207 protein-coding genes, 6 tRNA genes, 1 other RNA gene, 11 pseudogenes and 1 other annotated feature (2 of these 226 only partly in view) are annotated in these 230,686 nt (G+C 53.1%); of the genes and pseudogenes, 182 read left to right on the forward strand and 43 right to left on the reverse strand.

Annotated elements, in window-relative coordinates; translation table 11 throughout:
• From addB to recO, 21 genes and pseudogenes are all read left to right on the forward strand, one after another.
• On the forward strand, positions 1-464 hold the final stretch of the coding sequence (gene addB / locus D3H35_RS06120; protein ID WP_119148238.1) for a helicase-exonuclease AddAB subunit AddB. Its footprint begins 3,067 nt before the window's first position; 464 of the gene's 3,531 nt are visible here — the last part of the coding sequence; its start codon lies beyond the left edge, outside the window; it ends in the stop codon at positions 462-464.
• Complete coding sequence (gene addA, locus D3H35_RS06125; RefSeq protein WP_119148239.1) at positions 461-4,498, forward strand: helicase-exonuclease AddAB subunit AddA; 4,038 nt, start codon at positions 461-463, stop codon at positions 4,496-4,498. The genes addB and addA overlap by 4 nt, the downstream gene beginning before the upstream one ends.
• Before the next feature lie 32 nt (positions 4,499-4,530).
• Positions 4,531-5,750: pseudogene (locus D3H35_RS06130) on the forward strand (exonuclease SbcCD subunit D).
• On the forward strand, positions 5,747-9,229 hold the full coding sequence (locus D3H35_RS06135) for an AAA family ATPase (protein ID WP_119148240.1): 3,483 nt from the start codon (positions 5,747-5,749) through the stop codon (positions 9,227-9,229). The pseudogene D3H35_RS06130 and the gene D3H35_RS06135 overlap by 4 nt, the downstream one beginning before the upstream one ends.
• Before the next feature lie 36 nt (positions 9,230-9,265).
• On the forward strand, positions 9,266-9,886 hold the full coding sequence (locus tag D3H35_RS06140) for a hypothetical protein (RefSeq protein WP_119148241.1): 621 nt from the start codon (positions 9,266-9,268) through the stop codon (positions 9,884-9,886).
• 71 nt (positions 9,887-9,957) lie between these two features.
• Complete coding sequence (locus D3H35_RS06145) at positions 9,958-10,350, forward strand: histidine triad nucleotide-binding protein (RefSeq protein WP_411675130.1); 393 nt, start codon at positions 9,958-9,960, stop codon at positions 10,348-10,350.
• A gap of 106 nt (positions 10,351-10,456) precedes the next feature.
• Positions 10,457-10,630, forward strand: coding sequence for a 30S ribosomal protein S21 (gene rpsU, locus D3H35_RS06150; RefSeq protein WP_005547957.1), 174 nt, complete (start codon positions 10,457-10,459; stop codon positions 10,628-10,630).
• Between the two features lie 37 nt (positions 10,631-10,667).
• Positions 10,668-11,111, forward strand: coding sequence for a GatB/YqeY domain-containing protein (locus tag D3H35_RS06155; RefSeq protein ID WP_119148243.1), 444 nt, complete (start codon positions 10,668-10,670; stop codon positions 11,109-11,111).
• 156 nt (positions 11,112-11,267) lie between these two features.
• Entirely contained in the window at positions 11,268-12,638 is a 1,371-nt protein-coding gene (locus D3H35_RS06160) for an NfeD family protein (RefSeq protein WP_233567788.1), read from the forward strand.
• A gap of 27 nt (positions 12,639-12,665) precedes the next feature.
• On the forward strand, positions 12,666-13,646 hold the full coding sequence (gene floA, locus D3H35_RS06165; protein WP_119148244.1) for a flotillin-like protein FloA: 981 nt from the start codon (positions 12,666-12,668) through the stop codon (positions 13,644-13,646).
• Between the two features lie 45 nt (positions 13,647-13,691).
• On the forward strand, positions 13,692-14,192 hold the full coding sequence (locus D3H35_RS06170) for a hypothetical protein (RefSeq protein ID WP_119148245.1): 501 nt from the start codon (positions 13,692-13,694) through the stop codon (positions 14,190-14,192).
• A 477-nt stretch (positions 14,193-14,669) separates the two neighbouring features.
• The gene (gene yqfC, locus D3H35_RS06175; protein ID WP_119148246.1) at positions 14,670-14,951 is read left to right on the forward strand and encodes a sporulation protein YqfC; all 282 of its coding nucleotides are present in this window, start codon (positions 14,670-14,672) and stop codon (positions 14,949-14,951) included.
• Positions 14,952-15,030: 79 nt separating this feature from the next.
• A complete protein-coding gene (yqfD, locus tag D3H35_RS06180) occupies positions 15,031-16,236 on the forward strand; it encodes a sporulation protein YqfD (RefSeq protein ID WP_147355761.1) in 1,206 nt (401 codons plus the stop codon).
• Positions 16,237-16,242: 6 nt separating this feature from the next.
• Positions 16,243-17,214 carry a PhoH family protein gene (locus tag D3H35_RS06185; RefSeq protein ID WP_119148248.1) on the forward strand — a complete coding sequence of 324 codons (972 nt, stop codon included), beginning with the start codon at positions 16,243-16,245 and terminating at the stop codon, positions 17,212-17,214.
• A gap of 14 nt (positions 17,215-17,228) precedes the next feature.
• Positions 17,229-19,478 (forward strand): HD family phosphohydrolase, encoded by a 2,250-nt coding sequence (locus tag D3H35_RS06190; protein ID WP_119148249.1) that lies wholly within the window; start codon positions 17,229-17,231, stop codon positions 19,476-19,478.
• Entirely contained in the window at positions 19,475-20,041 is a 567-nt protein-coding gene (ybeY, locus tag D3H35_RS06195; protein ID WP_119148250.1) for an rRNA maturation RNase YbeY, read from the forward strand. The genes D3H35_RS06190 and ybeY overlap by 4 nt, the downstream gene beginning before the upstream one ends.
• Positions 20,038-20,421: a diacylglycerol kinase family protein gene (locus D3H35_RS06200; RefSeq protein ID WP_267901352.1), complete on the forward strand. Its 384-nt coding sequence runs from the start codon at positions 20,038-20,040 to the stop codon at positions 20,419-20,421. The genes ybeY and D3H35_RS06200 overlap by 4 nt, the downstream gene beginning before the upstream one ends.
• A gap of 16 nt (positions 20,422-20,437) precedes the next feature.
• A pseudogene (gene cdd / locus D3H35_RS06205) lies at positions 20,438-20,859 on the forward strand (cytidine deaminase).
• Positions 20,860-20,874: 15 nt separating this feature from the next.
• Positions 20,875-21,771, forward strand: a complete 897-nt coding sequence (gene era / locus D3H35_RS06210; RefSeq protein ID WP_119148251.1) for a GTPase Era — start codon at positions 20,875-20,877, stop codon at positions 21,769-21,771.
• A gap of 83 nt (positions 21,772-21,854) precedes the next feature.
• Positions 21,855-22,019 (forward strand): YqzL family protein, encoded by a 165-nt coding sequence (locus tag D3H35_RS06215; protein ID WP_119148252.1) that lies wholly within the window; start codon positions 21,855-21,857, stop codon positions 22,017-22,019.
• 47 nt (positions 22,020-22,066) lie between these two features.
• Positions 22,067-22,906 (forward strand): DNA repair protein RecO, encoded by an 840-nt coding sequence (gene recO, locus D3H35_RS06220; RefSeq protein WP_119148253.1) that lies wholly within the window; start codon positions 22,067-22,069, stop codon positions 22,904-22,906.
• Positions 22,907-22,911: 5 nt separating this feature from the next.
• On the opposite strand, the gene D3H35_RS06225 is transcribed toward recO, so the two are convergent.
• Positions 22,912-23,190, reverse strand: coding sequence for a hypothetical protein (locus D3H35_RS06225; RefSeq protein ID WP_119148254.1), 279 nt, complete (start codon positions 23,188-23,190; stop codon positions 22,912-22,914).
• 36 nt (positions 23,191-23,226) lie between these two features.
• On the opposite strand from D3H35_RS06225, the gene glyQ reads away from it, so the two are divergent.
• The 10 genes from glyQ (at position 23,227) to rnpB (ending at position 34,171) form a co-directional block, all read left to right on the forward strand.
• Positions 23,227-24,114 (forward strand): glycine--tRNA ligase subunit alpha, encoded by an 888-nt coding sequence (gene glyQ / locus D3H35_RS06230; RefSeq protein ID WP_119148255.1) that lies wholly within the window; start codon positions 23,227-23,229, stop codon positions 24,112-24,114.
• Positions 24,107-26,188 carry a glycine--tRNA ligase subunit beta gene (gene glyS, locus D3H35_RS06235; RefSeq protein WP_119148256.1) on the forward strand — a complete coding sequence of 694 codons (2,082 nt, stop codon included), beginning with the start codon at positions 24,107-24,109 and terminating at the stop codon, positions 26,186-26,188. Before glyQ ends, glyS begins: the two co-directional genes overlap by 8 nt.
• 66 nt (positions 26,189-26,254) lie before the next feature.
• Positions 26,255-27,061, forward strand: a complete 807-nt coding sequence (locus tag D3H35_RS06240) for a pyruvate, water dikinase regulatory protein (RefSeq protein WP_119148257.1) — start codon at positions 26,255-26,257, stop codon at positions 27,059-27,061.
• Between the two features lie 300 nt (positions 27,062-27,361).
• A complete protein-coding gene (locus D3H35_RS06245) occupies positions 27,362-27,832 on the forward strand; it encodes a YaiI/YqxD family protein (protein ID WP_119148258.1) in 471 nt (156 codons plus the stop codon).
• A gap of 49 nt (positions 27,833-27,881) precedes the next feature.
• Positions 27,882-29,708: a DNA primase gene (gene dnaG / locus D3H35_RS06250; protein WP_119148259.1), complete on the forward strand. Its 1,827-nt coding sequence runs from the start codon at positions 27,882-27,884 to the stop codon at positions 29,706-29,708.
• Between the two features lie 31 nt (positions 29,709-29,739).
• Entirely contained in the window at positions 29,740-30,876 is a 1,137-nt protein-coding gene (gene rpoD / locus D3H35_RS06255) for an RNA polymerase sigma factor RpoD (RefSeq protein WP_119148260.1), read from the forward strand.
• A 109-nt stretch (positions 30,877-30,985) separates the two neighbouring features.
• The gene (locus tag D3H35_RS06260; protein WP_119148261.1) at positions 30,986-31,819 is read left to right on the forward strand and encodes a hypothetical protein; all 834 of its coding nucleotides are present in this window, start codon (positions 30,986-30,988) and stop codon (positions 31,817-31,819) included.
• 3 nt (positions 31,820-31,822) lie between these two features.
• Positions 31,823-32,635 (forward strand): tRNA (adenine(22)-N(1))-methyltransferase, encoded by an 813-nt coding sequence (locus D3H35_RS06265; RefSeq protein ID WP_119148262.1) that lies wholly within the window; start codon positions 31,823-31,825, stop codon positions 32,633-32,635.
• Positions 32,602-33,717, forward strand: coding sequence for a Nif3-like dinuclear metal center hexameric protein (locus D3H35_RS06270; protein WP_119148263.1), 1,116 nt, complete (start codon positions 32,602-32,604; stop codon positions 33,715-33,717). Before D3H35_RS06265 ends, D3H35_RS06270 begins: the two co-directional genes overlap by 34 nt.
• A gap of 51 nt (positions 33,718-33,768) precedes the next feature.
• Positions 33,769-34,171, forward strand: an RNA gene (gene rnpB / locus D3H35_RS06275) — RNase P RNA component class A.
• A 78-nt stretch (positions 34,172-34,249) separates the two neighbouring features.
• On the opposite strand, the gene D3H35_RS06280 is transcribed toward rnpB, so the two are convergent.
• The 3 genes from D3H35_RS06280 to D3H35_RS06290 form a co-directional block, all read right to left on the reverse strand.
• A complete protein-coding gene (locus D3H35_RS06280) occupies positions 34,250-34,711 on the reverse strand; it encodes a disulfide oxidoreductase (RefSeq protein ID WP_119148264.1) in 462 nt (153 codons plus the stop codon).
• A gap of 7 nt (positions 34,712-34,718) precedes the next feature.
• Positions 34,719-35,441 (reverse strand): DsbA family protein, encoded by a 723-nt coding sequence (locus tag D3H35_RS06285; RefSeq protein WP_158593971.1) that lies wholly within the window; start codon positions 35,439-35,441, stop codon positions 34,719-34,721.
• 124 nt (positions 35,442-35,565) lie between these two features.
• Positions 35,566-37,431: a S8 family peptidase gene (locus tag D3H35_RS06290; protein ID WP_119148266.1), complete on the reverse strand. Its 1,866-nt coding sequence runs from the start codon at positions 37,429-37,431 to the stop codon at positions 35,566-35,568.
• 156 nt (positions 37,432-37,587) lie between these two features.
• Here D3H35_RS06290 and D3H35_RS06295 point away from each other — a divergent pair, with 156 nt between their 5' ends.
• The 9 genes from D3H35_RS06295 (at position 37,588) to D3H35_RS06335 (ending at position 46,827) form a co-directional block, all read left to right on the forward strand.
• On the forward strand, positions 37,588-38,088 hold the full coding sequence (locus tag D3H35_RS06295; protein ID WP_119148267.1) for a YpuI family protein: 501 nt from the start codon (positions 37,588-37,590) through the stop codon (positions 38,086-38,088).
• Between the two features lie 80 nt (positions 38,089-38,168).
• Positions 38,169-38,405 (forward strand): DUF1540 domain-containing protein, encoded by a 237-nt coding sequence (locus tag D3H35_RS06300; RefSeq protein ID WP_119148268.1) that lies wholly within the window; start codon positions 38,169-38,171, stop codon positions 38,403-38,405.
• A gap of 97 nt (positions 38,406-38,502) precedes the next feature.
• Positions 38,503-39,192 (forward strand): lytic transglycosylase domain-containing protein, encoded by a 690-nt coding sequence (locus D3H35_RS33415; protein ID WP_267901354.1) that lies wholly within the window; start codon positions 38,503-38,505, stop codon positions 39,190-39,192.
• Positions 39,193-39,301: 109 nt separating this feature from the next.
• Positions 39,302-40,477, forward strand: a complete 1,176-nt coding sequence (locus tag D3H35_RS06310; RefSeq protein WP_119148519.1) for a cysteine desulfurase family protein — start codon at positions 39,302-39,304, stop codon at positions 40,475-40,477.
• Positions 40,477-41,697: a tRNA uracil 4-sulfurtransferase ThiI gene (thiI, locus tag D3H35_RS06315; protein ID WP_119148269.1), complete on the forward strand. Its 1,221-nt coding sequence runs from the start codon at positions 40,477-40,479 to the stop codon at positions 41,695-41,697. The genes D3H35_RS06310 and thiI overlap by 1 nt, the downstream gene beginning before the upstream one ends.
• A gap of 178 nt (positions 41,698-41,875) precedes the next feature.
• Positions 41,876-43,795 (forward strand): asparagine synthase-related protein, encoded by a 1,920-nt coding sequence (locus tag D3H35_RS06320; RefSeq protein WP_158593972.1) that lies wholly within the window; start codon positions 41,876-41,878, stop codon positions 43,793-43,795.
• 35 nt (positions 43,796-43,830) lie between these two features.
• Positions 43,831-43,992, forward strand: coding sequence for a paeninodin family lasso peptide (locus tag D3H35_RS34665; RefSeq protein WP_119148271.1), 162 nt, complete (start codon positions 43,831-43,833; stop codon positions 43,990-43,992).
• A 98-nt stretch (positions 43,993-44,090) separates the two neighbouring features.
• Positions 44,091-45,038 carry a phosphoenolpyruvate carboxykinase (ATP) gene (locus D3H35_RS06330; protein ID WP_147355762.1) on the forward strand — a complete coding sequence of 316 codons (948 nt, stop codon included), beginning with the start codon at positions 44,091-44,093 and terminating at the stop codon, positions 45,036-45,038.
• On the forward strand, positions 45,031-46,827 hold the full coding sequence (locus tag D3H35_RS06335) for an ABC transporter ATP-binding protein (protein ID WP_119148273.1): 1,797 nt from the start codon (positions 45,031-45,033) through the stop codon (positions 46,825-46,827). The genes D3H35_RS06330 and D3H35_RS06335 overlap by 8 nt, the downstream gene beginning before the upstream one ends.
• 144 nt (positions 46,828-46,971) lie before the next feature.
• Here D3H35_RS06335 and D3H35_RS06340 read toward each other — a convergent pair whose 3' ends face one another.
• On the reverse strand, positions 46,972-47,685 hold the full coding sequence (locus tag D3H35_RS06340) for a TerC family protein (RefSeq protein ID WP_119148274.1): 714 nt from the start codon (positions 47,683-47,685) through the stop codon (positions 46,972-46,974).
• Positions 47,686-47,807: 122 nt separating this feature from the next.
• Between D3H35_RS06340 and D3H35_RS06345 the strand changes: the two genes are divergently transcribed.
• From D3H35_RS06345 to D3H35_RS06375, 7 genes are all read left to right on the forward strand, one after another.
• Positions 47,808-48,473 carry a TerC family protein gene (locus tag D3H35_RS06345; RefSeq protein WP_119148275.1) on the forward strand — a complete coding sequence of 222 codons (666 nt, stop codon included), beginning with the start codon at positions 47,808-47,810 and terminating at the stop codon, positions 48,471-48,473.
• A 148-nt stretch (positions 48,474-48,621) separates the two neighbouring features.
• Entirely contained in the window at positions 48,622-49,104 is a 483-nt protein-coding gene (locus D3H35_RS06350; protein ID WP_119148276.1) for a hypothetical protein, read from the forward strand.
• A gap of 149 nt (positions 49,105-49,253) precedes the next feature.
• A complete protein-coding gene (gene typA / locus D3H35_RS06355) occupies positions 49,254-51,095 on the forward strand; it encodes a translational GTPase TypA (RefSeq protein ID WP_119148277.1) in 1,842 nt (613 codons plus the stop codon).
• Positions 51,096-51,113: 18 nt separating this feature from the next.
• Positions 51,114-51,422, forward strand: a complete 309-nt coding sequence (locus D3H35_RS06360; RefSeq protein WP_119148278.1) for a YlaH-like family protein — start codon at positions 51,114-51,116, stop codon at positions 51,420-51,422.
• Between the two features lie 47 nt (positions 51,423-51,469).
• A complete protein-coding gene (locus tag D3H35_RS06365) occupies positions 51,470-51,751 on the forward strand; it encodes a hypothetical protein (RefSeq protein ID WP_119148279.1) in 282 nt (93 codons plus the stop codon).
• Positions 51,748-52,863 carry an LCP family protein gene (locus D3H35_RS06370; protein ID WP_119148280.1) on the forward strand — a complete coding sequence of 372 codons (1,116 nt, stop codon included), beginning with the start codon at positions 51,748-51,750 and terminating at the stop codon, positions 52,861-52,863. Before D3H35_RS06365 ends, D3H35_RS06370 begins: the two co-directional genes overlap by 4 nt.
• Positions 52,864-52,993: 130 nt before the next feature.
• Positions 52,994-53,245 carry a hypothetical protein gene (locus D3H35_RS06375; RefSeq protein ID WP_119148281.1) on the forward strand — a complete coding sequence of 84 codons (252 nt, stop codon included), beginning with the start codon at positions 52,994-52,996 and terminating at the stop codon, positions 53,243-53,245.
• 22 nt (positions 53,246-53,267) lie between these two features.
• On the opposite strand, the gene D3H35_RS06380 is transcribed toward D3H35_RS06375, so the two are convergent.
• Positions 53,268-53,822, reverse strand: a complete 555-nt coding sequence (locus tag D3H35_RS06380) for a YhcN/YlaJ family sporulation lipoprotein (RefSeq protein WP_233567789.1) — start codon at positions 53,820-53,822, stop codon at positions 53,268-53,270.
• Between the two features lie 148 nt (positions 53,823-53,970).
• On the opposite strand from D3H35_RS06380, the gene D3H35_RS06385 reads away from it, so the two are divergent.
• Positions 53,971-55,302, forward strand: a complete 1,332-nt coding sequence (locus tag D3H35_RS06385) for a PhoH family protein (RefSeq protein WP_119148282.1) — start codon at positions 53,971-53,973, stop codon at positions 55,300-55,302.
• On the opposite strand, the gene D3H35_RS06390 is transcribed toward D3H35_RS06385, so the two are convergent.
• Complete coding sequence (locus tag D3H35_RS06390; protein WP_119148283.1) at positions 55,297-55,803, reverse strand: hypothetical protein; 507 nt, start codon at positions 55,801-55,803, stop codon at positions 55,297-55,299. The two genes, D3H35_RS06385 and D3H35_RS06390, sit on opposite strands and share 6 nt — an antisense overlap.
• A 144-nt stretch (positions 55,804-55,947) precedes the next feature.
• Here D3H35_RS06390 and D3H35_RS06395 point away from each other — a divergent pair, with 144 nt between their 5' ends.
• A complete protein-coding gene (locus tag D3H35_RS06395; RefSeq protein WP_119148284.1) occupies positions 55,948-57,264 on the forward strand; it encodes an ABC transporter substrate-binding protein in 1,317 nt (438 codons plus the stop codon).
• Here D3H35_RS06395 and D3H35_RS06400 read toward each other — a convergent pair.
• Positions 57,238-58,320, reverse strand: coding sequence for a coiled-coil domain-containing protein (locus D3H35_RS06400; protein ID WP_119148285.1), 1,083 nt, complete (start codon positions 58,318-58,320; stop codon positions 57,238-57,240). The genes D3H35_RS06395 and D3H35_RS06400 overlap by 27 nt on opposite strands.
• 157 nt (positions 58,321-58,477) lie before the next feature.
• On the opposite strand from D3H35_RS06400, the gene D3H35_RS06405 reads away from it, so the two are divergent.
• On the forward strand, positions 58,478-59,686 hold the full coding sequence (locus tag D3H35_RS06405; protein WP_119148286.1) for a class I SAM-dependent methyltransferase: 1,209 nt from the start codon (positions 58,478-58,480) through the stop codon (positions 59,684-59,686).
• Between the two features lie 58 nt (positions 59,687-59,744).
• Here D3H35_RS06405 and D3H35_RS06410 read toward each other — a convergent pair whose 3' ends face one another.
• Positions 59,745-59,981, reverse strand: coding sequence for a DUF2626 domain-containing protein (locus tag D3H35_RS06410; RefSeq protein ID WP_119148287.1), 237 nt, complete (start codon positions 59,979-59,981; stop codon positions 59,745-59,747).
• Between the two features lie 333 nt (positions 59,982-60,314).
• Here D3H35_RS06410 and D3H35_RS06415 point away from each other — a divergent pair, with 333 nt between their 5' ends.
• From D3H35_RS06415 to D3H35_RS06535, 26 genes and pseudogenes are all read left to right on the forward strand, one after another.
• On the forward strand, positions 60,315-60,959 hold the full coding sequence (locus D3H35_RS06415) for an RsfA family transcriptional regulator (protein ID WP_119148288.1): 645 nt from the start codon (positions 60,315-60,317) through the stop codon (positions 60,957-60,959).
• 48 nt (positions 60,960-61,007) lie between these two features.
• Positions 61,008-62,027 (forward strand): ketopantoate reductase family protein, encoded by a 1,020-nt coding sequence (locus D3H35_RS06420; protein ID WP_119148289.1) that lies wholly within the window; start codon positions 61,008-61,010, stop codon positions 62,025-62,027.
• Between the two features lie 18 nt (positions 62,028-62,045).
• The gene (locus D3H35_RS06425; protein ID WP_119148290.1) at positions 62,046-62,444 is read left to right on the forward strand and encodes a DUF3397 domain-containing protein; all 399 of its coding nucleotides are present in this window, start codon (positions 62,046-62,048) and stop codon (positions 62,442-62,444) included.
• A gap of 222 nt (positions 62,445-62,666) precedes the next feature.
• Positions 62,667-64,304: a bacillithiol biosynthesis cysteine-adding enzyme BshC gene (bshC, locus tag D3H35_RS06430; protein ID WP_158593973.1), complete on the forward strand. Its 1,638-nt coding sequence runs from the start codon at positions 62,667-62,669 to the stop codon at positions 64,302-64,304.
• Positions 64,305-64,338: 34 nt separating this feature from the next.
• Positions 64,339-65,601 (forward strand): adenosylhomocysteinase, encoded by a 1,263-nt coding sequence (locus D3H35_RS06435; protein ID WP_119148292.1) that lies wholly within the window; start codon positions 64,339-64,341, stop codon positions 65,599-65,601.
• A 1,199-nt stretch (positions 65,602-66,800) separates the two neighbouring features.
• Positions 66,801-67,136, forward strand: coding sequence for an antibiotic biosynthesis monooxygenase (locus D3H35_RS06440; protein ID WP_119148293.1), 336 nt, complete (start codon positions 66,801-66,803; stop codon positions 67,134-67,136).
• A gap of 174 nt (positions 67,137-67,310) precedes the next feature.
• Positions 67,311-68,477, forward strand: a complete 1,167-nt coding sequence (locus D3H35_RS06445; protein WP_119148294.1) for a DUF4349 domain-containing protein — start codon at positions 67,311-67,313, stop codon at positions 68,475-68,477.
• 120 nt (positions 68,478-68,597) lie between these two features.
• A complete protein-coding gene (mraZ, locus tag D3H35_RS06450) occupies positions 68,598-69,035 on the forward strand; it encodes a division/cell wall cluster transcriptional repressor MraZ (RefSeq protein ID WP_119148295.1) in 438 nt (145 codons plus the stop codon).
• A gap of 92 nt (positions 69,036-69,127) precedes the next feature.
• A complete protein-coding gene (rsmH, locus tag D3H35_RS06455) occupies positions 69,128-70,081 on the forward strand; it encodes a 16S rRNA (cytosine(1402)-N(4))-methyltransferase RsmH (protein ID WP_119148296.1) in 954 nt (317 codons plus the stop codon).
• Positions 70,082-70,153: 72 nt separating this feature from the next.
• Positions 70,154-70,561 (forward strand): cell division protein FtsL, encoded by a 408-nt coding sequence (gene ftsL, locus D3H35_RS06460; RefSeq protein WP_158593974.1) that lies wholly within the window; start codon positions 70,154-70,156, stop codon positions 70,559-70,561.
• Positions 70,562-70,586: 25 nt separating this feature from the next.
• On the forward strand, positions 70,587-72,854 hold the full coding sequence (locus D3H35_RS06465; RefSeq protein WP_119148298.1) for a penicillin-binding transpeptidase domain-containing protein: 2,268 nt from the start codon (positions 70,587-70,589) through the stop codon (positions 72,852-72,854).
• Positions 72,855-72,944: 90 nt separating this feature from the next.
• The gene (locus D3H35_RS06470; protein WP_119148299.1) at positions 72,945-74,867 is read left to right on the forward strand and encodes a stage V sporulation protein D; all 1,923 of its coding nucleotides are present in this window, start codon (positions 72,945-72,947) and stop codon (positions 74,865-74,867) included.
• 110 nt (positions 74,868-74,977) lie between these two features.
• A complete protein-coding gene (locus tag D3H35_RS06475; protein ID WP_119148300.1) occupies positions 74,978-76,465 on the forward strand; it encodes a UDP-N-acetylmuramoyl-L-alanyl-D-glutamate--2,6-diaminopimelate ligase in 1,488 nt (495 codons plus the stop codon).
• Entirely contained in the window at positions 76,465-77,868 is a 1,404-nt protein-coding gene (locus tag D3H35_RS06480; RefSeq protein WP_233567813.1) for a UDP-N-acetylmuramoyl-tripeptide--D-alanyl-D-alanine ligase, read from the forward strand. The genes D3H35_RS06475 and D3H35_RS06480 overlap by 1 nt, the downstream gene beginning before the upstream one ends.
• A gap of 2 nt (positions 77,869-77,870) precedes the next feature.
• A complete protein-coding gene (gene mraY, locus D3H35_RS06485) occupies positions 77,871-78,836 on the forward strand; it encodes a phospho-N-acetylmuramoyl-pentapeptide-transferase (RefSeq protein ID WP_119148302.1) in 966 nt (321 codons plus the stop codon).
• A gap of 23 nt (positions 78,837-78,859) precedes the next feature.
• A pseudogene (gene murD / locus D3H35_RS06490) lies at positions 78,860-80,295 on the forward strand (UDP-N-acetylmuramoyl-L-alanine--D-glutamate ligase).
• 44 nt (positions 80,296-80,339) lie between these two features.
• Positions 80,340-81,437: a stage V sporulation protein E gene (gene spoVE, locus D3H35_RS06495; RefSeq protein WP_119148303.1), complete on the forward strand. Its 1,098-nt coding sequence runs from the start codon at positions 80,340-80,342 to the stop codon at positions 81,435-81,437.
• A 5-nt stretch (positions 81,438-81,442) separates the two neighbouring features.
• Positions 81,443-82,555 carry an undecaprenyldiphospho-muramoylpentapeptide beta-N-acetylglucosaminyltransferase gene (gene murG, locus D3H35_RS06500; RefSeq protein ID WP_119147277.1) on the forward strand — a complete coding sequence of 371 codons (1,113 nt, stop codon included), beginning with the start codon at positions 81,443-81,445 and terminating at the stop codon, positions 82,553-82,555.
• 308 nt (positions 82,556-82,863) lie between these two features.
• A complete protein-coding gene (gene murB / locus D3H35_RS06505; protein WP_119147276.1) occupies positions 82,864-83,769 on the forward strand; it encodes a UDP-N-acetylmuramate dehydrogenase in 906 nt (301 codons plus the stop codon).
• 16 nt (positions 83,770-83,785) lie between these two features.
• Positions 83,786-85,067: pseudogene (gene murA, locus D3H35_RS06510) on the forward strand (UDP-N-acetylglucosamine 1-carboxyvinyltransferase).
• 119 nt (positions 85,068-85,186) lie between these two features.
• Complete coding sequence (locus tag D3H35_RS30610) at positions 85,187-85,342, forward strand: hypothetical protein (protein ID WP_158593975.1); 156 nt, start codon at positions 85,187-85,189, stop codon at positions 85,340-85,342.
• A gap of 19 nt (positions 85,343-85,361) precedes the next feature.
• A complete protein-coding gene (locus D3H35_RS06515) occupies positions 85,362-85,955 on the forward strand; it encodes a cell division protein FtsQ/DivIB (RefSeq protein ID WP_158593976.1) in 594 nt (197 codons plus the stop codon).
• Between the two features lie 250 nt (positions 85,956-86,205).
• A complete protein-coding gene (gene ftsA, locus D3H35_RS06520; RefSeq protein WP_119148305.1) occupies positions 86,206-87,450 on the forward strand; it encodes a cell division protein FtsA in 1,245 nt (414 codons plus the stop codon).
• 48 nt (positions 87,451-87,498) lie between these two features.
• Positions 87,499-88,632 carry a cell division protein FtsZ gene (gene ftsZ, locus D3H35_RS06525; RefSeq protein WP_119148306.1) on the forward strand — a complete coding sequence of 378 codons (1,134 nt, stop codon included), beginning with the start codon at positions 87,499-87,501 and terminating at the stop codon, positions 88,630-88,632.
• 121 nt (positions 88,633-88,753) lie between these two features.
• On the forward strand, positions 88,754-89,167 hold the full coding sequence (locus D3H35_RS06530) for a hypothetical protein (protein WP_119148307.1): 414 nt from the start codon (positions 88,754-88,756) through the stop codon (positions 89,165-89,167).
• A gap of 281 nt (positions 89,168-89,448) precedes the next feature.
• Entirely contained in the window at positions 89,449-90,756 is a 1,308-nt protein-coding gene (locus D3H35_RS06535) for an HD-GYP domain-containing protein (protein ID WP_119148308.1), read from the forward strand.
• 65 nt (positions 90,757-90,821) lie between these two features.
• Here the strand turns inward: D3H35_RS06535 and D3H35_RS06540 are convergent, their stop codons facing one another.
• On the reverse strand, positions 90,822-93,728 hold the full coding sequence (locus D3H35_RS06540; RefSeq protein ID WP_119148309.1) for an Ig-like domain-containing protein: 2,907 nt from the start codon (positions 93,726-93,728) through the stop codon (positions 90,822-90,824).
• 234 nt (positions 93,729-93,962) lie between these two features.
• Between D3H35_RS06540 and D3H35_RS06545 the strand changes: the two genes are divergently transcribed.
• From D3H35_RS06545 to D3H35_RS06595, 11 genes are all read left to right on the forward strand, one after another.
• On the forward strand, positions 93,963-94,724 hold the full coding sequence (locus D3H35_RS06545) for a sigma-E processing peptidase SpoIIGA (RefSeq protein WP_158593977.1): 762 nt from the start codon (positions 93,963-93,965) through the stop codon (positions 94,722-94,724).
• Complete coding sequence (locus tag D3H35_RS33420) at positions 94,685-94,927, forward strand: sigma-E processing peptidase SpoIIGA (protein ID WP_158593978.1); 243 nt, start codon at positions 94,685-94,687, stop codon at positions 94,925-94,927. The genes D3H35_RS06545 and D3H35_RS33420 overlap by 40 nt, the downstream gene beginning before the upstream one ends.
• A 16-nt stretch (positions 94,928-94,943) precedes the next feature.
• Positions 94,944-95,666, forward strand: a complete 723-nt coding sequence (gene sigE, locus D3H35_RS06555; protein WP_119148312.1) for an RNA polymerase sporulation sigma factor SigE — start codon at positions 94,944-94,946, stop codon at positions 95,664-95,666.
• A gap of 89 nt (positions 95,667-95,755) precedes the next feature.
• The gene (gene sigG, locus D3H35_RS06560) at positions 95,756-96,538 is read left to right on the forward strand and encodes an RNA polymerase sporulation sigma factor SigG (RefSeq protein ID WP_119148313.1); all 783 of its coding nucleotides are present in this window, start codon (positions 95,756-95,758) and stop codon (positions 96,536-96,538) included.
• 154 nt (positions 96,539-96,692) lie between these two features.
• Positions 96,693-96,974, forward strand: coding sequence for a YlmC/YmxH family sporulation protein (locus D3H35_RS06565; RefSeq protein ID WP_119148521.1), 282 nt, complete (start codon positions 96,693-96,695; stop codon positions 96,972-96,974).
• Between the two features lie 71 nt (positions 96,975-97,045).
• The gene (gene pgeF, locus D3H35_RS06570) at positions 97,046-97,852 is read left to right on the forward strand and encodes a peptidoglycan editing factor PgeF (RefSeq protein WP_119148314.1); all 807 of its coding nucleotides are present in this window, start codon (positions 97,046-97,048) and stop codon (positions 97,850-97,852) included.
• 14 nt (positions 97,853-97,866) lie between these two features.
• Positions 97,867-98,550 carry a YggS family pyridoxal phosphate-dependent enzyme gene (locus D3H35_RS06575; protein ID WP_233567790.1) on the forward strand — a complete coding sequence of 228 codons (684 nt, stop codon included), beginning with the start codon at positions 97,867-97,869 and terminating at the stop codon, positions 98,548-98,550.
• 44 nt (positions 98,551-98,594) lie between these two features.
• Positions 98,595-99,041 (forward strand): cell division protein SepF, encoded by a 447-nt coding sequence (locus tag D3H35_RS06580; RefSeq protein WP_119148315.1) that lies wholly within the window; start codon positions 98,595-98,597, stop codon positions 99,039-99,041.
• Between the two features lie 8 nt (positions 99,042-99,049).
• Positions 99,050-99,319 carry a YggT family protein gene (locus D3H35_RS06585; protein ID WP_119148523.1) on the forward strand — a complete coding sequence of 90 codons (270 nt, stop codon included), beginning with the start codon at positions 99,050-99,052 and terminating at the stop codon, positions 99,317-99,319.
• A gap of 16 nt (positions 99,320-99,335) precedes the next feature.
• Positions 99,336-100,121, forward strand: coding sequence for a YlmH family RNA-binding protein (locus D3H35_RS06590; RefSeq protein WP_119148316.1), 786 nt, complete (start codon positions 99,336-99,338; stop codon positions 100,119-100,121).
• 84 nt (positions 100,122-100,205) lie between these two features.
• Entirely contained in the window at positions 100,206-100,691 is a 486-nt protein-coding gene (locus D3H35_RS06595; RefSeq protein WP_119148317.1) for a DivIVA domain-containing protein, read from the forward strand.
• A gap of 275 nt (positions 100,692-100,966) precedes the next feature.
• Here the strand turns inward: D3H35_RS06595 and D3H35_RS06600 are convergent, their stop codons facing one another.
• Positions 100,967-101,899 carry a transposase gene (locus D3H35_RS06600; RefSeq protein ID WP_119148318.1) on the reverse strand — a complete coding sequence of 311 codons (933 nt, stop codon included), beginning with the start codon at positions 101,897-101,899 and terminating at the stop codon, positions 100,967-100,969.
• Positions 101,900-102,149: 250 nt separating this feature from the next.
• Positions 102,150-102,440, forward strand: a binding site (T-box leader).
• 59 nt (positions 102,441-102,499) lie between these two features.
• Between D3H35_RS06600 and ileS the strand changes: the two genes are divergently transcribed.
• Together ileS and D3H35_RS06615 are read left to right on the forward strand one after the other, a co-directional pair.
• Positions 102,500-105,592, forward strand: coding sequence for an isoleucine--tRNA ligase (gene ileS, locus D3H35_RS06610; protein WP_119148320.1), 3,093 nt, complete (start codon positions 102,500-102,502; stop codon positions 105,590-105,592).
• Positions 105,593-106,009: 417 nt separating this feature from the next.
• A complete protein-coding gene (locus tag D3H35_RS06615) occupies positions 106,010-106,294 on the forward strand; it encodes a DUF5665 domain-containing protein (RefSeq protein ID WP_233567814.1) in 285 nt (94 codons plus the stop codon).
• Here the strand turns inward: D3H35_RS06615 and D3H35_RS06620 are convergent.
• Positions 106,288-107,025 (reverse strand): TraR/DksA C4-type zinc finger protein, encoded by a 738-nt coding sequence (locus tag D3H35_RS06620; protein WP_119148321.1) that lies wholly within the window; start codon positions 107,023-107,025, stop codon positions 106,288-106,290. The genes D3H35_RS06615 and D3H35_RS06620 overlap by 7 nt on opposite strands.
• 213 nt (positions 107,026-107,238) lie before the next feature.
• Between D3H35_RS06620 and lspA the strand changes: the two genes are divergently transcribed.
• From lspA to D3H35_RS06820, 39 genes and pseudogenes are all read left to right on the forward strand, one after another.
• Positions 107,239-107,766 carry a signal peptidase II gene (gene lspA / locus D3H35_RS06625; RefSeq protein ID WP_119148322.1) on the forward strand — a complete coding sequence of 176 codons (528 nt, stop codon included), beginning with the start codon at positions 107,239-107,241 and terminating at the stop codon, positions 107,764-107,766.
• Positions 107,726-108,733: an RluA family pseudouridine synthase gene (locus tag D3H35_RS06630; protein WP_119148323.1), complete on the forward strand. Its 1,008-nt coding sequence runs from the start codon at positions 107,726-107,728 to the stop codon at positions 108,731-108,733. Before lspA ends, D3H35_RS06630 begins: the two co-directional genes overlap by 41 nt.
• Before the next feature lie 122 nt (positions 108,734-108,855).
• Complete coding sequence (locus D3H35_RS06635) at positions 108,856-110,109, forward strand: LL-diaminopimelate aminotransferase (RefSeq protein ID WP_119148324.1); 1,254 nt, start codon at positions 108,856-108,858, stop codon at positions 110,107-110,109.
• Positions 110,110-110,345: 236 nt separating this feature from the next.
• Positions 110,346-110,951, forward strand: a complete 606-nt coding sequence (pyrR, locus tag D3H35_RS06640) for a bifunctional pyr operon transcriptional regulator/uracil phosphoribosyltransferase PyrR (protein ID WP_378125411.1) — start codon at positions 110,346-110,348, stop codon at positions 110,949-110,951.
• Between the two features lie 62 nt (positions 110,952-111,013).
• Positions 111,014-112,324, forward strand: a complete 1,311-nt coding sequence (locus tag D3H35_RS06645; RefSeq protein WP_119148325.1) for a dihydroorotase — start codon at positions 111,014-111,016, stop codon at positions 112,322-112,324.
• Between the two features lie 19 nt (positions 112,325-112,343).
• Positions 112,344-113,489 (forward strand): carbamoyl phosphate synthase small subunit, encoded by a 1,146-nt coding sequence (locus D3H35_RS06650; RefSeq protein ID WP_119148326.1) that lies wholly within the window; start codon positions 112,344-112,346, stop codon positions 113,487-113,489.
• On the forward strand, positions 113,476-116,697 hold the full coding sequence (gene carB / locus D3H35_RS06655; RefSeq protein WP_119148327.1) for a carbamoyl-phosphate synthase large subunit: 3,222 nt from the start codon (positions 113,476-113,478) through the stop codon (positions 116,695-116,697). Before D3H35_RS06650 ends, carB begins: the two co-directional genes overlap by 14 nt.
• 83 nt (positions 116,698-116,780) lie before the next feature.
• Positions 116,781-117,521, forward strand: coding sequence for an orotidine-5'-phosphate decarboxylase (pyrF, locus tag D3H35_RS06660; protein ID WP_119148328.1), 741 nt, complete (start codon positions 116,781-116,783; stop codon positions 117,519-117,521).
• Positions 117,518-118,162 (forward strand): orotate phosphoribosyltransferase, encoded by a 645-nt coding sequence (pyrE, locus tag D3H35_RS06665; protein ID WP_119148329.1) that lies wholly within the window; start codon positions 117,518-117,520, stop codon positions 118,160-118,162. Before pyrF ends, pyrE begins: the two co-directional genes overlap by 4 nt.
• A gap of 157 nt (positions 118,163-118,319) precedes the next feature.
• Positions 118,320-119,107: pseudogene (locus tag D3H35_RS32140) on the forward strand (tyrosine-protein phosphatase).
• A 147-nt stretch (positions 119,108-119,254) separates the two neighbouring features.
• On the forward strand, positions 119,255-121,432 hold the full coding sequence (locus D3H35_RS06680; protein WP_119148332.1) for an S-layer homology domain-containing protein: 2,178 nt from the start codon (positions 119,255-119,257) through the stop codon (positions 121,430-121,432).
• Positions 121,433-121,541: 109 nt separating this feature from the next.
• Complete coding sequence (locus D3H35_RS06685) at positions 121,542-122,315, forward strand: YveK family protein (RefSeq protein ID WP_119148333.1); 774 nt, start codon at positions 121,542-121,544, stop codon at positions 122,313-122,315.
• The gene (locus D3H35_RS06690) at positions 122,287-122,982 is read left to right on the forward strand and encodes a CpsD/CapB family tyrosine-protein kinase (RefSeq protein ID WP_119148334.1); all 696 of its coding nucleotides are present in this window, start codon (positions 122,287-122,289) and stop codon (positions 122,980-122,982) included. Before D3H35_RS06685 ends, D3H35_RS06690 begins: the two co-directional genes overlap by 29 nt.
• 27 nt (positions 122,983-123,009) lie before the next feature.
• The gene (locus D3H35_RS06695) at positions 123,010-124,854 is read left to right on the forward strand and encodes a polysaccharide biosynthesis protein (RefSeq protein WP_119148335.1); all 1,845 of its coding nucleotides are present in this window, start codon (positions 123,010-123,012) and stop codon (positions 124,852-124,854) included.
• 118 nt (positions 124,855-124,972) lie between these two features.
• A complete protein-coding gene (locus D3H35_RS06700) occupies positions 124,973-126,337 on the forward strand; it encodes a UDP-glucose dehydrogenase family protein (RefSeq protein WP_119148336.1) in 1,365 nt (454 codons plus the stop codon).
• 1 nt (position 126,338) lies between these two features.
• The gene (locus D3H35_RS06705; RefSeq protein ID WP_119148337.1) at positions 126,339-127,307 is read left to right on the forward strand and encodes a GDP-mannose 4,6-dehydratase; all 969 of its coding nucleotides are present in this window, start codon (positions 126,339-126,341) and stop codon (positions 127,305-127,307) included.
• 32 nt (positions 127,308-127,339) lie between these two features.
• On the forward strand, positions 127,340-128,518 hold the full coding sequence (locus D3H35_RS06710; protein ID WP_199728480.1) for a DegT/DnrJ/EryC1/StrS family aminotransferase: 1,179 nt from the start codon (positions 127,340-127,342) through the stop codon (positions 128,516-128,518).
• The gene (locus tag D3H35_RS06715; protein WP_119148339.1) at positions 128,499-129,119 is read left to right on the forward strand and encodes a sugar transferase; all 621 of its coding nucleotides are present in this window, start codon (positions 128,499-128,501) and stop codon (positions 129,117-129,119) included. Before D3H35_RS06710 ends, D3H35_RS06715 begins: the two co-directional genes overlap by 20 nt.
• Positions 129,120-129,167: 48 nt before the next feature.
• Positions 129,168-129,803: a PIG-L deacetylase family protein gene (locus tag D3H35_RS06720; protein ID WP_119148340.1), complete on the forward strand. Its 636-nt coding sequence runs from the start codon at positions 129,168-129,170 to the stop codon at positions 129,801-129,803.
• Between the two features lie 11 nt (positions 129,804-129,814).
• Entirely contained in the window at positions 129,815-130,804 is a 990-nt protein-coding gene (locus tag D3H35_RS06725; protein WP_119148341.1) for a hypothetical protein, read from the forward strand.
• The gene (locus D3H35_RS06730; protein ID WP_119148342.1) at positions 130,801-131,520 is read left to right on the forward strand and encodes a WbqC family protein; all 720 of its coding nucleotides are present in this window, start codon (positions 130,801-130,803) and stop codon (positions 131,518-131,520) included. The genes D3H35_RS06725 and D3H35_RS06730 overlap by 4 nt, the downstream gene beginning before the upstream one ends.
• Complete coding sequence (locus D3H35_RS06735) at positions 131,521-132,621, forward strand: glycosyltransferase family 4 protein (protein ID WP_119148343.1); 1,101 nt, start codon at positions 131,521-131,523, stop codon at positions 132,619-132,621.
• Between the two features lie 45 nt (positions 132,622-132,666).
• On the forward strand, positions 132,667-133,230 hold the full coding sequence (locus D3H35_RS06740; protein ID WP_119148344.1) for an acyltransferase: 564 nt from the start codon (positions 132,667-132,669) through the stop codon (positions 133,228-133,230).
• 109 nt (positions 133,231-133,339) lie between these two features.
• Positions 133,340-133,846 (forward strand): acyltransferase, encoded by a 507-nt coding sequence (locus D3H35_RS06745; RefSeq protein WP_199728481.1) that lies wholly within the window; start codon positions 133,340-133,342, stop codon positions 133,844-133,846.
• A 26-nt stretch (positions 133,847-133,872) separates the two neighbouring features.
• Positions 133,873-135,003 carry a glycosyltransferase gene (locus D3H35_RS06750; protein ID WP_233567791.1) on the forward strand — a complete coding sequence of 377 codons (1,131 nt, stop codon included), beginning with the start codon at positions 133,873-133,875 and terminating at the stop codon, positions 135,001-135,003.
• 26 nt (positions 135,004-135,029) lie between these two features.
• Entirely contained in the window at positions 135,030-136,136 is a 1,107-nt protein-coding gene (locus D3H35_RS06755) for an EpsG family protein (protein WP_119148346.1), read from the forward strand.
• 1 nt (position 136,137) lies between these two features.
• A complete protein-coding gene (locus D3H35_RS06760) occupies positions 136,138-137,124 on the forward strand; it encodes a glycosyltransferase (RefSeq protein ID WP_119148347.1) in 987 nt (328 codons plus the stop codon).
• 21 nt (positions 137,125-137,145) lie between these two features.
• On the forward strand, positions 137,146-138,024 hold the full coding sequence (gene rfbA, locus D3H35_RS06765) for a glucose-1-phosphate thymidylyltransferase RfbA (protein WP_119148348.1): 879 nt from the start codon (positions 137,146-137,148) through the stop codon (positions 138,022-138,024).
• 18 nt (positions 138,025-138,042) lie between these two features.
• Positions 138,043-138,474 carry a DapH/DapD/GlmU-related protein gene (locus D3H35_RS06770; protein WP_199728482.1) on the forward strand — a complete coding sequence of 144 codons (432 nt, stop codon included), beginning with the start codon at positions 138,043-138,045 and terminating at the stop codon, positions 138,472-138,474.
• A gap of 233 nt (positions 138,475-138,707) precedes the next feature.
• Positions 138,708-140,126: a lipopolysaccharide biosynthesis protein gene (locus D3H35_RS06775; RefSeq protein ID WP_119148349.1), complete on the forward strand. Its 1,419-nt coding sequence runs from the start codon at positions 138,708-138,710 to the stop codon at positions 140,124-140,126.
• Positions 140,123-141,141, forward strand: a pseudogene (gene rfbB / locus D3H35_RS06780) (dTDP-glucose 4,6-dehydratase). The gene D3H35_RS06775 and the pseudogene rfbB overlap by 4 nt, the downstream one beginning before the upstream one ends.
• A gap of 48 nt (positions 141,142-141,189) precedes the next feature.
• A complete protein-coding gene (locus tag D3H35_RS06785; protein ID WP_119148350.1) occupies positions 141,190-141,855 on the forward strand; it encodes a hypothetical protein in 666 nt (221 codons plus the stop codon).
• Complete coding sequence (locus D3H35_RS06790; RefSeq protein WP_119148351.1) at positions 141,815-142,525, forward strand: hypothetical protein; 711 nt, start codon at positions 141,815-141,817, stop codon at positions 142,523-142,525. Before D3H35_RS06785 ends, D3H35_RS06790 begins: the two co-directional genes overlap by 41 nt.
• Positions 142,518-143,495, forward strand: coding sequence for a copper amine oxidase N-terminal domain-containing protein (locus D3H35_RS06795; protein WP_119148352.1), 978 nt, complete (start codon positions 142,518-142,520; stop codon positions 143,493-143,495). The genes D3H35_RS06790 and D3H35_RS06795 overlap by 8 nt, the downstream gene beginning before the upstream one ends.
• A gap of 147 nt (positions 143,496-143,642) precedes the next feature.
• A complete protein-coding gene (locus D3H35_RS06800) occupies positions 143,643-144,251 on the forward strand; it encodes an exodeoxyribonuclease VII large subunit (protein ID WP_158593979.1) in 609 nt (202 codons plus the stop codon).
• A 168-nt stretch (positions 144,252-144,419) separates the two neighbouring features.
• A complete protein-coding gene (locus D3H35_RS30270) occupies positions 144,420-144,662 on the forward strand; it encodes a hypothetical protein (protein WP_147355764.1) in 243 nt (80 codons plus the stop codon).
• A gap of 276 nt (positions 144,663-144,938) precedes the next feature.
• Positions 144,939-145,229: a hypothetical protein gene (locus tag D3H35_RS06810; protein WP_147355765.1), complete on the forward strand. Its 291-nt coding sequence runs from the start codon at positions 144,939-144,941 to the stop codon at positions 145,227-145,229.
• Positions 145,230-145,435: 206 nt separating this feature from the next.
• Positions 145,436-146,371 (forward strand): ABC transporter ATP-binding protein, encoded by a 936-nt coding sequence (locus D3H35_RS06815; protein WP_233567793.1) that lies wholly within the window; start codon positions 145,436-145,438, stop codon positions 146,369-146,371.
• 1 nt (position 146,372) lies between these two features.
• A complete protein-coding gene (locus D3H35_RS06820) occupies positions 146,373-147,497 on the forward strand; it encodes an ABC transporter permease (RefSeq protein ID WP_233567794.1) in 1,125 nt (374 codons plus the stop codon).
• A gap of 86 nt (positions 147,498-147,583) precedes the next feature.
• On the opposite strand, the gene nagZ is transcribed toward D3H35_RS06820, so the two are convergent.
• Positions 147,584-148,933 (reverse strand): beta-N-acetylhexosaminidase, encoded by a 1,350-nt coding sequence (nagZ, locus tag D3H35_RS06825; RefSeq protein WP_119148355.1) that lies wholly within the window; start codon positions 148,931-148,933, stop codon positions 147,584-147,586.
• Positions 148,934-149,087: 154 nt separating this feature from the next.
• A complete protein-coding gene (locus D3H35_RS06830; RefSeq protein WP_233567795.1) occupies positions 149,088-150,752 on the reverse strand; it encodes a glutamine--tRNA ligase/YqeY domain fusion protein in 1,665 nt (554 codons plus the stop codon).
• Between the two features lie 211 nt (positions 150,753-150,963).
• On the opposite strand from D3H35_RS06830, the gene D3H35_RS06835 reads away from it, so the two are divergent.
• The 11 genes and pseudogenes from D3H35_RS06835 to D3H35_RS06880 all read left to right on the forward strand — a co-directional run bounded on the left by D3H35_RS06835 (position 150,964) and on the right by D3H35_RS06880 (position 159,504).
• On the forward strand, positions 150,964-151,746 hold the full coding sequence (locus tag D3H35_RS06835) for an ABC transporter ATP-binding protein (RefSeq protein ID WP_119148357.1): 783 nt from the start codon (positions 150,964-150,966) through the stop codon (positions 151,744-151,746).
• Positions 151,706-152,788 (forward strand): efflux RND transporter periplasmic adaptor subunit, encoded by a 1,083-nt coding sequence (locus D3H35_RS06840; RefSeq protein WP_199728483.1) that lies wholly within the window; start codon positions 151,706-151,708, stop codon positions 152,786-152,788. The genes D3H35_RS06835 and D3H35_RS06840 overlap by 41 nt, the downstream gene beginning before the upstream one ends.
• Positions 152,789-152,791: 3 nt before the next feature.
• Positions 152,792-155,659: an ABC transporter permease gene (locus tag D3H35_RS06845; protein ID WP_119148359.1), complete on the forward strand. Its 2,868-nt coding sequence runs from the start codon at positions 152,792-152,794 to the stop codon at positions 155,657-155,659.
• A 4-nt stretch (positions 155,660-155,663) separates the two neighbouring features.
• Positions 155,664-156,556 (forward strand): annotated as a pseudogene (locus tag D3H35_RS06850) (ABC transporter ATP-binding protein).
• On the forward strand, positions 156,553-158,103 hold the full coding sequence (locus D3H35_RS06855; RefSeq protein ID WP_119148360.1) for an ABC transporter substrate-binding protein: 1,551 nt from the start codon (positions 156,553-156,555) through the stop codon (positions 158,101-158,103). Before D3H35_RS06850 ends, D3H35_RS06855 begins: the two are co-directional and overlap by 4 nt.
• Before the next feature lie 144 nt (positions 158,104-158,247).
• Positions 158,248-158,412: a hypothetical protein gene (locus tag D3H35_RS31270; protein ID WP_199728484.1), complete on the forward strand. Its 165-nt coding sequence runs from the start codon at positions 158,248-158,250 to the stop codon at positions 158,410-158,412.
• A 110-nt stretch (positions 158,413-158,522) separates the two neighbouring features.
• Entirely contained in the window at positions 158,523-158,678 is a 156-nt protein-coding gene (locus tag D3H35_RS06860) for a YycC family protein (RefSeq protein ID WP_119148361.1), read from the forward strand.
• A 66-nt stretch (positions 158,679-158,744) separates the two neighbouring features.
• Positions 158,745-158,821, forward strand: a tRNA-Met gene (locus D3H35_RS06865).
• 36 nt (positions 158,822-158,857) lie between these two features.
• A tRNA-Met gene (locus D3H35_RS06870) sits at positions 158,858-158,934 on the forward strand.
• 26 nt (positions 158,935-158,960) lie between these two features.
• Positions 158,961-159,037 (forward strand) — tRNA-Ile (locus D3H35_RS06875).
• A gap of 378 nt (positions 159,038-159,415) precedes the next feature.
• Positions 159,416-159,504 (forward strand) — tRNA-Leu (locus D3H35_RS06880).
• A 380-nt stretch (positions 159,505-159,884) separates the two neighbouring features.
• Here the strand turns inward: D3H35_RS06880 and D3H35_RS06885 are convergent.
• Genes D3H35_RS06885 through D3H35_RS06895 form a run of 3 tightly spaced genes read right to left on the reverse strand, consistent with a single transcriptional unit; the run spans position 159,885 to position 170,503 of the window.
• Complete coding sequence (locus D3H35_RS06885; RefSeq protein ID WP_119148362.1) at positions 159,885-165,989, reverse strand: coiled-coil domain-containing protein; 6,105 nt, start codon at positions 165,987-165,989, stop codon at positions 159,885-159,887.
• Positions 165,986-167,830 (reverse strand): ComEC/Rec2 family competence protein, encoded by a 1,845-nt coding sequence (locus D3H35_RS06890; RefSeq protein WP_119148363.1) that lies wholly within the window; start codon positions 167,828-167,830, stop codon positions 165,986-165,988. The genes D3H35_RS06885 and D3H35_RS06890 overlap by 4 nt, the downstream gene beginning before the upstream one ends.
• Before the next feature lie 27 nt (positions 167,831-167,857).
• The gene (locus D3H35_RS06895) at positions 167,858-170,503 is read right to left on the reverse strand and encodes a hypothetical protein (RefSeq protein ID WP_119148364.1); all 2,646 of its coding nucleotides are present in this window, start codon (positions 170,501-170,503) and stop codon (positions 167,858-167,860) included.
• Positions 170,504-170,727: 224 nt separating this feature from the next.
• Between D3H35_RS06895 and D3H35_RS06900 the strand changes: the two genes are divergently transcribed.
• The 7 genes from D3H35_RS06900 (at position 170,728) to D3H35_RS06925 (ending at position 174,464) form a co-directional block, all read left to right on the forward strand.
• Positions 170,728-170,961 carry a hypothetical protein gene (locus D3H35_RS06900; protein ID WP_233567796.1) on the forward strand — a complete coding sequence of 78 codons (234 nt, stop codon included), beginning with the start codon at positions 170,728-170,730 and terminating at the stop codon, positions 170,959-170,961.
• Positions 170,962-171,423: 462 nt separating this feature from the next.
• On the forward strand, positions 171,424-171,975 hold the full coding sequence (locus D3H35_RS06905; protein ID WP_119148530.1) for a GNAT family N-acetyltransferase: 552 nt from the start codon (positions 171,424-171,426) through the stop codon (positions 171,973-171,975).
• A gap of 41 nt (positions 171,976-172,016) precedes the next feature.
• A complete protein-coding gene (locus D3H35_RS06910; RefSeq protein WP_199728485.1) occupies positions 172,017-172,556 on the forward strand; it encodes an O-acetyl-ADP-ribose deacetylase in 540 nt (179 codons plus the stop codon).
• A 92-nt stretch (positions 172,557-172,648) separates the two neighbouring features.
• The gene (locus D3H35_RS06915; RefSeq protein ID WP_119148366.1) at positions 172,649-172,915 is read left to right on the forward strand and encodes a hypothetical protein; all 267 of its coding nucleotides are present in this window, start codon (positions 172,649-172,651) and stop codon (positions 172,913-172,915) included.
• Positions 172,912-173,370 (forward strand): GNAT family N-acetyltransferase, encoded by a 459-nt coding sequence (locus D3H35_RS06920; protein WP_119148367.1) that lies wholly within the window; start codon positions 172,912-172,914, stop codon positions 173,368-173,370. Before D3H35_RS06915 ends, D3H35_RS06920 begins: the two co-directional genes overlap by 4 nt.
• A 192-nt stretch (positions 173,371-173,562) precedes the next feature.
• Complete coding sequence (locus D3H35_RS32145) at positions 173,563-173,652, forward strand: putative holin-like toxin (protein ID WP_233567797.1); 90 nt, start codon at positions 173,563-173,565, stop codon at positions 173,650-173,652.
• 131 nt (positions 173,653-173,783) lie between these two features.
• Positions 173,784-174,464, forward strand: coding sequence for a uracil-DNA glycosylase (locus D3H35_RS06925; protein ID WP_119148368.1), 681 nt, complete (start codon positions 173,784-173,786; stop codon positions 174,462-174,464).
• A 55-nt stretch (positions 174,465-174,519) separates the two neighbouring features.
• Here D3H35_RS06925 and D3H35_RS06930 read toward each other — a convergent pair whose 3' ends face one another.
• The 3 genes from D3H35_RS06930 to D3H35_RS06940 form a co-directional block, all read right to left on the reverse strand.
• Positions 174,520-175,512 (reverse strand): S-layer homology domain-containing protein, encoded by a 993-nt coding sequence (locus D3H35_RS06930; RefSeq protein WP_119148369.1) that lies wholly within the window; start codon positions 175,510-175,512, stop codon positions 174,520-174,522.
• Positions 175,513-175,663: 151 nt separating this feature from the next.
• Positions 175,664-175,739: transfer RNA gene (locus D3H35_RS06935), tRNA-Val, on the reverse strand.
• Between the two features lie 130 nt (positions 175,740-175,869).
• Positions 175,870-175,945: transfer RNA gene (locus D3H35_RS06940), tRNA-Val, on the reverse strand.
• A 177-nt stretch (positions 175,946-176,122) separates the two neighbouring features.
• Between D3H35_RS06940 and D3H35_RS31275 the strand changes: the two genes are divergently transcribed.
• Complete coding sequence (locus D3H35_RS31275; RefSeq protein WP_199728486.1) at positions 176,123-176,299, forward strand: hypothetical protein; 177 nt, start codon at positions 176,123-176,125, stop codon at positions 176,297-176,299.
• A 208-nt stretch (positions 176,300-176,507) separates the two neighbouring features.
• On the opposite strand, the gene D3H35_RS06945 is transcribed toward D3H35_RS31275, so the two are convergent.
• The gene (locus tag D3H35_RS06945; RefSeq protein WP_119148370.1) at positions 176,508-177,248 is read right to left on the reverse strand and encodes an MBL fold metallo-hydrolase; all 741 of its coding nucleotides are present in this window, start codon (positions 177,246-177,248) and stop codon (positions 176,508-176,510) included.
• 168 nt (positions 177,249-177,416) lie between these two features.
• Between D3H35_RS06945 and D3H35_RS06950 the strand changes: the two genes are divergently transcribed.
• The 4 genes from D3H35_RS06950 to D3H35_RS06965 all read left to right on the forward strand — a co-directional run bounded on the left by D3H35_RS06950 (position 177,417) and on the right by D3H35_RS06965 (position 179,293).
• Complete coding sequence (locus tag D3H35_RS06950; RefSeq protein WP_119148371.1) at positions 177,417-177,626, forward strand: hypothetical protein; 210 nt, start codon at positions 177,417-177,419, stop codon at positions 177,624-177,626.
• A gap of 208 nt (positions 177,627-177,834) precedes the next feature.
• Positions 177,835-178,413 (forward strand): copper amine oxidase, encoded by a 579-nt coding sequence (locus D3H35_RS06955; RefSeq protein WP_119148372.1) that lies wholly within the window; start codon positions 177,835-177,837, stop codon positions 178,411-178,413.
• Between the two features lie 113 nt (positions 178,414-178,526).
• Positions 178,527-178,823, forward strand: coding sequence for a DUF1292 domain-containing protein (locus D3H35_RS06960; protein WP_119148373.1), 297 nt, complete (start codon positions 178,527-178,529; stop codon positions 178,821-178,823).
• A 179-nt stretch (positions 178,824-179,002) separates the two neighbouring features.
• Positions 179,003-179,293 carry a DUF3055 domain-containing protein gene (locus tag D3H35_RS06965; protein WP_119148374.1) on the forward strand — a complete coding sequence of 97 codons (291 nt, stop codon included), beginning with the start codon at positions 179,003-179,005 and terminating at the stop codon, positions 179,291-179,293.
• 49 nt (positions 179,294-179,342) lie between these two features.
• Here the strand turns inward: D3H35_RS06965 and D3H35_RS06970 are convergent, their stop codons facing one another.
• Together D3H35_RS06970 and D3H35_RS06975 are read right to left on the reverse strand one after the other, a co-directional pair.
• Positions 179,343-179,762, reverse strand: a complete 420-nt coding sequence (locus D3H35_RS06970) for a DUF1885 family protein (RefSeq protein WP_119148375.1) — start codon at positions 179,760-179,762, stop codon at positions 179,343-179,345.
• 158 nt (positions 179,763-179,920) lie between these two features.
• Positions 179,921-181,390 (reverse strand): aminotransferase class I/II-fold pyridoxal phosphate-dependent enzyme, encoded by a 1,470-nt coding sequence (locus D3H35_RS06975; RefSeq protein WP_119148376.1) that lies wholly within the window; start codon positions 181,388-181,390, stop codon positions 179,921-179,923.
• A 210-nt stretch (positions 181,391-181,600) separates the two neighbouring features.
• Between D3H35_RS06975 and D3H35_RS06980 the strand changes: the two genes are divergently transcribed.
• A complete protein-coding gene (locus D3H35_RS06980) occupies positions 181,601-182,779 on the forward strand; it encodes an MFS transporter (RefSeq protein ID WP_119148377.1) in 1,179 nt (392 codons plus the stop codon).
• Between the two features lie 213 nt (positions 182,780-182,992).
• Here D3H35_RS06980 and D3H35_RS06985 read toward each other — a convergent pair whose 3' ends face one another.
• Genes D3H35_RS06985 through D3H35_RS06995 form a run of 3 tightly spaced genes read right to left on the reverse strand, consistent with a single transcriptional unit; the run spans position 182,993 to position 185,444 of the window.
• Entirely contained in the window at positions 182,993-183,646 is a 654-nt protein-coding gene (locus tag D3H35_RS06985; RefSeq protein WP_119148378.1) for a TetR/AcrR family transcriptional regulator, read from the reverse strand.
• A 41-nt stretch (positions 183,647-183,687) separates the two neighbouring features.
• On the reverse strand, positions 183,688-184,716 hold the full coding sequence (locus tag D3H35_RS06990; RefSeq protein ID WP_119148379.1) for an ABC transporter permease: 1,029 nt from the start codon (positions 184,714-184,716) through the stop codon (positions 183,688-183,690).
• Positions 184,713-185,444, reverse strand: a complete 732-nt coding sequence (locus D3H35_RS06995) for an ABC transporter ATP-binding protein (protein WP_119148380.1) — start codon at positions 185,442-185,444, stop codon at positions 184,713-184,715. Before D3H35_RS06995 ends, D3H35_RS06990 begins: the two co-directional genes overlap by 4 nt.
• Before the next feature lie 397 nt (positions 185,445-185,841).
• Here D3H35_RS06995 and D3H35_RS07000 point away from each other — a divergent pair, with 397 nt between their 5' ends.
• Together D3H35_RS07000 and D3H35_RS07005 are read left to right on the forward strand one after the other, a co-directional pair.
• Positions 185,842-188,859, forward strand: a complete 3,018-nt coding sequence (locus D3H35_RS07000) for an efflux RND transporter permease subunit (RefSeq protein WP_119148381.1) — start codon at positions 185,842-185,844, stop codon at positions 188,857-188,859.
• A 141-nt stretch (positions 188,860-189,000) separates the two neighbouring features.
• Complete coding sequence (locus D3H35_RS07005) at positions 189,001-189,573, forward strand: nitroreductase family protein (protein ID WP_119148382.1); 573 nt, start codon at positions 189,001-189,003, stop codon at positions 189,571-189,573.
• A gap of 526 nt (positions 189,574-190,099) precedes the next feature.
• Here D3H35_RS07005 and D3H35_RS07010 read toward each other — a convergent pair.
• Positions 190,100-190,714 (reverse strand): annotated as a pseudogene (locus D3H35_RS07010) (YktB family protein); the annotation flags it as partial.
• A 296-nt stretch (positions 190,715-191,010) separates the two neighbouring features.
• Here D3H35_RS07010 and D3H35_RS07015 point away from each other — a divergent pair.
• Together D3H35_RS07015 and gndA are read left to right on the forward strand one after the other, a co-directional pair.
• The gene (locus D3H35_RS07015) at positions 191,011-191,607 is read left to right on the forward strand and encodes a hypothetical protein (protein ID WP_119147274.1); all 597 of its coding nucleotides are present in this window, start codon (positions 191,011-191,013) and stop codon (positions 191,605-191,607) included.
• A gap of 642 nt (positions 191,608-192,249) precedes the next feature.
• Positions 192,250-193,665, forward strand: a complete 1,416-nt coding sequence (gene gndA, locus D3H35_RS07020; RefSeq protein ID WP_119148532.1) for an NADP-dependent phosphogluconate dehydrogenase — start codon at positions 192,250-192,252, stop codon at positions 193,663-193,665.
• Here gndA and D3H35_RS30275 read toward each other — a convergent pair.
• Positions 193,613-193,930 carry a hypothetical protein gene (locus D3H35_RS30275; protein WP_147355767.1) on the reverse strand — a complete coding sequence of 106 codons (318 nt, stop codon included), beginning with the start codon at positions 193,928-193,930 and terminating at the stop codon, positions 193,613-193,615. The genes gndA and D3H35_RS30275 overlap by 53 nt on opposite strands.
• Before the next feature lie 126 nt (positions 193,931-194,056).
• On the opposite strand from D3H35_RS30275, the gene D3H35_RS07030 reads away from it, so the two are divergent.
• A complete protein-coding gene (locus tag D3H35_RS07030; RefSeq protein ID WP_119148384.1) occupies positions 194,057-194,581 on the forward strand; it encodes a shikimate kinase in 525 nt (174 codons plus the stop codon).
• On the opposite strand, the gene D3H35_RS07035 is transcribed toward D3H35_RS07030, so the two are convergent.
• Positions 194,573-194,878 carry a rhodanese-like domain-containing protein gene (locus D3H35_RS07035; RefSeq protein ID WP_119148385.1) on the reverse strand — a complete coding sequence of 102 codons (306 nt, stop codon included), beginning with the start codon at positions 194,876-194,878 and terminating at the stop codon, positions 194,573-194,575. The genes D3H35_RS07030 and D3H35_RS07035 overlap by 9 nt on opposite strands.
• Before the next feature lie 105 nt (positions 194,879-194,983).
• On the opposite strand from D3H35_RS07035, the pseudogene D3H35_RS07040 reads away from it, so the two are divergent.
• From D3H35_RS07040 to ptsP, 6 genes and pseudogenes are all read left to right on the forward strand, one after another.
• A pseudogene (locus D3H35_RS07040) lies at positions 194,984-195,313 on the forward strand (FluC/FEX family fluoride channel); the annotation flags it as partial.
• Positions 195,314-195,356: 43 nt separating this feature from the next.
• The gene (locus tag D3H35_RS07045) at positions 195,357-195,734 is read left to right on the forward strand and encodes a fluoride efflux transporter FluC (RefSeq protein ID WP_158593980.1); all 378 of its coding nucleotides are present in this window, start codon (positions 195,357-195,359) and stop codon (positions 195,732-195,734) included.
• A gap of 22 nt (positions 195,735-195,756) precedes the next feature.
• Positions 195,757-197,048, forward strand: a pseudogene (gene aroA, locus D3H35_RS07050) (3-phosphoshikimate 1-carboxyvinyltransferase).
• 35 nt (positions 197,049-197,083) lie between these two features.
• On the forward strand, positions 197,084-197,509 hold the full coding sequence (locus D3H35_RS07055; protein WP_119148387.1) for a CoA-binding protein: 426 nt from the start codon (positions 197,084-197,086) through the stop codon (positions 197,507-197,509).
• Positions 197,510-197,624: 115 nt separating this feature from the next.
• Positions 197,625-199,511, forward strand: coding sequence for a glucose PTS transporter subunit IIA (locus tag D3H35_RS07060; RefSeq protein ID WP_119148388.1), 1,887 nt, complete (start codon positions 197,625-197,627; stop codon positions 199,509-199,511).
• The gene (gene ptsP / locus D3H35_RS07065; RefSeq protein ID WP_119148389.1) at positions 199,508-201,268 is read left to right on the forward strand and encodes a phosphoenolpyruvate--protein phosphotransferase; all 1,761 of its coding nucleotides are present in this window, start codon (positions 199,508-199,510) and stop codon (positions 201,266-201,268) included. The genes D3H35_RS07060 and ptsP overlap by 4 nt, the downstream gene beginning before the upstream one ends.
• A gap of 65 nt (positions 201,269-201,333) precedes the next feature.
• Here the strand turns inward: ptsP and D3H35_RS07070 are convergent, their stop codons facing one another.
• Complete coding sequence (locus D3H35_RS07070; RefSeq protein WP_119148533.1) at positions 201,334-201,858, reverse strand: type 1 glutamine amidotransferase domain-containing protein; 525 nt, start codon at positions 201,856-201,858, stop codon at positions 201,334-201,336.
• Between the two features lie 106 nt (positions 201,859-201,964).
• On the opposite strand from D3H35_RS07070, the gene D3H35_RS07075 reads away from it, so the two are divergent.
• The 5 genes from D3H35_RS07075 (at position 201,965) to D3H35_RS07095 (ending at position 205,318) form a co-directional block, all read left to right on the forward strand.
• Complete coding sequence (locus tag D3H35_RS07075; RefSeq protein WP_233567799.1) at positions 201,965-202,417, forward strand: VanZ family protein; 453 nt, start codon at positions 201,965-201,967, stop codon at positions 202,415-202,417.
• 59 nt (positions 202,418-202,476) lie between these two features.
• Positions 202,477-202,890 (forward strand): hypothetical protein, encoded by a 414-nt coding sequence (locus D3H35_RS07080; protein ID WP_147355768.1) that lies wholly within the window; start codon positions 202,477-202,479, stop codon positions 202,888-202,890.
• A gap of 176 nt (positions 202,891-203,066) precedes the next feature.
• On the forward strand, positions 203,067-203,417 hold the full coding sequence (gene ytxJ / locus D3H35_RS07085) for a bacillithiol system redox-active protein YtxJ (protein WP_119148392.1): 351 nt from the start codon (positions 203,067-203,069) through the stop codon (positions 203,415-203,417).
• A gap of 105 nt (positions 203,418-203,522) precedes the next feature.
• On the forward strand, positions 203,523-204,533 hold the full coding sequence (gene ccpA, locus D3H35_RS07090; protein WP_119148393.1) for a catabolite control protein A: 1,011 nt from the start codon (positions 203,523-203,525) through the stop codon (positions 204,531-204,533).
• Between the two features lie 83 nt (positions 204,534-204,616).
• Positions 204,617-205,318 (forward strand): 5'-methylthioadenosine/adenosylhomocysteine nucleosidase, encoded by a 702-nt coding sequence (locus tag D3H35_RS07095; protein WP_119148394.1) that lies wholly within the window; start codon positions 204,617-204,619, stop codon positions 205,316-205,318.
• Positions 205,319-205,702: 384 nt separating this feature from the next.
• On the opposite strand, the gene D3H35_RS34050 is transcribed toward D3H35_RS07095, so the two are convergent.
• The 4 genes from D3H35_RS34050 to D3H35_RS07110 are packed head-to-tail and all read right to left on the reverse strand — an operon-like array spanning position 205,703 to position 208,350.
• Positions 205,703-205,843, reverse strand: coding sequence for a hypothetical protein (locus D3H35_RS34050; RefSeq protein ID WP_325050019.1), 141 nt, complete (start codon positions 205,841-205,843; stop codon positions 205,703-205,705).
• Between the two features lie 56 nt (positions 205,844-205,899).
• Complete coding sequence (locus D3H35_RS07100) at positions 205,900-206,898, reverse strand: acetoin utilization protein AcuC (protein ID WP_325050020.1); 999 nt, start codon at positions 206,896-206,898, stop codon at positions 205,900-205,902.
• A gap of 34 nt (positions 206,899-206,932) precedes the next feature.
• On the reverse strand, positions 206,933-207,565 hold the full coding sequence (locus tag D3H35_RS07105) for a GNAT family N-acetyltransferase (protein ID WP_119148395.1): 633 nt from the start codon (positions 207,563-207,565) through the stop codon (positions 206,933-206,935).
• A 23-nt stretch (positions 207,566-207,588) separates the two neighbouring features.
• Positions 207,589-208,350, reverse strand: coding sequence for an MBL fold metallo-hydrolase (locus D3H35_RS07110; RefSeq protein ID WP_233567800.1), 762 nt, complete (start codon positions 208,348-208,350; stop codon positions 207,589-207,591).
• Positions 208,351-209,301: 951 nt separating this feature from the next.
• Here D3H35_RS07110 and D3H35_RS07115 point away from each other — a divergent pair.
• The 3 genes from D3H35_RS07115 to acsA all read left to right on the forward strand — a co-directional run bounded on the left by D3H35_RS07115 (position 209,302) and on the right by acsA (position 212,641).
• On the forward strand, positions 209,302-209,973 hold the full coding sequence (locus tag D3H35_RS07115) for a Crp/Fnr family transcriptional regulator (protein ID WP_119148396.1): 672 nt from the start codon (positions 209,302-209,304) through the stop codon (positions 209,971-209,973).
• A gap of 67 nt (positions 209,974-210,040) precedes the next feature.
• Positions 210,041-210,595, forward strand: coding sequence for a redoxin domain-containing protein (locus D3H35_RS07120; protein ID WP_119148397.1), 555 nt, complete (start codon positions 210,041-210,043; stop codon positions 210,593-210,595).
• A 321-nt stretch (positions 210,596-210,916) separates the two neighbouring features.
• Positions 210,917-212,641 (forward strand): acetate--CoA ligase, encoded by a 1,725-nt coding sequence (gene acsA / locus D3H35_RS07125; RefSeq protein ID WP_119148398.1) that lies wholly within the window; start codon positions 210,917-210,919, stop codon positions 212,639-212,641.
• Between the two features lie 43 nt (positions 212,642-212,684).
• Here the strand turns inward: acsA and D3H35_RS07130 are convergent, their stop codons facing one another.
• Positions 212,685-213,128 (reverse strand): S24/S26 family peptidase, encoded by a 444-nt coding sequence (locus D3H35_RS07130; protein ID WP_119148399.1) that lies wholly within the window; start codon positions 213,126-213,128, stop codon positions 212,685-212,687.
• Positions 213,125-213,928 (reverse strand): hypothetical protein, encoded by an 804-nt coding sequence (locus D3H35_RS07135; RefSeq protein ID WP_119148400.1) that lies wholly within the window; start codon positions 213,926-213,928, stop codon positions 213,125-213,127. The genes D3H35_RS07130 and D3H35_RS07135 overlap by 4 nt, the downstream gene beginning before the upstream one ends.
• Before the next feature lie 219 nt (positions 213,929-214,147).
• On the opposite strand from D3H35_RS07135, the gene D3H35_RS07140 reads away from it, so the two are divergent.
• Together D3H35_RS07140 and D3H35_RS30615 are read left to right on the forward strand one after the other, a co-directional pair.
• Entirely contained in the window at positions 214,148-215,710 is a 1,563-nt protein-coding gene (locus D3H35_RS07140) for an OmpL47-type beta-barrel domain-containing protein (RefSeq protein ID WP_119148401.1), read from the forward strand.
• A gap of 12 nt (positions 215,711-215,722) precedes the next feature.
• Positions 215,723-215,887, forward strand: coding sequence for a hypothetical protein (locus D3H35_RS30615; protein ID WP_158593981.1), 165 nt, complete (start codon positions 215,723-215,725; stop codon positions 215,885-215,887).
• A gap of 78 nt (positions 215,888-215,965) precedes the next feature.
• Here the strand turns inward: D3H35_RS30615 and D3H35_RS07145 are convergent, their stop codons facing one another.
• The 4 genes from D3H35_RS07145 to rpsD form a co-directional block, all read right to left on the reverse strand.
• Positions 215,966-219,025 carry a penicillin-binding protein 1A gene (locus D3H35_RS07145; RefSeq protein WP_233567802.1) on the reverse strand — a complete coding sequence of 1,020 codons (3,060 nt, stop codon included), beginning with the start codon at positions 219,023-219,025 and terminating at the stop codon, positions 215,966-215,968.
• A 241-nt stretch (positions 219,026-219,266) separates the two neighbouring features.
• Positions 219,267-219,773 (reverse strand): ferritin, encoded by a 507-nt coding sequence (locus tag D3H35_RS07150; protein ID WP_119148535.1) that lies wholly within the window; start codon positions 219,771-219,773, stop codon positions 219,267-219,269.
• Between the two features lie 84 nt (positions 219,774-219,857).
• On the reverse strand, positions 219,858-220,067 hold the full coding sequence (locus tag D3H35_RS07155; RefSeq protein WP_233567803.1) for a hypothetical protein: 210 nt from the start codon (positions 220,065-220,067) through the stop codon (positions 219,858-219,860).
• A gap of 147 nt (positions 220,068-220,214) precedes the next feature.
• On the reverse strand, positions 220,215-220,814 hold the full coding sequence (rpsD, locus tag D3H35_RS07160; RefSeq protein ID WP_119148402.1) for a 30S ribosomal protein S4: 600 nt from the start codon (positions 220,812-220,814) through the stop codon (positions 220,215-220,217).
• A gap of 347 nt (positions 220,815-221,161) precedes the next feature.
• Here rpsD and D3H35_RS07165 point away from each other — a divergent pair, with 347 nt between their 5' ends.
• From D3H35_RS07165 to D3H35_RS07200, 8 genes and pseudogenes are all read left to right on the forward strand, one after another.
• Entirely contained in the window at positions 221,162-223,114 is a 1,953-nt protein-coding gene (locus D3H35_RS07165) for a sensor domain-containing diguanylate cyclase (protein ID WP_119148403.1), read from the forward strand.
• Between the two features lie 156 nt (positions 223,115-223,270).
• Complete coding sequence (locus D3H35_RS07170; protein ID WP_119148404.1) at positions 223,271-224,032, forward strand: hypothetical protein; 762 nt, start codon at positions 223,271-223,273, stop codon at positions 224,030-224,032.
• Positions 224,033-224,065: 33 nt separating this feature from the next.
• Positions 224,066-225,180, forward strand: a pseudogene (locus tag D3H35_RS07175) (aminopeptidase).
• An 85-nt stretch (positions 225,181-225,265) separates the two neighbouring features.
• A complete protein-coding gene (locus D3H35_RS07180) occupies positions 225,266-225,505 on the forward strand; it encodes an HPr family phosphocarrier protein (RefSeq protein ID WP_119148405.1) in 240 nt (79 codons plus the stop codon).
• A 153-nt stretch (positions 225,506-225,658) separates the two neighbouring features.
• Positions 225,659-225,952: a YlaN family protein gene (locus D3H35_RS07185; RefSeq protein ID WP_119148406.1), complete on the forward strand. Its 294-nt coding sequence runs from the start codon at positions 225,659-225,661 to the stop codon at positions 225,950-225,952.
• Between the two features lie 116 nt (positions 225,953-226,068).
• Positions 226,069-226,440: a GntR family transcriptional regulator gene (locus D3H35_RS07190; RefSeq protein ID WP_119148407.1), complete on the forward strand. Its 372-nt coding sequence runs from the start codon at positions 226,069-226,071 to the stop codon at positions 226,438-226,440.
• A complete protein-coding gene (locus tag D3H35_RS07195) occupies positions 226,437-227,339 on the forward strand; it encodes an ABC transporter ATP-binding protein (protein ID WP_119148408.1) in 903 nt (300 codons plus the stop codon). Before D3H35_RS07190 ends, D3H35_RS07195 begins: the two co-directional genes overlap by 4 nt.
• A complete protein-coding gene (locus tag D3H35_RS07200; protein WP_119148409.1) occupies positions 227,336-228,022 on the forward strand; it encodes a hypothetical protein in 687 nt (228 codons plus the stop codon). Before D3H35_RS07195 ends, D3H35_RS07200 begins: the two co-directional genes overlap by 4 nt.
• Positions 228,023-228,096: 74 nt before the next feature.
• Here the strand turns inward: D3H35_RS07200 and cax are convergent, their stop codons facing one another.
• A complete protein-coding gene (cax, locus tag D3H35_RS07205; protein ID WP_119148410.1) occupies positions 228,097-229,155 on the reverse strand; it encodes a calcium/proton exchanger in 1,059 nt (352 codons plus the stop codon).
• A 166-nt stretch (positions 229,156-229,321) separates the two neighbouring features.
• On the opposite strand from cax, the gene D3H35_RS07210 reads away from it, so the two are divergent.
• Positions 229,322-229,702, forward strand: coding sequence for an Asp23/Gls24 family envelope stress response protein (locus tag D3H35_RS07210; protein ID WP_119148411.1), 381 nt, complete (start codon positions 229,322-229,324; stop codon positions 229,700-229,702).
• 185 nt (positions 229,703-229,887) lie between these two features.
• Here D3H35_RS07210 and D3H35_RS34055 read toward each other — a convergent pair whose 3' ends face one another.
• Positions 229,888-230,406 (reverse strand): FtsW/RodA/SpoVE family cell cycle protein, encoded by a 519-nt coding sequence (locus D3H35_RS34055; RefSeq protein ID WP_325050021.1) that lies wholly within the window; start codon positions 230,404-230,406, stop codon positions 229,888-229,890.
• Positions 230,328-230,686, reverse strand: the 3' end of a protein-coding gene (locus tag D3H35_RS34060) for an FtsW/RodA/SpoVE family cell cycle protein (RefSeq protein ID WP_325050022.1). The gene runs 415 nt beyond the window's last position; 359 of the gene's 774 nt are visible here — the last part of the coding sequence; the start codon falls outside the window, past its right edge — the gene reads right to left on this strand; its stop codon occupies positions 230,328-230,330. Before D3H35_RS34060 ends, D3H35_RS34055 begins: the two co-directional genes overlap by 79 nt.

The following is a 230,686-nucleotide window of genomic DNA, read 5'->3' on the forward strand; positions in this document are numbered from 1 at the left end:
ATACCGCGAACGGTATGTCCCAAGAGGAAGCGAACGACAGACTGTTTCGCGAATTCCGGATGCAAGGGCTGCTGCTTGCCGACGGCGAGGCGGTCAAGCTGATGGACGATTCGCTCGACGGAGGAGGCGCCAAGTCGGCGGTCGTTCCGGTCGAATTCAAGAAGGACGGCTCCTTCTCCGCCCGGTCGCAAGTGGCGGAGCCCGCTCAATGGGACATATTGCGCAAGTCGGTCCGCCGCCAAATCCGGGGCATCGGCAAAAGAATCGTCGAAGGCGACGTATCCATCAAGCCATACCGGATGGAACGCAAAAGCCCCTGCACGTTCTGCGAGTATAAGGCGGTATGTCAATTCGACCTGGAGCTGGAAGGCAACGAATTCAAGACGCTGGCGAAAGCGGCCAACCGGGACGAGCTGTGGCGCAGATTGGAAGATCAAGCGGGAGAAGGGGGGATGCCGGTATGACGGACGCAATCGCAAAGCGATGGCCGGCCAAGCCGGAAGGCAGCCGCTGGACGGACGAGCAATGGGCGGCCATCGCGGCGGACGGCTCCCATCTGCTCGTAGCTGCCGCGGCAGGCTCCGGCAAGACAGCGGTGCTTGTCGAGCGGATCATTTCCCGAATCGCGGACGAGGAGCGCCCTTTGGACGTCGATTCCATGCTGGTCGCAACTTTCACGAAAGCCGCCGCAGCCGAAATGAAAGAAAGAATCCGCCACGCGCTAGAGGAGGCGCTTGAGCGCAACCCCGATTCGGGCCATTTGCAGCGGCAATTGGCTCTTTTGCCTCGCGCGACGATAACGACGCTCCACTCCTTTTGCATGGAAGTCGTGGAACGCTATTCGCCGGTTATCGGACTCGACCCGGGCTTTCGGATCGCGAACGACACGGAGGCGGAGCTGCTTCGAATGGATACGCTGGACGAGCTGTTCGAGGAGCTGTACAGCCAAGAGGAGGAAGCCGGAGCGGACGAAGGAGCGGACAAGGGCGAGTTCAAGGGAGAGCTGTCCAGATTGGCCGACCGCTTCGGCGGAGAGCGCACCGACGAACCGCTGCACCGGCTCGTCCTGGAACTCCACGAATTTGCGGGAAGCCATCCTTGGCCGGAGCATTGGCTGCGCCAGATGGCCGGCCGGTTCAACGTGGACGACGCTTCGCAGCTGATCGAATCGCTGTGGGTTTCCAGCTTGAGGGCGGATGCTCTGTTGACGTTGCGCGGAGCGCTGCATTTGCTGGATGCCGGCTTGCGGCTGACGATGGAACCGGGTGGCCCCGCTCCTTACGCCGACGCTTTAAGAGACGATAGAATCGCCGTCGAGACGATCGTTGAAGCCATGAACCGGGATTCGTGGTCGGACTGGCGGGACGCGATCGCGGCGTGCTCGTTCGGGCGGCTTAAGCCTTGCAAGGGGGACGATTACGATCCCGAGTTGCAGGAACGTACGAAAGCTTACCGGGACACCGTCAAAAAGACGATCGCGAAGCTGTCGGAGGAGTGGCTCGTTCGTTCTCCGGAAAAATATGCGGAGGAGCTGCGCGCGATCGCTCCCGACATGTCGGCGCTCGCCGAGCTTGCGATCAGCTTCGGGCAGCGCTACGAGCTGGCGAAGCGGGAAAAAGGACTGCTCGATTTCGGAGATTTGGAGCATTACGCGCTGCGCATTTTAAGAGAACCTTCCTCGACGGCCAAGCGGAGCGCGCCTTCCGTTGCAGCGGCGGATTACCGCGATAGGTATTCCGATATTTACTTGGACGAGTACCAGGATACGAACGAGGTGCAGGAAGCGATCGTATCGTTAATTGCTCGTTCGAATCCGGGCAACGTCTTCATGGTCGGCGACGTGAAGCAGAGTATCTACCGGTTCCGGCTCGCAGAGCCCGGACTGTTTCTAGCCAAATATCGGACATACGATATTTGGACGCCGGAAACCGACAGTCCGGCGGACGAAGGACTCCGCATCGATCTCGCGCGAAATTTCCGAAGCCGCAGGGAAATCGTCGAAGCGGTCAACCACGTTTTTCGGCTTATTATGAGGGAGCCGGTTGGCGAAATGACGTACGACCGGCGCGCTGAGCTCGTGTACGGGAACGGTTATCCGGATGCGGGGGAAGGCGATCCCGCAGGCAGTTACGGTCTGGAAATGATTCTGATCGACGCGGCAGGTGCGAAGCCGGATGCAGGGGAATTCTCGGAAGCTTCCGAGGGAGCCGGTACGGAGGAGCAGGGGGATGATCCGTCCTCCGGCCTAAGCGCCCAGGAGGAAGAGGATGCGGAGACGGCGCAGCTTGAGGCTCGCTGCATCGCTGCGGAAATTCGCAATTTGATGGGCGCGGACGACGGAACCGGGGACAAGAAGCTTCCGTTCGCCGTCTATGACGGCAAGGCGAAGCTGCATCGCCCCGTTCAATACCGAGACATCGTCATCCTGCTGCGGGCGGCAACATCGCTGGCCCCAGCCTTTCTGGAGGAGCTGAAGGCCGCAGGCATTCCCGCGTATGCGGATTTGGCGACGGGTTATTTCGCTGCGACGGAAGTCGACGTCATGCTGTCGCTGCTAGCCATTATCGACAATCCGCGTCAGGATATCCCGCTTGCGGGAGTGCTGCGCTCGCCCATCGTCGGATTATCGGCGGAGGAGCTGGCGCAGGTTCGCCTGCGCAACCGGAAAGGCTCGTTCTGGGACGCGGCGACGGCCGTTGCGACGGTCGGAAGCGCGGAGTTCTCGGAGCTGGACGCCAAGACGTCCGCTTTCGTCCTCGCTCTCGAAAGCTGGAGAAGCTTTGCGAGAAAGGAACCGTTGGGCGAGCTGCTGGAAATGCTTTATCGCGAGACGGGCTATTACGATTTTGTCGGCGGCATGCCGGGCGGCGTCCAGCGGCAAGCGAATTTGCGCGCATTGGTCGATAGAGCGCGGGATTATGAGCGATCCTCTCGTTTTCGGGGCTTGTTCCGATTTCTTCGTTTTCTCGGGAGAATGCGCGACACCGGGTCCGATTTGGGCGCGGCGCGCGCTATCGGCGAGAGCGAGAACGTCGTTCGAATCGTCTCCATCCACAAGAGCAAAGGGCTTGAATTTCCCGTCGTGTTCGCGGCGGGGCTCGGGCGGAAATTCAACCGCAAGGATCTCAGCGGAATGTTCCTGAAGCATAAGACGCTCGGCTTCGGCCCGCGAATGGTCGAGACGGATACTCGTGTCACTTACCCGACTTTGCCGCAGCTGGCAATTAGGCGAAAGCTCGCCGGCGAAATGCTGGCCGAGGAAATGCGCGTTCTCTACGTCGCTTTAACTCGTCCGAAAGAAAAGCTGTATTTGATCGGCACGAGCAAGGATGCGGCCAAGGAATGGCGGAAGTGGGAGGAGACGGCTTCGATGGCGAACGCCGGTCTTCCCGATTATGCGGTCGCCTCCGCGTCCCGTTATTTGGATTGGCTTGGCCCGGCGGCCGTTCTGTCGGGAGGTGGCGCAGCTATACGCTCGTCCGCAACGGGCGGCGCGACAGCGGCAGAGACCGGCTCATCTGCTTCCGGGTGGAATTGCCGAATTGTGCCTTCGACCTTATTCACGCGACAGGCCGCGGACGCCGCTGCTGCCTTGGCGGCCGGTGCAGATTCCGAAGCGAGCCGCGCAGCTATGTGGAACGCGCTTGTGAACGGCGAGTCTGTGCCAACCGCGCTGTCGGCAGACGACGATCGCGTTCGCCGTCTTCTTTCGTGGCGTTACCCCCATGAAGAAGCGTCTGCGGTCGCGGCCAAAACGTCCATTACGGCGATGAAGGAAAAACGTGCATACTTGACCGAAGCGATTGCCGTCGAAGAAGCGGAGTCGGAGGACTCGTTCGGAACTTGGAGAGACAGGGCGGCTTCCGAAGGGTGGACGGAAGAGCCCCCGTTCTTGGCGGGCGACCACTTGGCAGACGACGCCGTCCCGCTTTCTTTTCGGATGAGACGACCGAAATTTCTGTCCGCAAAACGGCTTACCGCCGCCGAAAGGGGAACGGCGTTTCACTTGGTTATGCAGCATTTGCCGCTCGCTGAAGGCACAGGCAAGACGGACGTCGTCATCTTGCTCGATTCGCTGACCGAGAAACGGATTCTGTCTCCCGATCAGAGAAAAGCGGTCGATCCGGGAGAAGTGGCCGCTTTTTGCGATACATCGTTATACAGACGCTTATGCGCCGCGGAGCGGGTATGGAGAGAGGTTCCTTTTACATACGGCCTTCGCGCGGAGGATATACATCCGGGCTCTTTCGGCGGAAGCGCTGACGAGACCGTCATTATACAAGGGGTCGTCGACTGCCTGTTTGCGGAAGGCGACGGGCTCGTTCTGGTCGACTACAAGACGGACTTTCTGGAAGGAACGACGGCGTCGCAGGCGGCGGAAAAGCATCGCTTCCAAGTGGAGCGTTACGGGGAAGCGGCCGGCCGGATTTTGGGACAACCGGTCAAGGAAGCTTACGTCTATTTCTTCGACGGGGGACAAGCGGTTCGGCTTTGGTAGGAAGGGAAACGGGGAAAAAGGGGAGAAGGAACTTGCGCATTTTGCATACGGCGGATTGGCACTTCGGACGTACGCTGGAAGGAAGAAGCCGGATGCCTGAGCAGGCGGCGTTCGTCGAGGAGCTTGCGGCCATCGTGAAGGATGAGGCGATCGATCTTGTGTTGATCGCCGGAGACGTTTACGATTCCGTCAATCCGCCCGCGGCGGCAGAAAGCCTCTACTACGAGGCGCTCGCGAAGCTGTCGGACAACGGACGCCGCGCCGTATCCGTCATCGCCGGCAATCACGATCACCCCGACCGGGTGTCCGCCGCTACTCCGCTCGCTGCGCGCCAGGGGGTATCCATGGTCGGTTTTCCGCAGGAGAGGGCGTTGTCGGTCCGCGTTTCGGGAACGGGAGAAACGGCGGTCATAGCCGCGCTTCCCTATCCATCCGAAGCGAGACTTAACGAACTGCTTCACGCCTCCATAGACGAGGAAGGGCTGCGGGCCGCTTATACCGACCGGGTCGGCCGATTGATGGCTTCGCTGGCTTCGGCTTTCCGGCCGGACACCGTTAATTTGGCGATGAGCCACATATACGTGCTGGGCGGAAGCGAGACCGAATCGGAACGGCCGATCCAGGTCGGAGGGGCGTACACCGTCCATCCTTCGGCGCTGCGGGTCGGTCAGCAATATACGGCTCTCGGCCATCTTCATCGTCCGCAGCGGGTCGACGGAGACGAGACGATGCGGTACAGCGGGTCTCCGCTTGCTTACAGCTTTTCCGAGGCGGGCCAAGCGAAATCGGTCGTCGTGTTCGACGCCGTTCCCGCCAAGCCGTCCTGCCGCGAGAAATTTATCTTTCCTCCGGACGACCGCTCGTTCGCTGGCAAGCGGCCGGAGGGCTCGCCGAAGTGTATCGCTGGCTTGACGAAGGCCGCGATCCCCGCGCATGGATCGAGCTTGAGCTTAGCTTGACCGAAGCGCTGACGATGGAGCAGATCGGCCAGCTTCGCTCTTCGCGGGAAGGACTCGTGCAAATTCGTCCCGTCTACCAGGGGCTGGGAGGCGCGGAAGCGGCGGACGGAGATCGGCGCCGAGGCTCGGTTCCTCCGGAGGAGCTGTTCCGCCGTTTTTTCAAGCGGCAGAACAACGGCGCGGAAGCGGACGATGCGCTCGTAGCTCTGTTTTTGGAGCTGCTGCGCGATGACGACGAGTCGCCGGATTCCGAAGCGGCCGAGGCTTACGCCGGCAAGGAGGAGACGCGATGAAGCCGATAGGGCTGGAACTTTCGGGGCTTCAGAGCTACCGCGAAAAGCAGTACGTCGATTTCGACAAGCTGTGCGAGGGCGGCATATTCGGCATATTCGGTCCGACGGGGAGCGGAAAATCGTCCATTCTGGACGCTATGACGCTTGCCTTGTACGGCAAAGTGGAACGCGCGGCCAAAGGGACGCAAGGCATTATGAACGGCGCGGAAAATAAGCTGACCGTCGCGTTCACTTTCGAGCTGTCCGATTCGAAGGAGACGATGCGTTACCGGGTCGAACGGCAATATAAGCGCGCGGGGGACGTATCGGTTCACGGAGCGATTTGCCGGCTCGTGCAGGTGAAGCTCGAAGGCGATATCGTGCTCGCCGACAAGCAAAGCGACGTCGATGCCGAGATCGAGCGGCTTATCGGGCTCGGCATGCCGGATTTCACCCGGGCGGTCGTTCTTCCGCAAGGCAAATTCGCCGAATTCCTTACTCTTGCGGGCAAGGACAGGAGGCAAATGCTGCAGCGGCTTTTTCGGCTGGAGCGTTACGGCGATGTGTTGTCGGGCAGACTTAGCCGTCGCGCCGATGCCGTCAAGCTGTCGCTGAAGGAGACGGAAGCGGAGCAGCTGGGATTGGGCGACGCGTCTCCGGAAGCGTTGGCGGAAGCGGAGACGAGACTTGCCGCGGCCCGGGAGGCGGCCAATCTGTTAAAGCTTCGGCTCGCGGCGGCTGAAGCGGCGCATACGGAGCTGACCCGCAGGCGGGAGCTGCATACGCAGCTCGAACGAATCGAGCGGGAGCTTGCCGCACACCGGCTGCGCTCGGATGAAATGAAGGAGAAGGAACGACGCCTTCATTTGTTGGAGCAGGCGCAGGCGGTAGCTCCGTTCCTGTCCGATGTCGAAGATGCGGATCAAGAGTTGGCCGCCGGCCGCATCGCGAAGGCCGAAGCCGAAGCCGAGCTTGCTAGGCGAGCGGCGGAAGCGGCGGAAGCGGCTGCCGACTGGCTGGCCCGAGCGGCGGAAGCCGAGCGAACCGAGCCGGAGCTTCTCGTGAAGCTGGAGAGATTGGAGCAGGCCATCCGGCTTGAAGGCGAGCTCGCCGACTGGGCGCGGCAATCGACGGAGCTTGCTTCAAGCTTGGAAGAAGCGGCAGCCGATAAGCGGTCCGCGGACGCAAGCGCTGCCGTGTCCTCGGATAAGCTAGCTAGGGCGAGAACGAAGCAATCCGCCATCAAGGAGCAGCTCGATCGAACGGCACCGCTTGCGGAAGCGAGCAGCCGCCTGCAAACGGCAAGCTCCCGCAAGGAGCGACTCGACGCTTTGATGCGGGAAGCGCGCGAGTCGGGCGTTGAAACGGCAACCGCGAAGGAGCAGGAGCTTCGCGCAGCGGATAGGCTGCGTCGTGCGGACGAGTTCGTTCTGGCGGCCGCAGCGGAAGGGGCTCAGCTTCGTTACTGGTGGAAGAAAGCCGACGAGGAGCTCGCGGCCGTTCAACAGCGGATTCATCGATGGGCGACGGAGCTTCAAAACGAAGAAGAGAGACAGCGGGCGGAGGAACGGGACCATGAGCGCCGTCATTTGGCCCGTCTTCTGACGGAACGGCTCGTGGACGGACAGCCATGCCCGGTTTGCGGCTCCTCCGATCATTCCGGCGTCGCGGTTCACGATTCTTCTAAGGAGCTTTCCGTTGATTGGGAGGCGATGAGAGCGGAGCTGTCCGCCCGGTCCGCCCGGCTCGCCCAGTTGAAGAGGGAGACGGACGGATGGCGAACGAAATCGGAATGGCATCTTGCGAGAGTATCCGAGGCGATAAGAGCATCGGTATCGGCATCCGCATCGCCAAAAGAAGACATCGAGCTCGGGCGGGAAGATGAGAGCTCGTTCATACGGCTGGCAGAGCGCTACGACGACCCGTCGTTCAGTCAGGCGCTCTCCGAAGCGGCGGTCGGTTTAGAGAAGGCCGACTCCGCCGGGTTCGATATCGTTTGGAGAGAATGGAGCCGATTCGATTCGCAGCTTATCGAGAACGCCGATCGTACGTCGATGTGGGAGTCCGATTGGTCCGGCGCGAACAGAGAGCGGGCTCAGGCGGCGGAAGCGCATGCCGGAGCCTTGCAAGCGGCGGCAATCGCCGAGACGAAATCGAACCGACGGAGCGAAGAGGCGAATGCCTTCCTGACGGCTTGGTCCGCCGAATTTCCCGACCTTCGTCTGGAATCGGTCGAAGATGAGGCCGCTGCGGCAGCCCGTTCCGAAGCGGAGACAAAGGAGCTTCGGGAGCGTCTGGCGACCAGTGTCGGCTTTATCGAGGAGCAGGAGGCCAAGCTTAAGGAGCTGGAACGGCGCTCGACGGAAATGGCCATCAGGCAAGCCGAGCTGAACGCCCGCCTTCAGAACGTCGAAGCTTCGCGGCTATCGGTCTCGGAGCGTCTTCGCGAGTGGACAGGCGGACAGTCTGCCGGGCAGTTGCAAATACTTGCTCGCCAAGAGCTGGAAAGTCTGCGCCGAACGGCGGCGGAAGCGAAAACGCAAGCGGAAGCTTCGGAGAAGCGCAGTCGCGATGCGGCAGCCTTGGCCGCCGTCGCAGCCGATCGCGAAGCGACGGCGGTCAGCCGACAAGAGCGTGCGGCTGTTCGGCTGATGGAAAGCCTGTCAGGCCGATTCGATTCGGCGGCAGATGCGAAACGTCTTATTCCGGCGATACCGGAAGCGCCGTTCATGAAACGGGAGCTTGACGATTACAAGCAGCATGAAGCCCAATTGGCGGGACAATACCGCCTTATGAAAGAAAACGCGGCAGGAGATCCCGTTCCGCAGAATATTTGGGAAGCGAGCGCCGCAAGTGTCGACTCGCTTCGCACGGAGACGGATATTGCTCTAGCCTCGGCAGCGAAATCGGAGCGCGACTCCGACGATTTGAAAGCCCGCCGCGACAGATGGGAGCAGTTGGAATCCAGCAGGGTTCGGTTTGCTGCCGACGCATCGCGCATTGCACAGCTTCAATCGGCATTTCGGGGCAATGCCTTCGTCGAATACATCGCCGAGGAGCAGCTTGAGCAGGTTTGCGTCGCCGCTTCCGAAAGGCTTGGCTTTCTTACAAGCAGACGATATGCGCTCGAAGTGGATGCAGGCGGAGGCTTTGTCATCCGCGATGACGCGAACGGCGGCTTGAAACGTCCGGTTTCGTCGCTTTCCGGCGGGGAGACATTCTTGACGTCGCTCGCTCTGGCGCTTGCCTTGTCGGTCCAAATCCAGCTTCGAGGCAAGTACCCTCTGCAATTCTTTTTCCTGGACGAAGGGTTCGGCACGCTGGATCCCGAGCTGCTGGACACGGTAATCACTTCTTTGGAGAGGCTGCAGCATAGTCTTCTATCCGTAGGCGTCATCAGCCATGTTCCCGAGCTGCAGGCGCGATTGCCGCGCAAGCTGCACGTAACGCCCGCGGAACCCGGAGGGCGCGGCAGCCGTATTACTTTCGAATCGATGTAAAGTCGGCGCGCCCAGCGCCATGCAGGAGGTAAGATAATGGAGTCACCTGTCAAACGGACGTATACGGTCCCTATCATGCTCATTATCATCACGGGGCTGGCTATTCTATGCGTCGTGTTGTACTCAAGGCTTCTGATCGTTCAGCAGGGCAAAACGACGGACGAGGGGCAGCGTCTGGCTGAATCGTACCTTGTAGCCGCTCTTATGGCGGAGCGTCTGCATGCGGGTTCGGACGGACTGCTCAAGGCGGAAACGACCGCTCAAAAGCTGGCAGCCAAGCAGCTTCTCGGCGAAGCAGGCGCCGCGGGAGCCGGCGAAAGCTTGAATCTATATTCGAAAGCCGCGACCTTTCCCGAGAAGCCCGATTCGGAGGACGAGGAGGTTCGCAGAGCCGTAACTGCCTTGAATGCCATAATAGGCACGGACGGCAAGCTCAAAGGAATCGGCGAGCACGATGGCGAATTAACCGACGAAGAGAAGCAAACGTTGACTATCGTTCGCGATAGCGCATCCGAAATGATCCAAGCGCTGCAACGATTCCGTACTCCGACAGGGGAAGCCGGCTATCGCGCGATGACGGTTGGAGGAGAATGGGTGACCGCGGCGAACGAGGCTATTCGCGTTATGGAGGCTGCGGCGGCAAAGCTTAAACCGTAGCCTTGCTCATGTTCTCGGCATTTCGAGACGGCGGAATGCGGCGAAATTGGACGAGCGGCGATTGATGCGTTATGATTAAAATAATTTCATTTTCGATCCGCGAAACGGAGGACGACAAGATGGACTGCATCTTTTGCAAAATCGTTGAAGGAACGATCCCATCCCGCAAAGTATACGAAGACGACGACATCGTCGCGTTCCACGATATACAGCCTCAAGCGCCCGTGCATTTGCTTGTCATCCCGCGAAAGCATTTCGCTTCGCTGGACGCGGCGGCTCCGGAAGACGCGGTATTGCTGGGAAAGATGATGCTTGTCGCCAAGCAGATCGCTCATGAAGCGGGCCTGACCGCTGACGGATACCGCGTCGCCACCAACATCGGAGCGAATGCCGGGCAGATCGTCTTTCACATTCATTTGCATGTGATCGGCGGGGAGAAATTGGCAGGCATCAATGCGAAATAAACGTAGTCATCGGCCTATACCTCAAGTTGACACCCCCTTTCTCCATAACATATAATGGGGTTTGATAACCGAGGTTTGTGGTCTGTTGCGGAGGGAGGGAAAACAGGTGTCCGAAACAAAAGTACGCAAAAATGAAACAATCGACGCTGCACTCCGCCGCTTTAAGCGTTCCATCGCCAAAGACGGAGTTCTCGCAGAAGTTAAAAAACGTAAGCACTACGAGAAGCCGAGCGTTAAGCGGAAGAAGAAGTCCGAAGCCGCACGTAAACGGAAGTTCTAAGAATGCTCTCTCAAGCATGTAGGAGGAAACCGCACTTATGAAACTCGCGGAACAATTGAACGAAGATATGAAGCAAGCCATGAGGGACGGGGACAAGTTTCGGCTATCCACGATCCGGCTCATCCGCGCGTCGGTTAAGAATGTCGAAATCGAGCTGCGCCGCGAGCTTGACGATAACGATTTGATTCAAATCATGAGCCGCGAGCTCAAGCAGCGTCGGGATTCCCTTCTTGATTTCGAGAAAGCGGGCCGCGAAGACCTTGTCGCGAACGTCTCTGCAGAGATTGACATCATTAGCCAGTATCTTCCACAGCAGCTGACCGAAGAAGAAATCAAAGCTATTGTAGAGCAGACCATACAAGAAACCGGTGCTTCTTCCAAAGCCGATCTGGGAAAATTGATGGGCGCTCTTATGCCCAAGGTGAAAGGACGCGCCGACGGTAAGCTCGTCAACCAACTCGTCCAGCAAGCTCTGCAATGATCCCTCGTGAACGCAGGCACTCCCTTTCCGGGAGTGCTTTTTGCTTTTCTGAAACCTACATAAAGGCGCTTTCGTAATACATCCTATGAATAGATGGAACATCCTGACACGAATCGGCGGCACCGCCGTACGGTTCGAATGCGGAGGAGGAGTAGCTTGGTTCCTTTCGATATCGTTCGAAAAGGAGATTCGCGCAGCTTTTGGGCAAAGGTTTTGCTTATCGCAGCGTTCGGATTGTCGGTATTCGGATTTGCAACAACGGAGCAAGCCGCGGCGGCATCCGAAGGAGCCGTGTACGTCGTACCCGTGAAACAAACGGTAGAGAGCGGGCTTGCCTCATTCATTGACAGGGCTCTGACGGAAGCGGAGGAAGCGAAGGCTTCGCTCGTCGTGCTCGACGTGAACACGCCCGGCGGGGAGCTAAGAACGGCGGAAGAGATCGGAACGCGAATTCGGACGGCCAAGGTACCCACGGTGGCGTACGTTACAGGCAAAGCGGCTTCGGCCGGCGCGTACCTGACGCTCAACGCGGGAGGAATCGCAATGGCTCCGGGCACGTCGATCGGTGCGGCAATGATCGTCGACGCGAACGGACAGCCTATTGAAAATCCGAAGTATGTGTCCTTCTGGACGTCGGAGATGGTTGCAGCCGCGCAGCTGAATGGCCGGAATCCGGACATAGCCGTTGGAATGGTCGATCCGGGCCGCGTCGTCGAATTGAAAGAGCTCGGCCGCACGAAGGACAAAGGCCAAATCATTACGCTATCGGCTCAAGATGCGCTTAAGGTTGGTTATGCCGACAAGTTGGCCTCGTCCGTCGAAGAGGTTCTTGCATGGAAAGGTTTGTCCGACCGGACGGTCGTGGAGTTTAACCCGTCTTTCTCGGAGCGGCTGGCTGAATTCGTGACAGGCAGCGGAGTATCTACGATTCTTCTCATTCTAGGAATCGCAGGCATCGCGATTGAAATGCTCGTGCCGGGCTTCGGAGCTCCGGGAATAGTCGGTCTTCTTTCGTTCGGATTGTATTTTTTCGGGCATGCCATAGCAGGCTTTGCGGGGATGGAGTCCATCGTGTTTTTTGTTCTGGGCATCGCATTTCTCGTTTTCGAGATGTTCGTTCCAAGCTTTGGTATACTAGGCTTATTGGGCTGTGCCGGGGTCGTAGCCGGCATCGCGATGGCCGCGAACGATACAGGGGACGCCGTTCGTTCTCTAGGCTGGGCCGTACTTGCAGCGGCGGTGATCGTTGCGGTATTTGCCTATATATTCCGACGCAAGGGAATATGGAACAAGTTCATTTTGCGGGAACGGCTGTCGACCGAGGGAGGATACGTTCCGAACGAGCCCCGGGAAAGCTGGCTCGGGCAAGAAGGGATCGCGTTAACAACGCTGCGCCCGGCTGGTATCGCGGAAATTTCGGGTTCGCGTGTCGATGTAGTCACCTCCGGGGAATACGTCGATCGAGGGACGCCGATCATCGTAACGGCCATCGACGGAACGAGAATCGTCGTCAAGGAACGAAAATAACGAAAACGACTGTTGGAGGTTAATCAAATGGATTCGAACGTACAATTGCTAGTTATTATCGCGTTAGCGGTTATCGCGGTTTCGGTTTTTCTTAGCTTCTTCCCTTTCATGCTGTGGATTTCCGCGATCGCTTCGGGCGTTCGCGTCAGCATCATTACGCTGGTCGCCATGCGACTCCGCCGCGTCATACCAAGCCGGATCGTCAATCCGCTCATTAAAGCTACAAAAGCCGGTCTGGGACTAACAATTAACCAACTGGAAAGTCACTTTCTGGCCGGCGGCAACGTAGACCGGGTCGTCAACGCTCTGATCGCGGCGCAGCGAGCCAACATTCCGCTCGAATTCGAACGGGCCGCGGCGATCGACTTGGCCGGCCGCGATGTCCTTCAGGCCGTGCAAATGAGCGTCAATCCTAGAGTTATCGAGACGCCGGTCGTATCCGCCGTGGCTAAGGACGGAATTGAAGTCAAAGTCAAAGCGCGGGTTACGGTTCGCGCCAACATCGACCGTCTCGTCGGCGGCGCCGGCGAAGAGACGATCATCGCCCGCGTAGGCGAAGGCATTGTCAGCACGAACGGCGGAGCGAATTCGCATAAGGATGTATTGGAAAATCCGGACTTGATTTCACGCACGGTTCTTGGCAAAGGGCTGGACGCGGGTACGGCGTTCGAAATTTTGTCCATCGATATTGCGGATGTCGACGTCGGCAAAAACATCGGGGCGCATTTGCAAACCGAACAAGCGGAAGCCGACAAACGGATTGCGCAAGCGAAAGCCGAGGAACGCCGCGCCATGGCCGTCGCTCAGGAGCAGGAGATGAAAGCCCGTGTCGTCGAGATGCAAGCCAAAGTCGTAGAAGCCGAATCCGAGGTTCCTCTTGCGATGGCGGAAGCTTTGAAGAGCGGTAAGCTTGGCGTCATGGATTATATGAATTTGAAGAACATCGAAGCGGACACCGAAATGCGCGGTTCGATAGGCAAAAACGGCGACGGCGATATTAAACGGTGAACGAATTGAATCGGTTTATAGCCGTAGCGGAGAGGAGGACAGGGAATGGATGAGGTCATCGAGAAGCTCTTTTCGTTTCTTCTCGGACATATTTATATTGTCGTAGTCGTCATCGGGTTTATTTACTCGATTTTCTTTCGGAAATCTCCGATCGAGAAGAAGCCTCCGAATCGGATGCCGGATTTCGGCGGTGGAGGTTCAATGCTGCCGCAGCGGCCCAAGAGGCAGACGTCTCCTGCCGGTATGCCCTCGGCCGAGTCTTCCCGTCCGTTCTCTCAACAAACCGCATCTTCCGATGTTCGTTCGTTAGCGGAGCGGTCCGAGCAGTCTCAGGCAAGCAGCGCCGCATTCGGCTCGAACAGCAATGATGGGGAAAGCCGATACGTCGCTCTATCAGCCGCTGGTACGCCTGCAGTGAAAGCTGCGGTGCCAATCGAATCCTCAAGTGAGGTTCCATCGGTTTTAACCCGAACAGATATGCGTCGCGCCATCGTGTGGGCCGAAATCATCGGTCCTCCTCGCGCTCGCAAGCCGTTTCGTCGATAAATTTTGGCAGGCCATAGGAACTAAGGAGAAGCAGCCGTGAAGGCTGCTTTTTCTATTTAGGGAAATGCGGTTGCTTTGTGCCCCTTGTATCGATATCCCGTTCACTCAGGAAAAACGGGCCCGACGTAAAACGCCAACAGTAGGAGGAGATCCCACACATGAGGCGATAAGTCGGCAGAAGCACGCAAAAGTAGGAGGAGATCCCACACATGAGGCGATAAGTCGGCAGAAGCACGCAAAAGTAGGAGGAGATCCCACACATGAGGCGATAAGTCGGCAGAAGCACGCAACAGTGGGAGGAGATCCCACACATGAGGCGATAAGTCGGCAGAAGCACGCAAAAGTAGGAGGAGATCCCACAGATGAGGCGATAAGACGGCGGAAGCACTCAGCAGATGGAGGGGCCGGGATTGTGCCGTTTTCATAATCGGAATGCTCCGAGCATATGTTTTACGGTACAGGAGGGAGGACCGCCTAATGCCGCCGGTCAGCCGAAAGCTGCGCAAATGGGCCGCCGCCATTCTCGATCTTCCGCAGGACGTCGTGCTGGATCTGCCCCGCGTGACGATGATAGCGGGCTTGCAGATTACGGTGGAAAATCATCGCGGGGTCGTCCACTTTTCGTCGGATTCGCTCCGGCTTGCTATGGATCGCGGAGAAATGGAAGTGACCGGAAGCAACCTGGTCCTTCGTCATATCGGGGCGGACGATTGTTTGGTCGAAGGTCAAATCGCCGGGTTCCGGCTTCATCCGAAATGAAAAGAGTGCGTCCGACCCTTGCATGGGGCGGGCGTAGGAAGTGCGCTGGACAAGCCTTGCCGGGAAAGGGGTCGGAATCATGAAAGGAAACTGGGTGGCCATGCTTCGCGGATACGCCGTCGTGAAGCTCGTCGGGGGCAATCCCGAGGCGTTCCTGAATGGCGTCACAAAGATGAGGATCGTTTTATGGGATATCGCTTTTACGTCGGAAAAGGAATTGCGGTTCGGAGTATCGTTGCCCGATTTTTTTCGTCTGCGTCCGATCGCGAGGGACAGCGGCGGGAAACTGCGCGTGCTGAAGCGCCACGGACTCCCTTTCAAGCTTGCTCGCTTATCCCGGAGGAAGACGTTCGCGTCCGGCTTGCTCGGTTTTGTTCTTCTCTTGTTTATTTTGTCCACTTTTATATGGGATGTGAAGGTAACGGGAGAAACCGCCATCCCCGAAAATAAAATATTGCAAGCTGCGAAAGCGGAAGGGCTTCACCCTTATCAATGGTCTTTTCGTTTGCCGGATACTTCGGAGCTGGCCAAGAGGCTTTCGCGGCACCTGCCCGACGCTTCCTGGGTCGGCGTAGAGAAGAAAGGGACGAAGGTCGTCATTACGGTCGTCGACGCCACGAAACCGGACAAGAAGCCTCTGGAGGGGCCGAGGGATCTCGTAGCCGGAGCGGACGCCGTCATAACCCGGGTTATCGCGGAAAATGGCAGACCTCAAGTTGAACGGCACGATCGCGTGCGCAAGGGCCAGGTTCTCATCTCCGGCTTGCTGGGGGATGGGGGAGCGCATACGAAGGCGGTCGTTTCCAAAGGAACCGTCATGGGGCTCGTATGGCATGAATATAACATTGTCTCGCCGTTGAAGCGTCAAGTGAGGACGTTAACCGGGGAATCGAAGGAAAGAACCTATTGGATCATCGGAAACCGCGGCTTGCAGGTATCGGGATACGGCGGCGAGCCTTTTGCGGACTCTGAAATTCGAGCGACGGCCAGCAAGCTGCGGCTGGGCCGATGGCAGCTTCCGTTCGGCGTTATGAACGAGCGCGAACTGGAGGCGGCGGTGACCGAAACGAGCTTGACGGAAGCCGAAGCGAAGGAAGCGGGGCTTGCCCAAGCGAGGAAGGAGCTGCTGGCGAAGAGCGGCCCCGGAGCGCGCATCACGTCCGAAAACCTTTTGCATGAACAAACGGAGAATGGTAAAGTGAGGATGACTATTCTTTTCGAGGTGGAGCAATCGATTGCCGTCGAACGCCCCCTCATCCAATTACCGGTCGACCAGGGGGAATGAGGCTTTTTGTCGGAACAGCAAATATCCGTTACAATTCCGCTCCAAAGCGCGGCGGAAGGGCTGGCCTTATTCGGGCCGCAGGACAAGTTTCTTCGTCTGATCGAGAAGGATGCGATATCTCTCATTCGTTCTCGCGAGGCGGAAATTTTCATCGAAGGTCCGGAAAAGGAAGTTCGATCCCTCGAGCAGCTGTTCGAGACGCTGCAGCAGCTCGTTCGCAGCGGCTTGCAGCTATCGGAGAGAGACGTCCGTTACGCTTGGGAGTTAGCTCGCGAGATGAAGGCGGATGCGCTTCTCGCGCTTTTCAAAGGTGAAATAACGACGACGTACCGCGGCAAGCCGATCGTTCCGAAGACGCTCGGACAGCGGCACTACGTCACGACTATACGAAAGAAAGACATCGTGTTCGGAATCGGACCGGCCGGAACGGGGAAAACGTATTTGGCCGTCGTTCTAGCCGTCGCAGCGTTGAAGGAAGGCCGCGTCAAGCGGATTCTGCTTACACGTCCCGCCGTCGAAGCGGGGGAAAATCTCGGGTTCCTGCCCGGCGATCTCCAGGAGAAGGTAGATCCTTACTTGCGTCCGTTGTATGATGCGCTTAACGACGTGCTGGGAGCGGACGGAGTCGCCAAAGCGCTGGAGCGCGGCATGATCGAGATCGCTCCGCTTGCGTATATGCGCGGAAGGACGCTCGACGATTCTTTTATTATTTTGGACGAAGCGCAGAACACGACTCCCGAGCAAATGAAAATGTTTTTGACCCGGCTCGGCTTCGGTTCGCATATGGTCATTACGGGCGATGTTACGCAAATCGACTTGCCAAAAGGCAAAAAGTCGGGATTGATCGAAGCGCAGCGAATTTTACGCAACATCGAAGAGATCGGAATCGTCTATTTCTCTGAGCAGGACGTCGTGCGTCACGCGCTCGTCCAGAAAATCATTGTGGCTTACAACCAGGATAACGAACAGCAGCCATAGGGAGGAATCGCCGGATGAGTCGCATTGTCAAAGGCCCATCGGGCAAACCGCTCGCCTTATCAAGTGCAGGGTGGAAGCACAGCGCCGCGGTGCGCTGGCTTCTGCTTCTGCTTTTTGTGCTCTTGTTCTACATGAGCATTTCGCCGCGTCTCGTTCCCGAGACGTACGATTTGACGCTTAATGCAAAAAGCGATAAGGACATCAAGGCGCCAAAGCAATTGCAGGACGAAAAAGCGACTTTCGAAGCGCAGGAGGCGGCCGCCGAGAAAATCGGCCCCGTCTATCCGATCGTGGCGCTTCACAACGAGCTGCTTGTCGACGAGTTGTTCGCGAGAATCGACCAATTGAATCAGGAAGACCAGGTTACGTTCAACGAAAAGGTCGATATTTTCAAAGGCGACATTCCGATGCGCGTGGAAAAATACGTGACTGATTTTGTCGCTTCCAACAAGGGATCCCAGTCGTATTCAGACGATTTGCTCGCGGAGATGAAGCGGGTCGTTACGGCGCAAAGCTATCTCGTCCCCGAGGAAACGTTCTACAAGCTGCCCAAGCTTACTTCCGACCAGCTGTCCGCGATGAAGACCGTTACCCGCGACATCGTTCGCAAGCTGACGAAAGAGCCGATCACGGAAGCAGAGACGGCGCGAACGAAAGTAGCCGAGCTTGTCAACGCCAGCACTCTTCCGACGAAGACGGAGCGGGAGACGGTGCAAGAGCTTGCCCGGCTTACGATCTTTCCGAACAAGTTCTATGACAAGCAAGCGACGGACGAGGCGAAGGAGCAAGCGCGCAAAGACGCGCCGCCCGTCGTCATCAAGCAAGGCGACGTAATCGTCAAATCCGGGCAGGTCATTACGCAGGATATTTACGATCAACTCGTCGCGCTGGAGATGCTTAAGGAACGCAAGACGTATTGGCCTCAGGTCGGCGTGCTTCTGTTTTGCTTGCTATTTACGTTAGCGCTCTATGGATACGGAGAATTGACGGCATCGTCCGCAGCCCAGAAAAGGACGAATGCGCAATGGCTCATGCTGTTGATTGTGTTCGCCCTGAATCTGTTGTTCATGCATTTGGCCGCTCTCGCCCATAGCGAGCAATGGCCGTACGTCGGTCTTCTTGCGCCCGTCGCGCTGGGGAGCATGCTCGTTACTTTGCTGATCGACATGCATCTGGGCATGGTCAGCGCTCTCTTGTTCTCGCTGCTGGCCAGCATCGTCTTGAACGTCGAGCAGAAGCAGGTGTTCGATTTCCACTACGGCTTCGTGACCGCAGTCGTATCGTTCACAGCCGTCCTTGCCATTTACCGGGCCAGCCAGCGGTCGTCGATTTTGAAGGCGGGCATCATGGTCAGCCTGTTCGGCTCCATTGCGGTTCTGGCGCTTATGCTGGTCGACCAGGAGCCGGACAAGACGCAGATCGTTCAATCCATCGGCTTCATTTTTTCAAGCGGGCTGTTGACGGCCGTTCTCGTCATCGGGCTAATGCCCTTTTTCGAATTGACGTTCGGCATACTTTCCGCGCTGAAGCTCGTGGAGCTGTCGAATCCGAACCATCCGTTGCTGCGCAAGCTGCTGACGGAAACGCCCGGCACGTATCACCACAGTCTGATGGTGGGCAACCTGTCGGAAGCGGCTGCCGAAGCGGTCGGGGCGAACGGGCTGCTCTGCCGTGTCGGCTCGTTCTATCACGACGTAGGCAAGACGAAGCGTCCGCTCTATTTCATCGAGAACCAGAACGGCGGGGAAAATCCGCACGATAAGCTGGAGCCGAAAGTAAGCGCGTCGATTATTATTGCGCATGCGCGGGATGGCGCCGATATGCTGAAGGCGTACAAGCTGCCCAAGCAAATTCGCGATATCGCCGAGCAGCATCACGGCACGACGTTCTTGAAATACTTTTTCCATAAGGTCGTTAAGCAGGCGGAAGCGCAAGGCGTGGAGTGCGCCTATTCGGAAGACGACTTCCGCTATCCCGGTCCCAAGGCGCAATCCAAAGAAGCGGCGATTGTCGGCATCGCCGATTGCGTGGAAGCGGCCGTTCGTTCCCTTAATCACCCGACAGTCGCCCAGATCGAAGGGATCATTGGGAAAATCATTAAGGATCGGCTGGACGATCATCAATACAACGAATGCGATTTGACGTTGCGGGAGCTGGACAAAATCGCCGAGACGCTCAAAGAAACGGTAATCGGAATGTTTCACTCTCGTATCGAGTATCCGGACGACAAAGAGATGAAAAAGCTGAAGGAGAAGCAGTCATGACATTAAGCCTTGAATGGATAGACGAACGGGAAGGCGGAGCGGGCGAGCGCGAGGAAGCTTGGATGGAATTGCTGGAGAAGCTGCTGCGGATCGCGGGTGAGCAGGAGGGCGTGACCAAAGGAATCGTTACGCTGACGCTTACGGACAACGAAGGAATCCGCCAGTTGAACAAGCAGTTCCGCGGGTTGGACAAGCCGACCGACGTGCTGTCGTTCTCGATGCTGGAAACGGTGGAGGACGAGCCCGAAATCCGCTACGATGACGAGTACGAAACGGTGGAGACGGACGAAGGCGATGAAGAGGACGACGCGGAGCAAGCGGAAGCCGAATCGACGGACTTGAGCGATCCTTTCGCCGATATGATCGGCGATATCGTCATTTCCGTTCCGCGCGCGGAGGAGCAGGCGTCCGACTACGGCCATAGCTTCGAGCGGGAGCTTGGATTTTTGTTCGTTCACGGTTTTTTGCATTTGATAGGCTACGATCACGGCGATGAAGAGCAGGAGCGCGAAATGTTCGCGAAGCAGGAAGCCGTTCTCGCTCAAGCGGGATTGACAAGGTGAGCCGGAGGCAGCCGCGGCGGTCGATTTGGCCGCCGTTTCTTTACGCTCTTCAAGGTATCCGGACTTCGGTTCGGGAGGAAGCGCACATGCGGTTTCATTTGTTCGCCGCAGCGCTCGTTATAGTGATGGCGCTGCTGCTTGACATCGATAAGAACGGGTGGCTGTGGCTAATTGCCTCGATCGTAGGCGTGCTGACTTCCGAAATGTTCAATTCGGCGATTGAGAGAGCTGTCGATTTGGCGACTGCGGAACGTCATCCTGTCGCCAAAGCCGCTAAGGATATCGCCGCGGGAGCCGTGCTTGTCGCATCTCTGGGAGCTGCGGCGATCGGCTTGATCGTGCTCGGACCGCCCTTATGGCACTGGCTGGCTCAACGTTGAATAGGGAGAGGGTACGATGATCGGATCGACATGGGAGCCTAAGCGGCTTTTGGAAATGGCGAAAGAGGCGATGGAAAGGGCTTACGTGCCTTATTCGAATTTCAAGGTAGGAGCGGTGGCGATTGACGACGAAGACCGAGCTCACTATGGCTGCAACGTAGAGAACGCGGCATACGGACCGACCAATTGCGCCGAACGGACGGCGCTGTTCCGAGCGGTCGCCGACGGACGCACGGCCGGACAATTCAAGACTTTGGCGGTTATCGGCGATACCGATACGCCCATCGCGCCATGCGGAGTGTGCCGCCAAGTGATGATCGAGCTTTGCCCGCCCGATATGCCGTCGTGCTTGGCAATTTGAAAGGCGATTGGCGCGTGACGACCGTTGCCGAGCTGCTTCCCGGCTTTTTCTCGTCGCGCGATTTAGAGAAGGAATAGAAGGAGAGCAATCGAATGAAACAACCGTTCAAATCCGGTTTCGTGGCGATTATAGGCAGACCGAACGTGGGGAAGTCGACGCTGATGAATCAAGTCATCGGCCAAAAAATCGCAATTATGTCCGACAAACCGCAGACGACCCGCAACAAAATTCATGGCGTGTACACGACTGACGAAGCCCAGATCGTGTTTCTCGACACGCCGGGCATCCATAAGCCGAATTCCAAGCTTGGCAACTACATGGTGAAGGCTGCGGAGGACGCGCTTAACGAGGTGGAGGCCGTTTTGTTTCTGACGGACGTCTCGGAGGAGCTTGGCGGAGGCGACCGCTATATTATCGAACGGCTCAAGCGGGTAAACACTCCCGTCTTCCTCGTCATGAACAAAATCGACAAGGTGCATCCCGAAGCGCTGCTTCCGATTATCGAGAAGTACCGCAAGTTGCACGATTTCACGGAAATCGTTCCCGTCTCCGCTCTTCAGGGCAATAACGTGAATACTCTGCTGGAGCAAATTACGAAATATTTGGACGAAGGCCCGATGTATTATCCGGCGGATCAGGTGACGGACCATCCGGAGCAATTCGTCTGCGCCGAGCTTATTCGGGAAAAAATATTGCAGATGACCCGGGAAGAAATTCCGCACTCCATCGCCGTCGAGATCGAGAGCATGGGCACCGGCGATAACGGCGTAGTTAATATTGGCGCGGTCATCTACGTGGAGCGCGATTCGCAGAAGGGAATCGTTATCGGCAAGAACGGCGCGCTGCTACGCGAGGTTGGAAAGCAAGCGCGGCAAGACATGGAGCGGCTGCTCGGTTCCAAAATATTTCTTGAGCTGTGGGTAAAAGTGAAAAAAGATTGGCGCAACCGCGAATCGGTATTAAAGACGCTCGGATTCCGAAACGAATAAAAGTTGTCAGGGATACCTCCGTCCGTCAGGTGACATCCTAACCGTGGAAGCAATACATTTCCGGCCGGGGAGGATGAGGCGCTGTGCGGGATTTCACGTGGCACGTGTTTACGCAAACCGGAGATATCGAAGCTTACTTGCTATACAAGGAAATGGACATGGCCGGTTCGTCCTTCGGAGCTTCGGCTGCGGATAAGACGGCCGACTTGGGAGAAGACGGCGCCGAAGGAGACGCGGAACCGCCGTAAGGCGGTTGCCGGGCTCACGCCGTCCGGCTCGGACGGGGGAGAGGCCGATGCTGTATCGCGTGGAAGGCATCGTGATCCGGAGCACGGATTACGGGGAAGGCAACAAAATCGTAACCCTGCTCACCTCCACGCACGGTAAGCAGGGAGTCATCGTTCGCGGAGCGAGGAAGCCGAAAAGCCGCTTCGGAGCGGCAGCGCAGCTTTTTACGTGCGGCGATTTTTCGTTTTACAAGACAGGCTCGCTCGGCACGCTTAACAACGTCGAAGTTCTGGAGCCGTTCCGCCAGCTCCGGCAAGGACTCGAAGGCCCCGCTTATGCCGCATACGCTTGTGAGCTGACGGACAGAGCGGTAGACGAAGAAGAGGCCGGGGAATATATTTACTATCAGCTGAAGGCATGCTTGGCGGCGCTTGCGGAGGGCAAAGATCCGCAGGTTGTTCTAAGGGTGTATGAGATGAAAATGTCGTCTGCCGCGGGGTATATGCCGATTTTGACGGAGTGCGCCGGCTGCGGCAGACGGGACGTTCCGTTTCGCTTCAGCCCGGCCGTCGGCGGCGCGTTGTGCGGCAACTGCAGACACCGCGATCCTTACGCTTTGGAATTGGACGAGCCGGTATGGAAGCTGCTTCGGCTGTTCGCGGCTCTCGATATGAGAAGGCTGGGAGGAGTCGAGCTCAAAGAAAGCTCAAAGCGGCAGCTTCAGTTCGCGATGCGAAGATGGATGGATGCCCACTTAAGCTTGAATTTGAAGTCGCGCGGGTTTCTGGATCAATTGGAACGGCACGGGGAAATGCTTGGGCTTAAACAGGAGCCTGGCTTCGATACGGCCGTCAGACCTCCCGAAACGACGATGCGGGTGATTGACATCCGCCGCGCGGTTAGATAGAATGACTACATAATTGAATCGTTCTCGATGAAGGAGAAAGTAACCGGTTCTGTCGGCAGCGAAGCGAGCCGGGGAGGGTGCAAGCCCGGACGGACGGAACGGCGAACACGGCGCTCCAGAGAGACATGCCACGGAAAAAAGAGGATTTTTCGGCGTATCGTCGTCGTGAAATCAAGTAGGGTGGAACCGCGGGAACCTCGAGCTCCCGTCCCTACGTCCGCGAAGCGGGCGTTGGAGACGGGAGCTTTTTTGCGTTCCGATCCGTCGTTCCTGCCTAGCGTCAAGCCGTCACACCCAATTGTCGAAGGAGTGCAGGAAAAATGAATTTTCAACAAATGACCCTTACGCTGCAGCAGTACTGGGCCAAGTACAACTGTATCGTCGTTCAGCCTTACGACACGGAGAAGGGCGCGGGAACGATGAACCCGATGACGTTTCTGCGGACGATCGGTCCGGAGCCTTGGAACGTCGCTTACGTCGAGCCTTCCAGACGTCCGGCTGACGGTCGCTATGGGGAAAATCCGAACCGGCTTTACCAGCATCATCAATTTCAGGTCATCATGAAGCCTTCGCCGGACAACATCCAGGAAATTTACCTGGACAGCCTCAAGGCGCTTGGAATCGATCCCCGCCACCATGACATTCGTTTCGTGGAGGACAACTGGGAATCGCCGACGCTCGGCGCTTGGGGACTCGGCTGGGAAGTGTGGCTTGACGGTATGGAAGTTACGCAATTTACGTACTTCCAGCAGGTCGGCGGCATCGACTGCCACCCGGTAGCGGTCGAGATCACATATGGTATGGAGCGGCTTGCTTCCTATATCCAGGAAAAAGAGAACGTGTTCGATCTGGAATGGGTAGAAGGCGTCTCCTACGGCGATGTATTCAAGCAGCCCGAATACGAGCATTCCAAGTACACATTTGAAGTGTCGGACGCGGCGATGCTGTTTCAATTGTTCTCGACTTACGAGGCGGAAGCGAAGCGGGCGATGGATCAGAATCTCGTATTCCCGGCGTACGATTACGTGCTGAAATGCTCGCATACGTTCAATCTGCTCGACGCCCGCGGCGCAATCAGCGTAACGGAGCGGACGGGATATATTACTCGCGTTAGGAATTTGGCTCGCCAAGTAGCGGCCACTTATTTGCAGGAACGGGAACGGCTCGGCTTCCCGCTATTGAAGGAAGGGGCGGTTCGCAATGGCTAAGGATTTGTTGTTGGAAATCGGTTTGGAAGAAGTGCCTGCCCGCTTCGTTAGAGCGGCGATGGACCAACTGAAAGACAAAACGGTCAAATGGTTGAACGACAGCCGTCTAAGCTTCGAGGAAGTGCGAGCGTATTCGACTCCGCGCAGACTCGCCGTCATCGTAATCGGGTTGGCCGACAAGCAAGCCGACGTGAACGAGGAAGTAAAGGGCCCGGCGCTCAAAATCGCCAAGGATGCCGAAGGAGCCTGGAGCAAAGCCGCTCTCGGATTCGGTCGCAGCCAAGGTGTGGACGCCGAATCGTTCGTCGTTCGCGAAGTGGCGAATGTTGAATATATTTTCGCCAACAAGAGCAGCGTCGGCGTGGAAACTTCTTCCCTTCTACCCGAAGCGTTGCCGGCGCTTGTCACCTCGCTGACCTTTCCAAAAAATATGCGCTGGGGCGCTTACGATCTGCGCTACGTTCGTCCGATCCGTTGGCTCGCGGCGTTGCATGGCTCCGAAGTCGTTCCTTTCGAAATAACGGGCGTGAAGTCGGGCAACGTGTCGCGGGGCCATCGGTTCCTGGGAGCGGACGCAACGATCGATAATCCGGCCGTTTACGTGGAAGCATTGAAAGAGCAGCACGTCATCGTCGATGTAGCCGAGCGGGAGAAGGCGATTCAGGAAGGCATCGGCCGTCTGGCCGCCGAACGCGGCTGGCATATCGCCGTTAAAGAGGATTTGCTGGAAGAGGTTCTGTTCCTCGTCGAGACGCCGACCGTACTGACGGGCTCGTTCGATCCGGCATTTTTGAACATTCCGCAAGAGGTTCTAATTACGTCGATGCGCGAGCATCAGCGCTACTTTCCGGTTCTCGATTCGGAAGGACGCCTTCAGCCGCATTTCGTTACCGTTCGCAACGGCGACGGTCTGTCGATCGATGTTGTGGCCAAAGGTAACGAGAAGGTGCTGCGCGCGCGTCTGTCCGATGCGAAGTTCTTCTATGAAGAAGACAAGAAGCTTGTCATTGCCGATGCGCTCGCCAAGCTGGAGAATATCGTTTACCATGAAGAGCTCGGCACGGTTGCCGACAAAGTACGGCGTACGAGAGCGATTGCCGACAAGCTTGCGCAGGCGCTGCGCGCCGACGACAGCGTTCGCGCCGATGTCAGCCGGACGGCCGATATTTGCAAATTCGACCTTGTTTCGCAGATGGTATACGAGTTCCCCGAGCTGCAAGGCATAATGGGCGAGGATTACGCCCGCAAGGCGGGAGAACGGGAAAGCGTGGCGCGCGCCGTCAACGAGCATTATTCTCCGCGCAATGCCAGCGACAATCCGCCGGCGTCGCTCGTCGGAGCCATCGTCGGCATCGCCGACAAGATCGACACGATCGCGGGCTGCTTCTCGATCGGCATCGTGCCGACCGGCTCGCAGGATCCTTACGCGCTGCGCCGCCAAGCGGCCGGCATTGTCAGTACCATTCTCGCACACGGCTTGGAGCTGCCGCTGTCCGAGCTGTTCTCCATCGCGTTGGAGATTCATGCCGAACGGGGATTGAAGCGCGAAGCCTACGATATTCGCAAGGATGCGCAAGAGTTTTTCACGCTGCGCGTGAAAAACGTTCTGACCGAGCGCAATGTCCGCTACGACGTCGCAGACGCTATTCTCGGCGCAGGCTCGGATGACGTTCGCCGCACGATCCTTCGCGCCGCAACGTTGAATGAGGCGGCTTCGGAAGAACGGCGCGACGAGTTCCGTCCGATCGTCGAAGCCTTCAACCGCGCATGCAACCTCGGGGCGAAGGCTGATTCGCGCCAAGTCGACGCTAATCTATTCGCCGACGCCGCCGAAGGAAGCTTGTACGAGGCGTGGCAAACCGCGCACGGAACGTTCGTCAAAGCGATCGCCGAAGCGGATACGGATGCTGCCTTCGCCGCACTGGCCGCATTGAAGGAGCCGGTCACGACGTTCTTCGAGACGGTTATGGTCATGGCGGAGGACGAAGCGGTTCGCCGCAACCGTCTCGCTTTATTGGCGCTGATAGCAGATGACGTGAAGGCGTTCGCCGACTTCACCAAGCTGGTCGGCTAAGCAAGTATAGCCTATTGTTCGCACGCCAGAATCGAACGACAAATCTATGACGAGGGGATGGTCACCATGCCGAACGCAAGCGTGTCTGTTTACGTCGTGTCGGACTCCGCCGGAGATACGGGAGAGCACGCGGTCAGAGCGGCCGCCGCGCAGTTTCATCCGGTTTCCATTCATATCCGCAGAGCGTCCTTCATCCAATCGAGAGAAGGGATAGATGCGGTATTGACCGCGGCGGAAGCCGAGGAGAGCATCGTACTGTTCACCCTCGTCATCCCTTACTTGCGCGATTACATGATCGAGCAGGCCAGGACGCGCAAAGTATCGGCAATCGATCTCCTCGGTCCTCTTATCGACAGGCTGGAGCGTTCTCTCGGAAGGGAGTCCCGGCACGAGCCGGGGCTCAACCACGTTCTGGATGCGGACTATTTCCGCAAGGTCGAAGCGGTGGAGTTCGCCGTCCGTTACGACGATGCCCGGGACGTAACCGGCATTAACAAGGCGGATATTGTGCTGATCGGGGTGTCCCGCACGTCGAAGACGCCGCTTTCCATGGTGCTTGCGCACAAGACGTTTAAGGTGGCCAACGTTCCTCTCATTCCGGAGCTCGTTCCGCCCAAGGAGCTCTTTGCCGTTTCCCCTCGCAAAGTGATAGGCCTGACGATCAGCACGGAATCTCTTAACGCGATCCGCAAGGAAAGGCTGAAAGCTCTAGGGCTGCCCAACTCGGCGTCCTATGCCACGACGGAGCGGATCGAGAAAGAGCTGGAGCACGCCCGCCAAGTGATGGACAAAATCGGCTGCATCGTCATCGACGTCTCTTATAAGGCGGTAGAGGAGACGGCGAGTTTGATTTTGGAGCATTTTGGGAAATAACGCTTTTGCTTTTTATCCGATTCAAGCTGTCTGGGAGCCTTCCCTACATGGAAGGCCTCCAGACAGCTTTTTAGTATTTTGACGTTATTGCTTTCGTTTTCTTTCTATCCGATGAATTCGTCATGCTCCCATAAAACCCTAAAATATGACAAATTTGCGGCGATCATGTGGCTGTGGTCTTGACAGTGTGCGGCTCAAGAGGTATCATGTTAAAATTTGATGGGACGTAAGCAGGATTCTGGCGCTCATTAGCGTATATAATATAACGGCAAACTTTGGACGAACGTGTGTGGTGATCAAATGGTTCTTGTTCGAAATCGAGTCGTTGTCGACGGGGATGCATGCCCCGTCAAATCGGAAATCGCCCGAACGGTGCAAAGCCTTGACGCGACTGCGCTCATGGTTTCCAGCCACGCTCACCGATTGGTGGCGGAAGATCGGGTCAGCGTAGTTACCGTCGATGCGAGCAATCAATCGGCCGATCTTTATATCGCCAACGTGCTGACGCGGCAGGATGTGCTGGTGACGGGAGATTACGGTCTCGCCGCGCTCGGTTTGGCGCGGGGGGCGGCTGTGCTGACTCCGCGGGGACGCGAAATACGGGAAGCTGATATCGACGAGCTGCTGGCTCAACGACATTTTTCGGCAAAGCAGAGGCGCGGAGGAGCGCGAACGAAGGGGCCACCTCCGTTCACCAATGAAGACCGAGATCGATTTCAACAAAAACTGACAACTCTATTGCGGGGGATGCAGGAGAATCGCGAACGATAGCGAATTCATAATAACTGCGTATTCAGTTGGAAAGTTCAGGTGAGCGCATATGAATGAAGGAAAGATTCCCCAAGCGGTCATCGACGAAGTGCTGCGAAAGCATGATATCGCGGATACGGTGGGCAAATACGTCCATTTGTCGAAGAACGGCAAGTATCTCAAGGGACTCTGTCCGTTTCATTCGGAGAAGACGCCTTCCTTCACAGTTACGCCGGAAAAGCAAATTTTTCATTGCTACGGCTGCGGCAAGGGCGGCAATGCCATCAAGTTTGTCATGGAGATGGAGGGCGAGACGTTCCCCGAAGCGGTCAAGCGAATGGCGGAAGAAGCGGGAATCGCGGTCACATGGAGCGATTCGAGCGGTGCCGAGCCTTCGCCGAGACAGAGGGAGAAGCAGACTCTGTTCGAAGCGCATGCCTATACCGCCAAGCTGTACCATTACTTGCTGCAGAATACGGAAGCCGCCAAGTCTGCCAAGGATTATTTGCGCTCGCGCGGTTTTTCGGACAAGCTGATCGAAGAGTTCGGCATTGGCTACGCTCCGGCAAGATGGGACACTCTCGTCCAGGCTCTCGCCAGGCAGCAATACGAGCCTGCCGAGATGGAACGGGGAGGACTGCTTTCCCGCAAACAGGACGGAGACGGTTATGTCGATCGGTTTCGCGACCGGGTTATGTTCCCGATTCACGATGGGGACGGGCGAATCGTCGCTTTTGCAGGAAGGCTGATGACGGACGGGCAGCCCAAGTACTTGAATTCTCCGGAGACGCCTTTATTCAACAAGAGCCGGACGCTTTACAGGCTGCACGAGGCGAAAGGCTCGATCAGACGAACGAAGCAGGTCGTTCTATTCGAAGGGTATGTGGATTGCATCAAAGCATGGTGGGCGGGCGTTCATAACGGCGTTGCCACGATGGGCACGGCGTTAACCGCCGAGCACGCCGCATTGCTGCGGCGCTACGCCGACGAAGCGATCATTTGCTACGACGGAGACGATGCGGGACAAGCAGCCGCGCAGAAAAGCATCCCGCTTCTGGAAGCCGCGGGCTTGCGGGCAAGGGTCGGCATCATGCCGAACAGAATGGATCCGGATGAATACGTATCGTCATACGGAGGCGAGGCTTTCGTCAGGGAGTGTATCGACGGAGCGGTTTCTGCAGTCAAATTTCAGCTTATATATTTAAGGAAATCCCATATACTCCTAGAAGATGATGGGAAGATTCGGTATTTAAGCGAAGCGGTCCGGCTGGTGGCCCGAAGGGAATCGCCGACGGAACGGGAGCTGCTTCTGAAGGAGCTCGCTCAGGAATTCAACGTCTCGGTCGACACGCTGAAGCAGGAAGTCGTCGACGTGCGCCGGCAGGAGAAATTGGGAAACGCAGGGGATATTCCTACGGGATCGTGGAATAATGTATGGAATGAAAAGAAAACTGCGTCCAAGCATCCCGAGCTTGGAGCCGCATATGTAAGCGCGGAACGGCAGATGCTCTCATGGATGATGCAGGATGCCGAAGTCGCCTTCACCGTGCAGCAAAGACTCGGACCGGATTTTCTCGTTGATGATCACGCGGCAATAGCCGCTTATTTATACGCTTACTACGCTGAAGGAAACGATCCAAATGCCGGACGGTTCATCGCTTATCTTAACGATGATCGTCTGGAACGATTGACGAGTTTCATCGCGCTATCCGAAGTCCCTTTTGGCGAGAAGGAGCTTGACGATTTCTTCAAAACTTTCGAACGAACGTCGCTTGAGCGAGAAATCAAACGAAAGTACGAAGAGTTGCATAGCGCACAGCGAACAGGTGATCATTTGCTCGCCGCAAAATTTGGAATAGAGATTATCGCCCTGGAGAGGAAGCGCAAGGAAAGCTAAGCGCTTGCGTCCGGGGAGGAGGGAGTCGGAAATGGCGAACGATCAACACACCGGACTGGATACGGAATTGACGCTCGAGCAGGTCAAAGCCCAATTGCTGGATCAGGGCAAAAAGAAAGCTTCCTTGACCTATAAAGACATCATGGAGAAATTGTCTCCGTTTGACCAGGATCCCGAACAAATCGATGAGTTTTTCGAGCAGCTTGCCGATCTCGGCATCGAAGTGGTGAACGATCACGACGAATTGGGACGGCACGGGGAAGAGGATCGGGACAGAGATAATCAGGATGAGTTCAATTTCGATGACGACTTGTCGCTGCCGCCGGGCATCAAGATCAACGATCCGGTTCGGATGTACTTGAAGGAAATCGGACGCGTGCCGCTCCTTGGCGCCGACGATGAAGTCGAGCTGGCGAAGAAGATCGAAATCGGCGGCTACGACGGCGAGGAAGCGAAAAAAAGGCTGGCCGAAGCCAACCTTCGTCTGGTCGTAAGTATCGCGAAACGTTATGTCGGACGCGGAATGCTCTTTCTCGATCTCATTCAGGAAGGCAATATGGGCTTGCTGAAGGCGGTAGAGAAATTCGATCATACGAAAGGCTACAAGTTCAGTACCTACGCGACGTGGTGGATTCGTCAAGCCATTACGCGGGCCATCGCGGACCAAGCCCGTACGATCCGGATCCCCGTTCATATGGTCGAGACGATCAACAAGCTCATTCGCGTGTCCCGCCAGCTTCTGCAGGAGCTCGGACGCGAGCCGACGCCGGAAGAAATTGCGGAGCAAATGGAGCTTAGCGTCGATAAAGTGCGCGAGATTATGAAGATTGCCCAAGAGCCCGTATCGCTTGAGACGCCGATCGGCGAAGAGGACGATTCGCACCTGGGCGATTTCATCGAGGATCAGGAAGCGCTGGCTCCGGCTGACGCGGCTGCTTACGAATTGCTTAAGGAGCAGCTTGAGGATGTTCTCGATACGTTGACGGAACGGGAAGAGAACGTGCTTCGCCTTCGCTTCGGACTGGATGACGGACGTACGAGAACGCTGGAAGAGGTCGGCAAAGTGTTCGGAGTTACGCGCGAGCGTATTCGTCAGATCGAGGCGAAAGCTCTGCGCAAGCTTCGTCACCCGAGCCGAAGCAAGCGTCTGAAGGATTTCCTGGAATAGATAGAAGCCTCAAATGTAAGTGTAGGATGACGGATCGAATTTCAATGAGAGACCTTCTGCCGCGACGGTTGAAGGTCTTTTTCTTCAAGACGGACGAAGGAGGCCGACCATGCCGGCGTTAGATGACGAGAAGCGCAAATTAATCGTGAACGAAATCGAAGCCTGGCGTAGAGGCAAGCTGCTGCCGGAGCAGTACTGCGATTTTTTGCAAAATCTATATTTGGACGATCTTGATGAGCGTCCGAAAGGGATTGCGGCAAATGCAGTGCGCCGAATCGGGCAAGCGTCTCGAAAACAATGGATGCTTGTTTTTGGTATTTTTGCCTTAATTTGCGTTGTTGTACTTCATTTTAGCGCGTTTCCTCTGGCTTTGCAAATCGGTCTGGTCGGCTTGACGACGACCGGCTTCGTTGCGCTCGGCGGCAAGCGGCGCGAGCAAGCTCCGCTCAAGGGTACGGCCGTTCTCGGGGCCGGCATGCTTTTTTTGGCGGGTACGGGAGCCGCCGTGTTGAAGCTGCACGGATGGACGGAAGGCTGGGGACCGATTGTGCTGCTTAGCATTTGCGGTGTTCTATGGATCGGCTGCGGCCTCGCGCTTCGCGTTTCGCTTTTTCATTTTTCCGGGTGGGTCGCGCTTATCGTGATGTACGCTCTTCTTTTGAACCGGCATATAATCGATCCGTCCTGGATCGAGGTGCAAGCTTTTTGGCTGCCGGCCTCTTTCCTGTTCGGATGGCTCAGTTGGTTCGCCCACGGTCGCGTTCGATCCGCCGGGACGGCGCTGTTCGCGGTTGCGATCGTGTTGTGGTTTATGCCCGAAGCTGCTCTGGCGCTCAACGGCGCAGATCCGCAGCAAATTGAAATCGGCTTTCTCATCAAAGTGATCGCAATGGGAGCCGGAATGTACCGCTTGAAAAAACAATGGATGGAATGGGTTGCATAACGGATGAAGGAAACGAACGCAAAACAAAACGGAGCAGGCGTGAAGCTGTCCCGTCGCTTGTCGGCGCTCGCGGAATGGGTGCCTCAAGGCGCCCGGTTCGCCGATATCGGGACCGATCATGCGCTGCTGCCGGTATTTTTGGCCGGATCGGGCAGGATTTCCTATGCGGTAGCAGGCGACGTTCATGCCGGACCGGCGGACGCGGCGAGGCGCCAGGTGGCCGAAGCCGGACTGGAGTCGCTTGTGTCCGTGAGACATGGCGACGGCTTATCCGTGCTTGCTCCAGGAGAAGTAGATACCGTCTGCATCGCGGGCATGGGAGGCAGCTTGATCGTACGGCTTTTGACGGAAGCGGGCGAACGTCTGGACGGCGTTCGGACGTTGGTGCTGTCGCCGCACGTGGCCGAGGACCAGCTCCGCATATGGCTTCGCGACAAAGGCTTCGTTCTTGAGCGTGAGCTGCTGCTCGAAGAGGACGGAGTGATTTATACGCTGCTGCAAGCGACGAGAGGCGACTCCGACGATGCGAAGCGCGCGAATGAAGCCTTGTATGACAAGTCGGAGCTTGGAGATTGCTTGAGCCGGCTGTCGGATCAGCTTTGCTACGAGATGGGGCCGCTGCTTCTTCGAGCGCCTTCGTCCGTTTTTTTCGCGAAATGGGAGCAAGAGGCATCTAAAAGGGAAAAGATCGTAGCGCAAATGCGGAAAGCGTTAGCGGAGGATACGACGGAAAAAGCGTTGGAGTGGGAAAAGGCGATCAACGACATCCGGGAGGTGCTCGCATGTTTGCGCGCGGAGAAACGGTCGTTCAACTGATGGAAAAGCTGGCGCCGAAGCATTACGCGGTGCAAGACGACAAGATCGGCCTGCAGGTCGGAACTCTTCGCAAAGAAATCAAGAAGGTGCTTATTGCGCTGGATGTTACTCCCGAAGTGGTGGACGAGGCATCCGCTCTCGGATGCGAGCTTATTATCGCTCATCATGCGGTCATTTACCGTCCGCTTGCCCATCTTCGGACGGATACCCCGGCCGGGGCGCTTGCTTCCGCTCTTCTACGGAACGATATCGCCGTCTATATTTCTCATACGAATCTGGATACGGCAGACGGCGGCATGAACGATTGGATGGCGGAAGCGCTGGAGCTGGAAGGACGAGGCGTGTTGGAGGAGGTTCATACGGACAAGCTCTTCAAGCTTGCGGTATTCGTGCCGGAAACGCACGCGGAGGCGGTCAGAAACGCTTTGTTCCAAGCGGGCGCAGGCTGGATCGGCAATTACAGCCATTGCAGCTTTAATGTCCCGGGGACGGGAACGTTCTTGCCCCGCGAAGGGAGCGAGCCATTCCTGGGCAAGCCTGGCAAGCTGGAGCAAGCGGCGGAAATTCGCATCGAGACGGTCGTCCCGGACAGCGTCCGCAAAGCGGTCGTGTCGGCGATGCTGAAGGCGCATCCTTACGAGGAGGTCGCCTACGATCTTTATCCGATGGATCTGAAGGGACGCTCGTTCGGGCTTGGCCGCGTAGGGAAGCTTGCGTCCGCCGAATCGCTCGACGCATTCGCGGAGAGGGTCAAGACGGCTTTGGACGTTCCTTTCGTCCGCGTCGTAGGCGCTCCGGACAAGTCGATTCGCAAAGTCGCCGTACTCGGCGGCTCCGGCTCGCGCTATATTCGGCACGCCTCATTCGCCGGAGCCGACGTGCTCGTCACGGGGGATATCGATTACCACACCGCGCACGACGCGCTGGCGGCGGGACTCGCAATCGTCGATCCCGGGCATAACGCCGAGAAAATCATGAAGCGCAAAGTGGCGGAATGGCTCGGCAACAAGCTGAAGGAGCAAAAATACGAGACGGAAGTGTTCGCCTCGCAGATTGCTACGGAGCCGTTTCGTTTGAAATGATTGCCGTTGCTCTCGACGCCGTTTCGCGTTATACTGAATTCTGCATTCCGGAAAGGTTGACAGACAATCGCTGGCGGCTTCGGCCGCGAGAGGAAAGTCCGGGCTTCGCAGGGCAGGATGCTGGATAACGTCCAGTCAGCGCGAGCTGAAGGATAGGGCCACAGAAATGGACCGCCGATGGCCGCTTGCGGCACAGGCAAGGATGGAACCGTGGTGTAAGAGACCACGAGGGGCACTGGCGACTTTGCCCCTGGTAAACCCCATTTGAAGCAAGACCGAGGAGAACGCGGCTTAACGGCAGCCCTTGCCCGGGGTGCGTTCGGGTTGGTCGCTCGAGCCGTTCAGTAATGGACGGCCTAGAAAGATGATTGTCGCTTCCATCGTGGGAGGACGGCCAATAACCGTCCGCTGCACCACCGGAAGTACAGAACCCGGCTTACGGCAAGCTTTCCGGATGTACGAAAAAGGCTGTCCCGACAGGTCCTAGACGACCTTGCTGCGGGACAGCCTTTTTCGTTGCTTGAATGGCTGATCAATTCGACCGGGCAGGCTCGCCGTCAGTCGATTCTTCTGTGCTTGAAGGTTTGGCCATGATCAGGAAGAACGCGATGAGAATGAAAGCGATAAGCGCAAGCAACGGTATCGTAATAATTCCGAACCAGTCCAAATAGTCGCTGTTGCACGGTACTCCGACGGTGCATGGCAGCAGGTCGGCCATTCCGGGAATTTTTTGTTCGGCGTAATGATAGACCGAGAACAAGCCGCCGATGAAGACGAGCGGCAGCGCGTAGCCGATCATGCCGCGGTCGTCGCGTATTGCCGCCCTGCCGAGCAGGTAGACGAGCGGATACATGAAAATCCGCTGAATCCAGCACAATTTGCAAGGCGCATAATCCATTACCTCGCTAAGGAACAAGCTGCCGCCGGTCGCGATCAGCGACACGATCCACGCGAATAATAGACCGTAAGTCCGAATGAACGTTTTCAAGCTCATTCCTCCGTTATTTACCGGCTTCTTCGACGGCTTTATCGAGCTCAACCTTTAATTTGCTGTAATCGAGTGAGACGCTCGAATCGAGCACCTTGCCATTGATAAGAACTGTAGGAGTGCCGGTAAAATTCTTTTTCCGGGCAAGAGCGTTCTGCTTGTCGATTTCGCCTGAGTACGTGCCTTCGTCGATATCTTTGCGGAGCTTGTCGTAATCGACGTTTACTCCGTTCGATTTGGCGAGCTCGGTCAGAAAATCGGGTGTCGCCCAGGCGGCTTGTTCGTCCGCTTGTTGATTCTCGTAAAGCGCGTCGTAAAATTTCCAAAACTCGTCTTTGTTCTGGTGGTAGATCGATTGACCGGCCAGCGCGGCCGTGTAGGAGTCCTGAGCGATAATCGTGAAGTTGAGGAAGGAAAACGACGCTTTGCCCGTATCGACATAATCCTTCTTGATTTGCGATAAAATGTCTTTGCTGAAATATTGGCAGGTCGGACATTTGAAATCTCCGAATTCGGCGATTTTAACCGGCGCTTCCACCGAGCCGAGCGTCGGAACCTTGTCGTAAGCGATATCGACTACTCCCGCCTTCGGCTTTAAGATGATAGCCGCCGCGATCAGAGCAATGAAGCAGACGACGATGCCCCATATAAGTACCCGCATTCTTTTTTGCTTTTTTTGCTGCTGTTGCTGTTTGATTTGTTTGACTGTCGCTTTTTGCTGTGATTTTTGCGCCAAGTTAACTCGTCCCCTTTCTATCTTTTCCATAGTAACATCGAAACCTTAAGAAATCATGAGAAAAGAGAAAGAAAATAGCCTGAAAGGGTCGAATTCCCTCTCAGGCTGCCTGCTCGCAACGGCGTTATTTCATAATGCGTTCCAAATCCCGTTTCACTTGCCGCGGATAAAGCTGCAACGAGGAGGACGTTCCGCCTGCAGCTTGAAGCGCGGCTTTGACGTCGATCTGGCCGTAGCCGAAGCTGGCGTCCTTGCCGGCGCTGCCTAGATCCTTGGCCGTTCGCCGCAGCACGTCCATTACCTCGGCATTGGTCATCTTCGGATTGGCGGCGCGGACCAAGGAGGCTAACGCCGAAACGTGCGGACACGCCATCGAGGTGCCCGACAGCGAAGCGTATCGGCTTCCCGGGTAAGTGCTGGCGATGGACGTGCCAGGCGCGGCTATGTCGATATAATCGCCATAGTTGGAATATTCGGCGCGGGCTTCGTTCGGATCGGTGGCGGCGACGCCAAGCACTTCCGGATAGGCGGCCGGATAGCCGGGGCGGTCGGTGTTGTCGTTGCCGCTGGCCGCAACGAGCACGACTCCATGGTCATAAGCGTATTTCAGCGCGTCATGCATGAATTCGGCGTCCGCGTAATTGCCCAAGCTCAGATTAATGACGTTCGCGCCGTGATCGACCGCCCATACGACGCCTTCCGCCACCGAATAAGTGGATCCCGCACCGGTGCTGTCCAATACTTTGACCGGCATTATTTTCGTAAACCAGGTCATGCCTGCCACGCCTTCGCCGTTATTTACTTCTGCCGCGATAATGCCGGCTACGTGGGTGCCGTGCCCGACGTCATCGTCAGGCGGGCTCGACGGGTCGACGATGTTGGTGCCGGCCACCAAGCGGCCCTTCAAATCGGGATGATCGGATTGAACGCCCGTGTCGACGACGGCCACGACGATGTCCTTGCTTCCCTTGCTTACGTTCCAGCCCTGCTCGGTCGCAATTTCAGGCAGGTTCCACTGATACTCTGAGTAGAGAGTATCGTTAGGGACAATCGTCGACGAATCGTTCGCGGCCCGTTCGTCCGGAAGCTCGTTCGTCAAATACAAGTAGTGGGGCTCGACGTATACCGGATCGTATTTTTGAAAATACTTCATCAGTTGCTCGGCGCTGTGCTTCTTGGATCGGAATACGTAAGTCTGCTTCAGATGGCGGACGACCGTCAGATGAAGCTCTTTGCGAATTTGCAGCAATTGCCGGTTATCCAGCGGTTTTTTGAATTTCACGACGACCTCGTCCACCGAATAATGGCTGGCGTTCCCGTTGTCCTCCCCAGTTTTCACCGTTATATCTTTGGTTGTATTGGGTAACACCGATTCGATGCGATAGCGGCCTTCCGCAGGGTAAGGCACAACCCGCAAGTTACGCCTTTGATGGCGCTCGACTTCTTGAACGACGCTGGCGGAGAGCAGCATGACGAGCCCGCTTTTGCCATCCGAAGCAGGCTGCGCCAGCACGAAATGGCTTTTGCCCTCGTAGGCGAAAAGCGAGGAGGTGTATGCTCTCCCTGAGCGGATCGCGTTCTCTCCGTGCTTCCAGTAAGGCTCGGCGGCCTTTCTCAAGCCTTGAGCCGGAGACCCGGCGGCAACGGTCTGGCTTCCTTTCACCCAGGCGACGGCTTGCATCTCCGGATGAGTTCGAAGCAACCGTTCGAGCGAGCCGGTTCGAGCGGCGACGGTGGCATCAGACTTGCCGTCCAAGTATTGAACGGCGTCGCGAACCGATTGCTTGCGGCTAAGGCGTTCGGTTTCTTGCATATCCCGCTTGATCGAGGAATGCTTGTAAGTAAGCTCCTTGCTTGCGGCTGCCTGCTTCAGACTGCTTGTCGAAGGCGGCGACGGGGTACGCGCCGCGGGAGGCGCGAAGAGAGGGACGACGAACAAGGCAACCGCGGCGGTAAATAACAGACCTAACAATGCGTAGCGACGGCGCATGCGGCATATCCTCCTTAGGTCCATGGTTAATGCCTATAGCATGAAGCGAAAGGAGAAAAATATACGGTGACAATTCCTCCATGCCAGTACCTTTCGCGTTTCAAATATGGTACTATAAATGAGAATTTTGCACGGTCTCTTGAAAGGGGAACTCTCATGCCAGCCACCAACGTCAAAGGACTTGCCGAATCCAGCCGCGAAAAGTTAAAAATAGCCATCGCGCAACTGGAGCAATTTCTTAACGGACACGCATTGCCGCAGTTGGTCCAGGAAGATAAGGCGGAATCCGAAAATTTCTACAGCGGTTTGCTTTCCGATTTGCGTCATCTGCTCGTCTTTTCCGAAGTCGCATACGAAAAGCTCGGCGCTTTGCTCAGACGTCCGAACTTTGATCTCGAATTGGCGGAGCGCGCGCTTTATGAAGTTTATCATCATGGAGTCAATGCGTTTTTCTATCCGAAAAACGAATGCTATTCCGAAGACGGCCGATATGCTTACACAGGGCAAGACGCCATCCGCTTTCGTCAAAAGCCGGTTCGCGCGGCCCGCGATATCGTGCTGAACGTATCCCGTCTGTACGAAGAATTGCGCGACGATCTTTCCTATTACGAAAGCGATTATTTGACTCAGCGCCGTATGCAGGGTCAATCCAAATAACATCGTTGCCTGTAAACTCCACCCTCCGATCCGCATACCCGCCCTTGCGGGGTGCACACTACGATCGGGGGGTGATTTGTATGCCTAATGGCGTTGCATGCAGCGTAAGCAACTGCGCTTTTTGGGACCAAGGCAATCGTTGCGGAGCAAAGGAAATCGTCATCGAGATCGACGAGCACTCCCGAAGCCGTTGGAACGAGGAGTTCGGCGAAGAAGGGTTTGGCGAGCACCAGGATCATGCATCGGCTTCATCCGTCACTTGCTGCTTGACATTCAAGCCCGGTAAGCTGAGCGCTTCCGACCGTTCGGATAGCTGAAATGAGACGTTTGTCCTACTGTCGGGACTGGTCGAATCCGGGGATTATGTTGTACAATGGAACAGAATGTACAACTTGACTCCGGGAGAGAGCCGATTTGAACGTTACGACGGATCCGCGCATCATGAAGCAAATGTTATTGTCTCAGTGGCTGACGGAGACGAGTCCGTTCGCAGCTTCCTCAACGAACGGCACGACCGGAGAAAGCGGCGGAATGTTCGAGCTTCTTCTTGGTCAATTGATGGAGACTGCCTCCATCGGCGGGACGACCGCTTCAGGGAGCTCGCTGCCATCCAATGCGAATATGCTCGCTTCTTGGGGAACGACCCAGTTTGGCAATTATTTGACGTCGGACACCGGATCGTCTTCCGCATTCGACGGACTAATTTCTGCCGCCGCCGCCAAATACGGGGTAGATCCCGCTCTTATTAAGGGCATCGTGCAGACGGAATCATCCTTTCAATCGAATGCCGTTTCATCGGCCGGCGCCAAAGGCCTCATGCAATTGATGGACGGAACGGCTCGCGGCCTTGGAGTTACGGATTCGTTGGATCCGGCTCAGAATGTCGAGGGCGGTACCCGGTTTTTATCGTACTTGCTGCGCAAATACGAAGGCAATGTTACATCCGCTTTGGCTGCGTATAACGCAGGACCGGGCAGAGTCGACCGACTCGGTCTGACGACCGATGCACTGCTCGCTTCGCGGATGAGCGAATTGCCCGAGGAGACGCAACAATATATCGGCAAGGTGCTGGAAGCTTCCCGTCAATGGAGCGCGTCCTTCTAAGCCGACCTTCTATCGATCGACAAGTAAGCAACGGGGATCAACGCGGAGCAGTCGTCCGCGGTTGATCCTCTTTCATTAGGAAAACGGAAAAGGGAAGCGAACGATGAAAATGTACTATTACGATCACTGCGCGTCCGCTCCTATTCATGAAACCGTGCTTCGGACGGTAACCGAGCTCATGGAGCTTCATTATGCGAACGCTTCCTCTCTGCACCGTTCGGGCGCAGAGGCGATGAAGCTGGTGGAGAGAGCGCGAGCGGGAGTGGCTGCGGTCATGGGCGCGAAGCCAGGCGAAGTCATTTTCACGTCCGGAGGGACGGAGGGCAACAATCTGGCGATCAAAGGAACGGTCGCCAAATCCTCTAAGAGCCGAAAGCACGTTATCTCGTCCGCAATCGAGCATGCTTCGGTCTATCAATGTCTCCGGCAACTGGAGGAACAGGGCATCATCGAGGTAAGCTGGCTTCCCGTCGATTGTTACGGACGAGTAAGCGTCCAAGATGTCGAGGCGGCGATAAGTCCGGATACGATTCTCGTTAGCGTCATGCATGTAAATAACGAGACCGGAACCGTGCAGCCGATTCGGGAAATCGGAGCGCTTCTCGCCGGTTATCCTCAAATTCGGTTTCACGTCGACGGCGTTCAGGCGATTGGGAAAACGGCGCTGAATTGGAACGGATGGGGGATCGATCTGTACACGGGATCCGCCCATAAATTCCGAGGCCCCAAGGGCGTCGGATTTTTGCTGGTGCGGGAAGGGATCGCGCTAAGCCCGCTGCTGGCGGGAGGCTCTCAGGAGCAAGGCGTTCGGGGCGGAACCTACAATGTGCCCGCGATAGTCGGAATGGCTCAAGCGCTGCGGCTGGCGTCTGAGAGCATGGAACGAAGGCGCGAGACGATGTATGGTCTAAGAAGCAGACTTCTTGGGCTTGTACGGAACATTCCTGAGCTGGTCGTGAACGGATTCGGAGCCGAGGCGCACCAAGAAACGCAAGACGAAGCGGCTCCCCATATCGTTAATGTGTCGTATCCGGGAATGAGGCCGGAGGTGCTTGTCCATATGCTGGAAAAGCAAGGCATTCTTATATCGACCCAATCCGCGTGCTCCTCGAAAAGTCTCAAGCCAAGCCGGGTCCTTCTGGCGATGGGGCATAAGGCGGAGCGCGCATCGGGAAGCATCCGCGTAAGCTTCGGCGACGAGCACACGGAAGCCGATATCGACGTTCTCGGAGAACGATTGGCAATGACCGTCCGCAAGCTGAAGCCGTTGGAGGGAAGCCGTTAATGAACGAGCAATTGGTAATGGTCCGATTCGGAGAAGTATCGATCAAAGGCCGAAACCGCAACCGGTTCGAGGAACGGTTGGTTCGGCAAATCAAATGGGCGCTGCGAGCATTTGCCGCTCTTACTTACGACAGAACGTACGGACGTCTGCTCGTCCACCTGAACGGCGAGAGCTATGAGCCGATTGCGGTCAAGCTGAGGGACGTATTCGGAATCGGATCGTTCAGTCCGGTATTTAAAGTCGACCACGATCTGGAGGCGATTCGCGAGGCCGCCTTGAATGCGATCCGCACGATTGAGCCGGCCCCGCGCACGTTCAAAATGATTGTTAAGCGCGCGTGGAAAGGGTTTCCTCACGATACGCCGCAAATGAATCATTTGGTCGGATCGCATGTCCTGCGAAATACGCCTGAATTGAAAGTAGATGTCCGAAATCCGGAAGCCGAGCTGAAGGTCGACATTCAAGCCGAGGCGACTTACGTCTATTGCAAAGTGGAGAAAGCTTCGGGAGGCTTCCCTTACGGAATGAACGGCAAAGCCGTCCTGCTGCTTTCGGGTGGAATCGACAGTCCCGTCGCGGGCTGGATGGCCATGCGCAAAGGGCTGGAAGTGGAAGCCGTCCATTTTCACAGCTACCCGTTCACAAGCGAGCAGGCGAAGGAGAAGGTCGTCGCGCTGGCGCAGCGTCTCGCTTATTTCGGCGGGAAAATCAAGCTTCATCTTGTTCCTTTCACCGACATTCAGACGTCGCTCGCGCAGACGGGGCACGACAGCCTGATCATTACTCTTATGCGCCGATCCATGCTTCGCATCGCGGAGCGGCTGGCGGAGAAGAACGGGGCGCTGGCAATTGTCACAGGAGACAGCTTGGGGCAGGTCGCCAGTCAAACGCTGGGGAGCATGAACGTTATCGGGCGTGAAACGTCCCTTCCGCTTCTTCGGCCGCTCATCATGATGGACAAGCTCGAAATCATTCGGATCGCGGAAAAGATCGGTACGTTCCAAACGTCTATCTTGCCTTATGAGGATTGCTGCACGTTGTTCGTGCCGAAATCTCCGGCGACAAATCCGAATCTTCGGATTGTAAGGCAGGTGGAGACCGCGTTGGGAGACGATCTCGATCGGATGATCGCGGAGGCGGTCGACGGAACGGAGACGCTTACAGTGACGGAGATCGGTCGTTCGGATACGACAAATATTGCGGAAGACAAGTGGTTTTGAAAAACAATTTTGCTTAACTAAAGAGGTTGAATCGGCCATACAAGCCGCTTCAACCTCTTTTTCTCATTATTTGGAAATTTAATCATCTAAAATCCATAATAATTAATGTCAAATCATGCTTGTAAATTACCGAGCAGATGATATAATGATACAAAACGTATCATAAATGAGGGATGGCATGGGTTCCATAGTAGGCATTTTTTCCTGGGGTTCCAGACCTATTCAACAGCAAACTCGCGAAAATCTAATGAGCGGGCTGGCATCTTATCCGGCTGATGACCGTCATACATGGCAGAGCGGGTCTGTATTTCTAGGAAGTTGCCAACGGTGGATAACTTCGGAATCGCGACTGGAACGGCAGCCTTACGTTGACGAATCGAATGGGCTGGCAATCGTTGCCGATGCGATTTTGGACAATAGAGAAGAGCTTCGCCGGCGACTTGCCATTGACGCCGGGAAGCTTGCCGGGATTGGTGATGGAGAACTAATACTTGAAGCATACCGTAAGTGGGGAACATCCGTTTATGAATATTTGCTGGGAGATTATGCATTTGTTATCTGGGACGAACCCAAACGGATGCTCTTTGGAGCGCGCGATCCTTTAGGCCACCGAACGCTCTATTATCGAAACGATCGGTCGCTGGGTCAATTTGCTTTTTGTTCTTCAATGACGCCTTTGCAGCGTCTGCCTGACGCCAACCCCGGTCTGAATATGGACTGGCTTGCGGAATTTTTGGCTTTTCCTAATTTGTCCGAATTTTCGGACGATAATTCAAGTCCTTTTGCCGGGATAGGGAAGTTGGGACCGGGGCGATATTTTACGCTTCGGAACGGCATCTTTACGGCAAATGCCTTTGGAGCGCTTTTGCCAAATGAAACTCTTCGTTTGCGCAGCGATTCGGAATACGAAGAGGCTTTTTGCGACGTATTCGGTGCAGCGGTAAACGCCAGGCTCCGCACTTTTCGAGAAGTTGGGGCTTCGCTTAGCGGCGGTCTCGATTCGGGAGCGGTCGCGGGCTTTGCGGCCAACTCGCTTCGCAGCGAAGGCAAAGTTCTTCATACATACAGCTATGTGCCGCCGGGCGATTTTCAAGATTGGACACATGCCGGCGCGATGCCGGACGAGCGTCCGCTTATTCGTCAGACTATTGCCCACGTGGGCAACATTCGAGAAGAATATCTTTCCGTTCCGGGGGGTGATCCGTATTCAGACATCGACGATACGCTTGCACTTCGCGAAGAGCCTTACAAGTTTTTCGAAAACGCCTTTTGGGTCAAATCGATTTATGCGCAAGCCCGACAGGACGGCGTTGGCATCCTTCTTACAGGAGCTCAAGGAAACCACACGATCTCTTGGGGGTCGGCGCCTTATTATTTCTCTTATCTTCTCAAAAAGTTTCGCTGGCTCAAGCTTTATCGTGAGTTTCAACAATATAGCAGACAATTGCGCGTTAAGCGATCGAGATTGTTTCGCGCTTTGATCGATCAGAGGCAGCACGAAGGCGAACGGTCTTTTCCTGCGATGATTCATCCCGAGTTCGCCCAGCGCTCGGAAGTGTACGGCAGACGAGAGCATGCGGATGGCCTTGATAGTTTGAGCTCTTTGGATGAAAGAGCCGCCCGGGAAAATCATTTCGCCAGTTCGGCTGTCCGCCATGCGATCGGATCTTCTGTATCGGCGCTTTCTCATCGGTACGGGCTTTGGGAACGCGATCCGACTTCCGACGCGAGAGTTATTCGGTTCTGTCTTGCGCTTCCCATGGAGCAGTATGTACAGAACGGATTCGACCGGGCGTTAGTCCGACGATCTCTGCGTCACATCCTTCCGGATTCCGTAAGGCTCAATCAAAGAGTAAGAGGTGTTCAAGGAGTGGATTGGGTCCATCGCATGAGGGCGTCATGGCCGGTCTTTCTGGCCGAGGCCGATGCGATTCGCCGGGATTCTGCCGCTTCGGAGCTGTTCAATGTCGAACAAATTCGTCTTTCCTTGGATAGAATCGGAACCGAACCGAGGCCGGAACTGGCTTGCGATGCGGATGCCCGTTTTTTGATGCAGTGTGTTATCGCGTTCCGCTTTGTCAAGAAAGCTATTCGCTAGATTCGCGCATATTTTGGGAGAGGAGGTGAAGCAAGATGAAAAAAATGTGGACAGCGCCCGTTATCGAAACGCTCGACGTCTCTATGACGATGGCGGGGCATGGCGCCCATTATGTGGATTGGTCGTATGTCGGCGGCAAGCACCTGGAAATCAACGACGACCCGAAGTGGAAGAACTACCCTGTACCTCCGTCCTAAAAACGGGCAGTCGTAAGCGTCAAGCTCACAGAGTCGGTGCCCGGCCTTTTGGTTAGGGCACCTCTTTTCTGATGATATGGAGGATGGAGGATGTGGCGTTGAGCAATCGTTATATAGGGTTCGGTCTTCAAATATGGAGTGAGCTGACACTTCCCGAGCTCGTCAAAATTCGGCAAGGCGAAGAGCCGGATGTTCGAATCGAAATCGGGGATTTGAAGCGGAAGTGGGAGGAATGCGGTTCGCCGATGACGTATTTTGCCGTCAAGGACGGAGAAGTGTTTTTCAATATTCCCAATGCGGCTCTCTTCCGGATAGATAACGGCAATCGAATTACCGTCTCCCCGGAAGCCGGCGCGGACGAGGCGTTTATCCGCCTCTACTTGCTTGGTCTATGCATGTCCGCCCTGCTGCTACAGCGAGGGGTACTGCCGCTTCATGGAAGCGCCGTCGTTGTCGACGGTCTGGCCTTCGCATTCTTGGGAAATTCCGGCTCGGGTAAGTCGACGCTTGCAGCGGCTTTTACCCGCTGCGGCTTTCGGCTCTTAAGCGACGACGTCATTGCGATCTCTGCCTCCTGTGAGAACAACGAGCGTTCGACTCCGGTCGCCATCCCTTCATTTCCTTATCAAAAGCTGTGGAACGCAAGCTTGGAGCCGCTCGGTCTTTCCGGTTCCGCTTTGTCTCCGATTTACGGCGAGACGACGAAATACGCTGTTCCGGCTTCGAATGTATACTCTGCTGCAGCCGTACCGTTGTCGGGCTTGTTTGAGCTTCTTCCGTCGGAGGACGCGCAAAAAGTCGATATCGCGCCGGTTAGCAGACTGGAGCGATTTCCGCTTCTAGGGCACCATACATTTCGTAATTTTCTCGTGCCGCTTCTAGATCTCGGCGATTGGCACTTTCGGGTATCCGCATCGATCGCGGCGAAAACCGACATTTATAGGTTAAGGAGGCCGACAAATCGATTTGCCCTCAATGAGATGGTAGACCGGATTGTCGAGACGGCTCGCGTCTTTAATGCAGGAGGGATGGGGCGTAGTGAGTGATCTCGTTTATTTCGTCCGGAAGCTGCATGTATATGTGGGCGCCAAGTTATACGTATCCATAATAAGCGCGGCAGCTCTTGGTTTCATCGAAGGAATTGGTCTTTATTTTCTTATTCCTATGCTTAATTTATTGAATGGGGGCCGGAACGAAGGAGAAAACCTTCCGTTTCTTGCTCCTTTCCTTCACATGTTGACTCAGCTTCCGAACAAGGCCGAGCTCCCGGCTATATTAGGCGTGTTCGTTGTCCTCTTGCTATTTCAAGCCGTTCTTCAACGAATTCAACAAATTCAGAGCAGTGGAATATCCCAGACATTTATTCGCGCGCTTCGGTTGGAGTTTTATGAAGCGCTGCTGTCCGCGCAATGGGCATTTTTTATGCGCAGGCGAAGTTCGGATCTTCAACAACTTTTAACGACGGAATTGGCGCGGGCGGCGCAAGGCGCACTTCAAGTTATGGCATTTGCCGCCTCGATTGCATTCACCCTTATTCAAATTGCTTTAGCTATGATGTTGTCCTTTAAGCTTACGATAGTTATTGCGGCATGTGGGCTTTCGTTTGCTCTGTTCGCCAGACGATTCGTCCAGGATTCCAAACGACTCGGCGAACGGATGACGGATCTTTCGCAAGCCTATTACGCCTCTGTCAGCGAGAGTTTTAACGGAATAAAGGATCTGAAAAGCAACCGGCTTGAGCTTCAACATCTGACATGGTTCAAGTCGCTTAACGACCGTATGAGAGACAATGCCAATCGGTTCGTAACCGTTCAGTCGACGAGCCAGTTGTATTATAAATTTGCTTCGGCTATTTTAATTGCGGCTTTTGTTTGGATTGCATTCGAATGGCTGCACGTAAAGACGGGGCAGCTTCTCGTTATCGTCGTCATTTTTTCTCGCTTGTGGCCCCGGTTTGCCGGTCTTCAGAACTTGGGAGAGCAGATCGTGTCGTCGCTTCCGGCTTTTCGGAATTTAAGAACGGTGCAGCGCGAAACGGAAGCCGGCAGGGAACCGAATCTTTACGTGGAAGATGCGGAAGAGGAAAGGATGGTCGTTCGCACAAGCATCGAATGCCACGGGGTTAGCTTTCGACACGATCCCGAATCGCCTGTTTACGCCCTTCGCGGCGTCAGGGTGAAGTTTCCCGCCCATCGCATGACGGCGATCGTAGGCAAGTCCGGCGCCGGGAAAAGCACGTTGATCGATATCGTTACTGGACTTCTGCGTCCTGAGTCTGGAGAAGTGAAGGTGGATGGCCAACTGCTGATCGAGGAGCGGTTGAAGTCGTATCGGAACGCTGTCGGCTATGTCTCGCAAGACCCGTTTCTGTTCCATACTACGATTCGCGAAAATTTGAAAGTTGGATCTCCGAATGCAACGGACGAGCAATTGCGGGAGGCGCTCTCGTTTGCGGCGGCAGACGAATTCGTACAAGCTTTGCCTGAAGGCTTGGATACGGTCATCGGCGATCGGGGAGTGCGATTGTCGGGAGGCGAAAGGCAGCGAATCGTGCTGGCCCGGGCTATTTTGCGCGAGCCTTCCGTCCTCGTATTGGACGAAGCTACGAGCGCTTTGGACAACGAGAACGAAGCGAAGATTCAATGCACATTAGAACGACTAAGAGGCCGAATGACCCTTATTGTCATTGCCCATAGGCTGTCTACGATACGTCAAGCCGATCAAGTTATCGTGCTAGATCACGGAGAAGTCGTGCAATCCGGCGAATATAATCAACTTTCGAATGAATCGGACGGGATATTCAGCCAAATGCTTGCTTATCAGAAGCAAGCCTAAGAAACGAACGATGCGCACAACCCTCCTGGATAGGGGAGGGCTTGTGCGCATCGGCTGTACATAGCTTCCAAAAACCCTCGAGCCTTCGTGTTCTATTCACCGAAGGATGCTCTTCCTCCGGAAACCGTTCTTCTTCTGCGATATTCAGATAGTACCGCCTTTTCTTACGTGCGCCGACTTGCGGCTTCGAATCGCGTTCGTCCATACGCCTGCGACGATAACGAGAGCGGTGAGCGCAGCTATTAACGTCCAGCTTAGTACGGGATTATCCGAGAAGAACTCTTCGAATTTCTTTTCGTGCGTAATCATTTTGGCCGCCGTGTAGGCGAGTACGCCCGAACCGATATAAATAATCCACTGGTACTTTTCGATGACTTTAATAAATAATGTGCTGCCCCATACGACGATAGGGATACTGATCAGAAGACCGAGAACGACAAGGGTAAAATTCCCATGCGCCGCTCCTGCGACCGCAATAACGTTGTCGAGTCCCATCGCTGCGTCCGCGATAACGATCGTGCGGATAGCGGCCATGAGCGTTCCTCCAGCCTTGATGTCGCCGTGTTCGTTCTCCTGCACCAGCAGCTTATACGCGATCCAGAGCAGCAGAACGCCGCCAATCGCCAGCAGGAACGGGATTTTAAGCAGCCATACGACGATGACCGTGGCGACGACCCGTATGCCGACGGCTCCTACCGTACCCCAAATGACGGCTTTTTTCTGGTTCTCTTTCGGCAAATTGCGGGCTGCCAGGCCGATAACGATCGCGTTGTCTCCTGCAAGGAGAAGATCGATGAATACGATCGTAACCAAGGCTGTCCAAAACTGGACAGTCAGAAAATCCGTGAAAAAATCCATGTCGGTTCCCCCTTCTAATGTTCAACCAAGTAATACGCGCGAAAATCGTATCGGATTCAAAATTGGTTATTTTTCATAACGCGGCTTGCTTGTACATAAATTTGATAAGAGGGGGTGCAACGATGGGGCTGCTTGAAAATGTCGTTGTTTTCATCGAAATCGTACTCATTAATCTGCTTCTTAGCGGCGACAACGCCGTCGTCATCGCGATGGCCGGGCGCCGTCTTCCAGCGGACAAGCGGCGCAGAGCCGTATGGTGGGGGGCAGCCGCCGCCGTGATGCTGCGCATCGTCCTCACCCTGGGAGCGGTGGCGCTGCTCCATATTCCGTTCTTGCAGACGGTTGGAGCCGTTCTGCTATTCGTCATCGCTCTCCAGCTTATCGCGGAGAACAAAGGGGAGTCGGCCCATTCTACGGCAGCGACTACGCTGGCCGGCGCCGTCTGGACGATCGTCGTCGCCGATTTCGTCATGAGTCTCGACAACGTTCTGGCGGTTGCCGCCATAGCGGACGGTGATGTTGCGATGCTCGTCATAGGGATCGCTATGTCTATCCCGATTATTATTTGGGGCAGCTCGTTTATTATGAGTCTAATCGACAGAATTCCCGCACTGGTATATGTCGGAGGGGCGCTGCTTGGTTACGCGGCCGGGGAGATGGCTTTGAAGGATCCGGGGCTGCGGAGCGTTATTCCCGTTTCGGGGCAGCTTGAAAGCGTTCTGCCCTTTGCTCTGGTAGCGCTGCTTATGGCTTCCGCGCTAATTGTTCGTGCCGGCAGAAGCGCGTAAAAGACCGGATTGCGGAAATATTTTGCTTCGCTCGAACTAGTTTTTTCAGTCGACTTCCAGTACACTAAAGAAAGAAAAAGACGCCACGATCCGACACAGGGAGCCGAGGGCGCTCGTTAATCCGTTTTGATGAAGTGGGGGAGCCGTCGTGAACAAACAATCCGCAGCCGCGGGGGTGTTGGTACTCGTCGCAGGATTGGTTATACTGCTTGGCAAGCTGGGCGTATTCGCCTTTATCGGCACCGTCTTCTGGCCGTTGTTTATTTTGATTCCGGGCGTATTGCTGCATGTGCTTTACTTCGGGCGAATCGTACCGTCGGCCGTGCTCATTCCGGCCGGCATATTGACGATCGTATCGATCGTCCTGCTCATCTGCAATTGGTTCGGCTGGGAAGCGATGCGTTATTTATGGCCGCTTTTCCCGTTTGCGATTGCGGTGGGTTTGTACGAATATTACATTTTCGGGTATTCGAGATCGCGCACGATTTGGACGATTTCGGTCGTTTTGGGCGGATTGTCCATCTTGCTGTTCGCTTTGACGCTGCTGTGGACATGGGGAATTTATTTGTTCGCGGTCGTGTTGATCGGCGTCGGAGCTTGGCTCGTTCTTCGCCGCCCGAAGATTTGGTGATTGGCTTTTCGGGAATAGTGGCGTATAATAGAAGGGATATAGAGAAACGTCGGCCTCTCGTGTCGGCGTTTTGTGTTGTGAAATAACGGATTCAACGTCGTACGGGATTCAACCCTGGCTGCAGGGATAGATAAATGAGGAGTGGAACAATGCAACCGAGAGATCATATTCGCAATATCGCCATTATCGCCCACGTCGATCATGGCAAAACGACGCTGGTAGACCAGCTTCTTCGCCAATCCGGCACTTTCCGGGACAACGAGCAAGTTCAGGAACGGGCAATGGATTCGAACGATTTGGAGCGGGAACGCGGCATTACGATTCTAGCCAAAAACACGGCCGTTAACTACAAGGATTATTTGATCAATATCGTCGATACGCCGGGTCACGCCGACTTCGGCGGAGAAGTCGAGCGGATCATGAAGATGGTCGACGGCGTGCTGCTTGTCGTCGATGCGTTCGAAGGCTGCATGCCGCAGACGAAGTTCGTTCTGCGCAAGGCGCTGGAAGCCGGATTGACTCCGGTCGTCGTCGTGAACAAGGTAGACCGTCCGGCTGCGCGCCCTCTCGAAGTTATCGATGAGGTTCTTGAACTGTTCATCGAGCTTGAAGCGAACGACGCCCAACTGGAATTCCCGGTCGTGTACGCTTCCGGCTTGAACGGTATTGCCGGCATGTCTCCGGACGCCATCGGCGATACGATGGAGGATCTGTACGAAACGATTCTGAAGCATATTCCGTCGCCGACGGAAAACCCGGATGAGCCGTTGCAGTTCCTCGTGACGCTGCTCGATTACAACGAATATCTGGGCCGTATTCCGATCGGCCGCGTCAATCGCGGACGCATTCGTCAAGGCCAGCCCGTCGCGGTCATCGATCGCGAAGGCAAAATTCGCCAAGCGCGCATCGAGAAGCTGTTCGGCTTCCAAGGTCTTAAGCGCGTCGAGATGGAAGAAGCGGCTGCAGGCGACATTATCGCCATCGCAGGTTTGAAAGATATTAATATCGGCGAGACGGTAGCCGATTTGGCTAACCCCGAAGCGCTGCCCGTCCTAAAAATCGACGAGCCGACGCTACAGATGAATTTCATGGTCAACAACAGCCCGTTCGCCGGACGCGAAGGCAAATTCGTTACGTCCCGCAAGCTTCGCGAGCGGTTGTTCAAGGAATTGGAAACAGACGTTTCCTTGCGCGTCGACGAGACGGACAGCCCGGATTCCTTCGTCGTGAGCGGACGCGGAGAGCTGCATCTCGGCATTCTGATCGAGAACATGCGCCGCGAAGGCTATGAGCTGCAAGTATCGAAGCCGGAAGTTATTCTGAAAGAAATCGACGGCGTCAAAAGCGAGCCGATCGAGCACCTGCTTATCGACGTGCCGGAAGAAAGCATGGGCAACGTCATGGAAAGTCTCGGAGCCCGTAAAGCCGAGATGACCAATATGGTCAACAACGGAAGCGGACAAGTGCGTCTGGAGTTCCTTATTCCGGCTCGCGGACTGATCGGCTACCGTACCAACTTCCTGACGCTGACTCGCGGCTACGGCGTCATGAACCATACGTTCCATAGCTATGGTCCGATCACGCCGGGTCAAGTGGGCGGCCGTCACCAAGGCGTGCTTATCGCAAGCGAGACCGGCAAGTCGACGATGTACGGCATGATGTCCGTTGAAGATCGCGGCATCCTGTTCCTGGAGCCGGGCGCCGATATATATGAAGGAATGATCGTCGGCGAGCATACCCGCGACACCGACATCATCGTGAATATCTGCAAAGAAAAAGCTTTAAACAATATCCGTACCGCCAACAAGGAAGAGACGGTCAAGCTCAAATCGGCCCGTCTTATGTCCTTGGAGGAAGCTCTCGAATATTTGAATGACGACGAATTGTGCGAAATTACGCCGAAGACGTTCCGCCTGCGCAAGAAAGTGCTCAATAAGAGCGAGCGCGACAGATACGAGAAGCAGCGTAAAATGGCGGAATCCGGGGTATAAGGGTAAGGAGGAAAGAGCATGCAGCAATGGTTTTCCGATCACCCGATCGTTTCGTACGTGCTCATACTCGCTTTCACGATCTATATATTCAACGCGGTGTTCAAGATGGGCAAGCTGCCCATCTTGAAAGAAATTATCGTGTATATCATTATGGCGATCGGCTGTCTTGTCCTTCTGATTTTCCAGATCGACAAGCTTCCGATCATCCAATGCATGAGCGTCGCGGTAGCGATGATGATCATGCTACGGCTGCGCCAGCTGTATGACAAGCGTCGAAACCGCGGTCGCGCAAGCGATGCCGCGGAGCAACCGAAAGCCGTCAAGTAAGCGGATTTCCGCACAACGCCCATCGAGGCGCGGGAGGGGATGCAACTTTGCGGCTTTTGGACTCGTTATTTTATTGGCTGCAGATGAAGCTGGTTTCCGAAGCCCGACCCGATGATGGAGCGGCGCGGGAAACCGTTTTGTTTTTTGCGCAAATTTTGTCGGATGATCACCAATTGACGTCCTTTCAGATCGAATCGAAGGACGAACTGAAGTGGTATGTGTCCTATTCGGACAAGGACGGTGCCGTCAAGACGGTTTGGTTTGACCGCGAAGCCGCCGAAATGCTGCTTCACGACATGGGAGTGTACACCAAGGAGGACGAAGAATGAGCGAGAACAGCGCGTTACCGCCGCGCCGGTCTTCCAAGCCCGCCGCAGGCTCCTCGAAAAAGGCGAAGAAGACGAAAAAACCGCGGCGTTGGCTGCGTATTCTGTTTACGCTGTTCGGACTTGTCATCGTCGGACTAGCCGTTTACGTAGGCTCATTGGTTAACGAAGCGAATAAGGCGCTTGGCAAGGTAGCTGCCAAGCCGGGCACGGCAGCCGGGGACACGCCGTTGAACGACGCGGACAAGGCCCAAGTAAAGCCGATCGCTCTTTTGCTGCTCGGCCTTGATTACCGTCACGAGACGGGAAGCAAAAACACCGACGTCATCATGACGGCCGTGTTCAACCCGAAGTCGAAAACGGCCACCGTCGTTTCCGTGCCGCGCGATTCGCTACTCGGAGTAGCCAATTACAAAAAGCATAAAGCGAACGCCTATTACGCCAATTTCTTGAGCATCGCCCGCAGCAAAGAGAAGTTAAAGGACGACGATGCTGACCAGTACGCCCGCGAACAAACGCGCGAGCTGATGTCGAAATTTTTCGAAATTCCGATCGATTATACGGCCGTTATCGATTTCCAAGGGTTCGTTGACGTGGTCGACGCTCTGGGCGGGGTGGACGTCTACGTCGATCAGAATATGATCTACAAGGACAATGCCGACGGTACGGACATCAACCTGAAGAAGGGCGATCAGGAGTTGAACGGAATCGACGCTCTTGGCTTCGTCCGTTATCGGAAATCGAATCACGGCAAGACGCCGGAGTCTAGCGATTTTGAGCGCAACGATCGTCAGAGCCGGGTTCTCGGCGCGATCATCGACCGGATGAAATCGTTCGGAAGCTTGCCGAAGTTCGACAACGTCATCGAAGCGGTCGGCGAAAACATGCGTTCGGATATTCCGAAAGCGCAAATTACGAATATGCTGACAACGTATTTCGGAATCAGCAAGCAGAACGTCCGGTTCATCGCGTTGGAAGGCACGTGGAGAAGTCCGTACGTCTATTTGGACGAAGCGAAGCTCGAAGAAGCGAAGAAGGCGCTCGAAGAAGAGCGTCAGCCGACAGGCCGCGCCTTGACTTCGACCGATGAAGCGTCTCAGGCGGCACAAGACTAAAGCGCGTTTCTAGACGGACGAGTGAAGCCTATTCCGCCGAATGTCGTTTTCAACGGAACGGGACGTGTGTTATAATGAAGCCAGCTTTCCCCGGTAAATATTTGCGCTCGTCACCGAAGGAGGACTGCGGATGACGGAAACGTTAACCGTCCGGCTCGAATCGCTGCTCAGCCCTGTTGAGAAGATTAGCTTCGTTTTCGACAAGCTTAACGGGATTGTGTCTCCGTTAGTCTGTATCGGCGTCGGAACGACGAGCAATCGCGTCTCGTTGCTTTACGGTGCGAGTATGCCGCTTAAGCCCGCAGTCGAATTTTGCAACGCCAATAGAACCGTCGATCTCTTGGAAGGACAAGTTTTCGGCGCCATGACAGAAGCCCAGTGAGCTGATCACTGGGCTTTTGTGTTCATTTGGCCGGTTGAAGCCTATTGTTGACGCCAGTATTTTCAGGCTTCTCCGGAGGAACGATGTTCCGCGGGATTTGCGGCACGAGTCTGCCGACGATATCGGCAAGCTCCTCGGAAAATCCGGCAACGGGGCGGCCTTGGCGGACGTCGGCTCTGATTTCCCGCAGCCGTTGGGCGAGATCCATATCCGCCGTCACCAAAGCGTCGATGCCGTAGGGATCTTTCCGAAACGCTTCGGCGACGGAATATTTAATCGTCCCGACTCGCGACCTTTCCAGCTTCTCGTCAACGTCGATGCCGACGATCGCGTATTTCCCGAATACGACGCAGTTGGCATTTCGGACTCCGGCCACTCCTCTGGCCAGCATTTCCAGATGTGCGGCAACAGCTTTGCGGTCCTTAACGAGATTCCCGGTCCCCTGCACCGTATTCTGGACTTTGACTTGAGATTGATGGAGAGGGGCTGACTGTTTCTTGGTGCAGCCTGCGGCGCCAACGAGGGAAGCCATGAGCACAAGCTTGGCGCCGCCGGATATCCATTTCATTCGATCCATTCGTTTCACCACCCTGATTTGGAGGGATGCCGTCAAGCCGCAACCCCTTACGCGCGGCTGTCAAAATTCAACGGCTTGCTCGTTCTAGTGTTCCTGTCGACCGCGCGCTATGTACGACCAAATTCGTCCTACTCTGGAGGGACCGCCGTTGAGAAAAATTTACGTGCTCGATACGAACGTGCTGCTGCACGATCCGCATTCGATGTTTGCCTTCGATGATAACGAAGTCATCATTCCATCTGTCGTGCTAGAGGAGATCGATTCGAAGAAACGTCTGGCGGACGAAATCGGCCGCAACGCGCGTTACGTATCGCGGGAGCTGGACCGCATGCGGTCGCTCGGACACCTGCACCAAGGTGTCGACCTGCCGAATGGCGGCATTCTCAAGGTGGAGATGAACCATCGTGCTTTCGTTCGCGTTCAGGAGCAATTCGGCGAAATGTCGAATGACAATCGCATCCTCGCGGTCGGGCTCAACTATTATTTGGAGCAATCGGAGGAGGATGAGCCAAGACCGGTCATTATCGTCAGCAAAGACGTCCTCGTACGCGTGAAAGCCGACGTGCTTGGCATTATTGCAGAGGATTACATGACCGACCGGACGGCGTCTCCTTCCGATCAATATACGGGACATCTGACCTTGCACGTACATCCGTCCGTCATCGACGAATTTTACACGTATCGCTTCCTTGGGGTGAGTCAGCTTGGATTGAAGGGCAAGCTTCACCCGAACGAATTCGTTATTTTGCGCGACGAGCTGGGCACCTCGAAGTCGGCGCTGCTGAAGGTGAGCTCGGACGGTCACCGGCTGGAGCCGCTTCATATGAGCAACGACCCGGTGTGGGGCATCACCGCCCGCAACGCGCAGCAGCGCATGGCTTTGGAGCTATTGCTTAACGACGAGATTCCTCTTGTTACTCTTACGGGGCGGGCGGGAACCGGGAAAACGCTCATTACTCTGGCTGCCGGTCTGATGAAGGTCGAGGATGAGCATAAGTACAAAAAGCTACTGATCGCCCGCCCCGTCGTGCCGATGGGCAAAGATATCGGATATTTGCCGGGGGAAAAAGAAGAAAAACTCCGCCCGTGGATGCAGCCAATCTACGACAATCTGGAGTTTTTGTTCGACACGAAAAAGTCGGGCGACCTGGATAAAATATTGATGGGGCTCGGCAGCATTCAGGTTGAGGCGCTTACCTATATTCGCGGAAGGTCGATCCCGGGTCAGTTCATTATTATCGACGAGGCGCAAAATCTGAGCATGCACGAAGTGAAGACGATCGTCTCCAGGGTCGGGGAGAACAGCAAAATCGTTCTGCTGGGAGACCCGGAGCAGATCGATCATCCTTACTTGGACGCCCAGAGCAACGGGTTGACCTATTTGGTGGAACGGTTCAAGGAGGAAGGGATCAGCGGGCATGTGACGCTGGAAAAGGGAGAGCGCTCGAAGCTGGCGCAGCTAGCGGCGGAAAAGCTATAAGGCATCTGTTTCGAGCCATTCCGCCTCGCAGCCGTAGGCTCCCGCGATTCGCTCGGCCAGCTCGGCCAATTGGCTATCGATAGCGAACACGGTGAGGCCTTGGCCGAGTGTTGTGTCGACGATCAAATGCTCGTGAAGCTGAAGAATAGCCGGAGCGGTTTCCGCCTCCGGCTTTTTTTCGCGCAGAGAGAAAAAGGCGGCTTGCGACAAATCCAAGAAGACGTTGCCGCTTCGCGCAGCGATCGCATAATCCTCGAAGAGAGGACCCGGCCTGGCTCCGTATTCCGGGAGCCGGACGAGCTCGACTCGCTCATGATCGACCTTGCAGCCGTTCAGCAGCTCTTCGACTATTGGGAGACTGTCTGGGGAGTCGAGCACGATAAGCTCTTTGTGACTATCGAACAGCGTAACACGCTCGGCGATGGCTTTGACGATCTGGGCGTAATAGCCGTCCAGCTTGCCTTCGGGCATATTCATATCGATACCGTATTTTCGTTCCATCGGTCTCGGAAGGCTCCTCTCTTGCCAAAGCGGTCTTTGGTCCATTATACCCATAAAAGCGCTTACCAAAAAAGCAAGACTTTGCGAGGCAAGCCTGTTATCATTGGAGTAGGAATGCTATGAACGGAAGAAAAGGTGAATCACGTGACGCGACGAAAGTTCGCCTTGTTATTTTTATTGCTCGGATTTATGACGCTTGTGCTGGCTCCTTGGGCGACGGCTCCTTCCGCTATCGTGCTGCCCCGAACCGAGCCGGATAACGGGACCGTCGTATCCGCAGCCCCTAACTTGAACAACGATCCCGTTCGGATTCGGGTATCCGTCGGTCTGGATGAGCAGGAGTTCGACCAGCTGCAGGAGCAGAATGCGGGATGGTCGACAAGGCATCCCGACATCCAGGTGGAGCTCAGCCGCGTCGAGCCGGAGGACGCTTACAGGGCGTTCAAGGAATCGTCTCGTCTCGGCGAAGCCGCGGACGTTATGCTGCTCCAGAACGAATGGGTGAGGGAGTATGCCGCCTCCGGCTATTTGTTGACCGCTGACGCGGCGTTCGTTGGGGAAGCGCTTGCGGAGCAATTCGACGCTTTGACCGCTTCGCTTAAGTGGAACGGCTATATCTGGGGAGTGCCCCGCGATTTTGACCCGTACGTTCTCGTATGGAACCGCGAAGCTTTGCGTAAAGTTCTAGGGGACGAAGCGACGGTGCCTTTGACGCTTCAACAGTGGACGGCGCTGACGGCCAAGGCGAGCGAGTCCGGAGAAGGCATCAGTTGGCTGGCTATTTCTAACCGCGACCCGTTCGCTATTTTGTCGTGGCTGGAATCGGCGACAGGTATTCGTACCGATTCCGTATGGGAGAACAAAAACGGACCCTGGAGCTCGGAGCCGTGGGCGACTGCGCTCTCTTTGTTGAATCATGCGAAGGAAGGCATCGCATTCGGACAAGACGCCTCGTTCGTCGAGCGGCAGCTGCTCGAGGAGAAAGCTCTCATCGGATTGCTCCCGAATTCGGAAGCCGTCAAGCTTACCGAACGCGATCTGACGTCAAGAAGCTCCGGCGTCAAGCTGATCGTCGATCGTTCCCGCTGGAAGCTGCCGTTCGTTTGGCCGAGAGGCCGCTCTTACGTCGTATCGTCAGGAACGGAGGCCGAGGACGCGGCTCGTCAATGGATCGTCGGAATGACTGGCACGGAGAATCAACTGCTTAACGAAAAGCAATTCGCGAAGCTCCCTGTGTACCGTTCTTTGTTCCGCACGGGGACATCCTTGCACGGTTTGTTGCCCGAAGACTCGGCTAATTCGTTCCCGTACCAGGCTCCCGTTATGAACGGTCCCGAGTTGCCCGAAAGGCTTGATCGGCTGTCTGAGCTCTGGTACGGCTTCGCCGCGAGCGGCTTGACGGCGGACGAGTGGATTTCCCGCTGGTCCGAAGAATCAGCCGACTTTCAGCTTAACGATTAGCTTGCCGTCCTCCAGCTCCACGCTTTCAGCCTTTACGAACTTGATCAGCTTCTGAGGATAAAAGCCCAGATCGAATTCGCGCTCCAAGTCGGCACGGGTCGTGTCGGGAAGCTCAAGGCCGTTAAAGACCAGCTTTCGGACGTGGAACAGTATGCCGTTAACCGGTTCGTTCTCCACGGTATAAGCTCCTTCGATTCGTACGCGCATATCTCCGTTGTCCCCGTCGAGGATGAGCAGCCCGTCGTCGAATTTGAAAGAGAAGCTGTCGAAGCGGCTGTCCTCGCCGCGCAGAAAGTCGTTCAGCTCCGTGTCGGTGATAGTAAGCTTCGCCGCCAAGCCCTTCGTCTCGAGCGCTTCGGGATGCTCTTTGACCCAGGCGGGCAACTTCTTCATAGCTCCCGCTAACGCCCGGAAATGCTGCTTGACCTCGTAGAGTCCGACGTTGTCCCAATAATTCTGAAGCTCGTCCATCAAGGCGCGGAGATGATCCGCATCGCCCCTTCCCGCGAGTGCGCCGGCGACTTCGTCCTGCAGGGCGGCTACGCGCACTCGCTGCGATTCCAAATCGGTTACAACGGCAGCAAGCTCCGTCTGATCCTTGCGAAGCTGCTCGTAGCCTTCCAGCAGTTTCGAATATTGCTCGGAATATGCGTTCATTTTTTTTCGGTCTGAGCTGATAACGAGGTCCATCGCTTCCCATAATCGGAGCAGCTCCGACAACGACTTCACGGACATGACCGAGGTTAGCCAGAATTGCTGGCGGCCCATATAGATGGAACGAAGAACGCGTCCGGCTTGCTCGCGCTGCACGGCGACAGCGATTTCTTGTTGATCGAGCCGGGATTTGCTCTGTTCGATTTGCCGTTCGGTTTGCGTATGGAGCTTGGTAATCCGTTCGATTTCGCGATCGATTTCGTAGACGGACAAGCTTTTTTCCAGAAGCCTTCTCGTTTCTTCGGGCAGAGGCTCCGCGTATACCGGCATCGGGGCGGCGGTCTTGGCGACTGCCGCGATTAGCAGAACGAGAACGGCGGCGGTCCAGACGAGGCGATGCAAGGGACGACCTCCTTTCGTTCGGACGAGCGGCGACGTAGTTGAGCATATGAATCCGGCAACTTGTTTATGCTCCTGCGGTTCGCAGCTTGCGGCTCGTGGCGAGCTATTCTCCGACTATTATAATATGGAACGCGCGAGCTAGAAAGGCGGGACGAACATGAGGAATCGACAAGAGGTGAAAGGGCTCCCCGCCGTCGTGCGGGATGCGGCAACGGCCGCTTCGCGGATAGGGCAGACGGATGACGGAGAGCGGAGAACGTGCATAACGTTCCGGGACTATATGGAACTCTGCCTCTACCATCCCGAATTCGGCTATTACCGTTCGGGAAGTTCCCGGGTGGGACGAGAGGGAGATTTTTATACGAGCGCTTACGTCGGAGACATAATGGGAGAGCAGCTGGCTGAGCGGCTGACAAGCTTGGCCGACGAGCATTTCGGTCCGGAAGAGAGAGTGGAGGTTATCGATTGGGGGGGAGGAACGGGGCGCTTGAGCCGGCATATGCTGGAAGCCTGGAGCCGCTCGTCCAATCCGATCGCCGGTGCCGGGCGCATGTCCATAACGGTGGCCGACCGCAATCCCGCTCATCGCGCGCTTGCAGAGGAAAGCTTGGCCGACTGGATCGGCTCCGGGCGAGCTAGAGTCGTCGATCCCGATCGGCAATGGCCTTGGTCCGATGGAAAAGGCGGAGCGGACGTTGGCGACGCCGAAAGGGGCAAGAGCCCGGTCATAATCGTCGCGAACGAGCTGTTGGACGCTTTTCCCGTGCATCGGCTTACCTGCTTGAACGGGGGGCTTCTTGAGCAAGGCGTCGCTTGGGACGAAGAGAAGGAGCGTCCGGTTGCATGCCTGACGGAGCTAAGCGATCCGAGGCTTGCAGCTTGGCTGGAGCGAGAAGGTTTGGCATTGGCCGAGCATCAGATGATCGAAATATCCATCGACGCCGCAAGCTGGATCGGATCGCTGCCGGGCCGATTCGAGCGGGCGATTCTCGTTCTGATCGATTACGGCGATGAATCGGAAGAGCTAATCTCTTCCCATCGTATGGAAGGGACGCTCATGTGCTATTTTCGTCATCAAGCTCACGACGATCCGTTCATCCATTTAGGGGAACAGGATATAACCGCGCACGTCAATTTCAGCATTCTCCGCAAGGAAGCGAAGGCATCGGGCTGGCGCGAGATTTGGTACGGATCGCAAAAGAGGTTTTTGGTCGAGTCGGGTTTATTGGAGAAGCTGGTCGCCCACACGGTAACGGATCCGTTCCATCCGACCGTTCGCCGCAATCGGGCGATCCGCCAATTGCTGTTGTCCGACGGAATGAGCGAGCTGTTCAAGGTGCAAATATGGGAGAAGACGCGAACATAGAAAAAACCGTCGGGGGACGAGCCCCAGACGGTTTTTTTGTTTGCGGTATGTTTGATTGTTACACCGGAAGGCCCATTTCGAAGACGGACCAGTAAGTAAATCCAAGGAAAGCAACGATCATATAGCCCCAGAACATGAGGATATAAGTCCGTTCGGAAAATTTCAAGTAACCGAACAAGAAGAATACGGCCGACTGGATAAAGAACAACAGCGACATCTCGTACATATCGCCCGCGTAAGCCATGAGGGCGATAGCGAGTGTCCAGAAGCCAAGCACCCGGAACATGCGTGCCATGAAACATCCCCCTCTCTATGAAGCGACTGCGACGTCGGCTTCTCACGTACTTTCCGATTTCTAAAGCATATTATACCCGCTTGGCCCGTGGAGTGTAAACCGAAAGACATGTGACGAAATGGCAAACTTTTCGTAATTCCTTATCAGCATGCCCCTGGGCGAAATGAAGTATTCGTCAGCCGTCCGGGTACTCTCGCCAGCTAATAGGTATAGTGAACTAAAAAATGGATATACATAGAAGTATCCGATAGATTCTATGAATTCTACTACGGGCATAACCATGAAATGAAGAAGCATAAAAAATGAGGCGAAAGCAAGGAGGGAAAGGCACCCATGACGGCTGTCAGACAAGACGCGTGGAGTCCGGATGACGATTTGATTTTGGCGGAAGTGACGCTTCGCCACATTCGGGAGGGCAGTACCCAGCTGGCCGCTTTTGAGGAAGTCGGTCAGCGGATCGGAAGAACGTCCGCCGCTTGCGGATTCCGATGGAATAGCTGCGTTCGCAAAAAATACGACGACGCGATCGGCATGGCCAAGCAGCAGCGCCAAAAGCGCAATTATTTGAAGAAGCAAGGCATCACGACGATTTCCGGCACGGATCGGTTAACGTTGGAAGAGTCGGAATCGGCCAAAGGCGAGCTGCTCTCTTCCGAGTCCATCTCTTTGGAAGCGATTATCCGGTATTTGAGGCAATGGAAAGGAACCGTTCAAGAGATGAGTCGGCAAATCCGCCAACTGGAAAAAGAGTTGAAGGAGAAGGACGACAAATTGAACGCGTATCTGTCCGAGAACGAACGGTTGTCCAAGGAAGTGAACGAGGTTCAGACCGATTACCAGGTCGTCAACGACGATTACAAGGCGTTGATCCGCATTATGGACCGCGCACGGCGTCTTGCTTTTCTTACCGAAGAGCCGGATGAGGATCGCACCCGCTTCAAGATGGATGCGAACGGCAATTTGGAACGGATCGAGTAATGATGCCGGCGGACATGGAGGCTTCCCGTTAAGGGAGGCCTCTTATTTATGTTACAATCGTTTCAAAAATCGATAACGGACAAAGGGTGTTGCCTAGCTATGAGCGAATGGGCGGTAGTGGGCGGCGGGTCGTTAGGACTGCTGCTGGCGGGCAAGCTTGCTGCAGCGGGCTGCCGGGTCGTCTTATGGACGCGAACCTCGGAGCAGGCGGAACGGATCGAAGCCGACGGTATTGCGATAGAGGAGATGTCCGGGGTCGTTTCTCAGCCCGTCAGGCTTCGGGCGATACCGATAAGCAGCGTAAAAGGCATCCATGAAGGACCGATCCTTCTTACGGTCAAGCAGACGGCGCTCGACTCTGAGCTGTATTCGTTTCTTCGTCTGGCGACGGGCGGAGCAGGGAGAATCTACTTGTTTCAGAACGGCGTGGGTCATGTGGAGAAGCTTGCCCGGGCTTTACCCGGAACGACGCTGACGCCTGCGATTACGACGGAAGGCGCGCTCCGGCTAGGCCCTTCCAGCGTAAGGCATACCGGCAAGGGGGCTATCTGGTTCGGCGTTGTCGGAGCCGCCGAACTTCTCCCGATGCCGATGACGACCGGAATCGATAGCGAAAATGCTCTTTTCGCGGATTCCAGCGTTCGAAACGTCGCAGAGATGATGAAACAGGCAGGATTTACCGTCTTCCTGTCGAATGAATTGGAGAAGAGGGTATTGCGGAAGCTGCTCATCAACTCGGTCATTAATCCGCTTACGGCGCTTCTGCGAATTCCGAACGGACAATTGCTCAAGACTCCCGAAAGGCTGAGCCTGGCGAGAGAGCTGTTCGATGAGACGGCGAAGGTGCTGGAGCGGAGCGGGCTGCCGGATGCGGCGAATGCATGGGACGAGGTTGCAGCCGTATGCGAGGCGACGGCGACGAACCTTTCGTCGATGCTGCAGGACGTGCAGGCGGGGCGCGCGACGGAAATCGACGCGATCAACGGCGCGGTTTGCCGACTTGCCGAACGGAATGGATTGGAAGCCCCTCTTAATGCCGCGGTCACGGCGCTAATTAAAGCGCTGTAATGAACGGGAGGAGTTCGCATGGATTCGGTATGGAAATCATTGGTTGATGCCTACGCCGCGTTAGCCGCTTTTCCAGTCATTCCGTTTCTTTTCGTTTACTTTGTGGAACGCTATCGAAGCGGCGACAAGAAGAGGGCGTTTCGCCTTGCAATGGACGTAACGACCGCGTTTTTGCTAGGCTGCGTCGGGTTTATGCTCAACCGTAGAATCGGATCGAGCCTTGGTCTTTATTTCATTCTGCTCCTTATGCTTATCGGCGCGGGACTGATCGGGAACGCGCAAACCCGCCTTCGCGGCAAAATCGATGTCTCAAAAATTTTTCGGGCTATTTGGCGGCTTTCCTTTTTTGCGATGGCGGTGCTCTATGTTCTCTTAATGTCGCTTGAGCTGATTATGCCGTCCATAACCCAACAATAGAGCGGTTCGCCGGAGAATATCGCCTAACGCCACCCCCCCTTCCCCGCACGGGAGGGGGGGTGGCGTTGTCGTAACCAACGGTTATTATTGTGTCAACGATCTATTTGTACGATTATTAAACTCGGATAATCCCGAATCGCAACGAAGTTTTTGACGAGTTTTGCCCCTTTGTGTACAATCAATCATGACATCCTACAACTATGGAAACGGGGGAACGTCCCTGTGATCGTTAATACGCTGCAAGGGCCGGTTTCTCCTACGCTATCGGAACGTTACCGGGAGCAAGACGAAGCCGTCGTCGCACTTTTCGGGAAGCATCCTTTGCAAAAGGAAGATTGGCATGCCAGAGCTGACGAGCTTGACCGAAGATCGTCCAGTTCTCAGGCGGATAGAACCGCGTTAGCGGAAGCTCTTCGTTCCTTTCAATCGGGAATGAACGAGCACCCTGCCGTCTCCCGTTCCCTGGAAAGACTCGCAGAGCCCGGAAGTCTCGTTGTCGTCGGCGGCCAGCAAGCAGGCTTGTTCGGCGGCGCCCTTCTTATTTTTTACAAAGCTATGACGGTCGTCCAGACCGCCAGGCATGCCGAGAAGCTTCTTGGCAGACCGGTCGTTCCGGTATTCTGGATTGCCGGGGAAGACCATGATTTCGACGAAGCCAATCATGTCAACGTGCAGACGCAGGCCGGAGAATTGCGGCGAGTGCGCCTCGAACGTCCGGACGGTTCGCGGCTGGCGGTAAGTCGGACGAGGCTGAGCCCGGAGGCTTGGGAAGCCGCTCTTCAAGAGCTGGAAACAGAGCTTCCGGATTCGGAGTTCAAGCCGGCTTTGATCGACCGGCTGCGCAGTCACGTGACGGACGCTCCGACGCTCAGTCTCGCTTTCGCCAGACTACTGTCGGAGTGGTTCGGGCCGGAAGGAATGCTGCTGCTGGATGCGGACGATGCCGGCTTGCGAGCTCTCGAAGGCCCGATGTTCCGGGAGTTGATCGAACGGAACGACAAGCTGGAAGAGGCGCTGAAGGCAGGGGAGAAGAAAGTCGCTTCGCTCGGCTTTTCGTTGCAGGCCGAGACCGCTTTCGGAAGCGCGAATTTGTTTCTTCACCACGATAGCGGACGTCTGCTGCTCCATAAGGAGCCGAACGGCAACTTTGCGGATCGAAGAAGAAGCGTATCCTTATGCCGCGACGACATGTTGAGCCTGACGGAAGATTCTCCCGAGCGGCTAAGCACGAACGCGCTGACTCGTCCGTTAATGCAGGATTACGTCCTGCCGGTGCTAGCGGCCGTGCTCGGTCCCGCGGAGCTGGCTTACTGGGGCATTCTCGGACCTGCATTTGCCGAGTTCGGGCTTGAAATGCCTCTGCTGGTGCCTCGCCAATCGTTCGTTTATGTGGAGACGGGTATTGCGCGTCAGTTGGACAAATTCGCATTGACTCCAGAAGAAGCGTTATGGAATTGGGAGAGAAGGAAAGAGCAATGGCTGGCTTCCCAAGACGAATGGCGGCTGGAGGAGAAGTTCAGGAACGCGAAAGAGCAGTTTCTGGCCATCTACCGACCGGTCATGGAGACGGTGGCCGCGCTGCAACCCGGATTGGCAAAGCTATCCGAGAGCAACCGCGACAAAATCGTGGAGCAAATCTCCTTTTTGGAAAATCGGTCTATGGATGCGCTTGCCAAACAGCATGAAGCGTCGCTCCGTCAATGGGATCGAATCCGGACGGCTTTAATGCCGGGAAGCAAGCCGCAGGAGCGCGTGTTCGGCACGATTCATTTTTGGAACCGGTATGGACCGGAATGGCTTACTCGTTGGGCGGAAGTCCCGTACGAGCCGAATGGCGGTTTTCGATTAATCGAAGGCTAGACAAACCAAATTATCCGCATTGGAGGAATTATTCGTGACAACAACCGTACAAAGTATCGTTACAGATCTATCCTTAGCTCCTGAAGGCAAATTGAAAATTGATTGGGTGCAGGCGCATATGCCGGTGCTGAACAAAATCAGAGAACAATTTGAGCGGGATCAGCCGTTCAAAGGATTGCGCGTTGCGATTTCTCTCCATCTTGAAGCCAAAACCGCTTATTTGGCCAAAGTCGTGCAAGCTGGCGGAGCCGAAGTCGTTATTACAGGCAGTAACCCGCTGTCGACGCAGGACGACGTTTGCGCCGCTCTCGTGGAAGATGGCATTACCGTATTCGCGAAATACAACCCGGATCCGGTCGAATACAAGGAATTGATGGTCAAAACGTTGGAAACGAAGCCCGATTTGATCATCGACGACGGCGGCGACCTGGTGACAATTCTTCACGCCGAGCGCCAGGATTTGCTAGTGAACGTACGGGGCGGAGCGGAAGAAACGACGACGGGAATTCTCCGTTTGAAAGCGATGGAGAAGGACGGCACGTTGAAATTTCCAATGGTTGCGGTCAATGACGCATTCTGCAAATACTTGTTCGACAACAGATACGGCACGGGTCAATCGGTATGGGACGGCATCAACCGGACGACGAACCTAGTCGTAGCCGGCAAGACGGTTGTCGTCAACGGCTACGGCTGGTGCGGCAAAGGGGTTGCTCTTCGCGCCAAAGGGCTGGGAGCGAACGTCGTCGTAACGGAGGTCGACGCGATCAAGGCTGTCGAGGCATACATGGACGGCTTCACTGTGCTTCCGATTTCGGAAGCGGCCAAAGTCGGCGACTACTTCGTCACCGTTACGGGCAACAAGGACGTTATCCGCGGCGAGCATATCGCTAATATGAAGGATGGGGCTATCCTGTCCAATGCAGGCCACTTTGACATTGAGGTGAATCTCGTTGAGCTTGCGGCGCTATCGGTATCGAAGCGGGTAGTCCGCCGCAATATCGAAGAATACGTGCTCAAGGATGGTCGCAAAATTTACGTTCTGGCCGAAGGCCGTCTCGTAAACTTGGCGGCCGGCGACGGCCACCCTGCCGAAATTATGGATATGACGTTCGCTTTGCAGGCGCTGTCTCTTCGCTATGTGAACGAAAATTACGAGAAAATCGGACCGAACGTCGTGAACGTGCCTTACGCATTGGACGAGCAAGTAGCTCGCACGAAGCTGGAGGCGCTTGGCATCGGCATCGATACGTTGTCGGAAGAACAGAAAGCCTATTTGGAAAGCTGGGCGGCTCACTAATCCCCGCTGATGAAATAGAAGGGCGACCTTCGTTCTAATAAGCGTTCCCTCCGTTTTGCGGAGGGGCGCTTTTTGTTTCGATGCGGACTTGCCGAGGTGAGCTGTCTCAGGCTTCTCGGCTTGGTGCGGATTTTGAAAACAAATGTGTTTTTCGAAATTTATACCATTATCCCTTCCGCTCAGAGAATGCCAAGTGCAGGATTAGAGTGGTAGGAATAGCCGGAAATAGTGGGGCTACTGGTCCGAGGAGCGTGTGAATGGTAGGAATAGCCGGCTGTGGTTGGGCTACGGGTTCGGGGAGCGCGTGAATGGTAGGAATAGCCGGCTGTGGTTGGGTTACTGGTCCGGGAGCGTGTGAATGGTGGGAATAGCCGGCTGTGGTTGGGTTAATGGTCCGGGGAGCGTGTGAATGGTGGGAATAGCCGGCTGTGGTTGGGTTACTGGTCCGGGGAGCGCGTGAATGGTAGGAGTAGCCGGCTGTGGTTGGGCTACGGGTTCGGGGAGCGCGTGAATGGTGGGAATAGCCGGCTGTGGTTGGGCTACTGATCCGGGGAGCGTGTGAATGGTAGGAGTAGCCGGCTGTGGTTGGGTTACTGGTCCGGGGAACGTGTGAATGTTGAGGATAGTCGGCTGTGGTTGGGCTACTGGTCCGGGGAGCGCGTGAATGGTAGGAGTAGCCGGCTGTGGTTGGGCTACCAATCCGGGGAGCGTGTGAATGGTGGGAATAGCCGGCTGTAGTTGGGTTAATGGTCCGGGGAGCGCGTGAATGGCGGGAGCAACCTGCGAATGGAAGGCTATTAAGCAGCATTTATTTTAAAGTTGACAACGATAATCATTATCAACTAACATATGTAATTGAAAAAGCTTACCATGCTTTCGCAAAGCCAGGAGCACCTGTTAGAAATGAAGGTTCGCGGCCCGGTTCGCTAAGGCTGAAGCCCACATTTGATATGATTCAAGAAATGCCGAGCAGAGCGTGACAGGGAGACGGCGTTAGACGCGGCTGCTCATGTGGAGAGCGCGGGCAGCTAGACTCGATCTGTTCTCGACAGCGATGCGATGCCGCGTCTCGATATGGCGGATTCGCTTAAGCCGCGTGGCCTCCCGCTCATCAGGCACGTTGTTTTGGGGCAAACAAGCGGAGAAAGTGGTTGAATTTTTGCAAGCTCAAGCTATCAAAAGGTAGGGGGTCAGGAACGATGATTGTCGTCATCAACACGATTCAAGTGAAGCCCGGCTACGGAGATGTCATGAAGGAGAGATTCCGCTCGCCGAAAAGCGTGCATACGTTTCCGGGCTTTGTTCGGATGGAGTTGCTTCGTACCGAAGGAACCGAGCAATACGAGGAGTATCAGGTGTGCACGACGTGGGAAAGCAAGGACGCTTTCGACGGATGGGCGCAAAGCGATTCCTTCAAGCAAGCTCATGCAAGGCGTCAAGAAGACCGAGCCGGCTCTTCCGAGATGGTAGTCGGCAACAAAATAACGATTCACGAGGTGCTTTTCTCGCATTTACCGGCGCTTCAAGCGCATTAAGCCGCCGCCGAATGGTTCATTTTCCCGCTGCCCGTCAGGGCGCGGGTTTTTTTATGCAAAGTTCCGTATGCGCGCATGCAAATTACGGAACGCCTCCAACGTTTGAAACTTTTTCCTTTTCAGGTTCGTCTAGGATTCAGAACTGGAACTAAACGATAATTAGGGGGTTCGGGCATGAAAAAGAAAAAAGGGCTCGTTAGAGAAACTTGGAGTCGGTATACGGTAGCAGCGGTCGTTCTGTTAGTGTTTTTGACCGTCCTGTCGGCATGCAGCGGTTCGAGCGATAACTCCGAGGCCAGAGCGGAAAGCGCTCCGATGGCGGGTGAGGCGGAGCAGAACGCCGCTCCGGCCGCTGGCGACAATTTCAAATCGGACAGCTTGCTCTCCAAGTCCAATCAAGTCGCGAAAGAATCTCAAGCGGGCGGGTCCGCCGATTTATCCGCCGAGCCGTTGACGGAGCAGGGCACCTCAGTGGATAGCTCTTCGTCACTCGGTATCGGCCAAGTTGCCGATTCGCAGTCCGGCTTCGGACGCAAAGTCATCTACAACGCGAATCTTGTAATGAAGGTCGAAAAGTTCCAAAAGGCGGAGGAGCAGCTTCGCGATCTGATTCATCAGAGCAGCGCCTACTTGCTGAAATTCACCGACAGTCGCAGCGCGGACGAAGTGGGAGCTACTTATGTTATCAAAGTCCCGTCGACGGGATTCTCCCCGTTTCTGGAACGACTGCAAAAAATCAAAAACGTCAAGTTCGAACGCCAGGTGGACGGCAGCGATGTCACCGAGGAATATGTGGATCTCGAAGCGCGACTGAAAGCGAAGACGGCCGTAGAAGCCCGGCTGCTCGCCTTTATGGACAAGGCGACGAAATCGGACGATCTCGTTCGGTTCAGCAACGAGCTTGGCGGAGTTCAGCAGGAGATCGAGCAGATCAAAGGCCGGATGCGGTATTTGAACGAGAACGTGGCGTTCTCGACCGTTAACCTTCGCCTGTATGAAGGTCCAGCGGAAGAAGCAGCGAAAATAGTAGAGGAAAAGGATAGAAGCTTCGGTCAACGCATTTCCGACGCGCTTGCCGGCAGCGCCAACGTCTTGGGCCGATTCGGAGAGGGACTGTTGATCGTAATTGCCGCCATTTTGCCGGTCGTTATCGTAGCCGCGGTCGTGGGCGTTCCCGCCTACCTGATCGTCCGAAAACGCAGACTAACGAGAATAAGCCGGTCGGCGGAGAATCGTTCGCAATGGAACCAGGCGATCGTCAACCCGCCGGAGTCCCAGTCGGACGATCGGGACTCGACTTCCGAAGCCGTTCGTCAAGAGCCGGAAGAAGGCAATCGTTAATCTCCTAAAATATTTTTACAAAAATCCTGCTGAGAAGCAGGATTTTTATTTTATGGGGCGAATAACTCATCATAAGTGGTTCAGAGTGGTGGAAAGTGGGGAAAGTTGGGGGGCGGGACCGTGTTTCTGGGCGAATACCAGCATAGCATCGACGACAAGGGACGGATTATCATTCCGGCCAAGTTCCGCGACGCCCTCGGTTCCGACTTTATCGTCACCCGTGGATTGGACAGTTGCTTGTTCGTTTACCCACGAGAGGAATGGACCCAGCTTGAGCAGCGCATGAAGGCTCTGCCCTCGATGGCGGCCAACGCGCGCGCATTCTCGCGGCTGCTGTTCTCCGGCGCATCCGAATGCGAATGGGACAAACAGGGCAGGGTAAACGTGCCCGGCCATTTGCGAGATTATGCGAAGCTGGACAAAGATTGCGTCGTCATAGGCGTTTCGACGAGAGTTGAAATTTGGGACAAGAAAGCGTGGGAGGAATATTCCCGGGCTTCCCAGGATTCCTTCAACGAGATTGCAGAGAAGCTGGTCGATTTCGATTTCAATTTCTAATTGGTTACAACATCCTTTGCATAGAATCAACGACTTAGAGAGAGTACAGAAAGAAGGGCCCGAACGACGAGGGTGCCGGAAGGGGCTTACATATGTTTCACCACATCACGGTGTTGTTAGAGGAAGCGGTCGAAGGGCTGAATGTGAAGCCGGACGGTATTTACGTCGACTGCACGCTTGGAGGAGCCGGGCATAGCTCTCTTATCGCATCGAAGCTTGGTCCCGGCGGCAGGCTGATCGCATTGGATCAGGACGACGCCGCTCTCGCCAACGCGCGTGAAAAGCTGGCTCCCTGGGCCGACTCCGTAACGCTGGTGAAAAGTAACTTCCGGTATTTGAAACAGGCGCTTCGGGAGGCCGGCGTGCCGGAAGTCGACGGGACGCCCCGAGTCGACGGCGTACTGTTCGATCTCGGCGTATCGAGCCCTCAGCTTGACGAAGCCGATCGAGGCTTCAGCTACAACCACGATGCGCCGCTCGATATGCGCATGGATCGCGAAGGGCCGCTGACGGCTCGCGACATCGTGAACGAATGGGATGAGAAAGAGATTACTCAAATCATTCGCGACTACGGCGAAGAGAAATTCGCCAGGTCGATCGCCCGCAAGATCGAGGGAGCGAGGGCGAAGGGGCCGATCGAGACGACGGGACAGCTGGTCGACATTATTAAATCGGCTATTCCCGCCGCGGCTCGCCGCACGGGACCGCATCCGGCGAAGAGAACGTTCCAGGCGCTCAGAATCGCCGTGAACGACGAGCTCGGCGCCGTTAAGGAAGCGTTAGCCCAGACGATCGACGTGTTGAACCCGGGCGGTCGAGCCTCCGTCATTACGTTTCATTCGTTGGAGGATCGCATCGCGAAAACCGCGTTCGCGGCCGAGGTTGCATCCTGCAGCTGTCCGACGGATTTTCCCATTTGCGTATGCGGCGGCGGAGACGGGCGGCTGAGGCTGACTCCGCGCAAGCCGATCGTGCCGTCGGAGCGGGAGCTCGCGGACAATCCGCGCGCGCGTTCCGCCAAGCTTAGAATCGCTGAGAAGCTCTAATGATACGGAGTTCAAATAGGACAAACCGCTTCGAACGAAAACATGAGGAATAAGAGAGGGGACAAAGACAAGATGGCTTACTACGGCAATTTGGCGCTCAGACCGGAACGCGCACCGGAGGAGACGGTTAAGCCGGTCAGGGAAACATACAAGGTCGTCAAAAAACGCCAGCTTCCGATCGGCGAAAAGCTGTTGTATTTGTTAACGGTTGCCGTTCTCGTCATCGTGGCTTGCGTCATTTTGAATCGATACGCGCAAATTTACGAAATGAACCGCACCATCCAGCAACAAAAGGCACAAGTCGAACAATTGACGACCCAGACGAAGGAATTGCAGAGAGAAGTAGAGCGGCTTAGCGACCCGGAACGAATCAGCGATTTTGCGTCGAAGCAGCTTGGTATGGTCAAGCTCGATCAACAAGGCATTACAATCGCCGCGAATAACGGCCGTACCGCCATCGCCGCGAAGCCGCAAGGCTAAGACTAAGGTAACGAGGTACAAGCGCATGACCAAACGAATCAAACTTAGGACGCTGCTGATGGGGGGGGTATTAGCCCTCTTTTTTCTTGGGCTCATATTCCGATTGTATTGGGTTCAAGTGGCGACCGCCTCGGAATGGGCGGCGCAAGCGCGAAAAACGTGGATGACCCACAAAACCCTTACTCAGGATCGGGGGCAAATCACGGATCGCAACGGAAAGGTGCTCGCTTCGGATGCGATCGCGTATACGGTAGCCGTCGGGCCGCAGCGCATTCACGATTTGGAAGAAAAGTTTCCAGGCTTTCAAATAACCGATCAGATCGTGGCTGAGCTTCATACGGTTCTGGGCACCTCGGAAGCGGAGCTGCGGAAGCGGATTGCGGCAACGAAAGAAGACGGCAGTCTGAGGGATCAGAGCGAAATCCGACCCGCCGGCTGGAAGGTCGACAAAGCGGTCAGGGACCGCATCGACGAGTTCGCGGTCAAGCTTCGTGAGAAGACGAAGACGAAGGACGTCGGCATTTATTTCATCGAAGAGAGCAAGCGGTATTATCCGAACGGGGCTTTGGCTTCCCACATTCTCGGCTACGAGAACAAGGAGGGCAAGGCAATCCTCGGACTTGAAAGCAAGCTCGACAACTTGTTAAAAGGAACGGCAGGCTTCATTCAATACGAAAAGGACCGGTCGGGAACGCCGCTGCCGAACGGCGAGGTGGAGGTAGAACAGCCCGTCAACGGCAAGGACGTCGCGCTGACGCTTGACCGAGACATCCAATTTTATATTGAGGAAGCGCTCAGAGAGGCGTACGCCAAATATAATCCCGTCAGCATTACGGCCATTGCGGCCGATCCGAAGACGATGGAAATTCTCGGCATGGCGAGCTTGCCCGATTTTAATCCGAACAGTTATGGGAGCACGAAAAATCAGGCAGCGTTCAAGGACAATGGCATTCAATCGGTATACGAGCCTGGATCGACGTTCAAGATCGTGACGCTTGCCGCCGCTGTGCAGGAAGGATTGTTCGATCCGGAGGCGAGCTACAAGTCGGGAACGATAAGAGTCGACAAAAAATCGCGTCCGATCAAGGATTACAACGGCTATGGCTGGGGCGACATTACCTATCTCGACGGCCTCAAGCATTCCAGCAACGTAGCGTTCGTCAAGCTGGGCTACGAAAAGCTCGGCACGGACAAGTTCATCGGCTACATTAATTCGTTCGGCTTCGGAACGAAAACAGGCATCGAGCTTCCCGGTGAATTGGGAGGGTCGATTAACATCGATAAGAGTATTCCCCGGGACGTTGCAACGGCTACTTTTGGACAAGGCTCCGTCCTTGTGACTCCGATTCAACAGGTGGCGGCGGTAGCGGCGGTAGCCAACGGAGGCAATCTGCTGAAGCCTCATATTATTAAGTCGATTACGGACCCCACTTCCGGCGAGAAGCAAGTATTCGAGCCAGAGAAGATCCGGCAAGTCATTTCGGCTGAAACCTCCAAGAAAGTCGCCGGCTATTTGGAGACGGTCGTCAGCGACCAGAAGATCGGCACCGGCAAAAACGCCTATATTCCGGGCTATCGCATCGCCGGAAAAACCGGAACGGCGCAAAAGGTTATTAACGGAAAATACGCGGAAGACAAATATGTCGTCTCGTTTATCGGCTTCGCTCCGGTAGAAGATCCGCAAATCGTGCTGCTGGTCATCGTCGACCAGCCGGATATTCCGGCGGCGGGGGGCGGCTCGGTAGCGGCTCCGATTTTCAAGCAAATTATGGGTCAATCGCTTCACCGGCTAGGTATCTCCCCGCAGCTTCCGAAGGCTGATGCAGCCAAGGAAGCGAAGACAGCCTCAGGTCCGGTGACGGTCGCCGTGCCGGATGTCCAGGGAATGACGGTCGCGCAAGCGAAAGCGAGCCTGAAGCGGTTCGGCGTGCAAGTCGTCGGCAAGGGAGCCAAGGTGCTGCGCCAGCTTCCGGAGCCCGAAGTCGTCCTGCCGGAGTCGCAGCCTGTCTACCTGCTTACGACGGAATCGGGGGCGGGAGGCGCAATTCCCGACTTGAAGGGGCTGCCGCTCCGCGATGCGCTTGATCTGTGCTCTTTGCTCGGTGCGGCCTGCACGGTGCAAGGCGAAGGCTACGTCGCGCAGCAGAAGGCGGAGCAGGCGAACGGCAAGTGGAAGGTGGAGCTGACGCTGGCTCCGCCGGGAGAGCAGCCGGCCGAGGAGCCGGAGGACGACACGAAAGATTCCGGAGACGGCGGCAAGACGGATTCCAAAGGCGCGAAGCCGGACGGATAACCGGGCTTGTTCTATCCCCCCTGCGCTAGGAATAGTCTGGAACAAAGGCCAGAGGCTTGTTCCGACGACCGGCGAAGGGGTATTTTTGTCATGAAGGTATCGCAGGTGAAAGTGCGCCGCAGACTTCTGACGGCGTTGATCGTTTTGATCGCCGCTTTTTCGGCGCTTGTGCTCCGATTGGGTTACGTCCAGCTGTGGAAGGGCGGAGAGCTGTCGCTGATGGCCGAGGAGAACTGGCGGCGCGGCATTCCGTTCGAGCCCAAGCGCGGCGAAATCGTCGACAGGAACGGCACTCGTCTCGCTTATAATGTCAGCTCTCCAACCGTCTATGCCGTCCCGGTGCAGATTAAGGATAAACCGGGTACCGCGAAGCGGCTTTCCGGCATTCTTGGCATGTCGGAAGAGCTGCTCTTGAAGCAGATTTCCAAGCAAGCGCGAGACGTGCGCCTATCGCCTGGAGGCCGCAAGATGACGCTGGAAAAGGCGCAGGAGGTTCGCAATCTTCGATTGCCCGGCATTTACGTCGGCGAGGATAACAAACGGTTCTATCCGTATGGAAGCATGGCCGCGAACGTGCTCGGCTTTACGGGCGCGTTCAACGACGGCTTGACAGGTCTTGAGCTAAAGTACGATAAGCTGCTGACCGGGCTGGAGGGAAGGGTGTCGTTCTTGACGGACGCGGCCGGACGGCAGATGCCCAATTCGTCGGACAAATACGTGCCGCCGAAGGACGGGCTGACGCTGCAGCTGACGCTCGATCAGACGGTGCAGTCGATCGTCGAGCGCGAGCTCGATCAGGCGATGCTGCAGCACCAGGCGAAGAGCGTCATCGCTATCGCAATGAACCCGAAAAACGGCGAAATTCTCGCCATGGGAAGCCGGCCGACGTTCGAGCCGGACAAATACCAGGAAGTGCCCACCGAAGTCTATAATCGAAATTTGCCGATCTGGATGACTTACGAGCCGGGGTCAACGTTCAAAATCATTACGCTGGCGGCGGCTCTTCAGGAGAAGAAGGTCGACTTGACGCATGAACGCTTTTTCGATCCGGGCTTCGTTGAGGTTGGCGGTGCGAGGCTCCGATGCTGGAAGAAGGGCGGCCACGGCAGCCAAACGTTTCTGGAGGTCGTCGAAAATTCCTGCAACCCCGGCTTCGTAGCGCTCGGTCAAAGACTGGGCAAGGAAAAGCTGTTCTCGTACATTAACGCCTTCGGGTTCGGTCAGAAGACGGGCATCGACTTGATGGGAGAGGAGAACGGCATTTTGTTCAAGCCTTCCCGGGTCGGCCCTGTAGAGCTCGCGACGACAGCGTTCGGTCAAGGGGTGTCCGTGACGCCGATTCAACAAATAACGGCTGTGGCCGCGGCGGTAAACGGAGGGAATCTGTGGAAGCCCCACGTTTCGAAAGGGTGGATTCAGCCGGAGACGGGGGCCGTGCTGGAGAGTGTCAAGCCGGAGCTCGTGCGCCAAGTCATCTCCCCCGAGGTTTCCGCACAGGTGCGCGATGCGCTTGAGAAAGTTGTCGCACAAGGAACAGGCAAAAACGCGTTCCTGGAAGGGTATCGCGTAGGAGGGAAAACCGGGACAGCCCAGAAGGTTATTAACGGTCGCTATTCGCCCAACGAACATATCGTTTCGTTCATCGGGTTCGCCCCGGCGGACGATCCCCAGCTCATCGTCTACGTCGCGGTCGACAATCCGCAAGGCATTCAATTCGGAGGCATCGTCGCCGCGCCGATCGTTCGCAATATTATGGCGGACGCCCTCCCTTATCTAGGCGTAAAGCCAAGGACCATTCAAGTGGAGAAAGAATATAAATACGGCGATACTCCGATTCTCAAAGTGCCTAATTTGGTAGGCAAGACCGTATCGGACATTTACGAGGATATGAGCATGGACTTTCAGCTTGCCGCCTCCGGGTCGGGGGCCACCGTTATTCGGCAAGCTCCTGCCGCCGGATCGAAGGTCGAGAAGGGAGCGGTCATTCGCATCTATCTCGGGGCCGGCGAGTAGCCGTACCGCTTGCAGTCAGACGAAAGTCGATTAAGAAAATGCCATAACTCTTGAATGGAAGGGTTTCGTTGGTTGATAATGTAGATACATTTGCCTTAGGAGGCCCTATCATGAATTTGCACGAACTATCGCAGCAGCTGCTCGTCTACCGGATCGAAGGCGACGGCCATACGGTCGTTAGTCGTCTGGAGACCGACTCGCGCAAGGCCAAGCAGGGCGATCTGTTCTTCTGCTTGCCCGGCCATACGGTCGACGGACACGATTACGCGCCGCTTGCGGTACGGTCGGGAGCCGCCGCATTGGTCGTCTCCAGACAGCTTCCTCTGCCTGTTCCGCAGCTCGTCGTTCCGGATACCCGTCACGCGCTCGCGGCATTGGTCGATTATTTTTACGGCAGACCTTCAGATAGCTTGCGCCCGATCGGGATTACCGGTACGAACGGGAAGACGACGATTACCTATTTGATCGAACGGATTTTGACGGACGCGGGCATTCCGACCGGCGTCATCGGCACGATCGAGACTCGCTACGCCGGACAAAGCTTCCCGATGTCGGGGACGACTCCCGACGTTCTGGAGCTTCAGCGAATTTTCCGTTCTATGATAGACGCGGGAACGAGCCGCGCCGTTATGGAGGTATCCTCGCATGCTCTTGAGCAGGGACGGGTGAAAGGAACCCGTTTTCGCACCGCCATATTTACGAATTTGACGCAAGACCATCTCGACTATCACGGAACGATGGAAAACTACGAGGCTGCCAAAGGATTGTTCTTCTCCCGGCTCGGCAACCGGTTCGAGGACGATCCGGCGAGCCGCGCCTTCGCCGTGCTCAACGCGGACGACGACGCATCGCAAAGATTCGCCAAACTGACGGCCGCGGAGGTCGTCACTTACGGGATCGACAAGGACGCCCACGTTCGGGCGCATGACGTTGCCATTTCCTCCAGCGGCACTTCCTTTACGTTGGAAACCGTAAGAGGAACGAGGGAAGTAAACTTGCGCCTGGTCGGCAAGTTCAACGTATACAACGCGCTTGCCTCGCTGGCGGCGGCATGGTGCGAAGGCATCGATCTGGATCGCGCCGTTGAGAGCTTGGAGCGGATTCCGGGCGTTCCCGGGCGGGTGGAGGCGGTGGACGAGGGGCAGCCCTTCGCGGTCGTCGTCGATTACGCGCATACGCCGGACGGCTTGGAGAACGTGCTGCGAGCCGTGCGGGAAATCGCGAAGGGGCGCGTTATCGCCGTGTTCGGCTGCGGCGGCGACCGGGATCGGACGAAACGGCCGATTATGGGCCGCATCGCTTCGGAGCTTGCCGACGTCCTGATCGTGACGAGCGACAACCCGCGGACAGAGGAACCGGTCGCGATATTGGCCGATATCGAGGCGGGACTCGTCCAGGCCGCAGTGCCGAAAGACCGCTATACGCTTGAGCCCGACCGCCGGGCGGCGATCGAAAAAGCGGTTGAAATGGCAAGCCCCCGCGATGTAGTATTGATTGCGGGGAAAGGCCACGAAACGTATCAAGACATCGGCGGCGTCAAGCACGATTTCGACGATCGCCTAGTAGCGCGAAGCGCCATAAGGAGTCTGAACAAGTGATGCAAGCCAAATTGCGGGATGTCGCGGCATGGAGCGGAGGTTTCGCGGGAGATGCCGCCGGAGACACGCTTCTGACGGGAGTCTCGACCGATACGCGCACGATCAAGCCGGGGCAATTGTTCGTACCTCTCGTAGGAGAGCGGTTCGACGGCCACGACTATTTGAATGCCGCCATAGCGGCGGGGGCGGCTGCCGCGTTATGGCAGCGAAGCCGTCCGGTACCCGCTGACCCGGGCGTTCCTCTTATTCTGGTCAACGATACGCTGGACGCATTGCAGACGCTGGCCAGCAGTTATCTCGAGACTCTAGGGGCGAGGGTCGTATCCGTTACCGGAAGCAACGGGAAGACGACGACGAAGGATCTTGTATCCTCCGTATTGGCCGTCCGGTACAACGTTCATAAGACCGAGGGCAACTTCAATAATCATATCGGCTTGCCGCTGACGATTTTGCGGGCATCGCCGGATACCGAGGTTCTCGTGCTGGAGAAGGGCATGAGCGGCTTCGGGGAAATCGCGAAGCTATGCTCTATCGCCCAGCCGGACGTTGCGATTGTTACGAATATAGGAGAATCCCATCTTCTTCAGCTAGGAACGAGAAACGGAATCGCCAGGGCGAAGCTTGAAATCGCCGCAGGGCTCAAGTCGGGCGGCGTTCTCGTCATGAACGGCGACGAGCCCCTGCTGGCCGAAGAGCTCGCGGGCATCAGCATGCCGGAAGGAGCGTCCGTGCTGACGTTCGGGGCGGGAGAGGGCAACGACTGGAGAGCGACGGACATCGAGGTGACGACGGAAGGCGCTGCATTCAATGCGGTCAAGGACGGAGTCGCCGCTGAATACCGCATACCGGTTCCGGGCAGGCACAATGCCGTCAATGCGCTGGCTGCCGTTGCCGCAGGACGATTGTTCGGACTTTCAGCCGCCGATATTCGCGAGGGTCTCGCCTCCGCGAAGCTGACCGGCATGAGAATAGAACGGTCTACAGCCAAGAACGGAGCCGTCATCCTGAACGATGCGTATAACGCGAGCCCTACCTCGGTAAGGGCGGCTATCGATCTTGTTGCGGGGCTTGACGGCTATAGCCGCAAGTGGATTGTGCTCGGAGACATGCTGGAGCTGGGCGGCGACGAAGCGGCGTATCACGCCGAAATCGGCCGTTACGTAACTGCGGGCAAGGCGTACGCCCTATGGGCATACGGGCCGCTGTCGGCACATACGATTGAGCATGCGGGGCTTCCTTCGCAAGGCGAGGAAGCGACGGCGCGGCATTATACAGACAAGGAGCGGCTTGCAAGCGAGCTCTTGTCGGCGGTCGGTCCGCACGATTTGGTGCTTGTCAAAGCGTCGCGGGGAATGAAGCTGGAGCAAATCGTGACGGCGCTGCAGAAAGGAGCCGAAGGCTGATTATGGACTATACATCGATCCTGTGGACCTTGGGTGTTTCCTTCGTGCTGGCGGTCTTGTTCGGGCCTTTATTCATCCCGATTTTGCGTCGCATGAAATTCGGCCAGCAAGTAAGGGAGGACGGTCCGCAGTCCCATTTGAAAAAACAAGGGACGCCGACGATGGGCGGAGTCATCATCTTGCTAGCGCTGACTCTTTCCTATCTCAAGTTCGCCGATCACGACAGCCCGGCCTTCTGGGCTTTGCTCGTCGCTTGTCTCGGTTTCGGATTGGTCGGTTTTCTTGACGATTACATCAAGATCGCATTCAAGCGCTCGCTTGGCCTGACCGCCAAGCAGAAGCTGTTCGGACAGCTTTTGTTCGCCGTCATTTTTTGCGTTATTCTATATTCCATGGATCATAGCACCGCGATCGGCGTTCCGGGAACGGATTGGTCGGTCGATTTGAAGTGGGGCTATTACTTGCTCGTCATCGTGATCTTCTTCGCTTCGAGCAATTCCGTCAATTTCACGGACGGGCTGGACGGTCTTTTGGCCGGGACAAGCGCCCTGGCGTTCGGAGCTTTCGCTCTGATCGCGGTGGAAGCGACGGAATCCCATTCGGCCGTATTTTCCGCGGCTGTCGTCGGAGCCGTGCTCGGCTTTCTAGTCTACAACAAGCATCCGGCCAAAGTGTTCATGGGCGACAGCGGATCGCTCGGACTAGGCGGCGGCATCGCCGCGGTATCGATTCTGACGAAGACGGAGCTGCTGCTGGTCGTTATCGGCGGCGTGTTCGTGTTCGAGATGCTGTCGGTCATTATTCAGGTAGCATCGTTTAAGACGAGGGGCAAACGGGTATTCAAAATGAGTCCCATTCATCACCACTTCGAGCTGTCCGGATGGTCCGAATGGCGCGTCGTAACGACTTTTTGGGCAGCCGGTCTCGTGCTTGCGGGCGTCGGGCTGTTCCTGTACCGATTGAGCTGATGACGTAAAGGGGCTATCGAGAAATGAAGGAATTGCAGCAATACCGAGGACGCCGGGTCGTCGTTCTTGGGCTGGCCCGAAGCGGCGCGGCGGCCGCGAAGCTGTTCCAAGGCGCGGGGGCCATTGTAACCGTCAACGATCAAAAACCGCGGGAGCAATGTCCCGAAGCTTCGGAGCTCGAGGCTTTGGGCATTTCTGTTGTGTGCGGAGGACATCCGGCGGATCTCGTTACGAGGGAGACGGCGCTGCTTGTTAAAAATCCGGGAATTCCCTACTCTGCGGACCCGGTCGTTCAGGCGGAGAGATTAGGAGTCGAAGTAGTGACCGAGGTGGAGGTTGCGGGCCGCATATCACCTGCGCCGATTATCGGCATCACCGGCTCCAACGGCAAAACCACGACGACGACTCTGACGGGGGTGCTGCTCGAAGCGGCCGGTTTGTCGCCGATCGTAGCCGGCAACATCGGACGGCCGCTGTGCGAAGCCGCTCAGGAAATTTCCGGGACGGGATGGCTTGTGGCGGAGCTGAGCAGCTTTCAATTGAAAGGGACTGTAGACTTCCGGCCGCGCGTCGCTTGTCTGCTCAACGTGGCGGAAACTCATCTCGATTATCACGGGACGATGGAGGATTACGTCGTATCGAAGTCGAAGCTGTTCGAGAACCAGTCGGCTGCGGATGTTGCGATTTACAACGCGGATGACGAAACGTGCCTGCGTCTGTCGGAGACGATGTCGGGAAGGAAGTTTCCCTTCTCGCTCACGAAGCGGCTGGCGGCGGGGGTGTTCGTTGAGCCGCCGTATCCTTCGGTCAAGCCGGAGGGCGACGAGACCGACGAACCGAGATGGATCGTTCATCGTCAAGGGGACGGCGAGGACGCGAAGCGCTTGCTGCCCGTATCGGAGCTTGGCATACCGGGGCGGCATAACACCGCCAACGCGCTTGCTGCCGTCGCGATCGCCTTGTCGGCCGGAGCCGAGCCGTCGTCGCTCGCGGAGCCGCTTCGCCGGTTCCGCGGCGTGGAGCATCGGCTGGAATACGTCGGGCAGATTCGCGAGGTAGGCTATTACAACGATTCCAAAGCGACTAACCCGATGGCGTCGACGATGTCGATATTGTCGCTGCCCGCTCCGCTCATTCTGATCGCGGGCGGTCTTGACAGAGGCTCGGACTATATGGAACTGCTACCGGTATTTCGCGACAGGCTTAAGGGAATCGTCGTGCTCGGGGAAACCCGGGAAAAGATTCGCAAGGTGGCGGAAGCGGCCGGTTTAACGGCGATCAAAACGGTCGAACCTGAAGGTGACGCCGAAGCGACGCTGCGCCGGGCCGTGGAAGAAGCCGCGGGCATGGCCGAACCGGGGACACCGTCCTTCTGTCACCGGCCTGCGCGAGCTGGGACATGTTCCCGTCCTACGAAGTGCGAGGCCGCATGTTTAAGCAATCGGCGCATACGTTGTAGAAGGGGGCTTGTCCCTACTTCTGCGAGTCCGAGGTGTCCGATTCATGAACAAAACCCGCACCATTCCCGATATTTGGATGATCGCCGCTACGCTCGGCATTCTCGCGATCGGGGTCGTCATGGTATACAGCGCGAGCGCCGTGGCCGCTTTTCACGATTACGGGGATCCCTATTACTATGTGAAGCGACAGCTTATTTTCGCCGCGCTGGGGGTCGTTGCGATGTTCGTCACGATGAACGTCGATTACCATATGCTGCGCAAATGGGCCTTGCCGGCTCTGCTCGTCTGCTTCGGCCTGCTGCTGCTCGTGCTCGTTCCCGGTATCGGGAATGTAAGAGGGGGAGCGCGAAGCTGGCTCGGAATCGGTTCGTTCGGCATCCAGCCTTCGGAATTTATGAAGCTTGCGATGATTTTGTTTTTAGCCAGGCTTTTGTCGGAACGGCAGCAGCTCATGCCGTCGTTCGCGAGAGGGCTGCTTCCGCCGCTCGGCATTCTGGGAACGGCATTCGGCCTCATTATGCTTCAACCGGATCTGGGTACCGGAGCCGTCATGATCGGCGCCGCTTTGCTCGTCATTTACGTGGCCGGCGCAAAGCTGTCCCACCTCGGCGGGCTCGCCCTCGTCGGCGCCGCCGGGTTCGGAGCGCTCATTGCGGCGGCGCCTTATCGTCTGCTCAGAATAACGGCCTTTCTCGATCCGTGGCAAGACCCGCTAGGAGCGGGCTACCAGTCGATTCAATCGCTGTACGCGATCGGACCCGGCGGACTCGTCGGTCTCGGTCTCGGTATGAGCCGTCAAAAATACAATTATTTGCCCGAGCCGCAGACGGATTTTATTTTTTCCATCCTGGCCGAAGAGCTCGGCTTTATCGGCGGAGCGCTGCTTCTCGCGCTGTTCCTGCTTCTTATTTGGCGAGGCATGCGCACGGCCATTACGATTACGGATCCGTTCGGCAGCTTGCTCGCATCGGGGATCGTCGGCATTTTCGCGGTTCAGGTGCTTATCAATATCGGAGTCGTAATCGGCATGATGCCGGTAACGGGAATCACGCTGCCGCTCGTCAGCTACGGAGGCTCGTCGCTGACGCTGCTGCTGACGGCGCTTGGCATTTTACTTAATTTATCCCGTCATGCGAGGTGACGTTCATGCGTGTCGTGTTGACCGGTGGAGGCACCGGAGGTCATATTTATCCTGCGCTGGCCATTGGCCGCGATATTAAGGAACGGGAGCCGGATTCGTCCTTCCTGTACATCGGAGCTCTGAGGGGGCTGGAGAGCCGAATCGTTCCGCAGCAAGGCATCCCTTTCGAAGCGATCCACATTACCGGCTTTAGGAGATCGCTGTCGTTCGAGAACGTACGGACAGTAATGCGGTTTTGGCAAGGGGTGCGGCGTTCGAAGGCGCTGCTGAAAAAATTCAAGCCGGACGTCGTCGTCGGCACCGGAGGATATGTGTGCGGTCCCGTCGTCTACGCGGCGGCGAAGCTCGGCATTCCGACGGTCATTCACGAGCAGAATGTCGTACCCGGCCTTACCAATCATTTTTTGAGCCGCTATGTGAAAGGCGTGGCCGTCAGCTTTGCGGAATCGAAGCCGCATTTCGCCAAATGCCCGGACGTCGTTCATGCCGGAAATCCGTGCGCGTCGGCCGTTCTTCGAGCGGACCGCAAGCAAGGCTTTGCTTCGCTCGGACTGGCTCCCGAGACGCCGTTCGTCGTCGTCGTCGGCGGAAGCGGCGGGGCCAAAGCGCTGAACGAGGCGGCTGTCCGAATGTCGCCCGCGCTCTCTGCATTGCCGGACGTACATGTCGTAATCGTCACGGGAGAACGGTTCTATGAAGAGACCAAGGCGCGAATCGAAGGACTGGCGTCTTCTTCGCAAAGCCGAATTCATGTACTGCCTTATTTGCACAACATGCCGGAAGTATTGGCGGCGGCCTCGCTGGTCGTGAGCCGCGCCGGCGCTTCGCTGGTCGCGGAAATAACGGCGATCGGCGTCCCTTCGATATTGGTGCCGTCGCCGAACGTAACGAACAACCATCAGGAGCCGAACGCCCGAAGCGTCGCCGACGCGGGCGCGGGCGAAATGATTCTGGAGCGCGAGCTGACCGGCGACGCGCTTTTCGAACGGATTTCCGCCATTATGGGGGATTCCGATCGGCGCGCGGCGATGTCCAAAGCGTCGCGGTCCCTCGGCATGCCGGAAGCGGCGGCCGCCATATACGAGCAAATCCGCCGGGTTACCCGGCAGCAACGATAAATTCGAACGGAATGCTCTTCATCGGGCGATGCGGCTGAGGGATGGGCAATGGGCATTTGTCACACCCCCTTGCAGCCTGACATAAGATACAGCGTGATCGTGACTGCCGAACTTGTTCTCGCGCCGGCGAGACCGACAGCGACACACGCGCCGGATGAAGGCTGCCGTTTCTTCACGGAACGGCTGACATTCCTGTAATTGCACAGCGGGCCGATTTCGGCGCCGCGATTGAAATCGTCCCGTTCTGTCGACGAGGGCCGATTTCGGCGCGGCGACCCGGATTCGGGCACGCCAAGGAGGAAACTTTCATGCAGCAATTGACCGCGGAGCTGGAACACGCCGGGGTAGGGCGCGTGTGGACGAACGAACCGCTCGCCAATCATACGACCTGGAAAATCGGCGGGCCTGCGGACGTGCTGATCATTCCCGATGACGAGGAACAGCTCGCTGCTGCGCTGGCTGTCCTTCATAGCCGGGGAGTTCCGTGGACCATGCTCGGCAGGGGGTCCAATACGCTCGTCTCCGACAAAGGGGTTCGCGGCGCCGTTATCAAGCTTGGTGACGGCTTCGGGGGGCTTCGCTTCGAAGGAAACGCGGCGCAAGCGGGCGCGTCGTATTCGTTCATCAAGCTATCGGTTATGTCCGGCAAGGAAGGGCTGACCGGGCTGGAGTTCGCGGGAGGAATTCCCGGCACGGTGGGCGGTGCCGTCTATATGAACGCCGGTGCGCACGGTTCGGACGTATCACGTGTTTTCAAGTCGGCCGATATCGTCTGGGAAGACGGGAGCATGGCGACTCTCGGCAAGGAAGAGATGGCATTCTCGTACCGGCATTCCGTACTTCAGGAACGACGGGGAATTGTGACGAGGGCCGTGCTTGAGCTTGCGCCGGGAGACCGCAAGGAAATCGCCGCGGCGATGGCTTCCTACAAGGATCGCAGGCTGCGCACGCAGCCGCTGCAGATGGCTTGTGCGGGCAGCGTATTCCGCAACCCGCCGAACGATCATGCCGCAAGGCTGATCGAAGCGGCCGGGCTCAAGGGGGCTCGCGAAGGCGGGGCCGAGGTTTCCTTGCTGCACGCCAACTTTATCGTTAACCATGGCGGAGCGACGGCCGAGGACGTTCTAAAGCTCATCCAACGGGTACAGGGCGCCATCGCAGACCGCTTCGGAATTGATCTGGTGCCGGAGGTTCTCTTGATGGGTGAGCGATAAGGAAGAGGTGAACCCCTTGGACAAACTGGTGATTGAAGGCGGAAAGCCGCTTTCGGGCACCATTCGCATCCACGGAGCCAAAAACGCCGCTTTGCCGATTTTGGCCGCAAGTCTGCTTGCCGAAGGATCCGTGAAGCTCCTCAACGTACCGCAGCTGCTGGACATCGACGTAATGCTCGATATATTGCGCAACTTGGGCTGCCGGGCGGAGCACGAGGAACAGACGGTGCTCCTGGACGGCGCGAATATCGCTTCGTCGCATATTCCCGAGCCTTTGATGCGTCAAATGCGTTCCTCCGTCTTTTTGATGGGCCCGCTTCTCGCCAGATTCGGCGAGGTGCAGCTCTACCAGCCCGGAGGCTGCGCGATTGGCGAACGAAAAATCGATTTGCATTTGCGGGGCTTGCCGCCCTTGGCGCGGACATCGAAGAGAAGGGCAGCCGAATTGTATGCAAGGCCAAGAGGCTGACCGGCGCCGAAATTATTCTGGATTTTCCCAGCGTAGGCGCGACCGAGAATATAATGATGGCTGCCGTTCTGGCCAAAGGGCGCACGACAATCGTCGGCGCCGCCCGCGAGCCGGAAATCCAGGATTTGCAGCGGTTTTTGAACGAGCTTGGCGCCAAAGTCCGGGGGGCGGTACAGACACGATTTTCATAGACGGCGTCGACCGGCTCGAAGGCTGCGTCTTTGAGATTATTCCCGACCGTATCGTGTCGGGAACCGTCATGGTAGCAGCCGCTGCGACCCGAGGGGACGTGACGCTGGAAGGAGCGCATCCCGCTCATCTGACGTCGCTAATCCACGTGCTGAGGCGCGCCGGTGTTCAAATCGACGTCGGCGATGGTATAATGAAGGTCGGCGCATCGGGGCGGCTCAAAGCCGTCGATCGCGTCGTTACGTCTCCTTACCCCGCTTTTCCGACCGATCTCCAAGCTCAAGTGATGACCTTGCTTGCCCTGTCGGACGGCGTAAGCGTTATGAAGGAAACGATATTCGAAGGCCGCTTCAAGCATGTCGACGAATTGTGCCGCATGGGAGCGGACATCAGAGTCGATCTCAATCACGCCTTTATCCGCGGCGTGCCGCAGCTATACGGCACATCGGTGGAAGCGACCGATTTGCGCGCGGGAGCCGCGCTTGTCATCGCCGGACTCGCGGCGCATGGCCGTACGGTCGTCGAGCAAGTTCATCACATCGATCGCGGCTACGATCGGATCGAGGCGATGTTCAGCAAGTTGAACGGCGATATCGTGCGCGTAACGAACGAGAGCCTTAAGCTACAGGGTCAAAGGTAACGCATCCCGCCCAGCAGGCCGTCTCCCGCAGCGGGGACGTTTTTTGTAAGCGATTGGGACAAGTCCGCTAGCGGGATCGGCATATGGTTGCATTTTGGAGAATGGAGGGGAACTGACGAATGAACGAGAGGATTCCGGCGCTCAAGCAAGCGGAGCTCCCCGCCAAGGGAAAAAAGCGAGGCCGAAAGCTGCTGGCGATCGTGATCGCTCTCTTGGCCATCATTCTCGTTTTTTTGTTTTTTTCGCTCCTCCTTGGCCAAAATTCAGGTCATTAACGTGGAGGGCGCTTCGTATTTGACGGCCGAGGAAGTGAAAGCCGCGCTGGCTGTCAACGTCGGCGATTCGTTCTTCGTTCCGTCCTCCGGCAAGCTGGAGACCAGAGTGCGTTCTCTGAAGCCGGTTAAGGAGGCTTCGATCGTCAAGCATTTTCCAGGCAAGCTTACCGTGAAGCTGCAAGAATTCGAAGAGGTGGCGACAGAGCTCGGAGCGGACGGCAAGGTGCAAGCGGTGCTTGCCAACGGCCTCGTCCTCCCTTCGAAGCAGGGAGCGCTTCCCGATAAGCCTATTCTAACCGGATGGAAGACGGGGGACGCGAACTTTCAGGCGCTGTGCCAGACACTGAGCCAGCTTCCGGATCACTTGCTGACGGATTTATCCGAAATCAAGCCCGATCCTTCCAAATCTTATCCCGACCGGATCAAGCTGTATACCCGATCTCGCTTCGAGGTTGTAACGACTGTAGGCAAGCTGTCCGAAAAAATTATTTTTCTGAGCGATATCGTGGAAAACCGCGAGCCTGGACGCATCGTTCTGCTCGAAGCCGACACCTATTTTCCGTATTCGGCACAAAACGCCGACCAGGACGGGGCGGATTCCGCCAATCCTTGATCGAGCCGACAAGACGGCCTATAGCATTCTTTTTTGCGTTAAGGAAATGGACACTACTCAACCTGGCAAAAGAATGCTAGAATTTCATTTATGGGCTTATTAGGGAAGCTGGAATGAGCGCTGCCCGCGCTATTGACGAATGACCAAAAATTTTGTTGAAAAAGAGGGAAAACCTCGTGGACGTGGAATATGTAGAGGAAGCAATCCCATATCGCAGCCATTTTCATCGATTTACGGGAGGTGCCACCGGTTGAGCAGCAATGACCTCATCGTCAGCCTGGATATCGGAACGTCGAAGATCCGGGTGATCATAGGGGAAGTCAGCAACGGGGCCATTAACATCATTGGCGTCGGTTCCGCGGATTCCGAAGGAATTCGCAAGGGCGCCATCGTAGATATTGATCAAACCGTGCAGTCTATCCGAAGCGCCATCGACCACGCCGAGCGTATGGTCGGTATCAGCATAGGCGAAGTATACGTCGGCATTGCCGGCAATCATATCGCCCTGCAAACGAATCATGGAGTCGTAGCCGTTTCCAACGAGGACAGGGAAATCGGCGAGGAAGACATTGAGCGTGTTCTTCAAGCCGCGCGCGTCGTCGCGCTGCCTCCGGAGCGGGAAATTATCGGGCTTTTGCCAAAGCAATTTCTGGTGGACGGGCTGGCGGACATTCAAGATCCGCGCGGCATGATCGGCGTTCGGCTCGAAGTCGAATGCACTATCATTACCGGCACGAAAGCCGCCGTACATAATTTAATGCGTTGCGTCGAGAAAGCCGGCCTGCGTATTTCGGGCATTGTGTTGATGTCTCTTGCATCCGGCATGATGGCGCTCACCAAGGACGAGAAGCAGATGGGGACCGTCCTTGCGGATATCGGAGCAGGCTCGACGACGATCGCCGTGTTCGAAGGCGGCAGTCTCGCGGCGGTGTCCACGCTGCCGATCGGCGGCGATTATGTGACGAGCGACATTTGCTATGGCCTCAAGACGCAGACGGAGCATGCCGAGAAGATCAAGCTGAAGTACGGCTGCGCTCGGATCGACGATGCGGCGGACGACCAGAAATTCAAGGTAATGCGGGTCGGCAGCAATGTGGAGAAGGAATTTTCCCAGCTTGATCTGGCGAACATCATTGAGCCGCGCATGCAGGAGATCTTCCAGATGATCCGTCAGGAAGTGAAACGTCTCGGCTATCATGAAAAAATCAACGGCTACGTGCTGACGGGCGGATCGGTGTCCATGCCGAGCGTGCTCCCGCTTGCCCAGTCGGAGCTGGAATCGAACGTAAGAATCGCGGTGCCGGATTATATAGGCGTGAGGGATCCGTCCTTCAGCAGCGGCGTAGGCATGATTCAGTACGTGACGAAGTATGTCCGTACCCGAGGAGCCGTTGCGGCCAAGCGGGCGCCTAAGACGAAGGCCGCCTCTGGCGGCGGAGCTTCGAAGCCGGGAATCGTCGAATGGTTCAAGAACATGTTCAAAGAGTTCATATAAGCCGCCGCTTATGGAAGATTCAAGCGAAGCGAGGAGGAGTTTGGTTATATGTTAGAGTTTGATATGGAAATGGAACCGCTCGCGAAAATCAAAGTCATCGGTGTCGGCGGCGGCGGCAGCAATGCGGTAAATCGAATGATCGAGAACGGCGTCAAGAACGTCGAGTTCATTACGGTTAATACGGATGCTCAAGCTTTGCAGCTGACGAAATCGGAGCAAAAGCTGCAAATCGGCGACAAGCTGACGCGCGGTCTCGGCGCAGGCGCCAACCCGGATGTCGGCAAGAAAGCTGCCGAAGAGTCCCGCGAATTTATTACCAATGCGCTTAAAGGCTCGGATATGGTATTCGTCACCGCCGGCATGGGCGGCGGTACCGGTACGGGCGCAGCGCCCGTTATCGCGGAGCTTGCCAAGGAAAGCGGAGCGCTGACGGTCGGTGTCGTTACTCGTCCGTTCACGTTCGAAGGCCGCAAGCGTTTCTCGCAAGCCGAGATCGGCATAGAAGCGCTGAAGGAAAAGGTCGACACGCTGATCGTCATTCCGAACGATCGCTTGCTCGAAATCGTTGACAAGAAGACGCCGATGCTCGAAGCGTTTCGCATCGCTGACAACGTTCTTCGCGAAGCGGTGCAAGGTATTTCCGACTTGATCGCGGTTCCCGGACTTATCAACTTGGACTTCGCGGACGTCAAGACGATTATGACGGAGCGGGGATCCGCTCTTATGGGAATCGGGATGGCTACCGGCGAGAACCGCGCTTCCGACGCGGCGCGCAAAGCGATCCACAGCCCACTGTTGGAGACGTCGATTGACGGAGCTCGCGGCGTCATTATGAACATTACCGGAGGCTCTAATCTTTCGCTCTACGAAGTGAACGAGGCTGCGGAAATCGTTATCGCCGCTTGCGATCCGGAAGTAAACATGATTTTCGGCGCCATCATCGACGACGATTTGAAAGAAGAGATCAAAGTGACGGTTATCGCAACCGGGTTCGAGCACAAGACGACTTCGAGACGCCCGGCCGCTCCGGCAGCCCCGGCTACGACCGCGAGTCCGAATCCGGAGGCGGCTTCTGAAGTTCGTTCGGCCGGCAACTTGCGTCCGTTCGGAAGCCAGAACCTGTCGAGCGACCAGCTGGACATTCCTGCGTTTCTGCGCAACCGTCCGAGAAACGATCGTTAATATTCGCATCATATCGCATTTGAGGGGTGTCCTTCTGCAGATTTGCTTCTGCTGTGGACGCCTTTTCTATTGGGTATGTTAAAAAAAGATGGAACCTAAACCAAATATTTGGAGGGGCTTTATGAGAAAGTTCATATTCGTAACGCTTTTAAGCCTATTCTTGTTGAGTGCATGTTCATCTCAAAAGAAGTATTCTTCAGTAATTGAAGCAATTAAGTCTGAAGGAATCAATATCACTCAAATGGAGTCATCAATGGAAGTTGAACTCGATGGGATCAAGTCTCTTAGTTATAATTTCGATAACAATGAAATCATACGTGTTTATGACTTTGGATCGAAAGAAAAGCGAGAGCTTGGAAATAAACATTTTCAAGAACATCAACAGATTCTCAGTTCTCATGCCCCAATCGTTTATCAGACAAGTAGTTATTTAGTTCTTTATTACAGCAATGCTAATTTAACAACTGCAACTCCAAAGTTGACCGAAACGAAATATGGAGAAAGAATTCAAAAAGCAATAAACAGCATAGAATAGCGTCACTTTTCAGGTAGCCGCTGGCTGCCTATTTTTATGGAGTAAATACAAACGTTGAAGTCGGGGAGACGATCAATCGTTGGAGACAACTCATCCTAGAGTCGGAACGGATGTTTGAGCAGCGCCTCAATGGCAGCATACCCCGATGTGATTATTTAGCCGATCTTAAAGGGGATTTTCTCGCTGTTGTCGAATAAAGGTGAAAACGATTCCAGTCTGGGAGGTGTGCCCATGTCCAGCCCTATCGTTCTTTTACGTTTAGGCTAGCAGCATTCCTCGTAATGTTCGGCGTCATATTGACGCTGTCCGCGTACCTCCTCGTTACAAGACAGATCGTCGATGAGACGGGTGCGGTTACGCAAAGCGCCGTCGACAAGCATTTTGCCGTTCTTCCGCAGCTTCAGCGGTTGTTCACCGATGCGTCTGTCAGCCAGGAAGCGCCGTTCAACCGCGATGCAACGGAGGGACATAACCACGAAGAAGCTTCGCCCGCAACAGATGAAGGCAATCTTCCTCACAATCAGTTGGAGTCGATCATTCGAATGCACTTCGACTTGTACAACATTCAAGATGTCGTTATTTACGACCTGTTCGGACGCGTCCTGTTCAGCTACGATGACAGTCGGTTGAACGGGCAACTGACGCAAGGGGATAGACTGCCATTCAAAAAAGCGATTGAAGACGGGCAAAGAAGCGCTTCCGATCAGCGGGGCATTCTTCACTTGTGGATACCGATTCAAGATTCGGAGGGCCGAACGGTTGGCGCATTGGAAGCTTTACGCGATATATCGGATCGAAAGTCGGACAGCCTCGGCTTGATCGCCCTGCTTGCGCTTCTTTCGCTGGCGGGAATGCTTGTTTTGTTTTTTGCACTGAGGCAGCTGTTTATCCGCTCGTCGCGTACGATCGATAGTCAAAATCGCGAGTTAAGCGAAATGGTAGAACGAATTCGCAGGACATACGACGAATCGCTTCAGGCTCTCAGCAGCGCCCTTGACAGCCGGGACAACGAGACGCGGGGGCATTCACAGCGAGTTACCGCGTATGCCTGGATGCTGGGTAAGCAGCTGGGGCTTGACGAAGAGCGGATGGAGTGGCTTATTCGCGGAGCGCTTCTGCACGATGTCGGCAAAATCGGCATACCCGATGCGATTTTGCTGAAGAACGGACCGCTTACGGAGGAAGAATGGGTCGTCATGAAAGGGCATGTATCGCAAGGCGTCCAGATGCTTCGATCGATTGAATTTCTTGGGCCATCCTTGGATGTCGTCGGCTATCACCACGAGAGGTGGGACGGGCATGGGTATCCGAACGGCCTTCAAGGTGAGCAGATTCCGTTGGCTGCCCGTATTTTTTCCGTGTGCGATACGTATGACGCCATGACGTCGGATCGTCCGTACCGGGCCGCCTGCACCCACGAGGAGGCGATTCTAGAGCTGCAGAAAAACAGCGGCACGCAATTCAGTCCCGCAATCGTCGATGCCTTCCTTCAGATCTCTCAGGAGAAGCTGGACAGCGTTCGCGATTTATCGAAGCATCAATCTCTTCCGTTTCCGTTGACCAGTCGTGATTTGTCTCAGGTCGGATAAGCGATCGTTAGCCCATGTAAAAAGGGATGGCAGAAATTTCTGCTCATCCCTTTTTTGTCGTTCCGTTAAGTGACAGTCACGGTACAGGTCGCTATAAAGCCCCCGTCATCGGTAGTAACCGTAATCGTTGCCGTTCCCGCTCCGACAGGGGTAACGGCTCCTTTATCGTCTACGGTCGCGACGCTGTCGTCGCTGCTAGTCCATTGGACTGTTTTCAATGCGGTATTGGTTGGCGCAATAACAGCTTTCAAGACGACAGCTTTGCCGCCCGATTTGATTTTTAACGTCGTAACGCTCAATTTTACTCCAGATGCCTTCGGTAACACTTTTACGGTGTATTTGGCGGTCTTTGAACCATCTTGAACCGATTTGACCGTAATGGTTGCCGTACCGGGCGAGACCGCTTCAAGACGGCCGTCGGCATCCACGGTGACCACAGCGAGATTACTGCTCGTGTAGGTTACCGCCGTTACCGTCGCATATCCGGGATTGATTGAGACCGTCTGGGCGGAATAGCTATCGCCAATAGTCAAAGTAACGGCCGACGTCCCGACTTTGACCGAATCCACGGCTACGATGACGGTTATGGCGGCGGAAGCCGTAAAGCTCCCGTCATCTGTCGTCGCGGTTATGGTCGCGCTGCCTTCCTTCAACGGGGTGACGATTCCCGTAGAGCTGACAGAAGCAACGGAAGCGTCGCTGCTTGTCCACTTAACCGTTTTTACGGTCGCTTTGGCGGGTGCGATCGTCGATTTTAGAGCAAGCGTTTTTTTGCCGACGGAGAGCGTAGCCGAGCTTGTGTTCAAGGTGATGCCGGATACGTTCACGGGAACCGTGACGGTAGCTTTCGCAAACTTCTTCGAATCCTGCTTCGATGTTGCGGTTACGGTCGCGGTGCCTGGAGCGATCGCATGAACGTTGCCATCTGCGTCTACGGTAGCGACCGATGTGTTGCTGCTAGTCCACGTAACATCTTTGTCCGAAGCGTCGCCCGGGTTAATTGAAGCCGTGAGCTTTTCGTCCGGATAGCCGACTTTGACGGTTAGCTTGCTCTTATCGAGCGTAACCTTAGTGACCGCAATAATCACTTTGACGTTGACGGTTGCCTTGAACCCGCCATCGTATGTAGCAGCCGTTACGGTAGCCGAGCCTTCCGCTACGGGAGAGACAAGCCCCGTCTTCGACACGGTAGCGATCGAGGTGTCGCTGCTCGTCCAGATGATAGATTTGTCCGCAGCTTTCAAAGGTGCGATTGTCGCTTTAACAGTTACGCCCTTGCTGCCGACGGCAAGCGTGAGATCGGATTTGTCCAGCGAAACGCCGGATACGTTAATCGGAACGGTGACCGTCGTTTTCGACGTTTTGGCTCCGTCTTTCGTAGTCGCAGTTATCGTTGCGGTGCCGGGAGCGACGGCGTGAACGATGCCGTCGGCGTCAACCGTGGCGATTGACGTATTGCTGCTAGTCCAGGTAACGATTTTGTCCGAGGCGTCGACAGGCAGCACGTTAGCGACGAGCGTTTGATCCGGACCACCCGCTTTTACGGTTAACGATTTCGCACTCAACGTTACTCCCGTTACTCCTTTTTTAACCGTTACGGTCGCCGTTGCCGTTTTGCCTCCATCAACCGTCGTAGCCGTTATCGTTGCGGTACCGGGGCCAATCGCTTTGACGACGCCTCCGGCAACGGTAGCTACAGAAGTATCGCTGCTGCTCCATGTCACCGATTTGGTGCTGGCGTTGGCCGGGGCGACGGTAGCGAGCAACGTCGATGAAATAAGCGGTCCGGTGCCACCGATTTTCAAATCGAGCGCATTTTTCGATAACGCTACGGATTGAACGGGGATCGGAATGTTGTAAGTGAATTTGAGATTAAGCACGATGTCTGTCGAAGAGGTTGTTCTTGTATAACTGCTGTATGAATAGGAATAGGAAGTGATGTTGCTCGTTCCCTTCATGACGGCAGTAACGTCGGCGGCCAAGGCAGCCTTGTTCGTGTATCTGATTTTTATGCCTTCCTCTTGATTTTGGATCGCTTGCTGAACGAATGCCGACAGCTCGGCTTGATTCGAGGCGGTAAGCTCCGCTTTCGAATATTCAAAGCCCAATGCGTCGTAGATGCCTTGGTAAATCGAAGCGTTCGACGGGTCGTCGGCTATTTTGGCCGTTAACGTTTGGTCGAATTCGCTGTTCGCAGCCGGATAGTCGGCGCGTTCCCACGTATGGTCCTGAGAGATTTGGTCATCCGTCAAATTGTAATAATCGTAGATGACGCGCCCCGTCACGTCTGGAAGCGGATCGTCCCAAGTCGTGTCGAAATGGTACCATTTGCCGTCAAGCTTGACGAGATTCCACGTATGCAGCTCTCCTCCGGCTTTTCCTTCGACGATCCGGTTCTCGATGCCCGCATCGGTAAGCATGCGGAAGGCTAAAAGCGCGTAGCCTTGACAAACCGTTTTGTAAGGGGATGTAAGGCCCGCGTAAGCGGAATGCTGTTTTTTCGTCGTATCGTAGGCTAAGTTAAGCTCAATCCAATCGTGTATCGCTTTTTGCTTCTGAAAATCGTTCATGCCTTCGGTCAATATCGTGTTCAAGGTTTGCTGCACCGTATTCTTTACGTAGTCTGCCTGCGCCTTTGACTCCCAATAAGTGAAGTTGAATTTAACGGTTGTTGCACCGCTTGTTCCGCTGGCGCTAAAAGAGTACGTTTTTGTGCTGTAGTGCAAATAATCGTCGGCCTCGAACACCTCTTGAATCAAGGAGGATATAGCCGCGCTCGTCAGCCCGCTCCCTGAATAGTCGACAGAATAAGTGGCCGGCCTCTCATGCATGGCCGTGTCCACCTTCGACTGCAATTCCTCCAGCGTGCCGGCCGTATCGTTCGCGGCGTAAGCGGTTCCCCCTGCGAGGGCAATGAACGCCGCCGCAAACCCGATGGATGCCATCCATTTGGCCTTCTTCATTAGATTCATAGTATCACTCTCCTACTTATTATTATCGGTAGCGGTATTGCCAATTGATAGAATAAAATGCGGTTATTCTTTGCACAGCGAACAAAAAAAGCCCGCGCCGCTCGACAAAAAAACCGCGGCAAGGGCGGCACGATTAGACAGACTCCGAATATAAAAGCGATTATACTGGGTTCATCCATCCCGGCCTGGCGCCGTCGGCGGCTTGCAAGGCCGGTAAAGGGTGGAGGTGTAGAGTTGGTCGTCTATGTGGATATCGTGTTTTTCAACAACCTGGCGATTGACGGAACGGTTTTATTAACGACGGCGAAAGTATTGCGACTGCGGCCCTCCAAGCTTCGGTTATTTGGGTCGGCCGTTGTGGGAGGTGCGTATGCCGCCGCCATGTTCCTGGCGGACGTCCCCTATCTGTATTCGTTCGCTGCCAAGGTGGCCGTTTCTCTGCTAATGGTGCTGCTCGCTTTCGGATATGGAGGCCCGCTTCGAATGGCGCGTCATTTCGGAGCGTTTTATACCGTCAATTTCGCGACGCTCGGCGGAGTCGTCGGTCTCTCGTTTTTATTCCGATCGTCCAGAAGCCCATGGGAGGGAATGTCGTTTACTTCGGATGGCGGATTGCTGCTCAATTGGAAAGCCATGCAGCTCGCGATGCTGGTCTGCTCTATCGCAATGTCGGTCTGGCTCTTTCGCAAAACCGGAGAAAGCCGCAGCAAGCGCGAGACTTTGGCTACGCTGCTGTGGGACGTGAGCGTCCGAGTGGACGACGAGGCATGGACCGTTCGCGCTCTGCTGGATACGGGCAACCGTTTGTACGATCCGTTGACACGTATTCCGGTCATGATCATGGAAGCATCGGTATGGAAGGAGCTGCTTCCCGAGGGCTGGGGAGAGAGGCTCAAGGGAGAGTCGGCGGATCGGCTTATCGCGGAAATGAACGACAAGCCCACCGAACCGTTCGCATGGGCCATCGGCTGCGCCTCGTTCCTTATCGGGCAGTGAATGGCAACACCCGCATGATGCTTGCGATAAAGCCGGATATGATCGAGCTCGCGCGGGAGGGAGAGCCCCCCAGCCGAGTAACGCGCGTTCTGATTGGTTTGGATGGAGGAACGCTGTCTTCGGACGGAACGTACCGCGCTATTCTGCATCCCGATTTTGCTCTATCCGGCGAACCGTCGCCGGCCCCATCCCAGCCTGCGTGACAGGAGGTTTGCATTAATGCTCGTGAAATGGAAGCTGATGACCCAATTATCGCTCTATCGCCTGCTGTTCTGGTTAGGGTGGAAGAGCGAGGAAGTGTATTACATCGGAGGGAGCGAAGCGCTGCCTCCGCCGTTGTCCAGGGAAGAAGAGGAGTATTTGCTGGAGAGGCTGTCGACGGGTGATGCGGCCATCCGAGCCATGCTTATTGAACGGAATCTTCGGCTCGTCGTTTATATCGCGCGCAAATTCGAAAACACAGGCATTCATATTGAAGATCTCGTCTCCATCGGAGCGATCGGACTGATCAAAGCCGTCAATACGTTTGACCCCGAGAAAAAGATTAAGCTTGCCACTTACGCCTCAAGGTGCATCGAGAACGAAATTCTCATGTATTTGCGGCGCAACAGCAAAACCCGCACGGAAGTTTCCTTCGACGAACCGCTTAACATCGATTGGGACGGCAACGAGCTGCTGCTATCGGACGTGCTCGGAACCGAGAACGATACGATTTACCGCAATATCGAGGAGCAAGTGGACAGAAAGCTGCTTCACAAAGCTTTGGATAAGCTGAGCGACCGCGAGCGCACGATCATGGAGCTTCGCTTCGGGCTTGCTGACGGCGAAGAAAAAACGCAAAAAGACGTTGCCGATCTGCTCGGCATATCGCAGTCTTATATTTCGCGGCTGGAGAAGCGCATTATCAAACGTCTGCGCAAGGAGTTCAACAAGATGGTGTGACGATTGCTCCGTAAAAGCTTTCCGATGGAATAAAAACCCCCTCTCAGGAGATACTTTACATTAACGCTGCTCCCCGGGAGGAAACTGCCTTGACCCGCAACAAAGTGGAGATTTGTGGAGTGGACACCTCTAAGCTGCCTGTCCTCACCAATGCCGAAATGAGGGAATTGTTTCTCGCTCTGCAAACTCGTGGCGAATTGGAAGCACGAGAAAAACTGGTCAACGGCAATTTGAGGCTTGTGCTGAGCGTCATTCAGCGGTTCAATAACCGCGGCGAATTTGTGGACGACCTGTTCCAGGTCGGTTGTATTGGCCTTATGAAGGCGATCGATAATTTCGATCTCGGTCAGAATGTCAGATTTTCGACTTACGCAGTGCCCATGATTATCGGGGAAATTCGCCGGTACCTGCGCGACAACAATCCGATTCGCGTCTCTCGGAGCTTGCGCGACATTGCGTACAAAGCGCTGCAAATCCGGGATCAACTGACGAATCAGCATTCGCGCGAGCCGACGATACTGGAAATTTCGGAAGTGCTTAACGTTCCCAAGGAAGATATCGTGTTCGCACTCGATGCGATTCAGGACCCGGTATCGCTGTTCGAGCCGATTTATCACGACGGCGGAGATCCGATCTACGTGATGGATCAGATTAGCGACGATCGGAACAAGGATATTCAATGGATCGAGGAAATCGCTCTTCGCGAGGCGATGAGAAAGCTTAACGACCGCGAAAAAATGATTCTGTCGATGCGGTTTTTCGAAGGCAAGACGCAGATGGAAGTGGCCGACGAAATCGGCATCTCGCAAGCGCAGGTTTCCAGGCTCGAAAAATCGGCCATTCAGCAAATGCAAAAGCACGTCAAGACTTAAGCTTTTGCCGCAGCATGCAAGGATTTGCGCATACGCCGCCCGGACGCTACGTCCGGCGGCGCTTTTTTCGTTTTCGGAAAGCTTCTCCTTTTCAGGACATTTTTACGGACTCGTTCATATATTTGAATTAGGCGTTAGCGGGGGAGTGGACGAAGTGAAAATATCCGATTTCCAAACAAAGGACGTCATCAATATTGTAGATGGAAAAAAATTGGGGCAAATAAGCGATCTGGAGCTGGATTTGCGGCAAGGCCGTATCGATTCTATCGTAGTCCCGACTTCGGCAAGATTTTTTGGAATGTTCGGCGGAGGGACGGACGTCGTAATCCCTTGGAGAAATATCGTAAAAATCGGAGCGGATGTCGTTCTCGTGCGTCTGGACGATGCGAGAGCTTACCGTAATGAAGAAGGAGAGGCAACTTCCGCCGGCCGTTAACAGGAAGCTCCGGCGGTCTTTCGGTTCGGAGCTCCGCTGTGGTAAACTGAGGGGACGAAAGGTGTGAACTTATGGAACCGTTTCAACCGGCGGACGGAAGCGATCTTTCGCCCTTGTTGGTACTGGAGTCTTGGAGCGGGCCCGATTTCGAAGGCGTCACGGCCGGCTTTACGACCAGACATGCCGCCAACACCGCGCTTCATGTCGGCGATAACCCGCTTGATGTCGTTCGAAGCCGACTGGATGTCGCGGATAGTCTGGGCTGGGATTTTTCCTCTTGGACTTGCGCCGAGCAGGTGCACGGCGTTCGTGTACATCACGTGCAATCAGGAGACGTCGGGCGCGGAAGAGAAAGCCGCGAGTCCGCGATTCCGGAAGCCGATGCGCTGATTACGAACGAATCCAACGTTTTGCTTGCCATGTATTTCGCGGATTGCGTTCCTTTATATTTTTACGATCCGACGACCGGCGCTCTCGGATTGGCTCATGCTGGCTGGAAAGGGACGGTCGCCGACATCGCGGCTCATACTGTTCGACGACTTCAGGAAACATTCGGCGTCGAGCCGGCGCAATTGTACGCCGCGATCGGGCCTTCGATCGGCGAATGCTGCTATGAAGTGGACGAGGCGGTTCTGAGCCATATTCGTCCTCTCGCGGCTGAAGCGGGAGCAAATGACGTACTTTATGGAGAATCGGGCGGTCGGGCGCGTATTGACTTGAAACAAATGAACAGGCATCTTATGATAAAAGCAGGAATTTTGCCGAGCCGCATCGAAATATCAAAGTGGTGTACCGGTTGCCGGACGGATTTGTTTTTTTCCCATCGAGCGGAAAAAGGGCATACCGGGCGGATGATGAGCTGGCTAGGCAGGAAATAGAGGTGAAAGGCTGCGTGACAACGCTGACGGAACGTCTGGCGGACGTGGAAAAACGGCTGCAAGACGCTTGCCTGCGGAGCGGAAGACGGCGCGAGGACGTGAATGTTATCGCCGTCACGAAGTATGTCTCCGTAGAGACGGCTCAAGGGGCCGTTGAGGCGGGAATCCGCCATCTAGGGGAAAATCGCTGGCCGGATTCGAAAGACAAATGGGAAGCTTTGAATGGACAAGCCGCCTTTCATTTTATCGGTTCGCTGCAATCGAAGAAAGCGAAAGACGTTGTGGGCCGATTTGCTGTTATCCATTCGCTAGATCGGCTTTCGCTGGCTGAAGCGGTTCAGCAAAAAGCCGCGCTGCTGGGCATAGAAGTTCCTTGCTTTATTCAAGTTAACGTGTCCGGCGAGGATTCGAAGCATGGGTTAACGCCGGAAGAGGTCGTTCCATTCGCTGAAGGTCTTGCTGCCTATCCGTTAGTCAAGCCGATTGGCTTGATGACGATGGCTCCTCACGAGACCGACCCGGAAGCGACAAGATACGTTTTCCGCGGGTTGAGGGAGCTTCGGGACAAGCTGAACGACGGAATTTTCCGGGATCGACCGCTTACGGAGCTGTCGATGGGGATGTCGAACGATTTCGAGGTCGCGGTAGAAGAAGGGGCGACTTGGGTTCGTTTGGGAACCGTGCTGGTAGGGCAATAAAATATAGAGGACACGATGGCCGAGTGCCCTTAGGAGGGATTTGAATGGGCGTGATGAACAAGTTTCTGAACTATTTGGGTCTTCAAGAAGAGGAAGTGCACGAGCGCGAACGTCCTGAAGCTCAAGAAGAACAAGAAAATGAAACTTCTCCGTTCGAAATGCGTAAAAACGGAACGAAGAGCAATGTGGTCAGTATCCATTCGCAGAAGAGCGCCCGAGTCGTCTTGACCGAACCGCGCACTTACGACGAGGCCCAGGAAATTGCGGATCAGCTTAAATCCAGGCGTTCGGTTGTCGTTAACTTGCAACGAATTCGGCGCGAGCAAGCGATACGGATAGTTGATTTTCTTAGCGGTACCGTTTATGCGCTCGGAGGTCACATTTCCAAAGTAGGGCCGGATATTTTCCTCTGCACGCCGGACTCTGTCGAAGTGTCGGGTACGATTACGGAAATGATGGCGGAGGACGCTGATTACCCGAAAACGAGGTGAATAACAGCTTGGCAGACATCGCAAGTTTTATCTATCTGATTGAGAGCATTTACTTCTACATGATTTTGATTTATGTCCTGATGTCGTGGCTTCCCAGCGTTCGTGAGAGCTTCGTTGGGGAATTTCTCGGCAAAGCGGTGGAGCCATACTTAAAGCCGTTCAGACGATTAATTCCTCCTATTGGAGGAATGCTGGACATTTCGCCGATCGTTGCGCTGATCGCCTTGAAGTTCGTAGCTTCCGGGCTAGTGGCCGTATTCGATTTCTTCATCGATTAGAGAGGAACGGCAACATATGTCTCATCGCGAAATTTACGAGCACTTCCATCCGGATGAAAAATCATTCGTGGACCGCGCCTGGGAATGGGTCGAACGGGCCGCCGAACGTCATGAGACGCGGCGGACCGATTTTCTCGATCCGCGTCAGGCGTTTATTTTGTTTACATTGGCGAACCGGCATCCCGATGCGGCTGTTCGACTGGATGGGGGCGGTTCCGCCGCGGAGCGCAAACGCGCGATTATCGCTCCCGACTATAAACCGTTGGAAGACGAGGAGATGGGAATTGCCGTTCTTCGAATATCTTCCGACGACAAGAAGATCGCCGAATTGGATCATGGCGATTATTTGGGAGCGCTGCTTGGCCTCGGAATCAAACGGGATAAAATCGGAGATTTGCATGTTCACGAAGACGGCTGCGATGCGCTGATCGCCGAAGAAATCGCCGATTTCCTAATCGGTCATATGAAGCAAGCGCATCGCGTCGATGTGACGGTATCGCTGCTCCCTCTTGAAGAATTGCGGGAGAGCGAGACGGAGCTTCAAGAAAGCACATTGTCCGTAGCGTCGCTGCGGTTGGACGGCATTGCAAGTGACGTCTTTCGGTTAAGCCGAGCGAAGATTTTGGCCCCGATCAAAGCTGGGCGATGCCGGGTTAATTGGAAGTCGGAGGAAGATCCTTCCGCATCTCTTCGGGCAGGCGATGTCGTCTCCATGAAAGGATTCGGCCGCTTTAAGGTGATCGAAGTGGAAGGAATGTCGAAGAGTGGCAGAATCCGCGTGAGAATCGGTAAATTTGTGTAAGCTTGCGGAAGGATTTCCGCGGAGTTCGTCGAATTGAGACATGGAGTAAGCTTGCGGAAAACGAAACGCACAGGAGGTTAACCAATGCCACTCTCGCCATTGGACATTCATAACAAGGAGTTCGGCCGTCGTCTGCGCGGATACGATGAAGACGAAGTAAATGAATTTCTGGATCAAATTATTAAGGATTATGAAGCGATGATCCGCGAAAACAAAGACTTGCAGAACCAGCTGCTTGTCATTCAAGAGAAGCTAGGTCACTTCACGAATATCGAGGAGACTTTGAGCAAGACGATTATCGTCGCTCAAGAAGCTGCCGATGAGCTTAAGAACAATGCGAAGAAGGAAGCCCAGCTTATCGTTAAGGAAGCGGAAAAGAATGCGGACCGCATCATTAACGAGTCTCTGTCCAAATCGCGCAAAGTCGCTCTTGAGGTGGAGGAGCTTAAAAAACAGGCTGCCATCTACCGCGCTCGGTTCCGCGCTCTCGTGGAAACCCAGCTTGACCTTTTGAATACGGATAGCTGGGAAACTCTCGAGACTCGGGAGCCCCGCGAATTAGAAGCTTAAGGCTCATTGGAGTCCCGCTTGCAGATTTATTGCATGCGGGATTTTTTTTGTACAACAATCTCCATTCGAGGGGTGCGGAACCAGAAGACCTCCATCATTTTCGAGTTCGATTTGAAAATTTGTACCATTATCCCATTTGTTCAGGAATGGGGGGAGAGGAATTAATCATGTGATAGGGATGGACGCTCCAGTGGATTAAAAATCGGGCAGGTGAGAATGGCAACACGAAAGCACCGCTCGAATCGGAGATCGACAGGAATTGAACGGATCAGCAACTATGCATGCCAGAGACTAAGATAACTCCCTTTCCACTTTCCTTTGGTCCCCCAGACAAGCCATGGAACGGCAAGAACGGGCTTCTCTCGAATCAAATCCTTATAAATGATCACGGGAGTCGATGCGGAAAATGAAAGCAACCGACCGAAACTGGCGACATTGTTCCATTTCATGTTCAGACGGAAACAGAACTCATCCCAATACGCTTGCAAATGCTTGGGTCCAATACCGTGAAAAGTCTCGTTCAGCCAATCCGACATAGCTCTCACAAGCGGTTTTACGCTGGAATGCAGCTTGTCGAAGGGCTTAGAAACGGTAACGTTCCGCCCATCGGTGTGAGTGTCTACAAATTCATCGCAGCCCGCTTTGCCGATGAGTCGGAACGTGCTGTTTTTTACGTGCTCGGGCTTTGGCTGCTTCATTTTTATATATTGCATCTGCTCGTGCTTATCAAAAGAAACTCCGACAAGAAGCGGTTGTTTAGCGTCGGAATATCCGGAATAACCGTAATGGGCATGTCCCACCTGCACGATTCCTTCGAGAGGCTCGCAATTGTCGGCTTGACTGATGGCATGACGAATTTTGTGCGCGATGAGCCAGGCGGTTTTGTAAGTGACCTGAATGATTTCGGACAGACGGGTGGCGCTAATGCCTGCAGGCTGGGAAAGCAGATAGATGGCTTGAAACCATCGCGTCAAAGAGGTAGAGCTGCCTTCCATGATCGTACCGCAGGTTATCGAAGTCTGGTGGCGGCAGGAGCAGCATTCGAAAAGGGGGAGTCTGCGTGTGCGAATGACATAGCTTCGAGTATGGCGGCATTCGGGGCAGCGGAAGCCATTCGGCCATCTGGCATCGTACAACGCGTCCGCGCAAGCTCGCTCGGAGTCGAAATGCTGACAGAAGGACTCGAAAGTGGAATAATCCTCGAACATGCATCGCCCTCCTCATCCAATCGTTTCCATAATTTCATTTTACCGAACACACGTTCTTATTTCAAGAGGATCCTGAATTTTTTTAGATTTTTTTTGGTGACGGTTGTAGATGTCAAGGCTGGCCCCTTTTCTGAGCGCAAGGGATAATGGAACAAATTTCGAAAAAGAGATAGGCTGCACGACGATAAAAATCAGGAACGTTTGACAAAACGGAACGCGATGAGTATAACAAGAGTAAGGAAAAATAAATGCAATGTCGAAGACGGGAACGAGTAAGCGAGGAACCGGACTATAGAGAGTTGGCGGCTGGTGCGAGCCAACGTTCGGATCTTGCCGAATATCATCCCCGAGACGCCGTTTCGAACATCCGGGATTAACCATTCAATTCCGCGATCGGTAGATACGGACGGCTGTCCTCCGTTGAAGGACGTTGAACGACTGAAGAAGCTGCCGTCGTTCATCTTGGAGCGCCGCTCCCGGTCGCATTCGTGCGAACGGCGACGGAACAAGGGTGGTACCGCGAGCTAGTCTCGTCCCTTTTTGGGATGGGGCTTTTTTTGTTTTCTCCGATTGGAAAGAAATTAAAAAGGGTGGGGTTATATGAATCGCGTCGACGTCAAAGAACGAGCAAGAGCCCGCGAGCTTCGCGTGCTTCAGCAATGGAACGAACAGAGTACGTTCCGCAAATCGATCGAGAATCGCGAGGGCAAGCCGAATTTCGTGTTTTACGAGGGGCCACCTACGGCGAATGGAAAGCCTCATATCGGTCACGTGCTTGGCCGGGTTATCAAAGATTTCGTCAGCCGCTACAAGACGATGGCGGGCTATCGCGTCATCCGCAAAGCCGGTTGGGATACGCACGGATTGCCTGTCGAGCTGGGAGTCGAGAAGCAGCTAGGCATTAGCGGCAAGCAGGAAATCGAAAAATACGGCGTCGAGCCGTTCGTGAAAAAGTGCAAGGAGAGCGTGTTCGAGTACGAAAAGCAATGGCGCGAGCTGACCGAGGCGATCGCTTATTGGACCGATTTGGACGACCCTTACATTACTCTGAAGGATGAATATATCGAGAGCGTATGGCATGTACTCGCGACGATCCACGACAAAGGACTGTTGTATCGCGGGCACCGCGTCAGCCCTTATTGCCCGGATTGCCAAACGACGCTCAGTTCCCACGAGGTCGCTCAAGGGTATGAGGACGTTAAGGATTTGACGGCAACCGCCAAATTCAAGCTGACGGGCAGCGGCGAATTCGCGCTGGCATGGACGACGACGCCATGGACGCTTCCGGCTAACGTAGCGCTGGCCGTTCACCCTGATATCGAATATGTGCGCGTGAAGCAGGATGGCGAAATTTACATTTTGGCGGGAGCGCTTGCTCCCAAGGTGCTCAAGGGCGAATATGAAGTCGTCGGAACGGTCAAGGGCAGCGAGCTTGTCGGACTTACCTACGAGCCGATCTTTCCTTACGTTCGGGTAGAAGGGGCATACCGAATTATCGACGCCGACTATGTCAGCGATTCAAGCGGTACCGGTATCGTCCACATCGCACCGGCGCATGGCGAGGACGACTATCGCGTCGCTCGCGAGCACGGCATCGGAATGCTGATGGTCGTAAACAATGCAGGCAGATACATCGACGCGGTGACGGATTTGGCCGGCCGATTCGTAAAAGACTGCGACGTCGATATCGTCAAGATGCTGTCCGAGCGAGGCTTGCTATACCACAAAGAGAGATACGAGCACAGCTACCCGTTCTGCTGGCGCTGCAAAACGCCGCTGCTCTACTACGCTACCGAGAGCTGGTTCATTCAGACGACGGCCGTGAAGGAGCAGCTTATCGCGAACAATCAGACCGTGCAATGGTATCCGGAGCATATTCGCGACGGTCGGTTCGGCAAGTTCCTAGAGGATCTCGTCGATTGGAACATTAGCCGAAACCGCTATTGGGGAACTCCTCTAAACGTATGGGCGTGCGACGATTGCGGCAAGCATAAAGCAGTGCACAGCCGTGCGGAAATGGTCGAGCTGGCCGTCGGCGACGTGCCAGCGGACATCGAGCTTCACAAGCCCTATGTAGACGAAGTAAAGCTGCGTTGCTCTTGCGGCGGAACGATGAATCGTACGCCTGAGGTTATCGACGTCTGGTTCGACAGCGGATCGATGCCTTTTGCTCAATATCATCATCCGTTCGGAAACGAAGAGAAGTTCAACGAGCAATATCCAGCGGATTTCATCTGCGAAGGGATCGATCAGACTCGCGGATGGTTTTTCAGCTTGTTGGCGGTATCTACGCTTTACAATGGTCAAGCGCCGTATAAATCCGTTATCTCGACGGGGCACGTACTCGACGAGAACGGTCAAAAGATGAGCAAGTCGAAAGGGAACGTCATCGACCCATGGGAGATCATCAACGAATTTGGAACAGACGCGTTCCGCTGGGCGCTCTTGGCGGACAGCGCGCCATGGAACAGCAAGCGGTTCTCCAAAGGAATCGTGGCCGAAGCGAAATCGAAAGTCGTCGATACGCTCGTAAACACTCATGCCTTCTACGCGCTGTATGCGGATATCGACGGCTTCGTGCCTTCTGAGCATGCCGTTCGGAAATCCGGCAATAAGCTGGATCGCTGGATTTTGTCCCGCTTGAACTCGTTGATCGCTTCCGTCGTCAAGGATTTGAACGTCAACGATTTCCTGAATCCGGCCAAAGCCGTGGAGACGTTCGTCGACGAGTTGTCCAACTGGTATGTGCGCCGGTCGCGCGATCGGTTCTGGGGAAGCGGACTGTCGGAAGACAAGGTTGCCGCTTATCAGACATTGCGCGAAGTTCTTTTGACGCTGTCCAAGCTGATCGCCCCTTACGTGCCTTTTGTGGCTGAGGATATTTACGGAAACCTTGGCGGAGGCGGAAGCGTTCATCTGGCGGACTATCCGCAAGCCGACGATTCCATGATCGATGCGGAGCTGGAACGGGAAATGGCCGCAGCGCGCGGAATCGTGGAGCTTGCCCGGAATGTCCGGAACGAATCGGGCATCAAGACGCGGCAGCCATTGTCGGAGCTGCTCATGTCGCTATCGGAGCCGTTCGATGTGGTCGGATACGAAGATATCATCAAAGATGAGATCAATGTCAAGACGATCACTCTCGTATCCGACGATGCGGGCTTCGTTAATTTCAACTTGAAGCTGAATCTGAAAATCGGCGGCAAAAAATATGGCAAAAACGTCGGTCCGATCCAAGCGGCGCTAAAAGGATTGACTGCGGAGCAATCACACGACGTCGTGAAGAGCGGCTTGCTTAAATTCGTATCTCCGGATGGAGAAGAGCTGGACATTCCGGTCAAAGAGCTGCTTATCGAGAAGGAAGCGAAGTCAGGCTTCGCGTCCGCATCCGGCGGAGGTTTGACGGTCGCTCTCAATACGGAAATTACGCCGGAGCTGGAGCAGGAAGGGCTCGTGCGCGAAGTGATTCGGGCGGTCCAGGATACGCGCAAAAAAATGGATTTGCCTATCGAGCTGCGAATCCACTTGTTGCTGGAGGTCGACACCGAGACGGAGGCTGCGATTAAAGCGTTCCGGCACGTGCTTAATGAGAACGTATTGGTCAACGAAGTGTCGTTCGGAAGCTCGGCGGATATGGAAACGGTGCAGGCCGGAGAGAAGACAATCAGGCTTTCTATCTCGACCGGAGCATAAGAGTTGCGAATAAAGGTTAAGTATAATTGAACAGCCAAATACAAACGGCTTCGACAACCGGACTGGGTGTCGAAGCCGTTCGTATCGGCGGCGGATCCGATGTCGATTCGTCAACAGTCGAGTTCCCGTATTTGCGGCGGTCTATCCGATAGGCTTCCGTAATAGGGGCTCGTTTGTTTTTTGGCGGCTGTGATAAAAGGAGGTGCAAAGATGGGCGATTCGAACAGACGACGGAAAGGCGGCAGAAGCGGACCGCGCGTCCATATAAGGGCGAAGTCATCTGGAGTTACCTCTCGTTCCGATGAATTGGAAGCGGACGATCGGATCATCGAGCATAACAATACCGGCCATCATACGGATTCAAGCGAACGGAAATCCTCGAAGCTGACGGAAGAAGCGAGAGCTCTTAAAGGCACGATCCATTTGCTGACCGACAGGCTTAATACGTTGGCCAGCGAAATGGAAAAAGCCCAGCTGAAGGATTACGTAAATCTAATGAGCCGTCCATGGCAATTGATTTGGCGAAATCTTCTGGCCGGGCTGTCGCGCGGCGTCGGAATCGCGATCGGCTTTACTTTTTTTGCGGCGACGATCGTTTACATTTTGCAAGGTCTCGGCGCGTTGAACTTGCCGATCGTCGGCGATTATATCGCCGATATCGTCCGGATCGTGCAGCGGCAGCTCGAAATTAATCCTTATTGATAATCGTCTACGAGCTCGTCCGGTTCTAGCAAAGGATCTCCTTCGCGGGAAGCCATATACCGGCGGTATTCTCTGTTGCGGATGACCGCAACATGATTGCCGGTAATGTCGGTGGCGAGAAAGCTTTCGAGCGGCTCGACGAATCCGTCGTTCTCGTCGGCTTCGATGCCTATGGCGCTATAGTCGTAGCAATCGGAGCCTTCGGCCATTGCCGGGCTGTCCGAATTGCCCCAGGACTCGACGATTTGCCAGGCGTCCTCGCCGTCGAATCCGCTCGGCTCGTCATGGTCGTCAAGACTCGTCCGTCCGAATGGAGGGGACAAGAATGTTTCTTCGACCGGACGCCGTTCGGATACGTCTTGACGAGGCTCGTGCTCCAAGCAGTATATGGCCGTCGGCAGAGCGTCCAGCCGATCGTACGAAATAAACGCTCCGCAAGCCGCACATCTTCCGTACTCGCCGGTTTCCATTCGCGACAAAGCGGCGCTCACGCGCTCCAGACGAAACGTTTCTTTTTCCAATAATGCAATGTCTTTGCTTCTTTCGAACAATTCCGTTCCTACGTCCGCCGGATGATTGTCGATGCCGGAAAGCTCTCCGGTCGAATCTCGAAAAGAAGCGGCCAATCCGAAGCGGTCGTTGTCGCCTACGCGCCGTTCAAGCTCGTTCCGCTCCAGAATCAGCCGGTTTCGCAACGACTGCATCCGCTCATCCGTTAATGGATCCGTCATGACGTTCACTCCTTTGCATGAGGCGATAAATGGGAGGCAAGGTCTGATTAGGTCTGATTGTAGTTTTCTCAGATGATTGTCGTTTTACGTGAATGAGAAGCAGGACTTCATTGGTCGGATTGTCGCTATTTGCTTGCTCCGAAATGGACTCCGGTTGAATCGATATGATAAAATCATTTCGCAGGACCATGTGACGAGAGGCGGAAATGATCGATGCAACGACGCTTGTGGCCGGTATGGGCTTATTATGCGGTGGCTTTATTCGTATTTCTGATCGATTTGGTTTCAAAAAAAATCGTCGACAAAAATGTTGAACTCGACGAGCGCATCGGCGTTCTCGGCGATTTTTTCATCATTACCCACATCCGCAACCGCGGCGCGGCATTCGGCATGCTGCAGGAGCAGCGCTTGTTCTTCCTGCTCATTACGATAGCCGTCGTATCCGGAATTGTCTGGTATATGCAACGATCCTACCGGACAGGCAGCCCTCTGCTTCTTTTGGCGCTTGGTATGATTCTCGGCGGAGCGGTCGGGAATTTCCTCGATCGCGCGCTTTACGGCGAAGTCGTCGACTTTTTGCAATTTAATTTCGGCAGTTACACGTTCCCGATATTCAATCTGGCGGACTCCGGCATTTGCGTCGGTGTCGCCTTGGTCGTTCTGGATGCGCTGCTGTCGTGGAAACAGGAGAATAAGGACAATGACAACGGCGAACAGCCTCGGGAAGAACAACCCGTCTGAAGATTGGAATGTTAGCGGATTGAATGATTCAGGCGAGTCGATCGGCAAGGAATTGGAATGGGTCGTATCCGCCGAAGAGGCCGGAGAGCGACTGGACAAGCATGTGACAGAACGGTTCGAGGACGAATCGGTATCTCGTTCACAAGTGCAGGATTGGATTCGGAGCGGGGCGGTGACGGTAGGCGGCCGCACAGGCAAACCGAACGCAAAGCTGCAAGCCGGCGATGCGATCGTGGTGAACGTTCCGGAGCCCGAGCCGTTCGAGGCGATGCCGGAAAATATTCCGCTCGATGTCGTCTATGAGGACGGAGACGTCATCGTAATTAACAAGCCGCGCGACTTCGTCGTCCATCCGGCGGCGGGGCATGCGAGCGGGACAGTCGTTAACGCGCTATTGCATCACTGCAAGGACTTGTCGGGCATTAACGGCGTCATGCGCCCGGGAATCGTCCATCGGATCGATAAAGATACGTCGGGCTTGCTCATGGCGGCCAAGAACGATCTCGCCCATGCCTCCTTGGCCGAGCAGCTCAAGGATCATACGGTGACCCGGCGTTATTACGGTCTCGTATACGGCCTGATTCCGCACGACAAAGGAACGATCGACGCGCCAATCGGACGGGATCCGGACGATCGCAAGCTGTTCACGGTAACGGACAAGGGAGCCAAGCGCTCGGTTACCCATTTCAATGTGCTGGAGCGTCTTGGAGACTATACGTTCGTCGAGTTGAAGCTGGAGACCGGACGGACTCACCAAATTCGCGTGCACATGAAATATATCGGACACTCCCTTGTGGGGGATCCGGTGTACGGCGGAAGAAAAGGGCGAACGCTCGGGATGACGGGGCAAGCGCTGCATGCGGGAGTGCTCGGCTTCACACATCCTCGTACGGGGGAATACCTCGAATTTACCGCTCCTCTGCCTGAAGATATGGCGCATGCGCTCGATATTTTGCGCAATCGATAGTTGTAAATGGCTTGCGTCTCGCGCGTTCCGCGAAATCTGCAAATGTTCGGTGAAAAAATCCATGGCGGAATGTTTGTCCGTCAGGCATATTTAATTATTATCGAACGAGGAGTGTCGGAACCGTGAGCGTAGAAAAATACCAATCGACCTTTATTCAGGAGCAATTCGCGAACCGTATCGGCGGATCTAACTACGGCAAGGATACGAATATTTACAAATTCGAGAAAATCAAGCGTGCCAAAGCGGCGGCCAAGCTTGCCCATCCTGATTTGGAACTGATTGACATGGGCGTCGGCGAACCGGACGAAATGGCGGACGGCGGCATCGTGGCCAAGCTCGCCGAAGAAGCGGCCAAGCCGGAAAACCGTGGATATGCCGACAACGGTATCCGCGAGTTCAAGGTTGCCGCCGCGCAATATTTGAAAGAAGTATTTTCCGTAGACGGCATCGATGCCGATACCGAAGTGCTGCACACGATCGGCTCCAAGCCTGCTTTGGCTATGCTGCCGTCCGTCTTTATCAACCCGGGCGATGTGACGATTATGACCGTTCCTGGCTACCCGGTATTGGGGACGCACACGAAGTATCTCGGCGGCGAAGTGTACAACATTAAGCTGACGAAGGAAAACAACTTCCTGCCGGATCTGGAAGCCATTCCGGTCGAAATCGCCGAGCGCGCGAAGCTGCTGTATCTGAACTATCCGAACAACCCGACGGGGGCTGCGGCTACGGCCGAATTTTTCGTCAAAGTCGTCGCTTGGGCCAAAAAATACAATGTCGTTGTCGTGCACGATGCGCCTTACGCGGCATTGACCTACGACGGCGTGAAGCCTCTCAGCTTCTTGTCCGTTCCGGGCGCAAAAGACATCGGCGTTGAGCTTCACTCCTTGTCGAAGTCGTACAACATGACCGGCTGGCGGATCGGCTTCATCGCCGGAAATCCTCTGATCGTCAAAGCGTTCGGCGACGTGAAGGACAATAACGACTCCGGACAATTCATCGCCATCCAAAAGGCGGCCGCTTACGGTTTGGCTAATCCGGCCATTACCGAAGCGATTTCCGCGAAGTACTCCCGCCGCCACAACCTGCTCGTAGGCGCGTTGAACGAACTGGGCTTCAAAGCCGAGAAGCCGAAGGGTTCGTTCTTCCTGTACGTCGAAGCGCCGAAAGGCATCAAGGGCGGGCAACGATTCGAGTCGGGCGAGGACTTCTCTCAATTTCTTATCCGCGAGAAACTCATCTCTACCGTTCCTTGGGATGACGCAGGCCGTTTCGTTCGGTTCTCCGTGACGTTCATCGCTCAAGGGGAAGCGGAAGAGCTTCGCGTCATCGGCGAAATCAAAAGCCGTCTGTCGGACGTCGAATTCGAATTTTAATTTTTGCGATTCGGTCCTCGACAAACCTTGACAGCTAGCCGTCCGGCATGGGATAATTCCTTTAATGAACTGGTACCTTTAACTCAGTCCCGTGAGACTGGCAAGGTGGCGCAGCTTTCAAGGATACTCCGATCATGCCTTTATCCGCCCGACGACGGGTAGGAGCGGCGTGTGTTTCATGGAGTGTGAAAACTGTTGAGACAACCTCCTTGCGTCTGACGCAAGGAGGTTTTTTGATGCCTGCAATCGGCTTTGAAGGAGGTCACGGTATGCAGGAGCCGCGCGTCATTATGGATGAGTCCGCGATCCGAAGGGCGCTTACCCGTATCGCTCATGAAATGGTCGAGAAGAACAAGGGCATCGAAGGCTGCATTCTGGTCGGCATTCGTACCCGGGGCGTATACTTGGCCAGACGGGTTGCCGAGCGGATTCTCGATATCGAAGGAACCCCGGTGCCGGTCGGCGAGCTCGATATTACGAGATATCGGGACGATAGGCCGCATGGGGAAGGCTATAGAGATTCGGCGTCCGAAGGAATCGGCGGCGATCTGCCTTGTTCGATCCGCGACAAGAGAATCATCCTGATCGACGACGTACTGTACACCGGGCGAACGATCCGAGCGGCGCTTGATGCGCTCATGGATTTCGGCAGGCCGCAATCGATACAGCTTGCCGTACTGGTGGACCGTGGTCACCGCGAGCTGCCGATTAGGCCCGATTACGTCGGAAAGAACGTGCCGACCTCGCGCTTCGAGCAGATCGAGGTAAGCCTTACAGAGGTCGACGATTCCGATTGCGTGACGATCCTGCATCCCCGCGAAGCGGAAATCCAGCAAGCGTAGACGGTCAAACGACTCAGCAAAGAACAAGATCAGCCGCAGCGGCGAAGGAGGATCATCCACGCATGACGATTTGGATTTTGAACGGACTGACGGTTGACGATAACGAAGCAAACAGCGGTCTCGTGAAAAAGCACCTGCGTATCGAGGACGGCAAGATCGCGGAATGGGCCGATGGGGAGACGACGCCGGATACGACCGGCGCTCTAACGATCGATGCATCGGGCAAGCTGATTTCAGCCGGACTGATCGATATGCACGTGCATTTGCGCGAGCCCGGATTCGAGTATAAGGAGACGATCGCGAGCGGTACGCGGTCGGCCGCCAAGGGCGGATTTACGACGATCGCTCCGATGCCTAATACTCGCCCGGTCATGGATACGCCGGAGACGATCAAATATGTGCTGGACAAAGCGGCAACAGAAGGCGTCGTTCGAGTGCTTCCTTACGCCGCGATTACGAAGAACGAGCTGGGGCGCGAGTTGACGGATTTCGCAGCGCTCAAGGAATCCGGAGCTATCGGGTTCACGGATGACGGGGTAGGCGTTCAGAACGCGCAAATGATGAAAAACGCGATGGCGCTCGCAGCGTCGCTCGACATGCCGGTTATCGCTCACTGCGAGGATGACACACTTGTCGAGGGTGCCGCATACAGCGAAGGAGCTTTCGTCAAGAAGCACGGACTCAAAGGAATTCCTAACGAGTCCGAAGCGATTCATGTCGGGCGCGACATTCTGCTGTCGGAGGCGACCGGCGTTCACTACCACGTGTGCCACGTCAGCACCGAGCAATCGGTACGGCTGATTCGCCTCGGCAAATCGGTTGGCGTGAAAGTGACCGCCGAGGTGTGTCCGCACCATTTGCTGCTGTCGGACGAAGACATTCCGAATGCGACGGATGCCAACTGGAAGATGAATCCGCCGCTGCGAACGCCGCGCGATGTGGAAGCTTGCATCCAGGCGCTTGAGGAAGGAACGATTGACATTATCGTTACCGACCATGCACCTCACAGCGAAGAGGAGAAGGCGCGGGAAGTGCTGCGCGCCCCGTTCGGAATCGTCGGCTTCGAGACGGCGTTTCCGCTGCTCTACACGAGGTTCGTTAAAACCGGCCGCTGGACGCTAAGCTTCTTGCTTCGCCGCATGACGAGCGATCCGGCTCGCGTGTTCCGTCTGCCATACGGAACGCTGGCGGTTGGAGCTCCGGCTGACGTAACGCTGATCGATCTCGAGAATGAGCGGGAAGTCGATCCCGCAACGTTCCTTACCAAAGGACGCAATACCCCGTTCGCGGGATGGAAATTGTACGGCTGGCCGGTACTGACGATCGTAGACGGTCAAGTCGTCTGGATGGAAGAGAACGGCATCAACCGCTAAAAAAGGGGAGTGACTGAACATGCAGGCAAGATTATTGTTGGAAGACGGAACGCTGTTTACGGGTCTCGGCTTCGGCGCCGAAGGGGCGTCGGTCGGCGAAGTGGTGTTCAACACCGGCATTACAGGCTATCAAGAGGTTCTGTCCGACCCCTCTTATTGCGGACAAATCGTGACGATGACGCATCCGCTCATCGGCAACTATGGCATTAACCGCGATGATTTTGAAGCTATCCGTCCTTATATCCACGGCTTTGTCGTACGTCGCCACGAATCCGTACCGAGCAACTGGCGCGCCCAATATACGCTCGACCATCTTCTGAAAGAATACGGGATCGTCGGCATCAGCGAGATCGATACCCGTATGCTCACCCGTATTATCCGCCAGCACGGCGTTATGAAAGGAATATTGACAACGGGAACCGAGCGCATCGAGGAGCTGAAGGAGCGTCTCGGCGTTACGCCGCTGCTGCGCGATCAGGTTGCGCGCACTTCTACGCCTAACGTATTTTCCAGCCCCGGCGAACGCGAGCGCATCGTTCTGATCGATTACGGCGCGAAGAGCGGCATTCTGCGCGAGCTGACAAAGCGCGGCTGCGACGTTGTCGTTGTCCCTCACGATACGACGGCGGAAGAAATTCGCCGCCTGTCTCCGGACGGCATCCAATTGTCCAACGGCCCTGGGGATCCGAAAGACGTTCCTCATGCCGTCGAAACTCTTCGCCAGTTGATCGGGGAATATCCGATTTTCGGAATTTGCCTCGGCCATCAACTGTTCGCTCTCGCTTGCGGAGCGGATACGGGTAAGCTGAAGTTCGGTCACCGCGGAGGCAACCATCCGGTAAAAGAGCTGGAATCGGGTCGCTGCTACATTACATCGCAAAATCACGGTTACACGGTCGAGGAAAGCTCCATCGAAGGCACGGAGCTCGAAGTGACGCATATCAACAACAATGACAAGACGATCGAAGGGCTGAAGCATAAGCGCTTCCCGGCCTTTACGGTCCAATACCATCCGGAAGCCGCTCCGGGACCGTTCGACAACAGCTACTTGTTCGATCGTTTCCTGGACATGATCCGCGAGCACAAACGCCTGAATCCCGAAAAGCCGCGCCAAGCGCAGCTCGCACAGACGCTGAGAGGAGAGCTGCAGTATGCCCAGAAATAAGGAACTCAAAAAAATTCTCGTTATCGGTTCGGGTCCTATCGTCATCGGACAAGCGGCGGAATTCGATTACGCCGGCACGCAAGCTTGCCAAGCGCTGAAAGAAGAAGGACTTGAAGTCGTACTGATTAACAGCAACCCGGCCACGATCATGACGGATACGAACATGGCCGACAAAGTATATATCGAACCGATCAATCTTGAATTCGTCTCCCAGATTATCCGTCAAGAGCGTCCGGACGGCTTGTTGCCAACGCTCGGCGGCCAAACGGGCCTTAACATGGCGGTTGAGCTGGCTCGCGCAGGCGTGTTGCAGCAAGAAGGCGTGAAGCTGCTCGGTACGCAGCTCGACGCCATCGAACGCGCCGAAGACCGCGACTTGTTCCGCGACTTGATGCGCGAGCTGGAGCAGCCGGTTCCGGAGAGCGTCATCGTCACTTCGGTGCAAGAAGCCGTCGATTTCGCTAACGATATCGGTTATCCGGTTATCGTTCGTCCGGCTTATACGCTGGGCGGTACGGGCGGAGGCATTACCGGCAATGAAGAAGAACTGCGCGAGACGGTTGCCAACGGTATTCGTTACAGCCCGATCGGCCAATGCTTGATCGAGAAATCGATCGCAGGCATGAAAGAAGTCGAGTATGAAGTTATGCGCGACGCGAACGACAACTGCATCGTCGTCTGCAACATGGAGAACTTCGATCCTGTCGGCGTCCATACGGGCGATTCGATCGTCGTCGCACCAAGCCAGACGTTGTCCGACCGCGAGTACCAAATGCTTCGTTCGGCTTCGCTCAAGATCATTCGCGCCCTGAATATCGAGGGCGGCTGCAACGTGCAGTTCGCGCTCGATCCGCAAAGCTACCAATATTACGTTATCGAAGTCAATCCGCGCGTAAGCCGGTCTTCGGCGCTCGCATCGAAGGCGACCGGCTATCCGATCGCGAAGATGGCCGCGAAGATCGCCGTCGGCTATACGCTCGACGAGATCGTCAACCCGGTCACGGGTCAAACTTACGCTTGCTTCGAGCCGACGCTGGATTACATCGTATCGAAAATCCCGCGCTGGCCGTTCGATAAATTCACGGATGCGAACCGCAAGCTCGGCACGCAAATGAAAGCGACCGGCGAAGTGATGGCTATCGGCCGCACGTTCGAGGAATCGATTCATAAAGCAGTCCGCTCGCTCGAGATTGGCGTTCATCGCCTGTTCCTCAAAGGCGCGGACGAGCTGGACGCGGAAACGCTGGACAATCGTCTCGCGAAAGCGGACGACGAGCGGCTGTTCCTCGTCGCCGAAGCGTTCCGTCGCGGCTACTCGCTGCAGCAAATTCAAGACTTAACGAAAATTGACTGGTGGTTCCTCGACAAAATCGAACGAATCGTTTCGTTCGAGGACGTCATCCGCCGCGAGCCGGGCTTGACGGCTGAGACGCTGTATCAAGCGAAGCGCATGGGCTTCACGGATCGCGCTATCGCCGAGCTTCGGAAAGAAGGCCAAGGCGCTTCCGCTGCGTTGACCGTCGAAGGCGACGTCCGCAAGCACCGTCTGGAGCAAGGCTTGAAGCCGGTATACAAAATGGTAGACACATGCGCAGCCGAGTTCGAAGCGACTACGCCTTACTACTACTCGACGTACGAAACCGAGAACGAGGTTATTCCGAGCGAGAAACAAAAGGTTATCGTACTTGGCTCCGGTCCGATCCGGATCGGCCAAGGGATCGAGTTCGACTATTCGACCGTTCACGCCGTGTGGGCGCTGCGCAACGCGGGCTATGAAGCGGTCATCATCAATAACAATCCGGAGACGGTATCGACCGACTTCAATACGTCGGATCGCCTGTACTTCGAGCCGCTCTTCTTCGAAGACGTCATGAACGTCATCGAGCAAGAGCAGCCGATCGGCGTCATCGTCCAATTCGGCGGCCAGACGGCAATCAACCTCGCGGCGCCGTTGTCGAAAGCGGGAGTGCGCATCCTCGGCACTTCGCTCGAGAGCATCGACGAAGCCGAAGACCGCAAGAAGTTCGAAGCGCTGCTCCGCAAGCTGGACATCGCTCAACCGAAGGGCAATACCGTTACGTCGGTTGATGAAGCTGTAGGCACGGCGCAAGGGCTCGGTTATCCGGTGCTCGTCCGTCCGTCTTACGTGCTTGGCGGCCGCGCGATGGAAATCGTCTATTCCGACGAAGAACTTCTCGCTTATATGAAGGTTGCCGTAAAAATCAATCCGGAGCATCCGGTTCTGATCGACCGTTACATGCTCGGCAAGGAAATCGAAGTTGACGCGATTTGCGACGGAGAAACGGTTCTCATTCCGGGCATTATGGAGCACATCGAGCGCGCGGGCGTTCACTCCGGCGACTCCATTGCCGTCTACCCGCCGCAATCGCTGTCCGACGATATCAAGCAGCAAGCAATCGACATTACGACTCGCATCGCCAAGGAATTGAAGACGATCGGTCTGGTCAACATTCAGTTCGTCGTCTGGCAAGAAAAAGTGTACGTCATCGAGGTTAACCCGCGCTCTTCGCGTACGGTGCCGTTCCTTTCCAAAGTGACGAACGTACCGATGGCGAACCTGGCGACGCAGGCGATTCTCGGCAAAAAGCTTGCCGATCTCGGCTACAAGGAAGGTCTATGGCCGGAAGACGAATTCGTCTCCGTCAAAGTGCCGGTATTCTCCTTCGCCAAGCTGCGCCGCGTTGACCCGACACTGACGCCGGAAATGAAATCGACCGGCGAAGTTATGGGCCGCGACCGCTTCTTCGCCAAAGCCTTGTTCAAAGGGTTGATCGGCTCCGGAATGAAAATTCCGAACTCCGGCTCGATCATCGCCACGATTTCCGACAAGGATAAGGAAGAAGCGATCGAAATTTTGAAAGGCTTCTACAGCCTCGGTTACAAGCTGATGGCAACGGGCGGCACCGCCGATGCGCTGGAAGCCGCCGGCATGAACGTTCGCCGCGTTAACAAGCTGAGCGAGGGCTCGCCGAACATCGTCGACCTGATCCGTACCGGCCAAGCTCAGTTCGTCGTCAATACGCTCACGAAGGGCAAGACGCCAGAGCGCGACGGTTTCCGTATTCGCCGCGAAGCGGTCGAGAACGGCGTCGTCTGCCTCACGTCGCTCGATACGGTGCGCGCATTGCTGAACATGCTGCAGGCGCTCCGCTTCTCCAGCGAGGCTATGCCGGTCCTTCAACCGTAATAAGCTGCAAATGCCCGATTCCTCCGGCTTTCGCCGGAAGGGTCGGGCTTCTATATGAGCAAATGAGGGGGACCATAACAGTCATGGCACAATTGACGAGAGACGAAGCGGCCTCCAAGATCATGGTGGCGTTAGACAAACCCGACGCGGAAGCGGCACTAAAGCTCGCAGGCCGGCTCGAAGGCAGCGGAGTGTGGATGAAGGTCGGTTTTGAGCTGATCTACGCCGCCGGTCCGGACATCGTTAGAGAGCTGAAGCGTCGTGGAATGCGCGTTTTCCTGGATGCCAAAATGCATGATATCCCGAACACGATTCGCGGCGGAGCACGCAGCATCACTCGTCTCGGCGCCGACATGTTCAATGTTCACGCCGCAGGAGGAATCGCCATGATGAGCGCCGCGATAGAGGGCGTTCGCGAAGCGGTTGAAGCCGGCGATGCCGAGAAGGCACCGATTGTCATCGCGGTCACCCAGCTTACGAGTACGAGTCAGAGTACCTTTAACGAAGAGATCGGTATCTCAGGTTCTATCGAGGATTCGGTCGTTCATTATGCGAAGACGGCGCTCAAAGCGGGACTTCAAGGCGTAGTCGCTTCGCCTCTGGAAGTAGCAGCGATAAAAGCGGCATGCGGCACAGGCTTCCTAACGGTCACTCCGGGCATTCGTCCTCGCGGCGTCGATGCCGGAGACCAGTCTCGCATTACGACGCCTTACGACGCCGTCAAGGGCGGCACAGACTATCTTGTCATCGGCCGTGCGATCAACGCGGCGTCCGATCCTCGCGAAGCGCTCGACACTATTTTGAAGGAGATGACTTTAGCATGACTACGAACCTGGATCAATTGCCTGCCGTTATTGCCGGAAACCTGCTTGAAATCGGAGCGGTCAGCCTGCGTCCTCAGCAGCCGTTTACTTGGACAAGCGGCATGATTTCGCCGATTTACTGCGATAATCGACTTACGATGAGCTTCCCCTCAGTCCGTGAAACGATCGCCGAAGGCTTCGCAGCGATCATCCGCGAGCAATTCCCGGATTGCGAAGCGGTAGCCGGAATCGCGACGGGCGGAATCCCTCATGCCGCCTGGGTCGCGCAGAAGCTGAACCTGCCCATGCTCTATGTACGCGATAAGGCCAAAGGCCATGGCAAGACCAACCAGATCGAGGGCCACTACACGTCCGGCCAGAAGGTCGTGCTGATCGAAGACCTTATCTCGACAGGAGGCAGCTCGCTCAAAGCGGCCGTAGCCGTCCGCGAGGCGGGCTGCGAGGTGCAGGGCGTTATCGCTATTTTTACGTACCAGTTCGCTCACGCGATTGAGGCGTTCCAAGCGGAAAGCATTCCTTTGGCTACACTGTCCAACTACTCCGCTCTCGTACAGGAAGCGCTTAGCCGCGGCGCAATCCGAGAGGAAGACGTAGCCCAGCTGCAGTCGTGGAGAGAAAACCCGCAAGAGTACGGCAAATAAAATACGAACAGCGTTTTCGATACGAGGGTGTCGCTCCCCATCTCGCAGATGGTGTGCGGCCCCTTTTTTTATTCGGAGCAATTGGTAAAATTAGCAGGATTCTCGAAAGTTCGACAATGTGCTATCCTATTTTCTGGGATGGAAGAAAGAGAGGGAAATGGTCTTGATCGACATACATACGCATATTTTGCCGGGATTGGATGACGGAGCTCAAACAATCGACGATGCGTTGGAGATGGCTAGAGCGGCTCATGAGGAAGGTATCGAGCATATTATCGCGACTCCTCATCATGCTAATGGCAGCCATATGAATGCCGGCCGCGATGTTAGATTGGAAGTCCGCCGTTTTAACGAGCAGCTTCAAGCGGCCGACATACCTGTCACTATCCACCCCGGTCAGGAAATAAGGGTGCATGACGATTTGCTGGACGCCTGGGGAGAGACGAGCTTCTTACTTTAGCGGATTCCTCTTATATTTTGATAGAGATGCCTCATCACAAGATTCCTTCAGGTATGTTGGAGCTGCTGCATGAGCTTGCCATATTAGGACTTAGACCGGTTATCGCCCATCCGGAGCGCAACGGGGACGTTCTCAAAGAACCGAAGCGGCTTGCCGAGATGATAGAGTGCGGCGCTTTCTCGCAAGTGACGACTCATTCGTTGCTCGGAGCCTTCGGCGCAAAGATCGAGAAGTGCGCTTGGGATCTTTGCAAGAAGGGGCTTATTCATTTGGTGTCCTCCGACGCTCATCACGTTACCCGCAGGGGGTTCGAGCTAAGAGAGAGCTACCGGGTAATCGGCGAGAAGCTTGGGGCGGAATGGGTCGATTATTTCAAGCTTAATTCGGACCAATTGCTCGCAGACGGAGACTTTTTCGGCATGCCCAGCCTCTCTGTCAAATCTAAAGATTTCTTAAAGAGGTTCAATCTTTTCCGCAGGGGGTAAGGGGAAACCTTAGCATGCGTCTACAAATATACCTTCAAATCGACATTATGTAATATAATACCTTTTTTTGTGTCGAATGCTTTGGTATAATGACGATTAATGGCAATATTTATGTTCCTTTAAAATACTTATAGAGGTGATGTGAAAGTGGCATTCAAAAGAAAACTCGCGGTTACTACTCTAGCCGCAAGCATGGTTACAGCATCGTTGGCGGGACTTCCGCTGAGCCAAAAGGGGCTTGCAGAAACGTTTGGAGTCCAAGTGGCTTCCGCAACGGCGCCGGGGCTAAATGCTCCGACATTAAAATCCAGACTTCAAGCGATACATAATCAATTAAACAACATTACTGGCGGACAGGCAGCTGTCGATGCTTTACAAGCTGCAATTGATGATGTTGACGATGTTACGCTCATTAATGACATTGTCACAAAAATTAATCAAAAACTAGCCGCAGACTCGATTGCTCCTTTAACAACCGTGCCTGGCGGCGAAGTTGAAACTTTATTCAACCTGTTCAAGGGAGCTTCTTTGGCTGTCTATGATCCTCAACTGACAGAGCTTGAAAGCCTCCGGACGTCCCCGGCGGTTCAGAGTTTGCTTCTCAAATTGGATCCGGATAACGATCTTACCGTAGCCTCCATTGAGTCTTTCATTTTGAGCTTGGAAACGGAAGCTTCCAGCAAGCTTGTTACACTAGGCTGGCCGGGGCGTCTGGCTCTTATCAACGATACGAATAACACGAATAGAAAATCGTTTTTGAGCGACGTGATTAGTGCTGCTGTTCCTGCTGGTTCAACAACGGGCGTAAGCGGATTCTTGAATGAGTACGGGATTTCTTCCACATTAATCGTTAATACTTTGTTTGCTCTGCAGGATGCTATTGATGCTGAAGCAGGCGGAGTTCAAGTCTCCAAAAATGCGTTTATCAAACTTGCCGCCGCTTACTTTGCCTATAAGAATCTGAGCACTACGGCACCGTCGACATCGACTTCAGATGGCTCTTCCAATCCTGTTGTTTCGCAAGATCCGGTCAAAAAAGCGAGCGATGCGATTGATGATCTTGCCAAAAAGCTTGAAGGTGCTTCCGAGGCCGAGAAAGCCAAGCTTCAGAAAGACGCTTTGGCAAAAGCGCAAGAAGCAATTACGACCTCGGGATCGGTTGATCTTTCCAAATCGTTGAAGAAGGAAGGCGACAAATCTAGCGCAACTCTAGATGCCAGCACTGCAACGAAAGTAATCGCCGACATTCAGAATGCTGCCAAAAGCCTTGGCGAGAAGCTGAGCACGGTTGGCGTTACGTCTCCAAGTCTGGATCTGACGTTGACGGTTAATCTGGGTACAGTATCGGAGAAGACAAGTGAAGTTACGATCCCTAAAGATGTTTTGTCCCAAGTTAAAGCCGCCGATATTCCTAATGTCGCTGTAGTTGTTAATAACATTTCCGTTACGGTTCCTGTTGAGCAATTCAATGATGATACCAGCTTGAGCATTTCCCAAGGAGACGCGTCTACAGTTACAAGCATTACTAACTTGCCGGTTGCTTCCAATGTCTATGATTTCAGCCTGCAAGAGGGCAACACGCCTGTTACGCAATTTGATAAGCCAGTTCTTATTCGTCTTCCAATCAATGATTCAAACTTGGATACGGATCTGCTCACCCTTGCGAAAATTATCGAAGAAAAGTTGCAATTTTATGGCGGTAGAGTATCCGGAAAGCAGCTAGTAGAGGCCCGCGACTCCTTCTCTTCCTACGTAGTCGTGGAAAACAAAGTGGAATTTAACGACATTGCCAGCGTGAAATCGTGGGCAGGCCGTCAAATTCAAGTCGTTGCCGCTAAAGGAGCGATAGTCGGGAAAGCGCAAGGCAAATTTGCTCCTCAAGATCAAGTGACTCGCGCCGAGTTCGCGAAAATGCTGATCAGCCTTCTTGATCTGGATAACAGCTTGGCCAAGGAATCGTTCTCTGACGTTAACGAATCCGACTGGTTCGCACCTTATGTAGCCGCAGCTAGTCAACTTGGCATCATCTACGGTCGTACGGCCGACAAGTTCGATCCAAGCGCCAAAATTTCCCGCGCGGAGATGGCTACGATGATCGCTCGCGCTCTGAAAGTAACGCAAGGGCTGAAAGACGTTGCTGATGTTGAAGGTGCGCTCAAAGGGTTCTCGGACTCCGCTGATATTAGCTCAGCCTTGAAGTCCGGCGCTGCATTCGCAGCTAGCAATGGTCTGATCTTCGGCAGCGACGGCAAGTTCAAGCCGAACAACAACGCTACTCGTGCAGAGGCTGCAGTCGTACTATATCGTACATTTAATTACAAGTAATAGTACCCGCCAGAATAGTTCCGTATGTACATCCTCCTCTCCGCAAATAGGGAGGGGATGTATGTATTTCTGTCAAGTTTGACTTCACATCTTTTTGGGGGTAAATGAAGTGTCTAAGGAATTGGAACTGAAGGACTATTTTCGCATTGTGCGAAAAAGACTTCTGTTGATTGTCACTATTGTAATAGCTGCTTGTATAGTTAGTGGATTATACAGCTATCTGGTTCTTGATCCTGTCTATCAGGCTTCAACAAAGCTGATCGTCAATAAATCGAATGAAAATGCTGTAGTTGGCCAATTGGACATCAATACCGTAAATTTGAATATCCGTCTCATTGACACATATAAAGAAATTATCAAGACTCCAGCTGTAATGGACAAAGTCGTTGCCGAGCACCCCGAATTCGGGCTTACTTCGGAACAGTTGACCAGCCGCGTTAAAGTCAGTTCGGTCAACAATACGCAAGTCATGACGGTATCGATCCAGGACCTTTCCTATGAAAAAGCTACGGAGTTGGTTAACGCTATTTCCAAGGTTTTTATTCAGGAGCTCCCGACGCTTATGCAAGTAGACAATGTGTCTCTGCTTGCGGCGGCGAATCCTGCTAAACAACCATCCCCAGTCGCTCCCAAACCTGTGTTGAATATAGCAATAGCATTTATTGTATCCATCATGATAGGAATTGGCATTTCCTTGTTGCTTGAGTATCTGGATGATACTCTGCGGACAGAGAGAGATGTTGAACAATACTTGGGCGTTCCGACTATTGCCATGATCCCGCGATTGAAGGACGAGGACATCAAAAGCAATAAAAATCGAAAGTCAGAATCATTGACGCAGAAGGGGGAGCATCGTGTCGAACTTCACACCCAAGTCAAATAAACGCCCTATTGTCGTTCATAGTAATCCGAAATCTCCCGCTTCGGAGGCCTACAGAAATTTAAGGACGAACATTCAGTTTTCTGCAATAGATGAACAAGTTCGCACCATTATGGTTACTTCGGCCGGCCCTGGAGAAGGGAAGTCGACGACGTCTTGCAATCTGGCCGCTACATATGCGCAGACGGAACAGAAAGTGCTTCTTATCGATGCGGATCTTCGAAAGCCGACCGTTCATCATACTTTTGGATGCTCCAACCGCTTCGGCTTGACCCACGTACTAACGAATCAATGTCAATATAAAGAAGTAATATTGGAATCATATGTCCCTAATTTATCAATCCTTCCAGCAGGAGCGATTCCTCCTAATCCATCGGAGTTGCTCGCTTCTAACCGAATGAGAGCGTTTATCGACGAAATCAAGAAAGAGTTCGACATTATTATTATCGATTCGCCGCCTGTCATTGCAGTTACGGACGCGCAGATTGTAGCGACGCGCTGCGACGGAGTTGTGCTTGTTGTCGATTACGGCAATGTTAAGATCGCTCAGGCGCAGAAAGCCAAGGAAAAGTTGGAACACGTCAATGCCAGAATTCTTGGTGTCGTCATGAACAACGTAAAACGAAGCGTTAAAGATGAATATTACTACTATTATGGTGAAAATTCATAACTTGCAGGTCATCGGAGGCATTCAATCATGAGTCTGAGAAAGAAAATGCTGCTGCTGTTCATCATTGATATGGCGGTAATTTGGTTCAGCATATGGTCCTCTTACGCCCTTCGTTTCAGTGGGAATATACCAGAGTCATTCCTGTCTCAGATGAGTGTGTATGGTCTGGTCTCAAGTTTATTATGCGGTCTTAGCATGATCTATTTCGGAATGTATCGAAAGCTATGGCAGTATGCCAGTGTTGGAGATTTGATATTGATATGCAAATCGGTTGTCGTCGGTTCATTAGCATCAATAGTAGTGACAACGATTTGTTACGGTCAGAAGCTTCCTCTGCCGGTCGTACTTCGCAATGTTGAGACAATGCTGCTTTTGATCGGTGGAAGCCGTTTTGCGTGGCGCATGTTAAGAACGAGAGTTATTAAGACGGACGGAACCCGAATTCGCACGCTAATTTACGGTGCCGGTGAATGTGGAGCTATGATCGCGAAAGAGCTGCTTAATCCGAATTTACGCGATCGTGAATTAGTTGGTTTTATGGATGACGATGATACGAAACATCGAATGCATATATTTGGAGTGGCCGTTCTTGGAAATCGTTCGAGATTGTCGGACATTGTAAGTGAGTATCGAATAAAAGAAATTATTATTGCAATTCCTTCGGCTCCTAGATCAGAAATCACGGAAATTATTAGTAGGTGTGTGACAACTGGTGTCAAAGTCAAGCTAATTCCTGCTATGGATCATGTAATCAAAGGAAATATAACTTTCAATACAGTCCGCGAAGTAGAGGTAGAAGATTTGCTTGGCCGGGAATCGGTCGCGACCGATCTTGAAGGAATTGCTAACTATGTTCACAATAAAGTAGTTCTGGTCACTGGTGCAGGAGGTTCGATTGGATCGGAATTATGTCGTCAGATCATCGGTTTCGAGCCAGATAAGTTGCTTTTGTTAGGTCACGGCGAGAACAGCATTTACACAATCGGGATGGAACTTCGCAATATATTCCCCGAAAGCCAGACCATTTCTATTATCGCTGATATACAGGATCGTTCACGTATGGAAGAAGTGTTCAAGGAATTCCATCCGCATGTAGTGTTTCACGCTGCTGCGCACAAACACGTACCCTTAATGGAGAGCAATCCTACCGAAGCCATTAAGAACAATGTGTTCGGTACAAAGAATGTTGCCGACCTTGCGGCGAAATATGGAGCGGAGAGGTTTGTGCTGATTTCATCAGACAAAGCAGTAAATCCTTCCAGTGTCATGGGGACAACAAAGAGAATAGCTGAAATGTATATTCAAAGCTTGTCAACTCATAGCAAAACCAAATTTGCAGCCGTACGATTTGGAAATGTTCTTGGAAGTCGAGGAAGCGTTATTCCATTATTTAAGGAACAAATTGCTCGCGGCGGTCCCGTAACCGTCACGCATCCGGAAATGGTACGCTTTTTTATGACGATCCCGGAAGCCGTTCAACTAGTTATTCAAGCAGGTGCATTCTCGGACGGTGGTGAAATCTTCGTTTTAGATATGGGCAAACCTGTCCGGATCGTTACACTTGCGGAAGACTTGATAAGACTTTCGGGGTTTGAGCCATACAAGGATATCCCAATCGAATTCAGCGGCGTACGTGACGGAGAAAAGCTATTCGAAGAGCTCCTTTTTGTGGAAGAGGAGGTTGCGGCTACTCAACATGATCGCATTTTCATTGGGATGTTGAATGAAATTAATAGATTTGAGTTAGAAAAAGAATTCAAACGACTTGAACAACTTATACATGAAGAGAAGAAGTCAATTAAAGTATTTCTTGACCAGATGGTTCCTTCCGCCCATCGCAAATCAAATAGAGATTTAGTCAGAATCCCCTGAGAGATCGGGGGATGAATTATTAAATTACACAAATTATCTTGGGTTAATTATAAAAATAGCAATTTTCAATAAATCATAGCGAGTTTCTAGAAAATACTTAATTTTTAAGGAGCTAAACATGAAAGTATTAATCGTTGGAAGCGGCTACGTGGGATTGACTACAGGAAGCGCACTAGCTTACCTCGGTTATGAGGTAACTTTATTGGATATTAATAAGGAGAGAATCCTGCAATTAAGAGATGGAGAAGTGCCTATTCATGAGCGTGGGCTCTCAGAAGTAATCAAAGAATCAAAACATAATATGAAGTTTATCTCCGAATGGGAAAGCTTTGACTCTAATGTTGATGTCGTAATCATTGCCGTGGGCACGCCTAATAAAGGAAATGGCGATGTAGATCTTTCTTATGTCGAAATAGTTGCAAAAAGCATTGGAGAAAAGCTGACTGTTGAATCGGAACCGATTATTATCAATAAGTCTACAGTGCCGATAGGCTCTGCTCGACGAGTAAAAACGATCATTGAAGAAGAACTAAAGAAACGCAATATTTTTAAAAGTATTGACGTTGCTTCGAATCCAGAATTTCTTCGTGAAGGTGAGGCTCTTTTTGATACATTCTATCCCGATCGGATTGTCATAGGAGTAGAAACGGAAAAAGCTAAAAATCGATTGTTAAAATTATATCAACCACTGTTAGAACAAACATTTACTCCTCCATTATCAATAAAACGTCCGGAAGGGATTTCTTTGCCTAGCGTAATAACTACAAGCCCTACAAGTGCAGAATTAATAAAATACGCGGCCAATTCATTCTTAGCAATGAAAATATCTTTTATTAATGAGTTTGCTGGTCTTGCTGAATTGGTGGGGGCAGATATTAAAGAAGTTGCTAAAGGTATTGGATTAGATAAACGAATTGGCGATAGGTTTCTTCAGGCGGGGATAGGTTGGGGAGGGAGCTGCTTTGGTAAAGACACTGCAGCAATTTTATTTACTGCAAACCAATACAACTATGATATGCAACTCATACAGGCAACGATTAATACAAATTATAAGCAGCGTGAAGCAATAATAAGAATACTTCAATCTGAGCTTAAAGTTCTTAGAGGCTCGACGATAGGGCTACTGGGATTAGCATTTAAACCAAATACAGATGATTTACGTGATGCACCCTCAATAGATATTATTCGAAGCCTTATTGAGTTAGGAGCGAATGTAAAAGTTTTCGATCCAATCGCTATGGATAATTGTAGCATTCAAAACCCAGAATTAAATGTTTCTTATTGTAATTCTGCTGATGAATTATTCGATGGATGTAATGGCGTCGTATTAGTTACAGAATGGGAAGAGTTTTTACATCTACCCTATTCAAAACTCGCAAACAATATGAAGAACAAAGTAATTGTAGATGGACGAAACGTATTGGACAAAGAAAACTTGAAAAAGTCCGGAATTATTTATAGAGGAATAGGCAGAGGTGAGTAGATTGAAGATATTAGTTACAGGTGGTGCTGGCTTCATAGGGAGTCACCTCGTTGATTCAATGTTGGCTGATGGTCATAGGGTGATAGTTGTAGATAATTTTGACCCATTTTATGATCGCAGTATTAAAGAAAGAAACATTAAACAACACTTGGAATTTGCAAACTACGATTTAGTCGAAGCTGATATTCGTAATAGAGAAACCATGTTTGAGATTTTTAATAAGTATAAGCCTGAAGTTGTTGTTCATCTTGCTGCAAAAGCAGGAGTTCGTCCTTCTCTTGAAGATCCGCTCAGTTATGTTGAAGTGAATATTAATGGCACAGTTCATTTGTTAGACGCTTCTGTACAATATGGTGTGAAAAAGTTTATCTTTGCTTCTTCAAGTTCTGTCTACGGATTAAATGAAAAGGTTCCTTTTTCAGAAGAGGATCCAATATTGAGACAGGCTTCCCCATACGGAGCGACTAAAGCCTCGTGTGAAGCTTTATGTAGAAGTTACAGCAATTGTTATGGTCTACCAATTGCTGCGCTAAGATTTTTTACGGTATTCGGACCTCGTCAACGGCCTGATCTTGCCATTCACAAATTTGCCAAAAAAATATTGAACAAGGAAGTAATTCAACTATTCGGTGATGGAACCACAAGTAGAGATTACACATATGTTGATGATATTGTGCAGGGGATAAAATCAACCATTAATTATTGTACAACCGGGTTTGAGGTATTTAATTTAGGCAATGATCGCCCAACGCAACTAATAGAACTTGTTAATTGCTTAGAGAACGTATTGGAAAAAAAGGCCGATATTCAGTGGCTGCCTGAACAAATTGGAGACGTTCCACGAACTTGGGCAAATATTAGTAAGTCTAAAGAGTTATTGAATTATCAACCACAAGTTGATATGCTTACCGGCCTTGAATTGTTTGCTAGTTGGCTTAATCCTGATTTAGCTTTATTGAAGAATAATTAGCTGAAGGCAACCGAGTGTTGAGGTGATATAAGTTGGATAAAAGAATCTTTCTTTCAAGTCCACATATGAGCGAACAAGGGTACGAAAAAGAATTCGTCAATGAAGCTTTTGATACAAACTGGATTGCGCCCTTGGGGTTAAACGTTGATGGATTCGAAAAGGAGTTAGCAGAGTATGTAGGGATTGACCATGCGGCAGCATTAACATCAGGAACTGCCGCAATACATTTAGCATTAAAAGCAGTCGGGGTACGAGAAGGAGATATAGTGTTTTGTTCGTCTCTGACATTCGCAGGCAGCGTGAATCCAGTTTTATATGAGAAAGCAATTCCCGTATTCATAGATAGTGATTATGAGACATGGAATATGTCACCAGTTGCATTAGCGAAGGCATATGAGAAGTACCCTAGTCCTAAAGCGGTTATTGTTGTGAATCTGTATGGGCAGGCAGCCGATTATGACGCAATTAGAGAAGTCACCGATAAGTATGGTACCCCCATTATAGAAGATGCTGCTGAAAGTCTTGGCGCGACATATAAAGGTATACAAACGGGGATGCTTGGTGATATTGGTATTTTTTCTTTTAATGGAAACAAGATAATAACGACATCAGGCGGAGGTATGCTTGTTTGTAAAAATGAGGATGTGACCCAGAAAGCAAAATTTTGGGCTACCCAGGCTCGTGACAACGCTCCATGGTATCAACATAGCGAGCTAGGTTATAACTATCGCATATCAAACATTGCAGCAGGGATTGGGAGAGGTCAACTCAAGGTTCTAAATGAGCGCATTGAATACAAGACTCTGATTTATGAGTTTTATAAAAAGTCTTTTAGTGATATAGCTGAAATACAAATGATGCCAGTGTGTGAGTATGGGAGTCCTAACTACTGGCTATCAAGCTTGGTTTTGGATAATTCATGTTTCATTAAGCCTAATGACATAATCAGAGCTTTGGCTACCAAGAATATAGAGAGCCGACCAATATGGAAACCCATGCATATGCAGCCGTTGTTCTCATCTTCGGCATTTTTCAGCAGCAGAAATGAAGAATCAAGTGTATCTGAAGATTTGTTCAATAGAGGAATTTGTTTGCCTAGTGATACGAAGATGACGCTTGAGGATATGCAAGTTGTTGTTGGAATAATTCGTAAGTTGTTTGGGAAAACAGAATTGCATAGGGAGAGTTTAGATGTACAGAAAGTACTTTAAGAGGGTAATAGATTTTGTTCTGTCTTTAATTGCAATAATAGTATTATCACCAGCAATGGTTACTATCGCTATTCTAGTTCGTACAAAAATAGGTTCTCCCATTTTGTTTCACCAAAAACGAGTTGGCAAAGATGAAAAGATATTTACAATGTATAAGTTCCGTTCAATGACAAATGAAAAAAACGAAAATGGTGAACTATTACCTGATAATATACGATTAACTAGGCTAGGAAGAATTCTTCGTTCAACAAGTCTTGACGAACTTCCGGAGCTTATTAATATTTTGAAAGGCGATATGAGTATTGTAGGGCCTCGACCATTGCTGGAAAGCTATTTACCTTATTATACAGAGGAAGAGCGCCTTAGACATAGTGTGCGGGGAGGATTAACTCCACCAGAAGTGCTTTATAATGATTTCACTCCTACTTGGGATAAGCAACTAGAGTACGAAGTTCATTACGCCAAAAATGTTTCTTTCTTACTCGATTTACAAGTTGTTTGTGCAACTATTAAGGGGGTATTAGCGAGGAATAATAATGATTACGGAAGTTATATCCGTGAAGAAATTTGGGATATAAGAGAGAAAAGAAAGGATGTGTAGGCAAATGAAAAAAATTTTAATAATCGCTGCGCACCATGATGATGAAGTATATGGTATGGGGGCACGATTGCCAAGCTAGCGAGTGAAAATTATGAGATTCATACTTTGATTGTGACTGATGGCTGCACTTCGCAATATCGTGATGATCCAAGATTAGATGAAATTATCGTACAAAAACAAAAAGAAGCTATTACTGCAAACACGTTGTTAGGAGTCAAGCAAGTTCACTTTGGTAATTTGCCGGACATGAAGCTGGATACGCTTCCACACATTACCGTTAACGAAGTGATAGAAAAAGTGGTTCGTGAAATAAAACCGGACATCGTTTATACCCATTTTTACGGTGATGTTAATTTGGATCATCAAATGGTGTACCGTTCTACACTAGTAGCTGTACGTCCATTGCCGAACCAATGTGTAAAAGAATTATATTGTTATAGAGTAGCATCGTCTACGGAATGGTCGCCAATGCTATCACAGAATACATTTTTGCCTAACGTATTTTGCGATATTTCTCATTTCATTGACAGGAAAATAGATGCCATTAAAGCTTATCAAACTGAGCTTAGAGTATACCCGCACCCGCGTTCAAAAGAATATGTACAGGCTCAGGATTTAAGCGTGGGGTTGAAATATGGAATAGGTCCCGCTGAGGAGTTTATGCTGGTTAGAAAATTGTGTTAGGGGTTTAGCATATGGAGATTGGTGGATTTAGGGAACTTGATTTAAGACAAGGATATGAATTTTACTCCGGAAATAATGTGGCAAGGTTAAACTCGGGACGTTATGGTATTTTTCACGCGTTACAGCTGTTAGGATGCTCAAAAATTTTGATGCCCTATTATCAATGTGACACAGTCAGGGATTATTTATTGTCCCAGAATATAGAGATCGAATACTACCATATAGATTCTAATTTTTATCCAATTTTGAATTCTGTTATTGAAAAGGATAGAGCTTTATTAATTGTTAATTATTTCGGCATTATATCAGCGAATTATCTTTCTGAAGTAATAGAAAAGAATCCAAATGTAATAGTTGACAATACTCAAGCTTTTTTTAGTGCCCCTATTCCTGCATCTTATACTGTATATTCTCCAAGAAAATTTTTTGGCGTTCCTGACGGATGTTATGTTTACGGTGAAAATGCAACGCATCTACTAGAGAAGTATGAAGAGGATCTTTCCAGCCCAACAAGCTCTTTCTTATTATCAAGAATAGAAACAGGGGGTAATGCAAATTATCAAAATTACTGCATAAATGAAGAGCGAATTTCAAGTTCAGGTTTACGTCGTATGTCAAAATTAACTCATGCATTACTTGATAACATTGATTATGAGTATTGTATGAATAAAAGAAGAGAAAATTTTAAGATTGCCTGTGATTTGTTTGATAGCATCAATTGTATATCTATTGCCAATATTAACGTGAATGCCGATTTGTGTATCCCTATGGTCTACCCTCTTGTTATAGAGAATGAGGATTTGAGGAACAAGCTTGTAAGTAACCGGATTTATATTGGACATTGGTGGGAATATCTGATCAATGAATTGCCATTTAATAGTATCGAGGTCTATTACTCTAAATTTTTAATTCCAATACAAATTGATCATAGATACGATAGAAAGCATATCCAATATGTCTACGAGTTAATAGCAAGGATAGTGGAGGAGGACCATACTTGAAAGTTGCAATACATCAGCCAAACTATTTTCCTTGGATAGGTTATCTGGATAAAATGGTAAAATGCGATCAATTTATTTTGCTCGATGATGTTCAACTTAGTGATAATGATTATATGCATAGAAATCGCTTTCTTGATATTAACGGCAATGTTAAATATATGACGATTCCTTTTCAAAAAAAGGATTATATGAAGCAAAAATATAAAGATATCAAAATTAATAATACGTTGGACTGGCAAAAGAAAAATGCAGCGTTTTTAGGCGGTAATTATAAAAATGCTCCTTATTTTAATGAAATCAATCAGTTATTGATGCCTCTTTTTAACAAGCATTATAACTTATTGATAGACGCAATTTTAGATAGTATTGAGTTATTGAGAAGTGTGTTTGAAATAAACACACCAATGGTATTACAGAGCCAATTAGAATATAACCAAAATAGTAGAAAGAGCGATCTAGTAATTGCCCTTTGTAAAAGCTGCGATGCAGATACGTACTATTCTGGTCGAGGCGCTATTGAGTATATGGATTCCGACCAGTTTGAGGAAAATGGGATTTCAATTGAATATCAGCAGGTCAATAAATTTGAATACTCTCAGATCAACTCTAAGGAATTTATCTTTGGAGTGTCTATATTGGATATGCTATTCAATTGTGGATTAGAAAAATCTAAACAGTTGTTTTGGGATAGTATAAAAGAAGGTGCACATATATAAATGAAAAAAGTACTTGTTTTGGCGAATCATGAATTTGCTTTATATAACTTCAGAAAAGAAGTTATTGAGAATATTGTTGCTAATCAATATGAAGTGTATCTTTCCTTGCCTTACGGGGAAAAAGTCGAATACTTTAAAGAAATGGGCTGCACATTCATTGATACTTTTATTGATAGACGAGGGGCAAATCCATTCGCGGATATGAAATTGCTTTTATCGTATTTACGAATAATGAAGCAAATCAGACCAGACATAGTATTAACATACACCTCTAAGCCTACAATATATGGTGGTATTATATGTAGTTTATTAAAAATCCCTTACATTGTAAATAATTCGGGGCTTATAATTTTGCCGGAGAAGCTTTCAATTATAAAACCTATTATCTCTTTGTTATATAAGCTAGGAGTTAAAAGAAGTAATTGTATATTTTATCAAAATGAAGTAGAACAAAGCACTCTTAATAAAATATTAAATCGGAAGGACAGATACCGCCTAATACCGGGATCAGGAGTGAACTTGGTCGATCATAAACAATGCGATTATCCAAGTGAAGAAAATGGATTAGTTTTTAATTATGTTGCAAGGGTGATGAAGGGCAAAGGTATTGAGGAATATTTGGAATGTGCAAAAACAATCAAGGGTAAATATTCGAATGTTACCTTTAACATAATTGGTTTTTTTGATGATGAAAGCTATAAATCTATAGTTGAGGAATATCATAACCAAGGTATTGTTTGCTATCTAGGTGCCAAAAAAGATATACGGCCATATATCGAAAAGGCCCACGCTATTATTCATACAAGCTATTCGGAGGGGATGTCTAATGTAATGCTTGAGCATTGTGCTATGTCTAGGCCCTGCATTGCCTCTAATATTCCTGGTTGCAAAGAAATTGTTGACGATGGAAAAAACGGTTATTTATTTGAAGTGAAAAATGTTGTTGAATTAACTCAAAAAGTAGAAAAATTTATTAAGTTAAGTCATAAAGAAAAAGAGAAAATGGCTAAAAGCGCAAGAGAAAAAGTAGAGAAAGAGTTTGATAGAAGAAATATTGTAAGCTCTTATATGGAAGAAATAAATAAAATTTGTGAAAAGTAAATGGTTTAGTGAATTCAAAAAGGTTTTGATAAAGGAGCGGAGTAGTTGAAAAGATATATTCGGGCGATGATGTGTATAGTCACTTCGCTGATCAGATTTGGGATTATTAAAGTATTTAACTTTAAAAATTTCAATTTTGCATACTTGCAACTAATCTCTCCTCTTTGTCAGGTCGAAATGCAAAGGGATTCTAAACTAAGCTTGGGAAAAATGATTCGAGCAAGAAGCGGTTCAAAGATTAGAGTTAGAACGAACGGTGAAATCTTCATTGGAAATAATACTAGTTTTAATCATGGATGTATGCTTACTTGCTACGACAAAATAAAAATTGGCAAAGATGTTCAATTCGGACCTAATGTATTAATTTTCGATCATGATCATGATTTTAAGACGCCATCGGGGCTAAAAAACTTATTATATGTAACTGCACCAGTTGAAATAGGAGATAATGTTTGGATTGGGGCAAATGTAGTCATTCTAATGGGAACTAAAATAGGGAATAATTGTGTTGTTGGAGCTGGTTCAATAATAAAGGGCAACTTCCCGGATAATACTGTTATTGTTCAGAAGAGAGAAACTACTGTTACCGAATATAATTTCAATTTGTAATTGATGCTCAGAAATAACAATAGGGGTTGAGATGTTGAGAGGAAGAGATAAACTAAAAAAAATAGAACCATTAGTCAATATATTCATTTTAATAACCAAGATGCTTCCCATGATTATCCGCAAACAATTGTTCTTTTTCTCTAGAGGAATAACAGGTAATCTTGGACTATTAATTCGTTACATATTATTGAAAACTATTGCAAAAAGCTGCGGTAATAATGTTGCGTGTCACACTAATGTATATTTTTTTAATCCGGAAAATATAAGCATAGGGAATAATGTGAGTATTCATCCTATGTGTTACATAGATGCAAGCGGTGGAATTGAAATCGGCAGTGATGTTTCAATTGCCCATGGAAATACAATTATGTCTGCCACCCATGCATACGAGAATGTTTATATTCCGATCGCAGATCAAGGTATTGTATTGAAAAAGGTAGTAATCAAAGATAACGTTTGGTTAGGCGCTAAGGCAACAATTGTATGTGGAGTTACCATTCACAGTGGAAGTATCGTTGGAGCAAATAGTGTGATAACGAAGGATACATTACCCAATTCAATTGTTGGCGGAGTTCCAGCAAAAGTTATTAAATACAGGGGAGGTGAGCCGTTATAAAAGCCTTATTTTTGCATGATAATTTGATGAATAAGCATAATAATTATTTCTATTCTAATGGGTTGCCTTCCAATGTATGGACTGAACGGTACCTGAAGGTCTTTGACCAGATGGTAGTTTGTACTCGTGTTGTCGAGGCAGTAGAGGATTGTTCGAAAACGTTAAAGCTCTCAAGCGCCGATAATGTTGAGTTTGATCTTCTTTCTATAGGAGTAAACAATATAAGTTTTTTATCTAAAAGAAAATTTATTGAAAAACATATTGAGCAGGCTGTATTAAAATGTGGTTACGTGATCGCCAGACTGCCATCAATAATCGGTCAAATTGGATTGAAATATGCCAAGAAGCATAAGAAACCTTTCTTGATTGAACTTGTTGGGTGCCCATGGGATGCTTATTGGAATCATAGTTTAAAGGGGAAGGTTATTGCTCCGTTTATAACCTGGAGAACAAAGTCTGCTGTGAAAACCGCTCCCTATGTAGTATATGTGACGAACTCTTTTTTGCAAGGGCGTTATCCGACTAGCGGTAAAACAATCGGCTGCTCGAATGTTGCTTTGACTGAATTCGATGAGCATGTTCTTACAAAAAGAACGGACAAAATAAAAGGAATGAGCAATAGACCCATAATAATAGGTACAACGGCGAGCGTAAATGTTCGCTATAAAGGGCAGCAATATATAATTGAAGCTATATCAATGCTCAATAAGCAGGGCTATAATTTTGAATACCATTTGGTCGGCGAAGGAGATAATTCTTATTTAAGGTCGGTAGCTGAAAAATTTGGTGTTACTGATAAAGTAAAGTATTTGGGACCGATGCCTCATGCGCAAGTGTTTCAATATCTTGATAACATTGATATCTACGCACAGCCAAGCAGGCAAGAGGGATTACCTCGCGCATTAATTGAAGCAATGAGCAGAGGGGTGCCTTCGATTGGCTCGAATACCGCGGGAATACCTGAGTTATTAGAAAAGGAGTCCATTTTTAAGAACGGTAACATAGGTGACATTTGCGGGATTTTAAAGAAGATGGATCAGAAGACAATGCTCATACAAGCAAAAATAAACTTTGAGAAATCAAAGGAATATGCAAAGTCGATATTAGACGAACGAAGAATTGAGTTCTTTAAAGAGTTTAGAGATGATGTTAAATAATTAAGATGAATTATAGGAGCAATTAAATGATATATTTTGCCTACAGTATTGTAGTGATAATAAATAGTTTCTTAGCTTATAGCAGGAATCATTCCCGAATTATAGCGTTTATTACCGCTGTTTTTATTTGGCTTCTTTTTTGGAGCAATACGTTGAATCCAGATCTGCAAGCCTATGTTAGAGATTATATCTATTTGCAAAATAATGTTCCGCTTGAAACCTATCAGACTGAACCAGGATTTATTATCTTAATGAAGTTGGGTATATCTTTAGGATTAAGCTACACTGCTTTTTTGTCACTGGTAACTGCAGTTTGTTATGCATTAATATACAGAACAATAAAGAAGTATACGAATAATATGAGTTATGTATATTTGATGTATCTTCTTCATCCCGTATTTTTGGATATTGTTCAATTTAGAAACTTTATAATAATGTCTATATTGGTTTCTGCTATACCGTTACTAGTTGAGGATACTGGCAAAAGCAAGATAAAGTACCTGCTGCTTATATTAGTCGCTGCATCAATTCAAAACTTAGCGATTGTATATGCACCATTATTGTTAGTAAACAGGGCTAATAAGAATAAACTTGTAAAGTATATTGCGTGCTTCATAGTATTGTTCTCGATAGTATTGTTGTTTAATGGGAACAAAATTCCTTATATCGAGAATATTGTGCAAAATATTAACAACGATAGAATAGATCGTTACCTCTCTGGGGTAGGGCGTCTAGGATTTTTAATAGCATGGGGACTTCACATCATTTATTTCCTCTTAATTTATTGGAGCAAGAAAGTTATTGATCGGAACAAAACAAGTGATAAGAAAAATGATGAAATTATTGCTTTTGTAAATATTGTCTTTTGGATTAATGTGTTCGCCTTTGCTTTTTTTCCGTTATATATGATGGATATGGCATTTTATAGAGTTATACGAAATCTTATACTAGTAAATGCCATTGTTTTTTCAATTGCCAGCAATTCTTTTGCTAGCGGAAACGTTAAAAAGTTAGTTTTTAATTTCACCGTTCTGCTTGGTGCTTCGGCGTGGTTCTCTTATGATATTTTGGGCCCCCATTTTATAACGGTATTTAAACCAATATTTGAAAATAATATTTTCATTGGAGACTAGCATGAAGATTTCGATTGCAATGACAACTTATAATGGGCAACGTTTTGTTGAAAAACAGCTGCAATCCTTCTTTAATCAGACAAGAAAACCGGATGAGGTTATTATTTTTGACGATTGCTCAGTAGATAACACAATAAAAATTATTTCCGAATTCATTCATATTAATAAACTTGAAAACTGGAAATTGATTGTTAATGAGAGAAATGTAGGATGGCAAAAAAACTTTATGAATGCGGTTGAAGAAACATGTGGAGATATAGTATTTTTCTCCGACCAAGATGATATTTGGAATGAAGATAAAATAGAGATCATGGCAAGTGAAATGGAAAAAAACAATAATATTTTAGCTTTAAGCGGTTATCGAACTGTTATTGATGAACATGATGAACCTGCTACTGCTGCTTACCCATATCCTATAAGTACGAATAGTAAGCTCGTAACAAAGTTATCTTTTAACGAAAGAAGGGCCTTTTTAATCCAGTCGGGTTGTGTGACTGCATTTCGACGAGCAATACTTCCTCATATGAAGGAACTTTGGGTTGAGAAGTTTTCACATGATATTTTAGTTTGGAGAATAGCGTGTATATTAGATGGTGCATTCAGTATAGATTATCCTGTTTTAAAGTATAGAGTGCACTCATCAAATAGCAGTGGGGTCTCAACGAGTAATTATATCGGACAAGGTACAGTTGATAAGAGAATAGCTGGAATCAGAACAGAGTACAAATGGACAGAGTCGTTTTTGGTATATTTTAACGATTGCAATATGGAGAGTAAAGAAAATAAGTTAAGCATTCTTCGAAATGGCCTCTCTTTTTTGAAGAAGAGAGAGAAGTTTCTAGAAAAACGAAACCTATTTACTTGGTTGAGTCTATTTAAAGAAATTAAATTTTATCAGTCAAAAAGCAAATATTTTGGTGATCTAATGTATGCATATCACTTAAATAAAATTGGCGGAAACGTCTTCTGGAAATTTATCAAAAGATAATCGATAAGTAGGGGATTCGTTATGAAGGGGATAATTTTAGCTGGGGGCTCTGGAACGAGGCTTTATCCACTAACATTAATTACAAGCAAACAATTGTTGCCAGTATACGATAAGCCAATGATCTACTATCCACTCTCAACATTAATGCTGGCAGGGATTCGCGACATATTGATCATTTCAACACCGGCCGATTTAGCGAGTTTTAAACGATTATTGGGTGATGGATCTGCCTTTGGGTTAAAATTATCCTATGCAGTACAAGCATCGCCGGATGGTCTTGCGCAGGCTTTTATTATTGGTGAGGAGTTTATTGCGGGTAATTCTTGTGCTTTAATTCTGGGGGATAATATATTTTATGGGAATGGATTGTCCACGTATCTGAAAAAAGCTGTACATAATAAGAATAGAGCTACTGTATTTGGATACTATGTTGAAGATCCGGAACGATTTGGAGTAGTAGAGTTTGGCAAGGACGGCGAGGCGATTTCAATTGAAGAAAAGCCATTACATCCTAAATCAAACTACGCTGTGACAGGGCTTTATTTTTATGACAACAGAGTATGTGAGTTTGCTAAGCAGGTGAAGCCATCCGCGCGAGGGGAACTAGAAATAACTGATCTAAATAAGATGTACTTAGAGAAGGGACATCTCGACGTTGTAACTCTGGGGCGCGGTTTTGCTTGGCTGGATACAGGTACAATGGATAGTCTAATTGATGCGGCATCATTTGTGCAGACGATAGAAAAGCGCCAAGGTATAAAAATATCCGCACCAGAAGAGATTGCCTTTAACAACAAATGGATAACGCTTGATGAACTGTTGGCGGCAGCTAGAAAGTACGGAAAATCTAGCTATGGAATTCATTTGAACAGAGTTGCAAACGGCCAGATCCGCTACTAAGTTGAGGGAGTTTGAGCGATGTTACTAACTGGTTTTTTACGAACAACGTTAGAGCCAATTCGATTTTTTCTTTTTCAAAAAAAATGGCGTAGAGCTAACTTTCATAATTTCACAGTAGCAGGAAGGCGATTTCCCCTTGATAGAGTCATAGTCGGTAAAGCGACATATGGGTCAATTATTGCTTTAAATACAAACAACCCTAATAGTAAGCTTAAAATAGGTCATTACTGCTCAATAGCAGATGGAGTTAATTTTTTACTTAGCGGTGAGCATAACTACAAGCGTTTCTCAACATATCCCTTTAAGGTTAAATATAAAAAACTGAGGATAGAAGCGGAAACGAAAGGTCCAATAACCGTGGGTGATGATGTATGGATTGGACAAAACTGTATGATATTATCCGGTGTAACTTTAGGACAGGGATGTATTATCGGGCAGGTACAGTTGTAGCAAAAGACGTTCCACCCTATGCAATTTTTGCAGGTGGTAAAATACTGAAGTATCGATTCTCCCAAGAGATCATAGATAAATTATTGAAAATCGATTTTTCGAGGTTAGACAGTGACAATGTTATCAATAATATTGATTTATTGTATACCGATGATTTAGCTCATTTTTTTGAAAGTGATTTATATAAAAAGCTTCTAAAATAATAACTCAGGAAAAGGTAACTAAATCATACAATGAAGAACATCATAAAGAATTTTTCTTATTCCTTTTCTGCTAATATAATAACTTTAATCATTTCGTTACTATCAATAATAATAATCCCCAAAATAATTGGTGTAGAGGAATATGGATATTGGCAAATCTATATGTTCTATGTCTCGTATTTGGGTTTTTTATATTTTGGTCATGCTGATGGGGTTTATCTTAAATATGGCGGAAAAGAGTACAAAAATCTCGATAAACCGCTTTTTGTTAGTCAATTTTGGTTGCTAATTGCCTTTGAAATATTAATTTCGGCTGTTTTTATAATATATAGTTTGTTTTTTGTTGATAATAAAGATAGAGCTTTCATTTTACTAATTGTTAGTATCAATATAGTAATTATTTTGCCAAAAGCTTTATTGCAGTTTGTCTTATTGGCGACGAATCGAATCAATGAAAACGCAAGAAGCATTATGTTAGAACGTATACTTTATGGAGTGATTGTAATTGCCTTAATTGTGATAGGCGTAAGAGATTATAAAGTTCTTGTGTCCGTCGATTTGTTTGCTAAAATTATTTCTTTTATGGTTACTATTTATTATTGCAAAGAGATAGTTAGGGGTAAGACAGCTAGTTTGAAAATGGGATTGTTAGAGGCTTTTGACAATGTCAAGGTTGGAATAAACCTTATGTTTTCAAATATTGCAAGTCGTTCAATCATAGGGATCGTGAGATTTGGGATAGAAAAAAATTGGGACGTCATTACATTTGGCAAAATATCACTTACACTAAGCGTGTCTAATATGCTCATGCTCTTTATTAATGCCGTAGGAACGGTACTGTATCCCGTTCTTAGAACAACAGCAAAAGAAAAGCTTCCTATAATTTATACGCAAATGAGAAATGCGCTGATTATTTCTTTTTTAGGAATGGTTGTCGTTTATTACCCGGCTAGTTCAATACTTTCATCTTGGCTGCCTAAGTATTCCGAAAGCTTAATCTATATGGCGCTACTATTTCCTATTTGTCTGTATGAGAGTAAGATGTCAATGCTGGTCATTACCTATTTTAATACGTTGCGTAAAGAAAAGGTAATGCTCAAAATCAACTTAGTCATATTGGCACTTGCTGTTATTACAACATGTATTTCTATCTATTTGTTCGATAGTTTAACTTTAACAGTGTTATCAATAACTATACTTTTGGCGATTAGGTGTGTTATTTCCGAAGTTATAATTTCTAAAATATTGAAAATAAATTTAATGAGTGATATCATCCTGGAGCTTGTCATGACGATTGCGTTCATTGTATTTGCCTGGTATGTGGGTGGAACGGGTGGAATGGCATGCTATCTCCTGTTGTATTTAGTCTATGCTTATTTAAAAAGAAAAGATATTAAAGAGCTTGTTTTATTCGTCTTATCGATCCTAAAAAGGAGGGCAACTTTATGAAAGTTTTAATAACTGGAGGAGCTGGCTTTATTGGCTCAAATTTTATTTATTATATGCAAGAAAAATACCCGGATTATTATATTGTGTGTCTTGATGCATTAACTTATGCTGGAAATTTTGAAACTTTAGAGCACGCAATGAAAAAATCCAATTTCAGATTTGTTAAAGGTAACATCGCAGACAGAGAGAGTGTTTTCAAGCTTTTCGAAGAAGAAGGCTTTAATATCGTTATAAACTTTGCCGCAGAGAGTCACGTTGATCGTTCGATTAAGGATCCAGAAATATTTCTTAAAGCCAATGTTCTAGGAACACAAGTGCTGCTAGACGCCGCTAAAGAATATGGTGTGGATCGTTTTCATCAAGTGTCAACGGACGAAGTTTATGGGGAACTGCCAATTGATAGACCTGACTTGTTCTTTACCGAAGATACACCGTTGCAGTGCTCATCACCATATTCTGCATCAAAAGCATCCGCAGATTTACTAACTTTTTCTTATTATAAAACGTATAAATTACCGATTAGTATTTCAAGATGTTCCAATAATTATGGACCTTATCATTTTCCTGAAAAACTCATTCCTCTAATGATAACAAGAGCATTGTACGAACAGCCATTACCGGTATATGGGATGGGAATAATGTGCGGGATTGGCTGTATGTAGAAGACCATTGCAGAGCTATTGATTTAATAATTCATAAGGGTAGGGTAGGTGAAGTCTATAACGTTGGAGGACATAACGAAAAAACAAATCTTGAAGTAGTGAAGCTAATCTTGAAAGAGTTGAATAAGCCGGAATCTCTAATAAATTTTGTGGCTGATCGACCTGGACACGATCTACGGTATGCTATTGATCCTTCAAAGATACAACTTGAACTTGGATGGCAACCGGAAACTTTATTTAGTGAAGGGATTTCCAAAACCATTCGTTGGTATTTAGATAATAGCAAGTGGTGGAAGAGTATCGTAAACGGTGAGTATAGGCAATATTATGAACGGATGTACAAAGAAAAATGAGTAGAGGAAACAGTGAACTACAAAGTCGAATTATAAGAAGGTGACTTCATGGAAAAACGAAAAAAGAGATGGAAACGGGTATTGATTTGGTCTATAGCAATTATTGTGCTGCTAGGTGCTACCAGTCTTGTCGTTGCTAATATTGTTGTTAATAAAGTAATTTCTTCTTTAGCCGATGGTTTGGAAATTGATTTTGAGGAATCAGCAGACTTAAACTCAACGCCAGATAGTCAAGAGTTACCCTCTCCGGCTTCCACAAACACGACCAGTGAAGGCTCGAAACAAACCAACACGAATCCTGTCATCGACTCGACTAAAGGGACGAACCCACAATCAAGCGCGGCAGCAGATTCTCCATCCAAAGAATCAAGGGCGCCTGATCAAACAGATGATAAAGACAAGGCCGGTGTATATGCCGCTGAAGTGTCGGTGAACAAAGCCAAATCGATTAAAGAAAATATTACTTTATCTGAGAAGGCCTCGGTTACCAAGATTCTAATGTCTAACTTGAGTATGTCCGATATCAAACATATCCAAGATCTTGCCAGCGGCGGGATGACTGTCGATGAGAAGCGCGAAGCAAGGAAGATATTGTTGGAAAAGCTTACCCCTGACGAGTATAACAAAATTGCTGGAATTGCAAAAACTTACGGAGTGAGCCAAGGTAAAACCTATGCTGAGGCTGAAAAAGAAGAAAATGATGCTAGCAAGTAAGCGTTGGTTCGCAGCTCTCATGTTCATGGTAATTCCATTAGTTGTTATTGGCTGTTCGGGGAAATCGAGTATTCCTGTGCTGGATAAAGTTTCAACTTCAACGCCAGTCGGCATTGAGAAATATGATTTTAATTCTAAGTCGCAAGATGCTTTGGGCGAGAACGAATCTGATTCGCTTCCTCTTGTTAGTCCAGTTCCTACTCAAGAAGAGCAAGCGAGTGAGTCAATTAGACCTGCTTACAATGGAGGCAGGGAGGATACTTCGACTCCAGTAACAGAACTAGAATCAGCGGATTCAAAAGTGAAGGCGAGAATTGACCAGTCTTTTGAGGTCCGATTCAATAGTCTTCGAAGCGAATGCAAAGCTTCAGGGGAGCAGCTAATAGCGAGTATATTTAATGAATTAAACGGCAAAGAAGAGGTGTCGCTAAGTCAGTTGCAATCGAAGTATATAGGAAAGGTCGCAAAAGCGGAGGCTGCTTGCGATGCTAAATTCGCCTCTCTGTTAGGACAGGCGAAGGCTGAGTACACGAAGAATGATTTGCCTGTTGTGGAAATGCCGGCGTGGAAGACTGATTATGAGAAGGAGAAGGCTTCGATGAGGTTGTCTGCTGCAGGCAAATTGTTGAAGGCCTATCAGAATTCTAAAGGAGCGAGCGAAAGTGAATAAGACTGCATGGAAACGCAAGGGGATTGCGGCTCTGCTATTTGCGGCTTTAGGATTATCGCTGCTAGCCAATACGGCGGGAGCCGCAGCCAAGACGACGCAAGTTAACGTCCAGACTAAAGCCGTTCAGCTTGTGTTTGATGGCAAGACGCTATCACTTCCGACTGGTCAGCATGTATTCTCGATTAACGGAACGAATTATGTACCGGTACGATTTATTTCTTACGCTCTGCAAAAGAATGTAGGCTGGAACGATAAGACGAAGACGGTTACGGTGTCGGATCCAACGAAGCCGGAAGCGGTTATGCTCAATGAGTTTCTGATGAATTTGGCCGGAGAAGCGGGAAAGCCTTCTTCGAAAGGAGGACTGAAGCTGCTCGTTACGCCGGTGCAAGCGAAGTTCGTGTTTGACGGCTCCTCCAAATCGTTGCCGAAGGGGCAGTCGGCTTACAATGTGAACGGGTCAATCTATGTGCCGATCCGATTCATGTCGGAATCGATCGGTACGGACATTGGATGGGATGGCAAATCAGGTCGAATTACAGCGGTGTCTCCGGCCTATAAGAAGGAGCAAGAAGCTGCCGGAGCCGAAAATGGCGAAGGCGACGGAAAAGAAGAAACCTCCACAGGAGGAACGGCTACTGGCGGTGGTTCATCGGGATCCGCTAAACCTACACTGGAATCGATTACCGCGAGCACAGAAGCCCGTCTGCATACGCTGGAGAGCAGCTGCCAGAATACTCTAATGAATATCGCGTTGTCCGCTTTCGGGCAATCGGCCGAAGAGAAAGCTAAGATTCGCACTCAAGGCCAAAAGGCACTGGATCAATGCAAGGCGCAATTCGAGACCATCGTTACCAATGCTGAGAATCAATTAACGACTAATGGATACAGCACAGCTATTATCGCTGAATATCGGAAGTATTTCCAAGAACAGCTCGATGCTGGAAAGGCAATATTCGATTCTCTTTAAGCTTCACTAGAAAAAAGAACGCATGTTTGGTAAAATATATAAAAAGGTAAAGGTAAAAGCCTCCTTCCGACCTCATGGAGGAATACGCCAATCGAATGATAGTAGCGAGTGAGTGCATTTCATTGGATGGAATCGGGAGGAAGGCGTATGAGCGAGCAGATTTTGCAGTCGATATTAGGTGAATTAAAAGGTGTCAATCAAAGGCTCGACGGAATGGATCAGAGACTCGACGGAATGGATCAGAGACTCGACGGAATCGATCAAAGGCTCGACCGGATGGATCAGCGATTCGACGGGATTGACCAACGGCTCGATGGAATGGATCAGAGACTCGACGGAATCGATCAAAGGCTCGACCGGATGGATCAGCGATTCGACGGGATTGACCAACGGCTCGATGGAATGGATCAGCGATTCGACGGAATCGATCAAAGGCTTGACCGGATGGATCAGCGATTCGACGGAATGGATCAGAGACTCGACCGAATGGATCAGCGATTCGACGGGATTGACCAACGGCTCGATGGAGTGGATCAGCGGTTCGATAAAATCGAAACGACGCTGGGAGAAATCAAGCTGGCCGTCCTGGAGACGCACGAATTTGTTGGGAGAATTGCCGTCGTTCAGGAGCAGCAGGCGGCCGCTATCGATTCTCTTAAGACTGAACAGCATCGACATGGTCGAATACTAGAGGCGCTTGCAGTGAAGTCGTTGGAGCATGATACGGAAATCCGGGAGTTGAGACGTGCAACGTAACGGATAGATTATTTATTGGAGAAGAAGACCCGCCCCCAGGCAGGTCTTCTTCTTTTTCTTATTCTTCGAACGTTTGAAATTCGAAAAAACAGGGTAATATTCGATAACGCGGCAGCATATAATCTCCGGAAGCCACTAATAGAATTCGAGATTGAGAGGATGTCAGTTATGAATATGACGATCAGACAACTGGCCGAGACGACGAGTGACCTGCTTTATCGAGTAAGAGTGTACGATAGGGATCTCAAATATAGCGACGAAATTATCGCCATGGACGATACGCACTCTGCACTGAAAAAAGCCGTACTGCATGGGGAAGGGGGTCGACATCGGGAAAGAGCCATCGAGAAGCTGCAGCAAATGAGACGGAGATTGCTGACGATGATGGAAGACCTGCTGTACACCGCATAACCGGGTAATCCAACAAAAAAGCTTTCCATCACTCGAGGCAACACTCAGTGACGGAAAGCTTCTTTTTGTACAACGAGACTAATGAATTATGCCTAGTAAAATAATTCTTCATATGATACTATCGAATCATAAATCGACATCTAATGGGGTGTCCATATGACTAAAGGCCCGGTACCGGTCGTCATCCAATGCTCCCAATGCGGGGCCCTTTTCCAAAAAAAAGCGCACGATATCTGTACGGCTTGCATCGCCTCAGAGAATGAGGAGATTAACTCTTTGGTACGTGCTATGACGCGCCAGCGGCATTTGAACAACGAAGAGCTGGCTGTCGAGACCGACATCGCCCCGAACAAAATTCGAGCCTGGATCCGCTCGGGCAAGTTCAAAATTTACGATTATCCGAACCTTGCCGACAATTGCGACCTGTGCCGAGCACCGATCCGTTCCGGCAAGCTGTGCTATTCCTGTACGACGAGAATTAAGGACGACGTGGAGAAAGTGTACCAGCAGGAGCGCTTGATGAGAGAACGGCTGCGTCAAGCCAACGCTTATATTTCCAGAAAATAAGGAAGCTTCAACCTTTCATATCCGAACTATCCGTGTTCGCGCACCCCGTCTCAATAGGCGGGGTTTTTGTCGTCTGCATAGAAGCATGCTCAGACAAGATGCTCCTTCCATAGACCGAGCAGAAAAGCATCCTTCGGACCGTCGTTCAAGACAATGTCCGTGCGTTACAATAGGGCTGGATCAAAGTCTCGTAACGAAAGCGGGGAATGCTCGTGGCCATTTTGGAAGTGAATGGGTTGCGCAAGACATTCGGCACCGTTACAGCCGTCGAGGAGATCAGCTTCGGCGTGGAGCCGGGCGAGGTATTCACGATTATCGGACCGAACGGAGCGGGAAAGACGACAACGCTCGAAATGATTGAAGGACTGCAGAAGCCCGACGCGGGAACGATAACCGTCTGCGGTCTCGATTGGCGGAAGGACGCCGACCGGATCAAAATCAAGATCGGCGTTCAGCCTCAGTCAAGCGCTTTGTTCGAATTGCTGACGGTCGAGGAAAATTTGGGTTTGTTCGCGACGTTCTACCCGGATCCGTTGAAGACGGAGGACGTGCTTCGGATGATCAATTTGACCGAGCACAAAAACAAGCGGGTCAAGCAATTGTCCGGAGGGCAACGGCAACGGCTGGCGATCGGGCTTGGAATGATTAGCAATCCGGAAATCATTTTTCTCGACGAACCGACGACCGGTCTCGATCCGCAGGCGCGCCGGAACATTTGGGACATTATCCTCGAGCTGAAACGAATAGGCAAGACGACCATTTTGACGACTCATTACATGGAAGAGGCGGAGAAGCTAAGCGATCGCGTCTGTATCGTCGATCAGGGGCGGGTCGTGACGCTCGATACTCCGGCGGCGCTCATTGACAAGCTGACGAAGGAACGCGAGATCCGGCTTACGATGCTGGACGGGGAAGAAGCGGCGAAAGAGACGGAATGGCTCGCGCTTAATCAACCGGCAATTGCCCGAACGGAGAGAGAAGGCTCGACGCTTAGGATATGGTCCGTTCAGCCCGAAGAGACGCTGTACGGTATTTTCGGTTTTACGAGAGAGCGTGGCTATCGGGTGGAGCAGGTGTCGATTCGCGAGCTAAGCCTGGAAGACGTATTCATTGCCTTCACAGGCAAGGAATGGAGGGATTAAAGTGAGCGCAGGGAAGCAATTCCGATCGATGCTAGCCGCACACTTGAAGATGACCCTCCGCGAGAAGCAGGTATGGTTCTGGGCTATCTTCTTCCCGATCATTCTTATGGTCCTCTTCATGATTATTTTCGGAGGCGGCGGGGACGACCGTTTTCAAGCGAAAGTGGCTGTCGTGAAGCCGGTCGCGAATGCGACGGCGGATCTGCTGGAAGATCGGCTGCGCCAAGTGCTGGCGCTCGAATGGAAGACGGAGCTGCCCGTGAGCGCAGAGCAAGCGGACGAATGGATTAAGGAGAAGGATATCGACGCGGTCATCGAGCTTCCTGAGACCGATAATGCAAAAGCGCTAAAGCTTATCGTCAATACGGAGAATGAGCAGAGTGCAACGACTCAAGCGATTTCCGGCATTCTGGAGAAGTTCGTGCAGCAGGCCAATTTGGCGGAGGCTGGAGTAGAGGAGCAATCGGCATACCAGTTGCAAATCCGGTCCGTATCGAGCGGCAGCGAGGATTTGAATTATGTCGACTTCCTGTTGACAGGAATGATTGCGCTATCGATCGCTCAAGGCGGGTTGTTCGGCATGGTGGATCTTGTAGAAATGCGGAGAAACGGTCTATTGAAAAGATTGCGAATGACACCGGTGCGTATAGGACTGTTCGGCCTGTCCGATATGACGGTTCGCTATTTGTTCGGGATCGTGCAGATGATCATTCTTGCTCTAATAGGCATTTTTGGGTTCGGGGCTAATCTTCATATCGATTTTCTAACTCTGTTCGTCGCCTTTTCGGTCGGAATGCTGGCGTTCAGCGCTATCGGGTATTTGTTCTCGTCGTTCAGCAAATCCTTGGAATCCTACATGGGACTTGCGAATATTGCGAGCTTTCTGATGATGTTCCTATCCGGCATCTTCTTCTCGACGGCGGGCTTGCCGGACTGGCTGAAGCCGGTCACGCATGCGCTCCCGCTTACTTATTTCGTAGAAGGAATACGCGATGGACTCGCATATGGGAGCGGAATCGGCACGGGCGATTTCTGGGCGGGGGGCGGCATTCTCGCGCTATGGGGCGCGGGAGCGTTCTCGCTCGGATCATTCATCTACAAACGCGGGAGAGAGGCAGCGCGTTAACGGAAGAACCTGCCCCGGCTATTGCAGCCCGACAGCGCCGTTTCGGTCGCGACGGTCGTCACGTAAGACCATCGCGACCGAAACGATCAGCGGCTCAACACGGCTTCTTTCCACTTCTCGATGCGATCGTTCGGGATGTCGGAGGCTTTCGGAATCGGAATCGCCTTATCCGTCAGCCCGTAACGGCGCTTCAGCTTCAAGATCCTCTCCACGCTCTCGTCGACCCGAGATTCCGTCAGCTTCCCGTCCCGCACGCTTTGCACCAGTTTGTCGAACACGAGCTTCCCGTTGTCGTAGCCGTGCCCGACCAGAACGATATCTCCGCCCGCTTGAATTGCACGTACGGCCGCTTCCCCGATGCCGTAATTTTTGGCGATTGCTCCCATTGTGAGATCGTCGGTGAAGACGACACCTTGAAAGCCAAGCTTGCCGCGCAGTTGATCATGGATAATGATTTTGGAAAAGGAAGCGGGAGCGTCCGGATCGATGCGGGGGTAGAGGATATGCGCGACCATGACCGCATCCGCGTCCGACTCGATTGCGCTTTTGAACGGGAGCCATTCGAATTTTGCCAACTGCTTAGCCGTTTTGTTCACGACCGGCAAGTCGATATGCGAATCGACGGACGTATCCCCGTGGCCGGGAAAATGCTTGACGACCGGAATGATTCCCCCGCTTTGAATGCCGTTCATTTCCGCGAGCCCGTGCTTCGTGACGAGTGCTGCGTTGTCGCCAAACGAGCGATTGCCGATAACCGGATTGTTCGGATTGCTGTTAATATCGAGCACAGGAGCAAAATCGACATTGAAGCCGAGCAGAGAGAGCTCCTTGGCGATCAAACCGCCCATCTGCTTCGTTAAGCCCGCGTTATTCGCAGCGCCTACTTCGGCGTTCGAGGGCATTTCGACGAACGCTTTGGGCAATCGGCTCACCCGGCCGCCTTCCTGGTCGACGCTAACGATCAGCGGCGCAGGGCTTCCGGCATTCGCGGCTTTGAGTCCGTTGATCAATCGGGCGGAGCTTGCCAAGCTCGCCAAATTGCCTTTGAACAAGATGACGCCGCCCGCATGCGTCTGCTTCAGAAGCTGCTTCGTCTCTTCGCTGATCGTCGTCCCTTCCACCCCGACAAGCAGTAATTGACCGATTTTCTGTTTAAGAGTCATGGCGTCTAATGTATGCTCGATATCGTTCGCTTCCGGAGACGCAGACGATGAGGAGGAGGGGGAGAGCGGCGAAGCGGATGGAGCGGTTGGCTGGGAGTCCGAAGGCAGTTCGGGAACGGACGGAGATATTGCAGCTCCGGCAGTCGGAGAAGCAAGAGAGCCGGCTCCTGAAGGCTGCGAGGCATTCGGATTCGCATTCAAGCTCCAGCATCCGGCGGTAATCGTGAGCAGTAAAGCGATAGTGCTTGCTCTGCTTAATTTTCTGACTATCATACTTGCAAGCCTCCGTATCTTTTTTCCGCCTCATTAATATTGCGCGGATTGCAGGTCGTTAATCATGAGGGTACGTCGGCCGGAATAAAAAAATAGACGATCCCGGAGCTCGCCAGGTTGCGAGTCGGGATCGTCTGTTCGTGCTCGCGCACGATTACGCTTTAGGAATATCGAAGGAGCTTTTCAGAGACACGATCCGGTTGAATACCGGCTTGTCCGGAGTCGTATCCTTCGGATCGACGTTGAAGTACCCGTGACGGAAAAACTGGAATTTCTCGCCGCCCGGAGCTTCCTTCATGGCGGGCTCGACAAAGCCTTGCAGCGTCTCAAGCGAATTCGGGTTAAGATGCTGAAGGAACGAGCCATTGCCGTCGTCCTCCGAGTCATCGTTGATCAGCGGCTCGTAGAGGCGGAATTCTGCCGGAACGGCGTTGGATGCTTCGACCCAATGGATCGTGCCCTTCACCTTGCGGCCCGTGAAGCCCGAACCGCTCTTCGTCTCGGGATCGTAGGTGCAGCGGAGCTCGATAACGTTGCCGTCCGAATCCTTGATCGCTTCCTCGCATTTGATGAAGTAAGCGTGCTTCAGGCGCACCTCGTTGCCGGGGAACAGCCGGAAATATTTGGCCGGCGGATTCTCCATAAAGTCGTCCTGCTCGATGTAGATTTCGCGAGAGAACGGAATTTGCCGATTGCCCATTTCCGGGTTTTCCGAATTGTTCTCGGCTTCCAGCCATTCGGTTTGCCCTTCCGGGTAATTGGTGATGACGACTTTGAGCGGCGAAATGACAGCCATCGTACGCAGAGCCTTCAGCTTGAGATCTTCGCGAATGAAATGCTCCAGCATCCGCTCGTCGACGATTCCGTAGCTTTTCGTTACGCCGATTTCACGGCAGAACGCGCGGATCGCTTCCGGCGTGTAGCCTTTGCGGCGAAGGCCGGAGATCGTGGGCATGCGGGGATCGTCCCAGCCGTCGACCGCTTTCTCATCCACGAGCAGCTTGAGCTTGCGCTTGCTCATGACGGTGTTGGTCATGTTCAGACGGGCGAATTCGTACTGCCGCGGAACCCAAGGCATTTCGCATTCGCGGACGACCCAATCGTAGAAGGGACGCTGATCCTCGAACTCCAGCGTGCAGATCGAGTGCGTGACGCCTTCGATCGCGTCTTCAAGCGGGTGAGCGAATGCATACATCGGATAAATGCACCATTGATCGCCCGTATTGTGATGATGGGCATGAACGATTCGATAAATAACGGGATCGCGCATGTTGACGTTTGGCGAAGCCATGTCGATTTTCGCGCGGAGAACCTTTTCCCCGTCCTTGAACTCCCCGTCCTTCATTCTCCGGAACAAATCCTCGTTCTCGATGGCGCTCCGGCCGCGCGACGGGCTTTCCTTGCCGGGCTCGGTCAACGTTCCGCGCGTTTCGCGGATTTGATCGGCCGTCTGGTCGTCCACGTAAGCGAGTCCTTTGCGAATGAGCACGAGCGCCCGCTCGTACATTTCCCCGAAATAATCGGAAGCGAAAAACAGCCCGTCCCACTCGAAGCCGAGCCAGGCGACATCCCGCTTGATCGATTCGACGTATTCGACATCCTCCTTGACCGGATTCGTATCGTCGAAGCGCAAATTCGTGCGCCCTTTGAACTCGTCGGCCAGCTCGAAATTAAGGCATATCGATTTCGCGTGCCCGATGTGCAAATATCCGTTCGGCTCCGGAGGGAAGCGGGTAACGACCTCTTTCGTGTTGCCGCTTGCCAAGTCCTCCGCGACGATGTGTTTGATGAAATTCGATGACGACGTCTTCGTTTCCAATCCGACCAACCTTCCTCGTAGCGCATGTAGAATTATTTTTACATAGTATCTCTTAATCATACACAAAAAGGACCGTTCTTATAAAGAGGGTTCTTAAAAATAGCATTTTGACAAACTTAATAAAAAAATGATAAAGCTTTAATTTTTCAGTAACTTTTCAGCTAGGCGACTCGTTATAATTGAGGAAGACAAATGCAGAGGAGGAAATACCATGCTCACTTGGATGCGGAGGAACCGTTCCTCGGCTGTCGAAGAGGCGGAAAAGCCGGTTGAGACCGGGCCTGGAGACAGCCGTTCGGCTTCCGATCCCGCACCGGCGAAACCGCTCCTGTCCGTCCGGAACGTGGAGCGCTCCTTCGATGTAGGCGGGCAGAAGCTGCGGGTGCTCAAGGGGATCAATCTCGATTTGTATCCCGGTCAGCTCGTCATGCTTAGAGGAAGGTCCGGTTCCGGCAAGACGACGCTTATGAATATGATGGGCGGGCTTGACGTGCCGACGGCCGGCGAAATTTATTTTCACGGCAATCCGTTGCACGAATGGAACGACGACAAGCGCACCGAGGTGCGCCGACGCGATATCGGCTTCATTTTTCAGGCGTACGCTCTTATGCCGCTGCTGTCCGCATACGAGAACGTCGAACTGTCGCTCCGCATGGCGAATGCTCCTAGAAGCGAATGGAAGAACCGGGTAACGTCGTGCCTGGAGCTCGTCGGCCTGGCCAAGCGGATGCACCATCGTCCGTTCGAGCTGTCCGGAGGAGAACAGCAGCGCGTGGCGATTGCCAAGTCGATGGCGCATAGGCCAAGCCTGCTGCTGGCGGACGAGCCGACCGCAGAGCTGGACAGCCAGATGGCGGCTCAGGTCATGGCGGTATTCCGCGAAATCGTCGCCAAGGAGAACGTCACCATCTGTATGACCACACACGATCCCACAATTTTGGAGGTAGCCGATCATGTCTATGAAATGGTGGACGGAGTATTCGTCTCGAAATAACCGGAAGCTCCGCCGTCCGGCGACGGTGCTGACCGCGGTGTTTCTGTCAGCCGCGCTCGCGGGGTGCAGCGTGCTTCCCGACGAGCCGGAGGAGGAGGACTTGTCCGCAATCCAGCTTCCGCAAATATCGAAGAAGCCCGAGTACGATGTAACGACGAAGACGCTGGAGACGAAAGTATCGGGCTCCGGCAAAGTGATGTCTACGCAAGAGAGGACGCTCTATTTTACGTTGGAAGGCAAAAGGCTCAAGAAGCTGTATGTCGAATCCGGCGCCAAAGTAAAGGCGGGACAGCCGATCGCGGAGCTTGACGTGGAGGACCTTCAGAAGTCGCTTCGTACGCAATCGCTTGAAATCAAGAAGCAGGAACTGGCGATGAAGGCGCTGCTTCGAACGAAAGACGAGATGGACCCCGTCGATTTCGAGAAGCAGATGCTCGATTTCGAGACGCAGCGTCAGCAATTGACCGAGCTGCAGGCGGACATCGCGAAGGCGACACTGACGGCTCCGTTCGACGGAACGATCGTCTCGGTAGCCGTTCAGGAAGGCGCGCTTATTAAAGCGTACGATGCGATTTGCGTCGTCGCCAACCCAAGCTCGTTGACGGTCGCCGCTACGATGTCCAAGGACGATCTTGAAAAGGTAGCGCTAGGTATGGAGGTTCAGGTGGACATTAACAATGCCGGCCAGCTGAAAGGCAAGGTGAAGCAGCTTCCCCAGCCGCAGACGGACGGCAACGGCCAAGGAGGCAACGGAAGCGCGCCGCTGCGCCTGGATCAGTATTTGCTCGTTGACGTGCCCGATTTGCCGAAGACGATCGAGCGGGGAACGCCGCTATCCGTCTCGGTTATTGTTAATCGCAAGAAGGACGTGACGGTTATTCCGCTTGCCGCTCTCCGCACCGTCGGAGCCCGCAGCTACGTGCAAGTCGTCGAGGCGGACGGCACGAAGCGCGAGGTCGACATCGAGGTCGGCCAAATGACGTCCACGGACGCCGAAGTCGTCTCGGGACTGACGGCGGGGCAGAAAGTAGTAGGGCAATAATCCATGGCCGCGCTCATCCGGTTTTTATTCCGAAAAATGTGGAACACCCGCTGGTTGACGCTAAGCATGCTCGCGGGCTTGCTCGTCGCGGTCGCTTTTACGACGAGCATACCGATGTACGCGGACGGCGCGCTTAAGCGGGTTATCGCCCAATCGCTGCAAGACAACGACACGGGATTGCCGGCCGGGTCTTTGCTCATCCGGTATCAATCGACCGACGGCAAGACGGATATGAACAGATTCAAATCCGTAGACGAATACATACAAGGGGACGTCGCCGATAAGATCGGTTTTCCGGCGACGGCATCACAGCGCACACTGACGATCCGCAGCACGGAAATATCCCCGGAGGATCCAACCAAGATAGATGCGAGCCGCACTCGCAAGATGTCGATTTCCGCGTTAAGCGGATTGAAAGACCAGGCGGAGCTCGTCAAAGGAAGCTGGTACGACGACAGGGCGGGCAGCGACGGTACGCTTAAGGCTCTGATGATGGAAGAAGCGATGTTCCGCAACGATCTTCACGTCGGAGACGTGCTGCTCTATCCGATCTACGGTGGTCTCGATTTGATGCTGCGGGTCGAAATCGTCGGAGCGTTCAAGCCTGCCGCCGAGGGCGGAGCTTATTGGTACCAAGGGCTTGAGAGCTTAATGAATACACTGTTCATCGCCGAACCGGCGATGATTCAGGACTTGGCGGAGAAGCAAAGCATTCCGTTCCAGTCGGCAAGCTGGTATACCGCTTACGATTTGCGCGAGATCAAGACGAGTCAGCTCGCTCCGCTTGCGGGCAGCTTCAAGAGAATCGATCTCGACGTGTACCAGAAGCTGAAGGATACGCATCTGGACATCTCGTTCGCCGATATGCTTAACGACTTCCGTCGCGACAGCATCCAGCTTCAGACGATGCTCTTCACGCTTGCGGCTCCGATGATTGCGATGGTGTTCTATTTCATCACCATGCTGTCTCGGCAGGCGCTGGAGAAGCAGCGTTCGGACATCGCCGTTCTGCGAAGCCGGGGGGCTAGCACGAGACAGGTGTTCCTGTTGTTCCTGCTGGAAGGAATTCTGCTCGGCGTCTTCTCGTTGCTGACCGGACCGTTCATCGGCTGGTTCATGGCGAAGAGCATCGGCTCCGCCAACGGCTTCCTCGAATTCGTCAACCGGAAGGCGATTCCGGTCGGCTTTTCCTCGGACGGAGTTCTTGCCGGAGTTGCGGCTGTGCTCGTAGCCATTGGCGCAGCGGTCATTCCGGCATTGGTGTTCACGCGCACTTCGATCGTCGACTACAAGCGCAAGATGGCGCGGAAGGAACAAAAGCCATTTTGGCAGAAATGGTTTCTGGACGTCATTCTTGCCGGCGTAGCCGGCTACGGCTGGTATTTGTTCAACGAACGCCAGATGGTCACATTCAAGACGGGGATGACGACCGATCAGCTGAACGTCCAGCCGTTCCTGTTCTTCGTACCGGCTCTTACTATTTTTGCCGTCGGACTTATCTTCCTGAGGCTGTTCCCGCTCTTGCTGAAGCTTATGAACTGGCTGTGGAAGAAGCTGTTGCCGGTTCCGCTTTATTTGACGCTGACGCAGCTGTCGAGATCGGCTTCCTCGTATTATCCGCTAATGATTTTGCTCATTCTGACTCTCGGGCTCGGAGTGTACAATTCGTCGGCGGCGCGTACGATCGGCCAAAACTCGGAAGAGCGAATTATGTACAAATACGGCTCGGACGTCGTCGTAACTCCGGTATGGGAAGCGACGCCGGAGGCTACGCCGATTACCGGCGGCAATAACGGAGGCGGATCGGGAGGAGGTTCCGGCGGAGGCTCCGGCGGCGGGGGAGGCGGACAGCGTCCTCCGACTCCGTCCAAGCTGATCTACAACGAGCCGCCGTTCGAGCTGTTCCGCACGCTGCCGGGCGTCGAGCATGCCGCTCGCGTCCTGCAGACGAAGAGCAGCATCACGGTATCCGGCAAAAGCGCGGGCCAAGGGATGGTCGTAGGCATCGACAATGTGGACATCGCTCGCGTAGCGTGGTTCCGCAAAGATATGTACCCGATCAGTCCGTACAAGTACTTGGCTTGGCTTGGCAAGGTGCCGGAGGGCGCCATCGTGTCATCTAACATGGCCAAGAAATTCAACATGAAGCCCGGCGATATTATCGATGCGATTATTCAGGAGAAGAAGGTTCAATTCGCCGTTATCGGCATCATTCCTTACTGGCCCGGTCAGTACCCGGACCAACTTCCGTTCATCGTCGCGAATTTGGATTACATCTTCGACGAGGCTCCGAAAGTGCCTTACGACATCTGGCTTAAGATGGAGCCCGGAGCTTTGACGGCTCCGATGCTGCCGGTGCTTCAGAGCAAGGGAATCGAGCTGGCGACCTTCGGCGATATGAGAAGCGAGCTCGTCACACAGAGCAAGCATCCTGCCCGGGGCGGCATATTCGGCATTCTAAGCCTCGGCTTCATGGTAACGATCGTCGTTTCGTTGTCCGGGTACGTGCTTTATTGGTTCTTCAACCTATCGGGCCGGATCGTGCAGATCGGCATCCTGCGGGCGATGGGGCTGTCCCGCAAACAGCTGACGGGGATGCTGCTGCTCGAACAAGTGTTCACGGCCGGATTGTCGATTGCGCTTGGCATCGGCATCGGCAAGCTGACCAGTATTTTGTTCCTGCCGTTCTTGCAGACGACGGAAAATGCGGTCAACCAAGTGCCGCCGTTCCGGGTCGTATTCGAGCAAGCCGACACGAACCGGCTTTACATCGTCGTAGCGGTCATGATGAGCATAGGAATTACTCTTCTGATTACTCATATCCGCCGTCTGCGCGTGCATCAAGCCGTCAAGCTCGGAGAGGAGCGGTAAGCCGATGATACAATGCGAAGGGCTCGTCAAAATTTACAAAGCAGACGATCTCGAGGTCGTCGCCTTGCAAGGTCTTAACCTCACCGTTAAGCAGGGCGAGATGATGGCGATTATCGGGAACAGCGGAAGCGGGAAGTCCACGCTTCTGAACATTCTGGGCGGCCTTGACCGTCCGTCCGCCGGACAGGTCAAGGTCGGACCGTGGGACTTGCTCAAGGTCGACGACAAGGATTTGGTCAAATACAAGCGCGATACGGTCGGCTTTATTTGGCAGAACAACGCGCGCAATTTGCTCCCGTTCCTGACCGCGCTTGAAAATGTCGAAATGCCGATGACGTTCGCGGGCAAGATGGACCGCCCTTATGCCAAGCAGCTGCTGGAGTGGGTAGGCCTGAAGGAACGCATGCACAACAAGCTGACGCAACTATCCGGGGGGAGCAGCAGCGCGTCGCGATCGCCATTTCTTTGGCGAACCGTCCGCAGCTTTTGCTTGCCGACGAACCAACAGGTTCCGTCGACAGCCGGACGTCCGACATCATTATGGATATTTTTCGCAAGTTCAACAAGGAACTGGGGCTTACAATCGTTATCGTTACCCACGATTTATCGTTGGCCGGCAAGGTCGATAGGGTCGTCGCCATTCGCGACGGCCTGACGAGCACCGAGTTTCTCAAGCGAAATCCGAATCTCGATTCGGCGGAAGCCGGAACCATCGGAGGCTCGCCTTTGGACGAAGTGCACGAGGCGTTCGTCGTCGTCGATCGCGTCGGGCGGCTTCAAATTCCGAAGGAATACTTGAAGGCGCTCGAGATCGGCGATAAAGCCAGCATGGAGTTCGACGGGGACACGATTACGATTCGAGCACCGAAATCACTAGAGGGGGAAGAAAGCGCATGAACCATATCAAAGGAAAAAAGATTCGCCGCTGGGCGGTTGCCGGAACGGCATTGACGATGCTCGTTCCGCTGCTTGCGGCTTGCAGTACGGATAAAACCGACGATCCGAAGAACAGGCACACTTTACGGATCGGCACGATGTACGGCAGCAAGCAGGACGAATCTTATTTCCGCCAGCAATTTACCGATATTTTCGAGTACACGCATGACGGAATCGACATCGAGGTCGTCCCGGCTATCGACTATAACGAGATGCAGTTCGACAATATGAACGGCAAAGAGCAAACGCAGCAGCCGGACCCGCTCGAAAAGGTGAAGGCTATTATGACCGGCAGCAATCCGGTAGACGTCATGATTTTTGATTTCAGTCTTCTAGGGCAACTAGTCGGCGAAAACCTGCTGAAGCAGCTCGACACCCAGATGAAGGAAGACGAGATCAACGCGAGCGATTTCGCTGCGACAGTGATCGACGGGATCAAGGAGGAAGGCAACGGCAATATTTACGCGTTGACTCCGACCTTCATGCCGTCCGCTCTTTTCTATAATAAGAAGCTTTTCGCCAAGGCTAACGTAACGCCGCCTCACGACGGCATGAACTGGGACGAAGTGTTCAATCTCGCGAAGCAAATGTCGACCGGCGACGGCAAAGACCGGGTATTCGGCTTCTCGTTCAGTTCTTACGGCGGCGGAGAGAATTATTGGGACATTCAAAATTTCTTGGCGCCTCTCAAGCTGAGAATGTACGACGAGAACGCCGAAAAAATGATGGTCAATTCTCCGAAATGGACGAATATGTGGAAGACCGTATATGGACTGTACAAAGACCATATTATCCCGCATCAAGACGACTTCGTATACGATCAGCCAACCGACGGCAAGTACAACCCGTTCCAAGGCCAAATGTTCCTGAACGGCCGCGTCGCGATGACGATCGGCGATTACAGCTATATTAGTCAAATTCAGCAACTGAACGACAATGCCGACAAGCTGAAGATGGAGAAGCTCGACTGGGATGTCGTCACCATTCCGTTTCATACGGAAGCGGCCAATGTCGGCGCGAACATCAACCTGAGCTCGCTCGCCGGCATCAATACCAAAGCGGCGAACAGCGATGATGCGTGGGAGTTCGTGAAATTTATCAACAGCGAGAAATGGGCTCAGCTTAAATCACGGAGCATGTACGAGATGCCTTCCCGCAAGGCATTCATCAAGGCTCGCGAAGGAATGACTTATAACGTCGAAGCGTTCACCAAGCTGAAGCCATTCTCCAATTCGCAATCCCAGAAGGATCTGGAGATCAGCCGTACGAAACCGAACATCCGATTTATTTCGGAGCTGGCTAGCCAGGCGTACAACGCGGTTGTATCCGGCAAGCTATCGGTAGAGCAGGCGTTGAAGGAATTGGAGACGAGGGGCAACGACCTGCTGCAGAAGCTGAAGACGGACCCTAACGGGCCGATGGACGATTTTTATAACCAGCCGCCTATCGGAGGGAACGGAGACGGCAGCAGCGGCGGCGGGGGCATCGTTAGGCCCATGATCGACTAATACGAACGATACTATGCGGATAAACAAGCAAGCGCCATTCCGATTTCGGTATGGCGCTTGTTTTTGTTGACGGCTCTTACAAGTTTCAAATCCGGATCTCCCGTACATCCTAAGGAAAACGAATCAGCGCAAGGAGCGATAGAGATGAAGTGGATCTACTGGTCCCGACTGTATGACAGCAAATTTCAGGCCGGCTGCCTCGTTAAGAGAATGGAGCACGACGGATGGCTGTTCGGCGTCGATATGCCTCGCGAAATCGAAGTGTACCAGTCGCGAAAAGGCCGCTACGGGGTTCGCTACGTCCCCTGAAGAAGAATGCGGAACGAGCCGATGAGACGAGAGCGTTCGGGTACAACTTGGCAGACCGCTCTTCATGTGCTAAGCTGTTAGCGATTCCGAATCAAGGGAGAGATGCCGCGATGAGACCGTTGCCCATATCAGCAGAGACTGCCCAGAAGCTTGCCGCATTTATGAAGGTTCCGCTCGAACACCTCATGCACATGCCGCAGCATCTGCTGCTGCAAAAGCTTGGAGAAATGGCCAAAGTAAACGAAAATAATGAAAAAAAGAGTTGACGTTAATCCTTTCCATGTTGTATATTAATCTTTGTCGCTGTTCAAAGACAGCTGAGGTAGTAACGACGCGGGGTGGAGCAGCCCGGTAGCTCGTCGGGCTCATAACCCGAAGGCCGCAGGTTCAAATCCTGCCCCCGCAACCAATATCATACGATCGAGAATACGAAGGTTTACAACGACGCGGGGTGGAGCAGCCCGGTAGCTCGTCGGGCTCATAACCCGAAGGCCGCAGGTTCAAATCCTGCCCCCGCAACCAAACCTTATCTCACAATTTCGAGACAAGGGCCCTTAGCTCAGTTGGTTAGAGCGGTCGGCTCATAACCGATTGGTCGGGGGTTCGAGTCCCTCAGGGCCCACCAAGAGCTTTCCATCAGAAGCAACGATCGCCGCTAAAAATGGCGGTTTTTTTATTTTTATAGCATCATGTCCGCAATTGTGGATCCGGGGTGTGCGAGGCTTCTGAAAGCTTTCTGAGACTGTGACGGCGGTCCCTCGGGGGAAATGCCGGAGGCATAGCACGGGGCGAATAACGGGCTGACAGACAGCTTCACGGAGGCTGGGGAAAGATGGCTCTCTCCTATGGTCGAATTCAAGGAGTAGAGTGATCGTAGGAGCATGAACGGATTAGACAAATCTTCATTTTTGGTTTGACTCGCGCATCCATCCATGGTATTATTTCCTTCGTTGGTCTTTTGCGAGTTGTCCGGATAAGACTCTCGCAACAATGCGGCTTACATGCCGGGGTGGCGGAATTGGCAGACGCACAGGACTTAAAATCCTGCGGTAGGTGACTACCGTACCGGTTCGATCCCGGTCCTCGGCACCAATCATATCAAGGATTTCAAGGGTTTCAGCTCAATGGGCTGGAGCCTTTTTTCGTTTCATGAGAACGGGTTTGCTAACGGGGCTTCTTATTGGTGTTCTTTTCGGGTTTCAGAGATGCGTTCGAGGATTCCATCTCGTTCCATTCTATGACGCTGGATTTCTGCTCTAATGGCATTTCTGCTGCAAGGTTCAATGAGCCGTGCGAAAGAATCGACTAATGGTTGACTCATAGGGGAGCCTTTTGCGCCATTTTACTAAAGCCTTCAACTTCACTTCAAAGCAACTTAGTCCTCTACTATGTGCATGAAGCATTTTCGTATAAAAGGACGGAGCAGGGAGTTCCTGCTGCCGTCCTTTTTTGGTCCTTAGGGGGGGCCTCGTCTACTTGAGAAACTTATCCGCCATATTTTTGACCGATTGCGGAATGTTGTTGAAGTCGAACAGGAAGTCGAAACTCTGGTCATTACCCATGAAGCTGATGTCGAGCAGAAGTGTCATCTGGCTGCCTGTCACGTGGCTCGCATAAGCGGAGAACCTGACTCTCTTGACGATGAATAGGGTGTCGATTGCGGCCTGGGCCAAATAGTTGGCTACTTGAATTCCTGTGCCAACGGTCTGCTTCACGCCTTCCAGCACGAGGTTGGCCCCTTGCAAAGTCGTTTCGGCTATCACCTTGGCTGCGACTATCGATGTTACTCTCGGGTCGAGATCGACCGGGTAAACGGAGATCGCACTGCGAGCCGTCTCCAGAACCCCTTGGGAAACGAGCAGGGCACCCATAGCCGTACCGCGCGCAATCTCGATGCCGGCAATCTCGATGCCGATGAACGGAGCAAGGATGTACTCGTACCATTGCAGGTTGCGAATGCGATCCTGTCTCATATCGATCTCGTATTGGAGCCTGTTGACTTCGTTCTGGGCATTTTGCAAATCGGCTACCGCTTGGTCGAAGCCGCGACGTGCTTCATTTTGCTGGCGGTCGATCTCCTGCTTCGTCGCCTCGACCAATTCGTCCAGCCGTTGAACTTCACGGATGGCCGCATCTACTTTGGCTTGCTCGGCGGAGATGGCGGCTGTCGCATGCGAGCTGGCGACCTGGAGCGCCTCTGTCACCTGAGCCTTCAACTGCTCGCTGAATTGCTGCTCGTACTCGCCGGTGACAAAGAAGTCGGCGTTCGAAAGATCGGTACTCGTCGCGTGAGCGGTAAGGGATGCCTGGAACAAGTTGAACAAGCTTCCGCGCGTCGAGAAATGCATGCCGTCCTGTCTTACGTACAGCTGTGTCTCGGAAACGAGACCAAACAGTTTGACCTGACCGGACACATACAGCTCCACGGACTTATCGGCGTTAATCTGGATGGAAGCGATCGGCTGCGGATCGTTGCCCGCCCCTGTAATCCTCACCAAGTCGCCAATGCTGAACTCGGACATTGTGGCCGTGAATCTCCACGAGTCTGGCGATAGCTGCGAGACGAACATCAACGTCTGACCGAACCAAGTCCCGGCCAGCTTCGCTGTTGTCGGGGTCAGTTCGGCGGTCGCTCTTGCCAGTGTGAAATAGCTGCCGAGTTGGATGGAAGCATCGCCGAACAGATAGAACTCTTCCTTGCTGATGCGGCCGATCAGGCGGCCGGTCATTCGGATGAGCTCCGACCCCGGAATCAGGTCGAGCTGGCCATCGATATGGAACAGCTTGTCGTTGATCGTGAGATCGCCCCGGAACACTTCGGCATCATGAAGCCGCAGATGGCTGTGGCCTTGCAGACTGAACGTGTTGGCAGGCGACTTCGGATTGATGATGACGTCGCCCTTCAGTTCTACGTCGAGCAGGTTGCTCAGTCTCCCTGCTGCGCGCATGCCCGTGGCGAAGCCGGAGGAAGTTCCGACAAGGCCGAAGGAGCTTTGCAGCGAACCGAGCCCATCAAGCGACCAGTCGCCTTTGAGGAATAGCACCAGTCCTTGCTCGTTCGCAGAAGGTGATGGCGGCAGTACTTGCAGCATCGACTGAGACTCGCTGTCCGAACTGGCGATGTGCGTATAGGCTCCGTCGCGGAACTCTTGCGGCGTCGTCAGCAGCCAGGCGACGTTCATGCTCATGGCTCCGAACGAGATATCCTGGTGGCCGACGCGAATGTCCATCGGAATCGCTTGAATGAGCTCATTCAGGCTCATCGTCTTAAGCGTATTCAGCACATGGGCAATGCTGGTGTATGCGCTGATCGAGAACGCATCTGCTTTCGTGCCGAGTACGAGATCGTTATTGAAGTATTTCGGGAGCTGCACATAAGATGGCCCCATCGTCAACCGCAAGTCCATCTCCTTAGGAGGCTCGTCCGCTTTCAGCAAATATTCCGGCTTCGTGAAGAAGGAATAGAAGCTCGTGAACATTTTGGCAGCGTCTTTGAAATTGATTTTAGGCTTCGGGAACCGGAGGCTGAATCGGAATTCCACCCCTTCGATGCCTAAGTATTCGATACCGATCTCATCGTAGAAGAGCGGAACCGGAATCGGAACTTGTGTCTGATAAATAATAAGCATAAACAGCTTCTTGATGACGATCCGCTTCTGCAGCGTGCGCGGATTAGGCAACACATCGAAAACTTGAGGCGGCAAGAGCAGTGTGGTCGCCAAGGTGATGAAATCGAACATGTCGATGCGGATGTCCATGTCGAGCAAGAACACCGCTCCGCCGAGCGCTTCCCCGAACGTCAGGCTGTGCAGCTCGACACCGATCAAGCCTTCTGGCTGAGGGATGATGAATTTGAGCGGTCGATCCCCGTCCACCGATATTTTAATGCGAACCCCGCCGTCGCCCGTAACCGAGATGTCGAAACGGAACCCGTCCGGCAACCCGATTTTAAAGTAGTTTTTGAACTGGTCAGGCAGTTGATCGAGCTGGTCGTTAATAATTTTCATCGCATCGACGAACTCTTGCGGGAACTGGAAGCCTCCCAATTGCTCAAGGGTATGCACGAATTCGGTGACCATCAAATGATTGTTGTCATCGAAGAAGTTCAGTTCCTTGAATTCGAGATAATCCGGCAGGATGGCAGTGGCTGCGCCGAGTCCATTGCCTTCCAGGAAGCCCTTGATCATCTTCAAAGGCAGGCGCAGCGGCTTGACCTGTTGGAAGCCTCCCTTGGCCGAGAACGATGCGCCGTCAAAGCTGAACGAAGGAACGAGGAACTTGAATTCTCCGAAGTCTCCGTCCTGGCCAAGCGAAATTTTGCACCACGTATCCGAACCTTCGGTATAGAACGTAACCGCTTCGAAAGGAGAGGTAAGCAGTCGGATAGACAGCCCTTTCTCCGTATCGAGGGCCAGACGCAGCTTGATGATCGAATCGGGATTGCTTTCCTGATAGGTCCGGAACAGCTTGATGAGCGGATGACCTTCGGCGTCTTTGCCCAGTACCGAATTCAGCTCGCTCGGAATGCCAAAGCCAAAATCGAACGACAGCGACAGAGCCGACCCGCGCAAGCCGATCGCCAAATTGCTCGCGTCAAGCACCCCTGTGCCGAGCTGGAGTTGGAGGCCGCCCAGGTCGATATCCGGAATTTTGATCGGAATCGGCTTCAGCAAGCGATCCACCGACACCTGTATGCCTTGATCATCGATTTTCAGCGATCCGGTCACCTTGTCAGCGAGAATAGCCTGCATGACAGATGGGAGACCGGTACACCATACGCTTGCACTTCCCTCGAAGCCCCAGCGGCTCTCGCCGTCCGTCTTCGTCTGGCGGATGATGACCAGTGAGCCGAGCGCCAGATGGGCCGCTATATTCTGATCGGGAATCGGGAGCGGCAGAGCCAGCTCGGCGTGTTCCGCCTGGAAGACGAGTCCGGCTTTGTTTTTCTCCTGGAACAGACGAAGACTGCCTGCAATATCGGCCTGGACGAGCAGTTCGAACAGAATTCTGCCTTTGGCTTCCACCGACCACGTATAAGGGCTTCCTTCCTGCAATTGCACCGCCTTCGTGCCAGATTCGTCTGTTGCTTGCGACTTCGCGTCAGCCTTCAACTGCTGGTTGATCGTGACGCTAAGCTCGCGAATGTCCAGAGAGCCGACTCCATCCAGATGCAGCAGCTTGTCCAGATCGGCGAAGGCGGCCTTGAACGTGAAGATGCGCGCTTCTTCCGTCGTTTCCAGACTGGCTGAGAGCGTGTAGTCGGTCTCGAACAGTTTTCCGGCGATCGCACCGGACAGAGTCCAGTTGTGGTCCTGGTCGAGTTCGAATTTCAGATCGGCGGATTTGAAAATAAACCCGTCTACGATGGCGACCGGGCCTTCACCGTGCAACTCAAGGGTACAGGTGATCGCGCCGCCCTTGACAGCGTTGCCCTCCTCGGAGCTGCCTTCCGAGCCATCTTCTCCGCTCTTCCGGGAAGCCGTCCTCTCGATGTTCAGCTTCACGGAGCCGACCGCCAGCCCGGTCGCGAGGCCGAGAGGCATGTCCCATTTCGCCTTGCACTCGCCGGACAGCGAGAAGGCGCCGGTAGATGGGGTAACGGACAGCGACACATCGGACAGCTCCAGATCAGGCAGCTCCTGCGGCATCGTCGCTCCGTCCGGGAGCAGCGCCTTGGCTACATCCGACAGGCGGAGCGCCGATCCTTCCGCGAGCGAGCCGCCGAACGACCAGCCGCCGTTTTTCTCGCTGTGAACTTCTGCCGCGAGGGTCACGGAAGTTCCTGCGAGCCCGAAGCCGAGCTCTCCGCCGACATTCCAGCTATGCTGCGCTTGCTCTACGCCCAAAGCAAAATCCAGCTTTTGCAGGCTAACGCCGCCGAAGAGAAGGATGTCGCCCTTCCCGTATATATGCAGATGGCAGGTGACGTTCCCGTCATAGGACAGATCGAAGTCTATTCGGACGTCAACAGGCTTGCCCGCGATCGGGAAGCGAGTCTCGCAGTGGAAGGTCAGCTCTTCGTAACTCAACTCATAGCGGACTCCGATGCCTGTCAGCGTTAACCCGGCCAGTGTCGAAGGCAGCGAGAAATCTCCCGCTTGCTTCAGCACCTCATCCACGAAAGAGCCAATCGGCAGCTCGATATCTGATGTTTCTCCTGCGAATACCCAGCCGGCTTCTTCTCCGCCATAGCTGGCCGACAATTGGATCGGCACATCGGCGATAGCGAGGACGCCGGACACTTCGAAACTCAACTCGCCCTGCTTGCGTGCGATTCGTCCAAACAGCTCGCCGATTCCGAGTCCGGGCACGAACGGCACTTCCCAGATGTCGCCGAACATCACTTCGCTGGTGAACTCTCCTTCGCGCGGATGGAAATCCGCCGTAAAGCCCGTCAACGTAAGGAGAGGAAGGCTCGGATCGTCGTATCCGGTTAATTTCTCGAACAACTGGTGGAAAGCGATGTAGCTGCCCGATTCCAGGTAGACGAGGAAGCTCAATTCCCCAAAATCGCATCGGCAAGTGAAAATACCGCTATTGCCGACAACGACATCGCTGGTGATGTAGCCCGACAATTGGGGGGCGGTCAGAGGGTCATCGATGATAAACACCGTTTGCAGGCCATCAAAGGACAACACATTCGGCAACAAGTCGAGCTGTTTGTCGACGTCGACTTCTACGACCAATCGCTCGATTTTGGTATCGCCCAGCGGATTGACGAGCATCTCGATCCGGTCGAGACGGATGGCTTTGACATCCTGAACCCATTCGGCGGGAATATCCAGGCTGACGTTGCCGAGCAGGCTGGACAGAGCATCCAGACTGGTAGAAATCAGCTTTGGCGCTTCAATGACGAAGAGTACGCTGTGGTACAAATTTTTAATCTTCGCTGTCAGGCCGAGCGGGAGGGTGCCGAGCTGTACATCCGCATGCAATTGAATGTACCCTTCGGCGTATAAATCCTGCATCGTTTGGAAGTAGGAGACGTCCGTACCTATCGTGCAGGTCAGGTTGCTCAGCTTGAACGGTCCGAGCTCGATCGAACTGGCGGACGCTTGTGAGGCGAGAGCCAGCTTGGGCACGCCGGAGTGGGCTTCGATTTTGCCTTTGAACGACAGCGGAAGCACCGGAGCGAGAAAAGCAAATGCGCCAAGCGCTTTTTCCGGCTCGACGGACCCTTCGAAAGTGATTCCTTCGCGCAGACTCCATTCCAGAACTGAGGTGCTGGCGAAAGGAATATTCGCGAACATGGTCGCAGCCAGGGAGGGGAAGCTGTCCGCGAACGTCCAACCCGGCTGTCCTGCTGCGTGAATGTGCAAGGCGACTTCCGTCTCTTCGTCCGGGGTGATGGCCAGCTCGACGGTCATTCCGGTCCAGGGCACCGTCATCCCCGTTCCTTGCACCCGAATTTTTTGTTCGTCCGATTGAAGCACCTGGATGCTGTGAAGCCCTATTTTGCTTTCGGGCATATAGGTGATCAGAGCCTTCTGAAGCTCGGAGGATGTCAGTTCCGGGATTTCCAGTGTAAAGTGATCTCCTGCTTGCCCGAGCTTCGTCCGGATTGCGGCGTAATTCATAGCGGGTCCCCCTCTTTCTCGATGCTGAAATGCTGATGGCCATTGGACCCTAAAACATAGATGTCATGGTACATCAGGTTGAGGGACTCCACGTTATCCTCGCTCCATACCCAGGAATAGTGAGGGTAGTCCTTGCTGCGAGTGTAAGTTGCATACCTTTGGATAATCGGAGCTTGGGGATGATGATGGGCTTTAATGTGTTTGCCCGCGCTGATGACAGCTATCATTTCATCTTTTTTATGGATCATTTTGATGAATCGCTCAGAGGAGGAAGTCTCCCTGCTGCCGTGATGCGGAACCTGAATAATATTGACGTCGGAAAGAATCTTGTTGCGTTCATAGCGCTCGATCATGAAATCTTCTGTCTCGAAAGTGGCGTCTCCACAGATGATCACTTTCAGGAAAGGTTTATACATCTGGCAGTTATCAAAGTCTTCTTCAAATTCCTTGCCGACGGTTTTACCGCCGGGATCGTTGGGCGGCGAGTATTTCTGGCAATCCTCTTCACTTCGGAACAGCTCGATCAGAGTCACGACGCTCGATGCGTTCGTATCCCCTTTTTTCACATCACTGGCCACGATCCGAATCTTGGATTTGATCGGATTCTTCTCGTTGAGCGGAGGAAGCGTCGTTCGTCTCTTCTCGGAGGATTCCTTCTCCGGGTTCGCAACCGCTTTGTTCCAATCGTAATCGCTTAGGACGAGAGTAGAGCCGATTCCTTCGTCTAATACCTGGGTAAAGGGCTTTTTGGAATCTTTCGTTTTGATGTAGACGGCCGATTCATCCTTATTAACCCGAACATTAAAGTTGTTTTTTCCATTGTTTTTGATTTTTTTATCAATCGGGTATTTTTGCAGGTCGTCGCTATGGAAGACGTTGGTCAGAAGGAACTCATTAATGATTTCTTTGAATTCGTTGCAGTGATCTTCATCCTTGTGGGTCAGAATCAAGTAATTCAGAACGTAATTGGTACCGAGGTATTCCGGACGCTTCAAAATTTCCTTTAACTTCTTGCGGCATTCTGCAGAGGATTCCTCTTTAGTGACATCCAGAGTATGAGTGCGCTTTTTTTTGTTCGCGGCGTAATTGCTGAAGTGACTGTGGTCGTTTAGTGTCATGGGGGTGCCATCGCTTGGCTCCGTGTAGGACACTTTATTGTTGACTCTATATTGGCCGATATGGCTGAAGCCGTTCGACCCGCAGTCGATGATGCCGACCTCGCCTTCCGGGGTTTTGAACACGGTGCAGTCTCCCTGGCCCATTCGGATGAAGCTGATGTAGAACTTGCCGTCATCGCGCGCGCCCGTAATTCCCGTTGTCCCTGGAATGGTCTTTGGCACGGTCGTGCTGGACAAGCATTGAAATAAGAGATCCGTGAATTGCAGCTGTACGTCGTCAACGATATTTTGGTATTTTTTGTCATATGAAAGCTCTGTTGACGTGTCCAATCCGTCGCCTTTTTCGGTAATTCGTTTGCGTCTCAGCGATCTTCCGCTATCCAGCCCCCTATTGTCATATGAATCCAGCAGCACTTTGAGAGAGTTGATTGCGGTATCGAGGATGTCTATCACTTCTTTGTGCTTGTCGATCAGCTGATAACCCTCGAACAGTGTCGTATTGAAGGAAAGGATGGCAAATAGAGCGATTGTTTGGTCTTCGTCCGGCATGAAGGTGCTGGAAGATTCCAGTCCTTCGTATACTTCTTTTACCCCTTCCAAATTTTTAATGTAAACACGCGGGTCGTCACCGAAAATGGATCTGAGCGTGCTTTCCCTTTGACGTTCATCAACGCGGACGTATTCACGCTTTTTTTCTTGTCTTTCCCTTTTATCCCCTGGCATAGTTTCCTCCTCTATCCCTGGCAGTCATCACTTATTAAAATGGACAATCAGTTCGTTCAGCAAATTGTCAACGGATGCGGCGAGATCGTAGAAGTCAAATTCAAATTGGGGACGGAAGCGTTGCCCTATAAATTCCACGTCGGCATACAGCGTGATTGTATGGTGCTGGAGTTGCTGCAGCCCGGCTTCGAAGCCGACTTCCCTGATCGTTACGACGGTTTGTCCGAACAGGGCTAGTCCTGGCAGGGCTAACGAGAGTGCAGACAACAAGCCTTGTTCCATCTTGAGGGAATGGGCGGCTTGTTTCCCCTCCTCCAAAGCTGTCTGCGCTTGTTCGAGAGAAGCGCGGAGCTGATCCAGGCTCGATGAATTCGGGCTTTCGAACGGCCGATCTGCCGTTGCCGTCGCATCGTCGGATAGGGAAGGGTGCTGATTTTCCTGACGCCGAATCGTCTCCTCGATCGATTGAATCCATTGGGCTTGCTCGTCCACCGCTGCATCAGCCATCTTGTGTTGCGCTCCGATCGATTCGATCTTCTCGTTCAGCAGTTCGGGGATCATGCGTTGGACGTAGTTCAGGAAGTCCGGACCGAGGCGGCCCTTGACGGTGAACTCGCCGCTTGCGGCTTGTCCCCAAGGGGCATGCACTTGCAGGTCGGCACCGAACTCGTGGAACAGCTTGCCATCGAAGCTCGTCTTGATGCCGTACTCGGATAATTGGATGAGAACGTCTTTGGATTCGGAGAAAAAGGTAATACGACCGGCAATCTGCCCCGACCACTGGCCGTTCGTCTCTCTTGTGATCGCAAGCAGCGGCCCGGGTCTTTCTTCCGTTCCGGTCACATACAGCGTCTCTCCGAGCTCGAACGAAGGCCACTCCGCTTCCAGCTTCAATTGGCCCTGGGAGTCGAGGAACAGCCGGGCATCTGAGCGGATGCCGATGACGTCCAGCGTGCCGGTAATGATCAATCCTCTTCCGTTGTAGCTCGCCGCTTCAATGGAAGTCCCTTGAGGGTTGCCGATGAGATAGAGACGGCTGTTCGACCACGTCATTTCTTGCAGATAAGCAGGAGCAACTTCCAGGTTCAGCGTCTGGACGAGCTGGAGGAGCGTCAGGGAGCCGACGTATTCTCCATAGAAATAATCGCGCAGCTCCTGTCCGATGACTGGACAGGCCAGTTGAAGCGATTGCTGGTCCAGGTCCGAATCGGCGGCAATCCCGGCAGAAAGCGGAAGCTCACTCTCGATCGTCAATCTAAGCTCCGGGTGCAGTTCCAGACGAAGCTTCGTCTCCGCCAGATTCAATTCGGAGAAGCCAAACGGATTTTTCCAGGTGTGCTGGAGCGGGAGCAAATAGTCTTTTGGATCTAGTGAAAATTCGGTTTCGACAGCAAAAACGAGCTTTTCCCCGTAAACATTGGCGGCAACTTCCATGTGGATCGTCATATCGACGCGATTCGAAGAGCCGCTCACCTCGAACGCCGTCATCTCCAGGGAGTCGGCGATGGCGTAAGACTCCTTCTCCTGCAAGGAAGCGGTCCATTCTACGACGGTGGAGTCGGACTTGATGCGGGCAACGGCGTCGAGCTTCTGGGTGTTAAGCAGGATATTAAGTGACTTGAGCATGAGATGACCGTTGAGCAACACTCCCGTATACATCCACGTTCCTTGTTTGGCACCGGCGTGGGCAGCCGGATGGTTGGCCGCAAGACGCGGAAGCGTGAAAGAGCTATCATCCAGGGAGGCGATGTACATGGTCGAACCGACGAGCGGTAGCTGACTGAACGGACCAAGATCGCAGGAGAACCGGGTCAAGTCCCAGTTCGGCGGCAGGAGGAATCCAGATGTGAAATGCCAGTTGCCCAGCCGAGGCGCAATGATGATTTCATAAGTGCCGTTCATCTCCGAGCTATGATGCAGGGTCAGACTGTAATTCCCGTCTTCCTGCTTGCGGAGGAAGAGAAGCGAGTCGCTAAGATGGATGTCCGGGGCGCCAATTGGATAGCATGCTGGCCCGCACATCGAATCGATGAAAGATTGGAGCGGGAGCGCAGCGAGGGCTCCGCTCCATTCGGGAGTTTGGTCGCCCAGCACCGCATTCAGCGGGAAGGCGAGTTCTCCGGCGTGAGCTGTGGCGCTAATCAGGAGTTGGGCTGGCGCCCCTGCGTTCTGCGCGTAGGGCAGCGTGACGAGAATATCGGTGAGCTGCAACGAGTCCGCTCCTGCCGAGAGGCTGCGGGATGACGCCAGCCGCACCTGCCAGCTATAGAGGCGCTGCTCCTTGAAGGCGAGCAGCTCCAGCTCTGAACAGAAGTAGGGACCGGCTAGATCGGTCTTGGCTAACGTTTCTTCCAGCCAGGGCGCTGCTGGGATGGCTTCTCCTGGCGCATGGGCAGCACGGAACGACAACCGCAGGGCGTTCTGCCCGTTCACCGGAGTGTAGGAGACCTTGACCTCTACCCGCTCAAGCTGGAACAGCGCAGCATATCCGGTAATCGTCACGGCCTGTACGTCGGCTTCGAGCGTCGCTTCTTGCAGAACAAGCGAATCTACAGGCAAAAGCTGCTGGACAAAGCGAGCCTCCTCTTCGGGAAGCCTGCTCAAGTCCGTCACGACATAGCGATTCTCTTGAATCTTCTGTCGCAACTCCGAAACAAGCTCATCAACCGACATTTTCTGACCTCATTCCATTTTTTAGATGCAATTTCCATTCTACACTTGGTAGTTTTGTCTTATCAACATATCAAAATAGTCCCTGATGAATCAGCGACTGATCACTGAGGATTGTAGCCAGTAAAATATTTAGGAGAATTCAATCTTATGCATCCACAACGGTAACGTAAGCGTAATACAGTGGCTTTCACTGGCGTATCGTATTTCGCACTAGGGAGCTGAACGTGAAAGGGTACTACCTGCTGTGCATGGTGCTGATCACGATGTCTTGTATTGTTGTACAAAAAGTTGTACGCCACAATACAGAAGACAGAGAAATTCAACTAGAGAATCCGAAGCACAGAAAACGGAATACAAGTGCGTTCACAGGAATGGCTTATGCAGGGATGGTCATCGGTTTCGGAATGTTTGCTATCGGGATGGCCAATGCCCCTTTCGAGCTGAATGTGAACGGCTAGTAATCTTGGCACCGGAGGTGTCAGATACCAGAGAAGGCGGCGCTGAAGCATCCCCTTCTCTTTAGTATGAGCAGATAGTCGCAATGGATTTATTGGGTTGCGGCTCTTTTTTGAACATTCGATAAGTCAATGAAACTGCTTGAGCCTGTGTACCTGAAACGATCATTTTAACCACACAGAATCAGTGAAAAAGTATGACTCCTCCTGTGCGGCGCTTGGGTAAATCTCAGGCGAGACGAAGGAGGTTTTTTGGGGCGGGACATTTAACGAATGTTAAGAAGTAGGCTCCAGTAACGCCCTATATTCGCTGACACACCAAAGAGCCCGAATCCTGTGATAAAATCGGGCACTTAGAATAGGAGATACCTCGTTAGTAATTCCGGTGAACTTTTCATTGCGTATACGGAGGGTTGGAATATAATGATTCTCAACTTACCTGTACGGGTTTTATGGAAGTTGCAAATGGAGGTTAAGATTGATGGGGAAGCCCCACTCATTTGCCCCTCTGCTGAGTTCCAAGAGCACTACATGGAATTCTATAGGGACTGGATCGATAGTGGTGAACATATCGTGCCATGGGTTGTCGAGAAAGACCCAAGCGATTTCGGAGCCTTTCTGAACTTTCTCTATGCAGAAGATAGTGAAGAGAAGTTGGCCGACCCGAACAAGGTGCCGCATTCGACCTATTGGCTGTTGAACGAGGACGATTTGCTCGTAGGAGCAGTTAACATTCGGCATCGGCTAAACGCTAAACTTCTGAGCCGCGGTGGACATATCGGTTATGGGGTTAGACCGGCTTATCGGCGTAGAGGGTACGCAAGTGCGATATTATTTCAAGTGTTGCAGATCGCCAAACGGATGGAGATAGAGCAAGTTTTGGTGACTTGCGATAAAACCAACATTGGCTCGTGGAAGACCATTTTGAAGAATGGCGGCGTACTGGAGTCGGAGTTTACCGAAGAGAATGGGAATGTTGTAAAACGATTTTGGATCAGGATGTCCGAGACGAACTAGTAAGGAGTTGTAGCGAGCGTAGCGGAAGGAGTTGTTGGTTTGTGGAAGTTGTTTTGCATTCAACTGTGATAGAAGTGATCCAAGGTGACATAACCAAAGCTTCACTGGATTGTATAGTAAACGCAGCCAACACCAGTTTGCTGGGAGGAGGAGGCGTCGATGGTGCCATACATCGAGCAGGCGGGAAACAAATCTTAGATGAGTGTATTCGGATCAGAAACGCTCAAGGAAACTGCCCAACAGGAGAAGCTGTACTAACAACGGGCGGGCGACTTCATGCGAAGTACGTCATACATACTATAGGGCCGGTATGGAATGGCGGACAGAGCCATGAGCCTGAGAAATTAAGCAGTTGCTACAGAAATACGCTCAACCTGGCTGTAGAAAAGGGAATCAAGAGCATAGCATTTTCCAATATCAGCACGGGGATCTATGGTTTTCCGAAGGACAAGGCGGCTGAGGTTGCACTAAAGACGGTTGCTGACTTCATAGAGAAAAATGCAACCATTGAACGAGTACAATTTGTCTGCTTTGATCGTGATAATTACGATATTTATTTAGAGAGGTTAAGGATATCGTGAGCGTAAAGGCAATTCTCTGGAGCGGAAGAGATGTAGCTGCGGTAACGATTCAATGAATTTGATTCTGCAATGAATATGGGGGCCTCAGGATAGTGGATGAGTATGTTTGGGCGATCTTTGTAGCAGAAAATGACGGGGTCTTCCCCAATTTCTATCCGATAGGACTCTACATTTCACGCGAAAAAGCTATGGAAGAACTGGAAGCATTACCGCGAGATATGAATTATCAACTTCTCAGATTGCCCGTCAATCGGATGTTCCCCTATTATCATAAGAAGAATGGCAAGCTGGTCGGTATGGATGGGATTCATCATGAGCACATTCATTTCAGGGATAATTACAATGGAGGCGGCTTATGAACATCAGGAAGGCAACAGTGGAGGATATAGCGGCGCTGATCCTTATGCGGTGGGAATTCACGCTGGAGCATCAACCCGAAGTTAGCGATAATTTCGAGCTCTTTGCAACGGAATGTCGAGCATTTCTTGAACAGGAAATAAGTGGTGAACGTTGGCATATTTGGGTCGCAGAGGTTGACGGAGTCATTGCATCTCACGTTTACATTCAATTGATCGACAAGGTGCCGCGACCCGGACGAATAACATATCCATTTGCCTATATGACCAATGTCTATACCGATCCAGATTACAGATCAAGGGGGATCGGCAGCCGACTGCTCAAGACGATTCAGGAGTGGGCGGCGGCAAACAAGATTGAATTTATTATTGTATGGCCAAGCGAGGAAAGCAGGGAATTTTATGCAAGGAACCGTTATACGCTGTGCAATGATCCGATGGAGCTTCATTTATCATGATGTCAGGGATGAGAATAACGCCTGTTTCTATCAATAGTGAAAAATACAAAACCCGACGCAAAATGAATGCGCTTGCAGAGAATGTAGAATAAATAGTTCCGTGTGCATATCCATATTTAACCATTATCGGCATATGATTAAAGTACAACTTGTAAAATGGTGTGCAGCTCTTCTTGAAAGGAGGAGGCTGTAATGATGGATTTATTTCAGATATTTTCGGTTCTCTTCGCATTCGGGATGTTCTTGCTCACGCTGTTGAATTATATTGAGAAGAAGAAATAATCCTATCGATTCTAAGTCTGGTGCGAAACCATACTGAGAAATAAACTCCATTTACAAGTTGTTGGGTTGGATCTTAGGATCCAACTCGATTTTCTGTAAGAGGCAATAAATACGAGAGAGGATGTTACAGCATGACGGTAGCTATTGCGAATGAATGGGGAACGCTGCTTCAGGAGGAGATGGACAAGCCCTATTACAAGGAGCTGCAGTTAAAATTATCCGAAGAGTACCGGGAGCGGACGATTTATCCTGAGAGGTCTCGTATTTTTCAAGCGCTCCAGTGGACGGCTTACGATAGCGTGAAGGTTGTTATTCTGGGGCAAGATCCGTATCACGGTCCCGGCCAGGCTCATGGCTTGAGCTTTTCCGTGCTTCCCGGCGTGAAACAACCGCCCTCCTTAAAAAATATATTCAAGGAGCTGAAAGAAGATCTCGGCTGCGCGATTCCGGATCACGGAAGCTTGGAGCAATGGGCGAAGCAGGGGGTGTTGCTTCTGAATGCGGTTCTGACGGTTCGAGAGAGCGAAGCGAATTCGCACCGCAAGCTAGGGTGGGAAACGTTTACCGACCGGATCATCGCGCTTCTGAACGATCGGGAACGTCCGATAGTCTTTATTCTATGGGGGAGACATGCGCAGGAAAAAGCGATCTTCATCGATGAAGCCCGCCATTTGGTCATACGCTCCGCGCATCCGAGTCCGCTGTCGGCTTACAACGGATTTTACGGCAGCAAGCCGTTCTCCAAGGCGAATGAGTTTCTGACCGCCATCGGGCAGCAGGGGATTGACTGGCAAATTTCGAGTCTAAAATAATTATACGAAAAAGCCGGCCTGGAGATTGAATATCGTCCAGGCCGGCTTTTTGTTATTATTCGATCGGAAAGCCGGTCGAGCCGGCTGCGCCGGAACCGTCGCTAGGTTGGGAGCCGGACACGGAATAGCCGCTTTCGTCCGACCCGAGAACCGGTGTCAAGTCGGAGGAGATGATTGTCGTCGCCTTGACCTCCGTCAGAACCTGCGGATACATGCGATCCGGATCGGGTTGAACGATGCGATAGTTCACATAGGCTTTGCCGTCTCGGAAGTCGACGCTCGATATTTCGAAGCCGTAGCCGGGGTGACCGACCGTCGTCGTTAGTGTTACGCGTTGCGCCTCGGTGCCGACCTTCTCGCTGGCAAGCTTGACGTCGTACGAAACCGGAGGCTGGACGGGAGTATTCTTCTTGTCGTTAATGAAATCAATCGTTCTCGCCACCATGCCGGCCGCTTCCGCGCGTGTAATCGGCTGCTTGGGGCGGAACGCTTGCTTGCCGTCCAAAACCGCGATTTTGGCGATGAGCAGCTTCTGGATGCTATCCATATAGCCATCCGTAACGGCGTCAGCGTCGGCTACTTCCAAGAAAATTTCGATCCATGCGTAATCGCCTTTCGTGCTGAGCGCTCCGAAGAGCCATTTGGCGAATTGCTCGCGGGTAACGATCGCGTTGGGATCAATATCCTTCGGCAGTCCGAGACCGTTGAATTGGGCGATGATGAAGGAGCCGGCGTACCAGGCTTTGTCATTCACTTTCGTGTAATAGTCGCTTGCTAGCGGCTCCTTGAAAAAGCGCAGGTTGTCGATGTTCAATTCCAATCCGCGTACGATCAACGATACGGCCGAGGCGGCATTCAGCGTCTGCTTCGGATGGAACAGGCCGCTGCCGTTACCCTTCAAGATTCCTCGTTGCTCGAGCTTCGTAATGGCCGCGCTCTCGGGTTCTCCTTTAACGTCGTTAAAGGCATAGACGGAACCGCTGAGCGTCAGGCAGAGCAGAGAGACGAGCAACGTGAGCGTTATCGATTTTCTTTTCCAAGTGTTCATTATTGTTGACCTCCGTTTTCGGCTTGGATTCGAGCTGCGAATGACGCTTCCTCCAGCATTTCACAATTTCTGACGACGATATTCCCGAAAAGGTTGCGAACGCATCAAAAAAACCCACGGCTTGTTCGCCATGGGCTTAGAATGTGAATTATGGTGATCTCAGCAGGGCTCGAACCTGCGACCCCTACCCTGTCAAGATAGTGCTCTCCCAGCTGAGCTATGAGATCAAGTCGTCATTCACAAGTACTTATTATAGCGGCTTAATTATGCGAAGTAAAGAGGTTTTTTCAAAAAAAATCTACTGCTTCCTTAACAAAAAAGAACCCTTAAAAACAAGGGTTCCTGTCATTCGCGTTATGGTGATCTCAGCAGGGCTCGAACCTGCGACCCCTACCCTGTCAAGATAGTGCTCTCCCAGCTGAGCTATGAGATCAAGTCGCTAACGAAGACAAGATTCATCTTACCAACTGTCCGAAGCGAAGTCAACCCATTGATTATAGACGAAAAAGTCGCACTATTCAGCCGTTTTCAGGCACGGAAAGTAGTAGGGATTATTCCTTAGATTCCTGCGTATTTATGAATAGGGGAGCAGGAGCGGGAGGCATATTGAATGAACGAACCGGCCATATTATTAATTTGGCTTATCGGGCTATTCGGTTTGATCGGGGCCGTGATGGCCGCGGTCGTCCGATTGGTTCGCAAGGACTCGATCGAATACGACAAGCGTTTTACATGGAGGACGGGACGTGAGTGGGATTCCAAGAACGATTTCAAACACAAAACATGACACGAAAAAAATCCGGCCTCGGCCGGATTTTTTATTCGTCTTCCCATCTGCGGGAATATGCTTTTTTGGTTACCCAGAGAACAAGCCAGGTCAACAGTACGGTAATGACTCCGGCTACGATATAAGTTGTCAGCATGGCCTTAACACCCTTTCGTTCTAGTTCCGGCAAGGCTAGTATACCGGAAAAGAGCGATTCCCGCCATGAGGCTCATTCGAACTCGTATACGCGGTTCTGCTCCACGAACGTCATTCGTCCGGTTTTGCCGACGAAGGTCGGCTGATCGTCCCCGTAGTGCATTAAATAAATTCGTTCCTGGATCGCTTCGGGGAGCGTAAGAAGCTGGGATAAGCTTGCATGGACGACGCCCGGCGGATTGAGCTGGCAGTCGTGAAAGATCGTCCGCACTCCGCGCTCTTCGATCAACCGTTCGAGCAGCTCGGGCTGATGGACCATATCGGCCGTGTAGAAAATAGAATTCTTCATTAATAGCGAGTAGCTTAACTTGTTCGGGATATGGGGAGTTTGAATGAGCTCCGCTTCTAGTCCCGGAATCGGCTCGAAGAGCTCATTGGGAGCAATTGGCCGTACGTCAAAATAAGCGTCGAGCGACTCGCCTACGCCATCTTGCTGCAAGCCGCCTCTAAGCGTATGCTCCCACAAGGGGACGATGAGCTCCTCCGCGACGAACAAACGAGGCTTGCGCCGATAGAGGAACTTCATTTGGAAAGCGAGTTCTTCAAGTCCGCCCACGTGATCGGCATGAATGTGAGTTATGAGAACAGCGTCCAACTGATCGTAGGAGACGCCTATTTCGTATAGAGCTCTGGGAGCGGTTATGCCGCAATCCAGTAGGAGGGTTTGTCCGCCGGATTCCAGCAGCGCGTTATTGTTGTAGAACGTCTTGGCAAATGCGCTTCCGGTTCCGATCATTCGCAGCTTCAAACCTATGCCTCCTCGAAAATTCGATCTGATAACAACGTAGAAAGCCTTTTTTCAATGTACCATATTTTAACTTGCCGCAACAGAAGGCAAACGCAAAAAAAGATAGCCTTGTAGCCGTTTCTGCCGCCCCCGCATAGGCTGTGTTGACGAAATCCGTTACCGCCCCGGGAGGGAATGGCTATGGCTGCTAAAGGAAAAACAATCAAGAAAAAGAAAGCCTCTTCGGAATCGCAGCGACCGCAAATGAAAATCGTAACTTCGGACGTATGCGCCGTCTGCAAAACGCCATGCGATAGAGGAATCTCCTATCTGGCAAGACTCAGCTTGCCGGGAGCGGTCGGCAATGGCGTTCCATGCGTGTTGACGCTGCCAGTCCGCAAGTAATCGTCGATCTCCCGCGAGCGCAGGGAAATGAGCGGATTCCGTACATTTCCCAGGCAACCGCACCGTTCGTGCGAAGCCGACATCCAGGCGATTTCTTGTCGAACAGAGGACCACAGAAAAAAATGGAGGGTCGTTCGCAACTTTTCGATAGAAGCTCGGTATAACCTTACGCAGACACGAATAGAGCGTGCGACGGAGGTTGTCGAGGATGAACGTTAGGAAAATAGCCTTGGCTGTGCTGGTACTGACCGTGATCGGTGGAACGGCTGCTTTCGCGGATAACGTATCGCAGAAGCTGAGGGTTATCGTTAACAAGCAGGAGCTCGTCGACGGCGGCGTGCTCGTCGATGGCAAAGCTTATTTGGCCGTTCGCGCGCTTGCGGATTCGGTGCAGGCCATTCTGTCTTGGGACGACGCTGAGAAGAAGGTTGTCATTACGAAGCCTAACGTCCATATGTTTACGATGCAGGACAGCACGACGTTCGGCAGCGTATCGAAGGGACGGAACAAGTTCAATATCTTTTCGCAGATCGACAACCTGAAGGTCGACATTACGGCTTTCAAGGTGACGATTACCGATCCTTACGACGATACGACTTGGCTGGACGGCCGCGATACCTCCGATAAGGACTTTCCCGATTCAGGCAAAGACAACTTCTGGTTCAAGACAAAAGAAGTGTCCTACGACTTCAAATATAGCGGCAAATACGTGATCCGGTTCTGGATGAAGCCTAAGGGCGAAACCGCTTTTCAGGTCGTATCCGAGAAGATCATCAGCGCCAAATAACGTCGAATCAAGCGCTTTTGCCCCGCGGCAGAAGCGTTTTCGTTTGACCGTGGATAACGGAAGTGATACGATACGTTGGTAGGAAAAATCAATTGATTGAACGGAGGTTCCCCATGAGCGATCATGTCCATGACGAGAACTGCGACCACGACCACGAGCACGAAGAAGCCGTATTCGTCGTTACCGACGAGGAAGGCAACGAACACGAGATGGTGCTCGTTTATACGTTTGAAACCGGAGACCGGGCATACGCCGTGCTGCTCGACCGCAACGACCCTGAAGACGACGGCGTCATTTTCCGTATCGAAGAGGACGGAGAAGACGAAGTGCTCGTTAACATCGAGGACGACGAAGAGTGGGAACGGGTCATGAAAGTGTACGAGGAGCTTGCCGCTCAAGAGGCGGAATGAGCTGCTTTGCCAAAGATGTAGGATAGAAGGAGCTGCGCTTGCCATCTTCGACGGATGGAAGCGGCAGCTCTTTTTTGTTGCGGGGCGATTATCCGTCAACAGCCTTATTGTAGAGGACAATCGGTGTATGTTAGAATTGATATAATATTCAGAAAATTAGCTTCGAGGAGGGACGAACGATGTTCGAAAGCCTGTACGATGTGCTGGAGGCGTCCAATGTCAATTTTGTCGGGTGCGTGTCGGACGAGAGCCGCTTCGATTTTGCGATCGTCTACACAAGCCATTTCTTTGGCAAGCCGCTCGTAGTCTGCATGCAAACCGGACGGTCGGCTCCGTTATGCGCGGACGACTTAAGGGATACGGACATTTTGCGTTCGAGGTTTCAAGTGTCCGATTCGCAAGCGCTTGAAGAGCTTGGCACGCTGCTTCGTTCCCGGCTTCCCTCGCTTGAGATGCAAGATCAATATTAACGAAACGTCAGTCATCAAAAAAACCTGCCGGGCTGCCGGCAGGCTTGCTTTATTTGCGAGGATTGAAATATAAGGTGCGGCCGTTGAAGAGCTTTACTTCGGCTTGCAGACGCTTACCGATCCATTTGCACAGCTCATTGGCCTTGGCTTTGTCGCCATGCGTGGAATCGTCGGGAAGGACGACCTGAATGTACGAGGAGGAAGCTTCGCCGTCCTCGCGAATGCCCGTGCCGAAGACGATATGCCGGTAGAGCGAATTCGCTCCTTTCAAATAGAACCAGGCTCCGTTCGCTTCGGGTTTCTGCTTGATATCGTAAGGAAATGCCGCATCCGCGTAATCCCACCCCAGCTGTCGCCCGGCGAGACTCATCTGCTCCTTGTACTGCCGTAATTGCTCCTTCACGCCGTCCAAGTCGATCCGATCGACGGCAGAGCCTTGCACGAGAGTAATGTAAGCGCTTTGACCCATCGGCACCCACCTCCACGCCCATGATAGCATTTCCGATTCGGCTTGGCAACGGCTTCCGTTATTGGGAGCGCCGACGCCCCTTTGTCTCCCGGACAAAGATAAGCTCTACCCGCATGGAGCCGGGTAGAGCTTTGATTGGTTTGTGCGGTTTCGATGGATTATGAAATGGCGGTTTCCTCGACAATAACCTTTACGTTCGTAACGGAACGGTCTTCCGGCCCTTTGACCGGCAAGCCGACCTCCAGATGATCGACGATGTAATCGATGTTTTCCTGCGAAATAATTTCACCAGGAAGCAGAATCGGAATACCTGGCGGATAGACGTAAATGAATTCGGCGATAATCCTCCCTGCCGATTCACGGAAGGGAATCAGCTCGGTTTCTCCGTAGAAGGCATCGCGAGGAGTAAGCGACAGGTGAGGGATTTCCGGAATTTTGACGATAATTTCCTGAACTTCCCGCGTTCCGAGATGAGCCTCGGACATGTTTTTCAACGCTTCGAGAAGGATATCGATCGATCCTTCGTCGTCGCCCGGAGTAATGAGGCAGAGAATATTGTACATATCGCTCAGCTCGACTTCAATGTTGTAATGCTCCCTCAGCCAGTTCTCGGCGTCGTAGCCGGTAATGCCAAGCTTGCGGACATGTATCGTCAGCTTCGTCGGGTCGTGATCGAACGTCGCTTCTTCGCCCAGAATCTCTTCGCCGAAGCTGTACAGACCATCAATCGCATTGACGGCGTCGCGAGCCTTGTTCGCAAGCGCCACCGTGCGGGCGGCAAGCTCGTTGCCGCGCAGAGCAAGCTGACGCCGCGCTGCGTCCAACGAGGCCAGCAACGGGTAGGAGGTAGACGTTGTCGTCAGCAAGCTTAGGATCGTCTGAACCCGGAACGTGTTGATAAGATTAGCGCGCACGTTGAGAATGGAGCTTTGCGTCATCGATCCGCCGAGCTTATGAACGCTAGTGGCGGCCATATCCGCTCCAGCTTGCATGGCGGATAATGGAAGCTCGTCGGAAAAATGAATGAGAGCGCCGTGTGCTTCGTCAACCAGTACGGGGACGTCGTATTCATGGACGAGATCGACGATTTCCTTCAAGTTGGCGCATACGCCGTAGTAAGTCGGGTTGATGATAAGGACGGCCGCGGCATCAGGATGTCTTTCGAGCGCCCGACGCACCGATTTGGTCGTCACTCCGTGGTCGATACCGAGATTGTGATCGCGTGCCGGAGACAGGAACACCGGACGAGCGCCGGCAAAAATGATCGCGGACAAAATCGACTTATGTACGTTGCGCGGAATAATAATCTTGTCGCCATGCCCGCATACGGATAAAATCATAGCCATGATCGCGGTGCTCGTTCCTTGCACGGAGAAGAACGTCGCGTCTGCGCCGAAGGCGGCGGCCGCCAACTGCTGAGCCTCTTGTATAACGCCGATGGGCTGATGCAGGTCGTCGAGCGGAGCGATGTTGATCAGATCGATGTTCAGCACGTTGGAACCGATATAGTCACGGAATTCCGGATCCATGCCCGCCCCTTTTTTGTGACCTGGAATATGGAATTGCACCGGGTTTCGTTCCGCGTGATGCTTCAGCGCGTCGAACAACGGAGTACGGGTATGATCCACAAGAAATCCCTGCCTTTCGACAATATGTTTATGCATTACAAACAAGCATGAGTATAGCAAAAATGGGGGGGAAATCAACTATTGAAGCAAATGCAAGCCTCTTGTCACACAAACGTCATCGGTTCCCATTTGGTGGAGGGGCGTTCTCTATGCTAACATTCGATATATAGGAAGCGTTTGAGCACGTAAAGTTGAGGAGAGAATCCACTCGTGAAAAGCAAACTAGCCATCGTCGCGATCATGCTGCTGACGGTCTTTATCGGCTTCGGCATTATAATTCCCGTATTGCCGCAATTGGTGTCGGATGCGAGTCCCAAGTCCGCTGCCTGGCATACAGGCGGAATGCTGACCGCATATTCGTTGATGTCGTTCTTGCTAAGCCCGGTATGGGGCTCATTGTCGGAGCGGGTCGGGAGAAAGCCTGTCATTATGATCGGAGTTCTCGGTTTCAGCGTCAGCTTTTTACTGTTCGGCTTGTCGGGCGATAACTTGATTCTTATGTACGCTTCAAGAATTCTCGGGGGGCTGTTCTCGGGCGCGGTGACCGCGTGTATCGTCGCTTATGTCGCGGACATTACGACCGAAGAGAATCGGACCAAGGGAATGGCGGTCGTCGGCATGAGCATCGGGACGGGCTTTACTTTCGGCCCTCTGTTCGGAGGACTGCTGAGCAAAGTGTCGCATCACGCGCCATTCTTCGCGGCGGCGGCGTTATCCTTCCTCACGTTTCTTGCCGCGCTGTCGATATTAACCGAATCGCTTACGCCGGAGAAGCGAGCGGAGGCTGCAAGATTGAAGCGGGTGTCCAGATGGTCCGCTTTCCAAGGGCCGCTTAAGGCGCTCTACGTTCTTGCGTTTTTCGTCACGTTCTCTCTCGCCATATTGGAAGGGACGCTGCAGCTCTACGGGATGGACCGCTACGACGTTACTCCTCTGCAGGTAGCCTACATGTTCTTCTTTTGCGGACTGGTCGGAGCCCTTGTGCAAGGAGGCTTCGTACGTCGGAAAATCAAGCTGGGCGATGAGGCGAAATATATCGCGATCGGTCTTGTCATTTCGGCGGTAGGATTCTTTCTGTTGCTTACGGCCAATAGCTGGATCTTGTCTACGATTTACCTGTGCATATTCGGAATAGGCAATGCGCTGATCAAGCCGTGCGTTACATCGCTTATTACGCAGAAAACGACGGTCAGTCAAGGAGTCGCGTCGGGTCTCAGTTCTTCGATGGACAGCCTTGGCCGAATCGTCGGACCGCTGCTTGGGTCGGCGCTGCTCGTCGCGGCAGGCTGGCTGCCGTTCGTCGTGTCCGGCGTCCTGTCGCTGGCGGCGCTCGGCTTGCTGGCGCAGTTCCGCAACATGTCCCAGAGGAATTCCCAGACAGCGTCCTAAACCGATGGAGCGTTGCATCGGGTTTATGGGCTCGCAGCCGCGGACATGGCTTTCTCGAAGTTTGTACCATTATCCCTTCGCTTCAGGAGCCGGGGTTTTCGCTCGAAAATCCGCCTTCCTGATCGAAGGGGATAGTGGGACATCAAGCGCACAAGCATAGGTACGGAAAGAAGAACCGCCGGGAGCGCGCAAGATCCCGGCGGTTCTTCTGCATTAGCGGCCAAGACCGCGCAAAATAAATTGGATGGTCGCTTCCCGTTCCGCCGAGTCGTCCCATCCGCTCTTGGGAGCCAGAATAAATCGGACAAGCAAATAGCCGAGCAGCGACGAAGCGACGAGACGAACGACCGTGAGCGACGGAAGCTCGACGATTTGGCCTTGTTCCCGGTAATGGCTTACGACGTTGTCCAACCGTTGCAGCACTTTCTCGCCGACGCGGTTCAAGAACTGCTCTCGCAGCTCGTCATGAAACGGAACTTCCTGAATCAGAATGCGGATGATCTTCAAGTTCTTCTCCGCAAAAGCGATCCGGTTCTCCAGCATCCCACGGATGAACCCTTCGAACGTCTCGTGAGGAGAATCGATGACAGAGTACAGATCCTTAAGCACGAAAGGTTCGATCAGCTTGGCGACGAATGGCGCCACGATGGAATACAGCAAATCTTTCTTTGTTCGATAATGACGAAATATCGTTCCTTCCGCAACGCCCGCCCGCTGAGCGATTTCGTTCGTCGCTGCGCCGGAATACCCCTTTTCCGCGAACACCTCGACCGCCGCTCGCAATATGCGGGATTGCTTCTCGGTACGGCGCTCGCCCTCTTGCTTTTCCAATAATTCCGTTAGCCATAACTCCAGCGGATCCTTCATTCGGCGAAACCTCTCTTTCCGGCAATTACGAGTACGATTGATTATAAACGGCGATGCTTGCGCAGCGCCAAGACGTTCAGCATGGCGAACAGCAGAGAGAAACCAACCAGCATCGCCGCATCGACACCAATATCGCTCCAGCCGTCCCCTCTAAGCATGATGCCGCGCATCGCATCGGCTCCGTAGTACAAAGGCAGAATTTTACCGACCGCTTGGAGCCATTGCGGCAGCGAATCAAGCTCGATCAATCCGCAGAAAAAGATTTGCGGAACGACGATAAGAGGGATGAATTGAAACATCTGGAACTCGTTCTGGGCGTAAGCGGACAGAAGGGTTCCGAGCGTCAGGGCGGTGACGGCGAGCAATAGATTCATGAACAGCACGAGAAAAAGAGAGCCTTCCAACGCGATGCCTAGCACGCTCGTCGAATACCAAGCGATCAACGTGGCTTGAACGAGCGTGAACAGCCCGAAGCCGAGCAGATAGCCGACGACGATTTCCCATCGCCTCAGCGGAGTAGCCAGCAATCGTTGCAGCGTTCCCGTCGTCCGCTCCCTAAGGAACGAAACGCCTGCGATGAGGAAGACAAAGAAGAAAGAGAAGAAGCCGACGAGAACGGATCCGTAATAATCGAAAATGTCCATGTCGCCCGACCCGTGCAGATAGGAAATGACCGGCTGCTCCGATGAGCCGGATTCCAGTACGGCTCTTAGCGAGGCTTGAATGGCGGCGACGGCGTTCCGGTTTTTGGTCGGGCTGCTTCCTTCTAGAGTCATCTCAGGGCGAAGTCCGTTGAAAGACACGATCGCGTCGAGCGTGCCAGCCTTCATATCGGACAAAGCGGCGTCTTTGTCTGGATAAGCGGTTACGTCGGCGTTCGTCTGCTCAAGTACCGCAAGAGCGGCCGCGGGAACGTTCACCGCACCGATTCGCGGGTCAGCGGCCTGGCCTTCGAATACGAATTTCATGAGTGTAAGGACGAGAAGGGGCGCGAGCATGATTAAGGCCAGCGTTCTTTTGTCTCTGATGAACTGACGGACAATGCGAACGGTCAACGAGCGGATTCTCATCGTGCGCCACCTCCGAATGCGACGAATGCGTCTTCCATTGTGGAAGTCCCGGAGGAGCTTTTCAACTCAATGGGGCTGCCTGAAGCAATAACGGAGCCGTCCCGGATCATGGCGAGCCGATCGCATTTTTCCGCTTCGTCCATGACATGGGTCGTCATGAGAATGGTCACGCCGCCGCGCCGCAGGCTTTCGAGCTCGTTCCAGATGGACTTGCGCAGCACGGGATCGATGCCGACGGTCGGTTCGTCCAGGACGAGAACCTCCGGCTCGTGCATAAGCGCGACGGCGAGCGATAGACGGCGCTTCATGCCTCCCGAATAGAGGTGAACGGGCTTCTTCAAGTCGCCGGTCAGCTTGACGAGCTCGGCCGTTTCCTCCATGCGGCGCTTCAACCCGGCTCCGCGCAAACCGTACAAGCTGGCGAAGAAAGCGAGATTTTCCTGCGCGGACAACTCTCCGTACAGGGCGTCGGACTGTGCCATATAGCCGATTCGGCTTAGCATGGACAGCTTGGGCATCCGTTCGCCGAGCAACGTGACCTCGCCGCCATCCGGAACGTCCAGCCCCGTAATAATCTTGACGAGCGTCGTCTTCCCCGAGCCGGAAGGACCGAGAAGACCGAAAATCTCGCCTTGCCGGACGGTAAGGCTGATGTTGTCCAGAACGGTTTGACGGCCGAATTTTCGCGTGACGCGATTGGCTTCGATACATGTGTGCACGGATACCAGCTCCTTCTATTCCGAAATGAGTGATTACTCACTCTTATTTTAACTCATTCTGGAATATTCAGGATAGAGGGCTTAAGCGCCGTTTTCAATAAAATGACTTTTGTCATTCTCCTATCCGGGCAAAGGTGACTTTAGAGATCTTTCCCTCCATTTTCCAGCCTTATAGAATGGGTTTATGAGGCGATTATATTCCGTTCATACTCCGTTCATCTTTGTCCTTTACGATCGGAAATGGAAAGACCGGGAAGATGAGGGGCGGTCTTCCGTCTGATTCGGCATCCGACCTAAGTCTAGGACGAAGTCCGGTCTTGAGCCGTTTTTCGGAGACCGCGCTTGCCAGCTATGCTTAACTTAAGAAAAGCTTAAGAAACCAAAGGTTTGGAAGGAGAAGGAAACTGTGCAGTCATTTATTCAAGGAACATTCCGCAATAAAGCAGCCGTGATTATCCTGATCGTCATGGTGCTCGGACTCGGGGTTTTCAGTTATTTCAAGCTTCCGATGGAATTTTTGCCGGAGGCAGACAATCCGCAAGTAACGGTGAGCGTTATCGGGCCGGGCTACGACGCCGCCACGATGGAGCAATCGGTGACGAATCCGTTGGAGCAGGCGGTTGCCGTCATCAAAGGGAAGACGAACACGTTTTCCACTTCCGGGGACGGGTTTTCCCAGCTTAACCTGAACTTCGATTCAAGCACGAACATGAAGGAAGCGAAGGCGGAGGTCGAAAAAGCGGTCGGCGCCGTTCAATTGCCGGAGCGGGTGTCTCCTCCTTACGTCGTACAGTTCAACACCTCGATGATTCCGATTTCGTTCATTACGCTGTCGTTCAACAACGAGAACCTCGACCAGGCGCAGCGGGAAAAAATCGAGCAGCGCGTCAGCGATGCCTTCAAAGGAATCGACGGCGTAGGCAGCGCGCAGCTGTTCGGCAAATCTCAGCCCAAGGTGGTCATAACGCCGGATACCGCCAAGCTTGCCGCCAAAGGCGTGCCTGTCCAAGCGTTGTACGGAGTGCTGCAAGGGCGGGAAACCTCCTCGTCGGTCGGCCAGACGAACATTGACGGGCAAGTCGTCAATCTGAGCGTTACGGCGGGCTTGAACGACGTGAAGACGCTTGCCGGCTTGCCGGTGGCCGCCGGAGTGACGCTTGGCGACGTGGCGAAGGTCGAGTTCGACACGAATGCGAAGGAAACGATCAATCGCGTTGACGGCAAAGAGGCTCTTACGGTCGTCATTTCCAAAGATGCCAGCTCCAATGCGGTCAGCGTGGGCAAGGATATCAAGAAAACCGTCGAAGATTTGAACAAAGAGAACAAAGACGCCACGCTCAAAATTACGTTGAGCACGTCGGATCAAGTCGTTCATTCGGTTAACAGCATGCTTCGCGAAGTTCTGATGGGTGCGCTGTTCGCTACGATCGTCATTCTGTTGTTCATGCGCAACGTTCGCGCGACGCTGGTCACTATCGTATCGATCCCGCTGTCGCTCGGAATGACGCTGTTCTTGCTCGACATGTCCGGCGTTACGCTGAACATCCTGACGCTCGGCGGCGTCGCGGTTGCGGTCGGCCGTCTCGTCGACGACAGCATTGTCGTTATCGAGAACATTTTCCGCCGATTGCAGAAGGAGTCGTTCTCCGTCTCGCTTATTGTAGACGCAACGCGCGAAGTGGCGCGTGCGATTACGGCATCCACGCTGACGACGGTTGCGGTGTTCTTGCCGATGAGTCTTTTGCGCGGAGGGCTTCAAGCGTTCCTGCTGCCGTTCGCTCTGACGGTTACGTATGCGCTGCTATCCTCGCTGATCGTTGCGCTTACCGTCATTCCGCTGCTAAGCTCGGGTGTGCTCAAAAACTCGAAAATCAAAGAACACCTTCCTTCCAAGCGCTTTACTTCGTTCCTGGAATGGAACCTTCGCTTCAAGTGGCTGCCGATTCTGATTGCGTTCCTGCTTCTCCTTGGCTCGGTCGGAACGTACTTCTCCTTGCCGAAGGGAGCGATCGACAATTCCAGCGCTAGCAGTCTCAGTATTACGCTCGACTATAAGCCGGATACGCCGGTCGATGAAGTGCGCGAAAACGGACTCAAGCTCGAAAAGTTTCTGATGGAGCAAGAAGGCCAGGATTACGTTGACATGCAAATGGGGAACAGCGCGGACGGCGCAACTTACGGAAACGTCAATTCGCCGACTTTGGTGAGCTACACGGTTCAGATGAAAGACGGCGCCGATGCCGACAAAATTATAGATGCGGTCAAAGGGCAGCGCGCGAATTACCCTGGCGCCGATCTGAACGCCGGACCCGGCTCGTTTTTCGGCGGAGGCTCATCTACGCAAGTATTCGTTGACGTGACGGGCGACAATCTGGATCAGCTGACCAAGTCAGCGGATGAGGTCATTGCCAAAATCAAGCCGATCAAGGACGTCCTGAAAGTAGAAAGCAATCAGGAAGAGAAGAAGACGGTTTACACTCTTAAAGTAAACGCATCGCAAGCGAAAGCCGGCGATATCGCCAGCCAGCTGCAAGGAATGCTGAATTCGGTGCCGATCGGCACGATGAAAGCGAACGGCCAGCCTGTCAGCGTTATTCTCGAGCCTGTGCTGAAGCCGCAATCGGAAGCGGATCTTGAGAATTTGACGGTAATGACCGACGCAGGTCCGAAGCCGGCATCGAGCGTAGCCGAGTGGGTCAAGGAAGAGCTTCCGACGAAATTTTTCCACAAGGACGGCAAAAGCTATGTAAGGGTGGCTGCAACTGTCGAGCCAAGCCAACTGTCCATTGTAGGCGCGGATATTAAGAAAGCGATGAATGACGTAAAAACTCCCGACGGAGTGAAATTGAACGTCGGCGGCGCTTCCGCCGACCAGTCCGAAGATTTCATGAGCTTGTTCATGATGATGCTCGTGTCCATCGGCATCGTATACTTGATCATGGTCATCACGTTCAAGACGCTTAAAGCGCCGCTCGCCATTCTGTCTTCCCTGCTGTTCGTACCGATTGGAGCCGTACTGGGACTGCTGATCGGCAACGTCAAGCCGGACTTCACCGCCATTTTCGGAGTCGTCATGCTTGTCGGCATCGTCGTTACGAACGCGATCGTTCTCATCGACCGGGTTAGACAGAACGAAGAGACGATGACCATTCGCGAAGCGCTGCTTGAAGCGGCCGGAACGCGGATGCGTCCGATTCTGATGACCGCTATCGCCACTGTCTGCGCGATGCTTCCGCTCGTCTTCGGAACGTCGGAATCGGGCAGCATCGTATCGCAGAGCCTTGCGATCGTCGTTATCGGCGGACTGATCGTTGCTACGTTGCTGACGCTCGTTATCGTCCCGTGCATTTACGAGCTGCTATTCTTCCGCAAGTCCAAACGCCAGCGCGTAGCAAAAGCCAAGCAACAAACGATCGCCGCTTAATCGCGGTTCGCAGGAAGGACTGTTCCGCAAGGTCTGAAAAGACCTTTGAGGGACGGTCCTTCGCTTGCTTATGAGGCTGGGAGACGATACTCTGGTAAAGTGGAATGATCCTATTGGGATATGAGGAGGCACGAAATAGCAATGAATGTGGAAGAAGCGATACGCACTCGAAGAAGCATCGGAAAAGTGAAGGATGAGCCCGTTCCGCGCGAGCTGTTGGAGCGTATGCTCGAAGCGGCGGTCTGGGCGCCTAATCATCATCAGACGGAGCCGTGGAAGTTCGTCGTCATGACCGGCGAAGGCCGCAAAACGCTAGGCCGAGCGTACGCAGAAATCGCGTCCGGGCATTCCCCAAACCTTTCGGAGCAGGAGAGGGCGGAACTGCATAAGAGAGAAGAGGCGAAAGCGAATCGCGCTCCGGTCGTGATCGCGGTCGTCTGCTCGCCAAGCGAGGCTCCGCGGGTGAGCCGCGCCGAAGAATTTGCCGCCGCCAACTCCGCCGTGCAAAATCTGCTGTTGTCCGCTCATGCGAGCGGTCTTGGAGCCGTATGGAGATCGGGCGATCCGATGTACCACCCGGCGATGAAGAGCGCGTTCGGCCTTCAGCCGCAAGAAGAATTGGTCGGTCTCGTCTACGTCGGCTACCCGGATTTGCAGCCTCCGGAAGGGAAGCGAATTCCCGCTGCAAGCAAGACGATCTGGATCGAAGCGTAAGAGAGCTCTGACCGGGGGCCGCCAACGTTGAAAGAGCGGTACGTCGTACCGCACATTGGTGCGAGGAAGTGGGATTCGCCGAAAGAGTGGTACGACGTACCGCACATCGGCGCGAAGTAGCGGGATTCGCCGAAAGAGCGGTACGTCGTCCCACACATCGGCGCAAGGAAGCGAGATTCGTCGAAAGAGCGGTACGTCGTCCCACACATCGGCGCAAGGAAGCGGGATTCTCCGAAAGAGTGGTACGACGTACCGCACATCGGCGCGAAGAAGTGTGATTCGCCGAAAGAATGGTAAGGCGTACCGCACATCGGCGCAAGGAAGCGAGATTCGTCGAAAGAGCGGTACGTCGTCCCACACATCGGCGCAAGGAAGTGGGATTCGCCGAAAGAGTGGTACGACGTACCGCACATCGGCGCGAAGTAGCGGGATTCGCCGAAAGAGTGGTACGACGTACCTTACATACTATCCGCACGCCAAAGAACCGCCCCCTGCTGCAGGGGGCGGTTCTTTGTACGGCGCAAGACTACCCTTTTGCCATCCGGTAAAGCGGCTTGAGCTTCTTGAACGTCTTCTCGGCGAGCGCTAGGAACGCACTCTCGTCCGAGACAATCGGATCGTCCTTTTGAATGTGAATGCCGCACGTCAATTCCGCCGCTTTCACCGAGCCGAGTCTATAGAACAGGTCGGCGAGCTCTTCATCGGCCAGCTTTCCGTGACGGAGCCCTTCCGGGATCATATGATCCTTGGACCAGACGAAGGACGCCGGAATCGAACGCCGCACGGAGGCAAGCTCGGCCAACGCTCGCTCGGCGAAAGCTCCTTTGGATTCGCATTCATAAATGATGGCAAATTGAATGAAAATGTGCGAGCCCCACAATCCGATTTGAAAATGAGGCAAAGCTTTATAGCCTCGCTTGCTGGGCGCATAAGCGACCCAGGTATCGTTCGGAGGATTGATCGTCCGGCGAGCGTGCTTGGCGACATGGGGATATACCGTCTCGCCGCATAGGTCGGACAAAAACGGGGACAGCTGATCCCCGAGCTGATGCAGCTTCGGCCGCACTTGTTCGATCAAGGCGGTCATGCGGGGCTCCAAGCCGTCAATATCGAATACTTCGAAATCGGCGGGAACGAATCCCCGAACGAACTTGTTAACTCGGTTGCGCTCATCGTCGTTTCTTCTCCTTACAAACCATTTTCGAAAGCAGCTTGACTCATTATAACACGGGAAAATCCGCTTGCGCCCCGAGTTGGAGAGGGCATTTTCATCGATTTTATGGAAATGCTTTCATTTTTCCGAAAATAGTCAAGAAACCAAGTTGCCAGAACATAAGATGGAGTATAAGATAAAAGCAAGCAAGAATATTCAGAACATTCGGTCAAACCGTCAGTCTTTCAGTCGGGCCACGCGGCGCTGCAGGAGGAGGGCTTGCCGTGAACCGAAGTTACGAAGTGGAATATTGTAATCTGGAGCTACGATTCGACCGTCGTCAAATCCAAAACTTGCTTCGCGAGCTCATCCAGCAAGGCTACTCGCTTTATTGGAACGAGAGCGACCATCTGTTCACCGTATCCGTCAGAACCGGAAGAAAGCTTCTCAAGCTGCGTTTCCAACGAATATTGAACCGTTACAAGCTGGTCGGCGATTATTTGGTCAAGGACGAGAAGCTGGCGCTCTGGATCGAAAAGCTGATAGGCGATTCGCGCGGTCATGCTATCGTGAAGCGATTCCGGGATCGTCAAATTCTAATCGAAAACATCATGTTCGGCGAAATTATCCGTCTCGTGGAGGTGTCGGGTATGGAACATCGAATCATTTTCCAGAAGCGGCCGCATATCACAGTGGAAGACATGGTGCAAGCATTCAAATCGAAAAGAGCCGAACTGCGGGCGGGCGTCTTGCGCCTTGAAATCGATTATGAGCTTGCGGTGCTCCACGAAGCGATCCAAGAGGGACGCGCCGCAGATGCGGAGGCCAGCAAGGAAAAGCTGAAGGTCATGCGCGTAGAGATGCTCCTGCTGGAGCTGTGAACCCATAGGATGAACCGAAAGAGAGGCGGGGCCCGTTTTACGGGCCTCCGCCTCTTTATTTGAAACCCATCCGATACCGACCCAGAGGACGCCGACCAGCCCGCCTAGCCCGGCCCCGAGCCGAACTAACGCCGAATGACCGACGATCCTCGCTTAGCCCGACGTATAACTGCAGAACATATCTTTATTTTGAGGATAGATCGGTATTCTAGTTACATTATCTGCAAAAAGTACATTTCTTCAGGATGCTTTTAGCGTCATGCTCCGAAATGGAAAAAATTAACGGTACTTTCTACAGTTCAATCTCAAGCGCACGGCTCTAAAGGATGGTTAGCTGTAGCTATTACAGTTAATCTACCTCACCCGTCAGACCGCAGAGGCGAATGAGGTGGTTTTTTTTGGAATGCCAGAAAGAAAGCTAGCATAAGCTTTCCGCCCCTTATATCTATCCGATACCAAAGCAAAGTTTCAGAGACGCCGGGAGCCTGTAGACCCGACTCCTGAGCGCGCCGTATGCGTCGCCGGACGGCTAAAAAAGTTGCGTCGGACGAATCGTCCAAGCAATTGATGGTTTTCATTCTCAGTCAAAAAGAGTACAATAGGCTTATTGTGAAAATTTTGTACCAAAGGATGAAGAGAACAATGTCGAAAGCTAATATTGGCGTCGTCGGCCTTGCGGTCATGGGACGCAACCTCGCACTGAACATTGAAAGCCGCGGATTCAACGTAGCTGTATACAACAGATCCCGCGAAAAAACGGACGACCTTCTGAACACGGACGGCAAAGGCAAAAACCTTGTGCCGACCTATTCCGTCGAAGAATTCGTCGCTTCCCTGGAAGTTCCGCGCAAAATTCTCATCATGGTTCAAGCCGGCGCAGGCACCGACGCGACGATCGAGTCGCTCGTTCCGCATCTGGACAAAGGCGATATCATCATTGACGGGGGCAACGCTTACTTCCCGGACACTCAGCGCCGCAGCAAGCAATTGACCGAGCAAGGCTTCAACTTCATCGGCACGGGCGTATCCGGCGGCGAAGAAGGCGCGCTTAAAGGGCCTTCCATCATGCCGGGCGGACCGGAGGAAGCTTACCGTCTCGTCGAACCGATTCTGACGGGCATCTCCGCCAAAGTAAACGGCGATCCTTGCTGCACATACATCGGACCGGACGGCGCCGGACACTACGTCAAAATGGTTCACAACGGCATTGAGTACGGCGACATGCAGCTGATCTGCGAAGCGTACCAATTGCTGAAAGACGTCCTCGGCGTGTCGACGGACGAGCTGCACAGCATTTTCGCCGAATGGAACAAAGGCGAATTGGACAGCTACCTGATCGAAATTACGACCGATATTTTCGCTGCGAAGGATCCGGAGACGGGCAAGCCGATGGTCGACGTTATTCTCGATTCCGCAGGCCAAAAAGGCACGGGCAAATGGACGAGCCAAAGCTCGCTCGACCTCGGAGTTCCGCTCTCGATCATTACCGAGTCGGTATTCTCCCGCTTCCTGTCCGCCATGAAAGAAGAGCGCGTAGCGGCCAGCAAAGTGCTCAAAGGACCGCAAACGGCTCCTTTCGAAGGCGACAAAGCCGCGTTCATCGAGAGCGTGCGCAAAGCGCTGTTCGCCAGCAAAATCTGCTCGTACGCCCAAGGCTTCGCGCAAATGCGCGCCGCATCCGAGGAGTACGGCTGGAACTTGCGTTACGGCGACATCGCCATGATTTTCCGTGGCGGCTGCATTATCCGCGCCCGCTTCCTGCAAAACATCAAGGATGCCTACGACCGCGAGCCGGAGCTTCGCAACCTGCTTCTGGACGAGTACTTCAAAGGCATCGTCGAATCGTATCAAGGCGCATGGCGCGAAGTGATCGCGACCGCCGTTCGTTACGGCATTCCGGTGCCTTCGTTCGCGAGCGCTATCGCCTACTACGACAGCTACCGTTCGGAGCGCCTGCCTGCGAACCTGCTGCAAGCGCAACGCGACTACTTCGGCGCGCATACGTTCAAACGGTTGGATAAGGAAGGCGTCTTCCATCACAACTGGCTGAATTCGTAAGCGAGCTTAGCAGCTTGCGGAAGCTGGCCGACTCCGGACCTTCGAGCGTTCGGCGGTGAAGCATCATGAGCGCAATGTCCGCAAAGCAAACGAAATGCGCAAGCAGCTGTGGCCGATCGAGCCCCGACCATTCGGGCGCTCCTTCGGCTACTTTTCTTTTCACGTGATCGAGCGCCCAGAGGACGTCATCCCTGCAAAGAGGGTATTCCGGATCGAGCAAGCGGCGCAGAGGCTCGATTGGCGGATTCGAACGGTTTTGAACCATCTTATTCATCACCTGCGAATAAAGCTTGTTTTTACTATCAAACTTACGGAAAAACTCGTCATTTTATACCTATGGAACGATATGCTATGATAGGAAAAGCGCGATGAAGGATTGGGGAAGGTACGAATGAGCGGGAATGCCGGGAAGAGCAATCTGATCCTCGTAGGATTTATGGGGACGGGCAAATCGACTGTCAGCCGGATGCTGTCCGAGAGCTTGGGCTGGCCGAGGTTCGATACGGACGAAGAGGTCGAACGAAGAAGCGGAAAGACGATTTCCGAGCTGTTTGCGGAAGAAGGAGAGTCTTCGTTTCGCGATTGGGAGAGCCGGGCGCTGGCAGACGTCTTGTCGGGTACGAATCGAATCGTGGCGACGGGCGGAGGAGCGGTTCTGAGGGAAGAGAATCGCCGCGTTATGCGCTTGGGCGGCTGGATCGTCGCCTTGACGGCGGACAAGGAAAGCTTGATTCGCCGAGTGACGGCGGGGAATGCGGACGGAACTCGTCCGCTGCTGGCCGGAGACGCGGAAGCGCGTGTAGCGTCGCTCTTGGAGACGCGCAAGCACGCTTACGATTTCGCACATGCCGTAATCGATACGTCGCGATTGTCGCCGGCCGATGTAGCGGATTTGCTGCAGCGCTGGTTAAGGTAGCTGCGCCCAGGCGAGCATGCCGCCCGTCAGGTTGACCGGCTGCTTGAAGCCGAGCATCGTCAAGTATTCGCATGCTTGACCGCTGCGATAGCCGCTGCGGCAGATGAAGATGACTTCTTCCTCGCGGGGAATATCGTCAAGGCGTTGCGGCACTTGCCCGAGAGGAATGTGCTCCGCTCCGGGAATGATCCCGTGAGCCACTTCCTCCGCTTCACGGACGTCGATCAGGCGGATATTCTCCCCCGCGTCCAATCTCGCTTTCAGCTCTTCGGATGTAATCGTTGCATAATCGCTCATGAAAGAAGCAACCTCTCTTTTCATTGAATGGCAATGGACGTAATAGAATCATCATAAGAAATGGCCGACGGTGCTGTCAAATGACCGGAGAAAGGACGTGTCGCTTTGATAGGAGCCATCGCTGCAGCCGGATTCCTCGGAGCGGCGGCCCGTTACGCTCTCGGACTCGCATGGCCGACCGGAGGCGGGGCTTCGTTCCCGTGGACGACGCTGTTCATTAATTTGTCCGGCTCGCTGCTGCTCGGTCTTTTGCTCGGCTATGCTGCCGGAAGGCGCATCCCCGAATGGTGCAAGGAAGCGGCTGGCACCGGATTTCTTGGAGCGTATACGACCTTCGGAGCGTTCAACACGGAACTGCTGGAGCTCGTGCAGCATGACGCTTTCGCGATGGCCGCCGCTTACGCCTTCGTTAGCGCGATTGTCGGCTGGCTGTTGGCCAGGGCGGGACTTCGGCTCGGAGCGAGAGGGGGGTCTCCTCTTGAACGGCTGGACTATTGCTCTGGTTGGGGCCGGAGGAGCGATCGGAGCGCTGGCCCGCTACGGAGTCGGGCGGCTGGTCGTCCGGGCCGGGCAGAAAGCGGTTTGGGGAACTTTGGCGGTCAACTTGATCGGCACGTTCGCAGCGGGAATGTTCTTCGGCATGCATTTGGGAGCTCGGTCTCCCGTTGTTTACGCGTTTGCGGTTCCCGGCTTGCTGGGCGGATTGACCACGTACTCTACGCTGAATGTGCAGAAGGCGCAGCTTGCAAGAGAAGGCCGGGGCAAGCTGCTTCTACGTTACGCAAGCGCCACATATGTTGGCGGTTGGGCATGCGCGGCGACCGGAGCGGCGCTGGGAACCTTATTATTTACATAAAGATGAAGGGGCGAATTCGCGAATGGATATGATCGTTACGCCTACAGGCAGGCTTCAGGGCGAAATTCAGGCATTGTCTTCCAAAAACTATACGACGAGGTATTTGCTTGTGGCCGCGCTGGCGGAAGGAACGAGCACGATTTTGTTCCCGGCCCACAGCGAGGACGGCGAAGCGATGCGCCGCTGCATTCGCGACCTGGGAGCGGTTGTGGAGGAAGACGACGAGAAAATCGTCATCACCGGCTTTGGCCGCAATCCCCGTCATGTCAAAGAGCTCGACGTCGGCAACGCCGGCGCGGTGCTGCGATTTTTGATGGCGATCGCCGGGCTGCTGCCCGAAGTAACGTTCGTCAACAAGTATCCGCAGTCGCTGGGCAAACGTCCCACGACGACCTTATTACGACGCTGCAGGCAATGGGAGTCGAAGTCGAGCACGAGAACGGCCGTCTTCCGATTACGATTCGTGGAGGCAGTCCCCGCGGCGGCAAAATCCAAGTATCCGGCAGCATCAGCTCCCAGTTTCTCAGCGCTTTGCTGTTCCTGACTCCGCTGCTTGACGAAGACAGCGAAATCGAAGTGCTCCACGATTTGAAATCGAAGGTCGTCATCGGTCAGACGCTTGAAGTGCTGGCGCAAGCGGGCATCGTTATCGAAGCTTCCGACGATCTGATGCATTATAAAGTGCCGGGACGACAGCAGTACCGTGCTCAGACGTATTCGGTGCAGGGAGATTATCCGGGCTCGGCAGCCATTCTCGCCGCCGCCGCGGTAACGGAGTCCGATGTTGTCGTTCACCGCCTGCTGGAGAACAGCAAGCAGGGCGAACGCGCCGTCGTCGACGTTCTTCGCGCGATGAACGTGCCGCTTACGCACGAGAACGGCATCGTTCACGTGAAAGGCAACGGCAAGCTGACGGCGGGCGAATTCGACGGCGACGAATTTACCGACGGAGTTCTCGCGATGGTAGCGGCAAGCGTATTCGCGGAAGGCACATCGCGGTTTTATAACGTGGAGAATCTCCGTTACAAGGAGTGCGACCGCATTACCGATTATTTGACCGAGCTTCGCAAAGCGGGGGCTAACGTCGAAGAGAAGAAGGACGAAATTATCGTTCACGGACGTCCGGAGGGCGTCGAGGGCGGAGTGGAGATCAACGCGCATATCGATCACCGGGTCATCATGGCGCTGACGATCGTGGGGCTCCGCTCCAAGCAGCCGATACGGATTCGCGACGCTCATCACGTGGCGAAGTCCTATCCGCATTATTTCGACCATCTGAAGGCGCTTGGCGCGCAGGTGGAATGGGTACAGTAACAAGGAACAATCGACCATGAGAGGGGACTGGAACCATGGCTTTCGAAAATCCGTCGCGCGAGGAAATCAAGCAATTGTTACTCGGTTCGAAGACGATCGCGGTCGTCGGACTGTCCGATGATCTGGCGAAGGTATCGCACATGGTGTCTTCCGCAATGAAGGACAAAGGCTACCGAATTATTCCGGTCAATCCTAACGCTGATAAGATTCTTGGCGAGAAGAGCTACGCTTCGCTAAGCGATATCCCGGAGCCTGTGGACATCGTGAACGTGTTCCGAAGACCCGAGCATACGCCGAAGGTCGCGGAGGAAGCGGTGGCCATCGGCGCGAAGACGCTCTGGCTCCAGCTTGGAATCGCTAATGACGAAGCTGCGCGAATCGCGCAGGACGGCGGCTTGACAGTCATCATGGATCGCTGCATCAAGGTGGAGGATTCGATCCTTCTGCCGCATGGCAAATAAGAGCTGCTCAGGCAGGAATCGGCGGGCCGTATATGGCCCGCCGATTCGTTAGAGCCGGCTTTGACAACAAGCCGGCAACCGTCGTACCATCGAAGAAAGGAGGAGGAACGGCTCCATGCTCGGAGTAGGATATCTCCAACGGCTAGGGCGGGCAATGATGCTCCCGCTGACGGTTCTTCCCGCAGCCGCGATTTTCTTGATGCTGGCGAGATTGCCCTGGGACGCGTTCGGCTGGCCGATGGCCGCGGACATGCTGCATGCCGCCGGAATGGCGATTTTCGGGTACGTCCCTTACATATTCGCGGTCGGCGTTGCGCTCGGATTATCGAACCAGACCGCTGCGGCCGGCATGGCGGCGCTGTCCGGCATGTTCATCTTTTCTATCGTCACCCACACGTACGATCCCGACGGCGTTCAGCCGTCCATGTTCGCGGGAGCCGTTATCGGCGTCGCGTCCGGCTGGGCTCACGATCGGTTCAAATCGATTCGACTGCCCGAATTTTTACAATTTTTCGGCGGCTCGCGGTTCGTTCCTCTCTTTATGTGCGGAGCGTCCTTTCTATTCGCCTGGCTCATGATAGGTGTCGGAGAGAGCATACGGGAATGGGTTTCTTCCGCCGGGACGCTCGCTTACACGGCCGGAGGCTTCGGCGTATTTTTATACGGCTTCCTGCACCGGATATTGGTCGCGTTCGGACTTCACCATTTGCTGAATCACGTTTTCTGGTTTCAGGTCGGCGAGTACAAAGGCGCGGACGGTACCGTCTATTTTGGCGATTTGCCCCGGTTTTTCGCGGGAGACCCCGATGCCGGAGGTTTTATGGCCGGCCTGTATCCGACGATGATGTTCGCTCTTCCGGCCATTGCGTTCGCCATCATCCACGAAGCGCGCGAGGATTTGAAACCGAAGACAAAGCGCCAGTTCCGCGTAGCTGCGCTAAGCTCGTTTTTGACCGGCGTGACCGAACCGATCGAATTCGCTTTTCTGTTCGTCGCGCCTTATTTGTTCATTATCCACGCGATCATTTCCGGCGGCATTATGTGGGCGACCTATGAGCTAGGCATTCATCACGGCTTCACGTTCTCGGCGGGAGCGATCGAATATCTCATCAATATGCCGCTGGCGACGAAGGGCTGGCTGCTGCTTCCGATCGGCGTCGTCGTCGGCATTTTCTACTATATTTTGTTCCGGTGGAGCATTCGAAAGTTTCAGCTTGCGACCCCCGGACGCGAGGACGCGGGGAGACAGGACGATTGGGCGGGCGACATTCCTTATCGCGCTCCGCTCATCCTTCAATCTCTAGGGGGAAAAGAGAACGTCGTAAGGCTGGAGTCCTGCATCACGAGGCTGCGGCTGACGATGGACGACGACCGGCGAATCGATGCTCAGGCGCTGCGCCATCTTGGAGCGGCAGGGGTCATCCGGCTCGGCGGCGGCCATGTCCAGGTCGTATTCGGTACGTACTCGGAGCTCATTCGCGAAGAAATCGCCAAGCTGATGCAGCAGGACGTTCAGCAGATTCAGTTCCACTCTCCGGTTCAAGGCCGGATGATTCCGCTGGAGGAAGTCGACGATCCGATTTTCGCCAAGCGGCTCGTCGGTCGCGGCGTCGCCTTCATTCCGGAGAAGGGGGAACTCGTCGCTCCGGTCAAAGGCACCGTCATTCATGTCCATCCCTCGCTTCACGCAATCGGTCTTCGTACCGACGACGGGCTGGAAGTGCTGCTTCACGTCGGAATCAACACTTCCCAGATGGGAGGCAAAGGGTTCGCGGCGCTAATCAAGGAAGGCGATACCGTAACGCCCGGGCAGCCGCTGCTTAGATTCCATCTGCCTACCTTGAAGAAGCATGCGAAATCGCTCGAAACGCCTATGGTTATTACGAACCCGGAGATCGTCAGGTCCTGGCGTTTTGCGCCTTTCAAAGCGGTCAAAAAAGGACAGGCGGCCGTTATGTCCGTCGTCGTGCACGATAAAGAGAACAAGGGGGTCGACGCATGATACAAGCGCTCGGTGCTTCGAACGGCATCGCCATCGGCAAAGCCTTCGTCCTTCCTCATTGGGAATGGGAGCTGCCGGATCAAAAAATCGACGTGGCCGATTTGGCCAAAGAGTTCGAGAGACTCTATGAAGGAATACGTCGGTCCAAGACGGAGATCGCTCTCATGAAGACGGAGCTGGACGAGACGGTCGGCGTCAGCGAAGCGAGTATTTTCGACGCTCACCTCGCCATCCTGGACGATCCCATCTTTATGAACGAAATTCAAGGAATCATCCAGCGGCAGTACAAAGTGGCCGAAGTGGCGGTCAAGGAAGCGATCGATCATTTCGTAACGATGTTCGACCTGCTGGACGACGAATATATGAAAGAACGCGCGCTCGACATCAAGGACGTCGGCAACCGCTTGTTGAAGCATTTGCTCGGCGCTCCCGAAATCGCGCTGCCGGAAGACACGCAGCCTTTCGTGCTCGTCGTGCGGGAGCTGTCGCCTTCCCAACTCATTCATCTGCGGCCCGAGCTCGTGCTCGGCATCGTCACGATGGTAGGCAGTCCGACCTCGCATTCCGCCATCATGGCGAGAGCGTTCGGCATTCCGCTCGTCATGGGCGTTGATGGGAAGTTGGAGGAGCCGATCGAGACCGGCGAGCTGATTATCGTGGATGGAGGAGCCGGCATTATTCACGTAGGGCCAAGCGGGGAAACCGTACTGCGGTATTCGGAAATTCGCAAGCGTCAGTTAGAGGAGCGGGAACAGTTGCTCACTATCGCGGAATTGCCTTCGGTGACGCCGGATGGCCACAAGCTCATATTGGCGGCCAACATCAGCTCGATCAAGGAGATGGAAGCGGCGCTCTCGAACGGAGCGGAAGCGGTCGGGCTGTTCCGCACGGAGTTTCTTTATATGGATCGCAATCATTTTCCTTCTGAAAATGAGCAGTACGAAGTATATCGGGACGTCGTGAAGATGCTGGACGGCAAGCAGATCATTATTCGTACGCTCGATATCGGCGGCGACAAGCAGCTCGACTACTACGAAATGCCGGTGGAAGACAATCCGTTTCTCGGCTACCGGGCTATTCGCTTTAGCTTGGACCGCAAAGATTTGTTCAAGGTTCAGCTTCGCGCCATTCTGCGGGCGGCGGTGCATGGAGACATGCAAATCATGTACCCGCTCATCACGTCTGTAGAGGAAGTTCGGGAAGCCAATGCGCTGCTTGCGGAGGCCGAGAGGGAGTTGGAGGCGGAAGGAGTTCCGTTTCGCGGAGGCATTCCGACGGGCATTATGGTGGAAGTGCCGGCGGCTGTCGCGATCGCCGATCTTCTTGCCGAAGAGGCTGCTTTTTTCAGCATTGGGACGAACGATTTGGTTCAGTTTACATTGGCGGTCGACCGGATGAACGAAAATATTAGCCATTTGTACGAGCCGTTCCATCCCGCCGTTCTGCGCATGCTTCGGACGGTGACGGAGGCGGCGAAGCGCAAAGGCATCCCGGTCAGCGTCTGCGGCGAGCTGGCGGGAGACGTTCGGGCGCTGCCGATTTTGCTCGGGCTCGGCATTGAGGAGTTGAGCTTGTCTGCGCAGGCGATACTGCCTGTCAAGGAAGGGCTGCTTCGCACTAGCGCCGCCGAAAGCCGGCTGTTTCTGGAGGAGCTGTTCCGGCTTCCGACCGTCGGTCAAATTCGGCAAGCGGCCGAGAAGTTTCATGCGGAGACGACGCTATCCGCGTCGCCGGGCCGCGTGTACCCGGGCGTGTGAGACGTGCGGCGCAAATAACAACGTCCCCGCCAGCGTGCCGGCGGGGACGTTTGCCAATTTCGGTTTTAACGGGCGCGACCGTACAGCAAATCGCAGAACGCTTTGGCATAGGGCGGCAAATCGGGCGGTCTGCGGGCGGATACGATATTGCCGTCGACGACGACGGCTTCGTCGATCCAAGTCGCTCCCGCGTTTTCCATGTCGTCGCGAATGCCCGGAGTGGAAGTAACGATTCGTCCCTCCAATATTTTCGCCGATACGAGCACCCAGCCGGCGTGGCAAATTTGTCCGATCGGCTTGCCTGCTTCGTTCATTCGGCGTACGAATTCCAGAACCTTCGGATCGCGGCGGATTTTGTCCGGCGCCCAGCCGCCCGGCACGAGCAGGCCGTCGCACGAGTCGGCGTCAAGCTCCTCGTAAGAAATGTCGGCCACGGCGGGAACGCCGTATTTGCCGATATGCTTGCGGCCGCGCTCAGGTCCCGCATAGACGACCTCGGCACCTTCCTCGCGAGCCCGATACACGGGATACCAAAGCTCTAAGTCTTCGAATTCGTCGTCGATAAGGCAAACGACCTTTTTTTGCGTCATGCAAGCTTCTCCCCCTTCATAAACAATCTTGTTCATTGTACCAAATCGGCGGCTCTTGTTCACGTCTGCCATAATGCCGTTGCGATTGAAAGGAGTTTGAGTATCTTTGTCGTCAACCGTATCTTTGAAAAAGCGGCTGCTTTCCTGGCATTCGCTGCCTGTCGTCGCATGCATGGCGGCCATCTTCTATTTTTCGGCCCAGCCCGGCTCGGAGCTGGACGGCTGGCTCCCGTTTTTCCGGGACTGGCTTCCCGGGTTGCAATCTTTCGATCCGATGCACTACGTCGCTTATTTTGGGTTAGGTCTTACGGTTGCTTTTGCGTTCGGAGCAGCTTCCGCGAGATGGCGGTGGGCCCTTATTAACGTTATCGTATGCTCGATTTACGGAGTGACCGATGAATGGCACCAGGCCTATGTCCCGCGCCGGTCGCCGGACATTATGGATCTCTATCACGACGCTATCGGCGCTGCGGCGGCCGCACTGATCGTCCTTATAGCTATCCGGATCGCAAATAGGCGTCATGCCAAAAATTACACGGAACGTCTCGGCAGGAGTTAGCGGGGAAGAGCGCGAATATAGCAAGAGAGTTCTTGTTAGTTTCGTGAGGTGAGACCCCGGTGCATAAGCGTTGCTCTTGCGGAGAATCGATGGATCTCGTTCTGCGCAACGTTATTTTCGCGAAAAAAGTCAATATTTCAAACGTCCCGGTTTTAAGCTGCGATTCGTGCGGTCGCAACGAGGTGTACCCGTCCGTTAAAGCGGATGTCGGGAAGCTGGTCGGCGATCTGGGGTCGAAGCCTTCAACGGGAACGATTCCGTTCGATCAAGTTCACGAATGGGCGGGAGTTCTATCGAATGCGTTGGCCGAAGCAAGGACGCTGCAAGCGGCCGCTATCGCCCGAGCTTCGGAGGAGAGGGTTAATCAATTGCTCGATTTGTGGCTGATCGCTTCGTCGTTGGGCGATGAGGCGTGGAAGTCGGAGCTTAAGCAGCGATTATCCCAATTGAGCGCACCCTACATAACGCAGTAAAAAGTCGGAAAAGACAGCTGAGCTTGGCGGCTTGATTCGGCACAAAAGCTGACAATGAGCGGCAATCATAACAAAGGCTATCGAAAAACGAGGGACTATACCCTCGTTTTTTTGCGGTCGGTGCCTTTTTCTGATACCATGAAAACAATCGCATGATTTTCAAGGAGGCACGGCCAATGGCGGACATCAAGCAATTTACTACTTTGGAGCAGTGGAACGAGGCTCTTGGCAAAACGTCGGAGAAACCGCTGCTTATCTTCAAACATAGCACGAGCTGCTCGGTCAGCGCGGGAGCTCACGAAGAGCTGTTGAAGTACGTTTCGGATTACGAAGCGTCGGATGTAGATTTCGCGATCGTTCACGTTATCGAGGATCGCCCGGTTAGCAACGAGATTGCCGAGAAGCTGGACGTCCAGCACAAGTCGCCGCAAGCTATTCTCGTCGACAAGGGAAATCAGGTATGGAACGAATCTCATTGGCGGATCACCTACTCTTTCCTGGCGGATAAGCTGGGCAATCCGACCTGACACAGCGATTGCGCAAACGTGTGTTTTATCGTATCATTACCTTAATCATCCAAGCCCGGACAAGTCCTCTATCTCGTCCTATCCTGAATAATGGAGCGAACAATCGTGACGGTGACCATTTACGATGTAGCGCGTGAGGCCGGGGTATCCATGGCGACGGTATCGCGCGTCGTCAACAACAACCCCAACGTAAAACCGCAAACCCGCAAAAAAGTATATGAAGCGATCGAGCGTCTCGGGTATCGTCCGAATGCCGTAGCCCGCGGTCTCGCGAGCAAGAAGACGACTACGGTTGGCGTTGTCATTCCCGATATCGCCAATGCGAATTTTGCCGAAGTGGCACGCGGAATCGAAGATATCGCTAACATGTATCATTACAACATCATCCTCTGCAACGCCGACAAAAGGAAAGACAAGGAAATTCGCGTCATTAACACGTTGCTCGAGAAGCAGGTAGACGGGTTGCTGTTCATGGGCGGCGCCGTTACGGACGAGCACGTGCAAGCGTTTAACACCTCGAACGTTCCGATCGTGCTTTGCGCTACGACGGACGAGAAGGGCGTTATTCCTTCCGTCGATATTAACCATGAAGAAGCGGCTTTCGATGCCGTGAATCGGCTCATCGCGGAAGGCCATCGTTCGATTGCGATGATCAGCGGGACGCTGCAGGATCCGGCTAACGGGTTCGCGCGGTATCATGGCTACAAACGGGCTTTGGAGCAAGCGGGCATTCCTTATCGCGAAGAGTACGTGCGCAATGGAAATTACAAATACGAGTCCGGGATCGAAGCGACTCAATATTTTTTAAGCTTGCCTGAACGCCCGACGGCGATTTTTGCCGCCACGGACGAGATGGCGATCGGATCGATTCATGCCTTGCAAGATAATGGCTTGTCCGTACCGGCTGACGTATCCGTTATTAGCGTCGACAACAGCCGGATGGCATCGATGATTCGTCCGCTTTTGACGACAGTGGCTCAACCAATGTACGATATCGGCGCCGTATCGATGCGGCTTCTGACGAAGCTGATGAAGAAGGAATCGGTCGATCATGCGAAGGTGATTTTGCCGCATGAGCTGATCGTTCGCAGGTCCGTAGCCGCTCCGAAAGCGTAGTCAAGCACGTTTGTTTAACTAAGCAGCCCCGCACGGATTTTTATCCGGCGCGGGGCTCTTTTACGAGGGAAAGGATGATAGGAATGACATACGGAACGATCGGATTGATCGGAGCCATGCAAGAAGAAATCGAGCTGCTGTTAGGTCAGCTGCAAAACGCGGAAACCGAGCGTCATGCCGGAATTACATACTATAAAGGTACATTGCATGGCCGCAAGACGGTGCTGTGCAAATCCGGCGTAGGCAAAGTCAACGCGGCGGTGTGCACGCAAGCGCTAATCGATCGGTTCGGCGCGGATGCCGTTATTTTCACCGGTGTGGCGGGCGCCGTCGACCCTAAGCTCAATATCGGCGACATCGTCATTTCAACAAGCAGCGTGCAGCACGATATGGACGTAACTCCGCTCGGCTTCACACGGGGAGTTATTCCTTATCAAGAGGTTTCGGACTTTCCGGCGGACGAGCGGCTGATCTCGCTCGCTCAGGAAGCGGGGGAGATCGCGCTTCCCGGACGCTGCCATACGGGGAAGGTGCTGTCGGGCGACCAATTCGTAGCTGACCGGGAGTTCGTCAAGAAGCTTCGCGAGGAGCTTGATGGAGCTTGCACGGAAATGGAAGGGGCGGCAGTCGCTCAAGTTTGCTTCATGAACGATGTGCCTCATGTCATCATCCGCTCGATGTCCGACAAAGCGGACGGCTCCGCTCACGTCAATTTCGCCGAGTTCACGGTGGAGGCGGCAAACCGATCTTTTTCCATAGTGAACGAGATGGTCAGAAAGCTGTAGATATTTGAAAACAGGGCCTGGCGGAGGGAGCGATCTCTGCCAGGCCCTGTGTTTGTAAAGCGACTCCTAACACGACAATTCCGCCTAATAGCCGATGTATCGCTTGTGATGTGACTTGAAGCGTCACAACTCCACCGGAAAGCCGGGTATATCGCTTGTGATGTGACTTGAAGCGTCACAACTCCGCCGGAAAGCCGGGTATATCGCTTGTGATGTGACTCGAAGCATCACAATTCCGCCTAGCAGGCATATCGCCTGGGATATGACTCAAAACGTCAGTAACATATTACGTCCTGCTGCTGCGAATCCGAACGAGAAAGAGGGCTGCCGCTCATGGTCCAAAACGACCTTGCACGGCAGCCCTAATTTAGTTAGAAAAAGTAGTTACCCGATATGCTGGAGCGCGATTGCGAGCATTTCGCGGTTTTTGGCGGTGATCTCGGTTCGGCGAGGCATAGGCGTCCAGTCGGAGGTGTCGTCGAGCCAGCCAGGCGGCAGCTCGTCCGGCCGATCAGGCGATTCCAATTGCGGCCATCCCAAGGGCAGTAGCGCAGCATTAGGCGAATCGCCGTCAATCGCTTTCAGAAGCGGAGAGGACGACATCTCCAGCCACAATAGGCTCCAAGCTCGGGGATGACCCGCCAATGATCGTAGCCCCCGCCGCCAAGGGCGATCCAGCGGCCTTGGGAATACGTATCCGCGCATTCGCGAATCATACGCGGCATTTCCCGGTATATTTTCATGCTGCAGTGGATGTGGGCGAGAGGATCGAAGGCGTGGGCATCGCAGCCGTGCTGGCTGACAATAACGTCGGGGCGAAAGACCGCCGCCGCTCGGGCGAGCGCCTCTCCGAAGCATTCGAGCCATGATTCGTCCTCGGTATAAGGCTCCATCGATAGATTCAAGCAAGCGCCGTAGCCGCTAGAGTCGCCTCTCTCGTGATGGAATCCCGATCCGGGAAAGAGAAACTTGCCCGTCTCATGGATTGAGAGGGTGAATACGTCCGGATCGGTATAAAAAAACCATTGAACGCCGTCGCCATGGTGAACGTCCGTATCGACATAAAGGACCCTTGCGCCATACTTCTCCCGGATGTGCGAAATAGCGGCTGCTGCGTCGTTGTATATGCAAAAACCAGCCGCGCGATCGGGAAAAGCATGATGCAGACCGCCCGCCAGATGAAGAGCGTGATCCGCCGAGCCGGACATAACCGCATCGGCGGCCGCGAGCGAGCCGGCGACGATGCTTCGAGTTGCCGCATGCATCCCCGGAAAAAACGGCGTATCTCCGTCCGCTCCGAGGCCGAAGGCGTCCGCTTTTCGGACGGCTTCCGGGTCGGGATGTTCTTCGCTTAATGCCAGTACGGTATCGACGTAGTCGTGCCGATGAAGCTTGCAAATAGCTTGTTCGGCTTCCTCCTCCGCAAATGGAGGGACGATAAGCTCCGCTGCCGGGAATTCGCCGGACAATCTGAGCAATTGCTCGGTCAGCTCCAGCCGGATCGGGTGAAAGGGATGCTCATCGTGGAAGCGGTATCCTTTTGACCCGGAAGTGTCGACCCATACGGAACGCTTACTCACCTTGCGCCGCCTGCCTTTCCATTCTCTTTGGACGTTAGTACATGAAACGCTGTCGGAATCGGACTCGGTCGAATCGCTCCGCGGAAGAGAGCGGTACGTCTTTTCCGATTCTTACCATGAGGCAATTGGCGGGATGGGCGCATATTTCCGGGTCATCCGTAGCAAACCACACCATGCCGACCGTTTTCATGAGATTTTCCATCATTTCGCGGTATTCCCAGACGTTCAGTCGGCTGCCTTCAAGATCCCAATGCCAATAATATTCGGTCGTATAGACGATGACGTTATCGAGTTGCTCGTCCGCGAACGCGGTTGCGATCAAAGCTTTGGCTATGCCAAGCCCTCGATATTCGTCGGCCACCTCGATGGCGCCGAGCTCGATGAGATCGTCCATGCCGCCTTCTGACCAACGTTCGAGCTCGTCGGGATAATGAAATGTGACATATCCGACGATCAAATCACCTTCCCGCGCGGCGATGATTCTACCTTCGGGCAATTCCGCGATTTCGACGAGCGCCGCATGCTGCTCGGCTGGACGGCGGAACGCATCCAAGGCGGGGTGAAGCTTGCAGCGTCGCAGCTTTTCGGGAGCTATCGGACCTTCGACAAGGAGGAGACGGCCTTCCCGTTCCACCGTTCGCGTCACAAACGTTTTGAAATGTTCCATGCGGCCTCCTCTTGGGTCTAGGTCTATTGGTGCGGAGAAGCTTTGCAGGCAATTTCGAGAATGCGAGCCCGTATGTCGCCTCTATACAGTCCGCCATGATAGCAGATGACGGTGTCTATATCAAACGATGCCAGCTGTTGGAGTGATAAGAGAGCCTGCTCCAAATTCGGCGTCGTCTCGGGAGACGGTCCGCAAAGATTGCCGTCTACAACGGTCAGAGCGTCTCCGGCAATTAACGTCTTTGTCGGCTCATGGTACAAGCTAATGTGCCCGGGCGAATGGCCCGGCGTATCGATGACGACGATTCCGCCGTACCACGGAAGTCTCTCACCGCCTCGTACCGTTCGATCGACGGGAGCGCTTGGCGGGTTCAGCATGAGCGCTTTGAGACCGAGCTTGAACTGCTCCGGAATTTCCGGCGGGAGGCGATCGATGGATGCAATCGCTTCGTCGGAAAATTTAAGCAGTCTTCGTTCTCCTTGAATGTAAAGCTTTTCGGCTTCGTGCGCAAGCACCTGCAGGGCAGGGGCGAGCTCGTTGGCTAGCTCCGGCAAGTTTCCGATATGATCGATGTCCTGGTGGGTGATAACGACGCGGCTTATTTTATCGAAAGGCAAACCTGCTTTTTCGACAGCCTCGCGAAGCTGGCCGATTTGCCGGGGAAAGCCGGTATCCACCAGTAAGGCCGATTGATTGTCCCACAGCAGAGCAGGGTGTACGGTATCGATTCGTCCGAGCACCGGCGCGGCAATATCGAGCATGGCGATTCCATCAGCTATTCTCAATGCGATCACTCCTCGGTATAGTCGATACCCGCCGGGATATCTGCCTAACTTATAGTAGAGGAGTCTGAGTCATGTGTAAATATCAAATTTTATTATTATAACACAAAAATAAATATTTGTCAATATACAAATTCGATGGGTGTTGTTCGTCTGCGATAATGTTGCTAGGGGACAGGCAGTTTTGCAAAGTGTACATCTACCCAATCACAAAAAAATGCTAATACCTGAGAAGATTGAATCAAGAGATGATTGAGTTGGTAGATCTAATGTATGATGAGGAATAGATAATTGGTTTCGACTCCATAAACACTAGAGGAAGAAAATTAAAATGAATTGTTATAATCATGATAAAGAGGAAACTGAAACAAGTTGTAACTTATGCAAAAAGTTCTTATGCAATCAATGTATCAATTCGGAGGATGGTTATTGTTGGTTCTGTTCTTATGAAATTAGTTCAGGATTGCATCAACAAAGAATTGATCATGAGATTGCAGTAAAGCGATTTAAAGAATATTTATATTGTTTTCTAGTTTATGAATGTAGTTATTTGCTCATATCTTTAATGTTTGGGCTATCAAGTATGCTTCTTTTTGTTTTTGAAATTCCTTACATATTGATAATAGGTGTACCGGTTTCACTATTAATTGAATGGGTTATTGAAGCAAAAGTCGGTAAGTTTGATTATAGGTTGAAGTATATAATTGGTTTGGCATTTTATTTGCTTTCAGCATTGTTGTGTACTATTTCTATTTTTGGTATTGAATACTTTGAAGGATTCTCGGTATTAACAATTTCCGTTGCGCTATCGTTCTTTTTTATTTTAAGAATATTAAGAAGCAATAGAAAACGATCGATTATATTGGTTTCAAGCATAGGTTATTTGCTTTTAATATTTGTAACCTTCTTAATGATATTCAATAGCTAGATTACAAGGAGTTGAACAAATTTCGCATGATATCGGAATCTCTGACTTCGCGGGTATTGGATTCTTTCCCTTGTTTGAGCGCGGTTACCGCCGAGGAATGGAACGAAGCGCAGCCGACAGTGCGTACATTCCCAGCAAAATCTTGCATTTTTCAGCGAAAGGATGCATCTTCCTACGGAATGTTTCTGCTGAGCGGCACCGCTCGCATAAGCCGGATCGCAGAGGATGGCGGTGAATCCGTCATAAGCATACTCAAGGCGGGTGAGGTGTGTGCTCTGCTCGTGCTAAGTGGTCTCAGCGACCGCGATTACCCGGGGGCCCTAACAGCCGAGTCGGAAGTCGAAGCGCTTTTTGTTGCGAAGCAAAGTTTTCTTAACTGGCTGCAGACGCATGCAGAAATCCGGAGCGTCGTGTTCGGAGGCTTGCTGGATAACCTCCTTAGCATAAGCGTGCAATATGATGGGCGTCGGTTGGAGCCATTGGATGGACGGTTAGCAAAAGCATTGCTGCGGACGACTTCTGAGCAAAAGCAGCTGTTGAACATGACGCATCATGAGTTGGCCGTAGAGATCGGTTCTGCCCGTGAAGTCGTAAGCCGCGCGTTGCGGCGTTATCGACAACGGGGATGGATCGAGACAGGACGCGGCTGGATTCGAATTGTTCGCCGTGAGGAATTGGAATCGATGTTAGGTGACTAGGTTACGGAAGCTATGCGCACCTCTTGGTAACATTGAGATGCAACTCATTTACTAGGAGGTTTTTTCTATGGTTCGCTTACTTCAACCGGGCATGATCGCCCCAACATTCTCTACTACCGACATCAATGGCAATTCCTTAGCTTTGGAAAGCTATCGGAGTCGTAAAGTGCTGCTCTCTTTTTTTCGTTTTTCTGCTTGCGCTTTGTGCAATTTGCGAGTGCACCGGTTAATCGGCCGGTACCCTCAGTGGCAGCGTCAAGGCATGGACGTCATCGCCGTGTTTGAATCCCCCCTATCGAACATGAAGACCTATGTAGGCGCTCAGAATGCTCCGTTCCTGCTGGTAGCCGATCCAATGGCTGCTCTTTATGAATTGTACGGTATCGAGACTTCCGAAGAGAAAGTGCAGGCAACATTGGCTGATGCCCACACCAAAGATTATATAGCTGAGGCAGTTGCTGCCGGTTTCGAGCTTACCCCCGAAAAAGACTCTAATTTCCATAGAATTCCGGCTGATTTTTTAATCGACGAGAATGGAATCGTGCAGGGTGTCCATTACAATCAGCTTATCACCGACCATCTGGACTTCGTGGCGATTGACCGTTTTGCAAGCAACGGTTAATTTATGCTAAGACATCGAGAAAAAGCCCGAGACTAGTTTGTCTTCACGAGCTAACCAGACTGAATATAAGAATTATATTGGCAATGATCGCTATAAAAATATTTGGAAAGGCAAAACCGTACTGCTTTCCGTTTCGACTCCCCCGTGCTGATTAAAGGACGATTTTTGGACGGTTCAGTTATCTTTTTTGCCCCGGATTACCCATCCCTTCCGTTCCGTCTCTATGTTATAATGGCTGTGGCGAGAACGTGGTTTCTCGGTTTTGTGAAAGCGTATTCCATAAAATGATTTTGGCATTTCCAATGGGAAGGTGATGGAGAAGTGGCGCCTGAGCAGGAAGAAAAATTGGCCGTAACGGCAACGGTGTCTAACATGGCTTCATACGAGGAAGCGGTCGAATCGTTCCGTTGGGAAGACGTCGAAGCGCAATTCGCCTGGAGCGAGACTGGCAAAGTCAATATGGCTTACGAAGCGATTGACCGTCATGTCGAGAACGGGAAGGGCGACAAAATCGCGCTTCATTACAGCGACAACAACAGGGACGAAAGCTATACGTTCGCGGACCTGGCGCGCGAGTCGAATCGCTTCGCCAATGTGCTCCGCAAGCTTGGCGTAGGAAAAGGCGACCGGGTATTCATTTTTATGCCGCGTACTCCGGAGCTGTATTTTAGTCTGCTCGGAGCGCTTAAAATAGGAGCGGTTGTAGGCCCCTTGTTCGAAGCGTTCATGGAGACGGCGGTCAGGGATCGGCTGCAGGACAGCGGGGCCGTTGCCATCGTGACTACTCCTTCGCTCGTGTCGCGCGTTCCGCGGCCGGAATTGCCGGAGCTGAACCATGTCATCATATACGGAGACGACGTGGCCGCAAGCGACGGAGTCGTTGACTTCCGCCAAGCGATGGCCGAGGCGTCCGATGAAGCCGATGTCGAATGGCTTAGCCGGGAAGACGGGCTCATTCTTCATTACACATCGGGATCCACGGGCAAGCCCAAAGGCATCTTTCACGTGCAGAACGCCATGCTGCAGCATTACCATACGGGGCGGATCGTGCTTGATTTGCGCGAGGATGACGTCTACTGGTGCACCGCCGATCCGGGCTGGGTGACGGGAACGTCGTACGGAATTTTCGCCCCTTGGCTGAACGGTGCAACGAACGTCGTTCGCGGAGGCCGCTTCAGTCCCCAAGATTGGTACGCTACGATTGAAAAATATAAAGTGACGGTATGGTATAGCGCGCCGACTGCGTTCCGGATGCTGATGGGAGCGGGCGACGACGCGGTGAAGCCGTTCGATCTGTCCACCCTTCGCCATGTGCTTAGCGTCGGAGAGCCTCTGAATCCGGAGGTCGTCCGATGGGGCAATAAAGTGTACGGGCAACGAATTCACGATACGTGGTGGATGACGGAAACCGGAGGCCAGCTTATTTGCAATTACCCGTCGATGCCGATCAAGCCGGGCTCGATGGGCCGTCCGGTACCGGGCGTTCAAGCGGCGATTATCGACGACCAAGGCAACGAGCTGCCGGCTTTTCGGATGGGCAACTTGGCCATCCGTACGCCATGGCCTTCGATGATGCGCAAGGTATGGAACAATCCGGCCAAATACGAAGAGTATTTCCGCATACCGGGATGGTACGTATCGGGCGATTCCGCATACCGCGACGAAGAAGGCTACTTCTGGTTCCAGGGCCGAATCGACGATGTCATTAACACATCCGGCGAACGGGTAGGGCCTTTCGAGGTGGAGAGCAAGCTGGTCGAGCATCCGGCTGTAGCGGAAGCGGGCGTCATCGGCAAGCCGGATCCGCTTCGCGGGGAAATCATCAAGGCGTTCATCTCTCTTCGCGAAGGCTTCGAGCCGTCGGAGGAGCTGAAAGCCGACATCTCGCTTTTCGTTAAGAAAGGATTGTCGGCTCACGCCGCACCTCGCGAAATCGAGTTCAAAGATAAGCTGCCGAAGACGCGAAGCGGCAAAATCATGAGAAGGGTTCTGAAAGCTTGGGAGCTCAACTTGCCGACGGGTGATCTATCCACGATCGAAGATTAAAGCGATGGGAAAGAGAAGCCTCGAGGGCCACTTTTACGAGTGGTCATCGAGGCTTCTTTATATTCATGCCGAGCCGTATTACGAAGGAGAGGGATGGGATTGCGACGATGAGCCGTCCCCACAAGAAGGAGACGAAGCTGTCCGCACGTCGGACTCTGGCGTTGTCATTGCGGACGGCAGCCAGTCTGCCGACGATTTGCTCGGGCGAGATTGGCTCGTCCCAATTGCGGTTGGAATCCCCTTTGCACAAGATGGAGGGGCTGCAGCCCGGCGACAATTCGCGATGGTAGCGGTGGCCCACCAGCTGACCTTGTCGGGAGACGAACAGGATAACCTCTCCTACACGCAGCCTCGAAGGAGGGACGAAGCGGCACACTTGTCCTTCCTTGAGGTAGGGATACATGCTTTTTCCGTGAGCAGGGAGCTCAAGGCTTCCTCTTGAACGAATAAGCTGCCGAATATCGTCCGCGCGCAATAGATCGCTCACATGACTTCCTCCCAGAACGACTCGTTTTGAACAAAATGAAAATCGTAGACGGGAACCAAGCCGACCATCCGTTTGCACAGGCGAAGTGCCTTGGCGTTCTCGGCCGGGCTGTGCGCCCAATGGAAGACGGTCGTCAACAGCTTAAGCAGTCCGTCGGAGCTTCGCATAAGCAGCCGCCTATTCCGGGGCGCTTGCCGAAGAAATTGAATGCCGGCCAGCGGATGGGCTTCCGAGCCGGAGCTAGCGTGAATATCGCTGCGGAAGGGGGAGTTGAATGCGACAACGCGGCCGCTTTCGATTTTTACGATGGATGCTTCGTCCGATAGAATCGGCCTCGGGTAAGAGTGCCTCACGACAGTGGACTTGCCTGCGCCAGACGGGCCGGCAAACAAATAAGCGCGTTCGCCCTTCAACACGCAGGAAGAGTGAACGAGAAGCCCCCATTCGCGGTTCGTAATAAAAGCGCTGTATAGCTGAAGCAAGGCATGCTTCAAGGAGAAGCCGTCAAACGCCTCGATCCGAACGTTGTAATAAGCCGTATCGGCTGTAATTCGATAATCCGCCCTCGCAAATACAACCCCGTCGTTCGATTGACTTACGGCGACCTCATAGCCGGAGAACGGAACTCCGAACCCTTCATCAATGCGAATATTCATATCCGCGGCGTCCGTATAATCCGCAACGCGCTCCCTGAACGGGCCGAAGGCAAGCTCCAAATAATGGCCGAGCGATGCCGAGGAACAATCGATAAAGAGGCGATGCTCCGCGATTTTGCATATTTCCCTATCGTTCCATGTCACACTGATAACCCCTTTTAGGATACGATTCGTATCATAATAAATGTAATACAATAAAAAGTTCGCTGTCAATGAACAACTGGGAGGCAACTGGCTAGCCGCATGAAAGTCATTTTCAAAATGCGTCTTAAGATACATTTTGTAACCATTGTGAATTATGATACAATACGTACTAGCGATTCATATCGAAAGGTGTTTGGACAAGTCGAAAGGAGCAAAGGAATGAGAAGAAACCGTCGAAAAGCTGTAAAAACGATCGTATCGCTAGTTGCAATCCTAGTACTCTCCATTGCGATGGCTCTCCCTGCATACGCAGCCATTATCGACAACGGAACTGTGCAGCTTGGCATTAATCCGGAGGGTCATTTCAATGTGGAAGGCGGAACGGAGTCGTTGCCAAGCGATTCCACAACGGCTGTAGGATTGCGCTACATTCCGACCAACGGAGAGGCGACCGCTCCCGGATGTTTCTGCGAAGGATGGGGCGTCGCCAATGCGGATGCCGCAACAGGAATATTCGCCGGGTTCGCCAACATAGCGACGGACGGAGGCGCTAAAGGGCTCGTGTTGCTGCCGGAGACGGGAGTGACGGATACGGCCGACAAGACGAAAGAGGAATCGGAGGGCAGCGCCTTTAAATCCGTCGTATCGGCCGGAGGCGGCCGATTGAAGGTGACGCATCATTACAAGCCTTCCGCCTCGCCGAATTTGTACGAAGTGGAAATTACAGTCGAGAATACGGGCAAACGGCCGATCGGGGATCTTCGCTATCGCCGCGTCATGGATTGGGACATTGCGCCGGTAACGTTCAGCGAATTCGTTGAAATCCACGTCGGCGAAGCCAGTAACGTCATATTGGCGACGACGGACGGATTTCAATCCGCGAATCCGCTGTCGAGTCCGGGCCCGAACATCGGCACGCCGCCGACAACTCTTCATCCGGGCTCGCCGGACTATGTGGCGCGCAGCGCGTCGGATCAAGGCTCCTTGTTCGATTTCGGCTTCGGGGAGCTTAAGGCGGGCGAGAAAAAAACGTTCAAAACTTACTACGGGGCAGCGGAGAATCGCAAGGAAGCGTTGAATGCATTGTCCGCCGTCGGGGCGGAAGTGTACTCCTTCGGAATACCGAGCGATCCTGCGACCGGCGCGCCTAGCCTGAATGGCCCTCATATTTTCATTTTTGCGTTCGGTGAGGTTGGCGGAGATTCGGTCGATACGATTGCTCCGACGACGACTTTGGTCGCCTCTTCCGCGAAGCCGGCGCAAGCGAACGGCTGGTTCAGCTCCGATATTACCGTAACGCTCAACGCTGTCGATAAGCTTCCCGGCTCCAAGGTCGACAAGACATACTACCGTATCGACGGAGGCGCTTGGAAAGAATACTCCGCACCTTTTCAATTCAGCTCGGATAAAAATTACAAGGTCGATTACTACAGCAAAGACCTGGCAGGCAACATCGAGCTCGAGAAGTCAACGACGCTGAAGCTGGACAAGACGTCTCCCGTTACTCGCTATGGTCTGCAAAAAATAGAGGCTGTGAACAAGAAGGGGACGACTTACATTGCGGGATTCAAGGTTACATTAAAGCCCGAGGATCAATTGTCAGGCGTAAGCCACACCTTTTATCGAATAAACGGCGGCGGATGGACGGCCTACACCGATCCTTTCGAAATTAGCGCCAATAACACGCGCACGTTGGAATACTACACCGTGGACAACGCGGGCAATGTGGAAATAAGCAACGTCATGGACTTCGTTAACGGGACCTTCACAGGTGCGAAATAGGAGGTGAGTCTGTTGAACAGGCCGAACGAATGGGCATACACGGCTCCGCAAGTATTGCTTCACGAGAATGTACGGTTTGAAACGATTATTTCCGGCGGCGGCGAAGAACAGAGCGACTATTGGGAGTTCCAGCAGTCGGATACCGAGTTTTGGATTCGGGCGAACATCAAGGAATAGGCCGAGAACGAACAACAAAAAAATCACCCTTGACCATGCGGTCTCGGGTGATTTTTTTGACTTTCATCTAGAAGCGGGTTAGTTGGCTGCCTTTACTTCCAGGGATGCTGACGGGGTCGATTCGCTTCCCGCCGCATTGACGGCAACGATGCGATACCAGCCTGCCGTCAGCGGAGCGATGTACTCGAAGCCTGCTGAGTCCGAGGAGCCGAGCAGCTTGTACTTGCCGTTCTCCGTTGCGCTGTACCATACCTGGTACAGGCTTATTTGATCGGTTCCAGGATTGTCGTTCCAAGACAGCGTAACGCCGATTTCGCTCGTTTGCCCTTTCAATCCCGTTGGGGCGGAAGGGGCGCCGTCATTCGGATTGCCTGTCGTTCCGGAGCCGCCTTCCGTTCCCGGATTGGTAGTTGTGCCTCCGTTGCCGTTGCCGTTGCCGTTACCGTTTCCGGTGCCCGGCAACGGCATGTTCGGATCGGGCTCCGACAGCTCGCCTCTCGAATTGACGATTTCGCTCGGCTTCGATTCCTGACCGACAACATCGACCGCGGTGACGTAATAGCTGTACGTAACGCCGGCGGGCAAGCTTGTCAAAAACTTCGTTTCTTCGCCGGTCAGAATCGATTTTTCGATTTTTTCATATGCGCCGCCATTGGATGAGCGGTATAAGCGATAACCGGCTACGTCTGAAGGAGCTACGGCCGCGAACGAAATCCGGATCTGGCCGTTCAGCGTCTCGGCCGCAATATTGCCGGGCGCAGGAGGCGCGCTGCCGTCGTCCTTGCGAGGGTCCGTTTTGGACGGGGCGCTGTCCTTCGCATCCGTAGGCAAGTAATAGGCCAGCGGTTTTCTTGTATTGGCCGCCGTTTTCCCTAGCGCGACCTGCAGCTCCTCCATCAGCTCGTCGAGAGGCTTTTCGCGTTTGACGACGATGGCGTCTCGGAGAAGATCCTCCGGCGTCTCCGGGAGCGGAACGTAATTGACTCCGTTGTAAGAGATGACCTTCATCTTAACGAGGGCGTCATCCTCTTCGGTCGGGATGAACTTCTTGTTGAAGATGTCGCTGACAAGCATACCGGCCTCTCTCGTCAGCTCGGTCGGAAGCTTGCCGCTGACGCTGGAAACGGTCATCGTTACGAGCCCGCTTGGCTTAGCGAACGATTTCGTCGGGAAAAGCTCGGGCTTGGCATCCGTTACCGAGGACATGATCTTGGCCCAGATAAGCTTGGCACGATCGTGGCCTGCCTTGGACAAAGTATGGATTTGTTTTTCGTAGCCTACCCATACTCCAAGCGTCATGTCCGGGGTGAACCCTTCGAACCAGACATCGCCGTAATTTTGCGTCGTTCCGGTTTTGCCCGCGATCGGTATTTTGCCGAAATTTTTGAAATTGTTTTTGACCATTGTCGCGGTTCCGTTCGTGACGACCGTTCCGAGCATGTCCGTCATCAAGTAAGCGGACTGCTCCGAGGCTACCCGTTTGGGATCGGCTTTGTGCGTGTATACGGGCTTTCCGTCGGCCGTCTCGATCTTCTCGATCAAATAAGCGTCGTTGAAAATGCCCTTGTTGGCGATGGCCCCGTATGCATTCGTCAGCTCTTCGACGGACACGCCGTACTTCAGACCGCCGATAACGCCGGTTTGCGCGTGATAGTCGTCCTCGGTCAAGGTCGTGATGCCGAGCGATTGAACGTACTTCCATGCTTCGGGTATCGTAACCTTGTCCAGAAAAATTTTGAGGGCGGGCACGTTGAGCGATTTGTTGAGCGCCGTGCGTGCGGTGACGAGACCCGAATATTTGCCGTTGGAGTTTTTCGGAATATGCTTGCTCGTTCCGGCATTGTCGAGAATGACCGGCGAATCGTCAAGAACGCTCGCGGGCTGGATAAGTCCTTTTTCGATCGCCGGAAGATAGGCGCCGATCGGTTTCATAGCGGAGCCCGGCTGACGAGTCATTTGGGTCGCGAAATTCATCTGCTCGATGTGGAAATCGCGGCCTTCAATCATGCCAAGAATGGCACCGGTCTTATGGTCCAGCATGACGGCAGCCGTCTGCTCGACGCCCTTGATCCGGTTGTCGGGAGAGAAGTTCTCCGGATTCTCGGCGATGTCATGCATGAGATCGTACACTTTCTTATCGATGGTAGTCGTTACTTTGTAGCCGCCCCGGAGCAGTTGCATACGCGCATCCTCGATGAGGGAGTCGTTCTCCTTCTTCTTCAGATCGGCGAGCGTCAAATCCGGGTTTTGCGTAAGGACAAGCTGCTCTGCGGCTTGCCGTTCGACTTCCAGCATGAGGTAAGGATAGGTGTTATAAGCTTTTTCGGACGGCTTGGCCAGCGACTTGAAGAGGTCGAAGCCGGCCGCCTCGTCGTGCTCGGCTTGCGAAATTTTGCCTTCCTCCAGCATTCGGCGAAGGACGAGCTTCTGGCGTTCTACCGCGCGGTTGAACTTCTTCTCGTTGAATTCTCCCTTGCTGGTGAACGCCGAGTAGAGCGACGGCAGCTGCGGGAGACCCGCCAAGTATGCCGATTGAGCGAGGTTGAGGTCGGCGAGATCTTTGCCGAATATCCCTTTGGCCGCCGCTTTGATCCCGTACAGATTATAGCCGGACGAGCCGTTACCGTAAGGTACCTTGTTCAAGTAAGCGGTAATGATCTGCGGCTTGCTCAAGTATCGTTCGAGTCGAAGGGACAGAAAAATTTCCTTCGCTTTGCGGCTCGTCGTCTGGTCGAGCGTCAGGAACACTTGTCTGGCAAGCTGCTGCGTAATCGTACTTCCGCCCGTCTGGACGCTCTCGTTGAGCAGCTGCTGCTTGACGGCACGGAATAAGCCGTTCGTGTCGATTCCGACGTGAGAGAAGAAGTTTTTATCCTCCGTGGCGACAACCGCGTCGATGATCGACTTCGGAATTTGCTCGTAAGTAACGGGCCGGCGGTCTTCTTCCGTTCGAAGCTGGCCGATCAATGAGTTGTCGCGAAAATAAGCGAACCCTGTAAGCGAGTTTTCGTTGATTTTCTCCTCGATCAAAGCTTGGCTGCGCACCGGATCGTCCTTAACGAGCGCGGCGATATACCCCGTTACGGCTCCAGCGCCGGCGAGCCCGGCCAATACGCCGAACAAGACGAGCCACAGCACCGTGAAAGCGGCGATTTTGCCGGCTGTTCGAAAGCCTTCGCCCTTACGGTTCGGCGCAGGAGGGGTAGATTGGATTTATTCATTAATAAGGCCTCCTTCAACAAACAGAACTATTATAGCATATTTACCCATGGTTTCGCCTCCTCGCGAGAGCGGCTAGGGAGTGTTCGCCAATAGTAAAAAAAGCCCTCCGGTCCCGGGAAGAGGACCGAAGGGCTTGCACGGATAGGACAGAGAGTCGTTATTCGGCGGCCGGCGGCGTAAATGCCCGCTGCAAGAACTCGGCATCGAGCATGAAGAAGGCGTTGCTGTCCTTGTCGATGCGCTTAAGCTTGTGAATGATGCTGTCGAACATGGATTCTTCCTCGACTTGCTCGTCGATGAACCATTTGAGGAATTGAATCGTTGCGTGCTCCCGATCGTTAAGAGCCAAATCCGACAGATGGTAGATGCGGCGGGTTACTTCTTTTTCATGCTCGAAGGCATGTTCGAACGCATCAAGAATCGACGAATATTCGTTAAGCGGATCGCTCATGCCGGTCAGATTAACGCGTTTGCCGCGATCGTTCAAATATTTGTATATTTTGGAGGCATGGAATCGCTCCTCCTCGGCTTGAACGACGAAGAAATTAGCGAAGCCGTCCAAGCTTTCGCCGGAACAGTACGCGGCCATAGCCAGGTAGACGTGCGCGGAGTATAATTCGAAATTCAGTTGTTCGTTGAGCGCTTCGTGCAACGTGTCTTTCATCATAGTACACACCTCGGTATGTTTTGGATGGGAATGCCTACCGAAAAGTGTACCACATTTTGATGAATCAGCCTATTCGGCGTTTTAGCTTTTCGTAAAGCTTCTCGGGAGTGGGGCGAGGACGAGATCGGATTTGCCGATGAGCGCCATGCACTGCTTCGTGCATGCCTTGCAGCTGCCGATGCAATCCTTCTTCTTGTGCTTGAATTCAGGATATTCGCGCTTGAACGCCTTGTATACGGCTTTAGAGCCCTTCGCTTTGAAGTTTCTGCAGCAGTATTTGATCTTGGTCATGCCTGCACCCGCCCTTAAAAAAAGTAACCCCAAACAGATGATAGTAATTCTCATTATCATTGTCAATAGGGAGTCGGGTATGCGGATAAAAAAAACACCCCGATCGAGAAGATCGGGGTGTTTCGTTCGCGAGCAGACGTCCGTCGATTAACGGCTGTAGAACTCGACGATTTGTTGTTCTTCGATGTCTTGGGACAGCTCGCCGCGCTCTGGCAGGCGAACGTACTTGCCTTCCATGGCGTTGGCGTTGAAGTCGATGTAGCCCGGCAGGTGATGGCGGCCTTCGATCGCTTCTTTGATCGTTTTCAGTCCGCGGCTGCGCTCGCGAAGACCGATAACGTCGCCCGGTACAACCGTGTAGGAAGCGATGTCGACTTTTTTGCCGTTGACGGTAATGTGACCGTGCGACACAAGCTGACGCGCGCCGTAACGGGAGTTGGACCAGCCGAGACGGTATACGAGGTTGTCAAGGCGGCTTTCAAGCAGGAAGAAGAAGTTCTCGCCGGCTTTACCTTGCAGCTTCGATGCGCGGTCGAACAAGTTGCGGAATTGCTTCTCGTTCAGTCCGTACATGTGGCGAAGCTTTTGTTTTTCCATCAGTTGCAAGCCGTAGCCGCTTACTTTGCGGCGTTGGTTAGCACCGTGCTGTCCCGGAGGGAAAGCGCGTTTCAATTCTTTTCCGGATCCGCTCAGGGAAATGCCCAGACGGCGGCTCAATTTAAACTTGGGACCAGTATAGCGTGACATAGTATGCAGACTCCTTTTTCAAAAGGGAATTTTTGAAAATGGGGTTTGGCTAGTGCCGGATTTCGCCGAACCGAATTGCTCGGTCCCGTCAGGATGTTCAGCCGCAGCCGGACGGTGGGAAGCCCGTGAGGGTGACACAAACGCTAAGCCCAATATTCATCAAGTTATATTATAAAATACGCAGACGGGATGTCAAGTAAAATAGCTTTATTGCGGTTGCAGACGCGTTCGTTTTTTTGTTTGCGAGCGTTAGGCCTAAAGTTCTTGGTCTATAGGACTAAGTAGTGCAAAATTCGCGCTTTCATTGTATGATGGAAGAAATGGAAGCGGAAACCGGAGGTGACGGGATGCAAGGCAGTAATAATGAAACAAGCGCGCGTTCGCCGGTTTGGAGCGTTTCCCGTCAGCATTTGCCTTCGTGGCTCGCCGAACAAGATTTGACCGAAGCGGATTTGCCATATATTCAGCCTTTATTAACGGACGCTTTCCTGGATTGGCTTGGGGAATCCGATGGATTTCCATGGCTGAGAGGACGTCTTTCGATCGTTCAGCCGAGCGGCAAGACCGTCATTCAGCATGGAGACGGCTGGTTTCCCGAATCGTGGGATGCCAAATTGATCGGAACGACGGCGGTCAGCGAGGCTCTCGATAGAATGGAACCTGCGCTCATCAATTCGGACAAGCACGCCTCGTCCTTCTTGCGGTCCTCCGATTCGATCGCGGTTCCGATTTTTACCCGGATCAAAGGGGTGGCGTTCGGCGTCGTCGTCTGCTTGTTGCCTGCAGGGACGGCAAAGCAGGAGGAGCTAAGCCTTCTCCAAGCGGCCGCCTTGCATTACCGGAGCTGCGTTTATCGGCGCTTTGAGAGCATGTTCGTCAACGGAATGCTGAGCGAGCAGAAGCAATCTCGCAGAGAGCAAAGACGGCGGGACATTCTTTTCGAGGTCATGCGCCGACTGAACGGCCATATCGACGTGGAGAACGTGCTGTCCGAGGTACTGGACAGTCTGGAGAAGCTATATCCGTTCTGCCGGGCCGATCTGTTCCTGTCCCAGGACTATTCGAGCGCGAACGAGAAAGTAAAGCCGCTCGCTTTTCACGAGCTCGACATGGATTTGTGCCGACATGCATTTTTGGACGGCCAAGTGCGAGAGGAAAGGGCGGGCGGCCGCCATCTCGTCGCCATGCCTCTAACGGGCAAGCAAGGCGTCTACGGCGTTCTTCGTCTCGATACGCCGGAGAACAATTTTGACGACGACGATTTGCGGTTTTTGACCATGCTGGCCGGAACGGCGGGAGCCGCGTTCGAGAAAGCGAAGCTTCACGAGCATGCCAACGTTCTCATCGGCGAGCTTCGCATCATCAACGAGCTGACTCAGCAGTTGAATCGCAGCCTGCGCCTCACCGACACGATGCAATTCGCCTCCGCGGAGCTGCTGCATATTTTTAACGCGGATTATTGCTGCATTTTGCAGCTAGACGCTTCGAACAACGAATTCGTCATCATGGCCGCTAACGTACCGGAATTAATCGGCGAGACTTTCTCGAGCGATTATGGATTTTGTGGTGTTATCTGGGATACGAAGGAACCGATCATTTTATCCGACTATCGTTCGGCTACGCCCGTCACATCCATGTTCATGGAAGTGACGAGCTCCCGTTCCCTGCTGGCGTCGCCGCTGCTGCTTAACGGAAACATTATCGGAGCCGTTCTTATCGGCAAGCAGCACGCGAATCATTTTTCTTACGAGAACTACAAGCTGCTTCAAGTATTGTCGACGCACCTTGGTCTTGCGATGTCCAATGCCAGCCTGCATGCCGAAGTGCGAAGAATGGTCATTACCGACAATTTGACGGGACTGTTCGCCCGGCATTATTTGAACGAGCGGATCGGTCGCAAGCTGAAGAAAGACGCCTCCGGCTCGCTTATTCTGGTGGACATCGATCATTTCAAGCGAATCAACGATACGTACGGGCATCAGGTCGGCGACAGCATCCTCATCCAGGTGAGTAACATTATTCGCAGTTCGATTCGCGAAGGCGACATCGCGGCAAGATGGGGCGGCGAGGAGCTGGCGATTTATTTGCCCCAGCTCGGTCTTGAACAGACCGGACGGGTGGCGGAACGGATTCGCGAACGAGTGGAGCTGGAGACGGATCCGCAAGTCACGGTTTCCTGCGGAATTTCCGAATGGCATTCCTCCGACGATAAGATTAGCGTAGAGTCCTTGTTTTACAGGGCGGACATGGCGCTTTACGAAGCGAAGAACAACGGTCGCAACCGCGTCGAAGCGGGTTAAACGTTCGAATAATACGCAAGCGCATAATGATAGCCGTCTCTCCGGCGTCCATATGGACGATTGGAGAGACGGCTTTTTATTTGGCAAGGACGGATGAACGGGAATAAACGAAAAGATAGGGGAGACGATACGAAACAAGGAAGGCGGTGGTGCACTGTGGGATTTCAAGCGGTTATTCGCCAAGCGGCCTGGCTTGCGTTGTGCGGCGCCGGTCTGTCCGGCTGTCTTGGAGCTAAGACGGAATTGCCTGCCGATCAGGCGTTCGCAAGATCCGCTTCCGCTTTGTCCGGAACCGATCATTACGGGTTTACGGGAGAAGTGGCCGTCGTCGGCGTCTCCGGCTTCGTGGCCGGACGTTCGACTTACAAAGGAGAAGTGTCGGACCATGGATTGTTGAACATCAAGTGGAATGGGGCCGGAGCTTCGCAGGGCGAGCTGACGACGGCGAATACGGAAAAAGAAGGCTCGGCGTCCTTGCACCCGTTTCAGCTGCTGAAGGCGCTGGAGAACGGTACGGCGACGATTTCCTATGACGAGGCTGCAGCGTCCCCCGCTGCGGTCGTTTTTCGAATACGGCTTACGGACGAGAGTGCAAGGCAACGAATGGCCGACGGCTTGAAAGCGGAGATGGCCCAATTGCGCGACTCCTTGAACGAATCGAAGCTTGGCGGAGCCCGCAAAGCGGAAGCGGAAGCCGTCCTGCGGGACGCCGACAAGACGCTCGCCGCCGCCCTGTCCACGCTTAGCGCCGAGACCGAGTGCGTATGGACGGCAGACCGGAGAACCTGGTTTCCGAGCAGGCTGAAGGAAGAGACGAAGCTAAGCTACACCTGGCAGGGGAAGCCGCGTGAAGAAAGAAGAGTGTCGGAGACGAATTTCCTCCGAAACCCCCAGAGTGATACAATAGGGAAGGACTAAGGAGTTAACGAAATCCGAAGGAGAATGGCGCCAATGAGAGATCCGCGAATTCAACGATTGGCTGCAAATTTGGTGGGCTATTCCATCGATGCGCAGCCCGGCGAGAATGTATTGATCGAGATGATCGGCTCCGAGAGGGAGCTGTTGAAATGCTGTATCGAAGAAGTGGCGAAACGCGGAGCGCGGCCCTTCGTCGAAATTACGGACAAAACCGTCGAACGCGCGCTCGTCAACAACGCAACTCCCGAGCAGATGGAGACGTGGGCTTCTTATGATCTTGAACGGATGAAGAGCATGCACGCTTACATCGGCATTCGGGCGGGCGAGAATGTCAACGAGCTGTCCGACGCTTCGCCCGACAAGTATAAGCTGTACGACAAGCTGTACCGGCATCCCGTACATATGGAGCAGCGGGTCAAGAAGACGAAGTGGGTCGTTCTGCGCTATCCGAATTCGTCCATGGCCCAGCTTGCAAACATGAGCACGGAAGCGTTCGAGGATTTTTACTTCGACGTCTGCAACCTCGATTATGCGAAGATGGACAAGGCGATGGATCCTCTTCAAGCTTTGATGGAACGTACCGACAAAGTCCGGATCGTCTCCCCGGGGACGGATCTTACATTTTCCATCAAAGGGATCGGCGCGCAAAAATGTTCGGGAGAACGGAACATTCCGGACGGCGAAGTGTATTCCTGCCCCGTTCGCAATTCCGTGAACGGCACGCTGGCTTACAATACGCCGAGCGTCTATAACGGCTTTACCTACGAGAATATTAAATTCACGTTCGAGAACGGCAAAATCGTCGAAGCGACGGCGAACGATACAGAGCGGATTAACGCGCTGTTGGACAGCGACGAAGGAGCCGTTATATCGGCGAATTCAGCCTGGGCTTTAATCCGTTTATTTTGCATCCGATGAAAGACACGCTGTTCGACGAGAAAATAGCCGGCAGCCTGCATTTCACTCCGGGTCAGGCTTACGAGGTGACGGACAACGGCAACCGTTCGTCGATCCACTGGGATCTCGTTCTTATTCAACGCCCCGAGTATGGCGGGGGGGAAGTGTATTTCGACGACGTGCTCATTCGCAAAGACGGCCTGTTCGTCCTGAAGGAGCTCAAAGGGCTAAATCCCGACGCGTTGAAATAAAAAATTGTTTCCCCTTGCACGTCTTCCGTCTGACAAGGTATGATGGAGGGGAAAAACATACACCCTATCTTTTGGAGGGATTTCCATGTCCAACAACGCGGCAATTGTGGAACTGTCCCAAACCGCCAACAAGTTCCGTTCTTCAATCGTTCTCCAGGCGGAAAACAAGTACATCGACGTAAAAAGCATTCTCGGACTGTTCACTACGCTTGTGGGCGGGCTTTCCTACGAGCTTCACGTACATGGACCGGATGCCGAAGAAGCCAAAAAAGAATTGGCGGCTGTCTTCTCCAAACACAACTTGAACGTAGCGGTTGTGGACTGATTTAGCATCATCCCCGACGTCCCGTCCTTTTCGGCGGGGCGTTTTGCGTTATTTTAGCCGCTTCCTGCGCCGCCGACCTTGTACTTCTTCGCGTTTTCGTCTAATATAAAAGGGATAACGATCAATGGGAGCAAGGGCACAGGGGGAGTGGCAATGGCTTCATCGGATACGATCGAACACCTGAACCAGAAGGCGATCCGTCTTCTTCAGGAAGATGCCGACAAAATCGAGAAACTGATCGCCATCCAGATGGAAAACCTGGCGACCCGCAAATGCCCGCTTTACGAAGAAGTGCTGGACACGCAAATGTACGGCTTCTCGCGTGCGGTCGATTTCGCGGTACGGGCTGGTTTGATGGAGGAAGGCGCCGGCAAGCAACTGATCAGCCAGTTGGAACGCAATCTGGCGTTGTTATACGAAGCGATGGAACGCAACAGTAAAGAGTAGTTTCCTTAGGGAAACCGCTCTTTTTTTTGCCCATTTTTAGAAATGCACTTTGACAAAAGATGAAAAAGGATATATGGTTAGTTACAAGAGTAATTAACCAATGTGGTGGTGAACAAATGAGCGAGCTTATCGACGACAGCCGTCCGATTTTCATGCAAATCGCCGAACGGATCGAGAACGACATCATCGACGGAACGTTGTCGGAAGAGGCGCAAGTGCCTTCCACGAACCAATTTGCTTCTTTCTATCAGATTAATCCGGCGACTGCCGCGAAGGGGGTCAATTTGTTGGTGGATCAGGGTGTGCTGTATAAAAAGCGCGGCATCGGAATGTTCGTTGCGTCCGGGACGAGAGAGCTGCTAATAGAAAAGCGGAAAACGCAGTTTTACGAGCAATACGTCGTGTCTATGATTCGCGAAGCGGAAAAGCTGGGAATTACAAGAGAGCAGCTGACATGGATGATCCAGAAAGGGGACGAGACGCAATGAGCTACGTGGTCGAGGCGAAACGGCTTACGAAGTCGTTCGGGAAGGTGAAGGCCGTCAACGAGGTCAGCTTCGCTTTGGAAGAAGGCAAAATATACGGCTTGCTTGGCCGAAACGGAGCGGGAAAAACGACAATCATGCACATGATCGCGGCCCAGCAGTTTTTGACAAGCGGGGAAATCTCGGTGTTCGGCGAACGGCCGTACGAGAACGATCGCGTGCTGGAAAGAGTATGCTTCATCAAGGAAAGCCAGAAATATCCGGACCATTATCGGGTTGATGACGTGCTGAAATTCGCGGAGTCTCGATTCAAAGGCTGGGACAGGGAGTTTGCGTCGCGGCTGTTGGACGATTTTCGGCTGCCGCTCGACCGCAAGATGAAGAAGCTTTCCCGCGGGATGCTCTCCTCCGTAGGCATAATCGTCGGCCTTGCAAGCCGCGCGCCGCTCACGATTTTCGACGAGCCGTATATCGGCTTGGACGCAGTCGCCAGATCGTTGTTCTACGACCGTCTTCTTGAGGATTATGCGGAATTCCCGCGGACTATCGTGCTGTCTACGCATCTGATCGATGAAGTAAGCCGTCTTCTCGAGCACATTCTGTTAATAGACGGAGGACGCCTGCTGCTGGACGAAGACGCAGAGCGATTGCGCGGCCAGGCATATAAGGTTGTCGGACCTGCGGCAAAAGTAGCGGAGTTTTCAATCGGGAAAGAAAAGATCGGAAGCGAAAATATGGGCGGAATCGCATCTGCGACGTTTTATAGCGGGCTTGAGACGAAGGAGAGAAGGCGGGCGGAAGCGCTCGGCCTCGAAATAACGCCCGTCACGCTGCAGCAGTTGATCGTGCACCTGACGAGCGGCGGCTCAAAAACGCCGATGAACGAGGAGGCGGCACTATGAACCGGACGGCGAGTATCATTCGGATGCATACGAATGATCGATTTTTTTGGCTCTACTTGCCTTTGATTATTTTAGGATCGAGCTTTTTCATCAATTTAATCATTAGCGCGTTGATCGACGAAGAAGGCGGATTGTACACGGGCGGGCTGGCTTCGATTTATGTTTACACGGGCATTATTTCGATGATCACGGTTAGTCAGACGTTTCCGTTCGCGCTCGGCTTCAGCGTTACAAGAAAAGATTACTTCTTTGGCACGGCAGCAACGGCCGTTCTGGTCAGCGTAATAACGGGAGCTATTCTCTATCTGCTCAGCACGCTGGAGAACGCGACATCCGGCTGGGGCGTCAAGCTTCACTACTTCCATTTGCCGTATTTCTCGGACGGGCCGATTTACGAGCAGCTCAGCGTCAGTTTTCTCAATATGCTCCATTTGTATTTTCTGGGCTTTGTCTTAGCCAGTCTATTTCGCCGCTTCGGACGGAAGGGAATATCGATTTTCTTCCTGCTGCTCTTGGTTGTCGGAACTACGCTTGGGTACGCGGTCGTCTATCTGGAATGGTATAAGCCGATTGGCGATTGGCTCTCCGATCAAACGGCGCTTGGCTTATCTGCATGGCTTATTCCGTTGATCCTCCTATACGGAGCGGCCTCTTATCGAATGCTTCGCAATTCGACGGTATAGTCGTAACGAAAATCGGCCCGGCATCCTCTGATGAAGAGGGCCGGGCCGGTTGGTTTCGCTGCGGGCCTCCTTCGTTAGACGAAGAAGAAGGCGACGCCGAGTATGGCGTAAACGATGAGCAGCAGCTTGCCTTCATACCAGGTTGTGGAGCCGTCCCTGGATATCGAGGTGGCGATTAGCGCCGCAACCCCGATGGCCGCAAGCTCGACCGTCGTGAAGATCAGGTTCATATGGTCTTTGAAAAACATGCTTACGAAGACAAGAACAGGCGCTACGAAGAGGGCGATCTGCAAGCTGCTTCCGACAGCGATTTCGACGGCCGCGCCCATTTTGTTTTTCCGGGCGAGCATGATGGCGGCGCTGTGCTCGGCCGCGTTGCCGACGATCGCTACGACGAACGCACCGATGAACAGCTCGGACAACCCGAATTTGGTTGTGAACGTATCGAGCGTATGGACAAGCCATTCGCTGACGAAGCCGACCATAACAGTAGCGAGGACGAGGTACAGAATCGCTTTTCCTTTGGACCATGCCGGTTCTTCGCCGTGAGCGGGCTGCGTTTCCTCTTGATCCTCCAGCATATCCTTGTGGGTGATCATGGAGTAAATGAGCCAGCCGACGTAGGCCAGAATAAGAGCGCCGGAAACGATGAGGCTTAACATCAGCGTATCTTTCTCCGGGATATGCTCCGTCTTGACGAATATAGCCGGGATGAACAAGGCGATAACCGCGAGCAGCATGAGCGAAGCGTTCTGGCCGGCCAAATGGATGTTGAATTTTTGCTCTTTGAATTTCAGACCGCCCGCTAACGCGCTGGCTCCGAGCACGAGCAGCAAGTTTCCGATGATAGAACCGGTGAGGCTCGCTTTGACGATGTCGAACATGCCTTCTTTAATTAGGAAGAAAGCGATGATCAGTTCGGCCGCGTTGCCGAACGTCGCGTTCAGGAAGCCGCCGAGCCGCTGTCCCGCGTAGTGGGCGACCGCTTCCGTCGCTTTGCCCAGAAATCCGGCTACGAACACGATCGCGATCGCGGAAATGACGAATTCCGTAATCGGGCCCCAATGCATATAGTGGGACAAGCCGCTTAGGATGAAGGTTGCGATTAACAGGGGAAAAAACAATTTTTTCAACGTTCGATGCACCTCGATAGAGTTGGGATAAGGGTTAGCTGCCAATCATTACTATACCCAAATGTACCCATGAAGTAAATGATGGTTCTATTGGATTCGGTTGCTTATGGCGGGGCGTTCCAGTACAATGGAAGCATCACAGTTTTCTTTCGGGAGAGTGAGCCGTATGACGGAACAACTGCAGCAAGGACTCATTCGAATATCCGATGACGTCGTCGCGACCATCGCAGGTCTAGCTGCGCTCGAGACGTCGGGAGTAGCCGCCATGTCGGGCGGCATTTCCGAGGGCTTGGCCAAGCGTCTGAGCGGACGCAACGCCCAGAAGGGCGTCTCCGTCGAGGTTGGACAGCTCGAAGCCGCCATCGATTTGAGAATCGTCGTGCAATACGGCATTCCGATCCAAGAGGTCGGACGCCGTCTTCAAGAGAACGTCCGGGACAACGTCGAGAATATGACGGGCCTTCGCGTCGTCGAAGTTAACGTCAAGATCGAAGGCGTCGCCTTTAAGGAAGAAGAGACGGAAGAAGCGGCAAATCGGGTGAAATAATCCAAAAACGGCCATGCAGGCGTTAAGCTTGCGTGGCCGTTTTTTTTGCGCGTACGTAGCGGGACGAGATCGGCTGAGCGCCGCACAAAGGGAATCCGTCCCACACATTCGCCGAAATCCTCGTGATAGCGCCGCACAAAAAAACGGCTGTCAGGAATAATTCTCCCAACAACCGTCTCAATTGTTTATGCTCTTGTGTGCGCTCGTGCGTGTGTTTTCGTATGCACCGTCTTGCGATCCTTGTCCCGATCGACTCGATTGTACTCCCGCGATATGCTCAGCAGGACGCCGATCGCCATCAATGTCATGAGCAGGGACGAGCCTCCATAGCTGACGAAGGGAAGAGTAACCCCCGTAAGAGGAATAGCTCCGCTTACACCGCCCATGTTCACAAGTGCTTGAATGCCGAGAAGCGACACGATTCCGACTCCGACAAGAGTTCCGTATATGTCGGGACAGCGCAAGGAGACAACCAGCGCCCGCCAAAGGAATAGCATGTAGAAGAGCAGGAAGACGGTCGTTCCGAGAAATCCGAGCTCTTCCCCGATAACGGCGAAAATAAAATCGTTGTACGCATAAGGCAAATAAAACAGCTTCTGAACGCTATGGCCCAGACCCGCGCCCGTCAACCCGCCGTGTCCGAACGCTTCGAGCGAACGGGACAGGTGGTAGCCTGTTCCTTGGGAATCGGCCAGCGGATCCATGAACGCCGTAAACCGCGCCAGACGATAGCCGCCGTTCGCATCCGGTTCATGAGCAAATAGAGGCTCGTTCCAAGCAACGCTATTCCGATCAGAACGCCGGCGGACAGAAAGACATGCTTCAAGTTCGATCCGCCGGCCAAAATGATGGACGAGGCGCAAAGCACGAGAATGGCGCACGACCCGACATCGGGCTGCAGCATGATCAGGAAGGCGATAAACCCTACGACGATCATGACAGGCAGCAGCCCGCGCCTGAATTCCCGGAACTTTTCATCCTTCT

The sequence above is a fragment of the Cohnella faecalis genome, from assembly GCF_003570905.1.
Lineage (GTDB): Bacteria > Bacillota > Bacilli > Paenibacillales > Paenibacillaceae > Cohnella > Cohnella faecalis.

Bases quoted from the DNA above. Each gene is read 5' to 3' on its own strand.
- D3H35_RS06645 (WP_119148325.1), top strand. From the start codon at position 111,014: ATGACGATTTGGATTTTGAACGGACTGACGGTTGACGATAACGAAGCA.
- D3H35_RS31270 (WP_199728484.1), top strand. From the start codon at position 158,248: ATGAAGTGGATCTACTGGTCCCGACTGTATGACAGCAAATTTCAGGCC.
- D3H35_RS06405 (WP_119148286.1), top strand. From the start codon at position 58,478: ATGAGGAATCGACAAGAGGTGAAAGGGCTCCCCGCCGTCGTGCGGGAT.
- D3H35_RS07210 (WP_119148411.1), top strand. From the start codon at position 229,322: ATGACGGAACAACTGCAGCAAGGACTCATTCGAATATCCGATGACGTC.
- sigE (WP_119148312.1), top strand. From the start codon at position 94,944: ATGCTCGTGAAATGGAAGCTGATGACCCAATTATCGCTCTATCGCCTG.
- D3H35_RS07180 (WP_119148405.1), top strand. From the start codon at position 225,266: ATGTCCAACAACGCGGCAATTGTGGAACTGTCCCAAACCGCCAACAAG.
- D3H35_RS06260 (WP_119148261.1), top strand. From the start codon at position 30,986: ATGCCGGCGTTAGATGACGAGAAGCGCAAATTAATCGTGAACGAAATC.
- D3H35_RS07005 (WP_119148382.1), top strand. From the start codon at position 189,001: ATGAATGTGGAAGAAGCGATACGCACTCGAAGAAGCATCGGAAAAGTG.
- D3H35_RS06650 (WP_119148326.1), top strand. From the start codon at position 112,344: ATGCAGGCAAGATTATTGTTGGAAGACGGAACGCTGTTTACGGGTCTC.
- D3H35_RS34665 (WP_119148271.1), top strand. From the start codon at position 43,831: ATGAAAAAAATGTGGACAGCGCCCGTTATCGAAACGCTCGACGTCTCT.
- ptsP (WP_119148389.1), top strand. From the start codon at position 199,508: ATGATACAAGCGCTCGGTGCTTCGAACGGCATCGCCATCGGCAAAGCC.
- D3H35_RS06985 (WP_119148378.1), bottom strand. From the start codon at position 183,646: ATGAAGGATCCGCTGGAGTTATGGCTAACGGAATTATTGGAAAAGCAA.
- pyrR (WP_378125411.1), top strand. From the start codon at position 110,346: ATGCCTGCAATCGGCTTTGAAGGAGGTCACGGTATGCAGGAGCCGCGC.
- D3H35_RS06310 (WP_119148519.1), top strand. From the start codon at position 39,302: ATGTACTATTACGATCACTGCGCGTCCGCTCCTATTCATGAAACCGTG.
- D3H35_RS06905 (WP_119148530.1), top strand. From the start codon at position 171,424: ATGGAGGTTAAGATTGATGGGGAAGCCCCACTCATTTGCCCCTCTGCT.
- D3H35_RS07185 (WP_119148406.1), top strand. From the start codon at position 225,659: ATGGCTTCATCGGATACGATCGAACACCTGAACCAGAAGGCGATCCGT.
- D3H35_RS07105 (WP_119148395.1), bottom strand. From the start codon at position 207,565: ATGGAACATTTCAAAACGTTTGTGACGCGAACGGTGGAACGGGAAGGC.
- D3H35_RS07195 (WP_119148408.1), top strand. From the start codon at position 226,437: ATGAGCTACGTGGTCGAGGCGAAACGGCTTACGAAGTCGTTCGGGAAG.
- D3H35_RS06465 (WP_119148298.1), top strand. From the start codon at position 70,587: ATGACCAAACGAATCAAACTTAGGACGCTGCTGATGGGGGGGGTATTA.
- D3H35_RS06630 (WP_119148323.1), top strand. From the start codon at position 107,726: ATGACAACGGCGAACAGCCTCGGGAAGAACAACCCGTCTGAAGATTGG.
- glyS (WP_119148256.1), top strand. From the start codon at position 24,107: ATGGCTAAGGATTTGTTGTTGGAAATCGGTTTGGAAGAAGTGCCTGCC.
- D3H35_RS06300 (WP_119148268.1), top strand. From the start codon at position 38,169: ATGCCTAATGGCGTTGCATGCAGCGTAAGCAACTGCGCTTTTTGGGAC.
- D3H35_RS06590 (WP_119148316.1), top strand. From the start codon at position 99,336: ATGTCTCATCGCGAAATTTACGAGCACTTCCATCCGGATGAAAAATCA.
- D3H35_RS06970 (WP_119148375.1), bottom strand. From the start codon at position 179,762: ATGGGTCAAAGCGCTTACATTACTCTCGTGCAAGGCTCTGCCGTCGAT.
- D3H35_RS34055 (WP_325050021.1), bottom strand. From the start codon at position 230,406: ATGGATCCGCTGGCCGATTCCCAAGGAACAGGCTACCACCTGTCCCGT.
- D3H35_RS06540 (WP_119148309.1), bottom strand. From the start codon at position 93,728: ATGAATCTAATGAAGAAGGCCAAATGGATGGCATCCATCGGGTTTGCG.
- D3H35_RS06770 (WP_199728482.1), top strand. From the start codon at position 138,043: ATGTTACTAACTGGTTTTTTACGAACAACGTTAGAGCCAATTCGATTT.
- ytxJ (WP_119148392.1), top strand. From the start codon at position 203,067: ATGGCGGACATCAAGCAATTTACTACTTTGGAGCAGTGGAACGAGGCT.
- D3H35_RS06600 (WP_119148318.1), bottom strand. From the start codon at position 101,899: ATGTTCGAGGATTATTCCACTTTCGAGTCCTTCTGTCAGCATTTCGAC.
- D3H35_RS06965 (WP_119148374.1), top strand. From the start codon at position 179,003: ATGTTCGAAAGCCTGTACGATGTGCTGGAGGCGTCCAATGTCAATTTT.
- D3H35_RS06845 (WP_119148359.1), top strand. From the start codon at position 152,792: ATGGCCGCGCTCATCCGGTTTTTATTCCGAAAAATGTGGAACACCCGC.
- D3H35_RS06835 (WP_119148357.1), top strand. From the start codon at position 150,964: ATGCTCACTTGGATGCGGAGGAACCGTTCCTCGGCTGTCGAAGAGGCG.
- D3H35_RS06860 (WP_119148361.1), top strand. From the start codon at position 158,523: ATGAGACCGTTGCCCATATCAGCAGAGACTGCCCAGAAGCTTGCCGCA.
- D3H35_RS06950 (WP_119148371.1), top strand. From the start codon at position 177,417: ATGGCTATGGCTGCTAAAGGAAAAACAATCAAGAAAAAGAAAGCCTCT.
- D3H35_RS06725 (WP_119148341.1), top strand. From the start codon at position 129,815: ATGGAGATTGGTGGATTTAGGGAACTTGATTTAAGACAAGGATATGAA.
- D3H35_RS06155 (WP_119148243.1), top strand. From the start codon at position 10,668: ATGAAACTCGCGGAACAATTGAACGAAGATATGAAGCAAGCCATGAGG.
- D3H35_RS06470 (WP_119148299.1), top strand. From the start codon at position 72,945: ATGAAGGTATCGCAGGTGAAAGTGCGCCGCAGACTTCTGACGGCGTTG.
- ftsZ (WP_119148306.1), top strand. From the start codon at position 87,499: ATGTTAGAGTTTGATATGGAAATGGAACCGCTCGCGAAAATCAAAGTC.
- D3H35_RS06620 (WP_119148321.1), bottom strand. From the start codon at position 107,025: ATGACGGATCCATTAACGGATGAGCGGATGCAGTCGTTGCGAAACCGG.
- D3H35_RS06800 (WP_158593979.1), top strand. From the start codon at position 143,643: ATGAGCGAGCAGATTTTGCAGTCGATATTAGGTGAATTAAAAGGTGTC.
- floA (WP_119148244.1), top strand. From the start codon at position 12,666: ATGGATTCGAACGTACAATTGCTAGTTATTATCGCGTTAGCGGTTATC.
- D3H35_RS30610 (WP_158593975.1), top strand. From the start codon at position 85,187: ATGAACGAGAGGATTCCGGCGCTCAAGCAAGCGGAGCTCCCCGCCAAG.
- mraY (WP_119148302.1), top strand. From the start codon at position 77,871: ATGGACTATACATCGATCCTGTGGACCTTGGGTGTTTCCTTCGTGCTG.
- D3H35_RS07200 (WP_119148409.1), top strand. From the start codon at position 227,336: ATGAACCGGACGGCGAGTATCATTCGGATGCATACGAATGATCGATTT.
- D3H35_RS06715 (WP_119148339.1), top strand. From the start codon at position 128,499: ATGTACAGAAAGTACTTTAAGAGGGTAATAGATTTTGTTCTGTCTTTA.
- yqfD (WP_147355761.1), top strand. From the start codon at position 15,031: ATGAAAGGAAACTGGGTGGCCATGCTTCGCGGATACGCCGTCGTGAAG.
- D3H35_RS06145 (WP_411675130.1), top strand. From the start codon at position 9,958: ATGATTAAAATAATTTCATTTTCGATCCGCGAAACGGAGGACGACAAG.
- ybeY (WP_119148250.1), top strand. From the start codon at position 19,475: ATGACATTAAGCCTTGAATGGATAGACGAACGGGAAGGCGGAGCGGGC.
- era (WP_119148251.1), top strand. From the start codon at position 20,875: ATGAAACAACCGTTCAAATCCGGTTTCGTGGCGATTATAGGCAGACCG.
- nagZ (WP_119148355.1), bottom strand. From the start codon at position 148,933: ATGATAGTCAGAAAATTAAGCAGAGCAAGCACTATCGCTTTACTGCTC.
- D3H35_RS06895 (WP_119148364.1), bottom strand. From the start codon at position 170,503: ATGTCGGTTGATGAGCTTGTTTCGGAGTTGCGACAGAAGATTCAAGAG.
- D3H35_RS07060 (WP_119148388.1), top strand. From the start codon at position 197,625: ATGCTCGGAGTAGGATATCTCCAACGGCTAGGGCGGGCAATGATGCTC.
- dnaG (WP_119148259.1), top strand. From the start codon at position 27,882: ATGAATGAAGGAAAGATTCCCCAAGCGGTCATCGACGAAGTGCTGCGA.
- D3H35_RS07035 (WP_119148385.1), bottom strand. From the start codon at position 194,878: ATGAGCGATTATGCAACGATTACATCCGAAGAGCTGAAAGCGAGATTG.
- D3H35_RS06390 (WP_119148283.1), bottom strand. From the start codon at position 55,803: ATGGAACGAAAATACGGTATCGATATGAATATGCCCGAAGGCAAGCTG.
- D3H35_RS06360 (WP_119148278.1), top strand. From the start codon at position 51,114: ATGCAGCAATGGTTTTCCGATCACCCGATCGTTTCGTACGTGCTCATA.
- D3H35_RS06700 (WP_119148336.1), top strand. From the start codon at position 124,973: ATGAAAGTATTAATCGTTGGAAGCGGCTACGTGGGATTGACTACAGGA.
- D3H35_RS06265 (WP_119148262.1), top strand. From the start codon at position 31,823: ATGAAGGAAACGAACGCAAAACAAAACGGAGCAGGCGTGAAGCTGTCC.
- D3H35_RS07140 (WP_119148401.1), top strand. From the start codon at position 214,148: ATGAGAAGAAACCGTCGAAAAGCTGTAAAAACGATCGTATCGCTAGTT.
- thiI (WP_119148269.1), top strand. From the start codon at position 40,477: ATGAACGAGCAATTGGTAATGGTCCGATTCGGAGAAGTATCGATCAAA.
- pyrE (WP_119148329.1), top strand. From the start codon at position 117,518: ATGACTACGAACCTGGATCAATTGCCTGCCGTTATTGCCGGAAACCTG.
- ileS (WP_119148320.1), top strand. From the start codon at position 102,500: ATGAATCGCGTCGACGTCAAAGAACGAGCAAGAGCCCGCGAGCTTCGC.
- D3H35_RS06340 (WP_119148274.1), bottom strand. From the start codon at position 47,685: ATGGATTTTTTCACGGATTTTCTGACTGTCCAGTTTTGGACAGCCTTG.
- carB (WP_119148327.1), top strand. From the start codon at position 113,476: ATGCCCAGAAATAAGGAACTCAAAAAAATTCTCGTTATCGGTTCGGGT.
- D3H35_RS06960 (WP_119148373.1), top strand. From the start codon at position 178,527: ATGAGCGATCATGTCCATGACGAGAACTGCGACCACGACCACGAGCAC.
- D3H35_RS06135 (WP_119148240.1), top strand. From the start codon at position 5,747: ATGAAGCCGATAGGGCTGGAACTTTCGGGGCTTCAGAGCTACCGCGAA.
- D3H35_RS32145 (WP_233567797.1), top strand. From the start codon at position 173,563: ATGATGGATTTATTTCAGATATTTTCGGTTCTCTTCGCATTCGGGATG.
- D3H35_RS06920 (WP_119148367.1), top strand. From the start codon at position 172,912: ATGAACATCAGGAAGGCAACAGTGGAGGATATAGCGGCGCTGATCCTT.
- D3H35_RS06755 (WP_119148346.1), top strand. From the start codon at position 135,030: ATGATATATTTTGCCTACAGTATTGTAGTGATAATAAATAGTTTCTTA.
- D3H35_RS30270 (WP_147355764.1), top strand. From the start codon at position 144,420: ATGAATATGACGATCAGACAACTGGCCGAGACGACGAGTGACCTGCTT.
- D3H35_RS06345 (WP_119148275.1), top strand. From the start codon at position 47,808: ATGGGGCTGCTTGAAAATGTCGTTGTTTTCATCGAAATCGTACTCATT.
- D3H35_RS06785 (WP_119148350.1), top strand. From the start codon at position 141,190: ATGGAAAAACGAAAAAAGAGATGGAAACGGGTATTGATTTGGTCTATA.
- D3H35_RS06885 (WP_119148362.1), bottom strand. From the start codon at position 165,989: ATGAATTACGCCGCAATCCGGACGAAGCTCGGGCAAGCAGGAGATCAC.
- D3H35_RS06745 (WP_199728481.1), top strand. From the start codon at position 133,340: ATGATTATCCGCAAACAATTGTTCTTTTTCTCTAGAGGAATAACAGGT.
- D3H35_RS06245 (WP_119148258.1), top strand. From the start codon at position 27,362: ATGGTTCTTGTTCGAAATCGAGTCGTTGTCGACGGGGATGCATGCCCC.
- D3H35_RS06530 (WP_119148307.1), top strand. From the start codon at position 88,754: ATGAGAAAGTTCATATTCGTAACGCTTTTAAGCCTATTCTTGTTGAGT.
- D3H35_RS07095 (WP_119148394.1), top strand. From the start codon at position 204,617: ATGACATACGGAACGATCGGATTGATCGGAGCCATGCAAGAAGAAATC.
- D3H35_RS06475 (WP_119148300.1), top strand. From the start codon at position 74,978: ATGAATTTGCACGAACTATCGCAGCAGCTGCTCGTCTACCGGATCGAA.
- D3H35_RS06775 (WP_119148349.1), top strand. From the start codon at position 138,708: ATGAAGAACATCATAAAGAATTTTTCTTATTCCTTTTCTGCTAATATA.
- yqfC (WP_119148246.1), top strand. From the start codon at position 14,670: ATGCCGCCGGTCAGCCGAAAGCTGCGCAAATGGGCCGCCGCCATTCTC.
- D3H35_RS06815 (WP_233567793.1), top strand. From the start codon at position 145,436: ATGCTCGTGGCCATTTTGGAAGTGAATGGGTTGCGCAAGACATTCGGC.
- glyQ (WP_119148255.1), top strand. From the start codon at position 23,227: ATGAATTTTCAACAAATGACCCTTACGCTGCAGCAGTACTGGGCCAAG.
- murB (WP_119147276.1), top strand. From the start codon at position 82,864: ATGCAGCAATTGACCGCGGAGCTGGAACACGCCGGGGTAGGGCGCGTG.
- gndA (WP_119148532.1), top strand. From the start codon at position 192,250: ATGTCGAAAGCTAATATTGGCGTCGTCGGCCTTGCGGTCATGGGACGC.
- D3H35_RS06270 (WP_119148263.1), top strand. From the start codon at position 32,602: ATGTTTGCGCGCGGAGAAACGGTCGTTCAACTGATGGAAAAGCTGGCG.
- D3H35_RS06280 (WP_119148264.1), bottom strand. From the start codon at position 34,711: ATGAGCTTGAAAACGTTCATTCGGACTTACGGTCTATTATTCGCGTGG.
- D3H35_RS06440 (WP_119148293.1), top strand. From the start codon at position 66,801: ATGATTGTCGTCATCAACACGATTCAAGTGAAGCCCGGCTACGGAGAT.
- D3H35_RS06790 (WP_119148351.1), top strand. From the start codon at position 141,815: ATGCTGAGGCTGAAAAAGAAGAAAATGATGCTAGCAAGTAAGCGTTGG.
- D3H35_RS06925 (WP_119148368.1), top strand. From the start codon at position 173,784: ATGACGGTAGCTATTGCGAATGAATGGGGAACGCTGCTTCAGGAGGAG.
- D3H35_RS06140 (WP_119148241.1), top strand. From the start codon at position 9,266: ATGGAGTCACCTGTCAAACGGACGTATACGGTCCCTATCATGCTCATT.
- D3H35_RS07070 (WP_119148533.1), bottom strand. From the start codon at position 201,858: ATGACGCAAAAAAAGGTCGTTTGCCTTATCGACGACGAATTCGAAGAC.
- pgeF (WP_119148314.1), top strand. From the start codon at position 97,046: ATGGAACCGTTTCAACCGGCGGACGGAAGCGATCTTTCGCCCTTGTTG.
- D3H35_RS06370 (WP_119148280.1), top strand. From the start codon at position 51,748: ATGAGCGAGAACAGCGCGTTACCGCCGCGCCGGTCTTCCAAGCCCGCC.
- typA (WP_119148277.1), top strand. From the start codon at position 49,254: ATGCAACCGAGAGATCATATTCGCAATATCGCCATTATCGCCCACGTC.
- D3H35_RS06955 (WP_119148372.1), top strand. From the start codon at position 177,835: ATGAACGTTAGGAAAATAGCCTTGGCTGTGCTGGTACTGACCGTGATC.
- D3H35_RS06735 (WP_119148343.1), top strand. From the start codon at position 131,521: ATGAAAAAAGTACTTGTTTTGGCGAATCATGAATTTGCTTTATATAAC.
- D3H35_RS06295 (WP_119148267.1), top strand. From the start codon at position 37,588: ATGCCAGCCACCAACGTCAAAGGACTTGCCGAATCCAGCCGCGAAAAG.
- D3H35_RS06380 (WP_233567789.1), bottom strand. From the start codon at position 53,822: ATGGATCGAATGAAATGGATATCCGGCGGCGCCAAGCTTGTGCTCATG.
- D3H35_RS06750 (WP_233567791.1), top strand. From the start codon at position 133,873: ATGAATAAGCATAATAATTATTTCTATTCTAATGGGTTGCCTTCCAAT.
- D3H35_RS06890 (WP_119148363.1), bottom strand. From the start codon at position 167,830: ATGCCAGGGGATAAAAGGGAAAGACAAGAAAAAAAGCGTGAATACGTC.
- D3H35_RS06480 (WP_233567813.1), top strand. From the start codon at position 76,465: ATGCAAGCCAAATTGCGGGATGTCGCGGCATGGAGCGGAGGTTTCGCG.
- rpsD (WP_119148402.1), bottom strand. From the start codon at position 220,814: ATGTCACGCTATACTGGTCCCAAGTTTAAATTGAGCCGCCGTCTGGGC.
- D3H35_RS06760 (WP_119148347.1), top strand. From the start codon at position 136,138: ATGAAGATTTCGATTGCAATGACAACTTATAATGGGCAACGTTTTGTT.
- D3H35_RS06420 (WP_119148289.1), top strand. From the start codon at position 61,008: ATGTTACAATCGTTTCAAAAATCGATAACGGACAAAGGGTGTTGCCTA.
- D3H35_RS06290 (WP_119148266.1), bottom strand. From the start codon at position 37,431: ATGCGCCGTCGCTACGCATTGTTAGGTCTGTTATTTACCGCCGCGGTT.
- D3H35_RS07155 (WP_233567803.1), bottom strand. From the start codon at position 220,067: ATGACCAAGATCAAATACTGCTGCAGAAACTTCAAAGCGAAGGGCTCT.
- D3H35_RS06190 (WP_119148249.1), top strand. From the start codon at position 17,229: ATGAGTCGCATTGTCAAAGGCCCATCGGGCAAACCGCTCGCCTTATCA.
- D3H35_RS06855 (WP_119148360.1), top strand. From the start codon at position 156,553: ATGAACCATATCAAAGGAAAAAAGATTCGCCGCTGGGCGGTTGCCGGA.
- D3H35_RS06425 (WP_119148290.1), top strand. From the start codon at position 62,046: ATGGATTCGGTATGGAAATCATTGGTTGATGCCTACGCCGCGTTAGCC.
- D3H35_RS07150 (WP_119148535.1), bottom strand. From the start codon at position 219,773: ATGAAAGACACGTTGCACGAAGCGCTCAACGAACAACTGAATTTCGAA.
- D3H35_RS06535 (WP_119148308.1), top strand. From the start codon at position 89,449: ATGTTCGGCGTCATATTGACGCTGTCCGCGTACCTCCTCGTTACAAGA.
- D3H35_RS06415 (WP_119148288.1), top strand. From the start codon at position 60,315: ATGACGGCTGTCAGACAAGACGCGTGGAGTCCGGATGACGATTTGATT.
- D3H35_RS06930 (WP_119148369.1), bottom strand. From the start codon at position 175,512: ATGAACACTTGGAAAAGAAAATCGATAACGCTCACGTTGCTCGTCTCT.
- D3H35_RS07165 (WP_119148403.1), top strand. From the start codon at position 221,162: ATGCAAGGCAGTAATAATGAAACAAGCGCGCGTTCGCCGGTTTGGAGC.
- D3H35_RS06990 (WP_119148379.1), bottom strand. From the start codon at position 184,716: ATGAGAATCCGCTCGTTGACCGTTCGCATTGTCCGTCAGTTCATCAGA.
- D3H35_RS06320 (WP_158593972.1), top strand. From the start codon at position 41,876: ATGGGTTCCATAGTAGGCATTTTTTCCTGGGGTTCCAGACCTATTCAA.
- D3H35_RS07115 (WP_119148396.1), top strand. From the start codon at position 209,302: ATGATATCGGAATCTCTGACTTCGCGGGTATTGGATTCTTTCCCTTGT.
- D3H35_RS07030 (WP_119148384.1), top strand. From the start codon at position 194,057: ATGAGCGGGAATGCCGGGAAGAGCAATCTGATCCTCGTAGGATTTATG.
- ftsL (WP_158593974.1), top strand. From the start codon at position 70,154: ATGGCTTACTACGGCAATTTGGCGCTCAGACCGGAACGCGCACCGGAG.
- D3H35_RS07120 (WP_119148397.1), top strand. From the start codon at position 210,041: ATGGTTCGCTTACTTCAACCGGGCATGATCGCCCCAACATTCTCTACT.
- D3H35_RS06840 (WP_199728483.1), top strand. From the start codon at position 151,706: ATGTCTATGAAATGGTGGACGGAGTATTCGTCTCGAAATAACCGGAAG.
- D3H35_RS06410 (WP_119148287.1), bottom strand. From the start codon at position 59,981: ATGGCACGCATGTTCCGGGTGCTTGGCTTCTGGACACTCGCTATCGCC.
- D3H35_RS06595 (WP_119148317.1), top strand. From the start codon at position 100,206: ATGCCACTCTCGCCATTGGACATTCATAACAAGGAGTTCGGCCGTCGT.
- murG (WP_119147277.1), top strand. From the start codon at position 81,443: ATGCGTGTCGTGTTGACCGGTGGAGGCACCGGAGGTCATATTTATCCT.
- D3H35_RS06695 (WP_119148335.1), top strand. From the start codon at position 123,010: ATGAGTCTGAGAAAGAAAATGCTGCTGCTGTTCATCATTGATATGGCG.
- D3H35_RS06170 (WP_119148245.1), top strand. From the start codon at position 13,692: ATGGATGAGGTCATCGAGAAGCTCTTTTCGTTTCTTCTCGGACATATT.
- D3H35_RS06445 (WP_119148294.1), top strand. From the start codon at position 67,311: ATGAAAAAGAAAAAAGGGCTCGTTAGAGAAACTTGGAGTCGGTATACG.
- D3H35_RS06375 (WP_119148281.1), top strand. From the start codon at position 52,994: ATGACGGAAACGTTAACCGTCCGGCTCGAATCGCTGCTCAGCCCTGTT.
- rfbA (WP_119148348.1), top strand. From the start codon at position 137,146: ATGAAGGGGATAATTTTAGCTGGGGGCTCTGGAACGAGGCTTTATCCA.
- recO (WP_119148253.1), top strand. From the start codon at position 22,067: ATGCTGTATCGCGTGGAAGGCATCGTGATCCGGAGCACGGATTACGGG.
- addA (WP_119148239.1), top strand. From the start codon at position 461: ATGACGGACGCAATCGCAAAGCGATGGCCGGCCAAGCCGGAAGGCAGC.
- pyrF (WP_119148328.1), top strand. From the start codon at position 116,781: ATGGCACAATTGACGAGAGACGAAGCGGCCTCCAAGATCATGGTGGCG.
- D3H35_RS07190 (WP_119148407.1), top strand. From the start codon at position 226,069: ATGAGCGAGCTTATCGACGACAGCCGTCCGATTTTCATGCAAATCGCC.
- D3H35_RS07055 (WP_119148387.1), top strand. From the start codon at position 197,084: ATGGCTTTCGAAAATCCGTCGCGCGAGGAAATCAAGCAATTGTTACTC.
- D3H35_RS06580 (WP_119148315.1), top strand. From the start codon at position 98,595: ATGGGCGTGATGAACAAGTTTCTGAACTATTTGGGTCTTCAAGAAGAG.
- lspA (WP_119148322.1), top strand. From the start codon at position 107,239: ATGCAACGACGCTTGTGGCCGGTATGGGCTTATTATGCGGTGGCTTTA.
- D3H35_RS33420 (WP_158593978.1), top strand. From the start codon at position 94,685: ATGGGCCATCGGCTGCGCCTCGTTCCTTATCGGGCAGTGAATGGCAAC.
- D3H35_RS06240 (WP_119148257.1), top strand. From the start codon at position 26,255: ATGCCGAACGCAAGCGTGTCTGTTTACGTCGTGTCGGACTCCGCCGGA.
- D3H35_RS31275 (WP_199728486.1), top strand. From the start codon at position 176,123: ATGAACGAACCGGCCATATTATTAATTTGGCTTATCGGGCTATTCGGT.
- rsmH (WP_119148296.1), top strand. From the start codon at position 69,128: ATGTTTCACCACATCACGGTGTTGTTAGAGGAAGCGGTCGAAGGGCTG.
- spoVE (WP_119148303.1), top strand. From the start codon at position 80,340: ATGAACAAAACCCGCACCATTCCCGATATTTGGATGATCGCCGCTACG.
- rpoD (WP_119148260.1), top strand. From the start codon at position 29,740: ATGGCGAACGATCAACACACCGGACTGGATACGGAATTGACGCTCGAG.
- D3H35_RS30275 (WP_147355767.1), bottom strand. From the start codon at position 193,930: ATGGTTCAAAACCGTTCGAATCCGCCAATCGAGCCTCTGCGCCGCTTG.